We start from the raw sequence: 226,754 nt of genomic DNA on the forward strand, positions 1-226,754 counted from the left end.
AGAACAGCTTGAGGATCAGCGGGTTGTCCGTGACATAGCGGACCGCATCCTCGAGCAGCTCGCGCTGCGTGCGGTTCTCCTGCCCTGTCGAACTGATGCGCACGTCGCAGAAGAACACGAAGGCCTCGACCACGCGACGCCGCGTCTGCGGATCGTCGATGCTGGTGAAGCGGTCCGCCGCCACGGCCAGCAGGCCGCGCACCAGCAGGATCTCGGGGCGCATCAGGTAGCTGTCGAAGCCGCGCGTCGTGTAGGCGATGTCGGCAGCGAGCAAGGCGTTCTCCAGCTCGACCGACTGGTCCGGGTGCCGCAACAGCACCGCAAAGGCGGGTTGGCGCTTGCGTCCCAGCTTGGCTTGCCGGATCTCCTCGACCAGCAGGCTCTCGCAGCTCTGCGCGCCTTCGTCCTCGTAGACCTGGGTGCGCACGGCGGTGGCATGCGCACTGGCCGATGCGCACTTCTTCTGTTTGAAGCGCGACACCGCCCTGGCGAGCGAGGTGTCGTAGCGGAAGCTGGCCGTCAGCGCATAGCGCCGGATGCGGCGCGCATTCGTACGCTCGATCTCGTCGCCCAGAAAACGCGCATCCGCACCGGCCGCCGAATAGATGACCTGGTCGACGTCGCCCACGCCGCAGAAGAAGCGGTGCGTGCCCAACAGCTTCGACAGGATCATGTGCATCGCCTGGTTCATGTCGTGCATCTCGTCGACCATCACCATCTTCACGCGCTGCGGCCAGGCCGCCAGCGACTCGGGCAATTCGCCGTCGAGAATGACCTTGGCCAGATCGTAGGTCGCGTCAAAGGGGCCGCGGAACACCGGATGGTCCGGGTGACCGCCGCGCCGGATCCGCTCGTAGGCCTTGAAGATCTTGAGCAGCGTGTAGTCGCAACCCAGCGAGGCCGCGAAGCTCGGGTCTGTGGCGCCCTCGTGCTCGCCCAGGTCGAGCAGCATGCGCCCCTTGAGGTTCAGGTCGACCTGCAGGAAGGCTTCGACGGTGGCGTTGTCGCCCATCGACGGAATCACCAGCTCGCTGCGCCAGCGCTCCGACGCGTTGCCGGCCACCGCCTCTATGGCCTCCCACACCACGCCCTTGAGCGCCTCGGCATCGGGCTTGACCGGCACCACGGCGCCGTCGAGATCACGCAGCACCGAGCGCGAGAAGGATTCGAAGGTCTCGATGCCGAACTGACGCACCACGGCGGCCGGCACGCCGATGCGAGCCAGCGCCAGCGCGAGGGCCTCGCGCGCCTCGTCGGTGTAGGTCAGCGCCAGGCAATCCCGGGGCTGCACGCCACGCGTCCACGACTCGGCCATGCGCAGGGCCAGGGTGGTGGTCTTGGCCGCGCCGGCATTGGCCTCGATGATGATCGTGTTCTCGGGCGCGATCTGGATCGCCGCCTGCTCCGCGGTCGGCACGATGCCCCGGACCACGAACTGGGCCGGTTGCGGCAGACGGACCGCAGCCGTCGACGGCATGCTCAAAAGTCGCCGCCGCCGCCGCCCATGGCCAGGCTCTCGAACTTGGTGATCGATTTGAGGAAAGCCAGCTTGACCGTGCCCGTCGGGCCGTTCCGCTGCTTGCTGATGATCACCTCGGCGACGCCGGGCTCCTTGCTGTTCTTGTCGTAGTAGTCGTCGCGGTAGATGAACATGATCACGTCCGCGTCCTGCTCGATGGCGCCCGATTCACGCAGGTCGCTCATCATCGGGCGCTTGTCGGTGCGCGACTCCACGCCGCGGCTGAGCTGCGACAGCGCGATCACCGGGCACTTGAGTTCCTTGGCCAGCATCTTCAGGCCACGCGAGATTTCGCCCACGGCCGTGGCCCGGTTCTCGTCGTTCATGGACGTCGACACGCTCATGAGCTGCAGGTAGTCGACCACGATCAGGCCCAGCTGTCCGCAGGTGCGCGCGAGCCGACGCGAGTTCGCGCGCAGTTCGCTGGTCGTCAGGCCCGGCGTCTCGTCGATGTGCAGCGAGATGGTGCGCAGCTTCTCGATGGCTTCGGTCAGGCGCGGCCATTCCTCGTCGGTGAGCTTGCCGGTGCGCAGATGGGTCTGGTCGATGCGGCCGATCGAGCCGACGATCCGCACCGCGAGCTGCGAGGCGCCCATTTCCATCGAGAAGATGGCCACGGGCAGGCCTTCGTTGAGCGCCACGTTCTCGGCGATGTTGATCGCCAGCGCGGTCTTGCCCATCGAAGGGCGTGCGGCCAGCACGATCATGTCGCCGGCCTGGAAGCCCGAGGTCATGCGGTCGAGGTCGATGAAGCCGGTCGGCACACCCGTGATGTCGGCCGGGTTGTCGGCCATCTCGGTCACGCGGTCGAGCAGCTCGAGCACCAGGGTGTCCATGCCCTGGAAGCCCTGCTTCGAGCGCGAGCCCTCTTCGCCGATGTTGAAGATCTTCTGCTCAGCCTCGTCGAGCAGCTTGTCGACCGCCTTGCCCTGCGGGTTGAAGGCCTCGGTCGAGATCTCGTCGGCTGCCGTCACCAGCTTGCGCAGGATCGAGCGCTCGCGCACGATCTCGGCATAGCGGCGGATGTTGCTCGCGCTCGGCACGTACTGCGCGAGCGAGTTGAGGTACAGCAGCCCGCCCACTTCGCCGGCCTTGCCGAGGTTCTCCAGGTGCTCGAACACCGTGATCACGTCGGCCGGCTTGGAGCCGTTGATCAGCGTGCCGATGGCGCCGTAGATCAGCTTGTGTTCGTAGCGGTAGAAGTCGGCATCGACCAGCAGGTCGCCCATCCGGTCCCAGGCCCCGTTGTCGAGCAGGAGGCCGCCCAGCACGCTGGATTCGGCTTCGATGGAATGCGGGGGAATGCGTAACTTCGCGACTTCGCGATCGCCCGACGAATCATTGTCGGCATAGGAGAAAACGGCGGACATGGGCTTTCCTTGCAATCACCGATGCTACGGCGCGCGGCAGGGTGCGTCACGGGACAACACTGTGGATAAGGTGTGATCTTCCGGTGAAGCGATGAGGACAACCCGCAGCAGGGTCATCCGAAAAAACAAAAGCCGCCCGAAGGCGGCTTTTGCGACGCGCAGGGAGCGCGAGCGACGATCAGGCGGTTTCGCCGTAGACCGACACGGTGATGTCGACCACCACGTCGGTGTGCAGTGCGACGCTGACGGTGCTGTCGCCGACGACCTTGATCTGGCCATTGGGCATGCGCACTTGCGACTTCACGACCTTGTAGCCGAGCTTGTTCAGCTCTTCGGAGATGTCACCGTTGGTGACCGAACCGAACAGACGACCGTCGACGCCGGCCTTCTGCGTGATCTTGACCGCGGTACCGGCGAGCTTCTCGCCTTGGGCTTGCGAATCGGCCAGCTTGGCGGCCGCAGCCTTTTCGAGTTCGACGCGCTTGGCTTCGAATTCGGCCTTGTTGGCTTCCGTGGCGCGACGGGCGCGGCCCGACGGGATCAGGAAGTTGCGAGCGTAGCCGTCCTTGACCTTGACGATATCGCCCAGGGCACCGACGTTGACGACCTTGTCCAGAAGAATGATCTGCATGTGTATTCCCCTTAGACGCGGTGCTGGTCGCTGTACGGGACCATGGCCAGGAAGCGCGCGCGCTTGATGGCGGTGTTGAGCTGACGCTGGTAGATCGCGCGCGTGCCGGTCAGGCGTGCGGGGATGATCTTGCCGTTTTCGCTGATGAAGTCACGCAGCGTGTCGATGTCCTTGTAGTCGATCTCTTCGACGCCAGCGACCGTGAAGCGGCAGAAGCGCTTGCGCTTGAACAGCAGCGACTGGGTGTTGCGCTTGGGGCGCTTGTCTTTGTTGAATTTCTTGAACGTGGCCATTTCGGGACCTCTCTTCGAAAATTAATCTTGCTGAAAATCCTGGATGTGGAGCACCGGGTGCTTGGCCGTTCCGGGTGTCGCCAGAAAACCTCTGAATTGCCAGAGACTTCCCAGCGCCTGCGTCGCGAACCGTTCGGCCACTGCGCCGAAGGCGACGGCCTTGAGGACCGCCCTGACCTGCCGGGGCCTTCCGACCTCTTGGACCGTCGACTCGTGTTCGAGCTTCAGATCCAGGGCAGGCAGACCCGCGGGGGTGAACCGCAGAGCACCGAGTTCGACGACGCGGGCCGTCAGCAGAAGCTGATTGACCGCGGCAGCCGGAGACACATCATCAGTTGTTGTTGGCAGCGTATTCGGCCTGCTGAGCCTTGCGGGCTTCTTCGCGTTCGACCGTCTTCATCATCGACGAAGGACCGGTGTCGGCCTTCTTCTTCTGAACGGTCAGGTGACGCAGCACGGCGTCGTTGAACTTGAACGCGTGTTCCAGCTCGGCCATCACGGCCTGTTCAGCCTCGATGTTGACGCACAGGTAGTGCGCCTTGTTGAGCTTGTTGATTTGGTACGCCAGTTGGCGACGGCCCCAGTCTTCGACGCGGTGGATCTTGCCGCCGCCGGTCGTGATCAGGCCCTTGTAGCGTTCCAGCATGGCCGGAACTTGCTCGCTCTGATCCGGATGGATCAGCAAAATGATTTCGTAATGACGCATGGCACTCCTTGTGGATCTTCCGTAGAAGGGTTAAAGCCACCCGCAGCGTCGGCGCAGTGTGGCAAGGCAAAGCCGGCGATTATAGCAACAAGGCCGGGAAAGCCTAGGAATCCGCCCCGAGGCCCAGCGCACGGTCCAGCATATCGGCCTTGTCCTGGCCGACGGCGGCACGGATCTTCGGCGCCAGCGCCACCAGTTCCTCATAGGAACCCGTGCCTTCGACGGCCAGGTTGAGCCGGAAGCCGCGCAGGCCCAGCGCGCCGGTCAGCTGCGTCGCGACCGGGTACGCGTCCTGGTAGCGCTGCTGCGCCGACCGCTCGCCCGCCGGGGCCGACTCGGCCAACACCAGGCCGGCGGGATGGGGTATCGCCGCGGGCGCGGGCGCCGCCGTCGTTGTCGTCGTGGCGGCGTTGCGCGGACTCAGCACGCCCAGTTCGATCATCTGATCGATGTCCTCGCGCGCGATGCCCATGCCCGAGGCCAGCACCTCGTCGACCGAGCGCTGGCCGTCGCAAAGAATGAAGGCGGAACGCTGCCGCGGTGTCAGGCGGATCGAACGGTCCTTGAAGACGCGTTGGCCCGCTTCTGTCTTGAGAAGAATCATGGTGCCTTCCAAGCTGTGTCTCGAACAGCCAGTTTGACAGCAAAAAGACTTAATTGCTTCAAATTGCATCATGCGCAACAAAGTTACACCCTGTTCGCGCACAGGCCTGGAAGGACCTGGCGTGGCGCGGGAGCGGCCCGCGCCACGGTACAGCCGGCTCAGCGCTTGGCGAGCTGCTGCCAGGTGTCGATCACGCTGTCGGGGTTCAGCGAGATCGATTCGATGCCCTCATCGGCCAGCCACAGCGCGAAGTCCGGGTGGTCGCTGGGGCCCTGGCCGCAGATGCCGACGTACTTGCCCTGTGCCTTGCAGGCCTTGATGGCACGGCTCAGCATGGCCTTGACGGCCGGGTCGCGTTCGTCGAAGTCGGCGGCCAGCAGTTCCAGGCCCGAATCGCGGTCCAGGCCCAGCGTGAGCTGGGTCAGGTCGTTCGAGCCGATCGAGAAGCCGTCGAAGTACTGCAGGAACTCGTCGGCCAGGATGGCGTTGCTCGGCACCTCGCACATCATGATGATCTTGAGCTCGTTCTCGCCGCGCTTGAGGCCTTCGGCCGCCAGCAGGTCGGTCACGCGCTCGGCCTGCTTCAGGGTGCGCACGAAGGGCACCATGATCTGCACGTTGGTCAGGCCCATCTCGTTGCGCACGCGCTTGAGCGCCTCGCACTCCATCAGGAAGGCCTCGCGGAACTCGTCGCTGACGTAGCGCGCCGCGCCGCGGAAGCCCAGCATCGGGTTCTCTTCTTCCGGCTCGTAGCGGCTGCCGCCGATCAGCTTGCGGTACTCGTTGGACTTGAAGTCCGACAGGCGCACGATCACCGGCTTGGGCCAAAAGGCCGCGCCGATGGTGGCGATGCCTTCGGCCACCTTGTCGACGTAGAAGGCACGCGGCGAGGCGTGGCCGCGCGCCACCGATTCGACGGCCTTCTTCAGGTCGGTGTCGACGTTCGGGTAGTCGAGGATGGCCTTCGGGTGCACGCCGATGTTGTTGTTGATGATGAACTCGAGCCGGGCCAGGCCCACACCGTGGTTGGGCAGTTGGCAGAAGTCGAAGGCCAGCTGGGGGTTGCCCACGTTCATCATGATCTTCAGGTCGACCGGCGGCATCTCGCCGCGCTGGACCTCGGTCACCTCGGTCTCGAGCAGGCCGTCGTAGATGAAGCCGGTGTCGCCCTCGGCGCAGCTGACGGTGACCAGCGTGCCTTCCTTGAGCAGGTCGGTCGCGTCGCCGCAGCCCACCACGGCCGGAATGCCGAGTTCGCGCGCGATGATGGCTGCGTGGCAGGTGCGTCCGCCGCGGTTGGTCACGATGGCGGCGGCACGCTTCATCACCGGCTCCCAGTTGGGGTCGGTCATGTCGGTGACCAGCACGTCGCCGGCCTGGACCTTGTCCATCTCGCTGATGTTGTGCACCAGGCGCACGGGGCCGGTGCCGATCTTCTGGCCGATGGCACGGCCTTCGGCCAGCACGGCGCCGCGGCCCAGCAGCTTGTAGCGCTGCTCGGGCTTGCCCTGCTGCTGGCTCTTCACGGTCTCGGGACGCGCCTGCAGGATGTAGAGGTGGCCGTCGGTGCCGTCCTTGCCCCACTCGATGTCCATCGGGCGGCCGTAATGCTCTTCGATCACCAGCGCGTACTTGGCCAGCTGCTCGACGTCGGCGTCGCTCAGCGAATAGCGGTTGCGGTGTTCCGCCTTGACGTCGGTGGTCTTGACCAGCTTGCCGTCGGCCTTCTTCTCCTCGGGCGTGGCGAACTCCATCTGGATCAGCTTGGAACCCAGGTTGCGGCGGATCACGGCGCGCTTGCCGGCGCGCAGCGTCGGCTTGTGCACGTAGAACTCGTCGGGGTTCACGGCGCCCTGCACCACCGTCTCGCCCAGGCCGTAGCTCGAGGTGATGAACACCACGTCCTCGAAGCCCGACTCGGTGTCGATGGTGAACATCACGCCGGCCGCCCCGAGGTCGGAGCGCACCATGCGCTGCACGCCGGCCGACAGTGCGACCACGTCGTGCGCGAAGCCCTTGTGCACGCGATAGCTGATCGCACGGTCGTTGTAGAGGGAAGCGAACACTTCCTTCATCTTGTGCAGCACGTCGTCGATGCCGACCACGTTGAGAAAGGTCTCCTGCTGGCCCGCGAAGGAGGCGTCAGGGAGGTCTTCGGCGGTGGCCGAGGAACGCACGGCGAACGATGCCGCGGGGTTGCCCGCGCTCAGCGTGGCGAAGGCGTCGCCGATGGCTTTCTGCAGGTCGGCCGGGAAGGGCTGCGCCTCGACCATGGCGCGGATCTCGGCGCCGGCCACGGCCAGCGCGCGCACGTCCTCGGTGTCGAGCGCGGCCAGGCGCTTGCTGATCTTGTCGGCCAGGCCGTCGTGGGCCAGGAATTCACGGAACGCATGGGCCGTGGTCGCGAAGCCCGTGGGTACGCGCACGCCTTGCGGCAGCTGCGAAATCATCTCGCCGAGACTGGCGTTTTTACCGCCGACCGACTCGACGTCGGTCATTCTCAGGTTTTCAAACGGAACGACCAAGGCGGTCGCGTCGAAAAGTGCAGACATGGGAAAGCTCCAGAAGTTGAAACCGGTGCCGCATGCGGACGGCGCTGCACGATCGTTGTCGTTGCTTTGGGTGCGGGCGCGGTGGACATGGGATGAATTCGGGTGTCGAGAAAGTGCAGGCGGCTGGACGAAATCTCGATAATGGGCCGGATTGTAGGCGCGACCCTGCTGGTCGTGCCGAAGGACAAAACCGCCTCATCATGACCACACGCTCTGTTTTCTTCGTCTCCGACGGCACCGGCATCACCGCAGAAACCTTCGGCAACGCCGTGCTGGCGCAGTTCGAAATCAAGCCGAGGCACATCCGGCTGCCCTTCACCGACACGGTCGACAAGGCGCATCAGGCGGTGCGGCAGATCAACCACACGGCCGAAATCGAGGGCCAGCGCCCCATCGTCTTCACCACGCTGGCCAACATGGACGTGCTGGGCGTGATCGAGACCGGCTGCAAGGGCATGCTGCTCGACATGTTCGGCACCTTCGTGCGGCCGCTGGAAATCGAGCTGGCGATGAAGTCCAACCACCGGATCGGGCGCTTCAGCGACGTCAGCAAGAGCAAGGAGTACACCGCGCGCATCGCCGCCATCGACTTCAGCCTGGCGCACGACGACGGCCAGAGCAACCGCGACCTGCAGGGCGCCGACGTGATCCTGGTGGGCGTGAGCCGCAGCGGCAAGACGCCGACCTCGCTCTACCTGGCGATGCAGCACGGCCTCAAGGCCGCCAACTACCCGCTGATCCCCGAAGACTTCGATCGCCGCCAGCTGCCGCCCGCGCTGATGCCGCACCGCAAGAAGATCTTCGGCCTCACGATCCAGCCCGAGCGCCTGAGCGAGATCCGCAACGAACGGCGGCCGAACTCGCGCTACGCCAGTCTCGAGAACTGCCGCCACGAGGTCAGCGAAGCCGAGGCCATGATGCGGCGCGCGGGCATCCGCTGGCTCAGCACCACCACCAAGTCGATCGAGGAGATCGCCACGACGATCCTGCAGGAGCTGCAGCCGCAAAGGCTGACGTACTGAGCGTTCAGCCGAACAGGAACTGCGCGGTGCCGTCGGCGCTGGTGACCGGCTGGCAGGGCATGCGCCACACCCGTTCGATCAGCGCGGGTTGCAGCACCTCGGCCGCCGGCCCCTGGTGCATGCCGCCGGCGCCGTCCAGCACCAGCACGTCGTCGGCATAGCGGCGTGCCAGGTTCAGGTCGTGCAGCACGGCCACCACGCCGACGCCTTCGGCGGCTCGCGCGCGCAGCAGCTGCATGGCCGCGTGCTGATGCGCCAGGTCGAGCGCGGCCGTGGGTTCGTCGAGCAGCAGCCAGCGCACCGCGCCATCGGGCCGCGGCGACCACAGCTGGGCCAGCGCGCGCGCCAGGTGCACCCTCGCCTTCTCCCCGCCCGACAAGGTGTTGAGCACCCGCGGCGCCAGCGCCGTCACGTCGGTCAGGGCCATCGCCGCGGCCACGATCGCGTCCTCGTCCGCGCTCGGCGTGCGCCGGTGCGGATAGCGGCCCAGCGCCACGATGTCGCCCGCATTGAAATCGAAGGCCACCGCGCTCTCCTGCGGCATCACCGCGCGCCGCAGCGCCAGCGCGGCCGGGCCGTGCGCCGAGAGTGGGCGCTCATCCAGCAGCACCCGGCCCCGGGTGGGCGCGCGCTGGCCGCTCAGCAGCGACAGCAGCGTCGACTTGCCCGCGCCATTGGGTCCGAGGATCGCCGCCACGCGGCCGGGCAGGAAACGGGCGCTCGCCGGTGGCAGCAGCGTCTTGCCGCCGATGGCGACCGACACCTCGATGCAGGCCAGCGTCACAGCCGCCCCCGGAAATGCCGCAGCATCAGCAGGAACATCGGCACGCCGATCGCGGCCGTGAGCACGCCCAGCGGCAGCTCGGTGGGCGCCATGGCGGTGCGCGCCACCGTGTCGGCGGCCAGCACCAGCACCGCGCCCAGCAGGGCCGAGGCCGGCAGCACGATGCGGTGGTCGGGCCCCGCGATCAGCCGCACCCAGTGCGGCGCGATCAGGCCGACGAAGCCGATGATGCCGGTGGTCGCGGTCACGGCGCCGACCGCGAAGGCCGTGACCCAGATCGCGCGCCGCTTGATGCGCTCGACGTCGACGCCCAGCATCGCCGCCTGCGCCTCGCCCAGCGCGATGGCGTTAAGCGGCCGCGCCAGCGACATGCCCGCCGCCAGCGCGACCAGCACCACGCTGCCCACCAGCAGCACCGCGCCCCAGCGCGCGCCGCCCAGGCTGCCCAGCAGCCAGAACTGCAGGCTGCGCAGCTGCTCGTCGCTGGCCATCACACTCAGGAAGCCCAGGCCGGCGCCGGCCAGCGCGTTGATCGCGATGCCCGCGAGCAGCATCAGCGCCATGCGCGTGCCGCCCTCGCTCTGCGACAGGCTGTAGATCAGCAGCGTCACCGCGAAGCCGCCACCGAAGGCCGTGGCCACCAGCGTCCAGCTGCCCAGGCTGCGCGGCAGGTCCGGGAAAAATGACGCACCGAGCACGATGGTCACGCCCGCCGCCAGCGCGGCGCCGCTGCTGATGCCGATCAGGCCCGGGTCGGCCAGCGGATTGCGGAACAGCCCCTGCATCAGCGTGCCCGCCATGCCCAGGCCCGCACCGGCCACCAGGCCCAGGATCAGGCGCGGCAGCCGGATGTTGACGAAGACCAGGTGCTCGGGCGAGGGCTGCGACGTGCCCTGCCAGATGTCGCGCACCACCCCGATCAGCTGCGCGGCGCTGATCGCATAGGCGCCCGAGGACGCGGCCACGGCGAGCACCAGCGCGAGCAGCGCCGCGCCGGTGCCCAGCACCGTGCGCGCGGACCAGCGCGTGGTCATGCTTTGAGCAATTGCGTGTGCAACTCGCCGATGGCCCCCGGCAGCCGCGGCCCGAAGCCCAGCAACAGCACCGCGTCGTGCGCGATCAGCGCACGCTTCCTGAAGGCCGGCGTCAGCGCCAGCTCGGGCCGTTGCCAGAACTTGTCGATGCCGCCGTGCGCCTCGAGACTCTGGGTGGTGGTCAGGATCACGTCGGGCGCGGCGCTGGCCATGGCTTCGGCGGTCATCGGGCGGTAGCCCTGGAAGCCGCTGAGGCAGTTCACGCCGCCCGCAAAGCCGATCACCGCATGCGCAGCGGTCTTCTCGCCCGAGACCTGCGGCGTGGCGCTGTGCGACAGCACGAAGAGCACGCGCGGCTTGCGTCCCGAGGCCGCGGCCACGCGCTGCTGCACCTGGGCCCACTCGGCGTCGAGCCTGGCCTGCAGTTCGCGGGCCTGCGCCTCGCGCGCGGCGGCACGACCCACGGCCTGCACCTTGCGCTGCACCTCGGCCCAGCTGTGGTCGGCCTCGATCAGCTCCAGCTTCACACCGGCGCTGCGCAACTGGTCGAGCACCACGGTCGGGCCGGACTCGGTGGTGGCGATCACCGCATCGGGCTTGAGCGACAACAGGCCTTCGGCCGAGAGCTGGCGCATGTAGCCGACCTTGGGCGTCTTCAGTGCGGCGGCCGGGTAGATGCTGGTGGTGTCGGTGCCCACCAGCTGGGCTTCGGCGCCCAGCACATAGACCACCTCGGTGATCGCACCGCTGATGGTGACAAGGCGCGGCGCCCTGGCCTGGGCAAGCGCGGGCAGCGCCAGCGCGCCGGCGGATGCAAAGGCGAGGCGCAAGGCATCGCGCCGGGCGTCGGAGAAGGACGAAGTGTTCATGCAGTGCTCAGGCCTTGCGCGGAATGTTCTGCGCGATGCGCCAGCACACGCCAGCGGGGTCGGTCAGCGTGAAATCGATCATGGCCCAGGGCTGCTCGACCGGTGGCGTGATCCGCAGGTCGTAGCGCTCGACCACGCCGCTGGCCTGCACTTGCGCCCACCAGGCGTGCACGTCTTCCACCAGCAGGTGCATCGAGAGGTTCTCGGCCAGCGCCTGCACATAGAAATCGCACAGCAGGAAGCTCACGGAACCGTGGTGGAAGTACGAGACGCCGCCGCCGTCCGACGCCATCGTGAAGCCGAGGTCCCGGTAGAAGGCCTGCGACAGCGCATAGTCCTTCGCGGGCACGAAGGCCTTGATCTCGACCGTCTTGAGATTGCTCATGCCACCGCCTCCGCGCGCTCCAGCTTGCGCACCACCGCGCGCCAGTCCTCGCGCTCGGCGGCGCCAGGTTTGCGCGCGCCGAAGAACATGGCCATCAGGTGGCCGTCGCGATCGAAGGCCTCGACCGAGGTCACGATGCCGTCGCTGGTCGGCTTCTCGACGATCCACACGGCCTCGATCAGGTCCTCGCGCAGGTGCAGGTTGAAGCCCGGGTCGAGCACGTTGAGCCACTGCATGCCACGCATCTCCATCGGCTCGATGCGTACCACCGGGCCGGTGTGGATCTGGATGCAGCCGGCGTTCGATACGAACACCATGATCGGCACGCCCTCGAAGGCCGCCTCGTGCAGCAGCGCGCGGATCGCCGAGGTGGCGGCGCGCTGGCTGAAGCGCCCCTGCGTGAGCCGGAAGCTCTGCTGGCGCTCGACCTCGAAGGTGTTGAGCAGGCCGAAGAACTGGTGCGTGTCCTGCATCGCGGCCCAGGCCGTGCGCAGGCCGTCGGCATCGATCTGCGCGTCGGGCCGCGGCGGCGCCTTGGGCGTGGGCGGCGTGAACGCCGGCGCCAACGACCGGTCGGTGTGCGCATCGATCACCGACTGCAGCGCTGCGCGATCGGTCGCGTCGCGCGCGAAGATCTTGTGCACCGCCAGGCCGTGCGGATCGTAGAACTGCAGGCTCAGCGACGGCGGCTGGTCGGCGTTGGCCGCGGCCTCGCTGACCGCGAAGCCCGCGTGCCACTGGCCCAAGAACAGGCGCAGGTCGATGTCCTCGCCCAACGCCAGCGCGACATGGCCGGAGCCCGAGAGCTTCTGGTAGATGCCGGTCTTCTCGTGCACCGTCGACGGGTTGCGCGTCAGCGCCAGCACCGGGCCGCAGCGCTCCAGCGATTGCAGCAGCGCGAGCCAGGGTCCGCGCAGGGGCGTGGCGCGCAGCGCCTGCGCATGTTCGCCCGCGTGCGCGGCGATGGCCTCGCCTTCGCTGATCGACAGCGCCTCGGCCGCGTCCTTGTGGCGCCGGCCCTGCGCACGCAAGGCGGCGAACTGCGCGCGGATCTCATGAACGTTCATCGTGTTTGTCCTTCTTCAGGCGTGGATCAGAAATCGGCCACCAGCGACACATTGAAGCTGCGGCCGGGCTGGGTGTAGGCATCGCGGATGTTCGAGTTCGACGCCACGCCGCGCACGTCGCTCCACATCCAGTACTTCTTGTCCGTCAGGTTGACCACCGACGCGTTCAAGCGCAAGTCCTTGCGGATGCGCCATTGCGCGCTCAGGTCCAGCGTGGTGGCCGAGGGCGTGACGAACTGCGTGGCGGCCGGGTTGCGCGTGGCCGCGACGATCTCGCTGTGGTCGACGTCGGCGCTCTTCTTGGCCGAATGATGGACCGCATCGAGGCGCACGCTCCACACCGGCGCCTGGTACTTGAGGCCGACGTAGAGCTTCTGCGGATCGACCGAGTTGAGCGGCGTGTTGGTGGTGCGGTCGCGCCCGCGCGTCTGGCCGTAGGCGAAGGGCAGCGAGAAGCCGTTGCCGGAAGCGGTCCAGTCCACCTCGCCCTTGATCTCGAAGCCGCTGATGCGCGCGCGCCCGATGTTCACCGACTGGTAGATCAGCGGATCGATGCGCGGAATGCCGCGGCCGCCGACCAGCCGGTCGTTCTCGATCAGGTCCCGGTAGTTGCCGGTGAAGGCCGCCACGTCGAAGTTCACGATGCCGGTGCGGCCACGCAGGCCCAGCTCGAAGTTCTGGCTCTTCTCGGGCTTGAGGTTCGGGTTCGGGATGGTCTTGTAGCCCGAGGTGATGTTCTCGAAGAAGTTGTTGATCTGGAAGGCGTTGGGTGCCTTGAAGCCCGCGGCGTAGTTGCCGTAGACGCTCCATTGCGGCGCGGCGCGAAACAACACGCCCAGCTTGGGCGACACGGCCGAATCCGACAGCGAGACCGCGGTGGCGTTGAAGCCGGCCTGGTCGGCATCGATGGAGAAATGGTCGACGCGCACGCCCGGCGTGATGCTCCAGCGGTCGTGGATGAACTCGTCCTGCACGTAGAAGGCGCTGGTGCGTTCCTTGGTGTCGGGGAAGCGCTTGAGCGGATAGCTCTCGCCGGCCGGCGGCACTAGGCCGGTCTGCAGGTTCTCGATCTTCGCCAGCGTGTAGTCGAAGCCGTAGGTGATGCGCTGCGCCCAGTCGCTGCCCATGCGGATCGTCTTGTCGGCCTGCAGGCCCAGCTGCAGCGTGTTCTCGTCGTAGGTCACGTCGCGGGTGCGGTCGGGCGAGCTGAAGCGGTCTTCGAAGATGAACTCCCGCGAGTTGGCCTTTTGGTAGCTCACCACGGCCTGCAGGTTGTCGGCCAGCGCCGAGTTCACGCGCAGGCGGCCGTCGTAGCTCAGGCGGTTGCGCTCCTGGTCGGTCTTGGCGTTCAGGCCGATGACCGAGGCCGCAGCATAGGGCGGCTTGGCGATGCCTGAGAGCAGGTCGTAGCGCGAGGTCTTCTCGACGTGCTCGAAAGTGAAGCTGTGGCGCTGGTCGGCGTTGGGCGTGAGGATCACCTTGCCCAGCAGCGAATTGCCGCGGCTGCGTTCGGGGTTGGGCGTGGTGCGGTCGATGTTGGCCGCATCGTTGTCGCCCATGTTCTCCAATGCATGCGCGCGGTTGAGGTTCGCCGACAGCAGCCACTGCACGGTCTCGCTGGGCTTGCCGGCCAGCGTGACGCCGGTGTGCCAGCCCTTGTCGTCGCCGCTGTAGCCCACGCTCGCGCTGCCGCCGAAGGTCTTGCCCTCCTGCAGGAAGGAAGCGGGTTCACGCGTGATGAAGTTGACCAGGCCCGCGAGGCCGTCGGAGCCGTAGAGCGCCGACGCCGGGCCCTTGATGATCTCGATGCGCTCGACCAGGCCGATGTCGAAGTAGTCGCGGCCGAAGGCGTTGGCGCTGAAGACGTAGCTGCGCGGCGAGCGGATGCCGTCGGTCAGCAGCAGCACGCGGTTGCCGTCGAGACCGCGGATGTTGAAGCCCGCATTGCCGTCGCGGCCGGTGTTGCCCGAGGCCAGGCCGAAGCGCGCCGGTGCGCGTTTGACCGACACGTTGGGCAGTTCGCGCACCGCATCGCGGATGTCGTGGATCTGCTGCGCCTCGATGGCCTCGCGGTCGATCACCTCGACGCTGGCCGCCAGGTCGTCCTTCTTCTGCTCGGTGCGCGAGCCGCTCACCACGACCTCGCCCAGCGCCGCGGTGCGAAGATCGGGCACCTGCTGCGCCAGGGCGGGCGATGCCGTGCCGAAGCCGATGGCGATCAGCGCGCAGAGGGTGGAAAGACGATGAGGGGAAGGATGAGAGGCCAAAACAAAGGTCCAGGGAACAGTGGTTGAAACTGCTCGCTGGACCTGTGCGCGCACATCGTGCGGCCCGTCTGGCTGGCGGTGGCCGGGCACGATGCCCGGGCCGCCAAATTATATGAGAACAATTCTCATCTGAAGCAAAGACCTCAGGCGACGGCCAGGGCTTCCTCGACCTTTTCAGCCGGTGCCGGCGTGCGGATCAGGTGGTCGAAAGCGCTGAGTGCCGCCTTCGCGCCGTCACCGGCCGCGATGATGATCTGCTTGAACGGCACGGTCGTCGCGTCGCCCGCGGCGAACACGCCCGGCACCGAGGTCTGGCCCCTTGCATCGACCACGATCTCGCCGTGCTTCGACAGCTCGACCGTGCCCTTGAGCCAGTCGGTGTTGGGCACCAGGCCGATCTGGATGAACACGCCTTCGAGCGCCACGGTGTGCAGTTCGCCGCTCGCACGGTCCTTGTAGACCAGGCCGTTGACCGTCTGGTCGCCGGTGATCTCGGTGGTCTGCGCGTTGGTGAACACATCGACGTTCTTCAGGCTGCGCAGCTTGCGTTGCAGCACTTCGTCGGCGCGCAGTTGCTTGTCGAACTCGATCAGCGTGACGTGGCCCACGATGCCGGCCAGGTCGATCGCGGCCTCGACACCCGAGTTGCCGCCGCCCACCACCGCGACCCGCTTGCCCTTGAACAGCGGACCGTCGCAATGCGGGCAGTAGGCCACGCCCTTGTTCTTGAACTCGTGCTCGCCGGGCACGTTGATGTTGCGCCAGCGCGCGCCGGTCGACAGGATCACGGTGCGGCTCCTGAGCGAGGCGCCGCTCTCGAGCTTGATCTCGACATAGTCCTCACCCGGCACCAGGGCCGCGGCGCGTTGCAGGTTCATGATGTCGACGTCGTAGGCACGCACATGCTCCTCGAGCGCCACCGCGAACTTCGGACCGACCGTTTCCTTGACCGAGATGAAGTTCTCGATGCCCATGGTGTCGAGCACCTGCCCGCCGAAGCGCTCCGACGCCACGCCGGTGCGGATGCCCTTGCGTGCGGCGTACACGGCCGCTGCGGCACCGGCCGGGCCGCCACCGACGATCAGCACGTCGAACGGGGCCTTGGCATCGATCTTCTTGGCTTCGCGCTCGACGCCGCTGGTGTCGATCTTGGCGAGGATTTCCTCGAGGCTCATGCGGCCCTGGCCGAACTCGGTGCCGTTCAAGAACACGGTGGGCACGGCCATGATCTGGCGTTCCGCGACTTCGTCGGGGAAGGTGCCGCCTTCGATCATCGTGGTGCGGATGCGCGGGTTTTGCACCGCCATCAGGTTCAGGGCCTGGACCACGTCGGGGCAGTTGTGGCAGGTCAGCGAGACGTAGATCTCGAATTCGAAATCGCCGTCGAGCGCCTTGATCTGGTCAAGCACTTCCTGCTCGACCTTCGGGGGATAGCCGCCGATCTGGAGCAATGCCAGGATCAGCGAGGTGAATTCATGGCCCATCGGCAGGCCGGCGAAGCGCGGGCCGTGGTTCTCGCTCGGGCGGTTGACCGAGAACGAGGGCTTGCGATGGTTGTCGTCGCGGCTTTCGCTGAGCTTGACCAGCGGCGACGATTCGGCGACGTCCTTCAGCAGCGACAGCAACTCGCCCGAGGCCTTGCTGTCGTCGAGCGAGGCGACGATCTCGATCGGCTGGGTGGCGCGTTCGAGGTAACTCTTCAATTGGGCTTTGGTGCTTGCGTCGAGCATGACGGACTCACTTTCGATATCTTAAAACTATCAACTAGGGCCAAAAAGGCCCGGGGCCTCGTGAGCGCCCGGGCTTTTCTGCGCGGGGCGCTTAGATCTTGCCGACGAGGTCGAAGGACGGCGCGATGGTCTTGTCGCCGTCATTCCACTTGGCCGGGCAGACTTCGTTGGGGTGCGCAGCGGTGTACACGGCGGCCTTGAGCTTGCGCAGCGTTTCCTTCACGTCGCGGGCGATTTCGTTCGAGTGCACTTCGGCGGTCTTGATGATGCCGTCGGGGTTGATCACGAAGGTGCCGCGCAGTGCCAGGCCTTCTTCGGGGATGTGCACGCCGAAGGCGTTGGTCAGCGTGTGGGTCGGGTCGCCCACCAGCGGGAACTTGGCCTTGCCGACGGCCGGCGAGGTGTCGTGCCAGACCTTGTGCGAGAAGTGCGTGTCGGTGGTCACGATGTAGACCTCGGCACCCAGCTTCTGGAATTCGGGGTAGTTGTCGGCTGCGTCTTCGACTTCGGTCGGGCAGTTGAAGGTGAAGGCCGCCGGCATGAAGATCAGGACCGACCATTTGCCCTTGAGCGTCTCGTCGGACACGTCGATGAACTTGCCGTTGAGGTAGGCCTGGGTCTTGAAGGGTTGGACTTGGGTATTGATCAGGGACATGGTGATTCCTTGGATGCTGCGGGTGGACAAAATTGGGTGCGAGCCATGAGTATAGCTACCAAATAAGACAGATTCATAGCATTGAACTATCGACAGCATCGCCGGCCCCTATGAAAAACAAAGGCCTGCCTCGCCCCTCGGCAGACCGAATACGAACGCCTATCACCCTCGTACGCATGCAGACCGGCCGCGCATGGGATTGCTTGCGTGCGCCCTGCGAGGACCCGGACAATCCCCTCTTTCAGAACAAGGAAAACGATCATGAAGGGCGACCCACAAGTCATCGAACATCTGCAGGCGCAGCTCAAGAACGAGCTGACTGCGATCAACCAGTACTTCCTGCACTACCGGATGCTCAAGCACTGGGGCCTGGACAAGCTGGCCAAGAAGGAATACGAAGAGTCGATCGGCGAGATGAAGCACGCCGACTGGCTCATGGACCGCATCTTCATGCTCGACGGCCTGCCCAACCTGCAGGACCTGGCCAAGCTGAACGTCGGTGAGGACGTGCCCGAACTGCTGGCCTGCGACCTCAAGGCCGAATACGGCGCCCAGGCCACCATCAAGGCGGGCATCGCCCACTGCGAAACGGTGCGTGACTACGTCTCGCGCGACCTGCTGCAGAAGATCCTCGACGACACCGAAGAGCACATCGACTTCCTGGAGACCCAGATCGACCTGGTCGACCGCGTCGGCCTGCAGAACTACCTGCAGTCGCAGATGGGCGAGATCCAGTAAGCGGCCGCACGCGCTTCGCTTTGCACAACGGGACTTCGGTCCCGTTTTTTCATGGGCGCTCCGGCCCTTTACGCAACTTCACACGCTATGGAATCCGGAGCATCGCCCCTCGGGCGCGCGTAGGATGCGGGCGCTTTTCTCCATCGGGGCACAAGGCCAAGAATGACATTCATTCTCATTTGAAGGGCTAGAATCCGGCCCTTCCAATGAAGACCGCTTCCGCTCCCGACAACCGCCGACGTGCCTACTGGCTCAAGACCCTGCACGAATGGCATTGGGTGAGCTCGGCGCTGTGCCTGATCGGGATGATCCTGTTCGCGGTCACCGGCTTCACGCTCAATCACGCCTCGCAGATCGAGTCCAAGCCCAGGATCACCACGCTGCGCGCGAGCGTCGATGCGGCCCAGCGCGAGCGGCTCGCGCAGCAGGCCGGCGAGATCGTGAAGACCCGCAAGGGCCGGGCCGAGTTGCCTGCCGAACTGCAGGCCTGGGTGAAGAAGAACTGGCAGCTCGACACGCCCGGCGAGGCCGAGTGGACGGACGAGGAAATCTACCTCTCGCTGCCCCGCCCTGGTGGCGACGCCTGGATGCGGCTCAACCTGGACGACGGCGAGGTCGAGTACGAACGCACCGACCGCGGCTGGATCTCCTACCTCAACGACCTGCACAAGGGCCGCCACACCGGCGTGGCCTGGAGCTGGTTCATCGACGTCTTCGCGGGCGCCGCGCTGGTGTTCTCGATCACCGGCCTGTTCATTCTCAAGATGCACGCCGGCAACCGGCCCTTCACCTGGCCGATGGTCGGCATGGGCCTGGTCATCCCGGTGCTGCTGGCATTGCTGTTCATTCACTAGATCGTTCGTTCGACAGAAAGGCTTCTCCGTGCAAGTCCGCTACTCCCTGGCCGTGCCAGCGCTCGCCGCCCTGTTCGGCGCCCCCGTCTTCGCGGCCGGTCTCGGCGCCAGCATCGAGGTGCCGCGCATCAACGCTTCCGAATACCACCGGCCCTACGTGGCGGCGTGGATCGAACGGGCCGACAACAGCGTAGCCGCCACGGTCGCCGTCTGGTACGACGTGCGGACCAAGACCAACAACCCCGAGGGCGAAGGCACCAAGTGGCTCAAAGACCTGCGCCAGTGGTGGCGCCGCACCGGCCGCGAGCTCGAGGTGCCGATCGACGGCGTGACCGGCGCGACCAAGCCCGCCGGCAAGCACCAGGTCAGCCTGGCCGATGCCGCGACCGCCAAGCTCGCACCGGGCGCCTACAAGTTCGTGGTCGAGGCCGCGCGCGAAGTCGGCGGCCGCGAGGTGGTGACGATTCCCTTCCAATGGCCGCCGGCCAAGACCGACCTGCAAAGCGCCAGCGGAAGCACGGAACTGGGCGAAATCAAACTCGAACTCAAGCCCTGAGCGTCACCGATCCCTCCCCTTACCGGAACACTGACATGAACCTCTCGCTTCGCTCCATCGCCCTGGCCGCGACCCTGGCCGCCACGCTCGGCGCCGCCCATGCGCACAACGCCTGGCTGCTGCCCTCGTCCACCGTGCTGTCCAAGCCCGACACGATCTCGGTGGACGCCGCCATCTCGAACGACCTGTTCGTCGCCAACCATGCGGCCATGCGGCTCGAGAACCTGCAGATCACGGCGCCGGACGGCAGCGCTGTCAAGGCCGAGAGCGAAGCCAAGCTCAAGCACCGCAGCGTGTTCGACGTCAACGCGGCGCTGCCGGGCACCTACCGCATCGCGGTGGTCAACAACGGCGCCTTCGCCAGCTGGAAGGACAAGGCCACGGGCCAGGCCAAGCGCGCGCGCGGCACCGCCGAATCGATCGCCAAGGACATCCCGGCCGACGCGCAGGACGTGGTCATCACGCAATCGATCGGCCGCATCGAAACCTTCGTCTCGGTCGGCAAGCCGTCCGCGCCCAAGGCCATCGGACAGGGCCTGGAACTGGTGGCGTCCAGCGGTGCGCTCACCGACCTGGCCAAAGGCGAGAAGTCCAGCTTCACGCTGCACGTCGACGGCCAGCCGGCCAAGGACCTCGAAGTCACGGTGACCGCCAGCAACACGCAGTACCGCGATGCGCTGGGCGAGCTGAAGCTCAAGACCGACGACAAGGGCCAGTTCAGCGTGACCTGGCCCGCGGCCGGCATGTACTGGATCGATGCCAGCACCAAGGACGGCAAGACCACGCTGCCGCAAGCCAAGGAACGCCGCCTGAGCTACGCCGCCACCGTGGAAGTGATGCCCTGAGCCTTGCGGCCCCGAAAGAAGCCGTGACGGAGCGTCCCTCCTTCGCCACCTGGCGCGCCGGCGGCTACGCGAATGCGGCCGCGCCGCGCCGCGCCGATCCGGCCAGCCTTCAGAAGCTGGCCGGTCGCACGATGGGCACGACCTGGTCGCTGGTGTTCGACAACCCGGCGATGCTGACGCTCGACGCCGTCGAAACTGCCGTGCAGACGGCGCTGGACCGCGTGATCGCGCAGATGAGCACCTGGGAGAGCGGATCGGACATCAGCCGCTTCAACGCCGCGCCTGCCGGCAGCCGGCATGCGTTGCCCCCGGCATTTGCCGAAGTGCTGGGCTGTGCCTTGCACTGGGCGCACGCCAGCGACGGCGCGATCGACCCGACCGTCGGCCCGCTGGTCGCGCTCTGGGGCTTCGGCGCGCATGCGCAAGACGTCGCTGAGGCGATGCAGACGCCCTCCCCCGCCGCACTGGCCGAAGCGCATTCGCGCACCGGCTGGCAGCGGCTCGAATTCGACGCCGCCGAAGGCCGCATCACGCAGCCCGGCGGCCTGTCGCTCGACCTGTCCGGCGTGGCCAAGGGCTTCGCGGTCGATCAGGTGGCCGAGGCCCTGCAGGCGCTAGGCCTGCGCGACCTGCTGGTCGAAGTGGGCGGCGAGCTGCGCGGCCTGGGACAGCGCCCCGGCGGCGCGCCCTGGCGCGTACGCATCGATGCGGCCGGTGAAGACCTGCCGCCGGTGACGCTGAACGACCTCGCCATCGCCACCTCGGGCGATCGCTGGCATGCGCACGAACATGGCGGGCGCCGCTGGTCGCACACCATCGATCCGCGCACGGGCGAGCCCGCCTCGGCCGCGCTGGCCTCGGTCACGGTGCTGCATGCGCGCTGCATGCAGGCCGATGCGCTGGCCACCGCGCTCACCGTGCTGGGCGCGATCGACGGCCCTGCCTTCGCCCGGCGCCATGGCATCGCCGCGCTCTTCGTCTGCCGCGACGACAGCGCGCCACGCGTGACGACCACCGAAGCCTGGCGCGCGCTGAACACCTGAAGATGACCGAGCCTCTTCTGCGCGCCCTGGCCGCGGGCCTGATGGTGCTGGCCTATGCGGCGATGTGCCTGGCGATCTGGCGGCGCGAGCGTCGCCGCCATGACGCGGACGCGCGCGCCGCGGCAGCGCTGGCCGGCGACGGCGCACAGCCGCCGCTGCTGGTGCTGTTCGCCAGCCAGACCGGCCAGGCCGAAACCATCGCCTGGCAGACCGGGCGCGCGCTGCACGCACAGGGCACGCCGGTGCGCGTCATGTCGCTCAACGACCTCGATGCGACCACGCTGCGCGCCGCACAGCGTGCGCTCTTCGTGGTGAGCACCTACGGCGAGGGCGATGCGCCCGACGGCGCCAGCCTGTTCACCGAGAACCTGATGGGCGCGGCCGAGGCGCTGCCCATGCTGCGCTATGCACTGCTGGCACTGGGCGACCGCCAGTACACCCACTTCTGCGGCTTCGCACGCGCGCTCGACGGCTGGCTGCAGTCCAGCGGCGCCGTGCCGCTGGCGCCCCGCGTCGAGGTCGACAACGGCGACCCCGGGGCGCTGGCCGAATGGCATGCCCAGTGGGGCGGCGGCGGCGCCGAGGCGGAAAGCGCGGCTTTCGAGCCGTGGCAACTGGTCTCGCGCGCGTTGCTCAATCCGGGCAGCGAGGGCGGCCCGGTCTTCCACCTCGGCCTGCGGCCCCCTGCGGGTGTCGCGCTGCATTGGCAGTCCGGCGACCTGGCGCAGATCGCGCTGGCCGACGACCCCGGCCGGCCGCGCGACTACTCGATCGCCTCGCTGCCCCCGGATGGCGAGTTGCAGCTGCTGGTGCGCCAGGAATGCCATCCGGACGGCACGCTGGGCCGGGCTTCGGGCCTGCTGACGTCCACACTGGCGCCGGGCGATTCGGTGGCGCTGCGCGTGCGTGCGCATCGCAACTTCCGGCTCGATGCCAATGCCGGGCGCCCGCTGATCCTGATCGGCAACGGCACCGGCCTGGCAGGCCTGCGCGGCCACCTGCGCGCCCGGGCCCTCGCCGGCCAGCACGAGAACTGGCTGCTGTTCGGCGAGCGTCATGCGGCCCACGACCAGCTCTACCGCGACGAAATCGACGCCTGGCAGGCCAGCGGCGTGCTCCAGCGGCTGGACCGGGTGTTCTCGCGCGACCAGGCCGAACGCCTCTACGTGCAGCACCGCCTGCTGCAGGCCGGCGACGAGGTGAATGCCTGGCTGGCGCGCGGCGCGGCCGTCTATGTGTGCGGCAGCCTGCAGGGCATGGCCGGCGGTGTCGATGCGGCGCTGCGCCAGATCGCAGGCGACGCGGTGCTGCGCGACCTCACGGCCAGCGGCCGCTACCGGCGCGACGTGTACTGACACCGGCGCGCCCGACGTCACACGGGGCCGCACGGGCGTTGCGTGGCCGCCACGTTTCGCACGCAGATTCGTGACATCCAGTATTGATAGTCATTATCATTCGCACGCCTCACGCAGCGCCGTCCGGGGCACCTCCACCCAGCCAGTCTTCGCCTGCACGCGCCCGTGTGCAGCGCCTGATCCGCCAGTCGAGTTCTCGATTTTTTCCCCTCCCTTACGGAGAACCTCCATGGCCTATATCCAAAGTCGCAAGCACAACACAACACGCGCCATCGTCCCCCTGAGCGGCATCGCCGCCGCCACGCTCGCCGCCTTCGCGATGCCCGTGGCCGCGCAGACCGCCAACACGCTCAAGGAAGTGCGTGTGCAGGACTCCACCACCGCTGCCGACTACAAGGCAGACACCTCGGCCAACACCAAGTTCACGGCCCCGCTGGTCGACACCCCGCAGACCATCTCGGTGATCAAGGAACAGATCATTCGCGAACAGGGTGCGACCACGCTGTCGGAAGCCCTGCGCAACACGCCCGGCGCCAGCGCCTTCTACCTGGGCGAGAACGGCAACACCAGCACCGGTGACGCGATCTACATGCGTGGCTTCGACAGCTCCAGCAGCATCTTCGTGGACGGCGTGCGCGACCTGGGCTCGGTCTCGCGCGACGTGTTCAACATCGAGCAGGTCGAAGTGGTCAAGGGCCCGGCCGGCACCGACGTGGGCCGCACCTCGCCCACCGGCTACATCAACCTGATCACCAAGAAGCCGAAGCTCGAGGACAGCTTCACCGGCTCGGTCGGCCTGGGCACCGACAGCTACAAGCGCGGCAGCCTCGACTGGAACAAGGCCCTGAGCGGCGAAAACGGCGCCGGCGCCGCCTTCCGGCTGAACGTGGTCGGCGAAGACGCCGACGTGGCCGGCCGCGACGTGGTGAAGAACAAGCGCTGGGGCGTCGCCCCCTCGCTGGCACTCGGGCTCAACACGCCCACCCGCCTGTTCTTCGACTACGTGCATGTCCAGCAGGACAACATCCCCGACGGCGGCGTGCCGACCATCGGCCTGCCCGGCTACACCAACCCCGATGCGCTCAAGCTGGGCGCGGCACGCCGCAGCTTCCTCGACACCGCCGGCCGGGTCGATTCGAGCAACTTCTACGGCACCTCGTCCGACTTCGACAAGGTCAAGAGCGACATGTTCACCGCGCGCGTCGAGCACGACATCACGCCCGACATGACGATCCGCAACACCACGCGCTACGGCAAGACCTCGCAGGACTACATGCTGACCGCCTTCATGGGCGCCGGCCGGACGCTGGATGCGAAGGGCGCACTCGTCCCCCTCACGCCGACCTCGGCCTACCTGGCCACGCCCGTGGCCGGCAACCCTGCGACCTGGACCGTTTCGCGCAACCTGCCCACCAACAAGCTGCAGGAAAACACGATCTTCGCCAACCAGACGAACCTCAACGCCAAGTTCAACACCGGCTCGATCGGCCACTCGCTGAGCGCCGGTGTCGAACTGATGCGCGAAGAGCAGGCCAGCCGCGGCTTCTTCGGGCCGGCGGCGACCTCGAACGGCCAACCCGTCAACAACGGCTACTGGCCCGCGGCCAACCTCTACGCACCCGACCCGAACGTGACGGGCTACCAGCGCATCCGCAGCGGCGCCGACAGCAAGGGCACCACCACCACCATCGGCCTGTACGCCTTCGACACGCTCAAGCTCAACGAGCAGTGGCAGATCACCGGCGGCCTGCGCTTCGACCACTACAGCACGGACTACACGGCCGCCACGCTGTCGACGGCCACCACCGCGCCCGCACTGCCCGTCGGCACGCTGATGCCCACCTCGCTGAAGCTGTCGGACAACCTGTTCACCGGCAAGATCGGCGTGGTCTACAAGCCGGCCGAGAACGGCAGCATCTATGCCGCCTACGGCACCGCGGCACAGCCCCCGGGCGGCGCCAACTTCGCGCTGAGCGCAGGCGGCACGGGCAACAGCGCGGCACGCGTGGACTTCAACCCGCAGAAGGCCAAGACCGTCGAATTCGGCACCAAGTGGGACGTGCTGAACAAGCGCCTGGCGCTGACGGCGGCCATCTACCGCACCGACGTGACCAATGAAGTGGTGCAGGACTCGGTCTCGCAGCTGTACTACCAGACCGGCAAGAAGCGCGTCCAGGGCATCGAGCTCGGCGCGGCTGGGGCCATCACCGACGCATGGGGCGTCAGCGCGGGCTTCACCACCATGGACACCAAGGTCGCCAGCGGCCCGGTCGTGCTGGCGGACGGCGGCACCGCACTGGCCTACACGCCCAAGAATGCCTTCACGGCCTGGACCACCTACGTGCTGCCCTTCGGCCTGACCATCGGCGGCGGCGCGCGCTACAACGGCAAGCTGCACCGCGGCTCCGACGGCGCGGTCGGCACGCCGGCCTCGGTCGACGCGTACTGGGTGATCGATGCGATGGCCTCCTACCGCATCAACAAGAACATCGACCTGCAGTTCAACCTGTACAACGTGTTCGACAAGGAATACGTCGCGGCGATCAACAAGAGCGGCTACCGCTACACGCCGGGCGCGCCCCGCACCGCGCGCCTGACCGCCAACTTCGCCTTCTGACCTGCGTCAGCCTGCCGCATCCGGTCGGGTGCGACACTCCCAGCCCCGGCGCCTCCCGCCGGGGCTTTTTTGATGGTGAGGCTCCCGAAATGATGCTGCACATTCCCGAGGTGCTGACCGCGACCCAGGTGAGCGAGATGCGCGCCGCGCTCGAAGCGACCGACTGGGTCGACGGGCGCGAGACGGTGGGCGCGCAAGGCGCGCAGGTCAAGCGCAACCGGCAGCTGCCCGAGCAGTCGCCGGTCACGGCCCAGCTCGGCGGCCTGGTGCTGGCCGCGCTGGCACGCAGCACCCTGTTCTTTTCCGCGGCCCTGCCTCTGCGCTTCGTGCCGCCCCTGTTCAACCGCTACGAAGGCGGCGAGCACTACGGCCTGCATGTCGACGGTTCGGTGCGACGCACCGGGTCGGGCCAGCAGCTGCGCACCGACCTGTCCTGCACGCTGTTCCTGACCGGGCCGGACGACTACGACGGCGGCGAGCTCGAGGTGGTCGACACCTACGGCGTGCACGAGGTCAAGCTGCCGGCCGGCGACCTGATCCTGTATCCGGCCTCGAGCCTGCACCGCGTGACGCCGGTCACGCGCGGCGCCCGGGTGTGCTCCTTCTTCTGGCTGCAGAGCATGGTGCGCGACAACGCGCAGCGCGCCATGCTGTTCGAGCTCGACCAGACGATCCAGAAGCTGCGGGCGCGCTGGGGCGAGTCGGAAGAGACCGTGGCGCTCACCGGCCAGTACCACAACCTGCTGCGCATGTGGTCGGAGGTCTGAGAACCGGTGGATGACCCTGCTGCGCCCCCCGATCCCGCATCGGCGGCGCTCGCCGCACGCAGGCGCGGCGCCGGTCTCCGACGCAGGCTCGGGGCGCTCGCCACGGCTCCTTTCCATGCCCCGAGGCGGCGGTCGGACGGGAACCCTGGCAGCGTCAAGGGATAGTCATTGCAAATGCGACGAATTCGTATTTATAATTGGCTTTCTTCAATCAGCCAGCCAAAGCGCCTTCACTGCCATGATCGTCTGCGTGTGCCGCCGAGTGTCCGACCGGGAAATCGCACGTCATGTGCGCGCCGGCATGACCTTCGACGAAGTGCAGTTCGAGTTGGGTGTCGCCACGCAATGTGGTCAATGCGAGGGCTGTGCCCGCGACGTCGTCGCGCAATGCAGCGTTTCGCATCCTGTCGCCGCACTCAACCGCGATGACGGGGTCCGGACCATCCAGCTTGCCACTTCCATCCAGGAAAGCAGCGCATGGAACTCTTCTCCGCACTCGCTGGCAGCCTGATCTTCGTCGCCGGCTCGGTCTGGTGGATTTTTCGCAAATAGACAGCGGTTTGTGCTGCACTGGGATTTGCCTTGGCAAATCCTGATCGATGGGTGAATCGTGTCCGACCGCTTTTCTTCGTCTCCTCCCACGGCGCTGGGCCTGTCCCGCAACGCCATCATCGCGGGCAGCGTGGTGCTGTTCCATGTGGCCGCACTCTGGGCGCTGCAAAGCGGCCTGATCCGCAAAGCCGCCGAAGTGATCATCCCGGTGGAAATCCTGAGCGAGTTCATCGAACCGCCCAAGCCCAAGGAACCGCCTCCGCCGCCCCCGCCTCCCCCCACGCCGCAGCCCAAGCAGGTCAAGACGCCCCCGCCGCCGCGGCCGATGGCCATCCGCACGCCCGCGCCGGCACCCAACGCGCCGACCGGCGTGACCGAGCCGCAGCCGCCGGCACCGCCGCTCGCAGCCCCCGCACCGCCGGCCCCGCCCGCGCCACCGGCCCCGCCGCCGGCGCCGCCCGCGCCGCCTGCGGTTCAGCTGCCGTCGAGCAATGCCGACTACCTGAACAATCCGAAACCGGTGTATCCCGCCATGAGCAAGCGCTTGGGCGAGCAGGGCAAGACAATCGTCCGCGTACTGATCGGCGTCGACGGCCTGCCCAAGAGCGCCAGCATCCGCGAGTCGAGCGGCTACGAGCGCCTCGACGAAGCCGCGCGCACGGCCGTCCTGAGCTGGCGCTACGTGCCGGGCAAGCGAAATGGGGTGGTTGAACCGATGGAGTTCAACGTGCCGATCAACTGGGTTCTCAACTAATTTTTCTGGAGCAGTTTCGTATGGATTCCCACTTTGGCCTGATGAACGTATGGAGTCAGGGCGACTTCGTCACGAAGTTCGTTGCCGTCCTCCTGATCGGCATGTCGCTGGCCTCCTGGATCGTGATCTTCATCAAGGCGATCGACGTCATCAAGTACAAGCGCCTGGCGCGCCACTCGCAGGATTTCTGGCACAGCGAGGATTTCGCCACCGCACTGAACAAGCTGGGCAAGGACGAAAGCAACCCCTTCCGCGGCCTGGCCCTGGAAGGCCGCGAAGCCGCCGCCCACCATCGCAACACCAAGGCGCATCTGCATGATTCGCTGGACGTGAGCGACTGGATCACGCGCGCCCTGCGCAACGGCATCGACGAATTCACCGCCCGCCTGCAATCCGGCCTGGCGATCCTGGCCTCGGTGGGTTCGACCGCACCGTTCATCGGCCTGTTCGGCACGGTGTGGGGCATCTACCACGCGCTGATGAGCATCGGCTCGGCCGGCCAGGCCACCATCGACAAGGTGGCGGGCCCGATCGGCGAGGCGCTGATCATGACGGCGCTCGGCCTGGCCGTGGCCATTCCCGCCGTGCTGGGCTACAACGCCCTGGTGCGCGGCAACAAGTTCGTGCTGACCAAGCTCAACAGCTTCGCCCACGACCTGCACGCCTACTTCGTGACCGGTGCGCGCGTCCAGGCGACCGACGCCACCATCGTGCCGCTCAAGAAGGGCTGACACCATGCGCACCCCAGCTCAGACCCGTCGGGAGGCATGACCCATGGCCTTCGGAACCCAAGACGAACCCGATGAGGTGATGAACGAGATCAACATGACGCCGCTGGTCGACGTCATGCTGGTCCTGCTGATCATCTTCATCATCACGGTGCCCGTGATGAAGCACGCGGTGAACATCGACCTGCCCCAGGCGACCAGCGAGCCCGAGCAGACCAAACCGCAGAACATCCTGTTCACGGTGGCCGCCGACGGCAGCTACTACTGGAACGAGAACAAGATCGAGGACAGCGCGCTGCCCTCGCTGCTCGCGGCCGAGGCCAGCAAGGACCCGCAACCCGAGCTGCACATCCGCGGCGACAAGGCGGTGCGCTACGAACGCGTGGCGCAGGCCATGTCGGCGGCGCGCGAAGCCGGCGTGCGCAAGATCGGCTTCATCACCGAGCCCAACGCGGCCAAGTAAGCCGCGCATCGGATCGACTGAAAAAAAGATGATCGCAGTGATTGACTAAATTATTGCGAATCATTATCATTCAGACATCGTTTCGATAAAGGAACTCCAGATGCAAGCCAACCTCGCCTCCTTCGCCGTCCTGAGCCACCCGTCGCTCGACCAATCGGGCAGCGGCATGACTTCCGCGCAAATCGCCCGGCCGACGCCGATGGTGGAAAGCACCGATCTGCTGCGCGGCAGCAAGACGGTCGGCATCATGCACAACGGCTCGCTGTACCGCCTGCAAGCCACCAAACTCGGCAAGCTGATCCTCACCAAGTAAGCGATCAGCCCGCCTCCCTCGCAAGTTTCATCGTGGGGCGACTCGAGGAGATCACTCTCCAAAGGGTCGTTTTTTGCTAGCCAACGGCTTGCCGACTAGCCAAGCTTTTTTTCACTTTGACGCCGTCCAAAAAAAACGCCGACCCTCAGGTCGGCGTTTTGCTTGGAGGAGCGGATGTCCTCAGAGGCCGAGCGCGGCGATGCCGGCCTTGGCGATCTGTGCATCTTCATTCGACTTCACGCCGCTGACGCCGACCGCGCCGATGACGTGGCCGTCCTTCACGATCGGCACGCCGCCTTCGAGCAGACCCTGCACCAGGGGCGCCGTCAGGAAGGCCGTGCGGCCACCGTTGATGATGTCCTCGTAGACCTTGCTCTCGCGGCGACCCAGCGCAGCCGTGTGGGCCTTCGCCGGGGCGATGTGCGACGACAGTGCGGCCGCGCCGTCGAGGCGTTGCAGCCACAGCAGGTTGCCGGCGTCGTCGGAGATCGCGATCGTCACGGCCCAGTTGTTCTTCAGGGCTTCGGCTTCGGCCGCTGCGGCGATGGTCTTGACGTCGGCGAGTTCGAGAAAGGACTTGGTCTTCATGGCGTATGGCAGGTTGAGTGAACCTGCGAGCATACCGTTCTGGCCCCCAAAACCCTGATCGCGGGAGGGCGGACCGTTGGACGGTTTTTGCCGTACCCTTGGGACCGCGCCACCTAGAATGTGCCATCTGCAGTCCTGCAGCCAACCCTGGAGTTTCAGCAATGAACGACCGCGTCACCACCCTCGACACCACCGCCGGCTACGGCCAGGCGCTGCCGCAGGCCGAACGCCAGCGCGTCCTGCGCAATACCTACTGGCTGCTGGCCCTGAGCCTGCTGCCCACCGTGCTCGGCGCCTGGATGGGCGTGGCCACCGGCATCACCCGCTCGCTCACGGGCGGCTTCGGCCTGATCGTCTTCATGGGCGGCGCCTTCGGCTTCATGTACGCCATCGAGAAGACCAAGAACTCGGCCGCCGGCGTGCCGGTGCTGCTGGCCTTCACCTTCTTCATGGGCCTGATGCTCTCGCGGCTGATCGCGATGGTGCTGGGCTTCAAGAACGGTTCCGAACTCATCATGACGGCCTTCGGCGGCACCGCTGGCGTGTTCTTCGTGATGGCCTCGCTGGCCACCGTCATCAAGCGCGACATCTCGGGCATGGGCAAGTGGCTGTTCGTCGGCGCGATGGTGCTGATGATCGGCGCCGTCATCAACATCTTCGTCGGCTCGAGCGCCGGCATGATGGCGATCTCGGTGGCGGCCATCGGCATCTTCTCGGCCTTCATGCTCTATGACCTCAAGCAGATCATGGACGGCGGCGAGACCAACTACATCAGCGCCACCCTCGCGCTGTACCTCGACCTGTTCAACGTGTTCCAGAGCCTGCTGGCATTGCTGGGCATCTTCGGCGGCGAACGCGACTGAGCGCTGACCGCGCCCCAAGCAAAAAGGCCCCGAGGGGCCTTTTTTCATGGGCGCTCGAACACCGCGATCGACTCGACGTGGGCCGTGTGCGGGAACATGTTGACCACCCCCGCGGCCGTGCAGCGGTAGCCGGCCAGATGCACCAGCACGCCGGCATCGCGCGCCAGCGTCGACGGGTTGCAGCTCACGTAGACGATGCGCCGCGGCGGCGTCCAGCCGTCCGTGCGCGCACCTTCCTGCTGATTCAGGTCGGCCAGCGCCTTGACCAGCGCGAAGGCGCCCTCGCGCGGCGGATCGACCAGCCACTTGTCGGCGGCACCGTCGGCCACCAGCATGTCGGGCGTCATCTCGAACAGATCGCGGGCCACGAAACGCGTGGCCGCCAGCGCGCCGCGTACCGGCAGCGCCGGATGGTTGCGCTGGAAGTTGTCGGTGGCCCGGGCCACCAGCGTGTCGCTGCCTTCGATGCCCAGCACCTCGCGGGCCTGCGTGGCGAGCGGCAGCGTGAAGTTGCCCAGGCCGCAGAACCAGTCGATCACGCGCTCGTCGGACTGCACGTCGAGCAGGCGCAGCGCGCGGCCGACCAGCACCCGGTTGATGTGCGGATTGACCTGGGTGAAGTCGGTCGGCTTGAAGGGCATGGTGACGCCGAACTCCGGCAGCCCGTACGACAGCACCGGACCGCCCTCGTCGAGCAGTTTCACCGTGTCCGGGCCCTTGGGCTGCAGCCACCACTGCACGCCCTCGTTCTGCGCGGCAAAGTCGCGCAGGCGTTGCAGGTCGGGCGCCGACAGCGGCTGCAGGTGCCGCAGCACCAGCGCGATCACGCCCAGTCGGGTGGTGCCCGCGGCATCGCCGCAGGCCAGCTCGATCTGCGGGCAGGTGTCGCGCGCATCGAGCGAGCCGATCAGCGCGCGCAACGGCATCAGCATGTCGCTGACCTGCTCCGGCAGCACCGGGCAGACTTCCATGTCGGCCAGGTAGCGGCTCTTGCGCTCGTGGAAACCGATCAGCACCGTGCCCTTCTTGACCACGTAGCGCACCGACAGCCGCGCCCGGTAGCGGTAGTGCCAGGCCGGGCCTTCGAGCGGCCGCAGCATGTTCTCGGGCCGGACCTTGCCCAGGTGCCAGAGGTTGTCCTCCAGCGCGCGCTGCTTGACGGCCACCTGCGCCGTCGCATCGAGGTGCTGCATCTTGCAGCCGCCGCAGGCGCCGGTGTGCAGGCCGAAATGCGGACAGCCGGGGCGCACGCGCTGCGAGGACTCGCGCCGGATCGCCGTGACCGTGCCCTGGGCCCAGTTGTTCTTCTTGCGATGCTGGTTGAACTGCACCTCCTCGAAGGGCAAGGCACCTTCGATGAAGACCACCATGCCATCGGCCCGGTGGGCCACGCCTTGCGCGTCGAGGTCGAGCGACTCGACCTTCAGCCATTCATCGTGGGGAGCAGGCACTGCATCCCTCTTTTCTTCTGTCGTCGAATCCGTCATGGGGAAATTGTCTCAGGCCGCATGGGGCGGCGTCACATAACGATGCGGCGCGCGGCCCAGGGGGTCGCGCGCCGCACAGGAGGAGGGAAAGAGAGGCTTAGCGCGAAGGCAGGTAGCGCGCGGGATCGACCGGCTTGCCCTGGCGGCGGATCTCGAAATGCAGCTTCACGCGGTCGGCGTCGCTGTTGCCCATCTCGGCGATCTTCTGCCCCTTCTGCACCGACTGGTCTTCCTTGACCAGCAGCGCCTGGTTGTGCGCATAGGCCGTGAGGTAGGTGTTGTTGTGCTTGAGGATGATCAGGTTGCCGTAGCCGCGCAGACCGGCGCCCGCGTACACAACGCGGCCGTCCGCCGCGGCCAGCACCGCATCGCCGGCCTTGCCGCTGATGTCCAGGCCCTTGTTCTTGGCCTCGTCGAAACCGGCGATCAGCGAACCTTGCGCGGGCCAGATCCAGCCCAGGTCCTCGTCGCCCGAAGCGGCCGCGGGCGGCGCGGCGGGCTTGGCCGGCGCGCTGGCGGCGGCGGCCGGTGCCGACGCGATGATCGCGGGCTGCGGCGTCACGGGACGCGTGACCACGCCATTGGGCTCGACGGTGGCGGGCGCCGAGGCCGACGCGGTCGGCGGCACGACGCGCAGCACCTGGCCCACCTCGATCAGGTCGGGGTTGTCCAGGCTGTTCCAGCGCGCGATGTTCTGCCAGGTCTGGCCGGTCTCGTTGGCGATGCGGCGAATGGTGTCACCCGGGCGCACCGAGTAGTAGCCGGGCTTGCCGTAGTTCTCGATGCCCTGCAGGGGCTTGCCCGAGGCATCGGTGGTGATAGGGGGAAGCCCTGTGCCGGGTGCGCTCCCTGTGCTGCGGGACATGGTGCCGCGGTCTTCGACCGGCACGGGACCACTGGGTGTGGAACAGCCCGCAATCACGAGCGTCGCCACCAGCGCCAAGCCGGTCCACCAGCTCCGATTGCCAAAACCCTGCATGTGTTCTTCCTTCAAGCAATCCCCGATTTTAGGGGGACAAAATGGACGGCCTCGAGAATGCTCCGCTGCAGTCCCTTGGCCGTCTTGTCGATCACGACCAGCGCCTGTCCGCCGCTGATCGAATGCGTGGGCGCCACGATGCGGCCGCCCACGGCCAGTTGTTCGATCCAGGCCTCGGGCACGGCCTCGCCGCCGGCCGCTGCAATGATGCCCGCATAGGGCCCGCCCTTGGCATAGCCGATCATGCCGTCGCCCAGGATCAGATGCAGCGTCGCCAGGCGGAAATGCCGGATGTTGGTGCGGGCCCGCTCGTGCAGGCCGCGCAGCCGTTCGATGCTGTACACCTCGCTGGCCACGTGGCTCAGCACGGTCGCCTGGTAGCCGCAACCGGTGCCGATCTCCAGCACCCGGCCCAGCTTGTCGTGGGGCTTGCCGGCCAAGGCGGGCGCGCCCAGCAGCAGCTCGATCATGCGGGCCACCACGTTGGGCTTGGAGATGGTCTGGCCCAGGCCGATCGGCAGGCTGGTGTCTTCGTAGGCCTGGTTGACCAGCGCGCTGTCGACGAAGCGGTGCCGCTCGACCAGCCCCATCGCACGCAGCACCCGTGCATCGGCCACGCCCTGCGCGGCAAGCCGCTGGACCATGCGCGCGCGCACGGCATCGGACGCCATCGACGGCGTGGCAGACACCGTCGGCGCCATCGGCACCGAGGGTTGGCGGCCACGCGGCGCCCCCGGCGCGGCAGGCGTCAGGCGCACGGGAAAGCTGGGGCGTGCGGGCGGTTGGCTGGCCATCAGCGTGGTCCCGCGCCGAGCGCAAGCACCGTCGTCGGCAAAGAGAATCGGAGGGGTCGTTTCACCGCAGCAACCGCGCCACGGTCTCGCCCCATTGCCCGAGGTTGGCGTGGTCGGTCAGGTCGATCTGCAGGGGCGTGAGCGCCACATGGCCGGCCGCCGTCGCATGGAAATCGGTGCCCTCGCCGCTGTCCTTGGCGCCACCGGCGCCGGCGATCCAGTACATGGTCTCGCCGCGCGGGCTTTCCTGTGTGACGACCTTCTCGGAGGCATGGCGTCGGCCCAGGCGGCAGACCTTGATCGGCTTGAGCTCGTCGAAGGGCAGGTTCGGCACGTTGACGTTGAGCAGCCAGGCCGGCCCTTCGAGCATGCGTTCGCGCTCGATGCGCTCGACCAGGCGGCGCGCCACGCGTGCGGCCGCATCGACATGGGCCCAGCCCTTCTGCGTCTGCGAGAAGGCGATGGCCGGGATGCCGAACAGATAGGCCTCCATGGCGGCGCCCACGGTGCCTGAATAGATGGTGTCGTCGCCCATGTTGGCGCCGTTGTTGATGCCGGACACCACCAGGTCGGGCCGGTAGTCGAGCACGCCCTTGAGCGCGATGTGCACGCAGTCGGCCGGCGTGCCGGTCACGTAGCGAAAACCGTTGTGCGCCTGGTGCACGTAGAGCGGCGCCTGCAGCGTCAGTGCGTTGGACTTGGCGCTGTTGTTGTGTTCAGGGGCGATGACCTCGACGTCGGCCACATCCTTGAGCGCATCGTGCAAGGCGACGAGGCCTGGAGCCTGGAAGCCGTCGTCGTTGGAAATGAGTATCTTCATGGCGTCTGGGAGTGGGCGCGATTGTAGGCGGCGGGCCGTCACGGCAGGGACAAGAGCGTCGGGGCGGGCCACCTATCATCGCCCCGAATCACCGCCCTAACGACCTTCGAAGGAGACATCTTCATGCATGCCTGGCTTTGCGAAAACCCCACCGGCGTCGACGCCCTCACCTGGACCGAACAGCCGACCCCGACGCCCGGCCCGGGCCAGGTACTGATCGAGATCAAGGCCGCCAGCCTCAACTTCCCCGACCTGCTGATCGTCCAGAACAAGTACCAGATCAAGCCGCCGCTGCCCTTCGTGCCCGGATCGGAATACGCCGGCGTGGTGCGCGCCGTGGGCGAAGGCGTCAAGCACCTGAAGGTTGGCCAGAACGTCGCCTGCCTGTCGGGCACCGGCGGTTTCGCCACCCATACGCTGGCCACCGCCAGCCTGTGCCTGCCTTTGCCGGACGGCTTCAGCCACGTCGATGCGGCCGCGTTCATCATGACCTACGGCACCTCCTGGCATGCGCTCATGGACCGTGCGCAACTCAAGGCCGGCGAGACCGTGCTGGTATTGGGCGCGGCCGGCGGCGTCGGCACCGCCGCGATCCAGATCGCCAAAGCCGCGGGTGCCAAGGTCATTGCCGCGGCTTCCACCGACGAGAAATGCGCGCTGTGCGAATCGATCGGCGCCGATATCAGCATCAACTACAGCAAGCATGCGCTGCCGGGCGGATTTCGCGATGCCATCAAGGCCGCCACCGACGGCAAAGGCCCGGACGTCATCTATGACCCGGTGGGCGGCGATTTCGCCGAACCGGCTTTCCGCTCGATCGGCTGGCGCGGACGCTATCTGGTGGTGGGATTCGCCGCGGGCGGCATTCCGTCATTGCCCCTGAATTTGACGCTGCTCAAGGGCGCCTCGCTGGTCGGTGTGTTCTGGGGCGATTTCGCCAAGCGCGAACCGCAGGCCAACGCCCAAATGATGGCCGAATTGGCGCAGTGGTACGCCCAGGGCAAGATCAAGCCCGTGATCGACCAGACCATGCCGATGGCCGAATTGAAGGCCGCCTACGCGCACATGGGCTCGCGCGGCGTCAAAGGCAAACTCGTCCTGGTGAACTGAAGCGCCCCAGGCAATAAAAAAGGCCCGCACATGCGGGCCTTTTCATTGGGAGAACAGAAGGCCGGGGGGCTTCGCCTCACCTGCAGCTCACTTGATTTCGTAGTCGGACAGCGATTTGCCAGCTGCCAGGGCTTCGGTCACCCAGCGCGGCTTGCGGCCACGGCCACCCGACCAGGTTTCGCCCGTCGGGCCGCGGTACTTGGCAGCCGCCTTGACGGGGGCTGCAGCGACGCTGCGCTTGCCGGTGGCACGCGTGGTCAGCTTGAGGTCGGAGGCGGTCAGGCCGTATTCGGCAATCTTCTGGCGCAGTTCGTCGATCACACCGGCACGCTCGTGATTGCGCAGCTCTTCGGCCTGCGCACGCAATTGCGCGATGTGCTCTTCGTTCTTTTTGATCTGTGAATTGATGTCGGCAAGGGTGGAGGCCATCGATGTTCTCATTCGGATTGAAAGGAAAAATTTTAATTGAAAATCCTATAGGCACAAGCGACGGTAACAAAAAATAGGTTCCGTCTTACAAGTTGGCTTGTCACCGCAATATTGAACCTTCCGACTGACAGGCACTCTGCAATCGGCCAGGCTTATCTACCGAATGCTGGCAAGCAGGCGTTTGGCAGTCCGCTCGCCACTTCGGTTTCCGCACCAAATAGATGCAGCACACCGAGCTTTCGGAGGATCAAAGCCGAACGCAATTGCGAAGTCCATCGGGCCCCATCGTGACGGTCAGTAAAGCGAATTACAAAAAGGAAAACAGCGTGCAAACACACGCCGTCCCTGAGAAAATTCGGCGGTGTTGGGGGGGTAGCTCAGCTGGGAGAGCGCCGCGTTCGCAATGCGGAGGTCGGGAGTTCGATCCTCCTCCTCTCCACCAACCCAGACAAAAAGCCCCGACGTCGCCGCCGGGGTTTTTTTGTTCTATCTCAGGGGAGCAGCCGCCAGGCGCCAGCAGCCAATCTCAAGCGCCCAGCGCCAGATGCTGTCCATTCAGGGCCTGCGCAGCGGAAGAGGCCAGGAACGAGATGGTCTGGGCCGCCACGGCGGTCGACACCCAGTCGGCCGGATTCGCATCGGGCATTGCCTGGCGGTTGGCGGGCGTGTCCAACACGCTCGGCGCGATGCTGTTGACCCGGACGCCATGCGGCGCCAGCTCGGCCGCCATCGACTCCACCAGCCGCTGCAGCGCGCTCTTGGAAGCGATGTAGGCGGACATCGAAGCCAGGCCGCGGCCCGCGACCTTCGCGCTCACGGCAATCACGCTGCCATGGCCCTGCGCGACCATCAGCGGCGCAAAGGCCTGCGCGACGTTCACGAACGACCAGGCATTGAGATCCATCATGCGGTCCCAGCTTGCGCGCTCGAGCGCATGCACGGTCGGCCCCATCTCGAAGCCGCCCGCGGTGTGCACCACGGTGTCGACATGCTGGAACACCTGCGCGATGCGCGCGGCCGCCGCCTTCATGCTGTCGGCGGACGTCACGTCGGCCGCGACCAGCAGGTGCTGCGAGTTGTTCAGGCCCGGGAAGGCATCGATGAGCTGCTGCTCGTTGCGGGCGATGAGCGCGATGCGCGCGCCTTCATCCAGGAACCGCTGCACCGTCGCGTGGCCCAGCGCGCCTGCTGCCCCTGTGATGACGACGTGCGCCGCAGGGTTGGATGAGGGGGAAACAGGAGTGGTCATGAAGTTTTTTCCAAAGAATGTGGAGGGATCCTACGACAGCGCTTTTTCTATGGCTATAATCGCAGTCTTGCCTGATAGCAGCAATGCTTCTCAGGGGCTCTTAGCTCAGTTGGTAGAGCAGCGGACTCTTAATCCGTAGGTCGAGTGTTCGAGTCACTCAGGGCCCACCACCAACATACGCGTAAGCGTTTAAAACGCCTGCTATCAAATAGATAGCAGGCGTTTTTGTTTTACGTCGCGACAGCGGTCAAACTGTCACGATCGGACTATGAATGGTGCGCTCACCTGGGCGAGGAGGAGAGCTTCTGGATACCGTCGACCGGGCTCTTGAAGATACGGTCTGCTGCGGGCAGTTCTGGAACCTTCGATGCGCCTTGCGACAGCGCGTCTGGCATCTTCGAGACAGCCTCGGCCTGCTGGCGCGCCGCGCCGAGTGAATCTTGGTCGAGACCCTTGAGCGACTCGTTGGCGAACTGTGTTGACCGCGTTCTCGCATCCTTATCGGTCATGACAATGGCATTGCCCTGCAGATCGATCTTGAGGGCCGCCTTGTTGGAGGGGATCACGGCGCGGTACCAACTGACATCCGGCGCCGGCGGCATCTTGTGCACCACACGCCACACAGAGTTGGGCAGATCCCGGTAGCCAGCAAAGATCCCGATCGCTGTTGTCTCGGGGTTGGCCTTACGCTTGATCTCGCGCGCTTCGCCTGGCCGGATGATGAACTGATCGACCGCCAAAAGGTCCGCCCCCAACACCGCTTTAGCAGTGTTCTGCAGCGCAAAAAACTCGGCCTCCTGAAACGCTACCTCCGACTTCAGTTCGAAGACGCGCAGCAACATTGGCGCGCCACGACCTTTGGTGTCAGTGTTGAGATCCGGGTCTGCACTGATCACGATCTCGAGGCGGGCCGCCTCCTTCTGCGGAAGAGGCCCGCTGCCGCCCGAGAAAATGCCGCATGCACTGAGCATCAATGGCAGCAGCAGCGAAACCTGCCGACTTTTGAACGGCAACCTCATCGAACTTGTGCGCGAGCCTGCGCGCGGCTCGCCCTTAATGGCATTCGTCATTTTTCTCCCTGTTTATTTTCCATTTTGCGCCACCACGGAGCAAACCAGGCAGGCAGGTCTCCCGTCAGCCTGACCAAGAGGCAAATCCCCCACGCCGACCTGATCTCCATCCGCTCCTGCGAGGCCCAAGCCGGATCATATGGGTCACCCGCCCATTGAGTTACCCCAGATGGGGGTGTCCTTCTGGCTGGTTCTGCCGTTGGCTCAATCGGCTACATCGAAACTCTGCGCGTATCTGCCCAGGCTCCTTCTCTCGCAAAAAACCGTCGAATTCACAGCGCCCTTCACTACCGGGCCACCAACTTCCCGCCCTTGCCCGCCCGCACCTCATCATCCTTCAGCACCGGCCCCAGCGTGTCCAGCACGTTCTGCGGCCAGGCCACCTTTTGCTCGGTTGCGTAGCTCAGCCAGTTGAACAAGCCCCACAGTAGATAGACCGGGATCGTGATGGGGAACAGCAGATGCACGGCCAGCGTGAGGCCAGGATGCTGTTTCCACCACGCCAAGTACCTGGGGCCGAAGGGGCCGACCAGGCCCATGCTTTGCCACCAGTTCTTGGGCTTGGGGATGAAAGGCGCAGGTTCGGTCACGCCGGGCGACCAGGGGGGTCCGTCTTCTTCCATGTAGCGGCGGATGTGCTCGTAGAGCGCAGGCACTGTCTCGCGGCCCAGCAACATGCTGGGGGCCAGACCGAACTCTTCCATCACGGTGGGATCGGCCGCACTGCGGTGCACGATGAAGGCCAGGTCATGGTCGTAGCTGGCCGAGGCCGTGTTGGCGCGGAAGACGGCCCGGTGCTCGGCATCGATCAGAGACCAGGGGACGCTGACCACGCGCAGGGGCATGCGGCCCAGCGCCGACAGGCCGGTGGCCTTGGCGCGGTCGACCGTGACCCAGTGGACGTACTTGTTCTTGCGGTCGAAGACCACGCTGCTGTCGCCAGGGAGGAAGAAGGTGAGGAAGTAGGTCCAGATGAGGAAGCCGAGGCCGGAGAAACCGAAAAAGACCATCGCGCAAAAGCCAAGTACATGGATAAACATATCTGGGTCCAAATAGATCAACCACATCCGCTGAAAAATGAAACCGCAGACCCAAGTCATGCCTATTGCTACAACCTGCGATAGCCCTCGCATGAACTGCGCACTCTCCCCTCCAAGCGCAATTGCCTGCGCATACACCTGCTGAACCAGCCCCAAGTCGGTCGCATCCCCGCTGACCATGCGGTGCCGGTCGAAGCGCGCCAGGACATCGACGCGCCTTTTGGTTGGCGTGGTGCTCATCGTCAATCTCCGTACACGGGCGTCTGGCCGGGCTTGAGTGTCAGGCGCCGGTTCTCTTCGTTGACCTTCTCCACATCGAACCTGGGTGCCTCCCTGGGCTTCGGATGCAAGGCTTCTTCCAGACCTTGCTGCTCCTTCTCCAAGCTCTCGAATTTGGTCCGGCGCTGCGCCTTGCCGAAATAGCAGCCGCTGGCCCAGTGTTCCAGTTCCGTGGGTTCTTGCGCTGCAATCAACAAGGAGACGATCCCCATGCCCAGGAAGAGAAGGCCCACACCAGATACCGCGCCGCCAATTGCCACGCCGCCAATTGCCACGCCGCCAAACGTGAGTTCAGACAGTGCCGTAACGGAAGCGGCGGCCACGATGCCGCGTTGCATGAGGAATCTGGCCGCCACAGTAGCGCCAGCTTGAACGGTCAAGGCGCCGGCCGGAGCAACGGTGGCGTAAAAGGAAACTGAAGCAGCTACATACGCTCTCTTGGCCTCAAGATCCCCTTTGGCCGCCGCCCCCTCCGCCTTATCCCAACAAGCCATCCCATTCACGATCCCCCCCGCAACCCCCGCCAGCGCCGCCGCCATCGACAACACAGGCAACCGCATGCTGGCCTCCACCGCTGCTTTGCCCACCGTCTTGGCCAACCGCATCGTGAGCCCCGCCTTTGCCAGTTCGGCCAGCGCCGCCACCAGCCCTGATGTGCCATCGGCCACCCCCAGCCAGGCTTCGCGCAACTGGGCGGGGTTTCGCTTCTCGGCATGCAGCGCCGCCCACAGCTTGGGCACGGCCCACACCATGCCCAGCCCCTGCACAATCAGCCCGCCGATGGCCAGGCGCGCTTCCATGTTGCCTTTGAAGATCTCTTCGTTGGCAGCCGCCAGCGCGTGGGCTTGCTGCTGCTGGGCCTTGACCAGCGCCAGGACCTTGTCGTTGGGCAACAGGCGCACTTTCTGGGCCCGGACCTCGAAGTCGCCCGTGTTCGGCATGCCGCCGGCGGCATTCCATTCGCTCAGGCGCACCATCACCAGCATGCGCACCTTCTGCTGGCCCTGCTCGGCGCTTTGCATCCAGGCCGAGGTCGGCGCCCGGGTGGCCGGCGAGCCGGCCATCAAGCCCAGCGCGCTTTTCGCATCGAAGTCCAGCTTGCGCAGCAGCGGCATGTCCAACGTGCCGCCACGCCGGCTGGCACCCAGCGCGCTTTCGGTGGCTTGCTGCACCAGCACGACTTGAAGTGTCTTGGCCAGGCGGGGCTCCAGCTTGTCGATGTCGGCCTTGCTCTGAATCAGGCTGGTGACGGCGGCGCTCAACGCGGCGATCTGGCCCGCCGAGAACGCCATCACGGCGTCGGTCAGCCAACCGTATTTCAGTCTGGCCGCTTCGGGCACGAGGCCCTTGATGAAGTCGTAGGTTTTGTCGCGAAGGTTGTCGGGGATGCCTTCGTTCTCGTCGGAATAGCGATCCCAGCGGCCGACGAGCATCTCGTGCATCAGCGTGATGGCCGCCTTCTGGTTGCCGACGAGGGCCCGCAGGGCAACGGCCGTTTCTTCGACCACGGCCTGATCGAGCGTTTGCTTGACGTACGTTTCGCGCCGCCCTTTGGTGCTCAGGGGCTGGGGGAAGTGGATGAGGTGGCTCTCGCTGGCGTAGACACGCCCCGGTTGGAAGTAGGCGTGAGGCGGCGTGTCGTCTTCGGGGTCGTAGTGGTGTGCAAAGCAATCGAGCGTGGGCTTGGCCTTCATGGCCGCCAGCCAGTCGGCCTCGTACTCGCCGAGTTCGGCGGCCTCTTTTTCGAATGTTGCGTTGCGTGCCTTTTGCCAGGCTTCGCGTTGGCCGGTGTCAATTTGGCTCTGGATGCCGCTCCAGTCGAGTTTGCCTATGCGTTTGCCATAGCGGTCGACGTTTCGCTTCTGCAGGGAGTTGCCAGGAAGCTCGACGTGTCCGACGCTGGCGCCTTCGGCCGAGGGAACCCACTCGTAGCCCTGGTAGTAAGGCAGGGGCTTCAGCCGCGTCTCCCACTCGCTTTTGGAGATGGGCGTGCCGTGGCCTTCGAGTTCAGCACGCATCATGCCGGCCATCTGCATGCTGGCCTGCAGGGTGTTCAACGACGCGTTGCACACGTTGGGCCAGCCGTTGGTGTCGGCTTTGAGGCCCTCGTCCTTGAAGAGCTTGTCGCGCGCCTGACGGATGCCGTTCAGGTCGGCGGCCAGGCCCACGGGGTCGAACAGGCCCAGCACCACGGGCTTGCTGCCGGTGGTGCTTTGCTTTTGCATGACCTTCGCGAGCGTCTGCGATTCCTGCAGCGAAGTGCTGAGGTCGGACGTTGTGAAGCGCGTGGCGCTGTCGACCCCGCCATGTTGAAGACGTTGCAGCGAGTAGTCGGCCACGCGCGTGAAGAGCGCTTGTTCGGTCACTTCGAAACCGCTGGCCGGCGGCCCCTGATTGAGTTGCACTTCAACCATGCAAGCGGCCTGGCGGTACTTTGCGCTGGTGGCCATGCGGCTTTTGACCTTCTCGCTCCACCAGTTCATGCTGAAGCCGATCCACGCAGTCTTGACTTTGTCGGGCTCTGCGATGCAGATGGTGCGCAGGTCGTGCGGGTGCGACGGTTTCTTGCTGCAGGCTTTTTCGCTCTGGCCCAGCGAGAACTCGCCCACCGGCAGCAGCCCGGCACGCGCGCTGACTTTGTAGATGTTCCACCTGCTCGCCTGGCTATTCGGCGTGGCGCCCGGAAAGTAGACATAGACAAAACCTTCTTCGCGCAGCAGGCGTAGCGCCAAGTTCGACTTCTTGCGAGGAATCAGACCTGCGCCAAGCGCGACGCCGATGTCGTTGGCAGGCTTGAGCGCAAAGGCGCCGGGCGGCGCCAGCTGTGGATCGATCGCGATGGCAGTGAGGCGCACCGGCAGGATCGAGATGCCGGTTTTGTTTTCGCACTTCTTGCAGGAGGTATCGGCCATGGGGTTAGTGTTTTCTGTGCCGCGCGTGCGGAGGCTGAAAGGAAGAGGTCAAAGAGGGGTTGTGACCCAGTGCCGGCGCAACGAGGGCAATTCTTCGGCGAAGGCTTGTTGTTTCTTTTGGCAATGCGCGATGTAGGCCTGCAGGTTCTTCCACGCTGAAAAGGCCGGAAAGTTCAGCGCCTCGGCGGCATAGGCCACGCAGTCCTGCGGATCGCGTAAGCCGGCCTCCCGAGCGAGCACCAGGTGCTGAACCGTTTGCCCCAAGGCGTCGGCGGGCAGCGGGTGTTGCGTGCCCTGCCACGCCATCAGGGTTCGGTTGATGGTTTCGGAGGCGCCCAATAACTGCCAGTACGCGTCGTCCAACTTCAGCGCAGCGTTGGTCGGCGCCCCCTGGTGGCCTTCCAGGCGTTGCAGCCCGAAGTTCGCGTCGAGGTAGATCCAGGCGGCAATGCCCTGCAACTGCTTGTGCCAATCGATGGGGTGCAAGGTGGGTGCGGCGGGTATGGCCACAGACAAGAGCGGGGCGTGCCGCAGCAGCGCCAGCACCCGTCGATCCGCAAGCCGCAGATATCGGCCACCATGGGGCGCGCCGCTGGCGCGAAGTAATGCGCCGATCTGGCGTGCGAGGCCGGCGCCGTTTCCGGTGGCGTGCGGCTGCAGCCAACCGCCGATGCGATAGGGGCCGTCGCCAGCACCGCACGCGACCATGTGCTCCAGAGCGGCCCATTCGACGCTTTGAGCCAACAGCGGATCAAGGGTGTCCTCGATTTCGACAAGAAAGGGCAATTGCTCGGCGGCCTGATTCAAATCTGTACCCGGAACTTGAATGCGCCGGTGGGGCTTCCCCGTGGCATCGATGCCAAGGTCGAGGTCACCTGCGAATGGATCGATCAGTACATACAACGGACCAGTCGTGAGATGGTGCGCCAAGGTGTCCGTCAACTGCGGCACCAGGGCGTCAGGCAAGTCGCGCCATGGCCATCCGGAAAGCGTGTTGTGCGTGGTGCCCGGATGAGGTGTCAAATCCTCATAAGTCGAACTCATATGACTGCCCCGCCGCCAGTCGCGGCGCTGGAGTCGTTCGGAGCGCATTTTTTGAAGGCTTCCGGTTCCAACGCCAACTTCGTGGGCCCCTTCTTCACATGACTGCCCGCATGCTCGACCCATGCGCCCCGGGTGCCGTGCACGATGCCTGCACCGCTCCATTCCGTGAAACTCCCACCCCCGTTGAAAACCACCTTCTTCGGCGCCGAAATCAGGATCGATTCGGTGCTGCTCGTGATGCGCACGGCCTGCCTGGCCGTGGCGTCGAGCTTGTCCTTGTGCGCCTCAATCTGGACCTTGCCGTTGCCGGCGATCACCTTGATGCTGTTTTTCAGCGCAAAGAGTCGCAGGCCGTCCTTGGCGCTGATGAGCAAGCGTTTGGCCACGCTCAGGCTGGTGTGGGCCTGGCTGGTGACGGCAATGTGCTCGCCCGCCTGCAGGTGCACGCTCTGCGATGTGGTGGCCGCCACGCCAGCAGCCGAGGCGAGCACGAGGTGCGGGCCGGACAGCTCAGGGAAGCTGGCCTTGTCGCGGTCAGCTTGGCCTTCGCCTTGAATGGCGTCGTGCTGGGCCTTGAGGGTCTTGGCGACAGTGCCTTGATCTTGGTCGTTGGATTGCGCCTTGGCCGTGCTCGCAGCTTGCGCCAGGCTTTCGTGCTGCGTTTGCGCGGCCTTCAGCCGCGTCACCGTCTCCCCCATGTACTTCACATGGCTGGCCGCATTGGGCCGTCCCTCGGTCGTGATCAACAGCCCGTCACTGGCCCGTATCGCCCCGTGCCCGTCCGTCCTCAGCTCAAAACCTTCACCTCTGGGGTCCTTGCGGCCTTGGTTGTCCTCGATGCGCGTGATGAACCCCAGGCTGATCGAGCTTGATTGGTGATCGCTCTTCAACTGCGCCTGGATCTTCCCCTCGGTGTCGTCCAACACCAGGTGGTTGCTCCTGCCCGCCGCACTGTTGCCCCCCTCCTTCGTCAGCTCCCTGCTGCGGAACCCGCTCAGGGCACCCTGCCCCGGCAGCTCCCACGGCGGCAGGTTCATCTGGTTGTGCACCCGGCCCGTGCAGATCGGCAGGTCCGCATCGCCCCCGATGAAGTCCACCACCACCTCCTGGCCGACGCGCGGGATGTGCACGCCCCCCAGCTGGTTGCCCGCCCAGGGCGAGCTGACCCGGATCCAGCAGCTGGCGTGCTCGTTCTTCTGCCCCAGCCGGTCCCAGGGGAACTGCACCTTGATGCGACCCAGCTCATCGGTCCACAGGTTCTCGCCCGCCGGGCCGACGACGATGGCCACCTGCGGGCCCTGCGTATGCGGCTTGGGCTGGCACATGACCGGGCGCAGGGGCTCGGTCAACGGATGCGCAGTCAGCTCCACTTCGACCTTCCACTGCTGTTTGCGCCCAAGGGCCGCATCCCTGTTCTGGCTGTCCTGGGCCACGTCTTCGATCAGCAGCCGGGTCTCCAGGATCAGGTACTCGGTGTTGGCCGCATCGCGCGGGTGCTTCTGCAGCTTGAAGCTGCAGCCGGGCACCATGGCGCGCAGGTTGCCGCTGGCCGTGGCCCGGCTGCCCGCGGTGCGCAGGGCCTGCATGCGCAGCAAGGCCAGCTGGCGCCCTTCGGTGAGCGGGTCGCCGCCTTCCTTGGCGCCTTCCTTGGCGCCGGCTCTGGGCTGCACGTAGTGGCTGCCCGCCGGTCCCGTGCCGTTCCCGCCTCCCGCATGCCACTGGTAGACCTCACCATTGGCCTGCCCCGTCGGCCGGGGTTCGCCGCGCCCAACCGACAGGTCGGCCCGCGGCCGCGTGTAGTCGTAGTCCCGGGTGCTGTACTGCCCGCTGGTGAGCCGGTTGGCCGGCACGAAGCTGTGCAGGTACTCCGCATCGGTCTTCCAGCCCGGCGCGTGGTACTCGACCGCCTGATAGGCCTTGCTGGGGTTCTTCTGGTAACCCCCCATGCCGTCGATGAGCACCAGGCGGTGCTTGTCGTCACTGTGCTCGAAGAAGTAGTTGATGCCCCACTCCTGGCACAGCCGGCTGAAGAACTCGAAGTCGCTCTCGTTGTACTGGGTCTGGTAGTCGCGTACCGGGTAGCGCTCGATCAGGCGCTTGTCCACAGGGAAGGGGTAGTCGCCCAGCAGCGCCTCCAGGATCTGGACGACGCTCTGGTTCTGGTAGATCTTGCAGTCGGTGCTCAGCGTGGCCAGGTGCAGCCAGGGGCGCAGGGTGAGCTTGTACTGGACGTGGCGGCCTTCTTCTCCCCACAGGCATGCGTCGGTGATGAGGGCGTTGATCTCGCGCTTGCCGGCACCGACACGGTCCACGCTCGCACCGACCGCGCCGGGCACAAACTCGCCGGAGCCGTCCAGCTCGATGACGCAGCCCAGTTCGCGTCCGATGAAGGCATCGAGGTCGAAGTCCATGGCGCCGCTGGCGCCAAGGTTCAGCGCCTCCGGGGTCTTCAAGAGAAGCTCGTATTCGAACAAGCTGTTGACGCCTTCGCGTCCGCTCAGGCGCACGGGCTCCAGCGCTGCAACGCCTCCCACCATGGGGATGGCCGGGCTGTGGATGGACAAGGTGTGTGACATCTGACTCTCCCTGGTGTGTTCTGGTGCAACCCGTCTCTGGGGACGGTTCAGAGGTTGCGCAGCACCGGCTTCTTCGGTGCCGGCAGGATGCGTCTTCGGGGTCTGTCCGGCACGGGCAGTTCGGGGGGCAGCGCATCGAGTTCTTCGTCGCTGAGTTCGGGCTCCGGCTCGGGCTCGTCGTAAATCGGCTCGGGGCGTGGCAAGGGCGTGAGCAGCAGTTCGGGCGGGCGCGCGGAGACAGCCCGCGGCGAGGGCGCCACGGGCCGCGGTACCGGTACCAGTGCCGGCGCAGGTGACCTAGCCCCGGGGCCTGCAGGCACATGGTCGGATGCTGTCGACAGCCCCAAGCCACCGATGAGCGCAACGAGTGCTGCGGCACGCTCGTCGTCACGCAGTGAGGCGGCCGCGTCCCGGTGCGCCTGCTGCTGCGCGAGAAAGTCCAGTTCCACCTGCAGCGCCTGCTGCAAGGCCTGAGGAATGCGCTGCAGCAGCGCCTGCCAGGCCTGTCCCTGTGCATCGAAGTGCACATCGAGCGTGGCGCCGACTTGCAGCAGCAGCGGCTCGAGGTCGATGACGGCGGCGGCTGTCGCAGCGGGTGCGACCGAGGGCGCGGAGTCAACGACAGCTGCAGCCGACCGCGATGCTTGTTCGACTGCCTGCTGCCAGCGCTCGATCCGGTCCTGCAAGGCACGCAGTTCCCTCAGCTGCGCTGCCTGATGCGATCCGAACGTTTCTGCCGCGGACGCGGCCACATCGTGGATGCACTGCTCCGCGCGCGCAGCCGAGCGCGATGCCGCAGTTGCCGCCTGCAATACGCTTTCGACCCAGGACGGCGTCCCCCCATCCAGTGCAGCCGGTGCAACCACTGCCGGTATCACGTTGGACTGCATCCGCTCAAGGTGGGCACCCAGCAGCGGTGCCATGGCGGCGCCCAACTGCATCGGCAAGTCGCGCGCAAGCCGGGCACGAATCTGCCGCCACACCAGCAGGCCGCCCCACAGCGCCCCGAGCAGCCCCCCGGCCAGCCCGCCCATGGCCAGCATCAGCGCGTCGTCGTTCATGCGCGTCCCTCCTCGACGTCTTCGGCCGATTCCCACTTTTGCAGCAGATCGAGCGGGATCGAATCGGCGACCTGCGAAAAACGCTTGCCGACCATGCGTTCGGCCTGCTTGAGCAACACCGCCACCGGGCTGCTGGGCTCGTGGCGCTCGAACCATTCGCGGGCGCTTCGGATGTCGGCGAGCACATCGTCGCGGGTTCGTGCCTGACTCGGATTCGGCGTCATTGCTGGGCTTTCGGAAACATGCACCGGAAGATCGACAGGCTCCGGCAAGGACGGCTGGCCAACCACCTTCTGCGCCGGATCGCAAAACAGGTCGAGGATGCGGCTGAGCGCGCGCAGCGAAGGCGCTTCATCGCTCAGTTGGGCGCGTGCCCAGTCCTCGATCGCATGCACGTACGCCGCGGCCTGCACCAGCAGCGCCAAGGGCGTCTGGGCCCGGCCCTGCGATGCGGCGCGCAACGCGGCAAGCTGCTGCGACACGGATTCCGGACTGGGCGCATCCGGCAAGCGCGGCACGGCGAAGGCACGTTCCACATCGCGCACCGTCAGTCGCATCGCGGTGCTCGAGGCCACCACGATCTCGCACACATCCGCCAGCAGCCCCTCCGGGTCGACCAAGCCAGCCAGGGCGTTGGCACGCACCGCAGGCTCTGGCATGCCGTCGATGAGCCATTGCGGATGCACCGCTTCGGGCCAGGCCTGCAGCACCTGGAGCAGCATGCCCAGTACATGCGCCAGACCGGTCGCCTGGCCCAGGCGCGTGCGGGCGCGGCACAGCCACACGAGCAGGTTGATGTCTTTGGTACGCAGCAGCAGCCGCTGGCAATCACGCTCGACTTCGGCCCAGTTCGGTGCCTCGCGCGTGACGACGAAACTGCCGTACTGAGCGTCAGCCTGCGGTGCCATGCGCGAGAACAGCACCGCGTACTCGTGGTCATACTCCAGGCTCGGCCCGCACGGTTCGAGTGCACCGATCGGCTGCAACCAGTCGATGACAGGGCGTGCCGCGGCAACGGCAGGCGGCGTGGCTCGGGGGGAGGTAGCGTCGGGGGTCATGCGATGCAATGGATGGAGGAACTGACATTCAAGCGCAGTAGCGCAGGCCGATGTACTGCTCAGGCTCGAACACCATGCCGACGGCGTAAGCCGGCGCAGCCGCGGCATCGAAAGGTCGGTTCGCTGGGCTGGCGCCGGCGGCCTCGGAACCGCCCAGCCAGGTGGACCAGCCAAGCTTCTCAGTGCCGTCGAGACGGGCCGGCGGCGCACTGTCGATGCGCACGCGCAGCTCGAGCTCCCAGACGAACTCGTAGCCCACGAAGCCGCGCACCCATTCGACCAGCAGCGGCAGGTCCTTGCCCTGGGGCGTGAAGCGCAGGTACTGATCCAGGTGCAGCGGACCGAGCACCAGCCGGAACTTGTTCTGCCGGTCGGCCACCACCTCGCCGGCGATCGCGCCCACGCCCATCACGCTGGACGTGCGCGGCTTGCCCAGGTGGCTTTGGTCCTCCTCGTCGATGCGGATCCAGTGCATGACGAACTCCTGCAACTGCACCGGCACAGCGAAGAAGCGCGCCAATGTCTGGGCCAGGCCGTCGGGGTTGCGCGCCTCGCGCCCCAGGTGGGTCGACGCCGCCATGCGCGCATGGGCCGGCAGCACGGAATCGCGGATCTCCAGCGGATCGTGCCCCGTCAGCTGTGCGATATAGCGACTGAACGTCTCGTCGTCGGCCCGATCCAGCCCGGCCGCCGCCTGGCTCTGCGCCCACGCGCGGTACATGTGCGTGAGGTAGCGGTGGTGGAAGATGTCCAGGAAGTCGGCCAGCGTGCTGTCGTTGTGGTTTTCGGTGCGCTCGCGCACCAGCTCCGTGTAGTGCAGCGGCAGCGGCCCGTTGGGCCCCAGCAGGCCGAGGCCGTACAGGCGCACCATCGGAAAGGCCGGGTTGTTGCCGAAGCGCGGCGCCGGGCCGCCTGCCACCGCGAGCGCGTCCTCCTTGCCCGGCAGCACGACCTCGGCGATCTCCCGCGGCGCAAAGGTCAGGGCGGCGGTCTGCCCGAGCCGAAAAGGCTCCTGCTGCGGCCGACTCGCCAGGCCGATGCGTGGCCGCGCCGTGTGCACGGCGCCGAAGCGGCGCATGAGTGCGGTAAAGCCGAACTTCCAGGGCGTCTCGCGCAGGCGCCCGAGCAGTTCCTGCAGGCCGAGTCCGCTGGCGTTCGGGTCGCGTTGCATCAGACGATCCCTCGCCCGCCCATGCGCACCGGCCAGCGCGCCACGGTGCCGCGTTGCATCGACTCGAGCACGGTCTGGGTGAAAACGTTGATGCTGACGTGGCGTGCGAGGTAGTGTTCCAGCACCAGGCCGAACAGATAGGGGCTGGTGCCAGAGAAGCCCTCCTCGTCGACGCTCAAGGTGCACTGCACGCCGCGCCCGTAGACCAGCGGACCGGCGCCGGGCAGTCGGCGCGTGACCGGTTCGATGCGCGAGCCGACCAGGCTCTCGATCTGCCGACGCTGCCCCTCGTTGTCGCTCGACACGAACAGACGCAGCATGTCGCGCAACGCCTGCGCGCCTTCGCGGTGCGGCATGTCGGCCAGCGGCAGGTGGTTGAAGCCCAGCTGCCGGATCAGCCGCCAGGCGACTTCACGCTGCGCGAACGGCGACTTGGGCGTGCTCGGTGCGCGGATCAGGCCCACGCTGGCGACAGGGATCGAATCGGAGACAGCCAGGTCGGACCGGCCGTTGCGCGGCACGAGGCAAGGCAGGTCCCGGTTGGTCAGCAGCGCCTTGACCGACAGGTAGCGGATGCTGTCGGAGTATGGCGCCTCGTTCTGGTCGACCAGCGAGAGGAACACCTCGGTCCCAACATAGGGCGTGCGCGTGCCGTACTTGCGCGAGGTGTCGGACGCCAGCCGCGGCTCGCGGCGCAGCGAGAAGTAGCGGCCGTAGTTGCCCTCGTCCTCGTTGAGCGTCTGGTAGAGCGGCCGGAAGTCCATCGCCGCCGTGGTCTGTGCCTGCTGCCCCGTGATGTGGCGCACGGCGTACACCTCGAAGTCCAGCGGCCGCGAGCGGTCGGGCACCAGATGGAATTCCGGCTGTGCCGCGTTCAGCTCGATGCGATCCGTGCGACGCTCGAACAGGTTGACGACCGGGGTACAGAAGAGCGCGAACTGCCCCGCGTCGACCAACCCGCCCAACGGCCCGGGCGGCTTGGTCAGCAACACCAGGATCTCGACCTCCCGGCCGTTGATCCGCTTGAGCCCGGCCGCGAGCTGCGTGAGTGTGAAGAAATAGAAGCGCTCGGGGCAGGCGAAGTACTCGTGCAACAGGTTGTGGCCATGAAAAGTGTTCCACTCCAGTGGCAGCAGCCCCTGGTCGGGCTGCAGGCCCTCGTGCACCAAGGCGCCCTCGGTGACGACATGCGGCCGCTGCATCAGTTGGCCCGGCTCGCCCGTGAAGGTCGCGACGGCCGAGGTATGCAGCAGCTCGAACAGGTGCGATGCCACCTGCTCGTTGCCGCGCAGGTAGATCGGCAAGCGGTCGAGCCCGTCCAGCTTGGCGAAGCTGCCCTCGCCCACCATGCGCAACCGCAAGCGCAACGCACCCGTGACCTGCACATGCGGCGGCACATAGCGCTCCAGCGCCGGGATGTCCGGAGGCGCCCCGGTGAGCTTGGCCTCCACGATCTCGATCGGCCACATCGTCACGTCCTGGCTGGAACGGAACTCGCAGGGCGTCTCTTCGCCGGCAGGCACCTTCGCGTGGAAGGCCGTGCCCCGCGGCACGGTGAAGCCGCGCGTGAAGTCGCCTTCTTTCACGCTCGGATGCAGCTGCGCCACGGCCATCGACGGCGTCGGGCTCAGGTAGTTCGGGTAGAGCACCTCAAGCAACCGTTGCGTAAAGCGCGGAAACTCCGCGTCCAACTTGATCTGCATGCGGGCAGACAGGAAGCTGAAAGACTCGATCAGACGTTCGACGTAAGGGTCGTCTACCTCGATGCCATGCATGCCCAGACGGCGCGCGATCTTCGGGTGCGAGGCGGCGAACTCACCCGCCATCTCGCGCATGTAGACCAGTTCTTTGTTGTAGTAGTCGAGGAGGTGCGGATCCATGGAAATTCCCGGTTAACGAATCGCGCGGGTGGGCCCGTGCGAATGACGCGTCACGCTCATGCGATTGGTCTCGAGGTCGACCGAACTTTGCACCGTGAGTTCGAGCGGGTAGGGCTTGAGATTGATCATGGCGCGGATCTCGAAAAGCAGGACGTTGTACTCGTCGCTGGCGCCCTCCTTCATCAGGGGCAGCACGGTGACAGTCTCAGGAATCAGCCTCGGCTCGTAATCGGAGATGGCGCGGCGGATGATGCGTTCGATGTCGGCCCAGCGACGCTCCGACAGGTAGCTTCCTGCCAACGGCTGTACGCCGAAGTTGATCGACGAAGCTGCCGCGTCGGGGTAGCGCTCGCGGTCGATGAGGTCCTCGGCGTTCGTCGTGTTCAGCAAGAAAGCGAGATCACGCTGAATGATGTCGCGAACCTGCGCCGCGTTGGCGGTGTATTCCGATGGCAGTTCGGACTTGCGCGCCGGGTGCTCGTCACGCAGGCGGTCGAACAGCGTCGGCAACAGCTGCGCATTGGCACGCGCCGCCGTCGCGTCGGCAGGACGAGGAGAACGAATGCCGGGGTGCACGGGCCGGCGCTCGACCCTGGCCACATCTTCGATCTGCGCCGTCTCCGGGAGCTCAGGCTGCGTCATGAAGGGCGCCTCCGAAACTGCAATGGCGCAGATCGAGCAGCGAAAGATCGCCCACGTCCGTCATCCACATCTTCTGCCCACGGCCATGCACGCCAGTCCGGCCATGGTCGCTCCACAACGTTTCACGTGCGGTCAGCAACGCATCGCGCTCGCCCTCATGCACCGGATAGCGCATCGGCATGTAGCCCTTGAGCGCGGCGCCGTCGCGCAGCACGAGATCCACCTGTGCCCACAGCAGGTCGAGCAGGCTTCGGGGGGCCGACTTCTGAACCGAGGCGAGGTCGGCGAACGCCACCCACCGGTAGGCACCGACCAGGATCACTTCGCAGACCGGTCCCAGGCGCGTGTCGGCGTCGGTGACCCACGCGAACTGCGGCTGTGCATCGCAGCGGCCCGGCGTGTCGGGTGCACCGGCCAGGGCCGTCTCACGCACGAGGTCGCTCGCCTCGAGGCCCCTCGCATCGCCTTCGGCGGCGTGCCTGAGCGCTTCGTCCAGGCCCGTCATCCAGGCAGGCGCCGGTGCGTCGGCCGCGGCTACTGTGGCCGGTGCGATCCGGCCTGCAAACACCTCCATGCGCTGGTGCTCTGCGCGAATCAGACCCCGCATCACATGCGCGGTGTTGTCGAAGTCCTTCGACAGGCCGGCCCAGGTCTGCAGTTGCTTGAGCGCACGCTGCCAACGGCCCAGCACGCACAGCAGTTCGAACAAGAGCCAGCGTGCCTGCGGTTCTCTCGGCTTGCTGCGCACGGCGGCTTCAGCACGGCTCAGCGCTTCGCTCAGCGGCTTGGCATGAGACCACTCGCGGAAGGACTGGGCCGCGCCCGAAGAGAAGGTGGGAACATTGGACATGGTCATTGAGGGAGGTCAAGGCGAGCCGTGGCACGCATGGAAGTGACATCGAGCGCTGCTGGCGCAACGGGGGTACGTATTCAGGATCGGCAGTCCGTCGTTGGCCCGCGTCGCCCCATGCCCATTCGTTCTGTGTTCAAAGCCCTCACCTCCGAGGTCCTTGCATCCCTGTTTGTCCGCAATGCGCGCAATGAACCCTGGGCTGATCGCGCCTGATTGGTGCACCCTCTTCAACTGGTCCTGGATCTTCTGGTCCGTTCGGTGGGTGGATACAGGCTTCGACGCGGAGGGCTCAACAAACTCAATGCGAGTCAAAACCTTCAGTACCCTGGGTAGCACGTTGCTGCTGGGTTTCATGAGGTAGCGCACGTGGGTCGATCCGCACAACGCACGGTCAGGATTTTTTTCCGAAATGAGGCAATAGCTGAATTTCCGTTGTCTGAACTTGGGCTCGCCGGTGGTCATGTCCAGCAAGGTGCCTACGCCATGCCAGTTCTTTCCTTGGAAGGTGATGGCCTTGAAGTGCTCGTTCGGATAGAAGCATGGCGCGTTCGGATCGATGCGCTTACGCTGGCTCTTGGAATATCGAGTGAGATCGCAGGATTTGTCTCGCCCATCTGCTGGGACCCACTCGCCATCGACTTGAGCGGCGCCGAGATTGAAGGAAACCGCGTCCTCGCCCGGACTGACGGCAAGCGCAGGGCGGGCGTTGGTGTCTGTGCATTCGAGTGGAATGTTCAAAGAAAAATACTGACGGTTCTTGACTTCATCAAAGTAGACAGCAGCACCCTCAGCCCCATCGCGATGAGGACCAAAAAAATAGCCTCCCGCCAAGTCATTGATGAGGAATCTGCAATCGCCCTTCAAACTTACTGCACGCGTAGGGGCATGAGTCTCGGATCGTGGCAGTGTTGCACCAATTTTTTGCGCCCACGCTGTACTACCTATGCCCATCAGCACCAAAATCGTTGAGCGAAACAGATGGCCAAACATCTTCATGGCCCCCTCCTGGACCAGCCTTCGGGTTCATCTTTCGTTTGTCCCTGTGCATCAGGAAACTTTTCGCGATCCATCAACACCATGACCGCTGAGACATGCGCCTGGAACCGTGCCTGAACCCCGTAAATGGACGCATAGTTGAAGGATGGGTGCCCCACGTTCACCGTTGCCGCAACATTGCCGAAGCTGCTGTGCGTGTAATAAGGGGCGGCGCCGTGTGTGGGCGTTTGCATCTCGGGTGACGGCCACCTAGACGATGCGGCGCTTTTATCCCTTTTAGAAAACACCAAACAATTGACGCATATCAACGCCAACAGGAGCAAATTGGGCGCGAAACTTTCCATCATTTACGGGGTACAGTAGGCGCAGATGTGGACGGCAATGAATCCACAAACTCGATGCTGCTCAGCATCTTCATGCTCGCGAAAAGGACATCGCCACTGGGATGGCTCAAGTAGCGAACCTGCGTATATCCACACAAAATACTTTCACCTTTCTCAGGAATAAGGCAGTAGTTGAATGTCCTTTGCCGGAACTTGGGCTCCCCTGTGGTTGCGTCCAGCAAGGTGCCCGTGCCCAGCCAGTTCTTGCCTCGGAACTCGAATGCCTTGAAGTGCTCTTCCGGGTAAAAGCATGGCGCATTGACGTCGATGCCCTTCCGCACGGCTTCAGGAAATCGCTTTGGATCACAGGTTCTCTCTCGTAAGTCCACGGGCACCCATTCGTCGCTGACCTGCTTGGCCCCCAACCTGAAAGAGAGTTCGTTTGCACCAAGATCGGCAGCCATTTCGTTCTTCGCGTTGGGCTTAGTGCAGAACAGGGGAATAGCCGATTCTGGCACCCATTTTTTCTCGCTGGGGTAAGCGAGGTAAAACGAGACTCCACCGACCCCGTCTTTATCGGGGCCACGGAAATGATGGCCTTTTAGGTCACTCACGGTGAAATGACAGCCCCCACTCAAATCAACCATGTGCATGGGCACCATGGCCGCGAATTTTGGCCGTCTCAGATTCGACGCAATTTGCGCCTGAGCAATGCCGAAAATGGCGAACAATCCAAGTAGAAGCAGATCACGCAACGCGCGGTGCGCCTTGTTCACAGTAGCCTCCTGACCCATCCCTCGGGCACGTCTTTCATCTGTCCCTGGGCATCCGGAAACTGCTCCCTGTCTGTCAGCGTCATCGTCGCAGCGACGTGCGCTTGGAAGCGCGCTTGCACGCCATAGATAAGGGCATAACTGCTGGACGGATGCCCCACATTGACCGTTGCGGCCACGTCACCGAAGCTGCCATGGGTGTAGTAAGTCACACCGCCTGCAGTTGCCCGCATAAACGCAGCAGTTGGGTCAGCGCTGCGGCCGGCCGCACTCCAAGCCCAGTAAGCGCCGGCGCTGTCGCTGGCTTCGAAGCCACCTTCACCAAGCGTTTCGACAGCATCGCGCAACTTAATGAGTTCGGAGGAGGTCTGTCTCTCTAATGCCATGAATGCCGTACTTACGCCTGTGCTTTGGACAATTCGATGTGCAGCCACAAACTGAGCCTCCAGTTGCGTGCTTACACTGATCCCTTTGAACTTCGCATACTGAATGTAGTTTTCTGGCCAGGTCAGTTGCAGAAACCCTCGACCGAACCAAGGGGCGTATCGGGTACTCGCGCCACCGGTTTCAGCTAACAAAGCAAACCGTTGGGTTTCTTGCATCGCATTGCCATAGAACGCGGCTAGTCGGCTTGGGGTGGTGATGCAGTATTTGCGGGTGGTCTTGTTCAAGTACGTCAGGTTGTCTTTAAGAATCTGTTTCCCGGGATTCACCCCCTCGCTGACCCACCCCTTAGCCCCCGCGTTGCGCAGCGCCGTTTTCGGGAACAGTTGGATGGCCTCTTTCTCACTCAGCCAAAAGCACTGCCTGAAATGCCCCACAAACTCCCTCGGATGAAACCGCCAGTCGGCCTTGAGGAAGTCCCCCGGCAGGTCGAGGAAACTGATCGCCTTGGCGTGCTTCACAAAGCGATTCCATTTCTGCGCGCCCGTCGCGTCGTCGTCAGTATCCTTGTAGTCCTCGGTTTCCAGCCACCCGTAGCGCGCTTCGATGTTGGTTTGATCCCATTCGCTGGGGAACTGGCAGATGGCCCGACGGAGCTTTTCTCGCACAGTGGCTTCGCCCAGCCGCCGCGCGAGTTGCGCGGGTTCCATGCGCCGCTCATTTTGGGGATCGGGGTCGCGGATCAGTCCCCTCAGATGCAGTGAGTCACAACGCTGGTCGTTTGGGGTGGCATCGTCGTTGAAACAGTTCCAGCCCCTGACGGGCAGGAAGTCCGCGTCGCTGAATTTGAACGTGCCCGGCGCGTTGAGGTCCGCCCAAATGGTGCCGGTGGCCGTCGGAATTTCGCGCCAATGAGCGGCGTTGGTCGGCAGCGGATCAGCACCCAGATTTCGCCCGAAACGCAGCAGTTCGTACCAACCGCTCGGGCTGCTGGCGGCTTGGGTGGCGGCATCCAGGCTGTTGTGTCGCTCTACGGCTTTGGTGTAGAGGGTGTATTCAAAATCCGTCTCGAAATTGGGGCTTCCAATGGGGTAGCCGACATCGACCAGAGATGTCGTATCGGCGGTAGCGCGGTAGCTGCTGACGTGGGCGCTGCCCCTCTCGTAGCGGATCTCGACCCACTGAGCAGCGTGCAGCGTATTCGGGGGAAAGTGGTCAGAGGCAGCACTGGCGCCCCCGCCCCCTGTGCCGCGCTGTCCTTGCAGATGACTGGTTGGGGCCGTCGTTCGGGTCGGCGTGCCGGCCGGCAGATAGACGTAAATGCTGCCGAACATGCTGTCAGTGCGGCCATTTTTCGTGGGCGCCATGGGCGCACGTGCACCGCTGCCGTGCGCGATGACGCCCTCTTGCGCGAGCAGACTCAGTTCGGTATCGAGTGCCGCGATGCGCTGACGCAGGTGCTCCACCGTAGCCGGAGGGGTATGCAAGGACATGGCCACGCGTGCGCAGGCGGTGTCGAGCAGGCTGATGGCCTTGTCGGGCAGCTGACGCGATGGAATGTAGCGGTGCGACAGCGTCACCGCCGCGCGCACAGCCTCATCGAGCACCGTCACGCCATGGTGTTGCGTGAACGTGGAAACCAGGCCCCGCACCATCTCGATGGCCGAGACTTCCTCTGGCTCCGGCACCTGCAACACCTGGAAGCGGCGCGTCAACGCAGGATCCTTTTCGATGTGTCGCTTGTATTCGCTCCATGTCGTGGCACCGACGGTGCGCAACGTGCCACGCGCCAGCGCGGGCTTGAGCAGGTTCGCCGCATCGCCCGTGCCGGCCTGGCCGCCCGCACCGATCAGCGTGTGCACCTCGTCCACGAAAAGGATCACCGGCTGGACCGACTGGCCGGCTTCTTCGAGCAGTGCCTTCAACCGGGATTCGAATTCGCCGCGCATGCTGGCGCCGGCCAACAACGCACCCACATCCAGACTGAGGAGCCGCACCTCGCGCAGGATTGGAGGCACCTCGGCTCGCGCAATGGCGAGCGCCAACCCCTCGACCACAGCCGTCTTGCCGACACCCGCTTCTCCGGTCAACAGCGGGTTGTTCTGGCGGCGGCGCAGCAGGATGTCTACCATCGTCCGGATCTCGTTCTCGCGGCCAATCACAGGATCGATCTCACCGGCGCGTGCACGCGCCGTCAGGTCGCTGCAGTACTTGCTCAGCGCAGACTTGCCGTCCTGCACATCTGCCAGCGCACCACTGGACTCCCCTGGCACTGCGGCGGTCAATCCCGAGCCGTCGTGCGCTCCCTCTTTGTCTTCGGGGGAGCCACCGACGATGGCCATGATCGATTCGTTGAGAGCGTCGACTGGAATCTTCTGGAACGCAGCAGACGCACCAATCAGCACACCTCGCAACTCGGGCGTCTGCACAAGTGCCACGAGCAACCAGCCGCTGCGGATGCTGCGTCCCCCGAACTCCAGGCTCGAAAGGAGCCAGGCGCGCTCGATCGTGCTGCCGATGTGATGCGAGAAATCACTCAACGAGGTCGCGCCCGCCGGCAAAGCGGACAACGCAACAGCCAGATCCTTCTCGACAACCTGCGGATCGACCTGGTAGTGGCGCAGGATCCGGTGCAGGTCACTGTCGCTCAGCTGCCAGAGCTGGTGAAGCCAGTGAATGAGCTCAACGTAAGGATTGCCCCGGAGCTTGGCAAATGCCGTCGCGGACTCGAGCGCCCGGAACAGGGTGAGATTGAGCTTGCCGAAAAGTGCGCGTCGGGAGATGGCCATCGCGCTCAACGCCCCATGTGAACGTCAAACGGGCCTGCGGTCGGGTGCGCGATCGCGCCGTGCAGACCGCGCCGCCCGATGCGCAGATCGCCCACACGCCCTTCCATCGGGCGCTGTTCCGCTCCCACTTTTCGAGCCATGAGACTCCCCCCGTTCCCGTATCTTTTAGTAAGCGCAGATTCTGGTGGTGAACGGATGCCCTCGCACATTGGGATTGTGGAGAAAAGTTACCTCGAAGAAGCGAGGCATCAGAACGCGCATTAATACGCAGTTAAAGATGTTTTTTGGCCAGTTACCTTGCAGAAGCCTGCATTCAGATGAAGGACATGAGTACTTTTAACCGTCGTTCAGTCGCACACCGCAACCGCTGCGCGGCAGCTTGGCCGAGAGAGCGCGTTCAGATCGGCTACTTTCCGCCGAGCCCCGCCCTGCCGCAGCGGCCCGCGCAGGCCGATCAAATTGAACGTGTTGCCACCGAAGCGGCGCAGTTCTTCAAGCTGCACGCCATTCGCTTCAGGCGGCCGCATCCAGACGAACGATGCGCGTCGCAGCCAGCCACTCGGGCGCCCCGTGGCCCAAATAGACGATCGCCACATCGGCCAGCTCACGCCGAAGCAGCCCATGGAGGTGCCGCGCCTCCTGCGCGGGCAGCGAGCAGAAGGCTTCGTCTAGGCGGCCACCGTGGCCGCTCTGGGTGGCGACCTGCACGCCGCACTTGAATCGGTGCTGACCGGCCCGCTGGCGCCGTTTCGCGGCCGCCTGTGCTTCGGTCCGCCCGATGCCGCAGTGCTGCCTGTGCACAGCGTGCCGGTCGATGCGTTGATGACGCCTGAGCACCTGCAGCAGGTATGTGGGCATTTCGATGCGAAGCACGGCGCCACGCCAGCGCGCGTGGTGGCGTCGATCTGGTCGAAGTGGCATTTCGCCATCGTCATGCCCGCCTGGTTCATCGGTCATGTGCTGCTCGGGCGCCGGTTGCCGATGGCGCTCGGCGCACTGCGCTTCGACATGGACGGGGAGGGCCGCACGCTGGGCCTGCGCCTGCCCGACGGCGGCGAGCGCATCGGCGGCGCCGCTGATGCCGAGCGGGCGATGTCCGAGCTGATGGATCAGCACCTGACGCCCTTCATCGCGCAGCTGGCCGAGCGCACGGGCGTAACGCACCGCGTGCTGTGGAGCAATGCGGGCAATCTGTTCGAGGCCTTTATCCGCCGCCTCGACGAAACACATCCGGGCCTCGATGGGCTGGCACAGGCGCGCCGCTGGCTCGAGACCGAGGTCGATGCACGCGGGCAGCCGAATCCGATGTTTCAGCCGGTGCTCTACCTGCCGCGTGCCGAAGACCTGCATCGCATGCGCCGAATCTGTTGCATGCGCTATCTCGTGCCCGACCGGGTCTTCTGCACCACCTGTCCGAGCCCGCTTCTCGAGGCGGAGAACAAGGCCTGCAAGCCGCCGGAGGCGAACCCATGACGCCGTCGCATCGCAGCCTGTGGCGTGCGCTCAAGGACGGCATCCGCCTGGCGCGGCCTTACTTCGGTTCGCGCGAACGCGGCATGGCCTGGGCGCTGTTCATCGGCGTGATCGCCTTGCAGCTGTGCGTGGTCGGCATCGATGTCGCGCTCAACCATTGGCGCGGCGCCTTCTTCGAGGCGCTGCAGAAGCGCGATGGCTGCGCCTTCGTGCGGCAGCTCTGGATCTACTGCGTGATCGGCGCCGGCTTCATCCTTGCGACCACCTTCAAGGACTACGTGACGCAATGGCTGTCGATCCGCTGGCGCCGCTGGATGAGCGACGGGCTCGCCGCGCGCTGGCTCGACGGCCCGACGCACTACCGCATGCAGGTGATGGCTACGGCGGGCGAGGGCCCGGACAACCCCGACCAGCGCATCGCGGAAGACGTGCGTTCGTTCGTGCGGCTGTCGATCTCGTTGACGGTCGGCGTGCTGGGCAACCTGGTGTCGCTGGCGTCCTTCGTCTTCATCCTCTGGGAGCTTTCGGCCGCGGCGCCGTTGACGTTGCTGGGGTTGTCCTGGACCCTGCCGGGCTATCTGGTCTGGGTCGCTCTGGCTTATGCGCTGGTGGGCACGGTGCTCACGCACCTGATCGGCCGCGCGCTGATACCGCTCGATGTCGAGCAGGAGCGACGCGAGGCCGACTATCGCTACGCGCTGGTGCGCCTGCGCGATGAGGGCGAGGCGGTGGCGCTGGCGGGCGGCGAGGCCCGCGAGCGCGAGGGGTTGGCGCTGCGCTTCGATGCGCTGGTGCGCAACACCTCCGCACTGATGCGCCGGAAGCGCTCGCTGTCTTTCATGACCGCTGGCTACAAGCACGCATCGCTGGTGTTTCCGTACCTGGTGGTGGGCCCGCTCTACTTTGCGGGAAAGATGACGCTGGGCGTGCTGATGCAGACCGGCTCGGCCTTCGCGCAGGTGCGCTCGGCCATGTCGTTCCTGATCACCTCCTATGCCACCCTGGCCGAGGCCGCGGCGGTGATCCACCGGCTTACGGAATTCGAGGCCGCCATCGCGCGCAACGCCGCGGCAAGCGACGGGTTGTCGAGCGCACGGGCCGAGGAGGGCGGGCTGTTGATCGATTCGCTGGCGGTCGGCGCTGTGGGCGCGGCCTCACCGATCGCACGCGTCGCGTCCTTGCAGATCGCCCCCGGAGAGCAAGTGCTGGTACTTGGCGCGCCGGGCGCCGGCAAGACCAGTGTGATGCGTGCTGCGATGGGCATCTGGCCGCTCGCATCGGGCGAAGCCGCCAGCAGCTTTCGCCGGCCCTGGGTGGTGCAACGCGAAAGCTACGTCCCGGCGGGCTCGCTGCGCGACGCACTCGCGTATCCGCGCAGTGGTGCCGAAGTCTCGCTGGCAATGGCGGCCGAGGCGCTGGTCCATGTCGGACTGGGCGCGCTGGTCGAGCAGCTCCCCTCCGGGCAGCCGTGGGCCGGCAGCCTGTCGGCTGGCGAGCGCCAACGCCTGGGCATTGCGCGCGCATTGCTCGTGCGTCCCGATCTGCTGTGGCTAGAACGACGCCGAAGCCGTCAGCGCCACGCGCCGTCCTACCCCGTAGTAGCAGTTCAGGGCGTTGTCGCAGTTGGCGACGTAGCGGCGGTTGGCGACGTTCTTCACGACCAGCGAGGTGTCCCAACCCTTGAGCGCCGGCGAGAGGTTCACCAGGTTCCAGCGCAGGCCCAGGTCGACCAGCGTCACCGCAGGCACATCGAAGGTATTGAGGCTGTCGCCCCACGACTCGCCCACATGGTGCACGCCCGCCGACAGCGTCATTCCTTGCAGCGCGGCCACGCCACCGACCCGGTACGACAACCAGGCCGAGGCAGTCTGCCGCGGGATGCCCACCGGGTGCTTGTCGAGCCCGTTGACCACCGTGGTCGCGGTGACGATCGCATCGGTGTAGGCATACGACGCCGTCAGGTCCAGCCCCGGCGCGAGCCCGGCCTTGAGCTCGATCTCACCACCGCGCGAACGCACCTCGCCGGTCTGTGCCGCGAAGCCGGGGTTGGCCAGGTCCGGGCCGAGCACATTGCGTTGCTTGATCTGGTAGATCGATGCCGATCCCATGAGCGCACGCCCTGCGGGCACCCACTTGATGCCGGCCTCGACCTGCCGGCCCTGCGTCGGCTCGAAAGGCAGCCCTGCCGCGGTGCTGCCGGTGACCGGCGCGAAGGACTCGGCGTAGTTCAGGTAAGGCGACCAGCCACCGCCCAGTTCGTAGGCCACGCCCAGTTGCCCGGTCGTGGCCATGTCGCGCTTGAGCACATAGGGCGGGTCGCTGAACAGCCCCGTGACCGGGTTCAGCACAGCCGTCTTCTGGTCAAGCACCGCGCGATCGCGCCGCAGTCCCGCGAGCACGGACCAGCGGCCCCACTCGACCTGGTCCTGCAGATAGAAGCCGCCCTGGCGCAACTGCTGCGTTCGGTTCGACGTGATCGGGTTGGCGGGCGTGGCCTGGCCATACACAGGGTCGTACAGATCGAGCAGGTAGGTCGAGGCCCGGTTGGTCCCCGTGGCCTGCGTGTTGGGCACGCTCGCGAAGTCGTAGCCCAACAGCACGCGGTGCTTGAGGCCGGCCGCGTCGATCTGGCCCACCAGGCGCGTGTCGACCTGCTTCGTCACGATGCTGTAGTCGGCAGCGAACAGCTGGCGCACCCAGCGCGTCGAGCCCGAGGCGATGCCACGCGCCTGCACCTCGTCGACGTGGACATCGCCCTTCTTGTAGGCCGCGTTCTGCTCGATCGACCACACGTCGTTGAAGCGGTGCGTGAACTCGTAGCCGACGCGCCAGCTCTCCTTGTGCGAATCGTGCCGCGACGGCTCGCCGAGGAACAGGTTGCGCGAGATGACGCGCCCGTTCACACCCGGCTCGAGCGTGCCCGCACGCGGCAGCGGCTGGTGCGCCGTGAGGCTGGGGTCGTCCTGGCGGCTCGCCATCAGCGTCAGGCTGGTGGCGGCATTGGGCTTCCACGCCATGGCGCCGGCGAAGTAGCGGCGATCGGCCTCGGTGTAGTCGATCTCGCCATCGCTCTTGCGCACCATGCCTGTCATGCGATACTGCAGCGAGGCGTCGGCATTCAGCGCGCCGCCCAGGTCGAACTGGCCCTGCCGCAGGCCCTGGCTGCCCACGCGCACGCCGATCTCGCGCACCGTCTCGGCCGTGGGGCGCTTGCTCCGCAAGTTGATCAGGCCACCCGGGCTGCCCTGCCCGTACAGCGACGACGCAGGACCACGCAGCAGTTCGACGCGCTCGAGCCCATAGGGCTCTTCGGCCCGGTTGCTGTCGTGCAGTTTCAGCCCATCGAGAAACTGGTAGGCCAGGAAGCCGCGCACCAGCGGGTACTCGCGCGACAGCGACGCACTGCCGTAGCCGCCGCCATAAACGCCCGGCGTGTAAGCCAGCGCCTCCATCAGCGACTGTGCATCGCGCGCCTTGATCTCGGTTTCGGTGACCACGCTCACCGAGCGTGGCAAGCGCTCGATCGGCGTCGCGCTCTTGCTCGCGCTCGACGCCTGGCCGGGGCGCAGGCCGTCGCTGCGCACCTCGATCGACGAGAGCGAGGCCTCCTGGGCCGAAGCGCCGGCCGACAAGGCGCCGATCACCAGCATTGCCGGCCAACGGCTCGCAACGGGTGGATTGAAGAGAAACGATGGGCCACGACGGACCCGGCCCATGCGACCACGCGCGGGCGACGACAACGAACTCATGCGAACACTCCTCCAACGGCCGGCGTCCCCGCAGGCTCTGCTTGCGAAGGACACGTTGGTAGGGCGTGACAAGACGCGGCGTCGCCGCGCTTCGAACCCCGGAGGAAAAAGATGCGCGGTCGGCCCGGATCACGCACTCCCGCAGCGTCCGAAGATGATGTCGAAGGCCGGTATCCGGGCTCGCGGAGCGCCTTCATCCATGCGCCGTGGCGACATGGACAAGACAGAAGCCCTCGCCTTCCCACGCCCGAAGGCGCAGTGGCTGGCGACGCCGAAAAGGCATCGCGTGAGGGCTCCGAATCCGCTGACCGTTGCGGGGGCAGCACAGGCCTGTCGCATCGTGCACAAACAACGATGCGGGTCACCTGTTTCCCGTTTGACCTGCATGCCATGTCTGGCAGCGAGGCACCTTCGGATCGAGCCGGACAACGACGCCACCACAGCGGCGTCAGTCCAGCGCGGCGATTATAGGAACGGCCGACGAAGGCTCAACTGTTGGAGACCCGTATCAACGCACCCGCATAGGCCATGAACGCATCGAACTGCGTCGCCTTGTCGAACACCGCGTCGGCGCCCTGGGAGATCGCGCGATTGGCGGACGCTTCTGCATAGTTGGTGAGCACCACCACCCGCTGATGCGGCTTGCGATCCGCGCAGGCCTTGATCACCTCCATGCCCGAACCCTCTTCGAGGAACAGGTCGGTCACCATCAGGTCCCATCCATGCGCGTTGCGGGCCAGCCATTGCGTGGCCTCTGCCTGCGTGGGTGCGATGCCCACGACTTCGCAGTCGACCGAGTCTTCCAGCAAGCCAAGGAGAACATCACGGATGGAGGGGTTGTCTTCAACCAGGAAAACACGAAGCGTCATGGAGAGAATGCGATAAATCAGCGCGACATCACGGCACTTCGACGATGCGAAGGCGGTGCGAAAAAAGAGCAACGCGCTCGACGCAAAAGCCACGCCGATGGATGCACCCGGAAGTCTAGCGGCTCACGGCGCACAGCGTTTTTCGAGCGGCGAACAGGAACCGTTTTTCGCCTACAGACAAATGACAGACGCCATGTTTAAAAATGTGAACGCATGAACGAACTCAGTCGTCAAAGAAGAGACAATGGTCAAGCGCCGGCACGGAGCGCAACAGGCAAAAGCGAACGATGAAATATGTAGTGATACCCCTCAGGGGCGGCCGCTGGGTCTGGGAATTACGCGACGCGGAAGGCGTCGCGGTGTGCGGCAGCACCTCGAATTTCGCGACGCGTGACGCAGCACTTCAGGCCATCCATGCGGTGCGGGCCCTGACGCAGAGGGCCAAGATATTCGACCCGCTGGGGAATGTGCTGGAAGTCGGGACGACGGAGCGTGCGACGCCGAACGCGTCGAACTCGAAGCCTTCCTAGACAGGGTCTTCGAGGCGTCGGCGGCGACGCAGCATGCGCGGCATGCCCCCGCCGACGCGCCGGCCTCATGTGCCGCTAGTTGTGTGTGAGAGACAGTGCAAGCCCCGATGCTGCACAAAGTGAATACAAAAGTTTCTCGAATTTAAGAGCCTCCCATCTTCATGGGACCGCTTGACCGCAGTTCGTCATTTTTGCGAATAGAGCGTTGGCTACAATTGCAAACTGACGCTGCTTCGTCCCTGAAGTGCGCGCCGACTTTCAGTCTCACCGAGGCCTTCTTCTGCGCCGCATGCAGTCGAACGTGCAACGGATTGACCGGCTATGCGTCATCACCGAGACAGTCAAGGAACAACCAGTTTTGAAGCGCTTTGCATCGAAAAATCCCGCACGAGGCGGGTGGATGATGGCCGTCTGCGCCAGTGTTCTCGCGCTGCAAGGCTGTGCAGTGGTCACGGCACCGGGCTTCGGCTATGCCGACGCGGGCACGCGCACCAGCGTGCCGCTCGGGCAGTATGTGGCCGGCGACCCGGACAACCCCGCGCAGGGCGTGATCATTCCGATCACCAAGGACCTGATCCAGGCGCAAAGGCTCTCGCAGCCGCGCGACATCGCGCCGGAAGTCAAGGCGCTGTTCGGCACACCCACCCCTTACACCATCGGCCCGAGCGACGTGATCGGCATCGTGGTGTACGACCATCCCGACCTGCTGCCCTCCGCCGGCGCGGTGATCAGCCAGCAGGCCGACCCCACGGGCATCAGCGCAGCGCCCGGCTTCATCGTGAGTGCTTCCGGTGAAATCAGCTTCCCCTACATCGGTCGCACCAAGATCGCAGGGCTCACGGAGATCGAAGCCAGCGACATGATGGCCAAGAAGCTGGCCCCGTACATCCGGGACCCGCAAGTCACGATCCGCATCGCCTCCTTCCGCAGCCGCCGCGCCTTTGTCGAAGGTGAAGTGCGCGTACCGGGCATGCAGATCTTCACCGACGTGCCCATGACGCTGCCGCAGGCCATCAGCCGCGCGGGTGGCATCACGGCCGCCGGCGACCGCACCATGGTCACGCTCACTCGCAACGACGTCACGACGCGCATCGACATGCCCCTGCTCGAGGCACTGGGTGTCAACGCCAACAAGATCCTGCTGCAAAGCGACGACCTGGTCTCGGTACGCAGCCGCGAAGAGAACAAGGTGTATGTGATGGGCGAGGTCACACGCCCCGCCGCACTGCTCATGAACAACGGCCGCCTGACCCTGAACCAGGCCTTGGGCGAAGCCGGTGGCGCCAGCGTGCTCACGGCCAACACCTCGCAGATCTACGTGATCCGCAACAACGCCCAGGGCGACCCGGCGCTGTTCCATCTGAACGCAGCCTCGCCTGCAGCGCTGGCACTGGCCGAAAACTTCGCGCTCAAGCCACGCGATGTGGTGTACATCGACCCCGTGCCGCTGGTGCAATGGAACCGCATCATCAGCCTGATCCTGCCGAGCGCGCAGGTGGTGAACGTCGGCAGCGAGATCAGCGCCCGGTGAAGTCCGTCCTGGTCGTCTGCATCGGCAACATCTGCCGCAGCCCCATGGGTGAAGCCCTGCTGGCCGCCGCGCTGCCGCAGATCGCTGTGTCGTCAGCCGGCACCGGTGCGCTCATCGGCCACCCGGCCGACGACATCGCCAAGGCCCTGATGAGCGCGCGCGGACTCGACATCGAAGCCCATCGCGCACGTCAGATCACGCAACTGATGTGCCAGCAGGCCGACCTGATCCTCACCATGGACGAAGGCCAGCGCCGCCATATCGAAAGCCGCTACCCGCTCACGCGCGGCAAGGTATTTCGCATCGCCGAAAGCATCAAGCAGGACGTACCCGACCCTTATCGCCAGGGCCAGGACGCCTTCGAGCACGCCCTGCAACTCATCGACGCCGGTGCCCAAGCCTGGGCCGAACGGATACAGAAATTCAAATGACCCCTTCCGCCGCCGCCCCGACCTTGCCCCAGAACCCTGCGGCACAAGACGACGAGATCAACCTGTCGGAATACGTCGACATCCTGCTCGACCGCAAATGGCTGGTGGCCGGCGTCACGGCCGTGGCCGTCGCGATCGGCGTGGCCTATGCGCTGTTCTCGACGCCCGTCTACCAATCGAACCTGCTGGTACAGGTGGAGGACTCGGCGCCGGACGCGAAGGGATTTCTGGGCGACTCGGCTAGCCTGTTCGATGTAAAGACGCCTGCCAGCGGAGAAATTCAAATTCTCCGATCGCGTCTGGTGCTCGGTGCCGCGGTCGATCAGACACGCCTTTATATCGATGCAACGCCTCGGTACCTCCCGATCATTGGCCAGTGGCTCAGCCGCCGCGCTAGCGGTCTTTCAGAGCCCGGATTTCTAGGTATGACTGGCTATGTGAACGGCAAGGAACGCATCGAAGTCACTCAGTTCGATGTACCAACGGCACTGGAAGACGGCAAGCCTTTCATCGTTACCGCAGTGGGTGAAGGCCGCTATACGCTGAGCAGCGAAGATTTCGGCGAAGTGCTGACTGGTCTCGTAGGCCAACCGCTGGTGCATTCGGACGGTGATGGCGGCACGATCACGCTTCTGATTGCCAAGCTCGACGGCAAGCCCGGCGCCCAATTCATCGTGTCGCGAGACTCCCGCCTAGGCACCATCGAGAATCTGCAAAAACGTCTTCAACTCGCCGAACAGGGCAAGCAGTCAAACGTGATCAGCGTGACGCTGGAAGACAGTGATCGCCCTCGTCTATCTCGCATCCTCAATGCCATCGGCGATCAATATGTACGTCAGAACGTCGAGCGCAAAGCCGCAGAGGCGCAAAAGACTTTGGGTTTTCTCGATGAGCAATTGCCGGCATTCAAGCGCCAGTTAGAAGCCTCCGAAGACGCTTACACCAAATTCCGAAACAAGAACGGCACTGTTGCGTTTGACGAAGAGGCTAAGGGGGTACTGACACAATCGATCGAGTTGCAGACCAAGCTTCTCGAGGCCCAGCAGCAGCGTCGCGCACTGGCAGCCAAGTACACGGACATCAATCCAAGGATCAAAACCATCGACGGCCAGATCGGCGCGATCCAGAACGAGCTCGGCACCCTAAATGCCCGTGTAAGCGGCATGCCGACCATTCAGCGGGATGCATTGCGGCTGGAGCGCGACGTGCGCGTGAACGGAGAGCTCTACAAATCACTGCTCAATAGCGCATTGCAACTGCGCTTGGTGAAAGAGGGCAAGGTTGGGAACGTGCGCCTGCTTGACCAGGCAGTGCAACCCCAAAAGCCAATCAAACCGCAGAAGTCCACTATCGTGGCACTGGCGCTGATTGTAGGCCTATTAGCCGGCGCGGCATTAGCTATTGTTCGCAGCTTGTTCATGGGCGGAATTCGCAACCCGGATGAGATCGAAGCACACACAGGGCTCAATGTCTATTCCGTGGTTCCATTCACAGCAGAGCAGGTTCCGGTCGACCAGCGCAACGCGTCGAGTGTGCAACTACTGGCGGTACTTCACCCCGAAAGCCCAGCCATAGAAGCGCTGCGCAGCCTACGAATTGCACTGCAGTTCGCCACGCTAGAAGCAGGCAACAATCGCGTGATGATTACCGGTGCGACCCCTGGTGTCGGCAAAAGCTTTATCTCCGCCAACTTCGCCGCCATCATGGCTGCCGCAGGCAAGCGAGTGCTGCTGATCGATGCCGACATGCGCAAGGGTCACATCCACCAGGAACTCGGCATGCAGCGAGAGAATGGCCTGTCGGAACTGCTGGCCGGCGTGCTCACTTCCACGCAGGCGATTCGCACTCAAGTGCTGCCGAACCTGGATGTACTGACCACCGGCAAGTTGCCTTCGAATCCGGCCGACATGATGATGTCGGAAACCTTCAGCCGCCTGCTGGACACGCTGTCGGAACAGTACGAATTGGTGATCATCGATACGCCGCCTGTGCTGGTGGCGGCCGATGCCGCAGCCGTGGCACCGCATGCCGGCGTCGTGCTGCTGGTGGCGCGAGCCGACCAGACGCAATTGGGTGAGCTCAATGAAAGTGCCAAGCGCCTGGCCCATGCGGGCAAGACGGCGAGTGGCGTACTGTTCAATGCGATGGATATGACGCGCCGCCATTACGGCAGCTATGGCTACAAGTACGGCGGCTATCGGTACACCGAGTACAAGTACAAGACTTGAGTGGTCGAGCGGGCCTCGGCGGCCTGTTCTACTGACTGAGAGATGCCCGCTAGGCGCTTTGCCTGGTGGGCATTTTTTATGGCGAAGCCATGGGGCAGTGCGGATGCCTCCGACGATGGGAAGCGCGCCGCGTCTTTTCCCTTTCGCTCTGGCAAAGAGAGGGAATAGGGGCCATCGCGGTCAGACGAAGGGCCGCGTCAGGGTGGAGGCTCGAAGCCCTCACCCCCGCCCTCTCCCGGAGGGAGAGGGAGCAAGACAGGCTTCATGTATGCGCTACGCGTCGATAAATCGGACAAAAGCTTTTGTGCCCTATCGCTTGCACGTGGCTCCATGAAAAATGCCCCGCTTGTGCGGGGCATCGTTCATCGCGCAATGGGGCTACTTACGCGGCGGATTACATCACACCGAAGCGATCGAAACGCTCAAGCCGCGACATCCAACGGCTCCGACTCCACCGGCAACCAACCACTGTCGGCATAGGTCTGGAGGTTGCGGCGACGGTCGGCCAACGACGGGACCGCAGGCGTGCGCTGGTGCTCCAGATGCACCCAATCGACCACATCGGCATGCGGCTGGTAGCCCGGCAGCATCTGCTTGAGCACAGTCTTAAGCGCGGGCACGTCGTTCTTCGACAGCGCGGCATTGAGCAAGCCGAACAGCCGCGACAGCTCTTCCCAGGGTGGGCACTCCTCGTGCGCCTTCATCACGCGCGGGTGCATGGTGGGCATGGCATTGTCGCCGATGAGCAGCTCTTCGTAGAGCTTCTCGCCGGGCCGCAGGCCGGCGATATGGAAGGCGATGTCGCCGTCGGGCGTGGTCTCGTCGCGCACGGTGCGGCCCGACAGTTCGACCAGGCGGCGGGCCAGGTCGATGATGCGCACCGGCTCTCCCATGTCGAGCACGAACACATCACCACCCACCGCCATGGTGCCCGCCTGGATCACCAGTTGGGCCGCCTCGGGAATGGTCATAAAGTAGCGCGTGATGTCGGCGTGCGTGAGCGTGATGGGCCCACCCGCCTCGATCTGCTTGCGGAACAGCGGCACGACAGAGCCGCTCGAGCCCAGCACATTGCCGAAGCGCACCATCGAGAAACAGGTGCCCGATTGACCCGACTGCTGCGCCAGCCCTTGCAGCGCCATCTCGGCCACCCGCTTGCTCGCGCCCATGATGTTGGTCGGCCGCACGGCCTTGTCGGTGCTGACCAGCACGAAGCGCCGCACCTGGCTGGCCATGGCGGCCTGCGCCGTGATCAGTGTGCCCAATGCGTTGTTCCTCACGCCTTCGGCCGGGTTGTGCTCGACCATCGGCACGTGCTTGTAGGCAGCTGCGTGGTAGACCGTGTCGGGCCGCCAGGTGCTCATGATTTCGCGCATGCGTGCCTCGTCGCGCACCGACGCCAGCAAAGGTAGCACGCGCAGGCTTGGTGCCTGTGCCAGCAGCTCTTGATGGATCGCATAGAGCGCGTATTCGCTCAGTTCGACCAGCAGCAAGGTGCTGGGCGACTGCATCGCGATCTGTCGGCACAGCTCGCTGCCGATGGAGCCGCCCGCGCCCGTGACCAGCACCACCTGCCCGCGGATCGGGCGTTGCAGCAGATCGTCGACAGGGGCCACCGGGTCGCGGCCCAGCAAGTCTTCGATGTCAACTTCATGCAGGTCCTGCACCTGTACACGGCCATGCGCGAGGTCGGCCATGGCAGGCAGCGTGCGCACATGCAGATGAAGGGGTAGCAGGTCGCTCAGAATCTCGGCTCGCCGCTTGTGGCTCGCCGAGGGCATGGCCAGCAACACGTCGGTAATGCCCAGCGTCGCACTGTTCAGCTTGAGCCAGCGCAAGGGCTGGATGCGCACGCCGTTGAGCGTACTGCCCTGCAGGTGCTCGGCATCGTCGATGTAGGCCCGCACGACCATGTCCTGGCTGTGGGCCAGGGCCGCGGTGAGTTGCCGCCCTGCACCGCCTGCCCCGTAGATCACGACCTGCGGCAATGTCTTGCGACGCAAGCTGCTCACATATAGGCCGCCGAGCCAATAGCGCGCTAGCAAACGGGAGCCGCCAACGCTCAGGAACAGCAACAGCGGCGTGATCACACCGATGGTGCGTGGGACGTTCGGGACGCCGACAACACTAAACATCAAGACATAGCCAAGCATGAACAAGGCGCAAGCCTTGACCAATGCCAGCAACGCCGCGCCACCCGCGTAGCGGAAGATGGCACGGTAGAAACCCGAGACGACGAACAAGGGAAGCGCCATCACAATGGCCATGCCGACCGCCATCCATTGAACGCCGCGCAACGCAACCCACTGTTCGTAGCGGAGGCTGAAAGCAAGCCAGACACAGAGAATGCAAAGGCTCGCGTCGACGACCAGTGCCAGCGTGCGCTTGGCAGCCCGGGGCAGACCGAGCAAAGGCTCTGCCATACGATTGATCAACGGGAAACTCCTAGCTCGAACACAATTTCAACAGACTGTTGCCCAATTGTGTCTCGATATGATGACGACCGCGCTCCCCTCTTCATGGAGCCGACAGAAAAATACAGTGGCCTTCAGTCTTTAGTTTTCATTCTGGCGACATGCGGCGGCGCATTAACAACAACGCGCAAGCCTTTCCCATCAGCAACCCGACCCCATCGGCCAGCAAGTCACCCCACTCGGCCATGCGATCGGGCGTGAAGGACTGCAGCACTTCGATCAAGCCGCCGTAGGCCAGCAGCCCCGCCAGCACGGTCCAGATCCGGCCCGGCCAAGCCGCATGCCCAAGCACCGCCAACACCGCGAAACCGAGCATGTGGTTGCTCTTGTCCCAGCCCGTGGTGGGCATGCGTTGTGTAGCCGGCATCAGGCTGAGCACCAGCAGTGCCAACATGGCAATGGCCAACAGCCATCGCCATGTCGCGACGCTCGGCATGCGCCGGCGAAAGCTCACGCGCCGCTCGCCTGCGTCAGCACCTCGCGGATGGCCGCGCAGGTCTTGTCGATCTCGGCGGCCGTGAGCGTGGGGTGCACCAGGAACATCACGCTCGTGTCACCCAGTTCACGTGCGACCTCGAAGCGCTCTGCGGGGCGCCAGCCAGTGGCGTCGAAGGCCTTCTCGAGGTAGACCTCGGAGCACGAACCCTGGAAGCAAGGCACGCCGAGTGCGTTGATGGCTTCGACGATGCGGTCGCGTGTCCAGCCCGGTGCGAGTTGGTCGGGCCGGGTGTAGACGTAGGCCTTGTACTGCGCATGCACGCTGCCGTCGGGCAGCACCGGCACACGCACGGCACCGAAGGGCTGCGCAGCCGCGGCGATGGCCTCGGCATTGCGCGTGCGCTGCGCCGTCCAGTCGGCCATGCGACGCAACTGGATCCGTCCGATGACCGCCTGGATCTCGAGCATGCGCCAGTTGGTGCCAAAGCTCTCGATCACCCAGCGGAAACCCGGTGGGTGCTGGCGCTCGTAGATCGCTTCGTAGCTCTTGCCGTGGTCCTTGTATTCCCACATGGCTCGCCACAGCGACTCGTCATTAGTCGTGACCATGCCGCCCTCGCCGCCCGTGGTCATGACCTTGTCTTGGCAGAAGGACCAGGCGCCGATGTGGCCGATGGACCCCACCGCCCGGCCCTTGTAGCGCGCGCCGTGCGCCTGCGCGCAATCCTCGATCACCTTGAAATCGTGCTCGGCGGCCAGGGCCATGATCGGGTCCATGTCGCAGGGCCAGCCGCCCAAGTGCACACAGATCACGGCCTTGGTGCGAGGCGTAACGACTTTGGCGATGGTGGCCGCGGACAGGTTGCCGCTGTCGGCTTCGACCTCGGCGAACACCGGGGTGGCGCCGGCCGTGACCACGCAGGAAACGCTGGCCATGAAGGTGCGCGGTGTGACGATGACTTCGTCACCCGGGCCGATGTTCAGCGCCTTGAGTGCCACGTCGAGCGCCAGCGTGCCGTTGGCCAAGGCGACTGCATGCGCAGCTCCGGACCAGCTCGCGAATTCCTTCTCGAATTCGCGGCACTCGGTGCCAGTCCAGTAGTTGACCTTGTTGGAGAGCAGCACACGCTGCACGGCGTCGGCTTCTTCGGTGGTGAAGCTGGGCCAGGGGGAGAAAGGAGAGTTCAACACGGGATTCAGTTCTTGAGGAAGGGTTTGGCGGGATTACCAACCACCGTGGTACCGGACGGCACATCGCGGGTGACTACAGCTCCCATGCCGACGACTGCACCTCGCCCGATAACCAGCGGTTGGCCCGGCTTGCCCTGCTTGATGACGGCTCCCGTGCCGATATAGGCATGGTCTTCGATCACAACGTTGCCGTTGCATTTCACACCTGGTGCGAAAGTGACGAAATCACCAATCACGCAATCGTGCGCGACATAGCTGTAGATATTGGCTTGAAAGTAACGACCGATGCGGATGCTGGAAGTGAGCATCGAAAAGGAACTGAGCACAGCCCCTTCTCCAAGCACTACGTCATCGAGCGCCACGACATTGCTCGCACTGACCGTCCACGGCCTTACGTTGTCCCCAGCACACCGGGCAGCCAGTTTTTCGCGCACCGCACTGTTGGCGATTGCGAGCACAGCATGTCGAACGCTGGCCTCAGTCTCCATGAATTCCGCATAGCTCAATACTCGATGGCCATTCAGCTCCCGCGCCTCCGGCTGGTCGTCAACAAATACTAATCGTTCACTTCCTATGCCTTGGCGTTGCAGTTGCTCGCGCGCCAAGGGCATTACTTCGCGCCCATAGCCACTACTACCATAGACGGCAAAAAAAGGAGCAGTCATTATTTTCCTTCATTTCTAGAACCCAAAAAACGGGACATCGTCGCTTCGCCCGGAGCGCTGATGCCATCTCTCAGGAATACTTTGCAAAACGTAAGTCCAAGAATCTTGATATCCATCAACATCGATCGATTATCGACATACCAAATATCAAGCTCAAATTTTCTTTCCCAACTCAGCGCATTACGCCCATTGACCTGAGCCCATCCTGTTATACCAGGCCGCACCTCATGGCGCCTCGCCTGCGCTGCAGAATAAAGAGGCAAGTATTCAACCAGTAACGGCCTAGGACCCACAAGACTCATGTCTCCTCTTAATACATTCCATAGGCCCGGCAGTTCATCAAGGCTCGTACGGCGAAGAAACGATCCGAATCGAGTAAGACGTTCCGCATCCTCCAGCGGACGCCCTTCTCGATCGTGCGCAATCCTCATCGATCGGAACTTATATAACTTAAAAATCCCCCCCCTTAGCCCCGGGCGATCTTGAGAAAAGAATATCGGACGCCCAATTGAAAAGAGGGCCGCCCCCATCAAAATTGCAAACAAGGGCGAGAAAAGAATCAGACCACCCAAAGAAGCAAATACATCAATTGCTCTTTTAAGCATTTGACCGCCCGATTATTTCTAAATAGAATTCAAGCACCTTCTCCCCTGTCTTTTTCACATCGAGCGATTCCAAAACCAGCGCTCTCCCGGCGTTGGCCCGTTTTCTCGCCTCAACAGGATCAGAAAGTACCTCTTGGATCTTAATGGCCATCTCCTCAGGATCTCCCGGCTCCACAAGCCATCCAGTGAGCCCGTCCACAACTATATCGGGAAAACCACCCACATTAGTCGCAAGGGTAGGAACAGCCATTAACAGCGACTCTCCAGCCCCTCCCAAATTCTCGGAATGAGAGGGGTGAACAACCAAATCGAACCCCCCGTAGATTCGAGCGACATCATTTCTAGAGCCCAAGAAGATTCCTTTTGCCCCAAGCTCTTTTGATGAATACCGAACAACCTCCTCGAAGTACTGCCTCGAGTCCCCCCACGCCCCTCCCACAAACACACAAACCGTATTGGGTCGATGCTTCAGAACCAATGCAACGGCATCAATAAGATCCTCGTGGCCTTTAATTCCTCTTCGCTGACCAAGCCACCGCTTCGGCGGATAAACATAAGCAACCATGCCAATAATGGCCACATCAGGCCCCAGACCCAACTCGTTTCTCAACGATTCGTTGACGTCCGCGGAAAAAAGAGAAACATCAGTCCCATAAAATATAGTGCGAATTCGTGCAGAAGCCACCCCAGCCTCAAGATAATATCTACTAGTCCTAGCACAGGTCGCTATCCAATAGTCAGAGGAATTCGCACTAAGAATCTCCACCGATCTAGTTAGCTTATTCTCAAGATGCAAAGGCCCTGGAACCTGAAATACGCGAGGAATTTTGCAAAAAATCATGGCCATCCTCATAAATAAGGTTGTGCCAACAAAATGCGAATGAATGATGTCTGGTTTTATTTCAGACACAAGTTTTCGAAGCTTTATCAGTTCCGCAAGAACGCGCAACAGGTTCCCCGTCATGAAATTAAAATTCACAACGTGCACTATGGCTCCCGCCGATGAATACTTTGACGCCAGCCCTGTGTTAGAGGGAAGAACCACGTGCACCGAACACCCCAGTGAAATTAGCACTTCAATTTCTTTTAAAGCCCAAGTAGCACCGATCGTCGTCTTTATTAGATGCAAGGCTTTCATTCCCCCCCCTCCTTCTCCAGCCCGCAAAGCTTATGATAAAACTCATCTCGACGGCGCGTAAGATATGACGATTCGTATTCAGAAGCAACTCTCAAATTTCGCTGAGACATGTCACGCTGGATGGAGAAATTCTCCCGAACGTACTTTATCTTTTGCGCAAGTTGCGTTTCATTTTCACTCTCGAATAAAAATTCGATCGGCAATAATTCAGGTATTCCTCCGACATCGCTTCCAATTGCAGGGAGACCTCGCGCCATAGCTTCGATTAGTACGCGAGGCAACCCTTCAGTTCTAGAAGGCATAACGAATAAGTTAGCCCGATCCATCCGATCCATCAATTCCGACCTAGTGATTACGCCCAGAAACTTAACCCGCTCTTGCGGAATCTTTGAGGCCAATTCCTCCAACCCTCCTCTGTGCGCTCCGTCACCTGCAATCTGCAATTCAACTCGAACACCTTCGAGTTCAAGCAAGAGAACCGCGCGAATTAAAACATCAAATCCCTTATACCGCTGCGCCATTGATCCGGCCGCAAGGATGATAAATGGCCGCCCCGCACCCACGAAATCAATAGACCGATCCAAACGAATCATTTCCGGCGCAAGCTGAATACTCGAATAGTGAGTCGCAAATGCATTAGGGCCAAATGGGTATTTTTCTTGAAGAAAGTTTTTCGTCACATACGCAACTGCCTTTGCATGGATGCATGCATGATGCGTCAATGTAGTAAACACCCGCTTGTAAAATCGGGCGAACACCCCACCAACGCCAGCCGCTCCAAATACAGCGGCAGGATCACCTACAAGTTCAACTCCAAAACTCTTTCTTCGCATCTTCAATTGCAGGTAGGCAATACTCCCGAGCGTACCTGGCAATCTCAAAAGGTGCACTCCACCCTCTTTCACGGCGCGCCCAATAGAATAGAAGACCGCAGGCATAACTTTTAAAAAGTTTATCGGCCCCTCGTAATAAGGAACTGCGTGAAACTTAATTTTTGGATTCGAGATTGCATTCACAACATCCGAAGATTTTTCTACCCTTCGGGCTCTCGCCACAATAAGAATTGATTCGTAGACCGACAAATACCTATCCCAAAACCCATCACCATAAACAGTAGAGCCGCCGTACGCCCCGTCAGAAGAGAAAGTAAATCTCTCCTCCAGATATACAATCAATAATTTAGATCGCATCGCCAGTCAACTCATTATTTACAGAAATACGCCGAAGCACGAGCCAATACCCGATCACTTGAACTCCACCGGTCAGAAGTACAACCCCCCCAGCGCCGAGAACAGAAAATCTAATCACAAGAGGTGCGGCTGCAACTGCAGCGACGGCCGTCGCAAAAACATTAACTTTAGCTAGAGCGCCATAATTTCCTAGCGCCGTAACCGCATACGAAAGAATTTGCGCCACTAAAAATGGCGCTGACATGAGCAAAATTATCGGAAAAATCGGCGCCTGAGCACTTATTGACGAGCCAAAAGCAAACTGAAGAATCGGCATTCCAGCAAAATAACCTACAAGAACCGCAAAAATCGACAGCGCCGCGACAAATCCCACGCAAACAATTAAAGTGAAATTGAATTCAGAGCGATTCCCTTTCACAAAAGCCGCAGCGAGCCCTGGCAGTGCAGCTTGTCCTACAGTGATTGCAATAAGATTCAGAAATATAGAAAAAGAGAACATTGAAGCATATAACCCTACTGCTTCACTGCCTTGAAAATATCCCAAGGCATAGTTTGGAATATTAAAAAGCATTGCTCCGATTACCGCAGAAAAAACGAGCGGCACGCCTGTCAACAGCAGTCCTTTGAATCGATGAAGCTCTGACATGCTTAACGGGCGCAGGACATTCCTCAACTCAATTCTTGCGACGTAGATATCATGTAGAAGCAGCACCGCAGCCCACGATGCGATTATGGAGAAGAATATTGCTTCAATTTTTTCGTAATTAAAAGCCGCCACCGCGTACACCAAAAAAACTGCTGATGTCGCGCGCAAGAGGAGTGACAACCCATGGAATTGGGGCCGCCCGCTTCTGTACATTGCGCCGTAGCAAATATCAGATATTGATTCAATAAATTTCGCAAAATACACAAAAGCGATCACTTCGACAGCGCCAAAATCCCACCCCATCACCCATACCAATATCCAGAAAAAAGCACTAGCCACAAAAAAAATGCACAGGCGCAGTCGGAGCAGTTCCTCAACATTCAACAACTCTCTTGCATCGCGAGCAAGCATCGATCTTAGGCCGTAGTAGGTGATGGAATAAAATGGTGCCAATATCGCTAGTGCCAAAGAGTATTCGCCCAGCGCCTTGACGCCGTGAACTCTCGCGAGATATGAAATTAAAAGCCATTGAGCGCCGGCGAAAAAAATATTTCCCGCAAGCAATAAGCCGGCCCCAAGCAAAGCGATTCGACTCTTGCTGATTCGGGCCCTCCATTCGTTAAGACGCATTGGATAACAGTCTCGACTTCCCGCTAACAACAAAAACCACCGCTGGAATTAGCCACGTCTTGACTAACAGAAAAAGAATGTTATCGAAATCGTAGAACAGAAAAAAAATAGGGGCCAGAACAAAAAGAGGATAAAAAAGCAAAAACTCATTTTCCTTAGCTTGAACGGCTGCTGTCAGAGTTCTTCGATGAACGTATCCAAAAAATAGAAAAACAAAGGGCAACAGAAGCAGCCCAAAGTTCAGAATTGATTCCGCAATGACCCCGTATATGCGAGACGAAGGCTCAGCGTCTTGAATCGACACTTGATATTGCGCACTCGCACCTAGAACTGTTTTGCTGGAAAAATCTTCACTGCGTAGTGACTGAGGCAAGAGCAGCTGAATCCCATAAAGATATGTTTCAGGGAAAAGTGGGGCCCTATACCCGCCTGTCGTTGCGCGGTCTAGCACTAGCGCGGCCACGTCAGCGCGCCCGAAATCGTGGAGCAAAATTCGCGCTGGAGCCGAAACTTTTTCAACATACTCTGAGCGCTCCCCGTTTGAAGCGTAATCAGAGAAGGCATCGACGCCACCATACTTATAGACACTAAAAATGCTATTAAACGAAATGGCCGCAACAGCCAAAATCAGCAACTTACCAATTCGGATTCGTTGTATTGCAGCGTCGTACAGAAGAACAAACGAAAGTACTTGAAAGATAACGGAAACTCGACTCCCTCTCATACCTGAAAAGATAATTGACAAGACAGCAACTATCAAAAATATTACCCAAAACCCCCTAGGGCTCAGATTTCTATTTTTCTTCTTATTAGCCGAAATATAAATCCAACCTACTAGCATTGGAATGCACTCGACTAACATATAAAAGTAGATGGGGAGCGGTCCCTCTCCTTCTGATCCTGCACCCAGTAGCATGGAGCTTGGGGCAACTATCCACATGAGCAAGTAAACAAGGGCGCCCAAAGTGGCAACGAAAATGCAAATTCGCTGCAACCGTCCCCAATTCAATACGGAGCGAGGCCTTAAATTGAAATTACCTCTGCCGAACTTGAAGCCGATAATTGCAAACAGAAGGCCGATCGCATTCATCATATTGAATTTCGTCAGCGCCGCGTTCCAGTCCGAGATAGACACGTCAACAAAGGTGTCCAAAAATATATGCAACAGCGGCGCTAGAAAGAAGAAAAATATGAGGTAGTACCCTTGCAACGAGGCAGCTCTTCGATCTATTCCATTTCCATTTCGGACGCAGAAAATATACAGGCCCAGAGAAATCGCCACAGCAAAAGAACTAAGAAAAAACTCCATCAGATTTTAAATTTATTACTCATGGGGAAGGTTGCTCACAGGATAAAATATTTAATTAAATCGGCGAGCAAGTCTCAAGAAACTTCCGATCCACAACAACCGCTTTGAATTTCCCGCGAGCATTGCGAGGAATCCGCTCAACCCTAAGAAAGTCCACCTTTATCGGCATGCCCAGGCGCCTAGACAATTCGGACTTAATTTTCCCCTCCAATTCCAATAATTTCGCTTCATCGACGATTGAAGGGACATAAAGGAAATCAAAATCTTCCCAATTTTTTTGAACAAGCTGACTTTCCAGAAGTCCCTTGACGTCTTTTGTGGCATGAAAATTCAGATAACCGACCTTTCTACCATCTCTTGAGACTACTAAATCCTCGCTCCGCCCATCAATTTCATCAATCTGATATGTATTGAGCCCACATGCACATTTTTTTGGCGAAGATATTTTCACTACATCTTCAAGGCTGTATCTAAAAACAGGAAAACTCGGTCGTTTAATCGGCGTCACAACAGCAACTCCACGACCATCTCTGTGCAAGCCTTCAGAATTCTGCACCTCGATGACCCCCCTTGCGGGATGAATATGCATCACACCGTTAGCGCATTCGAATGCAAAATGACAGCCTTCTTGAGACCCGTACAAGTTGTGCACTGGGGCCCCAAATGATTGCCCAATCAGAGTTCTCCAATTTTGCTGCAATATTTCAGAAGTTGAAATAATCATCTTTACGTCACTTGCAACATAGTTCACAGCCGCCAACATTTGTGCAACGGTGTGCAGTGAGGATGCGTAGCCATAGATAATCTCCGGCTTGAATTTTTGCAATGCAGCTATGTACTTGCCAACATTTGCCGGGGTTAAATGGTATATCGAGATATAGATGTTGTTGTTGATCCAATCCCTTGTGAAAAATCGCTCCTCATCATGGCTATCATTCACATAAAAGCCGGACAAAATCAAACAATTTCTCACGCCCCACTTTTGAGTTACTTTTTCTATTTGCCGACATAAGAGCGCTTCCCCATAAAATCGCTCTTTTATTGAAGAGAATATTGTCAGGGGGCTGCCGCTTGACCCACTTGTCGTATGTGAAGTTTTTCCTTTTTTCCAATTTTTTGGGAAAAAGCTTCCGTCTTTATTCTTTAACGTCGCCTTATTAATAACAGGCAAGCATTTCAAGAAATCTGACAAGCTAGTAGACAATGCCGCTTTGGAATACCCTTGTCCATCGTAGAATAAGATGCTTTTTTTTGCCTGCAGAAGCTCTTTTTTCGCATTGCTTAGAAGATAGTCTTCGGCTTGATCTGCAGTTAATTTTTCAGCCGAGATAATGGATCTGCGATATAGTCGCGCCCCGAAGGTCTGTACGATTGAATAGGCAGACCGGCCCAATGACGATCGCTTGAAACTCATGGCTTTTCGCCTTCCAGCGATTTTGCGGCACTCACGTACCAACCCATCATATCTTTCAGCCCCACTTGCAACTCATGGGTAGGCCAATAATTCAGCAGGGTTGCTGCTTTTGATATGTCGGCCAATGAGTGGCGCACGTCTCCTCCTCGAAATTCTTTCATCAAGGGTGACTTTTTATAGTTCACCTTGTGTGTCACAAGAACTTCACTAATCATAGAAAATAGATCAAGGAGCGTTGTCTGCTTTCCGACGGCGACGTTGTAAATTTTATTTTTTGCCCTTTTTTCATCCGACAGCGCCGCCAAAATGTTTGCCTGCACCACATTCTCTATATAGCAAAAGTCTCTACTGGTAGAGCCGTCACCATTTACACTAATGGGTTCATCTTTGATAATCGCATAAACCCATTTTGGTATCACTGCAGCGTAAGCGCCCATTGGGTCTTGTCGTCGACCGAATACATTGAAATAGCGCAGCCCAATTGACTCAAATCCGTAAGATAGAGCAAAGACTTCCGCGTAGACTTCATTTACGTATTTTGTAACTGCGTACGGGCTCAGTGGCTTGCCGATCACATCTTCGACCTTCGGCAAATCAGGGTGATCTCCGTAAGTACTACTGCTCGCCGCATATGTGAAACTTTTTACACCAGCGTTGCGTGAAGCCACTAGCATGTTCAGAAATCCGCCGATGTTGACTCCGTTGGTGGCAATTGGATCTGCGAGGCTTCGCGGAACGCTTCCAAGTGCGGCTTCGTGAAGAACATACTCGACAGGACAATGCTCACTATTTCCCGTACCGGAAGGAGCGTTATGACATGGAAAAATCATGGCCCGCTGACAATCGTCGAGATTGCGAATATCCCCCTCGATAAAATGGAAGTTTCTCCATTGCTCGGGCGCTACAAGGGTTTGAACCTCCGCGAGGTTGCGACGGTGACCAGTGGCGAAGTTGTCAAGACCGACTACGCGTTGGTTAAGTTTGAGCAAGTTTTCCAGTAAGTTGCTGCCGATAAAGCCGGCCACGCCAGTGACTAACCAAGTGTGGGTCTCTTTTATCAGGCGAGCGCGCAGGTTCTCGTATGCCGTCGGGCCTGGCTTTAGGTTGTTCATGCTGAGGCAGCCTCGCTCAAAGCCGGCCGTCTGCGGCGCCTAGTGGCAGCAGACTTTTCACGTCGAACAGGACGGCATTAGGTTGACCCAGCGCCTTGATGCCAGCTTCACCCATAGTCACGAATTGGTGATGACCGACGGCCAGCACGATGGCGGCATATTGACCCGGAGCGGGCATCTCGGTCAGGCACTCAAGACCGTATTCATGTTCGGCCTCGGCCACATCGATCCACGGATCGAATACGTCGACCTGCGTGTTGTAGCACTTCAAAGTGCGCACGATGTCCACGACTTTGGTGTTGCGCACGTCAGGGCAATTTTCTTTGAAGGTCAAACCCAGCACCAGTACCTTGCTGCCCAGCACCGGCACGTTCTTGCGCAACATCAGCTTGATGACTTCATCTGCGACATGGCTGGCCATGTTGTCATTGATTCGGCGGCCAGCCAGTATTACCTCGGGGTGATAGCCAACTTCCACGGCCTTGTGGGTAAGGTAATAAGGGTCCACGCCAATACAATGCCCGCCGACTAGACCCGGGCGAAATGGCAGGAAATTCCATTTAGTGCCCGCTGCCTGCAATACTTCTAAGGTGTCAATTCCTAATCGATGAAAGATCAAGCTAAGTTCATTCATCAACGCAATGTTGACGTCCCGCTGCGTGTTCTCGATCACTTTGGCGGCTTCGGCGACCTTGATGCTGCTAGCCTTGTAAGTACCTGCCGTGATGATTTGACGGTACAACTGGTCCACGATTTCGGCTACCTCCGGCGTACTGCCGCTGGTCACCTTCTTGATGCTGGGCAGTCGATGTTCCTTGTCGCCTGGGTTAATTCGCTCTGGGCTGTAACCACAGAAGAAGTCGACGTTGAATTTTTTACCGCTGAATTTCTCCAATACAGGCACACAAACCTCTTCGGTCGCGCCGGGGTACACTGTGGACTCAAAAATTACAATGGCCCCATCGCGCAGGACCTTGCCGACAGTCTCGCTGGCCTTGATCAGGGGGGTTAGATCCGGCCTGTTGGCGATGTCGACAGGGGTCGGCACCGTCACGATGAATACGGAGCAGTCCGACAAGTCTTGGGCCTTGGAGGTGAATGCCAGCTTTGCTGCCTCCTTCAGTTCCTCGGGCGATGTTTCCAAGGTATGGTCATGACCGCTTTGCAATTCGGCAATGCGTTTTTCATTGATGTCGAATCCAATGACGGTACGCTTCTTTCCAAATTCGACGGCGAGCGGCAATCCAACGTAACCCAATCCGATGACTGCGATAGGTGCGTTCAATTCTAATGAATACATGAAATCTTAATGAAAGAGGAATAACTACTGCCGTGCGGCGCTCCGCACGCGGGGCATGTTGTCTTCAAAATAGGCCAACCCAGAACGGTCAAAGTTGAAGGTCCGGTCGAGCATGGAAACGTTGGCACCCACACCTTGATTCGTGCTCAGCACATTGGAACCTTCACGTATGACGGTTTCAATGCCATACGACCACCTCGGATTCCCAGTCACCTGCACCGGGTAGGTCGGCGACATGTCTTTGCGTGGTGTGAGCGGAATCGACAGCTCGATGCCCGCCGACGTACGTGACGCGGCAGCCCACTCGAACTTGGTGCGCCGCACATACAGCGTGATGGCGACGTCGTCGAACCATTGCTTGATGCCAAAACGCACGCCGCGGTCGTTGTAGAGGAACTGCCCTGCCGTCACCTCTGCGTAGGTACGCGTGGGGGTGTAGGCATAGCGATAGCTCGCGAGCGCCGTGCGCGAATGCACCGGCAGGTTGGCGTCGTAGAACTGGATGCGTTCGAAACGACCCGCTTCGGCATGCAAGCGATGACGGCCTTCGCCCGGCTCCCAGCGGACTTCGCCATAGGTGCCACGGTAGTTGGCATCGATGCGGCCAGCGGCCACATGGCCCGTCAGCGCATTGGCGCCCCACAGCGCGGCCGTCTCGGCGTTGTCCTTGCCGAACAGGTGCTCTATCGGCAGGCGGAACATCTGGTGAACCATGTAGCGGTCGGTCTGGCTCACGAAGCGGCTGTTGCCGAAGGCCTGGCCCTTCTTGAAGTCGTCGGAGTCGTGAATCGGCGTGTTGCCGGCCACCTCGGCCCAGGCACCCGACCACAGCGGCTGCTGCAGCATGGCGCGCATCGCCAGCGAATGATCGAACACGCCATATTCGGTGGCCACGGTGCTGCGCAGCACCGGTTGCAGGATGATGCGCGGCGTGGCCCAGCTGGGCGAGCGCCCGTCGACGACCCAGCTGGCGTCGGCCAGCAGTGCGTTGATCGCGGTGGTGCCGGGGGTGTAGAGCTGGCCCGCGGTGCAGCGCGCCGGACCGAGTGCGATCCATTGCGCCAAGCAGTCGGCCTGGCCAGTCACGCCCACGATGTCGAGCTGGCGTTGCATCAGCACCAGGCGGTAGCCAGCGCGTTGTGCCGCCAGGTTGCGTGCGATCACGCCCAGCGCCACGCCCAGGCCGTCGGCCGTGTTGACGTTGTAGCTGGCGTTGTTCACGCGCACGGCCACGGCGCCGTCGGGCGCGCGGCCCACGCGGATGTCCTCGAAGCCCTTGGCGCGCAGCGCCTCGCCGAGCGCGACGAGTTGAGCGTCGGTCACGGGCGCGGGCGGCGGGGGCGCCGATGCGGCGACGCTGGCCGCCACCATGGCGCGGGTCTCTTCCGAGGCGGTGGGTGCCACGCTGAGCAGTGCCGAGGCCGGCGGGCGCGGGCCCACGTTGGGCGGCGACAGGTCGGGCTGCAAGGGCACGTCGGATACGCGCAGGCCATCTTGCGAAAAGGCCTTGCGTTCGGCCGACGGCGCTGGCTGCCCAGACGCAGACGCAGACGCAGACGGGAACACGGTGGCCGTGGTCGTCGTGGTGGTGATGGTCGACACGGCGGCGGGGCGGCTCTCGGGCACCTTGTACAGGGGCACGTTGAGGCCGATGCTCACCCAGCTGCGGGCGGTGCGCTCGTCGCCCCGCAAGCGCACGTTGGCGCCCACGTGGGCCGACCAGCCGGCCGGCAGCCATTCGGAGGGCGCGTAGACGCGCGCGCCGGCCCAGGCCTGGCTGTCGACGTATTCGATGTGGGTCTGCAGCCAGGGCAAGGGCCGGTAGGCCGCGCTGGCGAAGGGGCCATCGAGCGGCGTGCTGACGTTGCGCGCGGTGCCGCGGCGCGCATAGCCCACGGTCAGGTCGAGCGGGTCGACGGGCGTGTACGTGAGCACGCCGTACAGCGAGCGGAAATTGCCGGTCTCGCCGCCAACGTCGGTGCCACCGGCAGCGATCTTCCAGCGGCCGTCACGATCGATCTGGGCACCGGCCTTGAAATTGAAGGAGAGGTCGCGAATGCCGCAGTTGCTGGTGTAGCAGTTCGTGTTGAACTTGTTGCTGGCAATCCGGCCGGAGATCTCGAGATTGGGGAGCAGGCCGAAGCCCGCCACCAGGTTGTGGCCACTGGTGCCGTAGCGTGCCCCGATGGGGCCGCCTACCACTTCGTTGTCGTAGCCCAGCGACGCACTTCCCCAGGGCAACAGCTGTGCCGTGGGGGTGACCGACAAACCGGTCGCACCGCTCGCGTTGAGCGACGGTGCGATCTGTGCATGTGCTGAGGGCACCGCCGCCGCGCCCGCCAGACCGAGCAGCGCGAGGGCGGCGGCTAGGACTGGCGATTGCGGGAACGGTGCGCGATCAGCCTCCCGTGCCACCGGTGCCGCCGGTGCCGCCCGTGCCGCCAGTGCCACCGGTGCCGCCCGAGCCCGGGGTCGGCAGCAGGTCGCCGGCAGCCTTGGCGATCGCCAGGATGGCGGCCTTCAGGCTGCCGTCAGCGTTCTGCAGCACCGATGCGGTGTTGTCGAGCACCTTGTCCAGCGGCGAGCCGATGGCGAAGGAGGTGGAGTCGAAGTTGCCGGCGGCGGCGATGATGGCATCGGCTTGCGCGCTGGTCAGGCCGGAGCCGACGAGTTGGTCCTTGACCACCTTGAGCACCGAAGCGCGGTAGGCAGCCACCGTGGTCGACGAGCTCACGTTCGCGGCGAAGGTGCTGTCCGAGCGGATCTTGGCGATGAACTGGTCCAGCGTCAGGCCGGCGCTGCCGCTGGCAGAAGCAGCGAGCACGGTCTCGACCAGCAGGTCGGTCAGGGGCGTGAAGTTCGAGATGTTGCCGCCAAACAGGATGCCACGGTACGTGAGCGTGCTGGTCTTGGCAGTGCCGATGCAGGGATAGGTCAAAGCAACTCGGCTGCTGACAAACGCGCCGTTGGCATCGGACGTGCTCGTGACACGGGCGCCGTTGGCGCAGGTCATGTCGACGGTCGCATTGGCCAGCGCGGCGCCGCGAGCGGTCGTGCCGCTGACGGAGATTTCCGAGCCTGTACCGCTGCCGCCGCCACCACCGCCGCCGCCACAGGCGGCCAGGCCGAGAAGGGCTACGGCCGAAACCAGGAACTTGGCGCGTGCCGATTGCGTGAAGTTTGTCATCGAGTTTTTCCGCTCTGTGAAGACTGGGGAACCCGGTGCGCGAAGCGTGCCGGGCGCAATTGAAAACAGCACGAATTCATCGGTCGATCAAGTCGAAACGGAGAAATTCGGCGGGGGAAGCACCAATAACTTGTCACTTTGACGATTGTTAACGGTTGCGAAGCGAGTGTATCAGCCCCAAATCGGGACGCATCCCCCATTTATGCCATTCCGCAAGACGGTGAAACCCCGGGCCTCAAAAAGTAAATCGAAAGCAATAAAAAAGGCCATTGAGTCACCCGAAGATGACTCAATGGCCTTCGCCAACTCGAAAATTGAATGCTATTTAATTAGCGGCTGGGCTTGAATGCACGCTTGGCTGCGTCGCGCGGAACAAACACTTTGCCGCCGCCGCCTGCGCCGCGGGGTGCAAAGTTCTCGCCACGCGGAGCGAAACCTTCATTGCGGGGGGCAAAGCCCTCGCCACGGGGTGCAAAACCTTCGCCACGCGACGGGCCACCGGCACCGCGCGGAGCGCTGTCGCCCCAGCCCGGCTTGCGGCCGTAGCCTGCACCGCCGCCGCCTTCTTCACGGCCGCCGCCGAAACCGGCGTTGTGGCCATGGTGAGGACGGGCACCCGGTGCCGCGCCGCGCGGGCCGCGGTCGTTGAAGCTGCTGGCGCCGGCATAGCTGCGCTCGTTGCCGCCGCGGTCATTGCCACCGCCGAAGCCGCCACCACCGCCGCCGAAGTTGCCACGGGGGCCTGCACCGCCGCCGCCGAACTTGCGCTCACCGCCACGCGAATGGCTGTTGTTGTCGCGGCCACGGCCACCGAAGTCGCCTTGCGGACGCGATTGCGGCATGCGTTGCTGGGGTTCGAGGCCGGGGATGGTCTCGGCCTTGAACTGCTGGTGGCTGTAATGCTCGATGTCCATGATCTTGCGGCGATCGCGGAACTCGGCAAAGGTCACGGCGATGCCGTCGCGGCCGGCACGGCCGGTACGACCGATGCGGTGGGTGTAATCCTCGGCCTTCATCGGCAGGCCGAAGTTGAAGACGTGGGTGATGGTCGGCACGTCGATGCCGCGGGCGGCAACGTCGGTGGCCACCAGGATCTGCACCTGGCCTTGGCGCAGCGCCATCAGGCGGCGGTTGCGCAGGCCCTGGCTCAGGGCACCGTGCAGTGCAACGGCGCTGAAGCCGTCTTGCTGCAGGTCGTTGGCGAGGCCGTCGCACTCGACTTGGGTGCTGGCGAACACGATGGCCTGGTTGATCGTGGTGTCACGCAGCCAGTGGTCGAGCATCTTGCGCTTGTGCTGGACGTTGTCGGCCCAGAACAGCACTTGCTTGATGTTCGCGTGCTTTTCCTGCGGCGAGTCGATCTGGATCTTCTGCGGCTGGCGCATCACGCGGGTGGCGAGCTGCTGGATGCGCGGCGCGAAGGTGGCGCTGAACATCATGGTCTGCTTGCGGCCGACGGTGAGCTGGTTGACTTCAGCCAGATCGTCCGAGAAGCCCAGGTCGAGCATGCGGTCGGCTTCGTCGACGACCAGGAATTGCACCTGGTCGAGCTTGATCTGCATCGAGCGTTGCAGGTCGAGCAGGCGGCCGGGCGTGGCGACCACGAGGTTGGCGTTCTGCAGCTTGGCGATCTGCAGCTGGTAAGGCATGCCGCCCACCACGCTGGCCACGCGCAGGCCGCGGCAATGCTTGACCAGGTCGATGGCGTCGTGTGCAACCTGCTGCGCGAGTTCGCGCGTCGGGCACAGGATCAGGGCGCCGGGGGTGGCGGCCTTGAAGTTGCGGGTGTTGGTCGGGTCCTTGCGCTTGGCCTTCTTGGGGGGCGCTTCGCCGCGGGCGGCGGCTTCGTCGGCCAGGCGCTTGAATTCGGCCTTGGCGACGGCTTCGGCTTCGGCTTCCTGCTTGAGCAGCGTGTGCAGCACGGGCAGCAGGAAGGCGGCGGTCTTGCCGCTGCCGGTCTGGCTCGAGACCATCAGGTCGATGAAGCGGGCGTTGCCCTCTTCCGAACTGGTCAGTGCCAGAGGAATGACCTTGTCCTGCACGGCGGTCGGCTGGTCGAAGCCGAGGTCGGCCACGGCAGCAACGAGCTCGGCAGCCAGGCCGAGGCGCACGAAACCGTTGGGCAGCTTGGGGGCTTCTTCGACGGCCGGCTCGGCGTCGTCGATGACTGCAGCAGCTGCGACGGTATCGGCCGCTTCAGCGGTTTCGGCCACGTCGTGCAGCACTTGCAGGTCAGCGGTATTGGATTCAATGACAACCGCGAAGTCGTCAGAAGATTGCACAGGCGCGGAATCGCCCTGCGCTTGGATGTAAGCGTCGGTCATGTAGATAGCTCATACGCGAGCGCTGCCGTAGGCGGCGCCCCGTCGGGTGGTTAAAAACATCAACCATCCAACGACATTCAGCAAGAGCCATGACCACCCGTTTGCCGGAGGTCTGCCTTGGCTGCGGCCCGTTCATCGGGCGCGGTGTGCAAGATAGGGAGATGCGAGAAACGCTGCACTGTGCAGCGAAGCCCGCAATTATGACACATCCTGGGGTTTTTACCTAATCCCCAGGGGGAAACTAGTCTTCCAGCCGCAGGAAGGTGGTGCGGTAGTGCGCCAGCTCCTCGATGGACTCGTGCACGTCGGCCAGCGCGGTGTGGGCCTGCTGCTTCTTGAAGCTGGTGTAGGCCGCGGGCTTCCAGCGCTTGGCCAGCTCCTTGAGGGTGCTGACGTCGAGGTTGCGGTAGTGGAAGTAGGCCTCGAGCTTGGGCATGTACTTCACCAGGAAGCGGCGGTCCTGGCCGATGGTGTTGCCGCACATGGGCGAACCCTGCCTGGGGATGTAGCGCGAGATGAACTCGATCAGCTGCTTCTCGGCGGCGGCTTCGTCGAGGGTCGAGGCCTTGACCTTGTCGATCAGGCCGCTGCGGCCGTGGGTGCCCTTGTTCCAGGCGTCCATGGCGTCGAGCACGGCATCGCTCTGGTGGATGACCAGCACCGGGCCTTCGATGCGCGGCGTGAGGTCGGGGCCGGTGATGACCACGGCGATCTCCAGCAGGTGTTCTTTCTCGGGGTCGAGGCCGCTCATTTCGCAGTCGAGCCAGACCAGGTTCTGGTCGCTCTTCTTCAGCGTGGGGACGGGTGCGGCGGGGGTCGGAGCGGTGGATTCGGACATCGGCGGATTGTCGTCGATGGTGTACGGGCACCGCATGGCGTCACGACCCCGGGGCTAAACTCGGCGACCCATGTCCTACGCACTCGGCTTCACCTGCGCCTTCGCCGCCGCACTCCTCGCCGGCCTCGCCGTGAAGTTCTGGCTCGCCACGCGCCAGATCCGCCATGTGGCGCGCCACCGCGACGCGGTCCCGGCCGTCTTCGCCCAGACCATGACGCTGTCGGGCCACCAGAAGGCCGCCGACTACACCATCGCCAAGGTCCGTTTCGGCCTGCTCGAGATGGCCTGGGGCGCGGCGCTGCTGCTGGCCTGGACGCTGCTGGGCGGGCTGGACCTGCTCAACAAGGTGCTGCTGGCCTGGATGGGCGGCGGCATGGCGCAGCAACTGGCGCTGCTTGCGGCCTTTGCGCTGATCGGCGGGCTGCTCGACCTGCCCTTCACGCTGTGGCAGACCTTCCGGCTCGAGGAGCGCTTCGGCTTCAACAAGATGACCTTCAAGCTCTGGCTGGGCGACGCGGTCAAGGGCACGCTGCTGGGCGCGGTCATCGGCCTGCCGATCGCGGCGCTGATCCTCTGGCTGATGGGCGCGGCCGGCACGCTCTGGTGGTTCTGGGCCTGGGCCGCATGGATGGGCTTCAACCTGCTGCTGATGCTGGTGTACCCGAGCTTCATCGCACCGCTGTTCAACAAGTTCAAGCCGCTCGACGACGCCGGCCTCAAGGCCCGCGTGACCGCGCTGATGCAGCGCTGCGGCTTCGCGGCCAAGGGCCTGTTCGTGATGGACGGCAGCCGCCGCAGCGCGCATGCCAACGCCTACTTCACCGGCTTCGGCGCCAGCAAGCGCGTGGTGTTCTACGACACGCTGCTGCGCCAGCTCAACGCCGGCGAGGTCGAGGCGGTGCTGGCCCACGAGCTGGGCCACTTCAAGCATCGCCACATCGTCAAGCGCATGGTGGCGATGTTCGCGCTGAGCCTGGCCGGCTTCGCGCTGCTGGGCTGGGTGTCGGGCCAGTCGTGGTTCTATGCGGGCCTGGGCGTGCAGCCCAACATGGCCGCGCCCAACAACGCGCTGGCACTGCTGCTGTTCATGCTGGCGGTGCCGGTGTTCAGCTTCTTCGTCGCGCCGCTGTCGGCCCGGATGTCGCGCAAGCACGAGTTCGAGGCCGACGCCTATGCGGTGGCCCAGACCAGCGGTGCCGACCTGGCCGCCGCCCTGCTCAAGCTCTACCAGGACAACGCGTCGACGCTCACGCCCGACCCGGTGTTCGTCAAGTTCTACTACTCGCATCCGCCGGCCTCGGAGCGCCTGGCGCGCATGGGCGCGGCCTGATGACCCCTTCTGGAGATTTCGCACCATGACCAGCATGCTCAACATCAAGGACTGGAAGAACACGCCACCGCGGCGTGCCCAGAGCGCCACCGAGATCGTCAGCGCCCTCGCCCGCCTCGAGGGCTGGAAGCTCACAGGCGACGGCGCGGCCGTGGCGATCGAGAAGACCTACACCTTCACGAACTACTTCGAGACCATCGCCTTCGTGAATGCGCTGGCCCTGGTGGCGCACCGCTTCGACCACCACCCGGACCTCTCGGTGCACTACAACCGCTGCGTGGTGCGCTTCAACACGCACGACGTGGCCGGCATCTCGGCCACCGACTTCGAGTGCGCGGCCCAGGCCGACGCCCTGCTGGCGGCGGCATGAGCGTTCACCGTGGCTAAGCCACGCAGCGCCACGGCCGCTCCCAACGCCGCCCTGCACGACGGCCTGGTGATCGCGAGCCACGGCCGCCATTGCCTGGTCGAGACGCCCGACGGCGAACGCCGCATCTGCCATCCGCGCGGCAAGAAGAGCCAGGCGGTGGTCGGCGACCGCGTGAAGTGGCAGGCCAGCGAGGACGAGGGCACCATCGAGAAGGTGGTCGAGCGCAAGAACCTGTTCTACCGGCAGGACGAGATCCGCACCAAGTCCTTCGCGGCCAACCTCGACCAGGTGCTGATCCTGATCGCGGCCGAGCCGGAGTTCTCCGAGCACCAGCTGGCGCGTGCGCTGATCGCGGCCGAGGCCGAGCGCATCACGCCGATCATCGCGCTCAACAAGCGCGACCTGGCCGTGCCCTTCGAGCGCGCCTGGGCCCGGCTCGCGCCCTACCGCCGCATGTACCCCGGCGTGCTGTCGCTGGCGCTCACGGCCACGGGCGCCGAAGACCGCGCACTGCTGATGCAGCAGCTGGCCGGCAAGAGCACGCTGGTGCTCGGGCCCTCGGGCGCGGGCAAGAGCACGCTGATCAACCTGCTGGTGCCCAGCGCCTCGGCGCTGACCAACGAGATCTCCTACGCGCTCAACTCGGGCAAGCACACCACCACCAGCACCACCTGGTACTGGGTCGACGCCGAGCGCAGCACCGGGCTGATCGATTCGCCGGGCTTCCAGGAATTCGGGCTCAACCACATCGAGCCCATGCAGCTCGCCAAGCTGATGCCCGACATCGCCGCGCATGCGAACAACTGCAAGTTCTACAACTGCTCGCACCTGCACGAACCCGGCTGCGGCGTGATCGCGCAAGTCGATTCGCCCACGCACCCGGGCGAGATCCACGCCACGCGCTATCGGATCTACGGCGAGCTCTTTGCCGAGCTGAGCCAGACGCGCTACTGACCACCCACCCTCGGCCATGAAGGTCCTGCTGTACTCCCATGCCTTCCACCCCTCGGTGGGCGGCGTCGAAACCGTGTCGATGGCGCTGGCACAGGGCTTCCTGGCCACCGGCGGCATCGAGTGCCGGGTCGTCACGCAAAGCGAGGCCGGCAGCGCGCCCCCCACGGACTATGGTTTCGAGGTGATCCGCCGCCCCCAGCGCGCGCAACAACGCGAACTCGTGCGCTGGGCCGACGTGGTGCTGTTCAACGGCGCGAGCCTGGCATTGCAGCCCTGGGTGCTGCTGGCACGCAAGCCCTTCGTCTGGGTGCACGTGGGCTACCAGGTGGCGTGCATCGACGGCCTGGGCTGGGTCGACAACGCGAGTGCACCCATCACGCCGCTCGCCTCGGTGCGCTTCCACGCGCGCCGCAGCGGCTGGGCCACGGCGCTGCGCGAGGGGCTCAAGCTGTGGCTGCGGCGCGGTGTCGCCCAGTTTGCGGTCGACCGCCACGTGGCGATCACGCAGTGGATGCAGCAGGCGTTGCCGCTGCCGCGCCAGGTGCAGATCTACAACCCCTTCCCGATCGCGCAGTTTGCCGGCGCAGACCTGCCGAATCCCGCGTTCGACTTCTTCTACATGGGACGCCTGGTCCAGGAGAAGGGCGTCGACGTGCTGGTGCGGGCCTTTGCCGAATTGCTCAAGCGCCACGGCCCCGGCCCGCGCCTGCTGCTGATCGGCGACGGCGCGGCGCGGCCGGTGATCGAGCAGATGGTGGCCGAACTCGGCCTTGCGGATGCGGTGGTGTTCGCCGGCCGGCAATCGGGCGCCGCGCTGGTCGAAGCCGTCGGCCACGGCGCCATCGGCATCATTCCCTCGGCCTGGTACGAGCCCATGGGCGGCGTGGCGATCGAACTCATGGCCGCGGGCAAATGCCTGATCGTGTCGGCGCAGGGTGGCCTGGCCGAATGCGTGGGCGATGCGGGCCTGAGCTTTCCCAACGGCGACCACGCGGCGCTGGCAGAGCGCATGCAGCAACTGCTCGACGACCCGGTACGCCGCGCCGCGCTGTCGTCGGCCGCGCGCACGCGCGCGCAGCAGTTCCTGCCGGGGCGCTTCGTGGCGCAGTATGTGGGGCTGCTGCAGGACGTGGTGGCGCGGCGATAACAGCCCGGCGATAGCGCCCTGGCGCGGGTGGGCTTGACCTTGATGTCCGAGACAGATTGAGAGCGAAAGTGCGCGCCGTGTCGTAAAAGCACAGCCATGCACCCCCTCCTCAACTGCCTTCTTGTCATTCCAATCCTTCTCGCGACGTCGGCCCTGGCGCAGCCATCGAACCCGGTCGATGAAGCCGGATGCAAGAGCGAAGAGGCGTCGCTCATCCAGGAGATGGACATAGCCCAGGCCAGAGGGCGCATGCTGCAACGCCGGCAGCTCGCCGAGCAGTTGGCAGCGGTCCAGCTGCGCTGCGGAACGCATCCTCCGGTGCAAAGCCGTGAGGCCGGCATCGCGCGGCTACAAAAGGAAATTGCAGACCTGCGCAAGGAGCTCGATCGCGCAGAGACGGACCTGCGCAAGTTGAGGCAGGGGCTTTGAGGGCGGCGGCCCCTAGGCGAGGATCGCCGCCAGCGCGTCGACCAGCTGCCCGCATTGCGCCCGCGTGCCGATGCTGATGCGCAGGTAGGCCGCGATGCGCGGCTGGGAGAAGTGGCGCACCAGCACCGCCCGTTCGCGCAAGGCCGCGGCCAGCGCGGCGGCGTCATGCGACGGATGCCGCGCGAACACGAAGTTGGCCTGCGAGGGCAGCACCTCGAAGCCGAAGTCTTCGAGCTGCAGCACCAGCCCTTCGCGCGTGTCGATGACGGCGTCGCGCGTCTGCTGGAACCATGCGTCGTCCTGCATCGCGGCGATCGCGCCGGCCTGCGCGAGGCGGTCGAGCGGGTAGGAGTTGAAGCTGTTCTTCACACGAGTCAGCGCGTCGATCAGCGAGGCCTGGCCGCAGGCGAAGCCCACGCGCAGGCCGGCCAGCGAACGCGACTTGGACAGGGTCTGCACCACCAGCAGGTTCGGATGGCGGTCGACCAGCGCCAGCGCGCTCTCGCCGCCGAAATCGACATAGGCCTCATCAACCAGCACCACCCGCGACGGGCAGGCCGCGAGCAGGCGCTCGATGTCGGCCAGCGGCAATCCGCAGCCGGTGGGCGCGTTCGGGTTGGCGATCACCAGGCCGGCACAGCCCTGGGCCGCGCGCGCCGCCAGCGCATCGACGTCGATGCGCAGCGCGGCGTCGACCGGCTGCAGCACGCAGTCGATGCCGTAGAGCTGCGCATAGACGCGGTAGAAGCTGTAGGTGACGTCGGGGAACAGCAGCGGCTCGGCCTGCTGGAAGAAGGCGAAGAAGGCGTGTGCCAGCACTTCGTCGGAGCCGTTGCCGACGAACAGCTGGTCGGCCTGCAGCCCGTGGCGCGCCGCGATGGCTTCACGCAGCGCCTGCGATTCGGGATCGGGGTAGCGCTCGAGCCCGTGGGCCGCCGCGGCCTGGATCGCGTCGAGCACGGCGGGCGACGGCGGGTACGGGTTCTCGTTGGTGTTGAGCTTGACCAGCCCGTCGATGCGCGGCTGCTCGCCGGGCACGTAGGGCTGGAGCGCACCGATGCGCGGGCTCCAGAAGGAAGGGATGGCGGTCATGCGGACGGGCGCCTCAACCGAGCAGGCGCGCGAGCGTGAGCAGCGCCAGCAGCACCATCCACATCACGACCGAGCGCCACACCAGGCCCACCACGCTGCGCAGGTGCGCCAGGTCGGGCTCGCGGCCGCCGGTGCTGCCGCTGTCGTGTTCGGGGTCGGCCCAGTGGGTGTCGCCGGCCTGCGCATGCGTGAGCGCATCGCCGCCGTCCAGCGGCCGCAACGTGCCGCCGCCGAGGCGCACGTTCACGGCCCCCGAGGTGGCGGCCAGGATCACGCCGTCGTTGGGGTCGGGAAAGCGCTTGGCGTCGTTGCGCCAGGAGTCGATCGCATCCTCGAAGCTGCCCACCACGGCGAAGCCGAGCGCGGTGATGCGCGCGGGCAGCCAGTCGGTCAGCGCCCAGGCACGGCGCGCGGCCTGTTGCACCGAGAGGCTGGAGGGCTGCACCGTGGCACCGTCCTTGTGGGTCCAGTAGCGCGCGACGAATTCGCTCATGCGGTAGAACACCGCGCCGGCGGGACCCAGCCCCAGGGCCGCGAGCACCGAGAACCAGGCCAGCACGCCGAACACATGGCGGTGCGCGGCGATGACCGAATGCTCGATCACATGGCGCACGATCTCGCTGCGCGGCAGGTCGGCCGCATCGGCGTGCTGCCAGTGCGCGAGCAGCGAGCGCGCGAGCGGCTGGTCGCCCTCTTCGAGCGCGTCGCGGATGCCGGTGAAGTGATGGCTGAACTGGCGAAAGCCCAGCGTGATGTAGAGCATCGCGACGCTCCACAGCACCGCGAAAGGCAGGCCCAGCGTGAGCACCAGCAGCCAGTGGACGCCCAGCGTCAGCAGCGTGGGCACGAAGACCGCCAGACCCCAGGCGACCCAGCCGTGGTGCGACTTGCCGGCATCGAAATTGCGGCTGGTCCAGCGCGTCCAGGCGAGCACCGCGGCATACACCGGGTTGTGGACGGTGAGCGGCCGCACCTGCTCGATCAACAAGGCGCACAGGATGGCAAAGAAGCTCATCGGCCGATGATAGCGAGTCGCTTTCGCGCATCGCGCTGGCAGCGGAGAATCGCGGCCCCATTCTCGAAACTCCGCGCACCGAGACCGGAAGCGATGCCCCTCAGCTCGCCATGACGACCCGGTTGCGGCCGGCGGCCTTGGCCTCGTAGAGCGCGGCGTCGGCCGCGTTCAGCCAGTCCAGCAAGGTCGCATGACGGCCGTCCAATGCCGCCACGCCGATGCTGCTGGTGACGCGCAGATCCGCAAAATCGCGGAAGCGGCTGTGCTCCACCTTGTCCCGGATGCGCTGCGCGAGCTGCGCGGCCTCTTGCGCCGATGCACCGGGCAGCACGACCGCGAACTCGTCGCCCCCGTAACGGCCCGCGCAGTCGCCGCCACGCAAGCAGTCGCGCACGATGCCGGCCACGACGCGGATCACCTCGTCGCCCGTCGTGTGGCCGCGCGAATCGTTCACCATCTTGAATTGGTCGATGTCCAGCATCAGCAAGCTGGCGGGCGCGCCGGTCGACACGTGCCGGCGCAGCGCTTCCTGCGCCTGCACCTCCCAGTGCGCGCGGTCGTAGAGCCCGGTGACGGCATCGATGCGCCGCAGCACCTCGAGCTCCTGGTTCTGGCGCGACACCTTGCGGATCAGCCGGTAGCTGACCACGCTCACCGACAGGGTGTGCAGCATCAGCACGGGCATGCAGGCGATCACCACCGTCAGCGAGCTCTCCAGCACGACCGGGGCGCCGGTGACCAGCCCGGTGAGCAGGCCGGCGCCGAGCATGCCCGGCACCGAGCGCGCCCACAGGCCCTTGATGCCGGTCGTGATCTTGTCGACCATGGTCAAGGTGCACAGCAACACCGACGGCAGCAGACCGTAGTGCATCAGCGGGACCCAGGCCCCGGTGATGGCCGAATCGACGAGCAGGTTGCGGATCTCGGCGCGATAGGGATCGGCACTGCGCACGGCGAGCTGATAGGCCACGTGGGGCCAGACAAAGGCGGGCAGCAGCACGCCGAGCCAGGTGGCGAGAGAGGCGTCCCTGCCCTGCAACACCACCGCCGTGACCACGCCCCCCAGGCCCATGCCCAGGACCCGCAGCGGATAAACGCGGCGTGGCATTTGGTGCAGATGGGTGGACATCAGGACGGCATGGAGTGCCGGCCGAGTCTAGGGCAGCGGGACGTTGCGGTCCTGGGCCGTGGCGCCACGCGCCGGCTCCCGGCGTGATGCAAACCACGAAAGGATCGGCGCGCGCGCAGCGGGCACGAGAGAGAAAACGGCGGTCAGGATGCCCTTTTCCGCGCGCCGCCTCCACTCCACTCCACTCCACGCCTCGCCGCCGGCCGACCTCTGCGCCAGAGGATCGGCCTTCGTCTTTCGGCTACTTGTACTGCGAGAAGTTCTTCTTGTTCTTGCCGTGGATGTAACCCGAGGCCGTGATCGGCGGGTACTTCTCGACGCCTTCGGGGAAGCCCAGGTCGGTCGGGTCGATCACGGCGTCGGGCGTCGGGTCGAAGAAGATCGCGATCGAATGGCGCTCGTTGCCCGAGCGGTTGATCACGCGGTGCAGGTTGGAGCTCAGCGTCTCGTTCGACCAGCGGTGGAGCAGGTCGCCGATGTTGCAGACAAGCGTGCCGGGGATCGGCTGCGCCGCCACCCACTCGCCTTCGCGGTTGCGCACCTGCAGGCCGCCGTTCGAATCCTGCAGCAGCAGCGTGAGCACGCCGAAGTCGGTGTGCGGGGCCGAGCCGAAGCGCTCTTCGCTCTCGTCCTTGGCGCTCGACACCGGGTAGTAGACGAGCTGGCCGCGCGCCATCGGGCTGGTGTACTTGCTGGCGAAGAAGGCCGGGTCGCGCTTCAGGCCCAGCGCCACGGCCGACAGCAGCCGGTGGCCGATGCGGCAGACCGCGTCGTAGTAGGGCAGCAGGTCGGCGCGCAGGGCCGGGAACTCGGCGTCGGGCCAGACGTTGTCGGCGATCAGCGAGTCGGCGCCCTTCTGCGCGGCCAGGTGTTCCGACCACTGCTCGGGGCCCCAGAAGAAGATCTCCTTGAGGTCGTGCGTCTTCGAGCCTTCGAGGCGCGTCATGCCGGTGGCCATCCAGCCGCGCTGGCTGGTGTTGACCGGGTGCAGGCCCTTGACCTCGGGCGGCAGCGCGAAGTAGTCGCGCATCGCGCGGCTCGCGCCGTCGATCACGGCCTGCGGGATGCCGTGGCCCTGGATGTAGAAGAAGCCGATGCGCTGCGAGGCGTCCATGATGCGCGCGGCCACGTCTTCGAGCGCGCCGGGGCGGCCGTCGATCAGGCCGGAGATGTCGATCACGGGGATGTAGGCCTCATCGACCTTCCTGGCGTCGAAGTAGGTGGTGCTGGCGGTGGCTGGGGTGGGTTCCGACATGGCGAATCCTTGTCAACAAAGGGAGGGAGTGAGAGACGATCAGGAGGCGGAGAGTTCGACGGCGCGGTCGCGCGCAGCGAGTGCGGCGCGTTCGATCAGGCGGCGCAGCGCGCCCTCCTCCTCGAACACCGCGATGGCAGCGGCGGTGGTGCCGTTGGGCGAGGTCACGGCCTGGCGCAGCGCGGCGAAGTCGGCCCCGGGTGCGTGCTGCAGCGCGGCCGCACCCCAGGCGGTGTCGGCCGCGAGCTTGCGCGCCAGCGCGGCGTCCAGGCCCAGCGCGACGCCGGCCGCGGCCAGCGCTTCGCTGAACAGGTGGTAGTAGGCCGGGCCGCTGCCGCTGAGCGCGGTCACGGCGTCGAGCAGGGGCTCGGCATCGACCCAGTGGGCCGAGCCCACGGTGGCGAACAGGCGGTCGACGCTGGCGCGCAGCGCCGCATCGACGGTGGCGCCCGCGAACAGGCCGGTGCAGCCGGCGTTGAGGATCACCGGCGTGTTGGGCATCGCGCGCACCACGGGCGTGCCCGAAGGCAACGCGGAGGACAAGGCGGCGATCGGGACGCCGGCCGCGATCGAGACCACGGCCGCACCCGCCAGCACCTTCGGCGGCAGCGCGCGCAGCGCGTCGAGCGCCTTGGCCGGCTTGACCGCCAGCACGATCAGCGCGATGCCCTCGCCGGCGCCGGCCGCGACCAGCGCGTCGACGCTCGGGTAGCGGTCGGGCTGATCGGACGTGCTGGCCGGATCGACCGCCAGCACCTGCGCGGCGAGGCCGCTGCGCTTCCAGGCTTCGCCCAGTGCGCCGCCCATGTGGCCGTAGCCCAGGAACAGGACTTTCATGCTTTGAACTCTTCTCTTCGGTTGTCGTTGTGGAAGAAGGAAATGCGTGGTGCGCGCGTGCGCTTCAGCCCACGCTCATCAGGCTGGCATTGCCGCCCGCCGCCGCGGTGTTGACGCTCAGGCTGCGCTCGATCAGCAGGCGCTCGAGCACGATCTCGGTCTCGCCGGGCGCCAGGCCCTGCAGGTTGACGATCGGGCCGGCACGCTGCGCCAGTTGCTCGCTCACGCCGCGCAACTGGTCGGAGTCGCCGTGGTAGATCACCGCGCTGAAGTCGCCTTCGCTCTCGCCGCCGCGGGTCCAGTCGCTGCGCCAGTCGATCGCTTCGCGCACCAGCTTCGGCAGGCGTGCGGCCAGGGCACGCGCGGCCGCCGTGTCGGGCCAGACCGGGCACGCACCGACGGCCAGCACGGCCGCGAGTTGGCACAGCAGGTCGGCATCCGACGCAGCCAGGCACAGCACCGCTTCGCGCGCCGACAACCGGTAGGCATTGCGTTCGCCGGTCGGGCCGTCGAGCAGCAGCTCGGTGCCGGCCAGCGACTGCGCGGCGTACTGCGCGCAGAGCGTCGCGAGTTCGGGCTGGGCACCGTCACTCCATTGCGCCAACGCCGCCAGCAGCGGGCTGCGCACGGCATCGGTCGCATGGCCTTCGACCGCGGTGCCCGCGGCCGGCCTCAGGCTCGCGAACACGGCCTGTGCGGGCGCGCTCGACAGCAGCCGGTAGAGGTAGAGCGGGCCGCCTGCCTTGGGGCCGGTGCCCGACAGGCCCTCGCCGCCGAAGGGCTGCACGCCCACCACCGCGCCCACCATGTTGCGGTTCACGTAGAGGTTGCCGACCTTGGCGCGCGCCACGATCTTCTGGATGGTCTCGTCGATGCGCGAGTGAACGCCCAGCGTGAGGCCGTAGCCGCTGGCGTTGACCTGCTCGAGCAGCCCGTCGAGTTCGTTGCGCGCATAGCGCAGCACGTGCAGCACCGGGCCGAAGACCTCGCGCTCGAGTTCGTCGATACGCTCGATCTCGATCAGCGTGGGCGTGACGAAGGTGCCGCGTGCCGCGTCGTCGCCATGGGCGCGCGCGACCTGGAACACCGGCCGGCCCTTGGCGCGCATGGCCTCGATGTGCTGCAGCAGCGACTGCTGCGCCTCGCGGTCGATCACCGGGCCGATGTCGACGCTGAAATGCTCGGGATTGCCCAGCGTGCATTCGCTCATCGCGCCCTGCAGCATCTCGATGGTGCGCTCGGCGATGTCCTCCTGCACGCACAGGATGCGCAGCGCCGAGCAGCGCTGGCCGGCGCTGTCGAAGGCCGAGGCGACCACGTCGGTCACGACCTGTTCGACCAGCGCGGACGAGTCCACGATCATCGCGTTCTGGCCGCCGGTCTCGGCGATCAGCGGGATCGGATGGCCCAGCGCATCGAGGCGCCCGGCGATCACGCGCTGCAGGATGCGCGCGACCTGCGTGGAGCCGGTGAACAGCACCGCCTGCACGCGCGCATCGGCCACCAGTGCCGCACCGACGATCTCGCCCGTGCCGGGCAGCAGCTGCAGCACGCCCGGCGGCAGCCCGGCCGCGTGCAGGATCTGCACCGCCTGCGCCGCGATCAGCGGGGTCTGTTCGGCCGGCTTGGCCAGCACCGTGTTGCCGGCGGCCAGCGCCGCGGCGATCTGGCCGATGAAGATGGCCAGCGGGAAATTCCAGGGGCTGATGCAGACCACCGGGCCCAGCGGGCGGTGGGTCTTGTTGCTGAAGTCGGTGCGCACCTGGGCCGCGTAGTAGCGCAGGAAGTCGACCGCCTCGCGCACCTCGGCGATGGCGTTGGGCAGCGTCTTGCCGGACTCGCGCACCAAGAGGCCCAGCAGCGGCTGCATGCGGCCTTCGAGCATCTCGGCGCTGCGCTCGAGCATGTCGGCGCGCTCGATGGCGGGCGTGGCCTGCCAGATCTGGAAGGCGTCCTGCGCGGACTGCAGCGCGCGTTCCACGTCGTCGGCCGTGGCTTCCTGCACCTGGCCCACCACGTCGTCGTGGCGCGCCGGGTTGAGCACCGGCTGGCGCAGGCCCGCGGCCACCGGCTGCGCGAGCATCGGTTGCGCGAGCCAGTCGCCGTTGGCGGTGTGCAGCAGTGCGCTCGAGAGCGACGCCAGCCGCTGCTCGTTCGACAGGTCGAGGCCCGGCGCATTGGCGCGGCCCGGGTACAGGTCGCGCGGCAGCGGGATGCGCGGGTGCGGCAGGCCGGTGCGGCCGTCGGCCTTGCCCTGCGCCTCGACCGCCTTCACCGGGTCGGCGACCAGCGCCTCGATCGACAGGCTCTTGTCGGCGATGCGGTTGACGAAGGAGGTGTTGGCGCCGTTCTCCAGCAGCCGGCGCACCAGGTAGGCCAGCAGCGTCTGGTGGCTGCCCACGGGCGCGTAGATGCGGCAGGGGCGGCCGAGCCGGCCCTCGTCGAGCGGGCCCACGACCTGGTCGTAGAGCGGTTCGCCCATGCCGTGCAGGCACTGGAACTCGTACTGGCCTTCGTAGTAGTTCTGGCCCGCGAGGTGGTAGATGGCGGCCAGCGTGTGCGCGTTGTGGGTGGCGAACTGCGGGTACACCGCCTCGGGCGCGGCCAGCAGCTGGCGCGCGCAGGCCAGGTAGGACACGTCGGTGTGCACCTTGCGCGTGTAGACCGGGTAGTCCTCGAGGCCGTCGATCTGGGCGCGCTTGATCTCGCTGTCCCAGTAGGCGCCCTTGACCAGCCGGACCATCAGCCGGTGGCGGCTGCGGCGTGCCAGGTCGATCAGGTAGGCGATCACGCCCGCGCAGCGCTTCTGGTAGGCCTGGATCACGAAGCCGATGCCGTTCCAGCCGGCCAGGCCGGGCTCGTGGCACAGGCGCTCGAGCAGGTCGAGCGAGAGCTCGAGCCGGTCGGCCTCCTCGGCGTCGATGTTGAGGCCGATGTCGTACTTGCGCGCCAGCAGCGTGAGCGTGAGCAGGCGCGGGTACAGCTCGTCCATCACGCGCGGGTACTGCGCGCGGCTGTAGCGCGGGTGCAGCGCCGACAGCTTGATCGAGATGCCCGGGCCGCGGTAGATGCCCGCGCCCGAGGCCGCCATGCCGATCGCGTGGATGGCCTGCTCGTAGGAGGCCATGTAGCGCAGCGCATCGGCGTCGGTGAGCGCGGCCTCGCCCAGCATGTCGTAGGAGTAGCGGAAGCCGCGCGCCTCGAGCTTGCCGGCGTTGGCCAGCGCCTTGCCGATGGTCTCGCCGGTGACGAACTGCTCGCCCATCAGGCGCATCGCCATGTCCACGCCCTTGCGCACCACGGGCTCGCCGCCGCGCGTGAGCACGCGGCCCAGCGAATGGCTCAGGCCCGACTCGTTGTGGGTGGACACCAGCTTGCCGGTGAGCATCAGCCCCCAGGTCGCGGCGTTGACGAACAGCGAGGTGCTCTTGCCCAGGTGCGGCTGCCAGTTGCCGTTGCTGATCTTGTCGCGGATGAGCGCGTCGCGCGTGCCCTTGTCGGGGATGCGCAGCAGCGCCTCGGCCAGGCACATCAGCGCCACGCCTTCCTGCGAGGACAGCGAGAACTCCTGCAGCAGGTTCTGCACCACGCCCGCGCGGCCGCCGGCCTGGTGGCCGCGCAGTTTCTCGGACAGCTGGCACGCCAGCCGGTGCGTGGCGGCCGCCATGTCCTCAGGCAGGCGCGCCTGCGGCAGCAGCATCGCGACCTGCTCGGCCTCGGGCCGGCGGTAGGCCGCGGTGATGGCCGCGCGCAGCACGCTCTGCGGCAGCACGTTCTCGGCGAAGTCGAGGAAGGGCTGGTGGGAGGACTCGGGCTCGGCCGCGACGCAGGGGTGCTCGGCGCCGTTGAGCGCCGACGGTGCGGCACCGAAGACCTCGTCGAGCGGCAGGCCGCGCTCCAGCCGTTCGAGGTGCGCGTAGATGGACTGCTTGATCAGCCAGTGGGTGGTGCGGTCGACCTTGAGCGCGGCCTTCTTGAGGCGCTCGCGCACGCTGTCGTCCAGCTTCACGCCGAGTGTGGTCAGGGACATTGAATCGCTTTAAGGCTAGGAGATTGAATTGCGGCGGATGTTAAATCAACCCCGAGCGAGGCGCAACCGCTTTTCCAATTAAAAGGTGCAACCCAACAATCGAAACGCACTCGGGTTGCACCTTGCGCAACAAGCACAGGCAACCTGGCCTGCTTATTGCACTCCGCATCGGTCATGACCCTTCTCTTGCGCCCCTTCTTGCTCACACAGCCCCGCGATGCACCAGCGTTGTGCGCCTACTGGCGAACTTCGTTGAATCCGCACAACAATGGGCCCGAACAATAGGTGCAACCCCTAGGTAGAAACGCCTGGGAAATAGTTGCAACCCGACGCCCAACGTTTATGATCCACGGTCCGCCGTGACGGGCGCCCGCAGATTCTCACGCTCTTTTATTCAATTCAATTCGGCTGAATTGCCGATGTGCTGCGCTGTTCCTTTTTCATTGGGGACACGCTCTCTTTAATTCGTCCCCGAAGGAGTTCTTCATGCAACGCAGAGCCATGTTCAATCAATTGGCCGTCGCCGGCGCCGCCGTCGCCGTCACCGCAGCGACCGCCACCCAGGCCCTGGCCCAACCCGCCGCATCGACGCCCGCCAGCGGCTCCACGCTGGACAAGGTCCAGAAGAGCGGCGTGCTGCGCGTCGCCGTGATCCCCGGCCAGGAGCCCTATTTCCACAAGGACCTGGTGACCAACGCCTGGAGCGGCGCCTGCATCGACATGGCCACCGACATCGCCACGCTGCTGCGCGCCAAGGTGGAAACGGTCGAATCGAGCTGGGGCAACCAGATCCTGGACCTGCAGTCCGGCAAGGTGGACCTGGCGTTTGCCGTCAGCCCGACGCCGCAACGCGCGCTGGTGATCGACTTCTCCACGCCCATCCTGGTGCACTCGTACACCGCGATCACGCGCAAGGGCTTCGCCAAGACCACCACCTGGGAGGAACTCAACAAGCCGACCGTGAAGATCGCCGTGGACATCGGCTCGACGCACGAGACCATCGCCCGCCGCTACTGCCCCAAGGCCAACATCCTGGGCTTCAAGACGCGCGACGAGGCCGTGCTGGCCGTGGCCACGGGCCGCGCCGACTGCACCGTGGTGCTGGCCGTGCTGGCGATCTCGACCATGAAGAAGAACCCGACGCTGGGCACCCTGGTGATCCCCAAGCCCACGCTGACGATGCCGACCAACCTGGGCATCCGCATGGAGACCGATCCGCGCTTCAAGAACTTCCTCAGCGTGTGGGCCGACAACAACCGCTTCAGCGGCCAGACGCGCGAGTGGATGCTCAAGGGCTTCCAGGCGCTGAACATCAAGCCCGAAGACATTCCGAGCGAAATCCAGTTCTGAGCGCGACCGCATGGACAACGCTTCCTACGCCTGGGACTTCGGGTCCCTCGTTCCCTACCTGCCGCTGATCTGGCGCGGGCTGGGCGTGACGCTGGCCTTCACCGTGAGCACGGTGCTGGTCGGCCTCGTGCTGGGCCTGATCACCGGCGTGCTGCGCAACCCGACCATGACGCGCTGGGTGTCCGTGCCGCTGCAGATCTGGACCGAGATCTTCCGCTGCACGCCGCTGCTGGTGCAACTGGTCTGGGCCTACTACGCGCTGCCGGTGCTGATCGGTGTCGACATGTCGGCCACCACCGCCTGCTTCCTGGCGCTGTCCTTCTATGCGGGCGCCTTCTACAGCGAGATCTTCCGCGGCGGCATCGAGGCCGTGGACCGCGGCCAGTGGGAAGCCGGCCGCGCGATCGGCATGCGCCGCAGCAAGATCTTCCGCCGCATCATCCTGCCGCAGGCCTTCCCGCTGATGATCCCCTCGCTGATCAACCAGACCATCATGCAGCTGAAGAACACCTCGCTGGTGTCGGCCGTGGCCGTGGGCGACCTGCTCTACCAGGGCTCGGTCATCACCGGCGCGAGCTACCGGCCGCTCGAGGTCTACACCACCATCGCGGTGATCTACTTCGCCGTGCTGTTCCCGCTCACCCTCATCGCGACCCGCGTCGAGCGCCGCCTGGGAGCCTCCAAGTGATGCCAACCCCGCAAACCTCCTCTGCCGCCCCGATCCTGCAGGCCACGGGCATCCACAAGTCCTTCGGCGACCACCATGTGCTCAAGGGCGTGTCGCTCGCGGTGCAGCCCGGCGAAGTGGTCACGCTGATCGGCGCCAGCGGCTCGGGCAAGTCGACCTTCCTGCGCTGCATGAACCTGCTCGAGATGCCCGAAGACGGCCAGCTCGATGTCAGCGGCCACCGCTTCGCCTTCAGCGCCAGCGGGCGTCCGCCCAAGGACGAGAAGCTGGCCGGCCTGCGCGCCAACATCGGCATGGTGTTCCAGCACTTCAACCTGTTCCCGCACATGACGGTGCTGCAGAACATCATCGAAGGCCCGGTCCAGGTGCAGGGCAAGAGCGTCGACGAGGCCAAGGCCCTGGCGATGACGCTGCTGGGCAAGGTCGGCCTCGCCGAGAAGGCGCAGCAGCATCCGGCGCGCCTGTCGGGCGGCCAGAAGCAGCGCGTGGCGATCGCCCGCGCGCTGGCGATGCAGCCGGCCGTGATGCTGTTCGACGAGCCCACCTCGGCGCTCGACCCCGAACTGGTCGGCGAGGTGCTGTCGGTGATCCGCGAACTCGCGGCCGAGGGCATGACGATGGTGCTGGTCACGCACGAGATGGCCTTCGCGGCCAATGTGTCGGACCGTATCGGCTTCATGCGCGACGGCGTGATGGCGGAGATCGGCCCGGCCGAGGCCATCATGAACCGGCCGCAGGATGCGAAGCTGGTGTCGTTCCTCGAGCGATTCCATCAGGCCAAGCAAGGCTGAGAACGCATGAATGAACCTGCTGCGCACCCCGATCCCGCATCTGCGGTGCTCACCGCACGCGAGTGCGGCGCCGCTCCCGAACTCAGCCTTGGCAGGCTCGGGGCGCTCGCGACGGTTCCTTCACGCGTTCTGAAGGCTTGTTGCGCTCCCCGAGCTCAAGCGACGAGGAAGCGATAGAGATTGCGCAGCATGCCCGCTGTCGCGCCCCAGACGAAGCGCTCCCGCGCACCGTCCTGGTAGGGCATCGAGAACCATTGGCGTGCATTCAGGCCTTCGCCCACCATCTCATGGCGCCGATGGTTGGCCGGGTTCATCAGGTGCGACAGCGGCACCTCGAAGGCATCGGCCACCTCCGACGGGCTCAGCGTGAGCGCAAAGCCCGGCTGCACCAGCGCGATCACCGGCGTGACGATGAAGGAGGTGACGGTGGTGTAGGTCGGCAGGCTGCCCAGCACCTCGATGTAGTCGGCCGACAGACCCACCTCTTCCCAGGCCTCGCGCAGCGCGGCAGCCGCGATGTTGGCATCTTCCGGATCGAGCCGGCCACCCGGGAAGGCCACCTGGCCCGAGTGCGTGGACATCTGCGTCGCACGCTCGGTCAGCAGCACCATGGGCTCTTTCTCGCGCATCACGATCGGCACCAGCACGGCCGCCTGTGCGGGCTGCCGGTTGCCCATGCGGGGCTCGCGACGCAGCTCGGGCTCCCAGACCGGCGGGCGCGCGAAACGCGCGCGCAGCGCACGCGTCGTGAGCTGGTCCGCCGCCACTGCCGGCAGATCGCTGTCGACGCGGATCACCGGCACGTCGCGCGGCTCGAAGGATGCGAGCGAGACGGCGTTGATCGGTTCGACGGAAGCCGGGGCGTCCATGGCGGCAGAGCGGGGGGTCAAGAAGGATCTCCGGGAGAGGATGCGAACGAAAGAAGAGGCCAGGCGGCGACAGCCGCCTGAGAACATAGGGCATGCAGCACACGCAAGCAGCGCGCCAATGCAAAAAGCCGCCAGGAATGGCGGCTTTTTTCACGGCAAGGACGCAGCTTATTGAGCGGCGACTTCGGCTGCCTGCTTGACGCGCTTGCCCGGCAGCTTTTCCTTGATGCGTGCCGAACGACCGCTGCGCTCGCGCAGGTAGTACAGCTTGGCACGACGGACGTCGCCGCGGCGCTTGACTTCGATGCCGGCGATCAACGGGCTGTAGGTCTGGAACGTACGTTCCACGCCTTCGCCGCTGGAGATCTTGCGCACCGTGAAGCCGCTGTTGAGGCCGCGATTGCGCTTGGCGATCACGACGCCTTCGTAGGCCTGCACGCGCTTGCGGCTGCCTTCGACGACGTTGACGCTGACGATGACCGTGTCACCGGGCATGAAGGAAGGAATGGTCTTGCCGAGGCGGGCAATCTCTTCCTGCTCGAGGGTTTCGATGAGGTTCATGATTTCCTGATAGTCGATCGTGTGGGCTGCACAAAAGGCGCTTTTGGCTGTCGCGGATTCACGAAGGAACCGGACGAATACCGAAGCGCGGCCAGACAGAGGATCGGGGAACCGCGGATTATAGCTTTTTTTGCAGCGTCGCCAAATCGGCCTTGGTCAGGCGGCCCGCGGCGCGCGCCGCCTCGACCAGCTCCGGGCGCCGCGCCGCCGAGATGGCCAGCCGCTGGTCGCGCCGCCAGCGCTCGATCTGCACATGGTGACCCGACATCAGCGGGGCCGGCACGGCCTGGCCGTTCCAGTGCTCGGGCCGCGTGTAGTGGGGGCAGTCGAGCAGGCCGTCGAGCGCGGGATTGAAGCTGTCCTGCACATGGCTGGCCTGGTCGCCCAGCACGCCCGGCTGCAGCCGCGTGACCGCATCGAGCAGCGCCATCGCGGCGATCTCGCCACCGGAGAGCACGAAGTCGCCCAGGCTGATCTGGTGGGTGACGCGGGCGTCGATGAAGCGCTGGTCGATGCCTTCGTAGCGCCCGCACACCAGCACCGCGCCCTCGCCCGCCGCCCAGGTCTCGACGGCCGCGTGGCGCAGCGTCTCGCCGATGGGCGAGAACAGCACCACCGGTGCCGGCGCGGCGCGCGCGGCCAGCGCCGCATCGAGGCAGGCCGACAAAGGCTCGGCCATCATCACCATGCCCGGGCCGCCACCGAAGGGGCGGTCGTCGACACGGCGGTAGTTGCCTTCGGCGAAGTCGCGCGGGTTCCAGAACACCACCTCGACCTGCCTGGATTCGTAGGCGCGCCGCGTCACGCCGCTGGCGAGCAGCGGCGCGAACAGTTCGGGAAACAGCGTGAGGATGTCGAAGCGCATGGCGACGACGCACTCAGTAGTCGGGCTGCCAGTCGACCGTGATCAGACGACCCGCCAGGTCGACCTTGTCGACGAAGGCGGAGACGAAAGGCACCATGCGCTCGACGGGCTTGCCGTCTTGCTCGTACTCGAGCACCAGCGTGGTCTGCGATCCGCCCGAGAGCAGTTCGCGCACCGTGCCCAGCGCCACGCCTTCGCGGTTGACCACGTTCAGGCCGAGCAGGTCGACCCAGTAGTACTCGTCGTCACCGGCCGAGGGGAAGCTCGAACGCGGGACGAACACGCGCGCGCCGCGCAGCGCCTCGGCCGCATTGCGGTCGGGCACGTCGGGCGAAGTCGCGACGATGCAGTCGGAATGTTCCTTGGCCTCGCGGATGGCGAGCCGGAAGGCACCGGTGCGCGCAGGCGCATTCACCGGGCCGGAAGGCTGGATGAACCAGCGCTTCGAAGAGAAGAGCGCCTCAGGCTGGGCGCTGTGGGGCAGGACCTTGAACCAGCCCTTGATGCCCCAGGCATCGGCGATGCGTCCGACCTCGACCGCATCCGCCGGCAGTTCGGCGGCTTCGAGTGTGGGCAGCATCGCCTTGGCTGACAGCTTAGGCCGCAGCCTTGGGAGCAGCTGCAGCAGCTTGCTTGATCAGGCGGTCGACCGTCGGCGACGCTTGGGCGCCAACGCTCTTCCAGTACGTCAGGCGGTCCTGAGCGATACGGATGCTTTCTTCGTTTTCCTTCGCGGTCGGGTTGTAGAAACCCAGACGCTCGATGAAGCGGCCATCGCGACGAACGCGCTTGTCCGACACGACGATGTTGAAGAACGGACGGCCCTTGGAGCCGCCGCGGGAGAGTCGAATGACGACCATGATTTATCCTTCGGGTGGTGCAGCAAACCCGAAAGGGCCGCCCACAGAGTTCTTCCAGCGTCGAGACACGCGACATGGCCACCCGGCCAGCGACACGCTGAATAGCCCACGATTATAGCGCGCAGGCTTTTTTTGCCGACTGTTATCTGTGCCGATAGGCCCCAGTCAGGTGCTTTTGCGTATGCTTTCCCCCTTCCAGTCCCGTCTGCGCAACGCCTGCGCCTCCCCATGACCCTGATCCTCCGCCCCAGCCGCGATGAAGACGTCGCCGCCATCGCCGCCATCTACGCCCACCACGTGCTCACCGGCACCGGCACCTTCGAGACCGACGCCCCGAGCGAGGCCGACATGGCCGCACGCCGCGCCGACGTGCTGGCCAAGGGCCTGCCCTACCTGGTGGCCGAACGCGACGGCGAAGTGCTCGGCTTCGCCTACTGCAACTGGTTCAAGCCGCGCCCCGCCTACCGCTTCTCCGCCGAGGACTCGATCTACCTGGCCGAGGCCGCGCGCGGCCAGCGGGTCGGCTCGCAGCTGCTGACCGCGCTGTCGCAAGCCGCGGAAGCCGCGGGCGTGCGCAAGCTGATCGCGGTGATCGGCGATTCGGCCAATGCCGGGTCGGTCGGCGTGCACCGCGCGCAGGGCTTCACCCATGTGGGCGTGCTCAAGGACTGCGGCTGGAAGTTCGGCCGCTGGCTCGACGTGGTGCTGATGGAAAAGTCGCTTGGCGTGGGCAGCAGCACCGCGCCTGAATGAAGAGAAGAAAGACCGAATGAAGAACAAGACCCTGGCCGCATGGCTCGCCTTCCTGGGCGGGCCCTTCGGCCTGCACCGCTTCTACCTGCACGGGCTGGGCGACACCCTGGGCTGGCTGCTGCCGATCCCGACCGCGCTGGGCCTCTACGGCATCGAGCGGGCGCGCATGTACGGCCTGGACGACGGCCTGAGCTGGGCGCTGGTGCCGCTGCTGGGCTTCACCATCGCCGGCTGCGCGCTCACGGCCATCGTCTACGGCCTGACGACGCCGGAGAAGTGGAACGCGCGCTTCAATGCCTCGGCACCGACCGACGCTGTGCCCGGTCGCACCGGCTGGATCACGATCGGCGCGGTGGTCTTTTCGCTGCTGATCGGCAGCACCGTGCTGATGGCCAGCATCGCCTTCAGCTTCCAGCGCTACTTCGAGCACCAGGTCGAAGAAGGCCGGAAGATTTCACAGTAGCGCTCGGCGAGGCTCATCGGCCCGACGCCTTCCGAGGCAGCGCGTCGTAGCGCATGTCGGCGGCCGAGTGGCGGGCAATTTCTGCCATCTGGTCCTGCTCGGCCTTGGCGTGCGCCGGGCGGGCCAGGATCGACTGCTGCCATGCGGCCAGCGCCGGCAACCCGTCCAACAGGTCGAGCCTGTGGGCGATCTTGAGGATCGAGGCGAACATGAGGTCGGCGACCGTGAACGCGTCACCGACGAACCAATCGCGTCCGTTGCGCGCCTTGTCGAGCAGCACAAGGCGCTCTTTCGCAAGCGCCACGACGACGGGTTTCCTGGCGGCCTTCGCGGCCTCGTCCGCCATGAAGTACTCGACCTCCGCGACGTTGAAGAGGTAAGGCTCGACGGAGTTCAGTCCGGCGACCACCCATTGGATGGCGGCTGCACGCTCGGGCGTTCCTTCGCCACCGATGCAGCGTCCGGAGCGCATGGCAACGTCGAGCACGATGGCGCCGCTCTCGAACATCGGCGGTCGGCCTTCCTCTTCGAGCACGGGCAGCTGTCCGAAGGGCTGCAGGCCGCCCAGGTAAGGCGGCGACTTCATCGTCGGTGCATCGACCAGCCGGACCTCGTAGGGCCAGCCGACCTCGTTCAGGATCCAGCGAACGCGGTGGTCGCGCACCTGGCCGGACGCGAACGGCGGGGCCCACTTCATGGCGGTGACGGTGATCATGCGATCTCCTCCAAAGGCATGTGGCAATGCGAGTGCATGTGCATCCCGGCCAGCGGGCGGTTTCCGTGCGCCCCTCGACCACCCCGCCGACCGGCATCTCACTCTACGGCAAGGCACCGGACGCCGCAAGTGCGGCCCGTGGTGCGCAGCCCTGCCGCGTGCAAGGAGGGCCGCCGGCAGAGCGCCCTCACGGCGACTTGGGGCGCAGGCGGCGCGTCGATGGCGGCAGCACCCACTCGGACTGCCGCTCGATCAGCGCGCCCGCCACGGTGCGCACCTCCTGCATCGCCTGCTGCGCGATCGCCGTCGACGTGCCGGCACGCCGCGTGACGATGCCCACGGAGCGCACCGGCCCGTCGACGATCTCGCTGACCCGCAGGCCGCGCAAGGTGAGCAACGGCGTCGTGCCCAGATAGGGCAGCACCGCGATGCCCAGGCCCTGCTTCACGAAGCCCGCGATGGTGCCGACCTGGTCGAACTGCATCTTCGGGCGGAACTCGACGCCGCGCTGCAGGTAGGCCGCGCTCATGTAGCGCATGGCGGTGCTGGAATCGGTCATGCTGATCAGCGGCAGGTCGACCATGTCGTCGAGGCGCATGCGCTCGGCCACCCGCGCATGCCAGCGCGCCGACGACAGCAGCACGAAGCGGTCGCGCAGGATCTCCTCGTAGTGCACGTCGGGATGCGACGGCGCCACCGAGGCGATCGAGAAGTCGACCTGGCCGTTGATCAGGCGCTGGATCGACGCGCCGTTGGAGCAGTCGTGGATGGTGATCTGCGGATCCACATAGCGCGCCTCGAGCGCGCTGCAGGCGGCCGGCAGCAGCACGTTGGCCAGCGAGGGCAGCGACGCGATGGCCAGCTGCTTCGACGCGCGCTCGGCGCTGGTGCGCAGGCGCTCCAGCCCCGCATCGAATTCCCCGATCACGCCACGCGCGAGCGCCGCCAGCCGCTCCCCGCTCTCGGTCAGCTTGACGCTGCGCGTGCTGCGCTCGAACAGGCGCAGGCCCAGCTCTTCCTCGAGATCGCGGATGGCCTTGCTCAGCGAGGGCTGGGTGACGAAGAACTGCTCCGCGGTACGGCTGAAGTTCAGCGAGGCCGTGAGCGCCAGGAACATACGCAGCTGCCGGGGGGAGACATTCATTCCTCCAGTCTATCAATCCATAGATCGAAAGAATTTCACAGATCAATTCCGGCTCCCTAGGATGGCCCAGTGCGGGGCAATGCCGCCCTGCGGACCGACAAGGAGACGACGTGCTGGATCTGAAGAACAAGGTGGCCCTGGTCATGGGCTGCGGGGCCGTGGCCGAGGGCTGGGGCAATGGGCGCGCCACCGCGGTGCTGTTCGCGCGCCAGGGCGCGCGGGTGTTCGGCACCGACCTGAAGCTGGAGGCCGCGCAGGCCACGCTCGACATCATCGAAGCCGAGGGCCACGAAGGCGTGGTGCAGCGCTGCGATGCCACCCGCTCGGACCAGGTGGCGCAAGCGGTGGCCGAATGCATCGCGCGCTTCGGCCGCATCGACATCCTGGTCAACAACGTGGGCGTGTCGCAGCCGGGCGGGCCGGTCGACATGGACGAAGAGGTATGGGACGCGCAGTTCCAGGTCAACCTCAAGGGCGCGTTCCTCGCGTGCAAGCATGTGATCCCGCACATGCAGCGCCAGGGCGGCGGCTCGATCGTCAGCATCTCCTCGGTGGCCGGCCTGCGTTACGTCGGCAAGCCACAGGTCGGCTACGCCGCGGCCAAGGCGGCGCTGATGCACTTCACCCGCACCAGCGCGGTGATCCATGCGCCCGAGCGCATCCGGATGAACTGCGTGGTGCCGGGCCTGATGCACACGCCGCTGTTCGAGGGCCTGGCCGCCAAGTACGCCCAGGGCGACGCCGAGGGCTTCGCCGCGCACCGCAACAACCAGGTGCCGATGAAGCACATGGGCACCGGCTGGGACACGGCCCACGCCACGCTGTTCCTCGCCGCCGACGAGAGCCGCTACATCACCGGCACCGAGATCGTGGTGGACGGCGGCCTGGTCGCCGCCACACGCTGAGCGACGACGCCGCCCCACCCAGAACAAGATTCAAGAGAGACAACACATGATCCATCGCAGACTGCTCATCGCCGGCGCCGTGGCCGCCTCCCTGGCCGCGCCGCTCACGGGCTGGGCGCAGGCGCCCTACCCCAGCCAGCCGATCCGCCTGATCGTGCCCTTCGCACCGGGCGGTGCCGTGGACCAGACCGCTCGCACCATCAGCAATGCGCTGGGCGAGCGGCTCGGGCAGGCCATCGTGGTGGAGAACAAGCCGGGTGCCAGCGGCACGCTGGGCGCGGGCGAGCTCTACCGCGCCAAGCCCGACGGCTACACGCTGATGCTGGCACTCGACTCGCAGGCGGTGAACCACCACATCGTCAAGAACCTGTCCTTCGACACCTTCAAGGACTTCGATTACTTGAGTTTGCTGGTGACCACGCCGCAGATCCTGGTCACGCGCAACGACCTGCCGCCCAAGACCATCGAGGAGTTCGTGAGCTATGTGAAGGCCCACCCGGGCACCGCGTATGGCTCGGCGGGCACCGCGTCGGCCGGGCATGTGAACAGCGCCCAGCTCTCGATCATCAAGCAGCTGCAGACCACGCACGTGCCCTACAAGGGTGCCGCGCCGCTGCTGACCGACCTGCTCGGCGGGCACATCGACTTCGCCTTTGCGGGCCTGTCGGTGATGCTGCCGCACGTCAAGGCCGGCAAGGTCAAGGCCATCGCGGTCAGCTCGCCGGGCCGCTCCAAGCAACTGCCCGAGGTGCCGGCGATGAACGAATCGATTCCCGGCTTCGAGTTTCCGACCTGGATCGGCCTGGTCGGCCCCAAGGGACTGCCCGCACCGGTGCGCGAGAAGATCCTCAAGGCGGTCCACGACGTGATGCACGACCCGCAGGTGGAACGCCGCTTCGCCGACAACGCCTTCGACATCGTCAACAGCAGCCCTGAAGTCTTCGCCACGCGCGTGCGCAAGGACTCGGACATCATGGCCGACCTGGTGAAACGCAAGATCGTTCTGGCAGATTGACGCCCTCCCCCGAAAGACTCCCCATGGCACGCATCCCCTACGCCGACACCGACAACGAGGCCACGCGCCCGCTGGCCCAGCGCATCGTGGCCGAGCGCGGCAGCATCCTCCACCTTTATCAAATGCTGCTGCACAGCCCGCCCGTGGCGCAGGGCTGGCTGGGCTACCTGACGGCCATCCGGCAGCAGTCGACGCTGTCCGGCGCGATCCGCGAGATGGTCATCATCCGCGTGGCGCAGATCAACCGCGCGCCTTACGAAGCCGACCAGCACATCCCGATCGCGCGCAAGGAAGGCGTGTCCGCGGAGAAGCTGGACGCGCTGGAGCACTGGGCCGACAGCCCGCTGTTCAACGCCACCGAGCGCGCGGTGCTGGCCTACACCGACGCCATGACCCGCAACGTGCAGGTCGACGATGCGGTCTTCGCCAGCGTGGCCCAGGTCTTCGAATCGCAGCAGCTCGTGGAACTGACCGCGACCGTGGCGGCCTACAACATGGTTTCGCGCTTCCTCGAGGCGCTGCAGATCCATTCGACCGACCACCGCTGAGTGGCGGCCTCCACCGCGCAAGGGCTGAAGCCTTGCGCGGTGGAAACGGCCCCTCCCCACCTCACAGCGCTCTGGGACGAAGCCCCTGGTGCGCGGTCTGGAACAGACGCGCCAGCATCGGATCCTGGATGCGCACGCTGGACGAACGTGGCAACGCGCCGATGACCGCCAGCGCCTGCGCGTGGTACGCGCGAGCGGCGGCCGCAGCGGCTTCCGGCGTGCGTGCCGCGATGGCATCGACCAGCAGTGCCCGCTCGGCCGCCAGCTTGCGCACGGTGCGGCGCCAGTCCTTCAAGCTCTCGCCCGAATGCTCGCGCGCGATGTCGATCTGGATGCGCGACAGGAAGCGGCACAGGACCACCAGCAGGGGGTTGCCCGAAGCCAGGGCGAGTGCATCCAGAAAAGCGGCCAGCCCTTGCGACACGCCGTCACGGTCCGTGGCCGCTTCGATGGCTGCGAGTGCCTCGCGCATGGCGGTGATGTCGGCATCCGTGGCATCGCGCGCCGCGACTTCGGCGGCATGCGCGTTGAGCGCACCCAACACGCCAAAGATCTCCGTGATGCCGACCTGCTCGAGTTCGATCACCGAATGCAGGGGCGCCGAGAGCAACTGATCGGGGCGTGCCGTCACATAAGCCCCACTGCCGTGCCGCACCTCGATCAAGCCCAGGGTGGTCAGGCCGCGCACGGCCTCGCGCACAGTCGCGCCACTCACGCCATAGCCGGTGGCGAGCTGCTTCTCGGTGGGCAGGCGCGCACCGCGCGCGAAGGCGCCGCACAGGATGCGCTCCCGCAGCTCCTGCAGGATTTGATCGGCGGCATTGCCGCGCTCGATGCGTCGGGGTATCCATGGCACCAGGGCGGCCGAAGGCGTTTCGCTCATTTGACTTCTTTGTTTTCGTTGGCTACATTTTACTAAGTCACCTGGTGACTTTAGATTGAATCACTCAGGTAAACGTCCACCCGATCCTATGCCGCAACCGTCACAACAAGCCATGCCACCCTCCTCACAACAGCCGGCTGTAACCGCCGCGCTCCCCATCGCCGACCAAGCCGCCATCGAACGGCTCCTGAGCGACTTCGCCTGGCATGCCGACCGCGGCGACGCTTCGGCGCTGGCCGAACTGTTCCTGCCCGACGGCGCGCTGCACGTCGGGGGCCTCGACCTCAACGGCCGGCAGGCCATCGCCGACGATTGCCGGCGCCGCGCAGCACAGCCTGGGCGCCGCACGCGCCATGTCTGGTCGAACCTGCGCATCGAGCGCGCCCAGCCGTCGCAGGTCGTCACCACCGCCATCCAGGTCACTTACGAACAGCCCGGCGCCGACCAAGCCATGCAGGTCCGGGTGAACGACATGGCCGACACCTTCGGCAAGGACGCCGACGGCCATTGGCGCTTCGCGACGCGCAACGTGGCGCGTGCCCTCGGCTTCGCGGCATGAGCACCGCCCCCACCCCTGTGCATTCGTCGCACCGCCTGGACCTGGCCTCCGCCTCGCGGATCGCCGAGGTCGCGCTGGCCCAAGGCCGGCGGCTGCAGCTCAAGCCCCTCACGGTGGCGGTCCTCGATGCCGGCGGCCATCTGCTGGCCTTCGTGCGCGAGGACGGCTGCGGCATCCTGCGGCCCCAGATCGCGATCGGCAAGGCCTGGGGCGCGCTGGGCATGGGCATGGGCGGCCGCGCCCTCGCCGAGCGTGCCCAGGCCCATCCGGGCTTCTACACGGCGCTGGCCGCCGCCTCCGACGGCCGCATGCTGCCCGTGGCCGGGGGCGTGCTGGTGCGCAATGCGCAAAGCGACATCGTCGGCGCGGTGGGCATCAGCGGCGACCTGCCAGACCAGGACGAACACTGCGCGCTCGCCGGCATCGACGCGGCTGGATGGCACGGCGACCCCGGCTGAGTCCGGACCGAGCCGACGCAAAAAAACAAACACCACACAAGGAGACAACACCATGCTGAACCGACGGCGCTTTGCCGCCACCACCGCTGCGGCCCTGGGCGCATTGACGATGTCCGCGGGCCGCGCCCAGACCGCCAACTTCGGCCGTGTGGTCAGTGGCTTCCCGCCCGGGTCTTCGGGCGACAGCGTCGCCCGCCTGGCGGCCAACCAGCTCACACAAAACGCGATCAACTACGTCGTGGACAACCGCACTGGCGCCGGCGGCCGGCTCGCGGCCGAATACGTCAAGCGCGCCGCGGCGGACGGGCGCACGCTGCTCGCGACGCCCGATGCGATCATGGTGCTGTACCCGCATGTGTACCGCAACCTGCCGTATGCACCGCTGACCGACTTTCGCCCCATCACCACCTTGTGCACGGTGCCGATCGCGCTGGCGGTCGGCCCGATGGTACCGGCGGACGTGCGCAACATGAGCGACTTCGCACGTTGGTGCAAGGCCCATCCGGGGCAGGCGGCGTTCGGCACCTCGGGCGCCGGCTCGACCCTGCATTTCACCGGCGTGATGTTCGCCCGCACCGCGCAGATCGAGCTGACGCATGTGCCCTACCGGGGCGCCAACCTCGCCGCGCAGGACGTGGCGGGCGGCCAGATCGCCGCGTGCATCGGCGTGCTGACCGACCTGATGCCGCTGGCCAGTGGCGGCAAGCTCCGTCTGCTGGGCACTTCCGAGGCCAAGCGTTCACGCTTCACGCCCAACGTGCCCAGCTTCAGGGAACAGGGGCTGCAGGGGATCGAGTCCTCGACCTGGTTCGGGCTGTTCGCACCGGCGGCCACGCCCGACGCCGTGGCGCAGGAACTGCATGCGCGCGTCGTCGCCGCGCTCGTGCAACCCGCAGCGGCCGAGATGCTGGCGGTGATCGGGATGGAGCCGAAGTCGATGCCCATGGCCGCCTTCGCGGCGCTGCTGAAGGCGGACACCGAACGTTGGGGCGCGGTGGTCAAGCAGGTCGGCTACACCGCCATGGAGTGACGAAGAGGCCCGGCGCCAGCGCGGCAACGGCATGCGCGCAGGCCGCCAGGGCGCCCGTCGGCGCCCCGCTGCGGTGGGATCAAAAGATCTGCAGGCTCACCCAGTAGGCAATGGCCGCCACGAAGGCCGCCGCCGGGATCGTGAAGATCCAGGCCCAGACGATGTTGCCCGCCACGCCCCAGCGCACCGCGCTCGCGCGCTGCACCGAGCCCACGCCGACGATGGCGCCGGTGATGGTGTGGGTGGTCGACACCGGAATGCCCATCGCGGTGGCCAGGAACAGCGTCAGCGCACCGCCGGTCTCGGCGCAGAAGCCGCCCACGGGTTTGAGCTTGGTGATCTTCTGGCCCATGGTCTTCACGATGCGCCAGCCGCCGAACATGGTGCCCAGCGCGATCGCCGCGTAGCAGCTGATGATGGTCCAGGTGGGGGGCGCGTCGACGGCCGAATGGCCGGTGGCGATCAGCAGCATCCAGATGATGCCGATGGTCTTCTGCGCGTCGTTGCCGCCGTGGCCCAGGCTGTAGGCACCGGCAGACACCAGTTGCAGCCGGCGGAACCACCGGTCCACACGCGAAGGCGTGGCGCGCCGGCAGACCCAGGCCACCACCACCATCATGATCGAGCCGAGCAGGAAGCCCAGCAGCGGCGACACGAAGATGAAGGCCACGGTCTTCCAGATGCCGCCGGCCACCAGCGCGCTGGCGCCGGACTTGGCGATCACCGCCCCCACGATGCCGCCGATCAGCGCATGCGAGGAGCTGCTGGGAATGCCGTAGTACCAGGTCACCAGGTTCCAGGTGATCGCACCGATGAGCGCGCCGAACACCACGTGCACGTCGACGATGCCCGGCTGCACGATGCCCTTGCCCACGGTTGCCGCCACGCTCAGGTGGAAGACGAAGATCGCCAGCAGATTGAAGAAGGCTGCGAAAGCCACCGCCTGCGCGGGCTTGAGCACCCCTGTCGAGACCACGGTGGCGATCGAGTTCGCCGCATCGTGGAAGCCGTTCATGAAGTCGAAGGCGATGGCCAGCAGCACCAGCAGCACCACGACCCACAGGCCTACCTGTACGGTTGCCATGAGCCCCCGCGCTTCAGGAGTTCTCGAGGACGATGCCCTCGATCACGTTGGCGACGTCCTCGCACTTGTCGGTGATGGTCTCGAGCAGCTCGTAGATGGCCTTGAGCTTGATCACCTCGCGCACATCGGGCTCTTCGCGGAACAGCTTGCTCATGGCGCTGCGCATCACGCGGTCGGCATCCGACTCGAGGCGGTCGATTTCCTCGCAGGTCTTGAGCACCGCCTCGGCCACCGTCGGGTCGGCGATCTTGCCCAGGCACTTGACGGCGTCCTTGAGGCGGTCGCAGCACTTCACGCTCAGCGCGGTGAGGCGAACGATCTCCTCGGTCATGTGGCGCACGTCGTACAGCGCCATGGTCTCGGCCGAGTCCTGGATCAGGTCGGCCACGTCGTCCATCGTGTTGATGAGCTTGTGGATCTGCTCGCGGTCGATGGGCGTGATGAAGGTCTTGTGGATCAGCCGGTTGACGTCGTGCGTGACGCGGTCGGCCGCGCGCTCGGCGTTGTCGACGTCGCGGTTGTACTGCTCGCGCAGATGCACGTCGTTGTAGTTGGTGACCAGGTTCTCGAATGCACGCGCCGCCTCCACGATGCGATCGGCGTGCTGGTTGAACATCTCAAAAAAATTGCCCTCTCGGGGCAGCAGCTTGCCGAACATGACGTTGGCTCCTTAAACAATACGGATGTCATCGTGATGACGATTTCGTGACACCCGGGAGTGTAAGGGGCCGTGCTGCGCCGCACACCGCGCGGTGTGGCGGGCACGCCGCAGACTCAGGACTGAAGCACCTTCGATTTGACGAACAGCGCGGCCTTCTTGAGGTTTTGCAACCTGCGCGCCAGGCTCACTGGCCGGTGGTGGGCGTGCGTTCCCGGCACGTAGTCGATGCGCCAGGCCTGCCGCATGAAGGGCGCGTTCGCCTGCAACAGGCCACCGCGCGGAGTCTGCGCCGCCAGGTAGTTGCCGTTGTGGGAGCGCAGCATCAGTTGCGACGCGTTGACCGGAATGCTGTCGAACAGCGCGAAGACGTCGGCCTCCTCGCTGAGGCGCACCGTTTCGTCGACATCCGGGTCAACGCGCAGGTAGCGGCCCTGGGCCGTGCGAATCGCCACCTTGCCACGGCCCCGTTGCTCCATCGCGAACTGGCTGCCGCCGCCGCCGGCCTGGCCGCCCGACCAACTCAGCGTGGCCGCAGCTGCATCCTCGTACTGCAGGAAGCGGCCGTTGTGCCCCTTGAGGCCGAAGGTGTCATGCGCGGGCGCGGTCAATTGCGGGTCGTCGATCTCGTCGAGGCCGACGAAGCGATAGCCCAGTGCCTGCAGCCGCGGGATGAGGTTCAAGGTCAGCGCCAGCGTGCGGTTCTTGGCCGCCACCGTGTCCATGTCGGCCGAGCCGTCGTGCATGACGACCACCCCCCGGCCCTTCGACGCGATGTCCGCCAGGTAGGCCTCGGCGGTTTCCTCGACCGACTTGCCCAGGCGCCAGAAGTGGCAGTCGATGCCCGCGATGTCCCAGTAGACCGGGCCCACGTGCCGGAACGAACTTCGGATGTCGACGTTGAGTTCCTTCGCGACCTCGGGCGACCATTTGCCGTAGGTGGCCCGGAAATAGATCGGCTTGCCCTCGTTGTACTTCTGGATGACGGTGTTGGTGCGGATGATCTGGTCGCGCACGTCGCCGTTCACCGAGACGTAGTACGGCAGGTCGGGATGCTCGTAGGTGTGATTGCCGATCAGATGGCCGTCGGCGTGCAGCCGGTCGAGGATGTCCGGGTGCTCGACCGCGTACTTCCCCACCACAAAGAAAGTCGCGCGTACGCCCCGCTCCCTGAGGAAGCGTCCGATCTCGGCACTGTCGGGTCCGGGCCCGTCGTCGTAGGTGAGGCACAGCGTCTTGTCGGGCAGGCGGATGTCCTCGATGTTCTTCAGCGCAAACATGTTTTCTTGTCCAGGGTGGTCGGCAAGGAAGACGGCGGCGCTCAGGCGAACAGGTTCAGGTACTTCTGAGCCACGTTCCGAGTGGAACGATCGCGCAGATACGCCACCCTGGCGTTCGACATCGGATCGCCGTCGCGTTCATCGAGGGCACGCTGCAGGAGCGCGGTGAGCGCATCGACGTCGCCCATGGGAAAGACCTCGCCGAATCCATCGACCGCTTCCGACAACCCGCCCGCATCGGCCACCACCATCCTGCAGCCGCACGCCAGGCCCTCGAGCGCGACGATGCCGAAACCTTCCGGGCCCGTCGACGGCACGATCATCACGCGGTGGCGGTTCATGGTGCGGGCCAGTTCCTCGTCCCGCATGAAGCCCAGGAACCCGACGCAATCGCCCAGGCCCAGGCGCTTGACCTTGGCGTTCAGCGCGTCGTATTCGAAGCCGTGCCCGACGATGTTCAGCCGGAACGGGCGGCGCAGCCGGCTGCAGGCCTCGATCAGCAACTCGCAGCCCTTCTGCGAGACCAGCCGGCCCACGAACAGGAAGTCGATGGTGCGGGGCTCCTCGGGATAGAGCCGGAACACGTCGTCCTTGTAGCAGTTGTAGACGACCGTCGAATCGACGTTCAAGGCGCGCGCCACGCTGTGGCTGACGGCGATGTTGGTCCCCGCGGCCTTGATCACGAGCTTCTTCAGCCGCGTCTTCAGGTCGCCGGACTCGGTCAGGTGGAAGTCGTTGTGCGAGACGACCCATTTCTTGAACGGATTGAACAGGAACAGCCACATGCCCTTGAGCGTGATGTTGGGCATGTAGACCACGTCGCTCCAGAAGAAAAGCTTCAGCTGCGCCCATTTGCTGGAGGCGTGCACGACTTCGATGCCCTGCAGCGGGGCGTTCTTCTTCTGGACCTGCTCGGTGACCACCTTGACCTCGTGCCCGGACTTCTGGAATTCCTGGGCCAGCGACAAGGTCAGGTTTTCGATGCCTCCGATGGCCGGATGAAACACCGAGCTGTAAATCAAGATCTTCATTCGACGGTTATTCCTGGTTGCCTCGTACCCCGTTACGCAACTGCTCGACAACTGTTGTAGGAATAATTCAATCAGGGCTGCGCCCTGGCTGCTGACCGCGCGGTTTGGTTACTTATCTTAACGCTACCTGACCAATTTGCGAACTTTCGCAGTAGAGCCGGCAGACAAGGAAGCGTGCAGATGTGCACGCATGACGACAAAACGGCTCAGAGCCGCTGGATCGCCTGGTCCGCGACCCGGGCCAGATCCGACGCGGCGACCCGGTCGGGTGCAACCTCGGCCAGCGGCAGCAGCACGAAGGCACGCTCCTGCAGGCGGGGGTGCGGCAAGGTCAGGGTTGCGCTCTGCATCACGGTGTGGCCGTGGCTCAGCAAGTCGAGGTCGAGCGTGCGCGGGGCGTTGCGGTAGGGACGCTCGCGCCCGGCGCGCAGCTCCAGCTGCTGGAGCGCGGCCAGCAGCGCTTCGGGCGCCAGGGCGGTCTCGACCGCCACGACCGCATTGATGAAGTCCGGCCCGGTCGCGTCGACCGGAGCGCTGCGGTAGAGCGAGGAGCGGGCCGTCACCTGGCTGTGCGGCAGGCCCGCGAGATCGGCCATCGCCTGGCGCACCGTGGCCTGCGCGTCGCCCAGGTTGGCCCCGATGGCGACGAAGGCCAGGGTCATGCGTCGGTAGCGCCCGAGCCGCCTTCGCCCGCGCCGGCCGGACGGGGCTTGCGGCGGCGGCGGCGCTTGCGCGGCGCTTCGCCATCGGGCGGCACAGCCGACGGCGCATCGGATTCGAATTCGGCCTCGGACGCGTCGGATTCCGGCGCTTCCTGCCGGCCCGGTGCATCGGATGCGACCGGCGCACGGGCCCGTACCCGGGTGCGCACCGGCGCCTTGGCCTCCTCGCGCACCTGGTCGAGCAGATCCTGGCGGCGCAGGTCGTCGGCGGTGCTGAATTCCTGCCACCACTCGGCAATCGCCTCGCTGACCTCGCCGACGTCGGCGCGCAGCCGCATGAAGTCGAAGGCCGCGCGGAAGCGCGCCTGCTCGACCAGGCTGTAGGGCGTGGAACCCACCCGCTTGTCGAAGCGCGGCTGCATCATCCAGATCTCGCGCATGTCGCCGCCGAGCTTGCCGCGACCCGAGACGTCGCCGATGCGGGTGTTGAACACGTCGTCGATCGCGTCCTGCAGCGCCGGGAAGGCCGGCTGGCCGCGCTGGCCGTGGCGGCCCTCGAGGCGCTGGGCCCAGCCGTCGCGCACGTCGGCCCACAGCACGCAGGCCAGCAGGAAGCTGGGCGCCACCGGCTTGCCCTCGCCCACGCGGCGGTCGGTGTCGGCCAGCGCCGCCTTGACGAAGGGCTGGTCGGCACGCTCCACCACCACGTCGAGCAGCGGGTAGATGCCGGTCGCCAGGCCCAGCTTGCGCAGCTGGGCGATGGTGGCGATGGCATGGCCGGTCTGCAGCAGCTTGAGCATCTCGTCGAACAGCCGGCTCTGCGGCACGTCGGCCAGCAGCTTGCTCGAGGCGATCAGCGGCGCGGCCGTCTTGGGTTCGATCTCGAAGCCCAGCGCGGCCAGCTTGGCGGAGAAGCGGATCGCGCGAATGATGCGCACCGGGTCTTCGCGGTAGCGCGTGACCGGGTCGCCGATCATGCGCAGCACCAGCTTCTTGGCGTCCTTGATGCCGTTGTGATAGTCCACCACGATCTGGCTGGCCGGGTCGTAGTACATGGCGTTCACGCTGAAGTCGCGGCGCGCCGCGTCTTCCTCCTGCGGGCCCCAGACGTTGTCGCGCAGCACGCGGCCGCTGGAGTCGACCGCGTGGGTCATGCCCGCGAGCTCGCCCTTGCTGGTGCGCTCGTTGCCCTTGACCTGCTCGGCGGCCGCGTTGTCCATGTAGGCGCGGAAGGTCGAGACCTCGATCACCTCGTGTTCGCGGCCGCGGCCGTAGACCACGTGCACGATGCGGAAGCGCCGGCCGATGATGAAGGCGCGGCGGAACAGGCCCTTGACCTGCTCGGGCGTGGCATTGGTGGCCACGTCGAAGTCCTTGGGCCGCAGGCCCAGCAGCAGGTCGCGCACCGCGCCGCCCACCACATAGGCCTCGTAGCCGGCCTGCTGCAGCGTGGTGACCACGTTCTTGGCGCGCTCGTCGACCAGCGCCGGGTCGATGCCGTGCACGCTGGCCGGCACTTCCTGCCGCTTGCCGAAGCGCGACTTGGCGCTGGCGCCCGCGCCGGCCGACTTGCCCAGCAGTTTGTCGATGAATGTCTTGATCATTGGGAGAGGGTCCGGGCGCGGGATGGCGCCCCAGTTGGCTTCATTCGTTTTCGAGCATCGATCGGATCAACGGGATCGTCACCGCGCGCTGCGTCTGCAGCGCATAGCCGTCGAGATGATCGAGCAGCTCCATGAGGCTGCCCAGATCGCGGCTGAAGCGGTGCAGCATGTAATCCAGCACCTCGTCGTTCAGCAGCACGCCGCGCGCATCGGCCGCCTGGCGCAGCACGGAGCGGCGTTCGGCCTCGTCGAGCAGCTGCAAGTGGAACACGTGGCCCCAACCGAGCCGGGTGCGCAGGTCCTCGCGCAGCGCCAGGTCGGCCGGCGGCAGCGCCCCGGCCGCCACCACGCCGCGCTGCAGGGACTGCGCATTGACGAACCAGTTGAAGGCCGCGTGCTGCTGCACCGCGGTGTAGAGGTGCACGTCGTCGAGCACCACCGCGCCCCAGCGCTCGTCGAACTCGGGCGGATGCAGTGTGGCTGCACTCATCCAGCCGACGAGCGCGCCCTGCTCGCGCAAGGCGCTGTGCACCGATTCGAGCAGGTGGGTCTTGCCGCTGCCACTTTCGCCCCACAGGTAGGTCGGCACCGGGGAATGCAGGGTCGGCACATGGGCCTCGCCAAGCCAGACACGCAGGTGACGCACGGCCGCCTCGTTCGGTCCGGCGAAGAAGCCGGACAGACTGGGGACGGTCGAAAGACCGATGTCGAGCACGAGCTGCTTCATCCCTGGAGCGAAGCGGGCGGCAGCCGTGGCAAGGTGGGCACAAATAAGGGGTTCATGGCGAAGGACGCGGCGGCCCTTAAAATCGTCATGAATTCTATCGGCCCGGATGTTCCGGTCCCCGGTGCCCTGCCTCCCCTCTTCCCGCCCCCGTCTGTCAAGCCTCGCCTGCCCATGAACTCCACCACGAACACCCCGCTCAGCTACAAGGACGCCGGCGTCGACATCGATGCCGGCGATGCGCTGGTCGACCGCATCAAGCCCCTGGCCAAGAAGACGATGCGCGAGGGCGTGCTGGCCGGTATCGGTGGTTTCGGCGCACTGTTCGAGGTGCCCAAGCGCTACAAGGAACCCGTGCTGGTCAGCGGCACCGACGGCGTGGGCACCAAGCTCAAGCTGGCCTTCGAATGGCAGATGCACGACACGGTCGGCATCGACCTGGTCGCCATGAGCGTCAACGACGTGCTGGTGCAGGGCGCCGAGCCGCTGTTCTTCCTCGACTACTTCGCCTGCGGCAAGCTCGACGTCGACACCGCTGCTGCGGTGGTCGGCGGCATCGCCCGCGGCTGCGAGCTCTCGGGCTGCGCGCTGATCGGCGGCGAGACCGCCGAGATGCCCGGCATGTACCCGGCCGGCGAATACGACCTGGCGGGCTTCGCGGTCGGCGCGGTCGAGAAGTCGAAGATCCTCACCGGCCAGGACGTCAAGCCCGGCGACGTGGTGCTGGGCCTGGTCTCCAGCGGCGTGCATTCCAACGGTTTCAGCCTGGTGCGCAAGGTGATCGAGCGCGCCGGTGCCGACCTGCCCGCCACGCTCGACGGCAAGCCTTTCCGTGAAGCCATCATGGAACCCACGCACCTGTACGTGAAGCCGGTGCTCGAAGCGCTGGGCAAGCACCCGATCAAGGCGCTGGCGCACATCACCGGCGGCGGCCTGCTGGAGAACATCCCGCGCGTGCTGCCCGAAGGCACGGCCGCCCACCTGAAGAAGGGCAGCTGGCCGCAGACCGAGTTGTTCGCCTGGCTGCAGAAGGTGGCCGGCATCGACGACATCGAGATGAACCGCACCTTCAACAACGGCATCGGCATGGTGGTGGTGATCGATGCGGCCGAGGCCGCCGCCTGCGCCGCCACGCTGCGCGCCGCGGGCGAGACGGTGCACGAGATCGGCACCATCGCCGAACGCGGTACCGGCGCAGCCGTCGTCGTCGCCTGACCCGCCCCGACCGACGCGCCCCCGCCACGTGATCGAAGCCCCCGACGCCGTCCGATCCCGTCCCGTGGTGATTGCCAGCTACGTGCTGATCGCCGCGGCCCTGTTGCTGGTCATGTGGCAGGGCCTGCTGCCCGGCCTGCTGTGCGTCTGCATCGGCTTCCTGGCCACGCGCTGGTTCGCACGCGTGATCGACGCCGGCCTGCGGCGCAGCCGGCGCGTCAAGACCGTGCCGCGCATCGGCGCCCCCACCTCGCCGACCGCGCGCACCCTCGCGGCCACGCTGGTCATGCTGGCACCCATCGCGCTGATGGCGCTGGCCTTCTCCGAGGCGCGCGACTTCGTGCTCAACGCCTCGGAGCAGTACCGTGAACTGCTCGACTACATCGCGCGCACCGTGCTCGAGCTGCGGCTCAAGCTGCCGCCCGAGGTGGCGATCTACCTGCCCGAGGGCGCGGCCGAGATCCAGCGCGTGATCGCCGGCTACCTGCGCGCGCAGGCCGGCGCGCTGGCGCTCACCGGACGCGCCTGGCTCGGCGGCCTGCTGTTCGCCTACGTGGGCCTGATCGTGGGCTCGCTCGCGGCCGTCGCGCACGCGGCCCTGACCCGTCGCCCGCTGGCCCAGCAGCTGCACCGGCGCATCACGCTGTTCGGCGAGACCTTCGGCCAGATCGTCGCGGCCCAGTTCTGGATCGCGGCCTTCAACACCTTCCTGACCGGCATCTTCCTGCTGTTCCTGCTGCCGCTGTGGGACCTGCGCCTGCCCTACACGCCGGCGCTGATCACGCTGACCTTCGTCGCCGGCCTGGTGCCGATCGTGGGCAACCTGCTGTGCAACGTGGTGATCACGGTGGTCGGGCTGTCGGTGTCGCCGGTCACGGCGCTGGCCTGCCTGGGCTTCCTGATCCTGATCCACAAGGCCGAGTACGTGATCAACGCCAAGGTGGTGGGCAGCCGCACGCAGATGGCCGTCTGGGAGCTGCTGGCCGTGATGTTCGTGGCCGAGGCGGTGTTCGGGCCCGCAGGCCTGGTGGCGGCGCCGCTGTTCTACGCCTACCTCAAGAAGGAGCTTCAGGCCGCGCAGCTGGTCTGAGCCTTCGCTCGTTCTCTCCTTGTTCCCGCGACGGCGGACGGGTCTTGTCTGGACGCCGTCACGGCGCCTTGCTACGCTTTGTGGACGGCGTACACAAATCGCGCCGCGCCCCCACCCCACCCGCCAAGGAGCGTCCATGTCTTCCTTCAATGCCTACCTTTTCTTCGACGGCACCGCGGCCCAGGCCATGCCCTTCTACAAGAGCGTGCTCGGCGGCAAGCTCGAGGTCATGACTTACGCTCAGATGCCCGGCGGCGAGGCCGACAAGCTGTCGGCCACCTCGGCGGCGCGCGTGATGCATGCCTGCTTGACCTTCGATCACGGCGCGCTGATGGCTTCCGACGACATGGAGGGCAAGCCCTACGACCCGATGAAGGGCTTCTCGCTCACGCTCAACTACGACGAGGTGCCCGAGGCCGAGCGCGTGTTCAACGCGCTGGCCGAAGGCGGCACCGTCACCATGCCGCTGGCCAAGACTTTCTGGGCCGAACGCTTCGGCATGTGCAAGGACCGCTTCGGCACGCCCTGGATGGTCAACGCCGGCATGTCGAAGCCCGCGTGACGCCACCGATCCACCTGCTGCTGCCGCGCTGGCGCTTTGCCCCCTGCCCCGATCCCGCAAGGAGACTTCCCATGGCCCGCTATGTCGATGGTTTCGTCGTTCCCGTCCCCAAGGACAAGCTGCCGGCCTATCGCCGGATGGCGCAGAAGGCCGGCAAGATCTGGCGCGAGCACGGCGCGCTGGAATACATCGAGTGCGTGGCCGACGACGTGAAGCCGGGCAAGAGCACCTCCTTCCCGCAGAGCGTCAAGCTGCAGGAGGACGAGGTGGTGGTGTTCTCCTGGATCGCCTACACCTCGCGCAAGCAGCGCGATGCGATCAACGCCAAGGTGATGGCCGATCCGCGCCTGAAGTCGATGATGGACCCGAAGGCCATGCCCTTCGACACCCAGCGCATGTTCTTCGGCGGCTTCAAGACGCTGGTCGAGCTGTGATGTCCTGAATTGATCGACACAGGTCCGGCATGGCACGGACGGCGGGCTTGCCGCCCTGAAGAATAGGGCGCACCATTCCTCCACGCCTTGTGCACCCTGCCATGAAAACCTGTCTCATAGTGATCGACGCCCAGGAGTCGTTCCGCCACCGCCCCTACAGCACCGAACGCGACATCGGCCCCTACCTGGCGGCCCAGAACGCGCTCATCGAGGGCTGCCGCGCGGCCGGCGTGCCGATCCTTCGCGTGTTCCACGTCGACGGCCCGGAGCGCAGCGACAACCCCTTCGCCATCGCATCGGGCCATGTGCGGCCGCTCGAGGGCCTGGCCGACTTCCAGCCGGCCGCGAGCTTCACCAAGCACCGGCACAGCGCGCTGGTCAACACCGGGCTCGACGTCTGGCTCACGCAGAACGGCATCGGCCGGATCATCGTGAGCGGCATCCGCACCGAGCAATGCTGCGAGACCACCACCCGCCACGCGTCCGACCTCGGCTGGCAGATCGACTACGTGCTCGACGCCACGCTGACCTTCGACATGACGCAGCCCGACGGCCGGCCGCTGCCCGCCGCCGACATCAAGGCCCGCACGGCCACGGTGCTGCAGGACCGCTTCGCGGATGTCTGCAGCGTGACGCAGGCGCTCGAACGCGCGGTCGCATGACGTTGCGCGCGGTTCGCCCGGCCTGAGTGGAGATGGACCCGATCCGCGTCGTCTTCGTGCTGCTGCCCCACAGCCTGGTGCTCGACTGGGCCGGCCCGGCCGAGGCGCTGCGCATCGCCAACCAGCTGCTGCGCGCCGCGGGCCAGCCCGCACGCTTCGAGATCGCGTTCGCGAGTCCGCGCCCGACCTCGGTGGGCTCGGTCGGCATCACGATCTCCGGCCTGTCCGCGCTGCCGCCACCCAGCGATCGTCCGGGGTGGATCGTGCTGGTCGGCCTGCCCGGCGGCACGCTGGCCGTCGACACGCCCGAAGCACAGGAGCTGCTGCACTGGCTGCGCGGCCAGCGCTTCGAGCGCGGCAAGCTGGAACTGGTCACGATCTGCGCCGGCGCCGTGCTGGCCGCGCACGCGGGCGTGCTCGCGGGCCGGCGCGCCACCACCCACCATCACCACCTCGATGAGTTGCGGGCCGTGGAACCGCGCTGCGAGGTCGTGGCCAACCGCGTGTTCGTGCTCGATCCGCCCATCTACAGCAGCGCGGGCGTGACGACCGGCATCGACCTGGTGCTGCACCGCATCGGCGAGCTCTGCGGTGAAGCCCTGGCGGCGCAGGTCGCGCAGACCATGGTGGTCGCGCTGCGGCGCGGGCCGCAGGACCCCGAACTCTCGCCCTTTCTTGCGCACCGCCACCACCTGCACGCCGCGCTGCACCGGGTGCAGGACGCGGTGAGCGCCCAGCCGCAGGAAGACTGGACGGTGCCGCGTATGGCCGAGGTGGCCCACACCTCGCCGCGCCACCTCACGCGGCTCTTCATGGCGCATGCGGGCGTCGCCCCGCTGGCCTACCTGCGGCGCCTGCGGCTGGCCTCGGCGCAGCTCGCGCTGCAATCCGGCGCCAACGTCACGCGCGCGGCCGAACTGTCGGGCTTCGGTTCCGACACACAGCTGCGCCGCGCCTGGCGGCAGTTCGGGCTGGCCGGCTCGCCGTCGACGGCGGGCACGCGGCCCCACTGAGCGGCAGCAGGCTCAGCGCGCGCCGCCGCTGCCTTCGGTCGCGATGGGTGCCGGGCCGGGCGCTGGCGCCGCGGCCGCACGCAGCCATTCCTCGGTGTGCGCGCCCAGCGCATCGATCTGCAGGGCGATCAGGCCCAGCTGCGTGCGCACCAGCGCGACGGCCTCGTCGGCATCGGGCGCGACCGCCAGCGCCAGCGCCTCGCGCACCGGCTGGCCCGCCGCACTGCCGCCGGCCTCCGGCGCACCGCGCGCGAAGGCCGCGGCCAGCCCGTCGAGCGCCGCCGCGCCGCCCTCGATGCTCTGCTGCAACGCAGCCGCCGAATGCGCCTGCGCCAGCGAGATCCGGTGCGCGCCGAGTGCCGACACATAGCTCAGCAGCGTGTGCGAGCGGATCAGGAAGCGCAGCGCCACGCCCGCGTGCGGGCGCACCACGCCGGGCTCGCGGAACATGTCGCTGACCGCGGTCGACAGCGCCGCATCGGCGTTGTGGGCGTTGCGCCGCGCGAGCCGGTAGGCCAGGTCGTCGCGCGCCCCCGAGCGGTACTGGTCGCCGATCTGCCGCAGGTAGGCGGCGTGGGCGCGCATCGCGTCGGCCGCCAGCGCGTTGATGCGGCGCGCGGCCCAGTGCGGCAGCACCAGCACCATGGCCAGGCCTGCGAGCGCGCTGCCGATGGCTGTGTCGATCAGCCGCGGCCACAGCAGCAGCCCGCTGTCGCCGACCTGGTTGAAGAACATCAGCACCAGCAGCGTGATCGCGGCGGTCGCGAGCAGGTAGCGGCGGGCGCGCGCGGCGAAGAAGAACACGCCGGCCGCCACGGCCACCAGCGACTGCAGCCAGGGCAGCGGGAACAGCGTGAGCACGGCCCAGCCCAGCACCACGCCCAGGGCGGTGCCCGCCACGCGCTGGCCCATGCGCGCCATGGTCTCGCCGTAGGTCTGCTGGCAGACGAACAGCGTGGTCAGCAGGATCCAGTAGCCCTGCGCCGGGTGGATCCACTGCATCAAGCCGTAGCCCGCCACCAGCGCCACCGCGAGCCGCACCGCATGTCGGAACAGCGGTGTGCGCGGCGTGAGCTGGCGCCGCACGCGCTCGACCGCATCGCGTCCGCTGCGCGGCGAGCGGTCGTAGAGGTCCATGTCGGTGCGGCCGGCCTGCGCCGCGGGCTGGCTCGCGCCCGCGAGCTGGCCGTCGAGCTGTGCCAGGTTGCGCGCCAGCGCCTCGACCGAGGCCAGCAGCGCGCGCCGCTGCGGCGTGGGGTCGCGCGCGCGTTCGTGCGCGATGGCGCTGCGCAGGTCGGACAGCGCCTGCACGGTCGCACCGCCCACCACGAAGGGCTCGCGCCGCGCGATCGACAGCGCCAGCCGCTGGCAGGCCTCGCCCTGCAGCGCCAGCACGCGCTGGCAGCGGTAGAGCACGTCGCTGTGGAAGAAGGCGTCGGCCAGCGCGTTGTAGTCGTCGTGCGAGGAGCTGGCGCGTTCGTGCACGTCCTGCGCGATCAGGTAGAGCCCGCGGTAGCGCGTGATGCGGCCGGTCGGCACGCGGACGCCGACGCGCCGGAAGATGCTCTCCTTGGCGGCATTGAGTTCGGCCACCACGCGGCTGTTGAGCTGCGCCAGCGACAGCCGCTTGCTCTCGATGTCGACGCCGCGCAGCGGCTCGAACAGCGAGGCCTTGAAGCGCACATAGCCGCCCAGCGCATCGAAGAGCCGCACCAGCAGCGCCTGCACCGGCTCGGCCGGGAACAGCGCGGCCCAGCCCACCGACCAGGCGCCGTACCAGGCCGCACCGGCCAGCAGCAGCGCCACTTCGTGCCAGCGCGGCTCGGTGGCGGCCACATGGTCGAGGCTCAGCGTGGTGTACATCGCGAGGATCAGCGTGGCATGGCCGATGGCCTTGAAGCGCGCCTCGATCGCGCCCAGCATGGTCAGCGCGAAGGCCGAGAACGCCAGGCCGGCGATGAACAGCCAGGGGCGGCCGAACAGCGCCTCGATCGTGAAGGCCATGGCGGCGAAACAGACCAGCGTGAGTGCCTGCGCGCGCCAGCGGCCCTGCCAGCTGTCGTCGGTCTCGGACAGCGCGCTCGCGATGGTGCCCAGCGCCAGCGGGATCAGCGCATGCGCCTGGCCCGACAGCACGCAGAACAGCATCAGGCTGCCCAGCGCCAGCAGCACGCGCAGCGGCTGGCCGCCGGCGGCAAAGAGCCAGCGGCGCGGCGACAGGGTGAGCACGGGATCGGTCATGGGGTCTTGCTGCAGGATGCGTGCCACGCCGTGGCGACGCGCTTCGGCAAGGTGACGCTCAGAGGTAGCCGCAGAAGCGCAGCACGTGGCCGTCGGGCTCGCGGATCGCGAACTCGCGCAGGCCCCAGGGCTGCGACGTGGGCGGCTCGATGATGTCGACGCCACGTTGAAGGTAGGCCGCATGCAGGCCGTCGAGGTCATGGCCGACGTGGATCACGATCTCGCCGCGCCAGGGCCGCGCCTCGCGCGTGTTGCATTGCCACAGGCGGATGTAGACGGGGTCGCCGTAGCTGCGGTCGCCCTTCTTGACTCTGGCGTAGCTGGGCGGCTCGCCGGCGATGAAGTCCAGCTCGAAGCCGAGGACTTCGCTGAAATAGCGCGCCGCACGCGCGGCATCGGCCACCGGCAGCACCGGCTGCACGCCATGGAACTGGTGCCGGGTGCCGAGGTCGACGGCCATCAGCTTCTCGCGCGGCGCAGCGCCGCCGCCTGCTCGGCCACCGCATCGATGTCGAGCGCATCGTCGGCGTGCCGCAGGTAGGTTTCCAGGTCGCGCACCGCCAGCGCCGTGTGGCCCTGCGCGGCGTGGGCCAGGCCGCGGTCGCGGTGCTCGGCCCAGGCCTCGGGCAGCAGCGCCACGAGGCGGTCCTGCACCGCGATCACGCGCTGCCAGTCTTCCTGCGCGCGGTGCACTTCCTTGAGGTTGCGCAGCATGCGGGCGATGATCTCGCGCGGCTCGGCGGGCTGCAGGTACAGGCCCAGCGGGATGTCGAAATCACCGACCAGCCCGTTGCTGCGCTTGTAGGGCTCGAGGCGCTCGCTGAGCTCTTCGCGCGACAGCGACTTGCCATTGAAGGGGTCGATCACCACCTGCCCCTTGGGCAGCGTGACCTTGATCATGAAATGGCCCGGAAAGGCCACGCCGCGCGCCTGCAGGCCCAGGCCCTGGGCCAGCTCCATCCACAGCACGGCCAGCGAGATCGGGATGCCGCGCCGCGTGCGCAGCACCGCGTTGAGGTAGCTGTTGTCCGGGTCGTAGTAGTCGTTGACGTTGCCGCCGAAGCTCAGGTCGTGGAAGAAGAACTGGTTGAGCGCGCGCAGCCGGGCCAGCGGGGCCGCATCGGCCGGCAGCCGGCGCTTGAGGCGGGCCAGCAGCTGGTCGATGTCGCCCAGCACCTGCTGCACGTCGAGTTCGGGGTATTCGTCCTGGGCCAGCGCAGCGGCCGCTTCGAGCAGCGGAAACTGATCGTCGCTCTTGACGAGCGAATCGAAGTATTCGAGGGCGGTCGGCGCCGAGAAGCTGAACGTCATGTGGCTTTGTAGAGGAGCGCGAAGGGAGCGTCAAGGCGACAACACCCCGTCGCGCGGGCTATCGCTTGATGAAACTGCGCAGCTTGATGCCCAGCAGGGCCAGCGCCGAGAAATAGAGCAGGGCCGCGGCGGCGATCAGCGCGGCCAGCAGGCCGATGCGCTGCAGCTTCTCGGCCCGCAGCGCGACCCAGTCGAAATGATGGGCGCCCCAGTACAGCAGCAGGCCCAGAAGCGCCGAGGCCAGCACCACCTGGATCACGAAGCGCAGCCACCCCGGCTCCGGCTGGTAGCTGCCGCGCCGCATCAGGCCCCACAGCAGCCACAGCGCGTTGACCACGGCGCCGATGGCGATCGTGAGCGTGAGCGCCGCGTGCTGCAGGATCGGCACCAGCACCAGGTTGAGCAACTGGGTGAGCACCAGCACGGCGACGGCGATCCGCATCGGCGAGCGCATGTCGTGCTTGGCGTAGTAGCCGGGCGCCAGCACCTTGATGGCGACGATGCCGACCAGGCCGGCGCCATAGCCCGCCAGGGCCAGCGCGATGCGCGGCACGTCGTCGTCCTTGAGGGCGCCGTAATGGAACAACACCGCCACCAGCGGCCCCGAAAACACCAGCAGCGCGACCGCGCAGGGCACCGACAGCAGCACGACCAGGCGCAGGCCCCAGTCGAGCAGCGAGGAATAGCGGGCATCGTCCTTGGCCGCGCGCGCACCGGCGAGCTGCGGCATCAGCACCACGCCCAGCGCCACGCCCAGCATCGCGGTCGGGAATTCCATCAGCCGGTCGGCGTAGCTGACCCAGGTGACGCTGCCGGGCGCGAGGTGCGAGGCGATCTGCGTGTTGATCAGCAGCGAGATCTGGGCCACGCTCACGCCGATCAGCGCCGGCAGCATGAGCCTGACGATCTTGCGCGTGGTCGGGTCGGCCCAGGCCGCGCGCACCTCGCGCCAGCGCACGCCCACGCGCGGCAGCATGCCGATGCGCCGCAGCGCCGGCAGCTGGATGCCCAGCTGCAGCAGGCCGCCGACCATCACGCCGATGCACTGCGCGTAGATCGGCTCGATCCCCCAGCGCCGGAACAGCGGCGCGCCGATCAGGATCGACAGGATCAGCGCCACGTTGAGCAGCACGGGCGAGGCCGCCGGCACCGCGAACTTGCGCCAGGTGTTGAGCACGCCGCCCGCCAGCGCCACCAGCGACATGAAGCCGATGTAGGGGAACATCCAGCGCGTCATGAAGATGGCCGCCTCGTAGCCCTGCGCCGTCTGCTGCAGCCCGCTGGCCATGCCCCAGACCATCAGCGGCGCGCCCAGCACCCCGGCGATGCACAGCAGCACCAGCGTCCAGGTCAGCAGCGTCGCCACATGGTCGACCAGCGCCCGCGCCCCCGCATCGCCCTGTTCGGTGCGCGTGGCCGCCAGCACCGGCACGAAGGCCTGGCTGAACGCGCCCTCCCCCAGCACCCGGCGAAACAGGTTGGGAATGCGGAACGCGACATTGAAGGCATCGGTCAGCGCACTCACGCCGAATACCGAAGCCATCAACAGATCACGGACCAGGCCCGCGACCCGCGAAGCGAGGGTCAGGAGCGAAACGGTGGAGGCGGATTTGAGCAGGGACACGGCGCGGAAGTGTAGGCTCCCCCCGACCGCGCCCCGACCCCGAAGCGCAGAAACAGCGCCGAAGCGAGCCCCGGAGCATCCGGCAAGCGCCCCGTCGATATGGCAACAGCCGCCCCAGCGAGGTCCAGGGACCCCGCGGAACCGGCTTCGCCGGGCCGCTGGTGTCGCCCCCGGAAGGGGGAAGGCGAAGCGACACGAAGTGCGCAAAGCCCTCGGGGGGGAGCCCAGTGCGACCGCGGAACCGGCTTCGCCGGGCCGCTGGTGTCGCCCCCGGAAGGGGGCGGGAGGCTACCCGAAGTGGGCAAGCCACGGGGGAGATCCAGTGCTCGGGCTATAATCTCTGGCTTTGCTGCATCATCCCCAGACACAAGGAACCTAAAAATGGCATCCGCAAAACCTAAAAAGAAGAACCCGCGCCTGGCGTCGGGCCGCAAGCGCGTCCGCCAGGACGCCAAGCTCAACGCTGCGAACACCTCGCTGCGCTCCAAATACCGTACCGCGGTCAAGAACGTCGAGAAGGCCGTGCTGGCCGGCGACAAGACCAAGGCCACCGAACTCTTCGCGAAGGCCCAGAGCATCGTCGACACCGTCGCCGACAAGGGCATCTTCCACAAGAACAAGGCTGCTCGCGACAAGAGCCGCCTGTCGGCCAAGGTCAAGGCACTCGCCCTGGCCGCACCGGCAACCGCCGCCTGACCCTGTCAGGCCAAGCCCGGACTGGTTTCCAGTCCGCCGTTTGACAGGGGTGCGCTGCAGCAGCAAAAAGTGAAAAACCGCCTTCGGGCGGTTTTTTCATTTCTGCCTTCCCCACGGGCGATCAGAAGACCAGCTTGTCCCCCGCCGCGGCCCGGATCCGGGTGGCCGAAGCCTGGGCCCGCTGGCGGATCTGCGCCAGGTTGTAGGCCGTGAGCCGGCCGTTGCGCTTGAGGATGCGGCCGTCGACCAGCACGGTATCGACGTTGCTGCCGGTCCCGCCCTGCACGATCGCGGTCTCGATGTTGCCCACCGGCCACATGTTCAGGTCCCGGGTCCGCACCAGGATGATGTCGGCGCGCTTGCCCTCGGTGAGCGAACCGGTGACGTCGGCCAGGCCCATCGCGCGGGCGCCGTTGATCGTCGCCATCTCGATCACCTCCTGCACGCCCACCGCCTGGGCCTTCTCGCTCGGCGTGCCGGTCCATGGCACGCCCAGATTCCAGGTGAAGCGCATCATCTCGAACATGTCCGGCGGCGCGATCGAGGTGGCGTCGCTCGAAAGTGAAATCGTCAGGCCCGCCGCGCGCATCGCGAACAGCGCGGCGCGCGCATCGCCAGTGCTGCTCAGGCGCAGTTCGGAGTGCGTGGCGAAGGTCAGCGGCGTCTTCGTGCGCGCCATGGCCGCCAGGTCGGCCGGGGTGGCCGGCACGTAGTGGGCGATCATGAAATCCGGTCCCAGGTAGCCGCGCCGCTCGTAGTCGAGCGCGTCGACGTTGTTCGGGGCCTCCTGCGGCGCATGGATCGCCACCGGCAGCCCGCTGGCCTTGGCGAACTTCATCTCCTCGTGGAACACCGCGTCGGTGCTCTGCTGCGGCCCGCGCAGGTTGAGCCCCAGGTGCACCAGGCCGTCCAGGGGCGAGCGCTCGCCGAACCACTCGCGCTGCACGCGCGGCAGGTCCTGGTAGCGGTTGACCTCGTCGGCCGGCATCTGGTCGACGTGGCCGTAGGCATAGCGGGCGCGCAGCAGCGCCTGCCGGTGGGCCCGCAGTTCGGCGTCGGCATGGGCCGGCGAGCGCGTGTTGTGCGACCAGTTGTGCACGGTGGTGGTGCCACCGCTGGCCAGCTCGGCGCAGCCCAGCAGCACGCTGTTGTAGAAGTCCTCGGCCGAATACAGCACCGAGGTCGCGCCCTTGGCCGGGTAGTAGGAGAAGCCGCCCTCGCGCGCGGTGAAGCTGCGGCCGATGGCGCTCCACATGTGGTAGTGGGAATTGACGAAGCCCGGCATCACGATCATGTCGGTGGCATCGATGACCTCGGCGCCCGGCGCGCGCAGGCCCGGCCCGACCTTCTCGATCACGCCGTCGCGCACCCACACATCGGCGCGCGGCAGCACACCCGTGGCGCGGTCGACCGTGATCACCGCGCCGTTGCGGATCAGGTAGCTGCCGCGGCGCGCGGCCGCGGGCGCCGTGCGCGCCGACGCCACGCCGATCAGCGCCGGCGCACCGGTGGCCGCGACCGCCAGCGCGCCGGCCATGCGGATGAACGATCTCTTGCTTGTTGTCATGTTCCGAGCCCCGTGGTGAAAGAAAGAAGCAGATGCCCGCTCAGTGGGCCTTGTAGAGAAAGGCCGCGGTCATCGCCAGCCCGGTGAGCACGACGAAGCCGCGCAGCACGTCGGGCCTGAGCCGCCGCGCGAGCGTGCCGCCCCCATAGCCGCCGAGCGTGGCGAACAGCGCCATCCACAATGCATGCGACCAGACGATCGCGCCGCTGGCCGCATAGAGCAGCACCGCGATCAGCGTCAGGATGGCCGAGACGAAGTTCTTGATGCCATTCATGCGGCCCATGTCGGTGTGGCCCAGCGCGCCCAGCACTGCGAGCAGCAGGATGCCCAGGCCGCCATTGAAGTAGCCGCCATAGACCGCGACCGCCACGATGCCCAGGTCGGCGAGCCAGGGGCCGCGCGGTTTCGTATCGGCGGCACGGCGGCGCACCAGGCCCGGTCCGATCGCGAACAGCAAGGTCGCAGCCAGCAGCAACCAGGGCACGATGCGCGCGAAGGCCTGGTTCGAGGTCGAGAGCAGCAGTACCGCACCGGCCGCGCCGCCCAGCACCGACAGCACCGCCAGCCGCAGCAGCGAGGGCGACATCGGCCCCGACAACTCGCGCCGCATGGCCCAGGCGCCGGCCAAGTAGCCCGGCAGCAGTGCGGCGGTGCCCGTGGCGTTGGCCGACACCAGCGGCACGCCGACCATCGCCAGTGCCGGCAAGGTCAGAAAGCTGCCGCCGCCGGCCACCGCGTTGAGCGCGCCCGCCAGGGCCGCGGCGCCGCCGAGCAGCGCCCAATCCAGCAGCATCACGATGCAGAGCGCGCCGGCAGCGCCATGCGGTCGGTGCGCAGCAGCAGCGTGAGCACGATCCCGACGCCCGCCAGCAGCGTGATCTGCACGATGCCGGCCACGCTCCAGCCGAAGCGTGCCGCGATGCCGCCGATGATGAAGCCCGCGAAGGCGCCGGCGCCGTACAGCGTGGTCACGAACACGCCGGTGGCGCGGTTGGTCAGCGCGGCCCGCACGGCCTTGATGTGATAGCCGGCCAGGTTCACGTAGAGCACGCCGCTCACCACGAAGCCCCAGGCGAAGGACAGCACCGACTGCACGCCGATGCCGGTCGGCCCCGAGAACATCAGGAAGCCCAGCAGGCCGGTGCCGAGAAAGCTCAGCGACAGCACGAGCTTGGGATGGAAGCGGTCGCCGAGCCAGCCGCCGAAGATCGAGGCGAACACGCCGAAGCCGAAGATGCTCATCACGCGGCCGGTGTCGGCCGGCGTGTAGTGCAGGTGCTCGCGCAGGAAGGTCGGGTACATGCCCAGGTAGCCGTAGATGCAGAGCCCGCCGATCACGCTCATGCCGGTCAGCAGCACCGTGTTGCGGTTCCACATGCGGGTGGCGCCGCGCTCGTCGATGCGTGTGCCCGCGGCCGCGACCTTCTCGGTCATGCGCCGGCTCACGACGAGCGCGATCAGCGCCATGGCCCCGAAGCCCGCAAGGCCGAAGGCCAGCAGCGGCAGGCGCCAGTCGCGCTCGGCGCCGATCAGGTGGCCGCCCAGCAGCGGCCCGACGATCGCGCCGATGCCGAAGGAGAAGTTGATCGCGCCCACGGCCGTCGCCCGGTAGCGCGCGAAGTAGCTGGCGGCGATCGCGATCACCACCGTGAGCTGCATGGCCTCGCCGATGCCGGTGGCGGCGCGGTAGAGGATCATGTCGGCGAAGCCGTGCGAGTAGGCGGTCAGCAGCGTGCCGGCCGAGAAGATCGCGATGCCGATCTGCAGCACCGTCTTGCGCGAGAGCCGCGCCAGCAGGTAGCCGGTGGGCACGCCGGCCACCGCCATGCCCAGCGTGAAGATGGTCGACAGCAGGCCGGTGTCGGCCAGGCCGAAGCCGAACTCGCGGCGCACGTCGGCCGCGATCAGCGGGAAGATCTGCCGGTCCATCGCGTTGAGCGCGTACGAGGCCAGCAGCACCAGGAACATGCCGATCTCCAGCGCGGTGATGGGCGCCTCGCGGCGCGCATCGCCGACGGAGGGAATGGCCGAGGTTGAGGAATGCACGGTTTGTCTCCTTCTCGCCGGGCGAGAAATCTGTCTGTTGTTGGTTCTTCTGCAAAGATCGCCGGCGCCGCCGCGCCGGCGAGGATTCAGGCCGCGTTGCGCGCGGCGCCGTACCAGTCGAGGATCTGCTCGCCCGTCAGGAAGGCCACGTCCTCATGCGCCTGGATGTGGGCCAGCGCCTCGCGGAAATAGCGCAGGCGGTGCGGCGCGCCCATGATGTAGGGGTGCACCACCAGCGCCATCACGCGCGCCGAATCCTTGGCGTCGGCGTAGAGCTGCTCGAACTGGTCGATCGCGCGGTCGCGGTACTCGCAGGCCTTGTGGTGCTGGATCAGCATCATCGCCACGTCGTTGCACTCCTGCGTGTAGGGCACGTTGACGATGGTGCCGCCGTTGCGCGTCTTGAGCTGCACCGGCTGGTCGTCGAGCACCCAGTCGCAGACGTACTCGTAGCCCTGCTCGGCCAGGATGTCGGGCGTGTGCCACGTCTCGGTCAGGCCCGGGCCCAGCCAGCCGCGTGGGCGCTTGCCGGTGTAGGCACGGATGGCCTCGGTGGTCTTGGCGATGTCCTCGACCTCGTCGGGCACCTTCTGCATGTTGCGCTGGCCGAAGCCGTGGCCGATGAATTCCCACTGGCGTTCCTTGGCCGCGCGCGCGATCGGCTCGTAGGCCGCGATGGCCGAGCCGTTGATGGCCAGCGTGGCGCCGATGCCCAGCTGGTCGATCACTTCCAGCATGCGCCAGAAGCCCACGCGGTTGCCGTACTCGTGCCAGGCCCAGTTCGGGATGTCGGGCATCGGCGAGCCGCCGGCCGGCGGCGTGAGCACCGTGCGGGGCATGGTCTCGTCGATGTTCCATTCCTCGACGTTGACGATGACCCAGACCGCCAAGCGCTTGCCGCCGGGCAGCTTGAGCGCGGGGCGGTCGGAGATCGCCGAGTACGAGATGCGTTCGATTGGTTTCATGGTTGCTTGCTCCTGCTTTCGATGCGGTGACGGGGGCTCAGACGATCTCGACCTGCAGGGGCGCGAGCCCCTCGATGCGGCCGACCAGCTGGTCGCCGCGCTGCACCGGGCCCACGCCTTCGGGCGTGCCGGTGTAGATCAGGTCGCCGGGGAACAGCCGGTACTGTCTGGACAGCTCGCTGACGATCTCGTGCACGTTCCAGATCATCTTCTCGAGCACCGAGTCCTGGCGCGCCGCGCCGTTGACCGCGAGGCTCAGCGCGCCCGAGCGAATGTGGCCGACCTGCGCCACCGGGTGGATGGGGCCGCAGGGGGCCGAGTGGTCGAAGGACTTGCCCTGCTCCCAGGGCAGGCCGCGCTTGTTGCATTCGCGCTGGCGGTCGCGCCGTGTCATGTCCAGGCCGGCGGCATAGCCGAACACATGGTCGAGCGAATCCTCGGGCGACACGTCCTGGGCTTCGCTGCCGATGGCCACGACCAGTTCGAACTCGAACTGGAAGTCGTCCGTCAGCACCGGGTAGGGCACGCGGCCGTCGGTCACGACCGAATCGGCGGGCTTCTGGAAGAAGAAGGGCGGATCGCGCTCGTCGCCCTCCTTCATCTCGCGGATGTGGGCCAGGTAGTTGCGGCCCACGCAGTAGACGCGGCGCACCGGGAAGCGCTGGTCGCTGCCCACGATGGCGATGGAGACGGGCTGGACCTGCAGGGTATCGGGGCTCGGTGCGGGGGGCGTGGTGGTTTCGACGGACATCAGGTTTGTCTCTCTGGAAGGTTTGAGGAAGCGTTGCTAGAGTCTAGGAACGAGGCCCCCCGGCCTCAACGCACAGGCTTGCGCAAAGCTATGCAATCCTTGCGATCTTGCGACCGGCTCCTCCATGCAACCAGCGCCCTCTTCCCTCATCGCACTCACGCCGCCCCGTTCGGGTGCGGCGCGTGCCGCCATCAGCAACTACACGATGGCGGCGCGGGCGCAGCGTGCCTACTTCGGCATCCACGACCAGAGCAACTGCCTGCCGAACCCGGTGCCGCACCGGCACGAGTACTTCCAGATCTACGTCAACACGCGCGGCGACACCACGCACTACATCGGCGGCAGCCAGCGCCCCATCGCGGCGGGCACGGTGAGCTTCGTGCTGCCCTTTCTGGTGCACTACATTCCGAACGCGGCCGACGGCGTGTTCCATGTGATCAACATCAGCAAGGACTACCTGCTGCCCGCGCTGGACCTCGATGTGTTCGAACTGTCGGAAGTGCCGCTGTCGCGCGCGCCCGAGCTCGCGCCCTTCCGCTTCCAGCATTGCCTGGACTTCCGCTTCGATGCCGAGGAAACCCGGCAACTGCAGGATCTGTGCGAGCGCATGGCGCAGGAGGCGCAGCGCCCGCCCGGCGAGGACACGGCCAGCCACCTGCTGATCCGCAGCCACCTGCTGCACCTGATCGGCATGGTGTGGCGCCGCTACGGCGAGGACTTCCGCGATTGCGAGGCCCGGGGCATGGCGCTGCAGTCGTACCGGCCGGCGGTGCTGCGCTGCATCCGCTACATCAGCCAGAACCTGGCGCAGGAACTCACGCTGGGCGACGCGGCGCAGGCCAGCCATGTGTCGCCCACGCACCTGGCCCACCTGCTCAAGGGCGAGACCGGCAAGACCTTCCTGGAGCTGGTGACCGAACGCCGCATCGAGCGCGCCAAGACGCTGCTGGTGTTCACGGCCGCGTCGGCGGCAGAGATCGGCGAGAGCACGGGCTTCGGCGAGCCCGCACACTTCGCGCGCCGCTTCCGGCAGATGGTGGGCTCGACGCCCTCGGCCTACCGGCGCAGCTTCCAGCAGGGCGGCACGCGCACCTGGGAGGAATAGGGGCTGTCGACCCGCGCCGGGCTATTTGGCCGCGGGCGGCGGCGTATCGGGCACCAGGCAGGCCTCGGCGATCTGCAGGCCGTTGTCGCGGGCGAAGTTCATCACGAAGTCCCAGGCCATCACATCGTGGGCGCGCAGGTCGGCATGGACGATCACGCACTTGACGCCGCCGATCGAGGTCGGCACGCACCAGGGCGAATAGCTCAGGTGGCTGCCCGGGGTCGCGCCGCCCGGGCGGAAGGGGCTCATCACCCCGGCCAGGCGCTCGGCCCAGTCGCTGGGACGGAACGTACGGCCATCGGCCGTGATGCCCTGGATGAAAACTTCTTTGGCGTTGGGAGAAATCATCTTGGGAGGAAAGCGGCTGGCAATGGTGCTGCAGCGCACAACGATTCTATCCGGCGGCCCGGCCCGACGGATGCGGGACGACATTGCTGCGATGCGGAATCAGCAACAACCCCAGGGAGAGCGCGGCCTAGAATCCCCTTCCCTTTCCCGGAGAACCGCATGAGCGCCCTTGCCGAACCCACCTCGCCCCACGTCATGAACACCTACGGCCGCCTGCCGATCGCGTTGTCGCACGGCCAGGGCTGCCGAGTCTGGGACACGAACGGTCGCGTCTACCTCGACGGGCTGGGCGGCATCGCCGTGAACACGCTGGGTCACAACCACCCCGAACTGGTACCCGCGCTGCAGGACCAGATCGCCAAGCTGATCCACAGCTCCAACTACTACCACGTGCCCGGCCAGGAGCAGCTCGCCGCCAAGCTGACCGAGCTGTCGGGCCTGACCAACGCCTTCTTCTGTTCCACCGGCCTGGAGGCCAACGAGGCGGCGCTCAAACTGGCGCGCAAGTTCGGCCACGACAAGGGCATCGAACGCCCCGAGATCGTGGTCTACGAAGCCGCCTTCCATGGCCGCTCGATCGCCACGCTGTCGGCCACCGGCAACCCCAAGGTCCAGAAGGGCTTCGGCCCGCTGGTCGAGGGCTTCATCCGCGTGCCGCTCAATGACATCGAGGCCATCAGGAAGGCCACCGAAGGCAACCCCAACGTGGTCGCCGTGTTCTTCGAGACCATCCAGGGCGAAGGCGGCATCCACCCGATGCGCATCGAGTACCTCAAGCAGGTGCGCGCGCTGTGCGACGAGCGCGACTGGCTGCTGATGATCGACGAGGTGCAGTGCGGCATGGGCCGCACCGGCAAGTGGTTCGCCCACCAGTGGGCCGGCATCAAGCCGGACGTCATGCCGCTGGCCAAGGGCCTGGGCTCGGGCGTGCCGATCGGCGCGGTCGTGGCCGGCCCCAAGGCCGCCAACATCTTCGGCCCGGGCAACCACGGCACCACCTTCGGCGGCAACCCGCTGGCGATGCGCGCCGGTGTCGAAACCATCCGCATCATGGAAGAGCACAAGCTGCTCGAGAACGCGGCCAACGTCGGCGCCCACTTGAAGGCCGCGCTCGAGCGCGAGTTCGAGGGCCTGGCCGGCGTGAAGGAAGTGCGCGGTCAGGGCCTGATGCTGGGCATCGAGCTCGACCGTCCATGCGGCGTGATCCTCAACCGCGCCTGCGAGGCCGGCCTGCTGCTCTCGGTCACGGCCGACAGCGTGATCCGCCTGGTGCCGCCGCTGATCCTCAGCGTGGCCGAGGCCGACGAGATCGTCGCCATCCTGGCGCCGCTGGTGAAGACCTTCCTCGCGGAGCCCAAGCCATGAGCACCTCGAGCCCCGCCGCCGCGCCGATCCGGCACTACCTGCAGTTCTCCGACCTCTCGGCCGAGGAGTACGGCTACCTGTTCGAGCGCGCCGCGCTGATCAAGAAGAAGTTCAAGGCCTACGAGCGCCACCAGCCGCTGGTCGACCGCACGCTGGCGATGATCTTCGAGAAGGCCTCGACGCGCACCCGCGTGAGCTTCGAGGCCGGCATGTACCAGCTGGGCGGCAGCGTGGTGAACCTCACCACCGGCGACAGCCAGCTGGGCCGCGCCGAACCGATCGAGGACAGCGCCAAGGTCATCAGCCGCATGGTCGACATCGTGATGATCCGCACCTTCGGCCAGGACAAGATCGACGCCTTCGCCGCCAACTCGCGCGTGCCGGTCATCAACGGCCTGACCAACGAGTTCCATCCCTGCCAGATCCTGGCCGACATCTTCACCTTCATCGAGCACCGCGGCTCGATCAAGGGCAAGACGGTGGCCTGGGTGGGCGACGGCAACAACATGGCCAACAGCTGGCTGCAGGCCAGCGAGATCCTGGGCTTCAAGGTGCACCTGAGCACGCCCAGCGGCTACGAGGTCGACCAGTCGATCGCGGGCATCCGCTCGGCCGAAAGCTACAAGGTCTTCAAGGACCCGATGGAAGCCTGCCGCGGCGCCGACCTGGTCACCACCGACGTCTGGACCAGCATGGGCTACGAGGCCGAGAACGACGCGCGCCGCACCGCCTTCGCCGACTGGTGCGTCGACGCCGAGATGATGCGCGTGGCCCAGCCCGACGCGCTGTTCATGCACTGCCTGCCCGCGCACCGCGGGGAGGAAGTCGAGGCCGAGGTGATCGACGGGCCGCAGTCCGTGGTCTGGGACGAAGCCGAGAACCGGCTGCACATGCAGAAGGCGCTGATGGAGTTCCTGCTGCTGGGCCGACTCACCGCCTGACGGCCTGACGGGAGCGCCGCGGCGCCCGTTCAGCGGCGCTGCAGCAGACGCTCGATCGCCGGCGGCAGCCCGGCGTTGGGCTTGAGCGGCGGCGGCGCGAAGCTGCCCCGGGTCGCCTTGCCGGGCGCCAGGGCCACCAGCGACTCGGCATGCCGCACCGCGCTCGACACGCCATCCACCACCGGCACCGGCAGCTCGCCGCGCAGCGTGCGCGCCAGGCCCGCCAGCGGCGCGCCGGCCAGCACGACGACCTCGGCACCATCCTCCTCCACCGCCCTCAAGCACAGCGCGCGCAGCGCCTGCGCATGGTCGGTCTGCACGCTGCCGATGCCGGGCAGCGGCTGGTCGAGCGCACGGATGCTCGCCAGCCGGCCGACCAGGCCGTTGGCCTCGACCACCTCGCGGTACCAGGCGCTGATGCGCTGCGAGATCGCGACGATCGAGAAGCGGTGGCCCAGCAGGCAGGCGCTGGCCAGCGCAGACTCGGTGAGTCCAAGCACCGGCATCGGCAGCACCTCGCGCAGGCCGCCCAGGCCCGGGTCGCCGAAGGCCGCCACGATCACCGCGTCGTGGCCCTCGGCATGTTCGGCCGCCACCTGCGCCACCGCGTAGGCGCCGATCAGCGCCTCGAAGCGGGTCTCGATGTAGGCCACGCCGAAGGGCGCGGTCTTCATCGTGAGCTGCGTGCCGCTCGCCATGCTGCGGCGCGCCTCGGCCTCGATCAGCGCGGTGACGCTCTCGGAGATGTTGGGGTTGATGACGAGCAGGCGCATCGCGTTCGCCCCGCTCAAGCCGCGCGCCGCGCCGGCAGCAGCGAGGGCCTGCCGCAGGCCAGCAGCTCGCCGCGCCCGCGCCGCGGATGGAAGTCCTGCCCGTCCCACACCACCTCGCCGCGGCTGATCGTGAGCCCCGGCCAGGCCTTGAGGCGCATGCCCTCGTAGGGCGTGTAGTCGACCTCGTGGTGCAGCTTGGCGTTCTCGATCACCACCTCGCGCTCGTCCCAGACCACCAAATCGGCATCGGCGCCGATCGCGATCGTGCCCTTGCGCGGGTGCAGGCCGTAGGCCTTGGCCGGCCCGGTGGCGGTGAGGTCGACGAAGCGGTTGGCCGTCATGCGGCCGGCCAGCACGCCCTCGGACCACAGCAGCGCCATGCGCGTCTCCAGGCCCGGGATGCCGTTGGGGATGTGGCGGAAGGCCACCTCCTCGCCGTCGGGCTTCTTGCCCTCGGGCGCGTCGTACTTGAAGGGCGCGTGGTCGGACGAGAAGACGGTGAACAGCCCGTCGTTGAGCCCGTCCCAGATCACCTGCTGGTTGGCCTTGTCGCGCGGCGGCGGGCTGCAGACGCACTTCGCGCCCTTGTAGCTGTCGTCGATGCCCAGGTCTTCGGCCGTGAGGAACAGGTACTGCGGGCAGGTCTCGGCGAACACGTTGAGGCCATGCGCGCGGGCCCAGCGGATCTGCTCGACCGCCTCGCGGCCCGACACGTGCACGATCAGGATCGGCACGTCGACCAGCTCGGCCAGCGCGATCGCGCGGTGCGTGGCCTCGCGCTCGACCAGCATCGGCCGCGCATGCGCATGGAAGCGCGGCGCGGTGCGGCCCGCGGCCTCGAGCCGGCGCGTGAGCCACTCGATGCAGTCGGAGTTCTCGGCATGCAGCATCGCCATCGCGCCTTCCTGGCGCGCGACGTCGAGCACGTCGAGGATCTGGCCGTCGTCGAGCTTCATGTCGTCGTAGGTCATGTAGATCTTGAAGGAGGTGAAGCCCTCGCGGATCAGCGCCGGCAGCTCCACCTTCAGCACCTCGGGCGTGGGGTCGCTCACGATCAGGTGGAAGGCGTAGTCCACATGCGCCTTGCCCTCGGCGCGCGCGCGGTAGTCCTCGACCGCGGCGCGCAGCGACTGCCCCTTGTGCTGCGCCGCGAAGGGGATCACGGTGGTGGTGCCGCCGCAGGCCGCCGAGCGCGTGCCGCTGTCGAAGTCGTCGGCCATGCGCTGGGGCGGCGGCATCGGCTGGTCGAGGTGGCAGTGCGCATCGACGCCGCCGGGCGTCACGGTGCGGCCGGCCGCATCGATCTCGCGCGCGCCCGGCCCGAGGCCCGCGCCCAATTGCACGATGCGGCCGGCGCGGATGCCGATGTCGCAGTCGAAGGTGTCGGAAGCGGTCACGGCGCGCGCGTTGCGGATGACGAGGTCGAAGTCGGACATGGGAGGTGTGCGGGGTGAAGAAATCAAGAAGGGGCGCCCGACGGCGTCGGACGGTGGGTCATGCCGCCATCCAGCCACCGTCGACCATCAACTCGGTGCCGGTGATGAAGCGGGCTTCGCTGCTGGCCAGGAACAGCACCGCGCGCGCCACGTCGTCGGGCCGGCCCAGCCGGGGCCAGGGCGTGCGGCGCTCGGCGCGTTCCATCACCACCGGGTCGATGGCGCGGCCGCCGGCGCCGGTCTGGATCTTGCCGGGCGCGACCGCGTTGCAGACGATCTGCTGCGCCGCGTAGTCGGCCGCGACCTGGCGCGTGAGGTAGGCGGTGCCGGCCTTGCTGGTGCCGTAGGCCAGGTCGCCGGGCGCGGCGATGATGCCGTGCTGCGAGGACAGGTTCACGATGCGCCCGCGCACCTCGTCGACCGGCGCCTGCCGCACCATCTGGCGCACCGCCGCGCGGCAGCAGCGGTAGACGCCGCCCAGGTTCACGTCGAGCACGCGCAGCCAGTCGGCCTCCTCGAGCGCGAGCAACGGCCGCGCGTGGCGGATGCAGGCGTTGTTGACCAGCACATCGAGCCGGCCGAAGCGCGCGACGGCCTGGTCCACCAGCGCATCGACCTGTTCGGTGCGCGCCACGTCGGTCGGGATGAAGACGGCCTGGCCACCTTCCGCTGCAATCACTTCCGCGGTAGGCGCGCCGCCTTCGATGACCTCGGTCGTGACGTCGGCCACCACCACCGTCGCGCCCTGCGCGGCCAGCGTGCGCGCGATCGCGCGGCCGATGCCCGAGGCGGCACCGGTGACGATGCAGACCTGGCCGGCCATGCGTTGGGAGGATGAGGAATCAGGCATGGGCAGGATGCGACAGGCGCCGCGTGCGAGGTGAAAGGCCCTGGCCGTCACGCCAGCCGAGAAAGTCCTTGGCCGCGGCCGCGAGGTCGAAGCGCGGCGCGAAGCCGGTGTCGGCGCGCAGGTGGTCGATGGCCATGGGCGCACGGTCGTAGGGCGCGTAGTAGTCGATGTTGGCCGGCTCGCCCTCGCGCGCCAGCCGCCAGTCGAAGCCCGGATGGCGCGCGGCCACCGCGGCGCACCACTCGGTCATCGCGCCGCTGAAGCCCGCGGCGACGTTGTAGACGGCGCGGGGCAGGTGCGGACGATCGAGCAGCGCGCTGATCGCGGCCGCCACGTCGCGCACATAGAGCCAGTCGCGCCGGCCCGCGCGCGGCAGCCGCACCGGCTCGCGGCGCTCGGCCAGGCGCAGGATCTGCAGCGGTGCGCTGAGCGTGTCGCGCACGCCGGTGTCGGCCTCCCAGGGGCCGAAGCAGGTGCCGAGCCGGCCCACCACCAGGTCGAGGCCGTGCAGCGCCGCGAGCCGCAGTGCCGCACCCTCGGCCGCCTGCTTGGAGATGCCGTAGAGCCCTTCGGGCCGCAGCGGTGTCGTGTCTTCGCACAGCGCCTCGGCGCCCGCGCCGCTCGCGCCATAGACCGAGCCCGAGCTCGCATGCAGCACCCGCGTCACGCCGCAGGCCGCGGCGGCCGTGAGCGCCGCGATCACGCCGCCCACGTTGACGTCGAAGATCGCGCCCGGCGTGGCGCGCTCGCGCTGCGCATCGGCGGTGATCGCGGCCAGCGTCACCAGCCGCTGCGGCCGGTGCGCGGCCATGGCCTGCTGCAGCGCATCGGCGTCGCGCACGTCGCCCTGCGCCATCTCGAAGCGCCCCGGCAGGCCCTCGAAGGCCCGCAGCGCGGCGGGCGGCGGCGCGGCGCGGTCGAAGCCGACCACGTCCTCGCCGCGCCACAGCAGGTGCTCGGTCAGCGCCAGGCCGACGAAGCCGCAGGCACCGGTGACGAAGGTCGACACCTCAGGCCTCCGTGGCCACGGGCTCGGGGCGCAGCAGCGACAGGATGTGGCGCTTGGCGTCGTTGAACTCGGGGCTGGTCGGGTCGCGCGGGCGCGGCAGGTCGACCGTGATCATCTCGCGGATGCGGCCCGGCCGCGCCGACATCACGGCCACGTGCGTGCCCAGCGCCAGCGATTCGTCGATGCCGTGCGTCACGAAGACGATGGTGCTCTGGCTGTCGCGCCAGATGCGCACCAGCTCGGCATGCATCTCCATCTTGGTCTGCTCGTCGAGCGCGCCGAAGGGCTCGTCCATCAGGATCACCTCGGGGTTCATGAGCAACGCGCGCGCGATGCCCACGCGCTGGTTCATGCCGCCCGAGAGCTCGCTCGGGAAGTGGTTCTCGAAGCCCTTGAGGTTGACCATCTCGATGAAGTGCTGCGCCTTCTTGCGCCGCAGCTCCTTGCCCACGCCCTGCATCGTGAGGTGGAAGGCCACGTTCTCCCAGACGCTGAGCCAGGGCATCAGCGTGGGCTGCTGGAACACCACGCCGCGGTCGGCGCCGGGCGCGCTCACGATCTGGCCGCCCACGCGCACCGTGCCCGAACTGGGCTTGTCGAAGCCCGCGATCAGGTTGAGCAGCGTCGACTTGCCGCAGCCGCTCGGGCCCAGCAGGCACAGGAACTCGTTGCGCGCCACGTGCAGGCTCACGTTGTCGAGCGCCTTGACCGAGCCCTTGCGCTTGGGGTCGTCGAACAGCCGCGTGGCGTTGTTGATTTCGATCAGGCTCATCTCAGGCCTCCTTGGTGGTGCCGCGCTGCCAACGCAGCACGCGGGCGGCGATCAGCTTGATCGCCAGGTCGCTCAAGAAGCCGAGCAGGCCGATGCTGACCATCGCAGCGATCACGATGTCGTAGCGCAGGAAGTAGTACGAATCCCAGAGCACGTAGCCCACGCCGCTCTTCACCGCCACCATCTCGGCCGTGACGGTCAGCATCCAGGCCGAGCCGATCGCGATGCGCAGGCCCGAAAAGATGCTCGGCAGCGCCGCCGGGAACACGATGTAGCGCAGCAGCTTGCCCGGCGTGCCGCCGGTCATGGCGCCGGCCCGCAGCAGGTTGCGGTCGCAGCTCTTCACGCCGTGGATGGTGCTCAGCAACACCGGGAAGAAGGAGCCCAGGAAGACCAGGAAGATGGCGGGCTTGTCGGCGATGCCGAACCAGATGATGGCCAGCGGAATCCACGACACCGGCGGCACCGGCCGCAGGATCTGCAGCACCGGCTCGATCAGCCGCTCCACCGTGCGCGACCAGCCGATCGCCATGCCGATGCCCACGCCCAGCACGGTCGAGATCGCGAAGCCCGCGAACACCCGCAGCGCACTCGACGCCACGTCGTGGATCCAGTGCCCGCTGTAGGTCTGCGTGTTGCCGTCGGTCGCGAACACCCAGTCGGCCCAGGCCACCAGCACCTGCGACGGCGCCGGCAGCAGCGCGGGCGGCAGCACCCCCGAGCGCGAAAAGATCTCCCAGCCCGCCAGTAGCAGGACCGGCACGATCGCACGCTCGATGCGGCTGTAGAACCGCTTCCAGAGCGGAACGGAAACCACCGCCGCTTGCGCCGCCGGCAGTGAAGTGGATAGCTGTGTCATCTGCAAAACCTTTACTCTTTCAATGCGCAGTGCGCCCTTCCCTTTCCTCGGACCCCTTCGCGGGCACCCGCGGAACCGGCTTAGCCGGGCCGCCGGGTGCGCCCCCTTGAGGGGGGACCGGCTACACGCAGTGAGCCGATCGGGGGTGGGTCATGCCTTCGGCTTTGCCGGGCCATCGGGTGCGCCCCCTTGAGGGGGGACCGGCGACACGAAGTGCGCCGGATCGGGGGTGGGTCAATACCCCAGTGCGGACTTGGGCTTGCCCGTGACCGCCTCGAGGAAGCGGTAGTCCATGTTCTTCTCCACCGCAGCGCTCACGTCGGTGTTGATGTACTTGAGGTCGCGCATCATCCTGGCGATGGCCACGGCCGAGGCGCGGTGCATCTCGTAGTCGGGGTAGAGGTTCGCGACCGCGCCGGTGGCGACGGCCTTGTCCAGGCCCGTGACCTTCTGGATCGTGTCGACGAACAGCGTCTTGTTGCTGCTCATCAGGTCGTTGACCTTGACGATCGAGCGCACCGTCTCTTCCACGCCCTTGGGACGCGAGGCGATCACGTCGGAGCGCGTCACGATCAGGTTGGTGAGCTTGCCCGCGGCCTGGTCATAGGGGTAGGCGAACAGTTTGGCGGCCTTGACTTCGCGGATCTGGGTGGCGAAGGGGTCGACCGAGCAGATCAGCTCGACCTCGCCGCGGCGCAGTGCCTGCACGTGGTCCGACGGGTTCGGGATGTTGATGAACTGCACGTCCTTGTTGATGTCGATGCCCTGCTTGGCGAAGGCGCCGCGCATGTGGATGTCCTGCGCATTGCCGCGCGAGGCCGCCACGCGGAAGGGCTTGCCCTGGGCCTTGTAGTCGGCGATCAGCTTCTTCAGGCCGGCCCAGTCGTTCTCGGCCAGCGGCAGGTCGTTGCCCACCAGGATCTGCGAGCCGCCGTTGATCTGGCCCGAGATCGCCACCACGTCGAAGCCCTTGTCGAGCGCGGTGGCGTAGTGCAGGTAGGTGACCTGGGCCACGTCGATGCTCTTGGACAGCAGCGCGGTCAGCACGTCGTTGCCGGTGTTGAAGGCGATGGCCTCGAGCTTCACGCCGGTGGCGTTCTCAGGCGTGAGCGCCAGCGGCGTGCAATGCGCGCACTTGGCGTAGCCGAGCTTGATCGCGTCCTGGGCCTGGCTGGCCATCGGCAGCACCGCGGCCGCCAGGAAGAAGAGTTGGGCAATGAACTTGAACATGGGTTCCCCGGGATGGTGGATGGCACCGCGATGTCGGTGCCTGCCCCTGTTCAGCAAATGACGTGCCAGCTTTGTATCCAATCTTCGAAAGCACCTTTCTCCTCTAGCGCATGACGAAAGAAGGATGCCCGGCGGGTCTTTGAGAACAACGCAGCGCACAGATTGGATACAAAGTTCCCGCCGATGGTGCGCGATGCACCGCGGCTTCACTCCCAGTAGCGCCGCCCCTCGTCGCCCCACAGCGCGCGCGAGGCCGCCTCGGCCTCAGCGCAGACGGCCTCCATGTCGACCTTCGTCGGGCGCCCGTCCTCGACCAGCACCTCGCCCGCCACCATCACCATGCGCACGTCGCGGCCCTGGCCCGTGTGGACCAGGTTGCCCAGCGGGTTGACGTGCGGACGCAGGTGCGGCCGGTTGGCGTCGAACACCACCAGGTCGGCCGCCTTGCCCACGGCCAGGCTGCCCAGCGTGTCGTCCATGCCCAGCGCCTTGGCGCCGCCCATGGTGGCCATGTGGAACACGTGGCGCGGCTGCCAGCTGTCGTCGACCTTGCCCTCCTGCACCCGCGCCGTGACCAGTGCCCAGCGCATCAGCTCGACCATGTCGCCGTGCTGCGTGTCGGTGGCCAGCGCCATGTTCACGCCCGCGCGTTGCAGCATCGGCGTGGGCGCGAGCCGGCCCGAGGTGGCATTGCACTTCGGGATGTGCACCGCGTGCGCGCCGGCCGCGGCCATCTTCTGCGCGTCCGATGGCGTGACGTAGATGCAATGCCCGCCCATCAACCGCTCGTTGAGCAGGCCCACCTCCTCCAGCACCTCGGTCGAGGTGCGCCCGCTGCGCGCGCGCACCCGGTCGACCTCGACCTGGCTCTGGCCCAGGTGGGTGCTGACCGTGAGGCCGTGCAGTGCCGAAGCGGCCGCCACCTCCTTGAGGAAGCCGTCAGAGCAGGTGTCGACCGCATGCGCCGCCAAGTTGACGCGCACCCGCGGGTGGCCTGCCCAGCGTGCGTGCAGCGCCAGGCCGGCCTCGAGCGTGCGCTGGCCGATGGCCGGGTCGTGATGCCAGTCGCCATGCGCCACGCGCGCAAAGTCCACGTCGTGGATGCGCCAGCTCGGGCACAGCCGCACGCCGAGTTCGACCACGGCCTCGGTGCTGACGTCGGCATGCACGAAGTTGTCGCCGATCACGGTCGAGCCGAACAGGAGCGCCTCCAGCGCGCCCAGCCGCGCGAGCGCACGCGCCTGCGCGGGGTCGACTTGCGTGCCCTTGGGAATGCCTGGCGTGTACGAGGGCGCGAAGCCCAGGTCGGCCGCCACGCCGCGGACCATGGTCAGGATGCCGTGGGTGTGGACGTTGACGAAGCCGGGCGTGACGAAGTGGCCCGGCAGGCGCAGCGTGCGTGCGGCCTGGTAGTGGGCGGGCGGTTGCGCATCGAGCCAGGTGATGCAGCCGTCACGGATGCCGATGGCGCTGCCCCGGATCTCGGGGCGGGCGGGGTCTGCGGTCAGCGCGATGGCGTCGAGCAGCAGCAGGTCGAAGAGGTGGGGCGTGAGGGGTGGTGCAGCGTGTTCCATGCTGTTGCCGAAGCAATGGGCATGCCGCGTTGTGTATCCAATCCTTGCGAAGGGTCCGGCGGGCGCCTCAGCCCAGCAAAGCCTCCGCCAGGTCGATCTCCGGCTCCTCCCGCTCGTGCAGGTTGAGCGAGCGCTCGATGTGGTGCAGGTGCTCGGTCATGAGCGCGACCGCGGCCTTCTTCTGGCCCGTCTCGATGGCGTCGATCAGCAGGGCGTGCTCGTCGTTGGGACAGGCGGCCACGGTGGGCGCCTCGAAGGTCAGGATCGCGAGGCAGGTCAGTGGCGTGAGCTCGCGCATCATGCGCGCCATGATGCTGCTGCCCGAGAGCTGAGCGAGCTGCACGTGGAACTCGCCCGACAGCCGCACCGCGGCCCGCCGGTCGCCGCTGGCGTGGGCCTGCTGCTCGCGCTTGAGCAGCGCGCGCAACTGCTTGACGGCGGTCGGCGCCTTGCCCTCGGCGATGCGGTCGATGAGCCGCAGCACGACGGCGGGCTCGAGCGTGCGGCGCACCTCGAGCACGTCGTGCGCCTCGTCGACGCTGGGCGTGGTGACGAAGGCGCCGCGGTTGGGGATCAGCGTGACCAGTTGCTCCACCGCCAGCCGCTGCAGCACGCCACGCACCTGCGTGCGGCTGACCGCGAACAGCTCGGCCACGCGCTCCTCCGAGAGCTTGGTGCCGGGCAGCAGCCGGTGCTCGACCACGGCCTCGTAGATGCGCTCGTAAATGTCGGCCTTGGACGCGGTCTTCGCGGCCGGCTTGGCCGCGCGCCGGGGAGTGGAAGAGGCCATGGTGTGAGCTTGCGTGCGAAAGGAAAAGCGAGGAACGCTCGGATGGTACCCAGAGACGGTCCGCCCCGTGCAGGCTTCAGTGCAGGCCATGCAGTTCGGTGAACAGGCTGCCCCAGCCCTCGACCCGCCGCGTGTCGACGCCGCACAGCCGCAGCGCCTTCCACACCGCGGTGCTGACCGTGTCGTAGACCGGGATGCCGAGCTCGGCTTCGAGCGCCGGCACCAGCCGCGCCGCGCGCAGGTTGGTGCAGAAGGTGGAGATGCACTGCGGCGACGCGGCCGCGAGTTCGCGCACCATGGCGCGGATCTCCTCGGTCGTGACCTCGGCAAACTCGAAGTTCACATGGCGGTCCAGGTGGCGCTCGGCCACGCAGTCATGGCCACTGGCGCGGTAGTTGGCCACGATGCGTTCCTGCACGTCGGCCAGGTAGGGCGTGGCGAGCGCGAAGCGCCGGCGGCCCGACATCGCCATCGCTTCGTTGAAGGCCAGCACCGAGGTGCAGGCCGGGATGCCCGTCTCGGCGGTGATGCGCGCGCACAGCGCCTCGTCGGTCTCGAAGCCGAGCCAGCCCGACGACGTCCCGTTCCAGGCGATCACGTCGACGCGCGCATCGGCCAGCAGCCGCGCCGCCTCGAGGATCGGCTCGATGTCGAACTGGCCCAGCGCCTGGCTGCGCAGCGAGATCTCGGTCACGCGAAAGCGCGCGAAATGCGCCGACACCTCGGGCAGGCCCGCGACCATCGCCGAGGTCAGCGGCTCCAGCGCGGTGTTGGACGAGGGGGTGAGCATCCCCAGCAGTACACGCTTCATGCGGTCAGACTTTCACTTCGCGGTTGAAGCGGTCGATGTATTCCGCGCGACGAGGATTGAGCTTGGCCCAGTCGACGCCATTCATCGCCTCGATGTCGGCGGTGTTCTTCGCGTAGGCCTGCAGGCCCTCGCTGAACACGGCCTTGGAACTCACCGGCGCGACGAAGTACGGTGCGGCCGCCATGCGGGTCTGCACCTCGGGGCTCAGCGCGGCGTTGATGTAGGCCGCGGCCAGGTCAGGGTTCTTGGTGTTCTTCACGATGTGCATCACGCTCTTGATGTGGATCCAGCCGGTGTCGGGCTTGGCCAGCGCCACCGGCACGCCCTTGCCCTGCAGGTCGCCCACGTTGTTGTTGTAGTGCACCGAAATGTCGATCTGGCCCTGCTGGAACAGCGTGGCGAGCGAGCCCGGGTTGCTGGCCACCGCGCTCACGTTGGGCATGAGCTTCTTGACGAAGGCGAAGGCCGGCTCGAGGTTCTCCTCGCTGCCGCCGTTGAGGCGCGCGATCTCGACCATCCAGGCCGACATCAGGGTCGAGCCCATGCCCGCCAGGCCCACGCGGCCCTTGTACTCGGGCTTGAGCAGGTCGTTCCACGAACGCGGCGGGTTCTTGATCTTCTCGGTGTTGTAGGCGATGCCGATGATCTGGCCCGACACGAACACGCCCAGGCCGCGCGGGTCGACCAGCTTCGAGGGCACGTCCTTGAGGTAGGGCATCTTGTCGACCGGCACCTTCTCGAAGATGTCCTGCGACAGCGCGGCCAGGTAGGGGCCCTCGTCCAGGATGATCACGTCGTAGGGCGGATTGGCCTTGGAGGCCACCACCTTCGACACCGTGTCGACCGCCAGCGAGGACACCAGGTTGGTCGAGGCGCCCGTGGCCTTGGCGAAGGCCGGCAGCAGGATCGCGCGGTGCGCCGACTCCCAGGCACCGGGGTAGGTGGTGGCCGAGATCGAACGCGATTGCGCGTGCACGAGGCCGGTGTGGGCGGCCAGTTGGGCGGCGCCGAGGCCGGCCACGCCTTGCAGCAGCTGGCGGCGGGACAAGAAGGTGCTGGAGGTGCTCATGGTGCGGATTCCTTGGGGTGGTGCGGCAACGCCTGCGATCCAGGCTCGGCCATCCAGCGCAATCTTTGTGCCACGCAGCGCCCTCCCCGACGGCCCGGGAGATGCCTCGGGAGCGGCCCCCATGGCGGTGCGGCCGCATGCGCCAACATGGAACGAAACGCACCATCTGTGCACAAGTTCATGCGATATTGGCGCCAATCTTCCGGTTGGTTGTAGCCAGGATCGGTTGCCGCCGCGCTCCGCATCGCATGGCACGTTTCTTGAGACGTGCAGGCATGGCGACGTCATTCCGACGTTGCACCAGCTGGTCCTCACACGCATGCAAAGTCCCGTTCGCGCGCCCGGCGTCGACGTCGTCCTCGACCAGATCCATCACCGCTACGCCGGTGCCACCGCGGTCGAGTCGGTGTCGCTGGCCATTCCCGCGGGCGAACTGGTCGCGCTGCTGGGCCCCAGCGGCTGCGGCAAGACCACGCTGCTGCGCGTGGTGGCCGGCCTGCTGCGCCAGACCGGCGGCACGGTGCGCATCGGCACCGAGATCGTCGACGCGCTGCCGACCAACGAACGCGGCGCGGGCATCGTGTTCCAGAACTACGCGCTGTTCCCGCACATGACGGTGGAGGCCAACGTGGCCTACGGCCTGCGCGCACGCGGCGTCGACGCCGCGGCCGCGCGCGCTACGGCGCTGGAAATGCTGTCGATGGTGCGCATGGCCGACTACGGCAAGCGCTACCCGCGCGAGCTCTCGGGCGGCCAGCAGCAGCGCGTGGCGCTGGCCCGCACGCTGGCGGTGCGGCCGCGCGTGCTGCTGCTCGACGAGCCCTTCGCCGCGCTCGACAAGAACCTGCGGCTGGACATGCAGATCGAGATCAAGCGCATCCAGCGCGAGCTCGGCATCACCACGCTGCTGGTCACGCACGACCAGGACGAGGCGATGTCGATGGCCGACCGCATCGCGGTAATGCATGCTGGTCGCGTCGAGCAGTTCGACACGCCCGAGGCCATCTACGACCGGCCCGCCACGCTCTTCGTCGCGACCTTCATCGGCACCGCCAACCTGCTGGCCGGCCGCCTGGCCGCGGGCGATCAAGGCGGCTTCTCGGTGGCCTGCGAAGGCGGCGGCGCGCTGGCACTCGAGCGCGCCGCGCCCTGCTCGCGCAGCGGCGCGGTGGTGGTCGCGGCCCGGCCCGAGCACCTGGCGCTGGCCGCGCCATCCGAATACACGCTGCCGGCCACCGTCGAGATGGTGCTGCCGCTGGGCCCCTCGCTGGTCTACGAGCTGCTGCTGGGCAACGGCCGCACGGTCAAGGTCACGCAGCCGCGCAATGCCGAGCTGCACCGCTATGCAGCCGGCGACCGCGTGGGCCTGAGCCTGCGCCCGGGCTCGCCGGCCGGCGTCTTCGCGGGCTGACGCGATGGCTGCCAACGCCTCCACCGCGCGCTCGGCTTCTGCGCTGCCGCTGAGCCTTCCCCTGGGCCTGTTCTTCGTCGCCTTCGTGCTGGCGCCGATGCTGCTGCTGGCCTGGGTCAGCCTGCACAACGACCCCGAGATGACGCAGGCCGGCTTCGGCCAGTACGCCAAGTTCCTCACCGACGGCTTCAACCTCGTGGTGCTCGGCAACACGCTGTGGCTGGGCGTCGAGGTCACGGTGCTGACGATCCTGATCGGCTTCCCGCTGGCCTACCTCTACACGCAGGCGCCGGGCCGCTGGCAGGGCCCGCTGATGCTGCTGATCATCCTGCCGCTCCTGACCAGCTCGGTGGTACGCACCTTCGCCTGGGTCGTGATCCTCGGGCGCCAGGGCATCCTCAACACCGCGCTGCTCGACCTGGGCCTGATCGCCGAGCCGATCAAGCTGCTCTACACGCCCGGCGCGGTAGCCGTTGCGCTGGCGCAGATCGAACTGCCGCTGATGGTGCTGCCGTTGATCACCGCACTCATGAACGTCGACGCCAACCTGCGCCAGGCCTCGCTCGCGCTGGGCGCGGGCCACTGGCGCACCTTCTGGCAGGTGACGCTGCCGCTGTCGATGCCGGGGCTGCTCGCGGGCTCGCTGCTGGTGTTCGCCTCCAGCGTGAGCGCCTTCGTGACGCAGACGCTGGTGGGCGGCGGGCAGCAGATGTTCATGCCCTACTACATGTACCAGCAGGCCATCCAGGCCAACAACTATCCGTTCGCGGCCGCCATCGCCATGCTGCTGCTGGTGTGCGTGCTGGCCGTGGTGGTCGCCATCAATGCGCTCGGTCGGCGCAGCAAGGGGTTCGTCCATGGCTGAAGCCTTCGTCTCGGGCACGCCGCGCGTGCCCTCCGCCGTCCCGCGGGCCGCCGAATCGCTGCGCGGCCTGATCGAGCGGCGCTCCTTCTGGGCGGTGTTCGGCCTGCTGGGCCTGTTCGCGGGCGTGCTGCTGATGGCGCCCACGGTGGTGGTGCTGATCACCTCCTTCACCAGCGGCTACTCGCTCAAGTTCCCTCCGCCCGGCTATTCAAGCCGCTGGTACGTGGCACTGTGGAACGAATCGCCCGAACTGATCGACGCCTTCGTGCTGTCGCTCAAGCTCGCGGCCATCGCCACCAGTGCGTCGATCGTGCTGGCCGTGGCCGCCGCGCTGGCGCTGGCCCGCCGGCGCGAGGCCTGGGCGCGCGTGGCCGAGTCGGTGCTGCTGTCACCGCTGATGCTGCCCGCGCTGGCCATCGGCCTGTCGCTGCTGATGCTGTTCAACCTGGCGGGCACCGGGCTGTCGCTCTGGACGCTGGTGATCGGCCACGTGGCCATCACCACGCCCTACATCCTGCGCACCACCTCGGCCAGCCTGCTGCAGATGGACGGCAGCCTGCTCGAGAGCGCGCATTCGCTGGGCGCCTCGCCGCTCTATGTGTTCCGCACCGTGACGCTGCCGCTGATCGCGCGCGGCATCGCGGCCGGCGCCTTCATCGGCTTCATGTACTCCTTCGACAACGTGGCGGTGTCGCTGTTCCTTTCGGACGCGCGCAGCGAGGTGCTGCCGATCCGCATGTGGCACATCATCGAATCCAACCTCGACGTGCGTGCCGCCGCGGTGTCGGGCGTGCTGATCGCGGCCACGCTGGTGCTGATGGTGGTGATGGAGCGCGTGGCGGGCATCTCGCGCCACTTCCGCTGATGCCTGCGATGTCAGGGCCGCACGCGGTCGCCGCCCCAGCGCAGCCGCAGCGCCAGGTACTCGGCTTCGCAGACGCCGTCGCGCAGCGCAAGCGCGAAACCGGTCAGGCGGCAGAAGGCCTCGATGCCGTAGTCGCCGAGGTCCGCGCGCCGCAGCCGCGCATGGCGCAGGCCCAGCACCAGCGTGTGCACGCCGCCCAGCTTGAGCGCGCCCGCGCACATCGGGCAGGGCTCCATCGTGCAGTAGAGCGTGGCGCCCTGCGCGGCCTCGGGGCCGTGCTGCGCGAAGGCATCGCGCAGGGCCTCGGGCTCGGCATGGGCCGTGACGTCGCCGCGCGTGACCTGCCGGTTCTGGCCGCGCCCGAGCAGGCACCCGTCCTTCACCAGCACCGCGCCGGTAGGCCAGTCGCCGCGCGCGTACGCCTCGCGCGCCTCGGCCAGCGCCAGCTGCATCCAGCGCACATCGTCTTCGTTCGTCGTGTCGTTCATGGCGGTCGTCCGTTCACAGCAAATCCAGGAGCTTGTCCATGAGCAAGAAACGCACCCTTCTGCGCCACGCGCGCGCCCTGCTGGGCGATGCGCTGGCCTTCGACGGCCAGCCGCGCGACGTGCTGGTCGAGGGCGATCGCATCGCCGCGATCGAGCCGGCCGGCACGCTGGCCGATGCCGAGCACACCATCGACCTGCGCGACCGCCTGCTGGTGCCCGGCCTGGTCAACGGCCACCAGCATTCGCACGAGCACTTCCAGCGCGGGCGCACCGAGAACCTGCCGCTCGAACTCTGGATGCACCTGGTGCGCACCCGCACGCCCGTCGCGCTGACACCGCGCCAGGTCTACCTGCGCACCATGATCGGTGCGATCGAGTCGCTGCGCACCGGCTGCACCACGCTGGTCGACGACACCGCCCTGGGCGGCGCGATCGACCGCGCGCGCATCGAGGCCGCGCTGCAGGCCTACGACGACGCCGGCATCCGCGCGCTGGTGGGCTTCGCGATGATGGACAAGCCCATCGTCGACAACTTCCCCTTCGTCGAGAAGCACTTTCCCGCCGAACTGGCGGCCGAGCTGCGCGCGGCCTCGCGGCCCGCGCCCGAAGACCAGTTGGCGCTGGTGCGCGAACTCGCGCGCACGCGGCATCCGCAATCGAAGCGCGTGGGCGTGCTGGTGTCGGCGTCGGCACCGCAGCGCTGCACCGAGGGCTTCCTGCAGGCCGTGCGCGGCCTCGCCGACGATCTGGCCCTGCCCGTCATCACGCACGTGCAGGAAACGCGGCTGCAGGTGGTCACGGGCCAGCTCTTCTTCGGCTGCCCGATCGTCGAGTACCTCGACCGCATCGGCTTCCTGAAGCCGGCCACCAGCCTGATCCATGCGGTCTGGCTCAACCCGCGCGAGATCGACGCGCTGGCGCGCAGTGGCGCCACCGCGCAGCACAACCCCTGGAGCAACCTGCTGCTGGGCTCGGGCGTGCAGCCGGTGCGCGAACTGCTCGACGCGGGCGTCAACGTGAGCCTGGGCTCCGACGGCAGCTGCTCGACGGTGACGGTGAACATGCTCAACGTGCTGGGCAGCGCGGCCGCGGTGTCGAAGCTGCGCGGCGACGACCACCGGCGCTGGCTGTCGGCGCACGAGGCCCTGCATGCCGGCACGCTCGCGGGCGGCCGCGCCCTGGGCTTCGGCGAGGCGCTGGGCTCGCTGCGCGTGGGCGCCATCGCCGACCTGGTGGCCTACCGCACCGACAGCGTGACCTTCACGCCCTTCAACGACCCCGTGCGCCAGCTGGTCTATGCCGAGCGCGGCGCGGGCCTGGACTTCTCGATGGTCGCGGGCGAGGTCGCGATCGAGGGCGGCGTGCTCACGCGCGTCGACGAGGCCGCGCTGCTGCGCGAGATCGAGCGCGAGTTCCAGGACCTGGCGCCGCGCTACGCGCAGGCCGAGGCCCAGATGGCGCCGGTGCTCGAGGCGGTGGAGCGCATCCACCGCGAGGGCCTGGCCACGGCCATCGCGCCCGACACCTTCGCCGCGAGGCTCGCATGAGCACGCCGCGCGACTTCGCGGGCTACCGCGGGAACTACCCTGTGCTGCGCTGGCCCGGCGATGCGGGCCTGGCCGTGTCCTTCGTGCTCAACGTCGAGGAAGGCGCCGAGTTCGCGCTGAGCGCGGGCGATGCGCGCAACGAGAGCCGCCACGAGGTCAACCACGAGGTGGTGGGGGCGCCCGACCTCTGCATGGAAAGCCAGTTCGAGTACGGCGCGCGCGTGGGCTACGGGCGCATCACGCGCATGCTGAGGGAGGCCGGCGTGCCGCTCACGCTCAACGCCTGCGCGCGTGCGCTCGAGGCCACGCCCTGGATCGCGACCGATGCCGCGCAACAGGGCTTCGAGGTCTGCTGCCACGGCTGGCGCTGGGAATCGCACGCGGGCATGGCCGAGGCCGACGAGCGCGCGCTGATCGCGCGCTGCGTCGAGAGCATCCGCCGGCTGCACGGCCGCGCGCCCGTGGGCTGGCACACGAAGTCCTCGGCCTCGGTGAACACGCGCCGGCTGCTGGCCGAACACGGCGGCTTTCTCTACGACAGCGACGCCTACAACGACGATGTGCCCTACTACGTGCAGGCGGCCGGCCGGCCGCACCTGGTGCTGCCCTATGCCTTCGACACCAACGACATGCGCTTCTTCGACAACTTCGCCTATGTGCGCGGCAGCGACTTCGCCGACTATGCGATCGATGCCTTCGACTGCCTGCTGGCCGAGTCGCGGCACGCGCCGCGCATGATGTCGATCGGCCTGCACACGCGCATCATCGGCCGGCCCGGACGCATCAACGGCCTGGCGACGCTGCTCGCGCACATCGCGCAGCGCGGCGGCGCCTGGTGCGCGACGCGTGAGCAGATCGCGCGCCACTGGCTGGCCCACGTGCCCGCGGAGTCGACGCGATGACTGCATTGCACGAGATGGGCGCACGCGAGATGGCGGCGCGCGTGGCCTCGGGTGCGCTGCGTGCGACCGATGTCGCGCGCCACTTCATCGAACGCGTCGAGCGGCTCAACCCCGCGCTCAACGCCATCGTGCAGTTCGATGCGCGGCAGGTCCTGGACGATGCTGCCGCGGTCGAGCACCGCCTCGCGTCCGGCGAGACGCTGCCGATGGCCGGCGTGCCCTTCACCGTCAAGGACAACCTCTGGGTCGAGGGCCGGCACATCGCACAGGGCTCGCGGCTGTTCGAGGATTTCGTCGCGCCGCGCGATGCCTGGGCCGTGGCGCGGCTGCGCGAGCGCGGTGCGGTGGTGCTGGGCATCACCAACTGCTCGGAGTTCGCCTGCAAGGGCGTGACGTCCAACCTGCTGTACGGCGCGACGCGGCACCCGATCGACCCGACGCTCACGCCCGGCGGCTCCTCGGGCGGCGCGGTGTCGGCGCTGGCCGCGGGCCTGGGCCTGCTCGCGCTGGGCACCGACGCGGGCGGCTCCACGCGCCGCCCCGCAGCCCATTGCGGGCTCGTGGGCTTCAAGCCCAGCCCCGGCCTGATCCCGCATCCGTGGGGCTTTGCCGAGCCGAACTACGGCCTGTCGGTGATCGGCGTGATAGCGCGCAACGTGGCCGACAGCGCCTGGCTCTACGACCAACTGCTGGCCTACGACGCGGCCGACCCGGCGGGCGTGCCGATCGGCGTCGGGCTCGATGCCCTGCCATCGCTCGATGCACCGCTGCCTGGCGACCTGCGCGTCGCCTGGAGCCCGCAGCTGGGCTGCGACTTCGCGATCGACGACGACGTGTTGGCCGCACTGCAGTCGCGCGTCGATGCGCTGCGCGCCGCGGGCTGGCGGATCGCCGATGCCGATCCGCCCTGGCCCCTCGAAGCGCGCGAGTACCCCTTGCTCGCGCTGCAGCAGGCCGGCCTGCATGCGCTCTACGGCCACCGGCTGGCCGAGGAACGCGAACGCATCGACCCGGTGCTGGTGCAGCAGATCGAGGCCGGCGCCCGGGTCACATCGGCCGACGTGGCGCGCGCCCTGCGCCTGCGGCAGCGCATCGGCGCCAGCCTGGCGCGCTTCTTCGAATCCTTCGATGTGCTGCTGTGCCCGACCACCCCGGTCACGGCCTGGCCGCTCGACCAGCTGGGCCCGCCCACCATCGGCGGGCGGCCTGCCGGACCGCGCGGCCACGCGGCCTTCACGCCGCTGTTCAACTACTGCGGCGTGCCGGCCTGCTCGGTGCCGGCGGGCGAAGTGCGCGGATTGCCGGTCGGGCTGCAGGTGGTGGCGCCCTGCTACGAGGACGCACGCGTGCTGCAGTGCGCGCAGCACATCGAGACGCTCCTCTGAGCAGGGTTTTTCGCTTCGTCTTTACCGCCCCTGCCGATATGTGTACTCTGTCCACAAACCTGGAGGCACGACCATGGCATACCCGGACATCGTCCCGCGCCCGACCTGGCAGGCGGCGCGCGACGAACTGCTGAAGGCGGAGAAGGAACTGACCCGCGCGCACGATGTGCTCAACGCGCGACGACGGCAACTGCCGATGACCGAGATCACACACGACTACGTCTTCGCCTCGACGACGCGAAAGGACCTGCGCCTGGTCGACCTGTTCGAGGGCCACGACCAGCTCATCGTCTATCACAACATGCTCACCGAGAGCCACATCTGCCCGGGCTGCTCCTTCGTCAGCGACAACATGATGAACGACTTCTCGCACCTGCATGCACGCGACACGAACTTCGTGATGGTGGCGCGCGCGAGCGTGGCGCGCATCGAGGCGGTCAAGGCGCGGCTGGGCTGGACCTTTCCGTGGGTGTCGTGCGAGGGCACGACCTTCCACGAAGACTTCGTGACCGCGCAGGACAACGCGGCCTTCGGCCTGTCGGTGTTCATGCGCCAGGGCCCGCGCGTGTTCCAGACCTGGTTCACCTCGGGCCGCGGCGTCGAGCAGGCCAGCAACACCTTCAACCTGCTCGACCTCACGCCCTGGGGCCGGCAGGAGACCTGGGAGGTCTCGCCGCCCGGCTGGCCCCAGGACCCGACCTACAGCTGGCAGCGGCTGCACGACGAGTACCCGGCGCCGAGCGCAACGCCCTGACACCCCGACACGGCGCTTTTCGTTCAGCGTTGGAAATAACCGACACCACGACCCATCGCGCGGCGCTAACTTTGGCGCCATGAGTCAAGCCAAAAGAATCTGGGACATCTCTCCCCCCGTGTACGAGGGCGCGCCGGTCTTTCCCGGCGACACGCCCTACCGCCAGCGCTGGGCCGCGCGCATCGGCCCGGGCTGCCCGGTCAACGTGAGCGAGATCGGCCTGTCGCCGCATGTCGGCGCGCATGCCGACGCCCCGCTGCACTACGACCCCGAGGGCGCCACCATCGGCCACGTCGACCTCGCGCCCTACCTGGGCCGCTGCCGCGTGATCCATGCGATCGCCAAGGGCCCGCTGATCGAATGGGCGCACCTCGAACACGCGCTGGCCGACCTGCCGCCGCGCGTGCTGGTGCGCACCTATGCGCGCGCACCGGTCGACCACTGGGACGGCGCCCTCGCCGCCTACGCGCCCGCCACCATCGAGCGCCTGGCCGCGCTGGGCGTGACGCTGGTGGGCATCGACACCGCCAGCATCGACCCGGCCGACAGCAAGACACTGGACAGCCACCAGGTGATCCGCCGGCTCGACCTGCGCGTGCTCGAGAACCTCGTGCTCGACGCGGTGCCCGAGGGCGACTACGAACTCATCGCGCTGCCGCTCAAGCTGGTCAGCGCCGATGCCTCTCCCGTGCGCGCAGTGCTGCGCAGCCTCTGAACCCATGAAGACCCCCATGACCCTCGACGACTGCCGCGCCCTCGACTGCGCCGATCCGCTGCGCGACCTGCGCGCCCAATTCACGCTGCCCGCCGACGTGATCTACCTCGACGGCAATTCGCTGGGCGTGCTGCCCGCGGCCGCCCCCGCGCGCATCGCCGCGGTGGTGGCCGAGGAATGGGGCCAGGGCCTGATCCGCTCGTGGAACAGCGCCAGCTGGTTCGACCTGCCGCAGCGCCTGGGCGACAAGCTGGCCCGGCTGATCGGCGCCGCGCCCGGAGAGGTGGTGTGCACCGACAGCACCTCCATCAACCTCTACAAGGTGCTGTTCGCCGCCATGAGCCAGGTGCTCGAGTACGGCGACGACGCGCGCCGCACCGTGGTCAGCGAACGCAGCAACTTCCCGACCGACCTCTACATCGCCGAGTCGCTGTGCCGCGAGCGCGGCTTCACGCTGCGGCTGATCGACAGCGTCGATGCGCTGCCCACCGCGCTCACGGCCGAGGTCGCGGTGCTGATGCTCACGCACGTCAACTACCGCACCGGCGCGATGCACGACATGAAGGCCGTCACGGCCGCCGCGCATGCGGTGGGCGCGCTGACGGTCTGGGACCTGGCCCACAGTGCGGGCGCGGTGCCTGTGAGGCTCAACGACAGCGATGCCGACTACGCGATCGGCTGCGGCTACAAGTACTTGAACGGCGGCCCGGGCGCGCCGGCCTTCGTGTGGGTGCACACGCGGCACGCGGGCCGCTTCGAGCAGCCGCTGTCGGGTTGGTGGGGCCATGCCGCCCCCTTCGAATTCACGCCCCACTACCGGCCCGCGCCGGGCGTGGGCCGCTACCTGTGCGGCACGCAGCCCATCGTGAGCCTGTCGGCGCTCGAATGCGGGCTCGACACCGTGCTGGCCGCCGAAGCCTTCGACGGCGAAGCAGGCGCCATGTCGGCCCTGCGCACCAAGTCGCTGGCGCTGACCGATGCCTTCATCGCGCTGGTCGAGGCGCGCTGCCCCGGCCGCTTCACCCTGGTCACGCCGCGCGCGCATGCGCAGCGCGGCTCGCAGGTCTGCCTGGCGCTGCAGGACGCGGCCAGCGCCAGCGCCAGCGCCTATGCGATCGTGCAGGCGCTGATCGCGCGCGGCGTGATCGGCGACTTCCGCGCCGGCGACGCGCAGGTGCCCGACATCCTGCGCTTCGGCTTCACGCCGCTGTACCTGCGCTTCGAGGACGTGTGGCAATCGGTCGAGCATCTGGTGCAGGTGCTCGAGCAGGAAGAATGGAAGCGCGCCGAGTTCAATCAGAAGAACGCGGTGACCTGATGACGAAGGGCACCGAAAAGATCGTCCACGAGGAAAAGGCGCAGCTGGATTTCAGCGCCTCGATGAGCTACGGCGACTACCTGCACCTCGACGAGATCCTGGGCGCGCAGCACCCGCTCTCGCCCGCGCACGACGAGATGCTGTTCATCGTGCAGCACCAGACCAGCGAGCTCTGGATGAAGCTCATGCTGCACGAGCTCAACGCGGCCACCCGCTGCATTGCCACCGAGCAGCTGGCCGATGCCTTCAAGATGCTGGCGCGCGTGAGCCGCATCATGGAACAGCTGGTCAGCGCCTGGACCGTGCTCTCGACCATGACGCCGCCCGAGTACACCGCGATGCGCCCCTACCTCGCGAACTCCAGCGGCTTCCAGAGCGCGCAGTACCGCTGCATCGAGTTCGCGCTGGGCAACAAGAACGCTGCCATGCTCAAGCCGCACGCCCACCGCGCCGACCTGCTGGCCCAGGTCGACGCGGCCTACCGCGCGCCCTCGCTCTACGACGAGTCGCTGCGCCTGCTCGCGCGGCGCGGCCTGCCGGTGCCGGCCGACCGGTTGGAGCGCGACTGGACCCAGCCCTACGAGGCCAGCGACGGCGTCGAGGCCGCCTGGCTCACGGTCTACCGCGCGCCGCACGAACACTGGGACCTCTACCAGCTGGGCGAGAAGCTCACCGACCTCGAGGACGCCTTCCGCCTCTGGCGCTTCCGCCACGTGACCACCGTCGAGCGCGTGATCGGCTTCAAGCGCGGCACCGGCGGCACCGGCGGCGTGAGCTACCTGCGCAAGATGCTCGACGTGGTGCTGTTTCCGGAGATCTGGCGCTTGCGGACCGAACTCTGAGTTTTTCCACCAAGGCAGGGCTCGCATGGATTGCCCCCTCCGTACAAAACGCTACAGTTTTGCAACACACGGAGGTGCCTGCCATGAACGACATCCGGTTCACATCCGACGAGCGCGCCGCGCTGCGCGCCCACGGCATCGTGCTGTTCGCCGAGCGCGTGATCTTCGACGCCCAGCCGCCGATGCCGGCGTCGCAGATCGCGGCCGTGCAGGCGCTGTGCGCCGGGCCGCTGCCCGAGGCGCTGCTCGCGCTGTGGCAGCAGACGGCGGGTGGCCGGCTCGACTACGACCTCACGCTGGAGATGAACGGCAACGTCGAGGCCGTGAGCTGGTCCGAGCTGTTCTGGAACGGCAGCGACGGCTACCGCGACCTGCAGGGCTGGATCGTGCACGAGCAGGAACTGGCCGAGGAAGCGGCCGAGGACGGCGGCCCGCCCTGGCAGGGCACGCTGGCGCTGCTGCCCTTCGGGGGCTTCGAGTACTGCGACCGCCTCTACGCGGTGGTCGAGCCCGGCGCCGATTACGGCAGGATCGTGGCCTGGAAGCAGGGCCTGCCGCCGGCCTGGACCCATGCGCTGCACGAGGACGGCCTGAGCGTGGTCGCGCCCGACCTGCCCGGCGCCTTCACGGCACTGCACCTCGACGACGACCCGCTGGCGCCCACCAGCGACTACTTCTCGGGCCAGACCCTGCTGGCCTACCTCGACGACCGGCACCAGGACCACGGGCTGGACCTCGACCTGATGGACAAGCTGGTGGGCTTCTACCGCCTCGCCATCCACGACTGGCGCACGCCGCTGGCCGACGGCACGCTGCGCCACCAGCCGGCGCTCGCGCGCGCGGCGCTGCGCCATGCGGTGGCCACCGACGATGCCGCGTTGATCGTGGAACTGGCCGCGGCGGGCCTGCGCTTCGAAGGCCCGCTGCAGGGCAGCGCGCTGGCGACCGACGTGGCGCTCGCGCAGGGCGCCTATGTGGCGGCCGCGGCGCTGGTGCGTGCGGGCGCGCCGGTGGCGGCGGACGCGCTGCGCAACATCGACGGCCAGATCGGCCCCGAACTCACGGCCGCCCTGCTGGCCAACGGCGCCGAGCCCGACGTCGAGGCGATCGTCAAGTGCGCCGCCTGCGGCGCACCGGCCAGCGCGCACCTGATCGCGGAGGCCTGCACGCAGGCCGGCATCGACGTGCCCATGGCTTTCGCCACCGACCGCGACGCGATGCTGGGCGAACTGGAAAGCGCGCTCGCGCAAATGGCCGACGGCCACCACGGCCACTACCTGGGCCGCGAAGGGCTGGCCCAGCGCATCGAGCGGCTGCAGGACTTCAGGCTCTGAGGCCGCGCGGGTTCAGCCGCCGCTCAATCGCCGATTGTTCGCCGCTTGCCCAGCGTCTATCCGCCGTCTACCCGCCGTCTACCCGCCGTACAGCCACGGCTGATCGAGCAGCTTCGCCCCCAGCAGCCGCATCGCCATGTCGCGGCCGAAGCGCACGGGGCCTGTCGCGTGGAAGACCTCGCCGTTGCGCCGCGCCCTGGCCTGGACCTGTGCATTGCGCCGCCAGCGGGCGTCGGCATAGCGCGCGAAGGCGGCGGGGACCTGCTCGGTGCGCGCGCCGGCCAGCGCCTCGGCCAAGGCCAGCGCGTCCTCGATCGCCATGCCCGCGCCCTGCGCCATGTAGGGCAGCATGGGGTGGGCCGCATCGCCCAGCAGCGCGATGCGCTCGCCGGCCATCTGCTGCGGACCGCTCATGGGCGCGCGGTCGCTGAGCGTCCAGCCACGCCAGGCCGGCGCGGCCTCGAGCAAGGCCTGCAGCGCGGGGCCGCAGCGGCCCGTGGCCTGCTGCAGTGCGGCCAGGCTGGTGGCCTGGTCCCAGTCGCGCGCATCGCCGGTGGGCGCGGACTCGGCCAGCACCACCACATTGAGCGCTTCGCCGCGGCGCACCGGGTAGGCCACCGCATGCAGCCGTGCCCCCAGCCACACGCGCACCTGCGTGCTGCGCAGCGCGGCGGGCAACGCGGCCTGCTCCAGCATCGCCCGCCAGGCCGTGTGGCCGGTGACATGCGGCGGCTCCGAGGCCTCCACCACCTTCGGGCGCACCGTGCTCCAGAGGCCGTCGGCGCCGACCAGCGCATCGCCCTCCCAGGCGCGCGCATCGGCCGTGCCGACCGCCACCGCGTCGTCGCAGACCTCGACCTGGGTGATGCGCGCGTCGGTGTTGAGCACCACCGCGTCGTGCGCGCCTGCGGCACCGTGCAGCAGCGCATGCAGGTCGGCGCGGTGCACGCAGCAGTACGGCGCGCCGTAGCGCCGTTGCATGGCCTCGCCCAGCGGCAGGCGCGCGAGTTCGGCGTCGTCATCGGCCGCGCGCACCACCAGGGCCTCGGGCCGGGCCGCGATGCCGTCGAGCGCGTCGGCCAGGCCCAGCGCCTGCAGCCGGCGGGTGGCGTTGGGGCCGAGTTGGATGCCGGCACCGACCTCGCCGAAGGCCGGCGCCTGCTCGAGCACTTCGATGCGGTGGCCCACACGCGCCAGCGCCAGTGCACCCGCCAGTCCGCCGATGCCGCCGCCCGCGATCAGGAGCTGCAGGGGCATGCCGTCAGGGTGCCGATCGTGGGGTGGCGGCGGGGGCCTTGTCGCCGGGCTTGGCGCAGCTGCCGCAGCTGTCGCACGAACCGCAGCCCGAGCTCTTGGCCAGCGAGGCGGCGAGCGCCTCGGCGCGCTGCGCATCGACCAGCCCGGCCTTGTGCGAGCCGGCCGCCACGCGCGTGGCCGCGGCGCGGCGCCAGGCGGCGGGCATCCAGCGCCAGACCGCGTAAAGCGCGGCGAAGGCGACGATCAATCCGACGATCAGGTTCTGTGTCATGTTGTGCTCAACCCCAGCCCAGTGCGAGCGCGATGCGGTAGGTGACGAAGCAGGCCGCGTAGGCCAGCGCGAACAGGTAGCCTGCCATGATCCAGACGTACTTCCAGGCATTGGTCTCGCGTTTCACCGCGGCCAGTGTGGAAATGCATTGCGGTGCGAACACGTACCAGACCAGCAGCGACAGCGCGGTGGCCAGTGACCAGCTGCCCGCGATCAGCGGCTCGAGCGCCGTGGCCGCGGCATCGCCGGTGGCCGACAGCGCGTACACCGTGCCCAGCGCGCCCACCGCGACCTCGCGCGCCGCCATGCCCGGCACCAGCGCGATCGAGATCTGCCAGTTGAAGCCGATGGGCGCGAAGATGTGTTCGAGCCCGCGGCCGATGATGCCCGCCAGGCTGTACTGGATGGCCGGGCCGGTCGCGCCTTCGGGCGGCGAGGGGAAGGTCGACAGGAACCACAGCAGGATGGTCAGCGTGAGGATGATCGTGCCCACGCGCTGCAGGAAGATCCAGGCGCGCTCCCACAGGCCCAGCGCCAGGTTGCGCAGGTTGGGCCAGCGGTAGGCCGGCAGTTCCATCAGCAGCGGCGAATGCTGCGTGTGGTCGCGAAAGCGCTTCATCACCCAGGCCACGGCCATCGCCGAGACGATGCCGAACACATAGAGCGCGAACAGCACGATGCCCTGCAGGTTGAACACGCCCGCCACCGTGCGCGCCGGGATGAAGGCCGCGATCAAGAGCGCATACACCGGCAGCCGCGCCGAACAGGTCATGAGCGGCGCGATCATGATGGTGGTGAGCCGGTCGCGCCAGTTGCTGATGGTGCGCGTGGCCATCACGCCGGGGATGGCGCAGGCGAAGCTCGACAGCAATGGGATGAAGGAGCGGCCCGACAGGCCGACCGTGCCCATCACGCGGTCGAGCAGGAAGGCGGCGCGCGGCAGGTAGCCCGAATCCTCCAGCGCGAGGATGAACAGGAACAGGATCAGGATCTGCGGCAGGAACACGATCACGCCGCCCACGCCGGCCACGATGCCGTCGACCAGCAGGCTCTGCAGCAGGCCGTCGGGCACCACCGTCTTGACCGCCTCGCCCACCCATTCGGTGGCCGCCTTGATCGCGTCCATCGGCACGTTGGCCCAGCTGAACACCGCCTGGAACATCAGGAACAGCGTGACGGCCAGCACCGCCATGCCCCACAGCGGGTGCAGCACCACGCGGTCGATGCGGTCGCTGGTGGCGAGGCTGCCGACCGGCTCGGTCACGGCCAGGCCGAGGATGCGGCGCACCTCGCGCTGCGTGGCGAGCACGTCGTCGAGCTCGGGCGCGACCCAGGGCGCGGCCACGGCGGCGGCGACCACGGGTGCGTCGAGCGCGGCCAGCAGGTCCTTGGCGCCACCGGTGTGCACGCCCACGGTCTCGATCACCGGCATGCCGAGTTCACGCGAGAGCACGGCCACGTCGACCACGATGCCCTGCTTCCTGGCCATGTCGGTCATGTTGAGCGCCATGACCATCGGCAGGCCCAGCTTCTTGGCCTCCAGCACCAGCCGCAGGTTCAGCCGCAGGTTGGTGGCGTCGGTCACGCTCACCAGCAGGTCGGGCGGCAGTTCCTTGCTGCGGCCCGTGACGACGTCGCGCGTCACGGCCTCGTCGGCCGACAGCGCATTGAGGCTGTAGGCGCCCGGCAGGTCGAGCACGAAGACCCGGCGGCCGGCGGCGGTGAGCAGCACGCCCTCTTTACGCTCGACCGTGACGCCGGCGTAGTTGGCCACCTTCTGGCGGCTGCCGGTCAGCAGGTTGAACAGCGCGGTCTTGCCGCAGTTCGGGTTGCCCAGCAGCGCGACGCGTTCGGGCGGCGCCGCCGCGGGCTTGGCCGCGCCGGGGCGGAAGTCGATGGTCGCTTCAACCATGGTGGGCCGCGCCTCGCGTCACGTGGATGAAGGCCGCCTCGTGGCGGCGCAGCGCGAAGGTGGTGTGGCCGAGCCGCACAGCGATCGGCTCGCGGCCCGGCACGCCGGACGCGACGATGCGCACCGCCTCGCCCGGCACGAAGCCGATCTCGGTGAGGCGCAGCACCAGTTCGCGGTCTTCCGCGCTGTCGGGCCGGGCCACGTCGAGCACCGTGGCCCATTGGTTGTCGGGAAGCTGGTCGAGACGCAGCGCGGTCGGGGCCGGCGCGGCGTCGAGGGGGGTGTTTGGCACGGTGAGAGGCACCCGAGACCCGGGCGCGCCAGTAAGCGAAGGCTCAATGCTAGCAATTCTCACTCGTGAGTGAGCGCCAGGGCGTCAAAACAGGCGCCCACCCATCACGCGACACCCAGCGCGTGCATCACCGCCAGCCATTGCGTGCACTGGCCTTCGCCCTGCGCCTCGAAGACCGCGGCGAAGCGCACCCGCACCAGCTCGGTCACCTCGCGCTCAAGTGCCAGGCCGGCGGCCGTCAGCACCAGCTGATGAATGCGCCGGTTTTCCGGTGCGACCAGCGTCTGCACCAGGCCCGCGCGATGCAGGTCGTTGAGCGGGCGCTGCAGCGCCTGGCGCGACACGCCGATGAAATCGCGCACCTCCGACACGGCACAGCGCGGATGCCGGGCCGTGTGGAACAGGATCTTGTGGTGCGGGCGCCCCATGCGCAGCGTCGCCAGCTTCTCGTCCGCACCCTGCACCACATGACGGAAGGCCACATGGAAGGCCACGATGGCCTCGTCGATCGCATCGCTGGGGACCGGCGCCAGCGCGTGCGGGTCGGCCGGCGGCGCGGCGGTCTTGGGAGGGTGAGGGGTCATCGACAGCAAAAGTGAGTGGCGCAAAGGCGATGCGGGATTGTACTTAGTGCATACATAGTAAACAGTGTTGATATTGACAATGTAATTTATATACTGGCGACGCGCAGCAACTTCACCCACGAGACGGCGCTGCGCCTCGATCGCATCCACACACGGAGACAAGCACATGACAACACTGAGCGAACAAGAGCGCATCGCCCTTCAGCGGGCCTGCATCGTCGAACACATGCGCGGCGAGAACGCCCATGACTGGCCGGCGGTCTACGAGACCTTCATCCGCGACGAGCGCGCCTCGTACGACGTGGTGCCCCTGTCGACGCACTTCGCCGGCTTCGCGGGCGTGGTCGATTTCTACACCGCCTTCGATGCCGCGGTCCCCGACTTCAAGCTGGTCAACACCGCCGAATACGACGTCGCCGGCTGCTCGATCCGCGAGGTCACCGTGACCGGCACTCACCAGGCCGAGTTCTGCGGCGTGCAGCCCACGGGCCAGAAGGTGAAGTTCGAGCTGGCCGCCTTCTACCTTTTCGGCCAGGGCGCAGAGGCCGGCAAGCTGCTGACCGAGCGGGTGTACTTCGACTTGGAGACCGTGCTGCGCCAGATGCGCGGCGAACCCAATGCGCCCACCGGCGTGGGCCTGGCCGAACTTGCGGCCTGAGAACGCCGGCGCCCTCCGCCATCTTCCGCGAGCGAGCTCACACGCTGCGTCGCTCGCCTTCACCTTCCCACCCTTCCAAGGAAATTCATGCAACGACGATCTCTCACCGGCGGTGGCGGCCTGACCCTGAGCGTGCTCGATTCAGGCGCCCGCGCGGGCCTTCCCATCGTCTTCATCCACGGCTTCTCGCAGAGCGCGCTGAGCTGGAAACACCAGCTCGAAAGCGCCCTGGCGGACCGGCATCAATTGGTCGCGCTGGACCTGCGCGGCCACGGCGAGTCGGGCAAGCCGCTCGAGGCCGCGCACTACACCGACAGCGGCCTCTGGGCAGAGGACGTGGCGGCGCTGATCGCCTCGATCGGCGCGCCGCAGGTGCTGCTGGTGGGCTGGTCCTATGGCGGACTGGTGGTGTGCGACTACCTGCGCCGCTTCGGCCAGCAGCAGGTGGCCGGCGTGGCCTTCGTGAGCGCCGTGACCAAAGTCGGCGCGCCCGAGGCGATGGCCCTGCTGGGCCCGAAGCTGACCCGCCACATCCCGGCGCTGTTCAGCCATGACGCTACCGAAGCGGTGCGCACGCTGGGCCAGTTCGTGCGAGATTGCGAGGCCGCGCCCCTGTCCGACAGCGCGTTCTACGAGACCCTGGGATTCAACTGCGCCACGCCGCCGGCGGTGCGCCTGGGCCTGTTCAGCCGCCAGCTCGACAACGACGATGTGCTGGCCTCGCTCCAGCAGCGGCCCGTGATGCTGGTGCACGGCAGCGAAGACGCCATCCTGCTGCCGGCGGGCAGCCAGCACATCAAGGCGCTGCTGCCCGCGGCCAGCCTGCATGCGATCGCCGGCGTGGGCCATGCGCCCTTCCGCGAAGCCCCCGAGGTGTTCAACCGATTGCTGGCGGACTTCGCGGCCACGGTCGGCAGCACGAAGCCCTGAATGCCGCCTGTGCGCGGGCTCAGTTCAAGCCGAGCATGCCACGCAGCTTCGACAGGTCTTCGGCCAGCGTGTTCACGCGACCGGCCAGCAGCTTGCGGTCGCGCTCGGTGAGCTTCGAATAGGTCTCGAAGCCGCCGTCCGCGCTGCGGTACTTGGCCAGCGTGTCGAACACCGTCTTGAAGTTGGCGTCGGTCTTGTCCGAGAAGGTCTTGTTGTCCTTCGCGATCAGCGGGCGCAGCAGCTCGACGATCTTGTAGGCGCCCTCGAAGTTGGCCTGGAAGTCCCACAGGTCGGTGTGGCTGTAGCGGTTTTCCTCGCCCGAGATCTTGGTCGCGGCCACTTCTTCCATCAGCACCGCGGCGCCGCCCACCACCTTCTCGGGCGGGAAGGTCAGGGCCACCAGACGCTTCTGCAACTCGAGCACGTCGGCCAGCAGCTTGTCGGCGGTCTTGTTGACGTCCTTGGTGCTCTTCTGCACCCACAGCGCGTACTCGATGCGGTGGAAGCCGCCGAAGGCCGGGTCCTTCTCGGCCTTCTCGTGGTCGTCGGCGCGCGAGTCGATGGCGCTGTCGAGGTCGCTGAAGAGTTCGGCGATGGGCTCGATCTTCTCGTAGCTGGTGCGCGTCGGCGCATAGAGCTTCTTGGCCCTCTCGATGTCACCGGCCTTCACCGCGGCCGTGAAGGCGCGCGTGTCGGTCGCCAGCTTGCGCACGTTCTCGGCCACGTAGATCTTGTAGTCGGCGATGGGCGCGACCAGTTCGAGCGGTGACACGGCCGCCAGCGAACCGGCGGCATACAGGCCGGCGGCACCGGCAACGAGGGTGGCGAGGAAGCGACGACGGAAGTGCACGGACATGGGTCTCCTTGAAGAATGATGGTGAAAAAACGAGTGAACGACGCGGCCTAGGCCTGCATCAGCGTCCGGCCGAGCCAGTCGCGCGCATCGCGCACGCCGGGCAGCGTGAAGAAGAAGCCACCGCCGATCGGCTTGATGTATTCCTCCAGCGGTTCGCCGTCGAGGCGCTTCTGCACCGCGATGAAACCCTTCTCCAGATCGGCCTGGTAGCAGATGAACAGCAGGCCCATCTCGAGTTGGCCCGACTTGGTGACGCCGTTGGAGTAGTTGAAGGGCCGGCGCAGCATCAGGTTGGCGTCCGACGCACGCGTGCGCGGGTTGGCCAGGCGGATGTGGGCGTCCATCGGCGTGACCTTGCCTTCGGGGTCCTTCGTGTAGTCGGGCACGTCGTGCTCGGTGCGGCCGCCGTCGAGCGGCGCCCCGCTGGGCTTGACGCGGCCCATGATCAGCTCCTGCTCCTGCAGCGGCGTACGGTCCCAGCGCTCGACGAAGTTGCGGATGATGCGCACCGCCTGGTAGGTGCCGTCCACGGCCCAGGCCGGCTCTCCCTTGTCGTCGGGGCCGATCCACACCAGCTTGTCCATCAGCGGCGCATCGCCGCCGTCGGGGTTGGCCGAGCCGTCGCGGAAGCCCAGGAAGTTGCGCGCGCTCTCTGCCGGCTGGCCCGGCACCGCGGGGATGGGCGGCACCGAGCCCTCCTGCTTCCAGTGCAGCACCAGCAGGTCCGGCGTGTTCTTGATGATGTCGCGCAGCGCGTGGATGTTGGTGTCGGGCGTGTTGGCGCAGAACTGCAGCGACAGGTCACCGTGGCACAGCGCCGCGTCGAGCGCGTCGTTGGGATGGCGCTGCATCTGGGTCAGCCGCAGCGGCTTGTGCTTGGCCAGGCCGAAGCGCTCGTCGAACAGCGAATGGCCCACCGACACGGTGATGGTCAGCGCATCGGGCTGCACCACCGGGCCCAGGATGCCGGAGCCCGCGGGCGGCAGCTTGGGGTCGAGGTCGGGCTGGGCGCCGCCCTGGGTCAGGAAGGCGATGCGCGCGGTCAGCGTGCGGAACAGGCGCTCAAGGTCGACGCGGTTCTCGGCCAGCACGAAGAAGGACGCGACCATGCCCGCGGTCGGCCGCGGCGTGACGATGCCGGCCTGGTGGCGGCCGGTGAAAGGCACACGGTCCTGTGTGTGGGTGCTTTGCGGCGCATCGGTCACCTGCGCGCCCGCGCCCGGGCCTTCGGGCGGGCCGGACGGCGCTGGTGCAGCGGCGCGCGCGGCCGACAGGCCGGCCAGCGCGGCACCGGCAGCGCCCAGTCCGCCGAGCATGCGCCGACGCTCGGGCGAAGCAGGTTGAACGGGAGCGGGAATGAGGAGGTTCTTGTCTTTCATGTCGTCGGGCGCTTATTCCAGTCCGAGTGCGGCATTGACCTGGCCGAAGGCATCGGCCAGCGCGCGCACGGGTTCGGCCAGTGCCTTGCGCTGGGTCTCGTCGAGGGGAGCGGGCTTGAAGCCCTCGCCGTCGCGGTAGGGCGAGAGCGCGGCATCGAAGGCGGCGAAGCGCTGGTCGAGGGTCTTCTGCAGTTCGGGCGCCGCCTTGGTCAGCAGCGGCGACAGCAGGTCGGCGATCTTGCGGGTGCCGTCGAAGGTGCCTTGCAGGTTCACCAGTTCGCCGTGCCCGTAATGGTCTTCGCCGCCGGCCGGCAGGTTGTCGGCCACGCGGCGCAGCAGCTTGGCGGCCGAGGCGGCCATGCGCTCGGGCGGAATCGCCAGCGCGCGCAACCGGGCCTTCAGCGCAGTGACGTCGGCCATCAGCTGGTCGGCCACGGGCAGCGCGGCCTGGGTGTCGCTCTTCGCGAACAGCAGGTACTCGATCCGATGGAAGCCGGTGAAGCCCGGATCGGCCTCGCGCTGCTCGAAGTAGTCGGCGCGCGCATTGAGGCGGGTGTCGAGATCGGAGAACAGCTCGGCCATCGGCTCGATGCGTTTGTAGGCCTGGTGCGCGGGCGAATAGAGCGTGCGCGCCTGGGCCAGGTCGCCGGCCTTGAGCGCGTCCACCAGCGCCTGCGTGGCGTCTTCCAGCGTGCCGGCCTCGAGCGCCAGGAACACGCGGTACTCGGCCAGCGCGCCCACGTAGTTGACCAGCGAGGGCCGTGCGGCTTCCGCATCGGACTCGGCCGAGGGCGTGACGTGCAGCTTGCCGCGCGGGTTGCTCAGCAGGCCGCAGGTGATGTCGTAGGTGCCGGGATGCAGCTTGACCGTCATGGTCTGCGAGAAGCCGGGCGCGATGTTCTCGCGCTCCTCGACCACCATCACGCCATCGAGGATCTCCCACTCGAGCGCGCGCTTGGACTGGTTGACGATGGTGAAGGTGGTGCGACCCGCGGGCACCGTGATGTCGTTGGGCTCGCAGGCGTTGCCCTGGATGGTCACCGTGACCGCATGGTCCGAGGCCTTGGGCGGCGCCTTGCGGGCCACGCCCGAGGCGTACCAGAAGGCCGCGAGGCCGGCGACCACCAGCAGTGCGGAAGCGCCGACGGCCACGCGCATCAGCACCGAGGACGAAGAAGAAGAGGAAGAAGGCGAAGGTTCTTTGGGCGAAGGGGAAGACATCGTGATCTCAACGGGCCGCGACAGGGCTCGGCGCCGGCGCGGCCGGTCGGAAGAAAAAGAAGAGCGAGACGACCAGGAAGGCCAGGTAGGCGATCACCTCGCCCACCACGGGTGCCGCCTGGTAGCCCAGCAGGCCCGACAGCACGGCACCGACCGGGCTGTCCATCGGCAGCGCTTCGCTCATGTCGAAGACCACCGTCTGCAGATGGTTCCAGACGCCGCCTTCGTGCAGCTTGCGCAGCACGCCGGCCAGCAGCCCGGCCGCGACCAGCAGGATGAACACGCCGGTGTAGCGGAAGAAGCGCCGCAGGTCGAGCCGCACGCCGCCGGCGTAGAGCCCGTAGCCCAGCACCACCGAGACCGCGATGCCGGCCAGCGCCCCCACGGGCGCTTCCCAGCCGCTGCTCTGCTGGAAGATCGCGAGCAGGAAGAACACCGACTCGAGCCCCTCGCGCGCCACGGCCAGGAAGACCATGCCGATCAAGGCCCAGGCCTGGCCCCCGCCATCGCCCAGGGCACGGTCGATGGATGCATGCAGCTGGCCCTTGATCGAGCGCGCCGCCTTGCGCATCCAGAACACCATCGAGGTCAGCATGACCACGGCGATCAGCCCGACCACGCCTTCGAACAGCTCCTGCTGCTTCTGCGGGAATTCGGCGGCCACCAGTTGCAGGCCGGCGCCCACGAACAGCGACAGGGCCGCGGCGAGCAGCACGCCCACCCAGACCGCTGGCATCAGCTTGCTGCGACCGCTCTGGTGGAGATAACTGGCAACGATGCTGACGATGAGCGCGGCTTCGATGCCTTCGCGCAGCATGATGAGAAAGGGGATGAGCATCGGGATCGAAAAAAGTCGAGCCCCCGCCCGGCACCGGAACGGTGCACGCTGCGCGGGAGACACCCTCCGAGCTTAGCCGATCAAATACGAAAAGTTCTCATTTGATCGGAATGGCCCCATGGGGGCGCAGGGGCACATGGGGTCAGCGGCCTCGGGCCGGATCAAGCGGCAAGCAAAGACGCGATCTGGAGAGCCGGATGCGGTGGCTGTGACTGGCCGCGCGCGCACCGCTCTCTGGAAGCCGAGGAATCGGTGATCGTCTCCGATCAATGCGAGCTCATGATCTTTCTCGTGCTCTATGCCGATGTGCACGTCATAGTCCACGACGGTTCAGCAGTCACCGACCTTCGACGGGATGATTGCCATATCGAGTGGCGTGGTTGGTCGAGCTAGTGCGCCAAGGGCCATCGCCAAAGGCCCCTGTCAAGCGAATCGCGTTACCGCTGTCCACGAGCCCCCGCAGAACGCCGCGAGGCTCAATGCAAAGACGATCATGCTGCTTGTATGCGGCCATCTATGACCACCTCGCGTGCCCGCTGCAGTCAGCGGCGCATCACGAGTCTCGCGAAATAGAAAGAGCTGCGTGAGGTAGGCCAAAACCATCGCCAATCCGCACAGTGCAACGCCGCCCAAAAACCAGGCCATGGGGATTCGCATATCAGGCGCTGCGGCCCCCTTGCCAGCGATATTGCCAAGATAGGCAAGCAAAGCCACGGCTGCGCCACCATTTGCTAGCGCACAGAACTTGAAGCCCTCGACTGAGAGCGTAATCAAGGACTTGTAGGTCTCTGTGTAGTGGGCTGTTTCCGCCATCTGGCACCTTCGTTGGAGGGGACGGCGGATGATAGGTGCTGGCGTCCAGCGCAAGGTTTCTAAGTGGCTTCTGGCGTGGACCAGGCAGACGGGGCGAGTTCTTCAGTGCCACCGCGACAGGCCATTCACCGATGTTCGCAAGAAGAAGATGACGATTTACATCGGCATCCAGCCCAACAAGCTCGGGCCCCCTGCTGGGCAAGGGCCGATTCATATCGTTCTGAAGCCGGCGCCCCGCCTCATCAGGCCGCCAGCAACTGCCGCAACACGAAGGGCAGGATGCCGCCGTGCTTGTAGTAGTCGACCTCGATCGGCGTGTCGATGCGCAGGCGCACCGTGGCCTCCTGGTGGGTGCCGTCGGGGCGGTGCACCACCAGCTTGACGTCCATTTGGGGCTTGAGGTCGCCCTCGATCACCACGTCGATCTTCTCGTGGCCGGTCAGGCCCAGGCTCTGCCACGAATCGGCGCCGCGGAACTGCAACGGCAGCACGCCCATGCCGACCAGGTTGGCGCGGTGGATGCGCTCGAAGCTGCGCGCCACCACGGCCTTGATGCCCAGCAGCTGCGTGCCCTTGGCGGCCCAGTCGCGCGACGAGCCGGTGCCGTACTCCTCGCCGCCGAAGACCACGGTGGGCACTTCCTGCTCGATGTACTTCATCGCGGCGTCGTAGATGAACATCTTCTCGTTGCCGGGCTGGAACAGCGTGAGGCCACCCTCTTCCTGCGTGCCCTTGTCGTCGGGCGGCAGCATGAGGTTCTTGATGCGCACGTTGGCGAAGGTGCCGCGCATCATGATCTCGTGGTTGCCGCGGCGCGAGCCGTAGCTGTTGAAGTCGGCCTTGGGCACGCCGTGCGCCTTGAGCCACACGCCCGCGGGCGAGCTTTCCTTGATCGAGCCGGCCGGCGAGATGTGGTCGGTGGTGATCGAGTCGCCGAACAGCGCCATCACGCGCGCGCCCGAGAAGCCGGGGTTGGTGGCCGCCGGCTTCATCTTGAAGCCCTCGAAGAAGGGCGGCTCGGCGATGTAGGTCGAGGTGGGCCAGTCGTAGACCTGGCCGGTGGTGCCCTTGATGCTGCTCCAGAACTTGCCCGGATCGGTCTTGACCTTGTCGTAGTTCGCGCGGAAGGCCTTGGCGTTCATCGCGAAGCGCAGGTTGGCGTCGATCTCCTGCGGCGTGGGCCAGATGTCGCCCAGGTACACGTCCTTGCCGTGCTTGCCCTTGCCCACGGGCTCGGTCATCAGGTCGACCATCACGTTGCCCGCGATGGCGAAGGCCACCACCAGCGGCGGCGAGGCCAGGAAGTTGGCCTTGAGGTTCGGGTGGATGCGGGCCTCGAAGTTGCGGTTGCCCGAGAGCACCGCGGCCGCCACCAGGTTGTTGTCGGTGATGGCCTCGTTGATCTCGGCCGTCAGGTCTCCGGCGTTGCCGATGCAGGTGGTGCAGCCGTAGCCCGCGAGGTAGAAGCCCAGCTTCTCCAGGTAGGGCAGCAGGCCGGCCTTCTCGAGGTACTCCGTCACGATGCGCGAGCCGGGCGCCAGCGAGGTCTTGACGTGCGGCTTGACCGTGAGGCCGGCTTCCACCGCCTTCTTGGCGAGCAGGCCTGCGGCGAGCATCACGCTCGGGTTCGAGGTGTTGGTACAGGAGGTGATGGCGGCGATCAACACGTCGCCGTTGCCGATGGTGACCGTGCCCTTGGGGGCGATCGGTGCCGTGGCGCTCACATGCGCGGCGGCCTTGGTCGAGCGGTTGGCCACCATCTCGACCACCTGGCGCGGTGCGCCCGGTGCGGGCGCGGGCGCCTCGTTGTCGTCGCCTTGCCCGTTCTTCAGCAGCGGGTAGCGGATCTTGAGCTTGTCGGCCGGCTGGTTGAAGCCGTTGGCGTCGTTGGGCTTGCTGTAGAGCTCGGAGAACTTGGTCGACAGGTGGCCCAGGTCGATGCGGTCCTGCGGGCGCTTGGGGCCGGCCAGGCTGGGCGACACGGTGCCGAGATCGAGGCGCACGACCTTCGTGTAGTCGATGTCGCCGGGGGCCGGCATGCCGAACAGGCCCTGGGCCTTGTAGTAGGCCTCGAACAGCTCGATTTCCTTGTCGGTGCGGCCGGTGCCCTTGAAGTAGGCCACCGTCATCTCGTCGACCGGGAAGAAGCCCATGGTCGCGCCGTACTCGGGCGCCATGTTGCCGATGGTCGCGCGGTCGGGCACGGCGATCGACGCGGCGCCCGGGCCGAAGAATTCGACGAACTTGCCCACCACCTTCTCGGTGCGCAGGATGGCCGTGACGAAGAGCACCAGGTCGGTGGCGGTCACGCCTTCGCGCAGCTTGCCCGTGAGCTCGAAGCCCACCACGTCGGGCGTGAGCATGTAGACGGGCTGGCCCAGCATCGCGGCCTCGGCCTCGATGCCGCCCACGCCCCAACCGACCACGCCGATGCCGTTGATCATGGTGGTGTGGCTGTCGGTGCCGACCAGCGAGTCGGGGTACCAGGTCGGCACCTTGTCGTTGTCGTCGGCCGCCTTGTAGACGCCACGCGCGAAGTACTCGAGGTTCACCTGGTGCACGATGCCGAAGCCCGGCGGCACGACGCCGAAGGTGTCGAAGGCCTGCATGCCCCACTTCATGAACTGGTAGCGCTCGTTGTTGCGCTGGAACTCGAGCTTCATGTTGAGGTCGAGGGCCTTGGGCGTGCCGTAGTAGTCGACCATCACCGAGTGGTCGACCACCAGGTCGACCGGCACCAGCGGCTCGATGGTCTTGGGCGACTTGCCCAGCTGGGCGGCCACGCTGCGCATGGCGGCCAGGTCAGCCAGCAGCGGCACGCCGGTGAAGTCCTGCAGCACCACGCGCGTCACGACGAAGGGAATTTCCTCGGTGCGCTCGGCGTTGGGCTGCCAGTTGGCCAGCTGCTCGACGTTCTCGGCACCGACCTTCTGCCCATCGCAATTGCGCAGCACCGATTCAAGCACGATGCGGATCGAGACCGGCAGGCGCTCGATGCTCGGATATTGCTTGGCCAGTTCCTTCAGCGACCAGTACTTTCCGGACTTGCCCGATGCGGTCTTGAAGGTCTTGAGGGAGGACGCAAAGGCGTGCGCCGGTGCTTTGGCCATGGGGAAACTCCTGTGTGTTCGTGGAAGCTCCTCAAGGATAGCGGGGTTCAATGGCAGCTGTTGTAGTCGGTCTTCCCCGCTGCGGCCTTTCCACGCGCGGCACCCCTTGGGCGGCACCTGCCAGCGCTCGGTCCTCGCCTCCGGATCTCGATTCCCGCGCCCTCACGCCACCGCTGCCTGACTGCGCGACGCGCTCACCGCGCCGTAGCACCGCAAGCGCCGACGGGGCCCTGCCGAAGGCACCGGCGTAGGCGTGCGCAATTTCCATATTCAGACGCACCGAACGTGCGCAAATTTAATAGTTCCGAATTCAAGATTTGAATACAGTCTTTCTCAATTGCAACCATTCGGTGACACACGCCAATTTCGCATTAATCCTTTTTTTGCAAGATCGAATTTCATTCACCGAATTCAGGCCAGGACAACCCATCGACGCCGACCCGAGGATATTCATCCATGCGCAGCGAATAGAAATCAAGGAATCCCAGATCCCCAGCCCGGCGCCGTGCCGCCTCCTGGGGCCAAGCGCGCCACAGCGCGCCGATATCGGCTGCGGCACCCCCTCACCACCGGACCTTCCTCCATGCTCGACAAATCCGAACTCCAGGCGTTTTTCCCCTTGATCGTCACGCCCAGCCACGACGGCAAGTTCTTTCAGAACTACGTCGTATCGATGATGAACTTCACCGTCGAAGCCGAGCGCGCCGGCATGCGGCTGCAGGCGCTGCTCCACCAGGGCGAAAGCCTGGTCACGCGTGCGCGCAACAATTGCGTGGCGCAGTTCCTGGCCAACCCGCAATGGACCCACCTGTTCTGGATCGATGCCGACATCGGCTTTTCGGCCCAGGCCGCTTTCCGGCTGCTGCAGGCCAATTACGACATCGCGGCCGGTGTGTATCCGCTCAAGCGCGAAGACTGGCCGGCCGAGGGCGTGGCCCGGGGCATGACGCGCCAGCAGTTCGACGCCACGTTCACGCGCTACACCATCAACACCGAAGCGTCGGAAGAGACCGCAGAGGTCGACCTCGTCATCCAGCCCGACGGCTTCATGAAAGTGACCGAAGCACCGACAGGGTTCATGGCCATCAAGCGCGCCGTCTTCGAGCGCCTCATGGCCAGCTACCCCGATCTCAGCTATGCGCCCGACGGCATCGGCGATATCGACCGCGGCCTGCACTACCGCTTCTTCGACGTGATGGTCGATCCGAAGACCCGGCGCTACCTGTCGGAAGATTACGGCTTCTGCCGCCTGTGGTCGGGGCTGGGCGAGTCGATCCATGTCGATGCCAACTCCAACCTCTCGCACCAGGGCGCCAAGCTGTACCGCGGCAACCTCGCCGACTCGCTGGTGACCTCGCTGCCCCACGCGGTGGGCGGCCCGCCCGGCGCTGCCATGGTCCTCAGGGGGCAGGAACACTTGGCGCCGAACCTTCCGCCGCCCTGAGCCCGGGCCCAGCGAGAAAGGCCCGGCCCTTCCCGACCCGCGTCGGAAGCGATGCTGGCGCCGCCAGATCGGCGCGGCGATGACCTTCGAGGTCATGGCGGTGGCGCGCGGCGCGCCACAGAATCGGCACCATGACCCCTCCTGCGCAAACCTCGCCCTCCCTCGCCCCCGGCGCCCGCGAGCCCTTCGGCGCGCACCTACGTCATTGGCGCCAGCGCCGGCACCTGAGCCAGCTCGACCTGGCGCACGAGGCCGAAGTCTCGACCCGGCACCTGAGCTATGTCGAGACCGGCCGCGCCGCGCCCAGCCGGGAGATGGTGCTGCGGCTGGCCGAACGGCTGGGCGTGCCGCTGCGCGAGCGCAACGCGCTGCTGGTGGCGGCCGGCTTCGCGCCCATGTACCGCCAGCGCGCGCTCGACGATCCGGCGCTGGCCGCGGCGCGCCAGGCGGTCGAACTGGTGCTCAAGGGCCACGAGCCCTACCCGGCCCTGGCCATCGACCGGCACTGGCAGCTGGTCGCGGCCAACCGCATCGTGCCACTGCTGATGGCCGGCGCCGCACCGGAACTGCTCGAGCTGCCGATCAACGTGCTGCGCCTGAGCCTGCATCCGCAGGGCCTGGCGCCGCGCATCGCCAACCTTGCGCAATGGCGACTGCACCTGCTGGAGCGGCTGCAGCAGCAGGTCGCGGCCACCGGCGACGCCACGCTGCAGGCGCTGCACGACGAACTGGCCGCCTATCCGGTGGCCGACGCCGGCCATGCGGTGCCGCGCGCGGGCGGCGAACTGGCCGGCGTGGTCGTGCCCTTCCAGTTGGCGACACCGGCCGGCGTGCTGAGCTTCATCAGCACCACCACCATCTTCGGCACGCCGGTCGACGTGACGCTGCAGGAGCTCGCGGTCGAGTCCTTCTTCCCGGCCGACGCGGCCACCGCGACTGCGCTGGCCAGCCTGGGCACATGACAGCGGCCGTCGGCGCCGGCCCACACCAACACGCGGCGTTGGTCCCGACCGCGGCATCGACACCCTCCGTATGTTGAAGCGCTTGTAGACAACTCCTCAGGCGCATCACCATGACCACGACCACCGACACCACCAACGACCATCAGAAGCTCTGGGAACTGATCAAGGACACCCGCTTCGGGATGTTCGTGCACCGTCACCACGACGGCATGCTGCACAGCCATCCGCTGACGACCCAGAACAAGCAGCTCGACGAAGGTGCCATGCTCTACTTCTTCGTGCCCAAGGACGGCGAGATCGCGCGCAACCTGCCGGCCGACGACGTGGTGAACGTCGCCTATGCCGACACCGACAAGGACAGCTATGTCTCGGTGTCCGGCCATGCCGCATTGCTCGAAGACCCCGCGAAGAAGGAAGAGCTCTTCACCTCGATGGCCAAGGCGTGGTTCCCCGCCGGCGTGACCGACCCGAACCTGGGCCTGCTCACCGTGCGCATCGGCCACGCCGAATTCTGGGATGTCGACGACAGCAAGATGGTGCAGGTCTTCAAGATGATGAAGGCCGCCGTCACCGGCGAGACGCCGAAGAAGCTGGGCGAGCACAAGACGCTGAACGTCGGCTGATCGCCGCTGCGCCATGCTCGCTCCACGCGCGGACCGGCGACTTCGTTCGCTGCTGGACGCTGCCGATGCACCGCTCGCACTGAGCGAGTTGGTGGACGGCGGCTTCGACCCTCTCCCCTTGCCCGGTGCCGGCCGGACGCTCGAACGCTGGCAGATGCTGGCCGCCGTGGCAGCGCACGACCTGTCGCTGGTGAAGCTGTTCGAAGGCCACACCGACGCCCTCGCCATCCTGGCGGAACTGGGCGCGCCTGCGGCACCGCCCGGCAGCCGCTGGGGCACCTGGTGCGCCGAGCCGCCGGATGCGCGCGTCACGCTGAGCCTGCAACCTGACGGCAGCTGCCATCTCACAGGCACCAAGGCCTGGTGCTCGGGCGCCCACAGCGTCACGCACGCAGTCATCAGCGCGTGGAACGAAGCCGGCGAACCCTGCCTGGCTGCGATCGAACTCGATCAGGCCCGCGTCACCGTGGGCGACCATGGCTGGCAGGCCGCCGGCATGGCCGGCGCGCGTACCGTCGACGTGCACCTCGACGCCGCTGTCGCACACCCGGTGGGCCGGCCGGGCGACTATGTGGCGCGGCCCGGCTTCTGGCACGGAGGCGCGGGCATCGCGGCCTGCTGGTACGGCGGTGCCGCGGGCATTGCCGAAATGACGCGGCAGCGCTGCGGGCCGCGGCCCGATGCGCATCGGCTCGCCCACCTCGGCGCCATCGACGTGGCGCTGGCCGGCGCCGCGGCCGTGCTGCGCGAGACCGCGGCATGGATCGACGCCTGGCCACAAGCCAGCGCCCAGTTGCCGGCGCAGCGCGCACGGCTGGTGGTCGAAGCCGCAGCCACCGCGGTGATGGCGCATGCCGGCCGCGCCCTCGGCGCCGCGCCGCTGTGTCGCGACGCACGCTTTGCGCAGGCCATGGTCGACCTGCCGATCTTCCTGCGCCAGAGCCACGCCGAGCGCGATCTGGCCGCACTCGGCGGTGCGCTGCTTCAGCGTGCGGAGGCGCCATGGCCGCTGTAGCCGACCGTGCGATCGCCGGCCAGGGCACGCCCGAGGCGCAGTGGCTGCCCTGGCTTGCACACCAACCGATGATGGAAATCGACGCCGCTCAGCTCGTGCCGCCGGGCTGTCGCGCCGTGGTCGTCGCACCGCATCCAGACGACGAGGTGCTGGCCGTGGGCGGACTGCTCGCGCAGCTGCGCGCCCTGCAGCGGCCGATGCTGATCGCCGCGGTGACCGACGGCACGGCCAGCCACCCGGCATCGATCGCCTGGCCGCCGCACCGTCTCGCGATCGAACGCCCGCTGGAGAGCCGACGGGCATGGCAGACGCTCGGGCTCGATGTCGACCGGATGACCGAAGTGCGTCGCCTGGGTTTCGACGACGGCGGCCTGATGCGCCAGCGCGGCCCGCTGGCCCGCCAGATCGCCGCACTGCTGCGGCCCAGGGACGTGGTCTTCACCACCTGGCGCCACGACGGCCATCCCGACCACGAGGCCACCGGCCAGGCCTGCGCGGCCGCGGCGGCCTGTGTTGGCGTCCGGTTGATCGAGGTCCCGGTGTGGGCCTGGCACTGGGCGGCGCCGGGGGACGCACGGATGCCCTGGCAGCGTGCGATGCGGCTGGCGCTCGATGCCGGTGCCGCGCGCGCCAAGCGCGAGGCCGTCAACGCCTTCGCCAGCCAGCTCGAGCACGACCCCTCGACCGGCGCCGGCCCGATCCTGCGCGACACCACGGTGCAGCGCGCACAACGTCCTTTCGAGGTGTTCTTCTCATGACCACCGACATGCAGACCCGCCAGGCTGCGAGCCGTCACGACCGCCTTGCCTACTTCGAATCGCTGTACGGCGACAACGACGACCCCTACGGCCAGCGCACCCGCTGGTACGAGGAACGCAAGCGTGCGCTGCTGCTCGCGGCCCTGCCCCATCGGCGTTATGCGAACGCCTACGAACCCGGCTGCGGCGCGGGCGAATTGACGGTGGCCCTGGCGGCGCGCTGCGATCGCGTGCTGGCCAGCGACTTCAGTCCGCAGGCACGGGCTTCTGCGCAGGCGCGCACCGCCGCGCTGCCCAACGTGCGTATCGCAACCCATGCCTTGCCGCAGGATTTTCCCCACGCCGAAGGCCCCTTCGACCTGGTGGTGCTCAGCGAGCTCGGCTACTTCCTGACCGAGGACGCCATGCAGACGCTGGCGCGCTGCTGCGCCGACGCATTGAGCGACGATGGCGTGCTGGTGGCCTGCAACTGGCGCCCCGATTTCGAGGCACGCGTGCTGTCGACCGACACCGTGCACCAGGCCTGCGCCGCCACCGGACTGGCGCGCACCGTGGCCCACACCGAGAGCGACTTCGTGCTCGACGTCTGGTGCCGCGACCCGCGCTCGGTGGCCCAACGGGAAGGCATCCGGTGATCGGCATCGTCGTTCCCGCGCACGACGAGGAAGCGCACATCGCGGCCACCGTGGCCAGCCTGCGCGCCGCGAGCGTCCATCCGGGACTGCAGGGCGAGGCAGTGCAGCTGCTGGTCGTGCTGGACAGCTGCAGCGATGCCACCGGCCCCATTGCACGGTGGCAGGGCGCGCGCACCTTGACCGTGTCGGCGCGCAACGTGGGCCAGGCCCGCGCCGCCGGCGCGCAACAGCTGCTCGCCGAAGGCGCGCGCTGGCTGGCCTTCACCGATGCCGACACCCGCGTGTCACCCGACTGGCTGGTGCGCCAGCTGGAGCTCGGCGCGGACGCGGTCTGCGGCTCGATCGGCGTGGACGACTGGAGCGTGCACGGCCACCATGCCGAATCGCTGCGCGAGCACTTCGCACGCACCTACACCGATGCCGACGGGCATCGCCACATCCATGGCGCCAACCTCGGGGTCTCGGCCGCCGCCTATGTGCGCGCCGGCGGCTTCCGCGCGCTGGCCTGCAGCGAGGATGTGGCACTCGTCGAGGCCCTGCAGGCCTCGGGCGCACGCATCGCCTGGAGTGCCGCGCCACGCGTGTCCACCAGTGCGCGTGCCGATGCGCGGGCGCGCGGCGGCTTCGGCGACACGCTGCTGGCGGTCATTGCAGCCGGGCTGAGCGCGGCCGTGGTGCCGCAGTTGATCACCGACGCGCCGGCCCCATGAAAAAGGCCCGCCGAAGCGGGCCTTGATCTGGCAGGCAGGTGGATCAGGCGGTGACGCCGTCGGCCACGTTCTGGTATTCCTCGATCTTGTCGAAGTTCAGGTACTGGTAGATCTGCGCGCTGGACGCATCCAGCACGCCCACGCTCGCCATGTACTCTTCCTTGGTCGGAATGCGGCCCAGGCGCGAGCAGATCGCTGCCAGCTCGGCCGAGCCGAGGTACACGTTGGTGTTCTTGCCCAGGCGGTTGGGGAAGTTGCGCGTGCTGGTCGACATCACGGTCGCGCCTTCGCGCACCTGCGCCTGGTTGCCCATGCACAGCGAGCAGCCCGGCATCTCGGTGCGGGCACCGGCATTGCCGAACACGCCGTAGTGGCCCTCTTCGGTGAGCTGCTGCGCGTCCATCTTGGTCGGCGGTGCGATCCACAGCTTGACCGGGATGTCGCGCTTGCCTTCGAGCAGCTTCGATGCGGCACGGAAGTGGCCGATGTTGGTCATGCACGAACCGATGAACACTTCGTCGATCTTCGCACCGGCCACGTCGGACAGCGTCTTCACGTCGTCCGGGTCGTTGGGGCAGGCGCAGATCGGCTCGTGGATGTCGGCCAGGTCGATCTCGATGACGGCCGCGTAGTCGGCGTCGTCGTCGCCCTTGAGCAGTTGCGGGTCCTTGAGCCAGGCTTCCTGCGCCGCGATGCGGCGGGCCAGCGTGCGGGCATCGGCATAGCCTTCGGCAATCATCCACTTCATCAGCGTGATGTTGCTGTGGATGTACTCGATGATCGGTTCCTTGTTCAGGTGCACCGTGCAACCGGCGGCCGAGCGTTCGGCCGAAGCGTCGCTCAGCTCGAAGGCTTGCTCGACCTTGAGGTCAGGCAGGCCTTCGATTTCCAGGATGCGGCCCGAGAAGATGTTGACCTTGCCCTGCTTGGCCACGGTCAGCAGGCCAGCCTTGATGGCGTACAGCGGGATCGCGTTGACCAGGTCACGCAGCGTGACGCCGGGCTGCATCTTGCCCTTGAAGCGCACCAGCACCGATTCGGGCATGTCGAGCGGCATCACGCCGGTCGCGGCCGCGAAAGCCACCAGGCCGGAGCCGGCGGGGAAGCTGATGCCGATCGGGAAACGCGTGTGGCTGTCGCCGCCGGTGCCGACGGTGTCGGGCGTGAGCAGGCGGTTGAGCCAGCTGTGGATCACGCCGTCGCCCGGGCGCAGCGAAACGCCGCCACGGTTGGCCATGAAGTCCGGCAGCTCGTGGTGCATCTTGACGTCGACCTTCTTCGGGTACGCCGCCGTGTGGCAGAACGACTGCATCACGAGGTCGGCCGAGAAGCCCAGGCAGGCCAGGTCCTTGAGCTCGTCGCGCGTCATCGGGCCGGTGGTGTCCTGCGAGCCGACCGAGGTCATCTTGGGTTCGCAGTACGTGCCCGGGCGCACGCCAGTGCCTTCGGGCAGGCCGCAGGCGCGGCCGACCATCTTCTGTGCGAGCGAGTAGCCCTTCTTGGTGTCGACCGGGCTGGTCGGCAGGCGGAACAGCGTCGACACGGGCAGGCCCAGTGCTTCGCGCGCCTTGGCCGTCAGGCCGCGGCCGATGATCAGCGGAATGCGGCCGCCGGCGCGCACTTCGTCGAACAGCACGTCGCTCTTGACCTGGAACTCGGCGATGACCTTGCCGTCCTTGAGGGCCTTGCCTTCGTAGGGACGCAGTTCGACCACGTCGCCCATGTTCATCTGCGCCACGTCGAGTTCGATCGGCAGCGCGCCCGAGTCTTCCATGGTGTTGTAGAAGATCGGCGCGATCTTGCCGCCCAGGCAGACGCCGCCGAAGCGCTTGTTCGGCACGAAGGGGATGTCCTCGCCGGTGAACCACAGCACCGAGTTGGTGGCGCTCTTGCGCGACGAACCCGTGCCGACCACGTCGCCCGCGTAGGCCACGAGGTGGCCGCGCGCGCGCAGGTCCTCGATGAACTTCACCGGGCCACGCTTGCCGTCTTCTTCCGGAACGATGCCGGGGCGTGCGTTCTTGTGCATCGCCAGCGCGTGCATCGGGATGTCGGGACGCGTGGTCGCGTCGGGCGCGGGCGACAGGTCGTCGGTGTTGATCTCGCCGGCCACCTTGAAGATGCTGACCGTGATGCTCTGGGGCACTTCGGGACGGCTGGTGAACCATTCCGCGTCGGCCCAGCTCTGCAGCACGCCCTTGGCGTTGACGTTGCCCTTGTCGGCCTTTTCCTTGACGTCGTGGAACTGGTCGAACATCAGCAACGTCTTCTTGAGGCCCTCGGCCGCGACGGCGCCGACTTCGGCGTCGTCGAGCAGGTCGATCATCGGGCTGATGTTGTAGCCGCCGAGCATGGTGCCGAGCAGTTCGGTGGCGCGCGCGCGCGACAGCAACAGGCTCTTCTCCGTCCCGTGCGCCACGGCCGCCAGATAGCTGGCCTTGACTTTGGCGGCGTCGTCGACGCCCGCAGGCACGCGGTGGGTGATCAGGTTGAGCAGGAACTCGCCGTCGTTCGACGTGGCGGACTTCATCAGCTCGATCACTTCGCCAGTCTGTTTGGCGGTGAGGGGCAGGGGCGGGATGCCGAGCGCGGCGCGCTCTGCGACATGGTCAACGTAGGCTTGCAACATCTTCTAGATTCTCCGGAAACGGGTACGACGGGGCTGGCTGCGGGGGACAGCCTTGCCTTACTTCTTCTTACTTCTTGACGGGGCCGCTGGTCGGCGCGTCAGCACCCTCGAACAGGCTCTTGGGTGGGTTGAGCTTGAGTTCCGCCGACATGGCGACCTGCGCCGGTGCCTGGCAGTCATCGGCCAGACGCAGGCCCTGCTTCTGGTTCATCAGCATCGACTTGTTGCCGAGCTGGAGCCACATGGCGCCCGCGCGCGGGTCTTCCAGGCGGATCGCGCCGGTGCGGCTTTCGACCGGGTGCATGCGGTACTTGGCACCCTTGGTCGACACGGTGAAGTAGCCGGGCTTGCTCTCGTCGGCGGTCACGGTCACGTCGGCGCCCAGCTCGCATTGGATCTTGCCGGTGTGCACACGGCCGGCCACGGCCAGGTCGGCCTCGTTGAGCGTGACGTCGGTGCTGGTGTCGATCGGCGTGACTTCCTCGACAGCCTTGGCGGCACGGCGCGTGACCTGGGGCTTCTTCTTGGGCGCGGGCTTCGCGGCAGGCTTTGCCGCGGCCTTGGCGGCCGGCTTCGCGTCGGTGCTGCTCTGGGCCGTGGCCGCCAGCGGGAGCGCCAGAACGGCGGCGGCAATCAGTGCGAGGGTCTTGGTCATCGAGGGTTCCTTGGGGGACGGTTGTCTGGGGTGTTCGGGGAAGAAGACGAAAACCAGGTCTGTGCCTCGGGAGGCAGCACACGGCCTGTGGCATGGGCGCGCTCGAGCACCTGCCAGAAGTGGCGGTAGCTCGCGCGATCGTGGAGCGTGCCGTCGATGTTGACCGGCGCCCAGGCCTGGCGCACGGCCGCGTCGACGATGCGCGCGGCCTGCTCGATCTGGCCTTCCTCGGGCGCGAAGGCCTCGAGGATCGGGCGGATCTGGCTGGGATGGATGCTCCACATGCGGGTGTAGCCGAACTCGGCGGCGGCCCGTTTCGCCGCGGCACGCAGGGCCTCGACGTTGCTGAATTCGGTGACGACGCAGTGCGACGGCACCTTGCCGTAGGCGTGCGCGGCCGAGGCGATCGCCAGCTTGGCGCGCACCACCAGGGGATGGCTGAACTGGCCTGCGACACCCATGCCGTCGGCCGGGATCGCGCCGGCGTGGGCCGAGACGAAGTCCATGAGCCCGAAGCTCAGCGACTGCACGCGTGGATGGGCCGCGATGGCAAAGGCGTTGTGCACCGCCAGCGGCGATTCGATGAGCACGTGCAACGGCAGCGTCTGCGCGCCGGCGGCATCGAGCGCGGCCACGGCGCGGGTCACGTCGTCGATCGACTCGACCTTGGGCACCATCAGGTGGCTCAGGCGCGGGCCGGCACGGCCGGCGATGGTGGCGATGTCGGCGTCGAAGGCCGCATGGTCGACCGGGTGCACGCGCACCCCGACCCGCATGCCGGGCGCCGAGGCCAGTGCCAGCTCGGTGACGAGTTGCGCATGCTCGGCTTCGCCGCCCACAGGGGCGCCGTCTTCACAGTCGAGGGTGACGTCGAACACGCAGGCGCCGAACTCCGCGGCCATCTCGGCCTGGAGCGCGAGGCTCTTCTTCATGCGGACTTCGACGCCGCTGTAATGGTCGCAGACCGGCAGCAGGATGGCGCCCGCCTGGGCGCCGAGCAGCACGTCACGGGGGTGCATCGAAGCCGCGCTCATGCAGCAGTGATCAGGTCGGGCGCTTTGCGCGGCGCCCAGGTCGCGATGTCGCTCGCTTCGAAGCGAGCCTGCAGGCAGCGACGGTCATCAAGAGGAGGATTCCGGTCGGACATGGGCAATGAGACTCCTGGGGCCATCGACGCACGGCGCGCATTCGGCGCGACATGCCCGATGGCCGGGGGATTACAGCAGGTGGGCGACGCCGGCCTGCTCGTCGGTCAGTTCCTTGAGCGTCTTGTCGATGCGTTCCTGGCTGAAGGCATCGATGTCCAGGCCTTCGACGATCTTGTATTCGCCGTTCTCGGTGGTCACCGGGAAGCCGAACATGACGTCCTTGGGAATGCCGTACTGGCCGTCCGACGGGATGCCCATCGTGACCCACTTGCCGTTGGTGCCCAGGGCCCAGTCGCGCATGTGGTCGATGGCGGCGTTGGCCGCCGAAGCCGCCGAGGACAGGCCACGGGCTTCGATGATCGCGGCACCGCGCTTGCCGACGGTCGGCAGGAAGGTGTCGGCATTCCAGACCTGGTCGTTGATCAGGTCCTTGACGCTCTTGCCGGCCACGGTGGCGAAGCGGTAGTCGGCGTACATCGTGGGCGAGTGGTTGCCCCAGACGGTGAGCTTCTCGATGTCGGCCACGGCGGTGCCGGTCTTGGCGGCGATCTGGCTCAGGGCGCGGTTGTGGTCCAGGCGCAGCATGGCGGTGAAGTTCTTGCGCGGCAGGTCGGGTGCGCTCTTCATCGCGATGTAGGCATTGGTGTTGGCGGGGTTGCCCACCACCAGCACCTTGACGTTGCGGCTGGCGACGGCGTTGAGCGCCTTGCCTTGTGCCGTGAAGATCGCGCCGTTGACGGCCAGCAGCTCGGCACGTTCCATGCCGGGGCCGCGGGGACGCGAACCAACCAGCAGTGCGTAGTCGGCGTCCTTGAAGGCCACCATCGGGTCGCCCGACGGGATCACGCCGGCGAGCAGCGGGAAGGCGCAGTCTTCGAGCTCCATGATCACGCCCTTGAGAGCCTTCTGGGCCTTCTCGTCGGGGATCTCGAGCAGTTGCAGGATGACGGGCTGGTCCTTGCCGAGCATTTCGCCGGAAGCGATGCGGAACAACAGGGCGTAACCGATTTGGCCGGCGGCACCGGTGACGGCGACGCGAACAGGCTTTTTGCTCATGGGAAAGACTCCAGAAGATGGTGAAAACGGCGGCGGCAAGCTCGGGCGGCTGCCGAGGCCCCGCGCAAGGCTGAGCCGGGGGCGGAACCGGCGCACATTTTAAGCCGAATCGAGATTCGGAGCACGAACGTCTTATGTCTTATATAAGATACGGCCCCTGCGCAGACCGCGCAGAGCGCCCCACGCCATGAATACGCCCCTTCTCGCCGACACGGCCACACCTTCGTTCAGCCCGCTGTATCAGCAGATCAAGACCCTGATCCTGCAGAGCCTGCAGGCGGGCGAATGGAAGCCCGGCGAGCCGATCCCGAGCGAAATGGACCTGGCGGCGCGCTTTCGCGTGAGCCAGGGCACGGTGCGCAAGGCCATCGACGAACTGGCCGCCGAGAACCTGGTGGTGCGCCGCCAGGGCAAGGGCACCTTCGTCGCCACCCATGCCGAGCAGCACGTGCAGTACCGCTTCCTGAAGCTGGTGCCCGACAGCGGCGACACCGCCACCGAAGGCCCGGCCGAACGCACCATCGTCGATTGCCGGCGGCTGCGCGCCTCGGCCGACGTGGCGCGCGCGCTCGCGCTGCGTTCAGGCGATGCCGTGCTGCAGGTGCGGCGCGTGCTGGCCTACCGCGGCGTGCCCACCATCCTGGAAGACCTGTGGCTGCCCGGCCTGCCGTTCAAGGGCCTCACGGCCGAACGGCTGCGCGCCTCGCGCGGGCCGATGTACGCGATGTTCGAGACCGAGTTCGGCGTGCGCATGGTGCGCGCCGAGGAAAAGATCCGCGCCGTGCTGCCCGACACCGAGCAGGCGGCCTTGCTGGCCGTCGATGCGGCGACGCCGCTGCTGAGCGTCGAGCGCCTCGCCCATACCTACCACGACACGCCGATGGAGCTGCGTCGAGGGCTTTACCGCACCGACACGCACCACTATCGCAACGAACTCGGATGATGATGAAACCCGTCTTTACACCCGTAAAAGCGCCCTTTGACGACAGCTGCAGTGCCTCCGGCGCCCGAGCATCCCACCAATCCAGTGCGATGACACGGAGCCGACTGCGGCCTGATGGTGCATTGCAATAGAATTTTGCGTTGTTTGCATTTCGCCAAAGAACAAGCTGCCCCTCGAAAAAGCAACGAAAGCCCCCATGACCGAGCTTGCTAACTCACCCCGTCCGCCGCGACGCCAGTTCCGCAACATCAATGCCTTCACCGACCTGACCACCTACCGGCTGCCGCCGGCGGGCATCGTGTCGATCCTGCACCGCGTGAGCGGCGCATTGATGTTCCTGTTGCTGCCCTTCATCATCTGGATGTTCGACACCTCGGTGTCTTCCGAGATTTCCTTTGCCCGCTTCAAGGCCGTCTTCAACGTCGGCGTCGGCTTCGCGCCGGGCTGGTTCTTCAAGCTGGTGGCACTGGCCCTGATCTGGGCCTACCTGCACCACTTCATCGCCGGCCTGCGCCATCTGTGGATGGACGTGAGCCATGCCGCGGTGACCAAGGAATTCGGCAAGAGCTCGGCCATCGGCACGCTGGCGATCAGCATCGCGCTGACCGTGGTGCTCGGCGCCAAGCTGTTCGGCCTGTACTGAAAAGAGAGTTGTAAAAATGTCTGTGAACTACGGCTCCAAGCGCATCGTCGTCGGCGCGCACTACGGACTTCGCGACTGGCTCAGCCAGCGCGTCACCGGCGCCCTGATGGCGCTCTTCACGATCATCCTGCTCGCGCAAGTGCTGTTCTCGCGCGGCCCGATCGGCTATGACACCTGGGCCGGCATCTTCTCGGCCCAATGGATGAAGGTGCTCACCTTCGTCGTGATCGCTTCGATCCTCTACCACGTGTGGGTCGGCATGCGCGACATCTGGATGGACTACGTCCAGCCGGTCGGCATCCGCCTCGCCCTTCAAATTTTCACGATCGTCTGGCTTGTGGGTTGCGCGGGTTGGGCCATTCAAGTGCTCTGGAGACTCTGACCCCATGACTGCCTATACCAAAGACCAAATCACCAAGCGCAAGTTCGACGTCGTCATCGTGGGCGCCGGCGGCTCCGGCATGCGCGCCTCGCTGCAACTCGCACGCGCCGGCCTCAACGTGGCCGTGCTCTCCAAGGTTTTCCCGACCCGCTCGCACACTGTCGCCGCACAAGGTGGCGTGGGCGCCTCGCTCGGCAACATGAGCGAAGACAACTGGCACTTCCATTTCTACGACACGATCAAGGGCTCCGACTGGCTCGGCGACCAGGACGCGATCGAGTTCATGTGCCGTGAAGCCCCGAAGGTGGTGTACGAGCTCGAACACTTCGGCATGCCCTTCGACCGCAACCCCGACGGCACGATCTACCAGCGTCCCTTCGGCGGCCACACGGCCAACTACGGCGAGAAGCCCGTGCAGCGCGCCTGCGCCGCGGCCGACCGCACCGGCCACGCGATGCTGCACACGCTCTATCAGAAGAACGTCGAAGCCCGCACCCAGTTCTTCGTCGAATGGATGGCGCTGGACCTGATCCGCGACGCCGAAGGCGACGTGGTCGGCGTGACCGCGCTCGAAATGGAAACCGGCGACCTGCACATCCTGCAGGCCAAGACCGTGCTGCTGGCCACCGGCGGCGCCGGCCGGATCTTCCAGGCCTCGACCAACGCCTTCATCAACACCGGCGACGGCCTGGGCATGGCCGCGCGTTCGGGCATCCCGCTGCAGGACATGGAGTTCTGGCAGTTCCACCCGACCGGCGTGGCCGGCGCGGGCGTGCTGCTGACCGAAGGCTGCCGCGGCGAAGGCGCGATCCTGCTCAACAGCAACGGCGAGCGCTTCATGGAGCGCTATGCGCCCACCATGAAGGATCTGGCACCGCGCGACTTCGTGTCGCGTTCGATGGACCAGGAAATCAAGGAAGGTCGCGGCTGCGGTCCCAACAAGGACTACATCCACATGAAGCTCGACCACCTGGGCGCCGACACCATCCACAAGCGCCTGCCCTCGGTCTACGAGATCGGCATCAACTTCGCGAACGTCGACGTCACGAAGGAACCGATTCCGGTGGTGCCCACCATCCACTACCAGATGGGCGGCATCCCGACCAACATCAACGGCCAGGTCGTGATCCAGAAGGGCGAAGAGAACAGCCTGGCGGTGAACGGTCTCTATGCCGTGGGCGAATGCTCCTGCGTGAGCGTGCACGGCGCCAACCGCCTGGGCACCAACTCGCTGCTCGACCTGCTGGTGTTCGGCAAGGCCGCCGGCAACCACATCGTGCAGTTCAACGACAAGCAGAAGGAGCACAAGCCGCTGCCGGCCGATGCGGCCGACCGCTCGCTCGAACGCCTGAACCAGCTCGAAAGCTCCACCGCCGGCGAGTACGCCCAGGATGTGGCCGGCGAGATCCGCTCCGTCATGCAGCAGCACGCCGCCGTGTTCCGCAAGCAGGCGTCGATGGACGAAGGCGTGGTCAAGATCGCCGCGATGCGTGACCGCGTCAAGGCCATCACGCTCAAGGACAAGTCGCGCGTGTTCAACACCGCCCGCATCGAGGCGCTGGAAGTCGACAACCTGATCGAAGTCGCGCAAGCCACCATGGTCTCGGCCGCCGCCCGCACCGAATGCCGTGGCGCGCACACCGTCGAAGACTACGAGCGCCCGGCCGACGATCCCGTCGCGCCGCTCGGCCGCGACGACGCGAACTGGCTCAAGCACACGCTGTGGCACAGCGAGAGCAATAGCCTCTCGTACAAGCCGGTCCGGCTCAAGCCGCTGACGGTCGATTCGGTGCCGCCCAAGGTCCGTACGTTCTAAGCATGCAAGAACAAAACATCACAAGGTCACCACGATGAAGCGCACATTCCAGATCTACCGCTACGACCCGGACAAGGACGCGAAGCCGTACATGCAGACCATCGAGGTCGAACTCGACGGCCACGAACGCATGCTGCTCGACGCGCTGATGAAGCTCAAGGCGCAGGACCCGACGCTGTCGTTCCGCCGCTCGTGCCGCGAGGGCGTCTGCGGCTCCGATGCGATGAACATCAACGGCAAGAACGGTCTGGCCTGCCTGACCAACATGAACACGCTCAAGGGCACGGTGGTGCTCAAGCCGCTGCCGGGCCTGCCCGTGATCCGCGACCTGATCGTGGACATGACGCAGTTCTTCAAGCAGTACAACTCGATCAAGCCGTACCTGCAGAACGACAACGTGCCGCCCGAGAAGGAACGCCTGCAGAGCCCCGAAGAGCGCGAAGAGCTCGACGGCCTCTACGAGTGCATCCTGTGCGCGAGCTGCTCGACCAGCTGCCCGAGCTTCTGGTGGAACCCCGACAAGTTCGTGGGCCCGGCCGGCCTGCTGCAGGCCTACCGCTTCATCGCCGACAGCCGCGACGAAGCCACCGCCGAGCGCCTGGACAACCTGGAAGACCCGTACCGCCTGTTCCGCTGCCACACGATCATGAACTGCGTCGACGTGTGCCCGAAGAACCTGAACCCCACCAAGGCCATCGGGAAGATCAAGGAACTGATGGTGCGTCGCGCCATCTGACCTTCTTCAGGACATCCTGCCCGCCATGACACAGGTCGACACACTCGATACCCCGCTCGGCGAGCGGCGCTTGAGCAAGCTCAAGTGGCGCTGCCGTCGCGGCCTGCTGGAAAACGACCTGTTCATCGCGCGCTTCTTCGAGCGGCATGAATCTGGCATGACCGAGCGCCAGGCGCAGGCCATGGAGACCTTGATGGATCTGTCGGATCACGATCTGATGGATCTTTTCATGCGGCGCACCGAGCCCGATGCGGGCTGGGCCGACGCCGACGTGGTGGACCTGCTGCGACTGCTGCGCGTCTGAGCGCCGCACCACAGGTTCATGCTCCCCCGAACATTCATCTTTTGAGAAAGAAAGTCGAAATGAAAGCTTCCGAGACCAAAGCCACCCTGTCGTTCAGCAACGGCGGCAACAGCGTCGACCTGCCGGTCTACAAGGGCACCGTGGGTCCCGACGTGATCGACATCCGCAAGCTGTACGCACAGACCGGCATGTTCACGTACGACCCGGGCTTCATGTCGACCGCGGCATGCCAGTCCTCGATCACCTACATCGACGGCGACAAGGGCGAACTGCTGTACCGCGGCTACCCCATCGAACAGCTCGCGACCAACTGCGACTTTCTGGAAACCTGCCATCTGCTGCTGTACGGAGAACTGCCGGACGCACCGAAGAAGGAAGAGTTCACCAAGCTCGTGACCAACCACACGATGGTCAACGAGCAGATGCAGTTCTTCCTGCGCGGCTTCCGTCGCGATGCGCATCCGATGGCCATCATGACCGGCCTGGTCGGCGCCCTGTCGGCCTTCTATCACGACAGCACGGACATCAACAATCCGAAGCACCGCGAGATCGCCGCGATCCGCCTGATCGCGAAGATGCCCACGCTGGTGGCCATGGCGTACAAGTACACGGTGGGCCAGCCCTACATGTACCCGAAGAACGACCTGAGCTACGCCGGCAACTTCCTGCACATGATGTTCGCCACGCCGTGCGAAGAGTACAAGGTGAACCCGGTGCTCGAGCGCGCGCTCGACCGCATCTTCATCCTGCACGCGGACCACGAGCAGAACGCCTCGACCTCGACCGTGCGCCTGTGCGGCTCGTCGGGCACCAACCCCTTCGCGGCCATCGCAGCCGGCGTGGCCTGCCTCTGGGGCCCGGCCCACGGCGGCGCCAACGAAGCGGCGCTCAACATGCTCTACGACATCCAGAAGGCTGGCGGCGTGGAGAAGATCGGCGACTTCATCAAGCAGGTCAAGGACAAGAACTCCAACGTCAAGCTGATGGGCTTCGGTCATCGTGTCTACAAGAACTACGATCCGCGCGCCAAGCTGATGCAGGAAACCTGCAAGGAAGTGCTGGCCGAGCTGGGCCTGGAAAACGACCCGCTGTTCAAGCTGGCCATGGCGCTCGAGAAGATCGCCCTGGAAGACGAATACTTCGTGTCGCGCAAGCTCTACCCGAACGTCGACTTCTACTCGGGCATCGTGCAACGCGCCATCGGCATCCCGGTGCCGCTGTTCACCGCGGTGTTCGCGCTGGCCCGCACGGTCGGCTGGATCGCCCAGCTCAACGAGATGATCGGCGACCCCGAGTACAAGATCGGCCGTCCGCGCCAGCTGTTCGAAGGCTCGGTCCAACGCGACGTGAAGCCCATCGCCCAACGCTGAGCCCCGCCGCTCGCGCCTTGAAAAAAGCTGCCTTCGGGCAGCTTTTTTGCGTCTTGGCTTACAGGAAATTCTTGAGCGATTGTTAACTTGGGTTCCGGAGGGTGACTCCCCATTCGATCCCGTCAACAACTGCTCAACGCTCTATCCAAGGAGTTCTGTCATGAAGAAACTAGCCGCACTGCTCGCCGTCACGTTCGCTTTCGCCGTGCCCCTGGCCGGGTGCAACACCGTCAAGGGCGCAGGCCAGGACATCCAGAAGGGCGGCAACAAGATCGAGGACGCCGCAACGAAGCGCCAGTAAGCCGGCCAGGCCGAATGACGCAAAGCGGGCCACGGGCCCGCTTTTTTTCGTGGGCGGACGCATCGTGGGCAGGCAACCTGGCCATCGTGTATCACGATGGCGGAGAAATTCTCTCTATAGGACAATAGCCCTCCCACCATCTTCCAGCACGATGCCCTCGCCGTGACCGCGTCCGAACGCACCTTTGCCCGCCGCATCGATCTCACCTCGCTCCAGCTCTTCGTGGCGGTGTGCGAGCTGGGCAGCATCGGCCGCGCGGCGGAGCGCGAGTTCATCGCGGCCTCGGCCATCAGCAAGCGGCTGTCGGACCTGGAATCGGCACTTGGCACGCCGCTGCTCTACCGCCACACGCGCGGCGTCGACCTCACGCCCGCCGGCGAGAGCCTGCTGCACCACGCGCGCTCGGTGCTCTACAGCCTCGAGAAGATGCAGGGCGAACTCAGCGAATACGCCGACGGCGTGCGCGGTCACGTCCGCGTGCACGCCAACATCTCGGCCATCGTGCAGTTCCTGCCCGAGGACCTGGGCGCGTTCCGCCGCGACCATGAAGAGATCAAGATCGATCTCGAGGAGCACCTGAGCGCCGAAGTGCAGCGCGCAGTGCACGAGGGCGCGGCCGACCTGGGCATCTGCTACCTGTCCGACGGCGCGAGCGAACTCCAGAGCCTGTCATACCGCCACGACCGCCTCGTGCTGATCGTGCCGCTTGGCCACGCACTGGCCGAGAAGGCCGAACTCGCTTTTGCCGAGTCGCTCGAGTACGACCACGTCGGCCTGCACACCAACAGCTCCATCTACGTCGCGACGCGGCAGGCCGCGCTCGACGCCGGCCGCACCATCAAGCTGCGCATCCACGTGACCGGCCTCGACGCGATGTGCCGCATGATCGAGAACGGCCTGGGCATCGGCGTGATGCCCGGCCATGCCTTCGAACTGATGCGCGGCGGCATCGGGCGCCGGCTCACCAGTGTGGCGCTGAGCGACCTCTGGGCGCGGCGCGAGATCCGGCTGGTGGCACGCGACTTCTCGACGCTGCCGGTGGCCGCGCGCTCGCTGGTCGCGCACCTGCAGGCCTCGGGCGCGGCCAACGAAGGCCTTGCGCTCGCGGCCTGACCCGGCGCCAACGCGCATCCCACGAATCACCCCACGAAAGAAGACCGACCATGGCACGCACGCTCTACGACAAGATCTGGGACGAACACGTCGTCCACACCGAGGACGACGGCACCGCGATCCTCTACATCGACCGCCACCTGGTGCACGAAGTGACCAGCCCGCAAGCCTTCGAAGGCCTGCGCGAGGCCGGCCGCAAGCTGTGGCGCATCAGCTCGGTGGTCGCCACGGCCGACCACAACACGCCGACCACCGGCTGGGAACGCGGCTACGAGGGCATCGCCGACCCGACCAGCAAGGAGCAGGTCACCACGCTGGACCACAACATCGCCGAGTTCGGCGCCGCGGCCTTCTTCCCCTTCCTGAGCAAGCGCCAGGGCATCGTGCACGTGATCGGCCCGGAAAGCGGCGCGACCTTGCCGGGCATGACCGTGGTCTGCGGCGACTCGCACACCTCCACCCATGGCGCCTTCGGCGCGCTGGCGCACGGCATCGGCACCAGCGAGGTCGAGCACGTGATGGCCACGCAGACGCTGCTGGGCAAGAAGGCCAAGAACATGCTCGTGAAGGTCGACGGCAAGCTGCCGCTGGGCTGCACCGCCAAGGACATCGTGCTGGCCATCATCGGCAAGATCGGCACCGCCGGCGGCACGGGCTACACCATCGAATTCGCGGGCTCGGCGATTCGCGACCTGAGCATGGAAGGCCGCATGACGGTCTGCAACATGGCCATCGAAGCCGGCGCGCGCGCCGGGCTGGTGGCGGTCGACGAAAAGACCATCAGCTACGTCAAGGGCCGCCCGCTCGCGCCCACCGGCGTGGAATGGGAGCACGCCGTGAGCTACTGGCGCACGCTGCAGTCCGACCCGGGCGCGAACTTCGACGCCGTGGTCACGCTCGACGCCACGCAGATCCCGCCGCAGGTCACCTGGGGCACCTCGCCCGAGATGGTCGTCGACATCAACGGCCGCGTGCCCGATCCCGACAAGGAAAAGGACGCCAACAAGCGCGGCGCCATCGAACGCGCGCTGGTCTACATGGGCCTGGAGCCCAACAAGGCCATGAACGACATCTTCATCGACAAGGTGTTCATCGGCTCGTGCACCAACAGCCGCATCGAGGACATGCGCGAAGCCGCGGCCGTGGTCAAGAAGCTGGGCCAGAAGGTCGCGAAGAACGTCAAGCTCGCGATGGTCGTGCCCGGTTCGGGCGTGGTGAAGGAACAGGCCGAACGTGAAGGCCTGGACGTGATCTTCAAGGCCGCCGGCTTCGAATGGCGCGAGCCCGGCTGCTCGATGTGCCTGGCGATGAACGCCGACCGGCTCGAGCCCGGCGAGCGCTGCGCCTCGACGTCGAACCGCAACTTCGAAGGCCGCCAGGGCGCGGGTGGCCGCACCCACCTCGTGAGCCCGGCCATGGCCGCCGCCGCCGCCGTGCACGGCCATTTCGTCGACGTGCGCACCTTCGCCTGATCTGGAGACATCACATGCAGAAATTCACCGTGCACCAGGGCCTCGTGGCCCCGATGGACCGCGAGAACGTCGACACCGACGCGATCATTCCCAAGCAGTTCCTCAAGTCGATCAAGAAGACCGGCTTCGGCGTGAACCTGTTCGACGAATGGCGCTACCTCGACGCCGGCTTCCCGGGCCAGGATCCGGCCAGCCGCAAGCCCAACCCCGACTTCGTACTCAACCAGCCGCGCTACGCCGGGGCGTCCGTGCTGCTGGCACGCAAGAACTTCGGCTGCGGCTCGTCGCGCGAACACGCACCGTGGGCGCTCGACCAGTACGGCTTCCGCGCGATCATCGCGCCGAGCTACGCCGACATCTTCTTCAACAACAGCTTCAAGAACGGCCTGCTGCCGATCGTGCTGCCCGAAGCCCAGGTGGCTCAGTTGTTCGACGAGGCCCTTGCGTTCCCCGGCTACAAGCTGACCATCGACCTGGAGCGCCAGGTGGTGGTGAAGCCCGACGGCGGCGAACTCGCCTTCGACGTGCAGGCCTTCCGCAAGTACTGCCTGATCAACGGCCTCGACGACATCGGCCTGACGCTGCGTCACAAGGACAAGATCAAGGCCTTCGAGGCCGAGCGGCTGGCGCAGAAGCCCTGGCTCGCGCACACGATGCTGGCCAACGCCTGAGCGTCGCCCTCCTTATCTCTCTCCACAAGCAACGACAAAATGAAAATCGCAGTTCTCCCAGGTGATGGCATCGGCACCGAAATCGTGGCGGAAGCCGTCAAGGTGCTCCACGCGCTCGACCTGAAGTTCGAGATGGAAACGGCCCTCGTCGGCGGCGCCGCCTACGACGCGCACGGCCATCCGCTGCCCGAGGCCACGCTCAAGCTCGCGAAGGAATCCGACGCGGTGCTGTTCGGCGCCGTGGGCGACTGGAAGTACGACACGCTCGAGCGCCAGTTCCGCCCCGAGCAGGCGATCCTGGGCCTGCGCAAGAACCTCGGCCTGTTCGCCAACTTCCGCCCGGCCATCTGCTACGAGCAGCTGGTCGCGGCCTCGAGCCTCAAGCCCGAGCTGATCGCCGGCCTGGACATCCTGATCATCCGCGAGCTGACCGGCGACATCTACTTTGGCCAGCCGCGCGGCCGCCGCACCGCCGTCGACGGCCACTTCCCCGGTGCCGAGGAAGCCTTCGACACGATGCGCTATTCGCGCCCCGAGGTCGAACGCATCGCGCGCGTCGCCTTCGAAGCCGCGCGCAAGCGCAGCAAGCGCGTGACCAGCGTCGACAAGGCCAACGTGCTCGAGACCTTCCAGTTCTGGAAGGACATCGTCACGGAAGTGGGCAAGGAGTACCCGGACGTCGAGCTCGACCACATGTATGTCGACAACGCGGCCATGCAGCTCGTCAAGGCGCCGAAGAAGTTCGACGTGGTAGTCACCGGCAACATGTTCGGCGACATCCTGTCGGACGAAGCGGCGATGCTCACCGGCTCGATCGGCATGCTGCCCTCGGCCTCGCTCAATTCGAGCAACCAGGGCCTGTACGAACCCAGCCACGGCAGCGCGCCCGACATCGCGGGCAAGGGCGTGGCCAACCCGCTGGCGACCATCCTGAGCGCCGCGATGATGCTGCGCTACTCGCTGAACCAGGAAGAGTCCGCCCAGCGCATCGAGACCGCTGTCAAGAAGGTGCTGGCCCAGGGCCTGCGCACGCCCGACATCTACAGCGAAGGCACCACCAAGGTGGGCACGGTGGCGATGGGCGATGCGGTGCTGAAGGCGCTGTAAGGCCGCCTCGCGGCCACCCTGCCGCGCCCCACGACGTGGAGGCGCGGCAGGGCCGCGGTTCAGCCCGGGATCTCGGGCTCGACCAGCTGCGCAAGCTGCGCCAGCGACTCCTGCCAGCCCAGGTAGCACATCTCCACCGGAATCACCTCCGGAATCCCTTCCTGCACGATGCTCAGTTCGGTGCCGCCGAGCACGGCCTTGAGCACCACCGTCACCTGCAGTTCACCCGGCAGGTTCGGGTCGTCGAAGCGGTCCGTATAGCGCAGGCGCTCGTTGGGCACCAGTTCCAGGTACTCGCCACCGAAGGCATGACCGTTGCCGGTGGAGAAGTTCTGGAAGGACATCTTGAAGCGGCCGCCCACCTTCGGCTCGAAATGGTGGACCTTGCAAACGAAGCCGTAGGGCGGCAGCCACTTGGCCATGGCGTCGGCGTCGAGGAAGGCGCGGTAGACCTTCTCGGGCCGGGTCTTGAGGATGCGATGCAGTCGGACGGTACCGGTGGGCATGGGCTGGTCTCCTGGCGGGGTCGGGGTGGGTTGGCATTCATACACCATCTCGCGCACATCCGCTACAATGTCCGCCATGTTTGTCGCCCGTCCGTTCACCCTGAACCCAGCATCCGCCGCCCCGGCCGATGTGGCCGTGTGCGCAATCATCATCAAAACCACGACCATTAAGGGCTGATCCAGCCTGGTTCGTCGTGCGCCCTCCCCCGGCCCTGACGAGCCGGGCCCCTCAGCCGTTGCTGACCGCGGGAATCTTTATCTATTGAAGGGCGTTGACATGAGCAAGTTGGTGGGCCTCGTCGGATGGCGCGGCATGGTGGGTTCGGTCCTGATGGACCGCATGGTGGCCGAGGGTGACTTCGGTCTGATCGAGCCGGTCTTCTTCTCGACCTCCAATGCCGGCGGCAAGGCCCCGGCGATGGCCAAGAACGAGACCACGCTCAAGGACGCACACGACATCGACGCGCTGAAGAAGTGCGACATCGTCATCACCGCGCAAGGCGGCGACTACACCAGCGAAGTGTTCCCCAAGCTGCGGGCCGCCGGCTGGAACGGCCACTGGATCGACGCGGCTTCGACGCTGCGCATGAACGACGACGCGATCATCGTGCTCGACCCGGTCAACCTGCCCGTGATCCAGAACGCGCTGGCCAAGGGCGGCAAGAACTGGATCGGCGGCAACTGCACCGTGAGCTGCATGCTGATGGGTGTGGGCGCGCTGTACAAGGCCGGCCTGGTCGAGTGGATGACCAGCATGACCTACCAGGCGGCCTCGGGTGGCGGCGCGCAGCACATGCGCGAACTGCTGACCCAGTTCGGCACGCTCAACGCCGAAGTGCGTTCGCTGCTCGACGACCCCAAGTCGGCCATCCTCGAGATTGACCGCAAGGTGCTGCACAAGCAGCAGAACCTGTCGGCCGCCGAGACCGCCAACTTCGGCGCCCCGCTGGGCGGCTCGCTGATTCCCTGGATCGACAAGGACCTCGGTATCGGCAAGCGCCAGGACGACGCCGACTGGGGCGTCTCCAAGGAAGAGTGGAAGGGCGGCGCCGAAACCAACAAGATCCTGGGCCAGGGCGCGGGCTTCGGCACCGCGGCCACGCCGGTCGACGGCTTCTGCGTGCGCATCGGCGCGATGCGCTGCCACAGCCAGGCCCTGACCTTTAAGCTCAAGAAGAACGTGCCGCTGGCCGACATCGAGGCGCTGATCGCCGGCGACAACGCCTGGGCCAAGGTGATTCCCAACACCCGTGAAGCCACGGTCAAGGACCTCACGCCCGTGGCCGTCACCGGCACCATGGACATCCCGGTGGGCCGCATCCGCAAGCTGGCGATGGGGCCCGAGTACGTCGGCGCCTTCACCATCGGCGACCAGCTGCTGTGGGGCGCCGCGGAACCGCTGCGCCGCATGCTGCGGATCCTGCTGGAAGCCTGAAGTCGTTGCGGGACGGAGACATCGCAGGGGCGTGAGTTGCTTGGCCGCAACGGCTCCTCGCTACCGAAGTTGGTGCGCACTGGGTCCCACAGGCCTGTCGCCTTGTCAGTGTCGGTTGATGATGTTAACGTCCCCTTACACTTTCGGGCCGCGGTGCCCCCCTTCAGCATGACAAGACCTCCGTTGCCTGCGGCCCGCGTTCTGGCCACCCGCCCGCCCCGGACGCTTCCGGGCCGGGCGCCGCTTTCCGCGCTCGGCGCGGCCATCGCGCTGGCGCTGGGCGGCGTGGCCTTCGATGCGCAGGCCTTGTCGCTGGGCCGGATCACGGTGCAGTCGGCGCTCGGCGAACCGCTGCGCGCGGAGATCGACGTCACCGAGATCAGCGCCGCCGAGGCCGAGGGCCTGCGGGTGAACGTCGGATCGCCGGAGGTTTTCCGCAGTGCCGGCGTGCCCTACAACTCGGCGCTGTCCGACGTGCGCAGCACGCTGCAGCGGCGCGCCGACGGCCGCTACGTGGTGCGCCTGAGCAGCAACCGCTCGGTCTCCGACCCCTTCATCGACCTGGTGATCGAAGCCAGCTGGGGCTCGGGCCGCATCACGCGCGACTACACCGTGCTGCTGGACCCACCGAGCAGCCGGCCCTCCGCCGCCGCAGCAGCGCCCATCGCGCCAACACAAGCCCAGATCAGCCCGCCCGCCGCGCAAGCGCCGATGGCTTCGGCACCGCCTCGCCCGCGCGCGGTGGCCGCCGCCGTGGCACCGCCCCCGCCCGCTCCGGCCGCGCCGAGCGAGCCCCCCGCAGCCCGCGGCGCCGCCGCAGGCGACGGCGGCCAGGTCACGGTCCGCACCGGCGACACCGCCAGCAAGATCGCCGGCGCGCACAAGCCGGCCGAGGTCTCGCTCGACCAGATGCTGGTGGCCCTGCTGCGCGCCAACCCCAACGCCTTCATCAACGGCAACGTGAACCGCGTGCGTGCCGGCGCGGTGCTCGATCTGCCGAGCGCCGCACAGGCCTCGGCCACGCCCGCCGCCGAAGCACGCCGCACCGTGATCGCGCAAAGCCGCGACTTCGGCGACTACCGCCGGCGGCTGGCCGACAACGCACCGAACGCCAAGGTCGCGGGCGCCGATCGCCAGGCCTCGGGCAAGCTGCAGGCCAACGTCCAGGATCGCAATGCGACCGCCGCCTCGCCCGACAAGCTGACCATCGCGCAGGCCCGCGCCGCCGACGACAAGCTGGCGCAGGCGCGCCAGGCCCAGGAAAGCAACGCCCGCCTGGCGGAGCTCTCGAAGAACATCAACGAGCTGAACAAGCTCCAGGGCGCCGGAGCGCCCGCGGCCGCCGTGGCACCGGCAGGTCCCTCGGCTGCGCCGACCGCCGCGCCCGCTGCGACGGCAAACCCCTCCGCCGCACCGGCCACACCCGTGGCCGCATCCGCCACGCCCGGCACCCTTCCCGCAGTCGCGGCACCCGCGGCCCTGGCGGCCGCCGCCGCGGCGCCCACCGCGACCGTGGTCACGCCCCCTGCTGCGGCCGCGGCGTCCGCTCCTCGCGCACCCGCGGCAACCGATGCACCGCCCGCCGAGACCAACTTCCTCGACGAACTGCTGGGCAACCCGCTGATGCTGGGCGGCGGCGCGCTGATCCTGCTGCTGCTGGCCTTCCTGGCCTATCGCCTGACCCAGAGCCGGCGCCGCGACGCCAGCGAAAGCGTATTTCTGGAAAGCCGGCTGCCCAAGGATTCCTTCTTCGCGGCCAGCGGAGGCGAATCGGTCGACACCAAGAACCGCAGCTCCATCGTGTCGTCGCTGTCGTACTCGCCAAGCCAGCTCGACACCGGCGATGTGGACCCGGTGGCGGAGGCCGACGTCTACCTGGCCTATGGCCGCGACCTGCAGGCCGAGGAGATCCTGCGCGAAGCGCTGCGCATCAATCCGGAGCGCGCGGCCATCCATCTCAAGCTGCTCGAGATCCACGCCAAGCGCCGCGACCTGCGCGCCTACGAGGCGCTGGCCGCCGACGTCCACAAGCTCACCGGTGGCACCGGCAGCGACTGGAACCGCGTGGTCGACATGGGCAAGGAACTGGACCCGGGCAACCCGCTGTATGAAGCGGGCGTGCGCCCCGCAGCCGAAGCCGCCTTGCCGATCGCAGCGGTCGCCGTGGCGGCCGCCACACTGACGCCGCCCCCGCCTCCCGCGGCCGTGCCGCCGCCGCCGGCCTTCGTCTCCTCCGTCGCGCCGCTGGATTTCGACCTCGATCTCCAGATCCCCGACGCCTATCCGACGACCATGACGGCGCCGATCACCGAGCAGCCGGCCATCCAGGCCAATCTGCCCCACCCGCCCAGCCCCGCACCGGCACGCTTCGGACAGGGCCTGCATGACGCGCCGCCGGCGCTGCCGTCCGATCACGATGCATCGGGCGACTTCGACACCGACTTCAATACCGCCCCCGGCGCCCTGGAAACACCGGGTCTCTCGCTTTCGATCCCGGTCGAGGAGCACACCCGGCCCGCGGCCCTGCATGCAGCGCCCAAAGACGACTCCGGCTTCATTGAATTCGACATGAGCGCGCTGTCGGGCCTGAACGGGCGCGATGCCACCGAGACCGAACCGGGCCGCCTCGAGCCGCTGGACGACAGCGAGAGTCCGCATGCGATCAAGCTCTCGCTGGCCCGCGAACTGCAGGCCCTGGGCGACACCGAAGGCGCGCGCTCGCTGGTCGAGGAAGTCGAAGCCGAAAGCTTCGGCGACCTGAAGACACAGGCGAAGCAGTTGCTCGCCGAGTGGGCTTGAACACGCGCGCCGCACCGACCGCGGCCCGCCGACTCCCGTGAGGCTGGCCCTCGGCGTCCGCTACAACGGCCAGGCCTACCAGGGCTGGCAGAGCCAGCTGTCGGGCCAGACCGTGCAGGACAAGCTCGAAGCCGCGCTGGCCCGCTTCGCCGACCGTCCCATCTCCACGCTGTGCGCGGGCCGCACCGACGCCGGTGTGCATGGCCTGACCCAGGTGGTGCACTTCGACACCGACATCGAGCGCACGCCCTTTTCCTGGGTGCGCGGCACCAACCGCTACCTGCCGCCGGACATCGCGCTCCAATGGGCCCATCCGGTGCCCGACGCCTTCCACTGCCGCGCCAGCGCGCTGGCGCGCCGCTACCGCTATGTGCTGTCGCAGTCGCCGGTGCGCCCCAGCCTCGATGCCGGCCGCGTCGGCTGGTCGATGTACCCGCTGGACGGCGACGCGATGCGCGCCGCGGCCGCGCTGCTGATCGGCCAGCACGACTTCAGCTCCTTCCGCGCCTCGGCCTGCCAGGCGCGTTCGCCGGTCAAGACGCTGCGCCGCATCGCCATCACGCAGCACGACGCCTCGCCGGACGGCGAGCGCTGCCACTGGCATTTCGAGTTCGAGGCCGATGCCTTCCTGCACCACATGATCCGCAACCTCATGGGCTGCCTGGTGCGCATCGGCCGGGGCGACGCGCGGCCCGACTGGATCGCCGAGGTGCTGGCCGCGCGCAGCCGCAAGGTCGCGGCGCCCACCTTTGCCGCGGACGGCCTCTACTTCGTCGGCCCGTTGTACGACGCCGCCTGGGGCCTGCCGCCCGAGTCGACCTGGCAGGCCGACGACGCTGCGTATGATGGTTCGCCATGACTTCCGCCTCGCGCATCCGCATCAAGGTCTGCGGCCTCACCCGTGAACAGGATCTCGACGCGGCCGTGGATGCCGGCGTCGACGCCGTCGGTTTCGTGCTCTACCCGGCCAGCCCGCGCGCCGTGAGCGCCGAGCGCGCCGCCGAACTCGCGTCGCGGCTGCCGCCCTTCGTCACGCCGGTGCTGCTGTTCGTCAACGAGACGCCGGAGAACACCGTGGCGGCGCTGGCCCGCGTGCGGGGCGCGATGGCCCAGTTCCATGGCGACGAATCGCCCGCGCAGTGCTCGGATGCGAGCGGCCACGGCGCCTACCGCTTCCTGCGCGCCGCCCGTATTCCGCTGGGTTTGGCAGGGGCAGGCTTCGACCTCGTAAAATACGCTTCCGATTTCTCCCACGCCCAGGCCATCCTGCTCGACGCCCATGTCGACGGTTATGGCGGTGGCGGCAAGGCATTCGATTGGTCACTTCTTCCACCCGCCGTCGACGCTCACCTCGTCTTGAGTGGTGGACTCACACCTGCAAACGTGGCCGATGGCATTCGCCAGCTCCGGCCGCGCTGCCGATCGCTGGCCGTTGACGTGAGTTCCGGCGTCGAGATGTCCAAGGGCATCAAGGACGCCGCCAAGATCCGCGATTTCGTCGCGGCCGTCAGGGCCGCCGAGCTCGCATCCTCCTGACCGCCGCACCGTCTTGTTTCCGACGGGCGCGGCCCATCGAATCGAGACCTATGACCTACCAGCAACCCGATGCCAGCGGCCATTTCGGCCCCTACGGCGGCAGCTTCGCGAGCGAGACGCTCACCCATGCCATCGCCGAACTGCGCGATGCCTACGCCAAGTTCAAGGACGACCCGGACTTCCTGGCCGAATTCCACTACGAGCTCAAGCACTTCGTGGGCCGGCCCTCGCCGATCTACCACGCGGCTCGCACCAGCCGCGAGGTGGGCGGCGCGCAGATCTACCTCAAGCGCGAGGACCTTAACCACACCGGCGCGCACAAGATCAACAACGTGATCGGCCAGGCCATGCTCGCGCGCCGCATGGGCAAGCCGCGCGTGATCGCCGAGACCGGCGCCGGCCAGCACGGCGTGGCGACAGCCACCATCTGCGCGCGCTACGGCCTCGAATGCGTGGTCTACATGGGCAGCCAGGACGTGCAGCGCCAGAGCCCCAACGTCTACCGCATGAACCTGCTGGGCGCCACGGTGGTGCCGGTGGAATCGGGCAGCAAGACGCTCAAGGACGCGCTCAACGAGGCGATGCGCGACTGGGTCACGAACGTGGAAAACACCTTCTACATCATTGGCACCGTGGCCGGCCCGCACCCCTACCCGACCATGGTGCGCGACTTCCAGAGCGTGATCGGCACCGAATGCATCGAACAGATGCCCTCGATGCTGGCGGCCCAGGGCCTGCTGGGCGACGGCCGCCAACCCGACGCGGTGGTCGCCTGCGTGGGCGGTGGCAGCAACGCGATGGGCATCTTCCACCCCTACATCCCCTTCGCCGGCACCCGCCTGATCGGCGTCGAGGCGGCGGGCGAGGGCCTGGACAGCGGCAAGCATTCGGCCTCGATCCTGCGCGGCAGCTCGGGCGTGCTGCACGGCAACCGCACCTACCTGCTGCAGAACGAGGACGGCCAGGTGACCGAAACCCACAGCATCAGCGCCGGCCTCGACTATCCCGGCGTCGGCCCCGAGCACGCCTACCTGGCGGACATCGGCCGCGCCGAATACGTGGGCATCACCGACATGGAGGCGCTCGAAGCCTTCCACTACCTGTGCCGCACGGAGGGCATCATTCCCGCGCTCGAATCCAGCCACGCCGTGGCCCACGCGATGAAGCTCGCCAAGACCATGCGCACCGACCAGTCGATCCTGGTGAACCTCTCGGGACGCGGCGACAAGGACATCGGCACCGTGGCCGACCTCTCGGGCGTCGATTTCTATGACCGCCCTTCCATGCGTGGCCTGAGCGTGAAGGGAGGCAAATGATGAAGTACCCCCACGCTCGCCACTTCGTGTTCTCGCTGCCCCCCGAGGGGGCGCGTGCCTCCCTAGAGGCGGCTCGTCAGGAGGCACCATGAGCCGCATCGCTGCCGCCTTCGAGGCCCTGCAAAAGGACGGGCGCCGCGCGCTCGTGCCCTACGTCACCGCCGGCTTTCCCTACGCCGACATCACACCCGAGCTCATGCACGGCATGGTCGAGGCCGGTGCCGACGTGATCGAGCTGGGCGTGCCCTTCTCCGACCCGATGGCCGACGGTCCCGTGATCCAGAAGGCCGGCGAGGCCGCACTGGCGCTGGGCGTGGGCACGAAGCAGGTGCTGGCCATGGTCGCGGCCTTCCGCCAGACCAACGACCACACGCCGGTCGTGCTGATGGGCTACGCCAACCCGGTCGAGCGCTACAACGGCGTGCACGGCGAGGGCAGCTTCATCCGCGACGCGGCCGCCGCCGGCGTCGACGGCCTGCTGGTCGTCGACTACCCGCCCGAGGAATGCGAGGACTTCGCGGCCGACCTGCGCACGGCCGGCATCGACCTGATCTTCCTGTTGGCGCCCACCAGCACCGACGAGCGCATGGCGCAGGTCGGGCGCATCGCGACCGGCTACGTCTATTACGTCTCGCTCAAGGGCGTGACCGGCGCCGGCCACCTCGACACCGAAGCGGTCGGCCGCATGGTTCCGCGCATCCGCCAGCACGTGAGCGTGCCGGTGGGCGTGGGCTTCGGCATCCGCGACGCGGCCACGGCGCAGGCGGTCGGCTCTGCCGCCGATGCGGTGGTGATCGGCACCCGGATCATCCAGCTGATCGACGGCCAGCCGCGCGAGAAGGTGGTGCCGGCGGTGCGCGAGTTCCTGTCCGGCATCCGCCAGGCGCTGGACGCCCTGCCCGCGGCTACCCCCAAGAACGCGGCTGGCAGATAATTGCCCGTTGCCTGACCCCAGCCCCTCTTTCACATGGTGGGAGAGGGGAGCAGATCGTCGCGCGGGCCTGCCCGTGCGAAAACATAGGATTGCCCATGAGCTGGCTTGAAAAACTGCTACCCCCGAAGATCGCCCAGACCGACCCCAGCGAGCGCCGCCAGATGCCCGAAGGCCTCTGGATCAAGTGCCCGAGCTGCGAGACCGTGCTCTACAAAACCGACCTCGAGCACAACCAGAACGTCTGCCCGAGCTGCAGCCACCACCACCGCATCGGCGCGCGGGCGCGGCTCGACGCCTTCCTCGACCCCGAAGGCCGCTACGAACTGGGCCAGGAAGTGCTGCCGGTCGACGCGCTCAAGTTCAAGGACAGCCGCAAGTACCCCGAGCGGCTCAAGGAAGCGCTGGAGAACACCGGCGAGACCGACGCGCTGATCGTCATGGGCGGGTCGGTCCACAGCATCAACGTGGTCGTGGCCTGCTTTGAATTCGAATTCATGGGCGGCAGCATGGGCAGCGTGGTCGGCGAACGCTTCGTGCGCGGCGTCGAGACCGCGATCGAACAGAAGGTGCCCTTCATCTGCTTCACCGCCACCGGCGGCGCGCGCATGCAGGAAGGCCTGCTGTCGCTGATGCAGATGGCCAAGACCAATTCCGCCCTCACGCACCTGGCGAAGAAGGGCCTGCCCTACATCAGCGTGCTGACCGACCCGACCATGGGCGGCGTGAGCGCCGGCTTCGCCTTCGTCGGCGATGTGGTGATCGCCGAGCCCAAGGCGCTGATCGGCTTCGCCGGCCCGCGCGTGATCGAATCCACCGTGCGCGTGACGCTGCCCGAAGGCTTCCAGCGCGCCGAGTTCCTGCAGACCAAGGGCGCGATCGACTTCATCAGCGACCGGCGCGAGCTGCGCAAGACGATTGCCAGCACCTTGGCGATGCTGCTGCGCCAGCCCGCCGACGCGATTCTCTAGCGCCTGCAAGGCCTGACCCGGCCTCCGCGAGAGGCTGGCGTTTGCCTCAGATCATGAACACCCGCGCCATCAGGTTGCCCAGCACGATGGCCACGACCTGCAGCAGCACGATGGCGGCCAGCGGCGAGAGGTCGATGCCACCGACCAGCGGGATCACGCGGCGCAACGGGCGCACGATGGGTTCGGCCAGGCGCGACACCAGGTCGAGCAGCATGGCCGAGGCGCCCGGCACCCACGACAGCACCGCGTAGACCAGCAGCAGGGCCGTCAGGCCCGAGACCACCAGCTGCAGCAGGCCGATCAGCGAGACCAGCGGCAGGATCGCGATGCGGCCGAACTGGCCGACCAGCAGCAACAGCAGCAGGAACTTCACCATCACCAGCAGCCAGGCCGCCACGGCACTGGCCACGTCCCAGCGCTTGATCGAAGGCACGATGCGCCGCAACGGCATCACGATCCAGTCGCTCACCGCGAACACGAAGCGGCCCAGCGGGTTGCCGAAAGGCACGCGGTGGTACTGCATGTACAGCCGCAGCAGGCAGGCGCCGCCCAGCAGGCCCACGATCACATCGAGCAGGAAAGAGGGGATCTGGTAGAGCATGGCGCGTGCGGCGTGAAGGGACAGGGATGATAGTCATGCGCGCCGCAGGCCAGGCGCTTCGGCGCAGGAGTGCAAGGGTCTCTGTCATTCGGGCGCGCATCTGCTACGGTGCAGCTTGCGCCAACTTGTCCTTTCGACACCATGCCGCCCTCCGCCCCGCTCCCCTCGCCGCTGCCGCTGTTCCCGCTGGGATCGGTGCTGTTTCCCGATGGCTACCTGCCGCTGCGCATCTTCGAGGTGCGCTACCTCGACCTGATCGGCAGGTGCCACCAGCAGGGCCTGCCCTTCGGCGTGGTGAGCCTGACGGCCGGCGCCGAGGTGCGTGTGGCCGGCGCGGGCGCCGAGCGCTTCGCCACGGTCGGCACGCTGGCCACCATCCGCAGCCTGCACAGCCCGCAGCCCGGCCTGCTCGAGATCGAATGCGTGGGCACGCAACGCTTCGAAGTCCGCAGCAGCGAGCTGCAGAAGCACGGCCTCTGGACCGCCGAAGTCGACCCGGTGGCCAACGACATCGCGCTCGGCCTGCCGAGCGATCTGCAGCATGCGGCAGATGCGCTGCGCCGGCTGGTCGACACGCTGGAGCAGCGGCGCATCGCCGCGCAGGACGAGGACCTGCGCCTGCCGATTGCCGCGCCCTATCGCTTCGACGACTGCGGCTGGGTCGCCAACCGCTGGGCCGAGCTGCTGCCCATGGAGAACACGCTCAAGCAGCGGCTGATGGAACTCGACAGCCCGCTCATGCGGCTGGAACTGGTGAGCGACCTGCTGGCGCGCCACAACATTGCTGGCTGACCGGCCCGGCGCCGACCGCGGGCGGCGCGGTGCCTGCCAGGGGACGGCGGGCTAAAATCACGGGCTTCGCGCGGCACCGCTCGTGCCCTCCAGACCCTTGCCCATGACCGAAACTACGACCTCCCCCGCTCCCGCAATCGACGAAAACCAATTGATGGCCGAGCGGCGCGAGAAACTCAAGGCGCTGCGCGCCGGCCAGGGCGTCGCCTTCCCCAACGACTTCAAGCCGCAGCACCGCGCCGTGGGCCTGACCGCCTCGCACGGCGAAGCCAGCGCCGAAACGCTCGAAGCGCAGCCCGTGACGGTCAGCGTGGCCGGCCGCATGATGCTCAAGCGCGTGATGGGCAAGGCCAGCTTCGCCTCGGTGCAGGACGCCACCGGCCGCATCCAGCTCTACGTGACGCGCGACGCGCTGGGCGAAGAGGTCTACGCCGACTTCAAGCGCTGGGACCTGGGCGACATCGTCGGCGCCGAAGGCACCTTGATGAAGACCAAGACCGGCGAGCTGTCGGTCAAGGTCACGAAGCTGCGCCTGCTCACCAAGAGCCTGCGCCCGCTGCCCGACAAGTTCCACGGCATGGCCGACCAGGAGCAGAAGTACCGCCAGCGCTACGTCGACCTGATCACCGACGAATCGGCGCGTGACCGCTTCAAGGCGCGCAGCAAGGCCGTGAGCGCGCTGCGCGAGTTCATGGTGGCCAACGACTTCCTCGAGGTCGAGACGCCCATGCTGCACCCCATTCCGGGCGGCGCCAACGCCAAGCCCTTCAAGACGCACCACAACGCGCTCGACCAGGAGATGTTCCTGCGCATCGCGCCCGAGCTCTACCTCAAGCGCCTGATCGTGGGCGGCTTCGAGCGCGTGTTCGAGATCAACCGGAGCTACCGCAACGAAGGCATCTCGGTGCGGCACAACCCCGAGTTCACGATGATGGAGTTCTACGCGGCCTACTGGAACTACCAGGACCTGATGGACTTCACCGAACTGATCATCCGCACGATCGCGAAGAAGACCACCGGCGGCGAGCAGCTGACGTACCAGGGCAAGGCGGTCGACCTGAGCCAGCCTTTCGAGCGGCTCACGATCCGCGAAGCCATCGTCAAGCACACCGACGCCGGCGAGAACGTCGACGACACCACCTGGCTGATCAACGCCCTGCGCAAGATCGGCCTGAGCGAGGAAAAGAACAAGCTCTCGCAGCGCAGCCTGGCGAGCCTGCAGGTGCTGTACTTCGAGGAGACGGTCGAAGAGAAGCTCTGGCAGCCGACCTTCATCATGGAGCACCCGACCGAGATCTCGCCGCTGGCACGCGCCAACGACGACCGCCCGGAAGTCACCGAGCGTTTCGAGCTCTACATCACCGGCCGCGAGTTCGGCAACGGCTTCAGCGAGCTCAACGACGCCGAAGACCAGGCCGCGCGCTTCAACGCGCAGGTCGCGGCCAAGGACTCGGGCGACGACGAAGCCATGTTCTACGACCACGATTTCGTGCGCGCACTCGAATACGGCATGCCGCCCACCGGCGGCTGCGGCATCGGCATCGACCGCTTCATGATGCTGCTGACCGACTCGCCGAGCATCCGCGACGTGATCCTGTTCCCCGCACTGCGTCGAGAAGTTTGAACGCGACGAACGCCGGCATCGGCATCGATTTCGGCACCTCCAACTCCGCGATCGCCTGGGCGATCGATGGCGGCATCGCCGAGGCGCTGCCGCTCGAGGGCACGGCCACGACCATGCCGACCGCCCTGTTCTACAACGCCGAAGACCGCACGACGCACTTCGGCCGCGACGCCGTCGCCATGTACCTGGCCGGCGTCGAAGGCCGGCTGATGCGCTCGCTCAAGAGCCTGCTGGGCAGTTCGCTGATGCAGGAGACCACGGCCGTCTACGACGGGCTGATCAGCTTCCAGGACATCGTCGCGCGCTTCCTGCACGAGCTGGGCACGCGCGCCGAGAAGACGCTGGGCCACCGGCCCGAGCGCGTGGTGCTCGGCCGGCCGGTGCACTTCGTCGACGACGACGCCAAGCGCGACCGCCAGGCCGAAGACAGCCTGCGCCTGGCCGCGCGCGCCGCGGGCTTCCGCGAGATCGCCTTCCAGTTCGAGCCGATCGCCGCGGCCTTCGACTACGAGCAGCGCGTGAGCAAAGAGTCGGTGATCCTGATCGTCGACATCGGCGGCGGCACCTCCGACTTCACCGTGGTCCGGCTCGGCCCCGAGCGTGCGGTGCGGCCCGAACGCAGCGACGACGTGCTGGCCACCAGCGGCGTGCACATCGGCGGCACCGACTTCGACCAGCGACTGAACCTCGAACGCGTGATGCCGCTGCTGGGCTTCCGCCACCACGACGCGCGCGGGCGCGAGGTGCCGAGCAAGGTCTTCTTCGAGCTCTCGTCCTGGCACCTGATCAACTGGCTCTACGCGCCCAAGGCGGTGCGCCAGGCGCAGGAGCTGCGCACCAGCTATGCCGATCCGCGGCTGCACGCCCGGCTCATGACGGTGCTGGAAGAGCGCTACGGCCACCGCATCGCCAGCGAGGTCGAGCAGGCCAAGATCGACAGCTCGGTCGGCAATGCGGCCGTGACCATCGACCTCTCCTTTGCCGAAGCCGGCCTGGGCGCCTCGCTGACGCCCCAGGACATGGCCGAGCAGCTGGCCGATGCGCTGGGCAAGGTGGTGGCCAGCGCGCACGAATGCGTGCGCCGCGCGGGCCTGCGCAGCCACGACCTCGACGCGATCTACCTGACCGGCGGCTCCTCGGCGCTGCGCCCCTTTCAGGACGCGCTGCGGCGCAGCTTCGCCGGCGTCAAGCTGGTCGAGGGCGACCTGTTCGGCGGCGTGGCCGCGGGCCTGGCCTACGCGGCCCGGGCCACGCGCAAGACCGCCAGCACGGCGTGAAGTACCTCGCGCACTACCCGCCTGCGCTGCAGGCGCAGGTGCGCGAGCTGATCGCCACGCAGGGGCTGGCGCCGATGCTGCGCAAGCGCTACCCGGCGATGCACGCGGTGCGCACCGACCGCGCGCTGTACGACTACGTGACCGGCCTCAAGAACGAGTTCCTGCGCAACGCCGATCCGCTGTCCAAGGTGATGTTCGACAGCAAGCTGCACGTGATCCGCCATGCGTTGGGCACCCACACCACGGTCTCGCGCGTGCAGGGCAGCAAGCTCAAGGCCAAGCGCGAGATCCGCGTGGCCAACCTGTTCAAGGCGGTGCCGCTCGAGTGGCTGCGGATGATCGTGGTGCACGAGCTCGCGCACATGAAGGAGCGCGAGCACGACAAGGCCTTCTATGCGCTGTGCACGCACATGGACCCCGACTACCACCAGCGCGAGTTCGACCTGCGGCTCTACCTGACGCACCTCGACACTGGTGGCGCGCGGCTGTGGAGCGCCGAGCCGGACCCGGCCTCGGACAACCCCGACGCCTGAGAGGCTTCAGCCGGGCAGCAGGGCCGCTGCCCGACGGTAGGCCGCGGACGCGGTCAAGGCGTCCCAGTCCAGGGCGGCCGACGTGGGCAGCAAGGCGCGGCGCCGGGCCTCGCCGGCGGCATCGGGCTGCCAGCGGCCGTCGTTCGCTGCGGCACTGAAGCCGGCCAGCAGTTCATCCAACGGCGCACCCTCGCCCACGCTCTGGTTGCAGAGCATCGCCAGGTCGCAGCCGGCCGCGAGCGCGGCCAAGGCGGCGTCGGTGTAGCTGAGCAGCTGGCCGTCGATGTAGCGGCCGGCCTCCATGCTCAGGTCGTCGCTGAAGATCGCCCCCTCGAAGCCCAATCGGCCGCGCAGGATGGCCTGCAGCCATCGGGCCGAGAAGCCCGCGGGGCGTGCATCGACCTTGGGATAGATCACATGGGCCGGCATCACTGCGGCCAGCGTGCCGCCGAGCCATTCGAAGGGCCGTGCGTCGTCGGCCAGGATGGCCTTGAGGCTGCGCCGGTCGACCGGGATCGCGACATGCGAGTCGGCCTTGACGAAGCCATGGCCGGGAAAGTGCTTGCCGCAGTTGGCCATGCCGGCCTGCAGCAGGCCGTGCATCAGGCTCTTGGCCAGCAGCGCGGCGACGCGCGGGTCGCGATGGAAGCTGCGGTCGCCGATCACCGAGCTCTCGCCATGGTCGAGATCGAGCACCGGCGCGAAGCTGAAGTCGACGCCGACCGCGCGCAGCTCGCTGGCCAGCACGAAGCCGGCCGCGGTCGCGGCCTGCACGGCGCGCATCGCGTCGTCCATCCACAGCGTGCCCAGCGTGCGCATCGAGGGCAGCCGGGTGAAACCGTCGGTGCGGAAGCGCTGCACGCGCCCGCCCTCGTGGTCGACGCAGACCAGGATGTCGGGCCGGATCGCCTTGATCTCGGCATTGAGCGCCTGCATCTGTGCCCTGTCCTGCCAGTTGCGCGCGAAATGGATCACGCCGCCGACCTGCGGATGGGCGAGCCGGCGCCGGTCGGCGGGCGTGAGCGCGGTGCCGGCCACGTCGATCACGAGGGGCCGCTGGGTCGTCGTCGGGGAATTCATGGGCTCGGGTCCGTCTTCGGGTTCTGCTCGACCACCACGAAGCTGGCCGCGTAATCGGTTTCGTCGGTCACAGTGACGTGGGCCGTGAGCCCGCGGGCCTCGAACCACTCCTTGAGCACGCCGTGCAGCACGATCACCGGCTTGCCGCTGCGCTCGTTGGCGATCTCGCAGAGCCGCCAGCTCATGGGCATGCGCATGCCCATGCCGACGGCCTTGCTGAAGGCCTCCTTGGCCGAGAAGCGCGTCGCCAGGTAGCTCAGGCCGCGCTTGGGCCAGCGCGCGCTGCGCGCCTGCCAGACCGCGAATTCGGCGTCGCTGAGCACCTTGCGCGCAAAGCGCTCGCCCTGGCGCTCGAAGGTGGCGGCGACGCGGCGCAGGTCGCAGATGTCGGTGCCGATGCCGTAGATCACGCGTTCACTTGGCGGCCTGCGCCTCGTCGATGCAGCGCAGGTAGTCGCGCGTGGTGGCCGCGTAGCCCAGCTCGAGCGCGTCGGCGACGAAGGCATGGCCGATCGAGACCTCCTTGACACCCGGCACTTCCCGCAGGAAATCGCTGAGGTTGTCGCGGCTCAGGTCGTGGCCGGCATTGACCTCGAGGCCCGCGGCCTGGGCGGCGCGCGCGGTCTCGGCATAGCGTGCCAGCACTTCGGCGGCCTTTGCCGTGCCGCGCGAGGCTGCATAGCCTTCGGTGTAGAGCTCGACCCGGTCGGCGCCCACGGCCTTGACCGCGGCCATCATCTCGGGGATCGGGTCCATGAACAGGCTCACGCGCACGCCCAGCGCCTTGGTTTCGGCGATCAGCGCGCGCAGGCGCTCGGCGTCGGCCGGAAAGCTCCAGCCGTGGTCGCTGGTCGACTGCGTCTCGCTGTCGGGCACGAAGGTGGCCTGGTGGGGCCGGCAGGCGCGCACGAAGTCCATCAGGTTGTGGAAGGGGTTGCCTTCGATGTTGAACTCGACCTGCTGCCAGTCGCGCGACAGCAGCGCCCAGAGATCGTGCACGTCGTGTGCGCGGATGTGGCGCTCGTCGGGCCGCGGGTGCACCGTGATGCCCGTGGCGCCGGCTTCCAGGCACAGGGTCGCGGCGCGCAGCACGCTGGGGATGCCGAGGTGGCGCGTGTTGCGCACCAGTGCAACCTTGTTCAGGTTGACCGAAAGGGCCGTGGGGGAGGAAGGCGTGGTCATGGGCGATCAGAGGGCTTGCAGATCCCGCATCATCTGCCGGGTCCGCAGGGTGGTAACGCCGCAATGGTAGTTCAGCAGCGTGCGCAGCTGGCTGCGCAGGGCCGCGTTGCTGCCGGCGCTGAGCAGGGCCACGCAGCGCAGCGTGGCCGAAAAGGGTGCGCGCTCGTCCAGCGCGTCCTGCAGCGCCAGCCAGTCGGCGCCCGCGAGCGCGGCGTCGGCGGGGGCCGCCTCGCGCAGGCCGGCCTCGGGCAGCAGCACGTAGCGCAGATCGTCGGCCAGCGGCGCCAGCGTCAGGGTTTCGGTGTCGAGCGTGGGCAGCAGGCCGACGCCGCGCAGCAGCAGCAGCTCGAAGGCCCGCAGCGCGGCCGCCTGCGTCGCGGCCTGGGCCACGCCATGGTCGCTGGCCAGCACCTCGACCACCCCGGCATAGGCGTCGAACAGCGCCTCGTGCGCATCGTCGCGCGCCAGCAGACGCAGCAGCAGTTCGTTGACGTAGTAGCCCGACAGCAGCGCTTCGCCGGTGGGCATCACCAGGCCGCCCATCCATTCGGCGCTCTTGAGCGTGCGGATCTCGGCGTCGCCGCCGTAGTTGAGCTGCAGCGGCTGCAGCGGCAGCAGCACCGGCCGGAAGTTGGAGCTGGGCCGCTTCGCGCCCTTGGCCACGATGGCCACGCGGCCGTGGTGGCGGGTGAAGACCTCCAGGATCACGCTCGACTCGCTCCAGTCGTAGCGGTGCAGCACGTAGGCGGGTTCGTGGGAAACGCGTTGGGTGGCCATGTCAGTGCGCGAGGGGCGTCGAGGCCGCCGGCCGGCCGCAGGCGCGGCGCCCGGCGACGACGCGCGGCGCGCGAGTCCGGGCTGTGCTTATTCGTAACCGAAGCTGCGCACGCGGGCTTCGTCGTCGGCCCAGCCGGAGCGCACCTTGACCCACAGCTCGATGAACACCTTGGCGTCCATCAGCTTCTCGAGCTCGACGCGGGTCTCGGTGCCGATGCGCTTGATGCGGTCGCCCTTGTCGCCGATGACCATGGCCTTGTGCGTATCGCGCTCGACCACGATGGTCGCGGCGATGCGCATGAGGCGCTTCTGGCCCTTCTTCTGCGGCGGCTCTTCCTCGAACTTGTCGATGATCACGGTCGAGGTGTAGGGCAGTTCGTCGCCGGTCAGGCGGAACAGCTTCTCGCGCACCATTTCGCCGGCCAGGAATTTCTCGCTGCGGTCGGTGAGTTCGTCCTCGCCATAGAACCAGGGCTGCTCGGGCAGGTACTTGGCGCAGATGGCGAACAGGCGCTCGACGTCCTTGGCGCTCTTGGCCGACATCGGCACGAGCTCGGCAAAGTCGTGCTTCTCGTGCATGGTCTGCAGCCAGGGGGCCACGTCGCCACGGCGGTGGATGTTGTCGAGCTTGTTGGCCAGCAGCACCGTCGGGATGCCCTTGCCCAGCAGCTTGAGCACGCGCTCGTCGGCCGGCGTGAAGCTGCCGGCCTCGACCACGAACAGGATCAGGTCCACGTCGCCGACCGCGCCCAGCACGGTCTTGTTGAGCGACTTGTTGAGCGCGTTGGCGTGCAGTGTCTGGAAGCCGGGCGTGTCGACGAACACGAACTGCGTGGCCTCGCGGGTGCGCATGCCGGTGATGCGGTGGCGCGTGGTTTGCGCCTTGCGCGAGGTGATGCTGATCTTCTGGCCGACCAGCGCATTGAGCAGCGTCGACTTGCCCACGTTGGGCTTGCCGACGATGGCGATCAGGCCGCAGTGCTGCGGGCCGTGGGCCAAGGCTTCAGCGCTTGCAGCGCCGGGCATCGCGGGCATGGGGGGCATGCCGGGAATGGGCGGGAGCAGGTTCTCGGGGGCGCCGTCGGCGTCGGGGACATCGTGTGTAGGGGTCATGTTGCTTTCGTGCCGCGGGCCTTGAGTCGGATCAGCATCGCCGCGGCCGCGGCCTGCTCGCCGGCGCGTCGCGAACCGCCGATGCCGCGCTCGGTCAGCCCCAGTTCGGGCACCTCGCACTCGACATCGAAGGTCTGCTTGTGGGCTGCGCCGAGCGTGCCGCTGACGCGGTAGACCGGCAGTTTCATTTTGTGCCCCTGCAGCCATTCCTGCAATTCGGTCTTGGGGTCTTTGGCGGCGGCGTCCATGCGCGGCGTGATCTCGACCGCTTCGTAGAGCCGGCGCACCAGCGCCTGCGCGGCGCCGTAGCCGGCATCGAGGTAGACGGCACCGATCAGCGCCTCGAGCGCATCGGCCAGGATCGAGGGCCGGCTGGGGCCGCCCGAGCGGGCCTCGCCCTCGCCGAGCCGCAGCAGCGGCGAGATCGCCAGCTTGACGGCCAGCTGGTGCAGCGTGTCCTGCTTGACCAGGTTGGCGCGCACCCGCGAGAGATCGCCCTCGGGCAGGTCCGCGAGCCGCTCGTAGAGCAGGTGCGAGACGGCCAGGCTCAGGACCGAATCGCCGAGAAATTCGAGCCGCTCGTTGTGGTCGGCGGAAAAACTGCGATGGGTGAGTGCGCGCTGAAGCAGCCGCGCGTCGGCGAAGGTATGCCGGAGGCGCGCCTGCAGCGCAACAAGAGCGCCTTCTGCCACGGTCAGCGGGACTGGCCCTGGCCCTTGTACTTGAGTACCAGGTAGGCCGGGCCGAACAGATGGATTTCGCGGTCGTAGGCATAGGACACGACGACCTTGTCGCCGACCTTCTGCACGTCGAGGTCCTTGCCGCTGACCGACTTGAAGTCGTCGATGGCCTGGGCGCGGTCGAAGATGGCGCGCACTTCGGGCACCGTGCTGCCTTCGGCGGCCTTGGCGGCGGCCTTGTTGATGGCCTGGTACTCGATCAGCGTGGGAATGACCTGTGCCACCACCACGCCGACGCAGGCCAGCACGATGGCCACGAACAGCAGCCCGATGAAGGAGATGCCACGCTGCCTCGACGCGCCCATCGACCGATCGATCCTCTTTGCCATTGCTCTACCCTCGAATGATTGCTTTTATTGGAACGCGCCGATGCGCTTGAGATTGCCGAAGTTCATCCAGACGAAGAACGCGCGCCCCACGATGTTCTGATCGGGAACGAAGCCCCAATAGCGCGAATCGAGGGAGTTGTCGCGGTTGTCGCCCATCATGAAATAGTGGCCGGCGGGCACCTTGCAGACCACGCCCTCGACACTGTAACGACAATTGTCCCGGTCCGGAAAGCTCATCACTTCCACGTCCGAGATGCCGGCACGGCGGGTTTCGTCATTGAGCAGCTTGTGCTGCGTGGTGCCCAGCGTCTCGGTGTACTGCTTGAGGTAGCGCATGGTCTCCTCGTCGAAGAACTCGGGGATCGCGTCCTTGCTCACCGGCTGGCCGTTGATGGTCAGCTGCTTGTTCAGGTAGGCCACCTCGTCGCCGGGCACGCCGACCACGCGCTTGATGTAGTCGAGGCTGGGCTTGGGCGGGTAGCGGAACACCATCACGTCGCCGCGGGCCGGCGCCTTGCCTTCGGTGATCTTGGTGTTGAGCACCGGCAGGCGCAGGCCGTAGGTGAACTTGTTCACCAGGATCAGGTCGCCCGTGAGCAGCGTCGGCATCATCGAGCCCGACGGGATCTTGAACGGCTCGAACAGGAAGGAACGCAGCAGGAACACCACCAGGATCACCGGGAACAGGCCGGCGGTCCAGTCCAGCCACCAGGGCTGCATGATCAGCCGCTCGCGTGCCTTGACGTCGACGCGGTCGACCTGCTCGATGCCCTGGCGCGCCAGTTCTTCGCGCCGCTGCACGAGCGAGGCGTCGAGCCGTTCGGCGGCGCGCCGGCGCCGGGGCAGGAAGTAGAAGCGCTCGGCCAGCCAGTACAGGCCGGTGACGACCGTCGCCACGAACAGCAGCAGCGCGAAGTTGCCTTCGACCGCACCGAAATACCAGGCGCCGACGTAAGCGGCAAACGCGGCGAGGATGAGAGAGGTGAGGAATGCCATCTTCGTTTTTTTTAGATGCTGCAGGCGTCAGGAACGACGCGGTCCCATGCCGGTAATACCGCGCAACCGGCGATGCCGGGCCGCCGGTATCGCCCTTCGAGGGGGCGGCGCGAGGCGCTACGGAGGTGGTTCATTCTCAGTCTTCGACTTGCAGGATCGCGAGGAAGGCCTCTTGCGGCACCTCGACGGAGCCGATCTGCTTCATTCGCTTCTTGCCCGCCTTCTGCTTCTCGAGCAGCTTCTTCTTGCGGGAGATGTCGCCGCCGTAGCACTTGGCGAGCACGTTCTTGCGAAGGGCCTTGATTGTCTCACGCGCGATGATGGTGACGCCGATCGCGGCCTGGATCGCCACGTCGAACATCTGGCGCGAAATGATCTCGCGCATCTTGGCCACCACCGCCCGGCCGCGGTACACGCTCTGGCTGCGGTGCAACATGATCGACAGCGCATCGACCTTCTCGCCGTTGAGCAGAATGTCGACCTTCACCACCTCGGCCGCGCGGTACTCCTTGAACTCGTAGTCCATCGAGGCATAACCCCGGCTGACACTCTTGAGCTTGTCGAAGAAATCGAGCACGATTTCAGCCAGCGGCATCTCGTAGGTCAACACCACCTGGCGGCCTTTGTAGGCCATGTTCATCTGCACGCCGCGCTTCTGATTGGCCAGCGTCATCACCACGCCCACGTACTCCTGCGGCATGTAGAGGTGCATGGTCACGATGGGTTCGCGGATCTCGGCGGTCTTGCCGATCTCGGGCATCTTGGACGGGTTCTCGACCATGATGACCTGGCCATCGTTCTTGACGACCTCGTAGACCACGCTCGGCGCGGTGGTGATCAGGTCCTGGTCGAACTCGCGCTCCAGTCGCTCCTGCACGATCTCCATGTGCAGCAGGCCCAGGAAGCCGCAGCGAAAGCCGAAGCCCAGCGCCTGGCTGACCTCGGGCTCGTAGTGCAGCGACGCGTCGTTGAGCTTGAGCTTTTCAAGGGCGTCGCGCAGCGAGTCGTATTCGCTGGCTTCGGTCGGGTACAGCCCGGCGAACACCTGCGGCTGGATTTCCTTGAAGCCGGGCAGCGCCTCGGTCGCGGTGGCCGCCGCGCCGCCGGTGCCGTGCTTGATCAAGGTCACCGTGTCGCCCACCTTGGCCGCCTGCAGTTCCTTGATGCCGGCGATGATGAAGCCCACCTCGCCCGCTTCGAGCGACTCGCGTTTCTCGGTGGCCGGCGTGAACACGCCCAGCTTGTCGGCGTTGTACATCGCGCCCGAGGCCATCATCTTGATGCGCTCGCCTTGGACCAGCCGGCCATCCACCACGCGCACCAGCATCACGACACCGACGTACGGATCGAACCAGCTGTCGATGATCATGGCGCGCAGCGCCGCATCGGGGTTGCCACGCGGCGGAGGCACGTTGGCGACCACCGCTTCGAGGATGTCGTCGATGCCGACGCCGGTCTTGGCAG

215 protein-coding genes, 2 tRNA genes, 1 pseudogene and 1 riboswitch (2 of these 219 only partly in view) are annotated in these 226,754 nt (G+C 66.6%); of the genes and pseudogenes, 93 read left to right on the forward strand and 125 right to left on the reverse strand.

The annotated features are described in order from the left end of the window. The 8 genes from K0H49_RS04985 to ppsA form a co-directional block, all read right to left on the reverse strand. Positions 1-1,477 carry the 5' portion of a UvrD-helicase domain-containing protein gene (locus K0H49_RS04985; RefSeq protein ID WP_219210010.1) on the reverse strand. Its footprint begins 506 nt before the window's first position, so only the first 1,477 of its 1,983 coding nucleotides appear in the window; the start codon lies at positions 1,475-1,477; its stop codon lies beyond the left edge, outside the window. A 2-nt stretch (positions 1,478-1,479) separates the two neighbouring features. Then, complete coding sequence (gene dnaB, locus K0H49_RS04990; RefSeq protein WP_183026192.1) at positions 1,480-2,889, reverse strand: replicative DNA helicase; 1,410 nt, start codon at positions 2,887-2,889, stop codon at positions 1,480-1,482. Positions 2,890-3,067: 178 nt separating this feature from the next. Then, positions 3,068-3,520 carry a 50S ribosomal protein L9 gene (rplI, locus tag K0H49_RS04995; RefSeq protein WP_219210011.1) on the reverse strand — a complete coding sequence of 151 codons (453 nt, stop codon included), beginning with the start codon at positions 3,518-3,520 and terminating at the stop codon, positions 3,068-3,070. Between the two features lie 11 nt (positions 3,521-3,531). Beyond that, positions 3,532-3,813: a 30S ribosomal protein S18 gene (gene rpsR / locus K0H49_RS05000; protein WP_007830781.1), complete on the reverse strand. Its 282-nt coding sequence runs from the start codon at positions 3,811-3,813 to the stop codon at positions 3,532-3,534. 21 nt (positions 3,814-3,834) lie between these two features. After that, a complete protein-coding gene (gene priB, locus K0H49_RS05005) occupies positions 3,835-4,140 on the reverse strand; it encodes a primosomal replication protein N (RefSeq protein ID WP_374122307.1) in 306 nt (101 codons plus the stop codon). 4 nt (positions 4,141-4,144) lie between these two features. After that, positions 4,145-4,519, reverse strand: a complete 375-nt coding sequence (rpsF, locus tag K0H49_RS05010; protein ID WP_183026194.1) for a 30S ribosomal protein S6 — start codon at positions 4,517-4,519, stop codon at positions 4,145-4,147. A gap of 103 nt (positions 4,520-4,622) precedes the next feature. Further along, entirely contained in the window at positions 4,623-5,123 is a 501-nt protein-coding gene (locus tag K0H49_RS05015) for a hypothetical protein (RefSeq protein WP_219210012.1), read from the reverse strand. A 158-nt stretch (positions 5,124-5,281) separates the two neighbouring features. After that, entirely contained in the window at positions 5,282-7,675 is a 2,394-nt protein-coding gene (gene ppsA / locus K0H49_RS05020) for a phosphoenolpyruvate synthase (RefSeq protein WP_219210013.1), read from the reverse strand. 200 nt (positions 7,676-7,875) lie between these two features. Here ppsA and ppsR point away from each other — a divergent pair, with 200 nt between their 5' ends. After that, positions 7,876-8,697 carry a posphoenolpyruvate synthetase regulatory kinase/phosphorylase PpsR gene (ppsR, locus tag K0H49_RS05025; RefSeq protein ID WP_219210014.1) on the forward strand — a complete coding sequence of 274 codons (822 nt, stop codon included), beginning with the start codon at positions 7,876-7,878 and terminating at the stop codon, positions 8,695-8,697. Between the two features lie 4 nt (positions 8,698-8,701). Here ppsR and K0H49_RS05030 read toward each other — a convergent pair whose 3' ends face one another. From K0H49_RS05030 to ahpC, 8 genes are all read right to left on the reverse strand, one after another. After that, entirely contained in the window at positions 8,702-9,481 is a 780-nt protein-coding gene (locus tag K0H49_RS05030) for a heme ABC transporter ATP-binding protein (protein ID WP_219210015.1), read from the reverse strand. Then, positions 9,478-10,515, reverse strand: coding sequence for a FecCD family ABC transporter permease (locus K0H49_RS05035; protein WP_219210016.1), 1,038 nt, complete (start codon positions 10,513-10,515; stop codon positions 9,478-9,480). The genes K0H49_RS05030 and K0H49_RS05035 overlap by 4 nt, the downstream gene beginning before the upstream one ends. Continuing rightward, a complete protein-coding gene (locus tag K0H49_RS05040; RefSeq protein ID WP_219210017.1) occupies positions 10,512-11,384 on the reverse strand; it encodes a heme/hemin ABC transporter substrate-binding protein in 873 nt (290 codons plus the stop codon). Before K0H49_RS05040 ends, K0H49_RS05035 begins: the two co-directional genes overlap by 4 nt. Positions 11,385-11,391: 7 nt before the next feature. Further along, positions 11,392-11,769 carry a VOC family protein gene (locus tag K0H49_RS05045; RefSeq protein ID WP_219210018.1) on the reverse strand — a complete coding sequence of 126 codons (378 nt, stop codon included), beginning with the start codon at positions 11,767-11,769 and terminating at the stop codon, positions 11,392-11,394. Further along, positions 11,766-12,836 (reverse strand): hemin-degrading factor, encoded by a 1,071-nt coding sequence (locus K0H49_RS05050; protein WP_219210019.1) that lies wholly within the window; start codon positions 12,834-12,836, stop codon positions 11,766-11,768. Before K0H49_RS05050 ends, K0H49_RS05045 begins: the two co-directional genes overlap by 4 nt. A 26-nt stretch (positions 12,837-12,862) precedes the next feature. Further along, the gene (locus K0H49_RS05055) at positions 12,863-15,103 is read right to left on the reverse strand and encodes a TonB-dependent hemoglobin/transferrin/lactoferrin family receptor (protein WP_219210020.1); all 2,241 of its coding nucleotides are present in this window, start codon (positions 15,101-15,103) and stop codon (positions 12,863-12,865) included. A 143-nt stretch (positions 15,104-15,246) separates the two neighbouring features. Next, a complete protein-coding gene (gene ahpF, locus K0H49_RS05060; RefSeq protein WP_219210021.1) occupies positions 15,247-16,833 on the reverse strand; it encodes an alkyl hydroperoxide reductase subunit F in 1,587 nt (528 codons plus the stop codon). Between the two features lie 91 nt (positions 16,834-16,924). Continuing rightward, complete coding sequence (gene ahpC / locus K0H49_RS05065) at positions 16,925-17,488, reverse strand: alkyl hydroperoxide reductase subunit C (protein ID WP_056520682.1); 564 nt, start codon at positions 17,486-17,488, stop codon at positions 16,925-16,927. Positions 17,489-17,749: 261 nt separating this feature from the next. Between ahpC and bfr the strand changes: the two genes are divergently transcribed. The 13 genes from bfr (at position 17,750) to hemP (ending at position 29,073) form a co-directional block, all read left to right on the forward strand. Continuing rightward, on the forward strand, positions 17,750-18,226 hold the full coding sequence (bfr, locus tag K0H49_RS05070; protein ID WP_183026204.1) for a bacterioferritin: 477 nt from the start codon (positions 17,750-17,752) through the stop codon (positions 18,224-18,226). 206 nt (positions 18,227-18,432) lie between these two features. Next, positions 18,433-19,080: a PepSY-associated TM helix domain-containing protein gene (locus tag K0H49_RS05075; RefSeq protein WP_219210022.1), complete on the forward strand. Its 648-nt coding sequence runs from the start codon at positions 18,433-18,435 to the stop codon at positions 19,078-19,080. Positions 19,081-19,108: 28 nt separating this feature from the next. After that, complete coding sequence (locus K0H49_RS05080; RefSeq protein WP_219210023.1) at positions 19,109-19,636, forward strand: DUF2271 domain-containing protein; 528 nt, start codon at positions 19,109-19,111, stop codon at positions 19,634-19,636. A gap of 35 nt (positions 19,637-19,671) precedes the next feature. Continuing rightward, entirely contained in the window at positions 19,672-20,481 is an 810-nt protein-coding gene (locus K0H49_RS05085; RefSeq protein ID WP_219210024.1) for a DUF4198 domain-containing protein, read from the forward strand. A 23-nt stretch (positions 20,482-20,504) separates the two neighbouring features. Continuing rightward, a complete protein-coding gene (locus K0H49_RS05090; RefSeq protein WP_219210025.1) occupies positions 20,505-21,524 on the forward strand; it encodes an FAD:protein FMN transferase in 1,020 nt (339 codons plus the stop codon). 2 nt (positions 21,525-21,526) lie between these two features. Next, positions 21,527-22,879, forward strand: a complete 1,353-nt coding sequence (locus tag K0H49_RS05095) for a sulfite reductase subunit alpha (protein ID WP_219210026.1) — start codon at positions 21,527-21,529, stop codon at positions 22,877-22,879. 229 nt (positions 22,880-23,108) lie between these two features. Then, positions 23,109-25,496: a catecholate siderophore receptor Fiu gene (locus tag K0H49_RS05100; protein ID WP_219210027.1), complete on the forward strand. Its 2,388-nt coding sequence runs from the start codon at positions 23,109-23,111 to the stop codon at positions 25,494-25,496. An 89-nt stretch (positions 25,497-25,585) separates the two neighbouring features. Beyond that, positions 25,586-26,263 (forward strand): Fe2+-dependent dioxygenase, encoded by a 678-nt coding sequence (locus K0H49_RS05105; protein WP_219210028.1) that lies wholly within the window; start codon positions 25,586-25,588, stop codon positions 26,261-26,263. 238 nt (positions 26,264-26,501) lie between these two features. Then, complete coding sequence (locus K0H49_RS05110; protein WP_219213035.1) at positions 26,502-26,774, forward strand: (2Fe-2S)-binding protein; 273 nt, start codon at positions 26,502-26,504, stop codon at positions 26,772-26,774. Between the two features lie 96 nt (positions 26,775-26,870). Continuing rightward, positions 26,871-27,569 carry an energy transducer TonB gene (locus K0H49_RS05115; RefSeq protein WP_374122349.1) on the forward strand — a complete coding sequence of 233 codons (699 nt, stop codon included), beginning with the start codon at positions 26,871-26,873 and terminating at the stop codon, positions 27,567-27,569. A 20-nt stretch (positions 27,570-27,589) separates the two neighbouring features. Next, a complete protein-coding gene (locus K0H49_RS05120; RefSeq protein WP_219210030.1) occupies positions 27,590-28,300 on the forward strand; it encodes a MotA/TolQ/ExbB proton channel family protein in 711 nt (236 codons plus the stop codon). Between the two features lie 43 nt (positions 28,301-28,343). Continuing rightward, positions 28,344-28,760, forward strand: a complete 417-nt coding sequence (locus K0H49_RS05125; RefSeq protein ID WP_219210031.1) for an ExbD/TolR family protein — start codon at positions 28,344-28,346, stop codon at positions 28,758-28,760. A gap of 100 nt (positions 28,761-28,860) precedes the next feature. Continuing rightward, positions 28,861-29,073 carry a hemin uptake protein HemP gene (hemP, locus tag K0H49_RS05130; RefSeq protein WP_219210032.1) on the forward strand — a complete coding sequence of 71 codons (213 nt, stop codon included), beginning with the start codon at positions 28,861-28,863 and terminating at the stop codon, positions 29,071-29,073. Positions 29,074-29,253: 180 nt separating this feature from the next. Here hemP and K0H49_RS05135 read toward each other — a convergent pair whose 3' ends face one another. Then, positions 29,254-29,661, reverse strand: coding sequence for a GlcG/HbpS family heme-binding protein (locus K0H49_RS05135; RefSeq protein ID WP_219210033.1), 408 nt, complete (start codon positions 29,659-29,661; stop codon positions 29,254-29,256). Positions 29,662-29,822: 161 nt separating this feature from the next. Here K0H49_RS05135 and K0H49_RS05140 point away from each other — a divergent pair, with 161 nt between their 5' ends. After that, positions 29,823-30,524 carry a Bax inhibitor-1/YccA family protein gene (locus K0H49_RS05140; protein ID WP_219210034.1) on the forward strand — a complete coding sequence of 234 codons (702 nt, stop codon included), beginning with the start codon at positions 29,823-29,825 and terminating at the stop codon, positions 30,522-30,524. Positions 30,525-30,568: 44 nt separating this feature from the next. Here the strand turns inward: K0H49_RS05140 and rlmD are convergent, their stop codons facing one another. From rlmD to surE, 4 genes are all read right to left on the reverse strand, one after another. Then, positions 30,569-32,011 carry a 23S rRNA (uracil(1939)-C(5))-methyltransferase RlmD gene (rlmD, locus tag K0H49_RS05145; RefSeq protein ID WP_219210035.1) on the reverse strand — a complete coding sequence of 481 codons (1,443 nt, stop codon included), beginning with the start codon at positions 32,009-32,011 and terminating at the stop codon, positions 30,569-30,571. A 97-nt stretch (positions 32,012-32,108) separates the two neighbouring features. After that, positions 32,109-32,990 carry a peptidoglycan DD-metalloendopeptidase family protein gene (locus K0H49_RS05150; protein WP_219210036.1) on the reverse strand — a complete coding sequence of 294 codons (882 nt, stop codon included), beginning with the start codon at positions 32,988-32,990 and terminating at the stop codon, positions 32,109-32,111. 11 nt (positions 32,991-33,001) lie between these two features. Then, positions 33,002-33,784 (reverse strand): protein-L-isoaspartate(D-aspartate) O-methyltransferase, encoded by a 783-nt coding sequence (locus tag K0H49_RS05155; RefSeq protein ID WP_219210037.1) that lies wholly within the window; start codon positions 33,782-33,784, stop codon positions 33,002-33,004. A 61-nt stretch (positions 33,785-33,845) separates the two neighbouring features. Further along, a complete protein-coding gene (surE, locus tag K0H49_RS05160; RefSeq protein WP_219210038.1) occupies positions 33,846-34,604 on the reverse strand; it encodes a 5'/3'-nucleotidase SurE in 759 nt (252 codons plus the stop codon). 123 nt (positions 34,605-34,727) lie between these two features. Between surE and K0H49_RS05165 the strand changes: the two genes are divergently transcribed. Next, complete coding sequence (locus K0H49_RS05165) at positions 34,728-35,714, forward strand: NADPH:quinone oxidoreductase family protein (protein ID WP_219210039.1); 987 nt, start codon at positions 34,728-34,730, stop codon at positions 35,712-35,714. 87 nt (positions 35,715-35,801) lie between these two features. On the opposite strand, the gene K0H49_RS05170 is transcribed toward K0H49_RS05165, so the two are convergent. After that, the gene (locus K0H49_RS05170) at positions 35,802-36,143 is read right to left on the reverse strand and encodes an H-NS histone family protein (protein WP_219210040.1); all 342 of its coding nucleotides are present in this window, start codon (positions 36,141-36,143) and stop codon (positions 35,802-35,804) included. A gap of 366 nt (positions 36,144-36,509) precedes the next feature. On the opposite strand from K0H49_RS05170, the gene K0H49_RS05175 reads away from it, so the two are divergent. Continuing rightward, positions 36,510-36,585: transfer RNA gene (locus tag K0H49_RS05175), tRNA-Ala, on the forward strand. 84 nt (positions 36,586-36,669) lie between these two features. Here K0H49_RS05175 and K0H49_RS05180 read toward each other — a convergent pair. Next, the gene (locus K0H49_RS05180; protein ID WP_219210041.1) at positions 36,670-37,392 is read right to left on the reverse strand and encodes an SDR family NAD(P)-dependent oxidoreductase; all 723 of its coding nucleotides are present in this window, start codon (positions 37,390-37,392) and stop codon (positions 36,670-36,672) included. A 94-nt stretch (positions 37,393-37,486) separates the two neighbouring features. Between K0H49_RS05180 and K0H49_RS05185 the strand changes: the two genes are divergently transcribed. Continuing rightward, positions 37,487-37,562 (forward strand) — tRNA-Lys (locus tag K0H49_RS05185). A gap of 111 nt (positions 37,563-37,673) precedes the next feature. Here K0H49_RS05185 and tssJ read toward each other — a convergent pair. The 15 genes from tssJ to K0H49_RS05260 all read right to left on the reverse strand — a co-directional run bounded on the left by tssJ (position 37,674) and on the right by K0H49_RS05260 (position 58,951). Further along, complete coding sequence (tssJ, locus tag K0H49_RS05190) at positions 37,674-38,462, reverse strand: type VI secretion system lipoprotein TssJ (RefSeq protein ID WP_219210042.1); 789 nt, start codon at positions 38,460-38,462, stop codon at positions 37,674-37,676. Between the two features lie 287 nt (positions 38,463-38,749). Further along, complete coding sequence (locus K0H49_RS05195; RefSeq protein WP_219210043.1) at positions 38,750-39,742, reverse strand: DUF6708 domain-containing protein; 993 nt, start codon at positions 39,740-39,742, stop codon at positions 38,750-38,752. 2 nt (positions 39,743-39,744) lie between these two features. Further along, positions 39,745-42,693, reverse strand: coding sequence for a T6SS effector BTH_I2691 family protein (locus K0H49_RS05200; protein WP_219210044.1), 2,949 nt, complete (start codon positions 42,691-42,693; stop codon positions 39,745-39,747). 48 nt (positions 42,694-42,741) lie between these two features. Continuing rightward, complete coding sequence (locus K0H49_RS05205; RefSeq protein WP_219210045.1) at positions 42,742-43,785, reverse strand: hypothetical protein; 1,044 nt, start codon at positions 43,783-43,785, stop codon at positions 42,742-42,744. Then, entirely contained in the window at positions 43,734-46,313 is a 2,580-nt protein-coding gene (locus K0H49_RS05210; RefSeq protein ID WP_219210046.1) for a type VI secretion system Vgr family protein, read from the reverse strand. Before K0H49_RS05210 ends, K0H49_RS05205 begins: the two co-directional genes overlap by 52 nt. A 47-nt stretch (positions 46,314-46,360) precedes the next feature. After that, positions 46,361-47,374, reverse strand: coding sequence for a hypothetical protein (locus tag K0H49_RS05215; RefSeq protein ID WP_219210047.1), 1,014 nt, complete (start codon positions 47,372-47,374; stop codon positions 46,361-46,363). Further along, the gene (locus K0H49_RS05220) at positions 47,371-48,432 is read right to left on the reverse strand and encodes a type VI secretion system protein TssA (protein ID WP_219210048.1); all 1,062 of its coding nucleotides are present in this window, start codon (positions 48,430-48,432) and stop codon (positions 47,371-47,373) included. The genes K0H49_RS05215 and K0H49_RS05220 overlap by 4 nt, the downstream gene beginning before the upstream one ends. Positions 48,433-48,460: 28 nt before the next feature. After that, the gene (tssG, locus tag K0H49_RS05225; RefSeq protein WP_219210049.1) at positions 48,461-49,603 is read right to left on the reverse strand and encodes a type VI secretion system baseplate subunit TssG; all 1,143 of its coding nucleotides are present in this window, start codon (positions 49,601-49,603) and stop codon (positions 48,461-48,463) included. Continuing rightward, the gene (gene tssF / locus K0H49_RS05230; protein ID WP_219210050.1) at positions 49,603-51,483 is read right to left on the reverse strand and encodes a type VI secretion system baseplate subunit TssF; all 1,881 of its coding nucleotides are present in this window, start codon (positions 51,481-51,483) and stop codon (positions 49,603-49,605) included. The genes tssG and tssF overlap by 1 nt, the downstream gene beginning before the upstream one ends. A gap of 12 nt (positions 51,484-51,495) precedes the next feature. Beyond that, on the reverse strand, positions 51,496-52,125 hold the full coding sequence (tssE, locus tag K0H49_RS05235) for a type VI secretion system baseplate subunit TssE (RefSeq protein WP_219210051.1): 630 nt from the start codon (positions 52,123-52,125) through the stop codon (positions 51,496-51,498). Further along, a complete protein-coding gene (locus tag K0H49_RS05240) occupies positions 52,112-52,975 on the reverse strand; it encodes a type VI secretion system accessory protein TagJ (protein ID WP_219210052.1) in 864 nt (287 codons plus the stop codon). Before K0H49_RS05240 ends, tssE begins: the two co-directional genes overlap by 14 nt. Positions 52,976-52,990: 15 nt before the next feature. Continuing rightward, on the reverse strand, positions 52,991-53,974 hold the full coding sequence (locus tag K0H49_RS05245) for a type VI secretion system Vgr family protein (protein WP_219210053.1): 984 nt from the start codon (positions 53,972-53,974) through the stop codon (positions 52,991-52,993). A 343-nt stretch (positions 53,975-54,317) separates the two neighbouring features. Then, positions 54,318-55,073 (reverse strand): hypothetical protein, encoded by a 756-nt coding sequence (locus tag K0H49_RS05250; protein WP_219210054.1) that lies wholly within the window; start codon positions 55,071-55,073, stop codon positions 54,318-54,320. Further along, complete coding sequence (locus K0H49_RS30515; RefSeq protein ID WP_257624590.1) at positions 55,070-58,243, reverse strand: AAA family ATPase; 3,174 nt, start codon at positions 58,241-58,243, stop codon at positions 55,070-55,072. Before K0H49_RS30515 ends, K0H49_RS05250 begins: the two co-directional genes overlap by 4 nt. 513 nt (positions 58,244-58,756) lie before the next feature. After that, positions 58,757-58,951 (reverse strand): hypothetical protein, encoded by a 195-nt coding sequence (locus tag K0H49_RS05260; RefSeq protein ID WP_219210055.1) that lies wholly within the window; start codon positions 58,949-58,951, stop codon positions 58,757-58,759. Between K0H49_RS05260 and fhuF the strand changes: the two genes are divergently transcribed. Beyond that, complete coding sequence (gene fhuF / locus K0H49_RS05265) at positions 58,925-59,716, forward strand: siderophore-iron reductase FhuF (protein WP_219210056.1); 792 nt, start codon at positions 58,925-58,927, stop codon at positions 59,714-59,716. The genes K0H49_RS05260 and fhuF overlap by 27 nt on opposite strands. An 83-nt stretch (positions 59,717-59,799) precedes the next feature. Next, positions 59,800-61,257, forward strand: a pseudogene (locus K0H49_RS30945) (ABC transporter ATP-binding protein/permease); the annotation flags it as partial. 9 nt (positions 61,258-61,266) lie between these two features. On the opposite strand, the gene K0H49_RS05280 reads toward K0H49_RS30945, so the two are convergent. Continuing rightward, complete coding sequence (locus K0H49_RS05280; RefSeq protein WP_219210058.1) at positions 61,267-63,366, reverse strand: TonB-dependent siderophore receptor; 2,100 nt, start codon at positions 63,364-63,366, stop codon at positions 61,267-61,269. A 247-nt stretch (positions 63,367-63,613) separates the two neighbouring features. Beyond that, positions 63,614-63,893, reverse strand: a riboswitch (cobalamin riboswitch). A 60-nt stretch (positions 63,894-63,953) separates the two neighbouring features. Continuing rightward, positions 63,954-64,427, reverse strand: coding sequence for a response regulator (locus K0H49_RS05285; RefSeq protein WP_374122308.1), 474 nt, complete (start codon positions 64,425-64,427; stop codon positions 63,954-63,956). Between the two features lie 194 nt (positions 64,428-64,621). Between K0H49_RS05285 and K0H49_RS05290 the strand changes: the two genes are divergently transcribed. The 4 genes from K0H49_RS05290 to K0H49_RS05305 all read left to right on the forward strand — a co-directional run bounded on the left by K0H49_RS05290 (position 64,622) and on the right by K0H49_RS05305 (position 69,054). Then, positions 64,622-64,864: a DUF1508 domain-containing protein gene (locus K0H49_RS05290; RefSeq protein WP_219210059.1), complete on the forward strand. Its 243-nt coding sequence runs from the start codon at positions 64,622-64,624 to the stop codon at positions 64,862-64,864. Positions 64,865-65,264: 400 nt separating this feature from the next. Then, on the forward strand, positions 65,265-66,395 hold the full coding sequence (locus K0H49_RS05295; protein WP_219210060.1) for a polysaccharide biosynthesis/export family protein: 1,131 nt from the start codon (positions 65,265-65,267) through the stop codon (positions 66,393-66,395). Then, a complete protein-coding gene (locus K0H49_RS05300; RefSeq protein ID WP_219210061.1) occupies positions 66,392-66,826 on the forward strand; it encodes a low molecular weight protein-tyrosine-phosphatase in 435 nt (144 codons plus the stop codon). Before K0H49_RS05295 ends, K0H49_RS05300 begins: the two co-directional genes overlap by 4 nt. Continuing rightward, entirely contained in the window at positions 66,823-69,054 is a 2,232-nt protein-coding gene (locus tag K0H49_RS05305) for a polysaccharide biosynthesis tyrosine autokinase (RefSeq protein ID WP_219210062.1), read from the forward strand. The genes K0H49_RS05300 and K0H49_RS05305 overlap by 4 nt, the downstream gene beginning before the upstream one ends. Positions 69,055-69,476: 422 nt before the next feature. Here the strand turns inward: K0H49_RS05305 and K0H49_RS05310 are convergent, their stop codons facing one another. The 16 genes from K0H49_RS05310 to orn form a co-directional block, all read right to left on the reverse strand. Beyond that, on the reverse strand, positions 69,477-71,489 hold the full coding sequence (locus K0H49_RS05310; protein ID WP_219210063.1) for a polysaccharide biosynthesis protein: 2,013 nt from the start codon (positions 71,487-71,489) through the stop codon (positions 69,477-69,479). Between the two features lie 127 nt (positions 71,490-71,616). Further along, positions 71,617-71,982, reverse strand: coding sequence for a VanZ family protein (locus K0H49_RS05315; RefSeq protein ID WP_374122309.1), 366 nt, complete (start codon positions 71,980-71,982; stop codon positions 71,617-71,619). Then, positions 71,979-73,157 carry a DegT/DnrJ/EryC1/StrS family aminotransferase gene (locus K0H49_RS05320; RefSeq protein WP_219210064.1) on the reverse strand — a complete coding sequence of 393 codons (1,179 nt, stop codon included), beginning with the start codon at positions 73,155-73,157 and terminating at the stop codon, positions 71,979-71,981. The genes K0H49_RS05315 and K0H49_RS05320 overlap by 4 nt, the downstream gene beginning before the upstream one ends. A gap of 5 nt (positions 73,158-73,162) precedes the next feature. Continuing rightward, positions 73,163-73,822 (reverse strand): acetyltransferase, encoded by a 660-nt coding sequence (locus K0H49_RS05325; protein ID WP_219210065.1) that lies wholly within the window; start codon positions 73,820-73,822, stop codon positions 73,163-73,165. Then, entirely contained in the window at positions 73,822-74,427 is a 606-nt protein-coding gene (locus tag K0H49_RS05330; RefSeq protein WP_219210066.1) for a sugar transferase, read from the reverse strand. The genes K0H49_RS05325 and K0H49_RS05330 overlap by 1 nt, the downstream gene beginning before the upstream one ends. Then, positions 74,420-75,565 carry a glycosyltransferase gene (locus K0H49_RS05335; protein ID WP_219210067.1) on the reverse strand — a complete coding sequence of 382 codons (1,146 nt, stop codon included), beginning with the start codon at positions 75,563-75,565 and terminating at the stop codon, positions 74,420-74,422. Before K0H49_RS05335 ends, K0H49_RS05330 begins: the two co-directional genes overlap by 8 nt. Beyond that, positions 75,562-76,755 carry a glycosyltransferase family 4 protein gene (locus tag K0H49_RS05340; RefSeq protein ID WP_219210068.1) on the reverse strand — a complete coding sequence of 398 codons (1,194 nt, stop codon included), beginning with the start codon at positions 76,753-76,755 and terminating at the stop codon, positions 75,562-75,564. The genes K0H49_RS05335 and K0H49_RS05340 overlap by 4 nt, the downstream gene beginning before the upstream one ends. Then, positions 76,745-78,031: an oligosaccharide flippase family protein gene (locus K0H49_RS05345; RefSeq protein ID WP_219210069.1), complete on the reverse strand. Its 1,287-nt coding sequence runs from the start codon at positions 78,029-78,031 to the stop codon at positions 76,745-76,747. Before K0H49_RS05345 ends, K0H49_RS05340 begins: the two co-directional genes overlap by 11 nt. Further along, positions 78,021-79,340: a hypothetical protein gene (locus tag K0H49_RS05350; protein WP_219210070.1), complete on the reverse strand. Its 1,320-nt coding sequence runs from the start codon at positions 79,338-79,340 to the stop codon at positions 78,021-78,023. The genes K0H49_RS05345 and K0H49_RS05350 overlap by 11 nt, the downstream gene beginning before the upstream one ends. Before the next feature lie 55 nt (positions 79,341-79,395). After that, positions 79,396-80,754, reverse strand: coding sequence for a hypothetical protein (locus K0H49_RS05355; protein WP_219210071.1), 1,359 nt, complete (start codon positions 80,752-80,754; stop codon positions 79,396-79,398). Beyond that, a complete protein-coding gene (locus tag K0H49_RS05360; protein WP_219210072.1) occupies positions 80,751-81,866 on the reverse strand; it encodes an NAD-dependent epimerase/dehydratase family protein in 1,116 nt (371 codons plus the stop codon). Before K0H49_RS05360 ends, K0H49_RS05355 begins: the two co-directional genes overlap by 4 nt. A gap of 16 nt (positions 81,867-81,882) precedes the next feature. After that, positions 81,883-83,166: a Vi polysaccharide biosynthesis UDP-N-acetylglucosamine C-6 dehydrogenase TviB gene (gene tviB / locus K0H49_RS05365; protein ID WP_219210073.1), complete on the reverse strand. Its 1,284-nt coding sequence runs from the start codon at positions 83,164-83,166 to the stop codon at positions 81,883-81,885. A 24-nt stretch (positions 83,167-83,190) separates the two neighbouring features. Next, entirely contained in the window at positions 83,191-85,491 is a 2,301-nt protein-coding gene (locus tag K0H49_RS05370; RefSeq protein ID WP_219210074.1) for a YjbH domain-containing protein, read from the reverse strand. 73 nt (positions 85,492-85,564) lie between these two features. After that, complete coding sequence (locus tag K0H49_RS05375) at positions 85,565-86,353, reverse strand: hypothetical protein (RefSeq protein WP_219210075.1); 789 nt, start codon at positions 86,351-86,353, stop codon at positions 85,565-85,567. A 329-nt stretch (positions 86,354-86,682) separates the two neighbouring features. Next, positions 86,683-88,677, reverse strand: coding sequence for a DEAD/DEAH box helicase (locus K0H49_RS05380; RefSeq protein ID WP_219210076.1), 1,995 nt, complete (start codon positions 88,675-88,677; stop codon positions 86,683-86,685). A 241-nt stretch (positions 88,678-88,918) separates the two neighbouring features. After that, entirely contained in the window at positions 88,919-89,515 is a 597-nt protein-coding gene (gene orn / locus K0H49_RS05385) for an oligoribonuclease (RefSeq protein ID WP_219210077.1), read from the reverse strand. 70 nt (positions 89,516-89,585) lie between these two features. Here orn and K0H49_RS05390 point away from each other — a divergent pair, with 70 nt between their 5' ends. The 5 genes from K0H49_RS05390 to K0H49_RS05410 all read left to right on the forward strand — a co-directional run bounded on the left by K0H49_RS05390 (position 89,586) and on the right by K0H49_RS05410 (position 93,745). Further along, complete coding sequence (locus K0H49_RS05390; protein WP_219210078.1) at positions 89,586-90,845, forward strand: M48 family metallopeptidase; 1,260 nt, start codon at positions 89,586-89,588, stop codon at positions 90,843-90,845. A gap of 25 nt (positions 90,846-90,870) precedes the next feature. After that, the gene (locus K0H49_RS05395; RefSeq protein ID WP_219210079.1) at positions 90,871-91,215 is read left to right on the forward strand and encodes a 4a-hydroxytetrahydrobiopterin dehydratase; all 345 of its coding nucleotides are present in this window, start codon (positions 90,871-90,873) and stop codon (positions 91,213-91,215) included. 9 nt (positions 91,216-91,224) lie between these two features. After that, positions 91,225-92,169 (forward strand): ribosome small subunit-dependent GTPase A, encoded by a 945-nt coding sequence (rsgA, locus tag K0H49_RS05400; protein ID WP_219210080.1) that lies wholly within the window; start codon positions 91,225-91,227, stop codon positions 92,167-92,169. Positions 92,170-92,185: 16 nt separating this feature from the next. Continuing rightward, positions 92,186-93,316 (forward strand): glycosyltransferase family 4 protein, encoded by a 1,131-nt coding sequence (locus K0H49_RS05405; protein WP_219210081.1) that lies wholly within the window; start codon positions 92,186-92,188, stop codon positions 93,314-93,316. Positions 93,317-93,412: 96 nt separating this feature from the next. After that, the gene (locus tag K0H49_RS05410; protein WP_219210082.1) at positions 93,413-93,745 is read left to right on the forward strand and encodes a DUF1090 family protein; all 333 of its coding nucleotides are present in this window, start codon (positions 93,413-93,415) and stop codon (positions 93,743-93,745) included. 12 nt (positions 93,746-93,757) lie between these two features. Here K0H49_RS05410 and hisC read toward each other — a convergent pair whose 3' ends face one another. The 6 genes from hisC to putA form a co-directional block, all read right to left on the reverse strand. Continuing rightward, positions 93,758-94,837, reverse strand: coding sequence for a histidinol-phosphate transaminase (hisC, locus tag K0H49_RS05415; RefSeq protein ID WP_219210083.1), 1,080 nt, complete (start codon positions 94,835-94,837; stop codon positions 93,758-93,760). A 13-nt stretch (positions 94,838-94,850) separates the two neighbouring features. Further along, positions 94,851-95,852, reverse strand: coding sequence for a CobD/CbiB family protein (locus tag K0H49_RS05420; RefSeq protein ID WP_219210084.1), 1,002 nt, complete (start codon positions 95,850-95,852; stop codon positions 94,851-94,853). A gap of 100 nt (positions 95,853-95,952) precedes the next feature. Beyond that, positions 95,953-96,960, reverse strand: a complete 1,008-nt coding sequence (locus K0H49_RS05425; RefSeq protein WP_257624592.1) for a diguanylate cyclase — start codon at positions 96,958-96,960, stop codon at positions 95,953-95,955. Positions 96,961-97,222: 262 nt separating this feature from the next. After that, positions 97,223-98,236: an isopenicillin N synthase family dioxygenase gene (locus K0H49_RS05430; RefSeq protein WP_219210086.1), complete on the reverse strand. Its 1,014-nt coding sequence runs from the start codon at positions 98,234-98,236 to the stop codon at positions 97,223-97,225. Between the two features lie 39 nt (positions 98,237-98,275). Continuing rightward, positions 98,276-99,073: a pyrroline-5-carboxylate reductase gene (proC, locus tag K0H49_RS05435; protein WP_219210087.1), complete on the reverse strand. Its 798-nt coding sequence runs from the start codon at positions 99,071-99,073 to the stop codon at positions 98,276-98,278. A 64-nt stretch (positions 99,074-99,137) separates the two neighbouring features. Continuing rightward, positions 99,138-103,103 (reverse strand): trifunctional transcriptional regulator/proline dehydrogenase/L-glutamate gamma-semialdehyde dehydrogenase, encoded by a 3,966-nt coding sequence (gene putA, locus K0H49_RS05440; protein ID WP_219210088.1) that lies wholly within the window; start codon positions 103,101-103,103, stop codon positions 99,138-99,140. A gap of 486 nt (positions 103,104-103,589) precedes the next feature. Here putA and K0H49_RS05445 point away from each other — a divergent pair, with 486 nt between their 5' ends. The 3 genes from K0H49_RS05445 to K0H49_RS05455 are packed head-to-tail and all read left to right on the forward strand — an operon-like array spanning position 103,590 to position 105,932. After that, positions 103,590-104,453: a transporter substrate-binding domain-containing protein gene (locus K0H49_RS05445; protein WP_219210089.1), complete on the forward strand. Its 864-nt coding sequence runs from the start codon at positions 103,590-103,592 to the stop codon at positions 104,451-104,453. Positions 104,454-104,463: 10 nt separating this feature from the next. Beyond that, complete coding sequence (locus tag K0H49_RS05450) at positions 104,464-105,141, forward strand: amino acid ABC transporter permease (protein WP_219210090.1); 678 nt, start codon at positions 104,464-104,466, stop codon at positions 105,139-105,141. Beyond that, complete coding sequence (locus K0H49_RS05455; RefSeq protein WP_219210091.1) at positions 105,141-105,932, forward strand: amino acid ABC transporter ATP-binding protein; 792 nt, start codon at positions 105,141-105,143, stop codon at positions 105,930-105,932. Before K0H49_RS05450 ends, K0H49_RS05455 begins: the two co-directional genes overlap by 1 nt. A 155-nt stretch (positions 105,933-106,087) precedes the next feature. Here K0H49_RS05455 and K0H49_RS05460 read toward each other — a convergent pair whose 3' ends face one another. From K0H49_RS05460 to rpsP, 5 genes are all read right to left on the reverse strand, one after another. Then, positions 106,088-106,801: a CoA pyrophosphatase gene (locus K0H49_RS05460; protein ID WP_219213040.1), complete on the reverse strand. Its 714-nt coding sequence runs from the start codon at positions 106,799-106,801 to the stop codon at positions 106,088-106,090. 168 nt (positions 106,802-106,969) lie between these two features. Continuing rightward, complete coding sequence (gene rplS / locus K0H49_RS05465) at positions 106,970-107,362, reverse strand: 50S ribosomal protein L19 (protein WP_219210092.1); 393 nt, start codon at positions 107,360-107,362, stop codon at positions 106,970-106,972. Between the two features lie 118 nt (positions 107,363-107,480). After that, positions 107,481-108,227 carry a tRNA (guanosine(37)-N1)-methyltransferase TrmD gene (gene trmD, locus K0H49_RS05470; protein WP_219210093.1) on the reverse strand — a complete coding sequence of 249 codons (747 nt, stop codon included), beginning with the start codon at positions 108,225-108,227 and terminating at the stop codon, positions 107,481-107,483. A gap of 13 nt (positions 108,228-108,240) precedes the next feature. Next, positions 108,241-108,807: a ribosome maturation factor RimM gene (gene rimM / locus K0H49_RS05475; protein WP_219210094.1), complete on the reverse strand. Its 567-nt coding sequence runs from the start codon at positions 108,805-108,807 to the stop codon at positions 108,241-108,243. A gap of 16 nt (positions 108,808-108,823) precedes the next feature. Continuing rightward, positions 108,824-109,087 carry a 30S ribosomal protein S16 gene (rpsP, locus tag K0H49_RS05480; RefSeq protein WP_140843145.1) on the reverse strand — a complete coding sequence of 88 codons (264 nt, stop codon included), beginning with the start codon at positions 109,085-109,087 and terminating at the stop codon, positions 108,824-108,826. 228 nt (positions 109,088-109,315) lie between these two features. Between rpsP and K0H49_RS05485 the strand changes: the two genes are divergently transcribed. Further along, positions 109,316-109,840, forward strand: a complete 525-nt coding sequence (locus tag K0H49_RS05485; protein ID WP_219210095.1) for a GNAT family N-acetyltransferase — start codon at positions 109,316-109,318, stop codon at positions 109,838-109,840. Between the two features lie 16 nt (positions 109,841-109,856). After that, positions 109,857-110,303 (forward strand): TM2 domain-containing protein, encoded by a 447-nt coding sequence (locus K0H49_RS05490; RefSeq protein WP_219210096.1) that lies wholly within the window; start codon positions 109,857-109,859, stop codon positions 110,301-110,303. Between the two features lie 13 nt (positions 110,304-110,316). Here the strand turns inward: K0H49_RS05490 and K0H49_RS05495 are convergent, their stop codons facing one another. Both K0H49_RS05495 and K0H49_RS05500 read right to left on the reverse strand, forming a co-directional pair. Beyond that, a complete protein-coding gene (locus K0H49_RS05495) occupies positions 110,317-111,018 on the reverse strand; it encodes a glutathione S-transferase family protein (RefSeq protein WP_219210097.1) in 702 nt (233 codons plus the stop codon). A 187-nt stretch (positions 111,019-111,205) separates the two neighbouring features. After that, positions 111,206-112,162 carry a LysR family transcriptional regulator gene (locus tag K0H49_RS05500; RefSeq protein WP_219210098.1) on the reverse strand — a complete coding sequence of 319 codons (957 nt, stop codon included), beginning with the start codon at positions 112,160-112,162 and terminating at the stop codon, positions 111,206-111,208. Positions 112,163-112,272: 110 nt separating this feature from the next. Here K0H49_RS05500 and K0H49_RS05505 point away from each other — a divergent pair, with 110 nt between their 5' ends. From K0H49_RS05505 to K0H49_RS05515, 3 genes are read left to right on the forward strand one after another with little or no spacing between them, the layout of a single operon-like run. Then, positions 112,273-113,067: an SDR family NAD(P)-dependent oxidoreductase gene (locus tag K0H49_RS05505; RefSeq protein ID WP_374122310.1), complete on the forward strand. Its 795-nt coding sequence runs from the start codon at positions 112,273-112,275 to the stop codon at positions 113,065-113,067. Positions 113,068-113,113: 46 nt separating this feature from the next. Beyond that, positions 113,114-114,082 (forward strand): Bug family tripartite tricarboxylate transporter substrate binding protein, encoded by a 969-nt coding sequence (locus K0H49_RS05510; protein ID WP_219210099.1) that lies wholly within the window; start codon positions 113,114-113,116, stop codon positions 114,080-114,082. A gap of 23 nt (positions 114,083-114,105) precedes the next feature. Continuing rightward, positions 114,106-114,630: a carboxymuconolactone decarboxylase family protein gene (locus K0H49_RS05515; protein WP_219210100.1), complete on the forward strand. Its 525-nt coding sequence runs from the start codon at positions 114,106-114,108 to the stop codon at positions 114,628-114,630. 61 nt (positions 114,631-114,691) lie between these two features. Here the strand turns inward: K0H49_RS05515 and K0H49_RS05520 are convergent, their stop codons facing one another. Beyond that, on the reverse strand, positions 114,692-115,513 hold the full coding sequence (locus K0H49_RS05520) for a FadR/GntR family transcriptional regulator (protein ID WP_219210101.1): 822 nt from the start codon (positions 115,511-115,513) through the stop codon (positions 114,692-114,694). Between the two features lie 112 nt (positions 115,514-115,625). On the opposite strand from K0H49_RS05520, the gene K0H49_RS05525 reads away from it, so the two are divergent. Genes K0H49_RS05525 through K0H49_RS05535 form a run of 3 tightly spaced genes read left to right on the forward strand, consistent with a single transcriptional unit; the run spans position 115,626 to position 117,560 of the window. Then, the gene (locus K0H49_RS05525; RefSeq protein ID WP_219210102.1) at positions 115,626-116,072 is read left to right on the forward strand and encodes a nuclear transport factor 2 family protein; all 447 of its coding nucleotides are present in this window, start codon (positions 115,626-115,628) and stop codon (positions 116,070-116,072) included. Then, positions 116,069-116,530, forward strand: coding sequence for a GlcG/HbpS family heme-binding protein (locus K0H49_RS05530; RefSeq protein ID WP_219210103.1), 462 nt, complete (start codon positions 116,069-116,071; stop codon positions 116,528-116,530). The genes K0H49_RS05525 and K0H49_RS05530 overlap by 4 nt, the downstream gene beginning before the upstream one ends. A 52-nt stretch (positions 116,531-116,582) precedes the next feature. Then, positions 116,583-117,560 carry a tripartite tricarboxylate transporter substrate-binding protein gene (locus K0H49_RS05535; protein WP_219210104.1) on the forward strand — a complete coding sequence of 326 codons (978 nt, stop codon included), beginning with the start codon at positions 116,583-116,585 and terminating at the stop codon, positions 117,558-117,560. 79 nt (positions 117,561-117,639) lie between these two features. Here K0H49_RS05535 and K0H49_RS05540 read toward each other — a convergent pair whose 3' ends face one another. From K0H49_RS05540 to hda, 7 genes are all read right to left on the reverse strand, one after another. After that, positions 117,640-118,644, reverse strand: coding sequence for an inorganic phosphate transporter (locus K0H49_RS05540; protein ID WP_219210105.1), 1,005 nt, complete (start codon positions 118,642-118,644; stop codon positions 117,640-117,642). 13 nt (positions 118,645-118,657) lie between these two features. Further along, on the reverse strand, positions 118,658-119,302 hold the full coding sequence (locus K0H49_RS05545; protein WP_219210106.1) for a DUF47 domain-containing protein: 645 nt from the start codon (positions 119,300-119,302) through the stop codon (positions 118,658-118,660). Between the two features lie 116 nt (positions 119,303-119,418). Continuing rightward, a complete protein-coding gene (locus K0H49_RS05550) occupies positions 119,419-120,582 on the reverse strand; it encodes a polysaccharide deacetylase family protein (RefSeq protein ID WP_219210107.1) in 1,164 nt (387 codons plus the stop codon). A 41-nt stretch (positions 120,583-120,623) separates the two neighbouring features. Further along, positions 120,624-121,613: a glycosyltransferase family 4 protein gene (locus K0H49_RS05555; RefSeq protein ID WP_219210108.1), complete on the reverse strand. Its 990-nt coding sequence runs from the start codon at positions 121,611-121,613 to the stop codon at positions 120,624-120,626. 206 nt (positions 121,614-121,819) lie between these two features. Further along, positions 121,820-122,275 (reverse strand): 2-amino-4-hydroxy-6-hydroxymethyldihydropteridine diphosphokinase, encoded by a 456-nt coding sequence (gene folK / locus K0H49_RS05560; RefSeq protein WP_219210109.1) that lies wholly within the window; start codon positions 122,273-122,275, stop codon positions 121,820-121,822. Further along, positions 122,272-123,879: a polynucleotide adenylyltransferase PcnB gene (gene pcnB / locus K0H49_RS05565; protein ID WP_219210110.1), complete on the reverse strand. Its 1,608-nt coding sequence runs from the start codon at positions 123,877-123,879 to the stop codon at positions 122,272-122,274. The genes folK and pcnB overlap by 4 nt, the downstream gene beginning before the upstream one ends. A 40-nt stretch (positions 123,880-123,919) precedes the next feature. Continuing rightward, on the reverse strand, positions 123,920-124,606 hold the full coding sequence (gene hda / locus K0H49_RS05570; protein ID WP_219210111.1) for a DnaA regulatory inactivator Hda: 687 nt from the start codon (positions 124,604-124,606) through the stop codon (positions 123,920-123,922). 171 nt (positions 124,607-124,777) lie between these two features. Here hda and purM point away from each other — a divergent pair, with 171 nt between their 5' ends. The 6 genes from purM to K0H49_RS05600 all read left to right on the forward strand — a co-directional run bounded on the left by purM (position 124,778) and on the right by K0H49_RS05600 (position 129,579). Beyond that, entirely contained in the window at positions 124,778-125,818 is a 1,041-nt protein-coding gene (gene purM / locus K0H49_RS05575) for a phosphoribosylformylglycinamidine cyclo-ligase (RefSeq protein ID WP_219210112.1), read from the forward strand. 28 nt (positions 125,819-125,846) lie between these two features. Then, positions 125,847-126,908, forward strand: a complete 1,062-nt coding sequence (locus tag K0H49_RS05580) for an AI-2E family transporter (RefSeq protein WP_219210113.1) — start codon at positions 125,847-125,849, stop codon at positions 126,906-126,908. Between the two features lie 136 nt (positions 126,909-127,044). Next, positions 127,045-127,470: a VOC family protein gene (locus K0H49_RS05585; RefSeq protein ID WP_219210115.1), complete on the forward strand. Its 426-nt coding sequence runs from the start codon at positions 127,045-127,047 to the stop codon at positions 127,468-127,470. A 71-nt stretch (positions 127,471-127,541) separates the two neighbouring features. Beyond that, complete coding sequence (locus K0H49_RS05590; protein WP_219210116.1) at positions 127,542-127,904, forward strand: DUF1428 domain-containing protein; 363 nt, start codon at positions 127,542-127,544, stop codon at positions 127,902-127,904. Between the two features lie 101 nt (positions 127,905-128,005). Beyond that, positions 128,006-128,566: an isochorismatase family protein gene (locus tag K0H49_RS05595; protein WP_219210118.1), complete on the forward strand. Its 561-nt coding sequence runs from the start codon at positions 128,006-128,008 to the stop codon at positions 128,564-128,566. 32 nt (positions 128,567-128,598) lie between these two features. Continuing rightward, entirely contained in the window at positions 128,599-129,579 is a 981-nt protein-coding gene (locus tag K0H49_RS05600; RefSeq protein WP_219210121.1) for a GlxA family transcriptional regulator, read from the forward strand. Positions 129,580-129,591: 12 nt separating this feature from the next. Here K0H49_RS05600 and yccS read toward each other — a convergent pair whose 3' ends face one another. Genes yccS through murJ form a run of 4 tightly spaced genes read right to left on the reverse strand, consistent with a single transcriptional unit; the run spans position 129,592 to position 134,755 of the window. Then, positions 129,592-131,820: a YccS family putative transporter gene (gene yccS, locus K0H49_RS05605; RefSeq protein WP_219210123.1), complete on the reverse strand. Its 2,229-nt coding sequence runs from the start codon at positions 131,818-131,820 to the stop codon at positions 129,592-129,594. A 58-nt stretch (positions 131,821-131,878) separates the two neighbouring features. Next, positions 131,879-132,280 carry a bleomycin resistance protein gene (locus tag K0H49_RS05610; RefSeq protein WP_219210124.1) on the reverse strand — a complete coding sequence of 134 codons (402 nt, stop codon included), beginning with the start codon at positions 132,278-132,280 and terminating at the stop codon, positions 131,879-131,881. Beyond that, positions 132,280-133,131 carry a SirB1 family protein gene (locus K0H49_RS05615; RefSeq protein ID WP_219210125.1) on the reverse strand — a complete coding sequence of 284 codons (852 nt, stop codon included), beginning with the start codon at positions 133,129-133,131 and terminating at the stop codon, positions 132,280-132,282. The genes K0H49_RS05610 and K0H49_RS05615 overlap by 1 nt, the downstream gene beginning before the upstream one ends. A 58-nt stretch (positions 133,132-133,189) precedes the next feature. Continuing rightward, a complete protein-coding gene (gene murJ / locus K0H49_RS05620; RefSeq protein WP_219210126.1) occupies positions 133,190-134,755 on the reverse strand; it encodes a murein biosynthesis integral membrane protein MurJ in 1,566 nt (521 codons plus the stop codon). Positions 134,756-135,136: 381 nt separating this feature from the next. Here murJ and rpsT point away from each other — a divergent pair, with 381 nt between their 5' ends. After that, positions 135,137-135,451: a 30S ribosomal protein S20 gene (gene rpsT, locus K0H49_RS05625; RefSeq protein ID WP_219210127.1), complete on the forward strand. Its 315-nt coding sequence runs from the start codon at positions 135,137-135,139 to the stop codon at positions 135,449-135,451. A 121-nt stretch (positions 135,452-135,572) separates the two neighbouring features. Here rpsT and K0H49_RS05630 read toward each other — a convergent pair whose 3' ends face one another. From K0H49_RS05630 to K0H49_RS05650, 5 genes are all read right to left on the reverse strand, one after another. Beyond that, positions 135,573-137,018, reverse strand: coding sequence for an amidohydrolase family protein (locus K0H49_RS05630; protein WP_257624595.1), 1,446 nt, complete (start codon positions 137,016-137,018; stop codon positions 135,573-135,575). A 40-nt stretch (positions 137,019-137,058) separates the two neighbouring features. Further along, positions 137,059-137,808 (reverse strand): sulfite exporter TauE/SafE family protein, encoded by a 750-nt coding sequence (locus K0H49_RS05635; protein ID WP_219213046.1) that lies wholly within the window; start codon positions 137,806-137,808, stop codon positions 137,059-137,061. A 2-nt stretch (positions 137,809-137,810) separates the two neighbouring features. Beyond that, positions 137,811-139,064, reverse strand: a complete 1,254-nt coding sequence (locus tag K0H49_RS05640; protein WP_219210128.1) for an MFS transporter — start codon at positions 139,062-139,064, stop codon at positions 137,811-137,813. An 86-nt stretch (positions 139,065-139,150) separates the two neighbouring features. Further along, positions 139,151-140,029 carry a polysaccharide deacetylase family protein gene (locus K0H49_RS05645; RefSeq protein WP_219210129.1) on the reverse strand — a complete coding sequence of 293 codons (879 nt, stop codon included), beginning with the start codon at positions 140,027-140,029 and terminating at the stop codon, positions 139,151-139,153. Positions 140,030-140,066: 37 nt separating this feature from the next. Then, entirely contained in the window at positions 140,067-140,780 is a 714-nt protein-coding gene (locus tag K0H49_RS05650) for a fumarylacetoacetate hydrolase family protein (RefSeq protein ID WP_219210130.1), read from the reverse strand. Between the two features lie 124 nt (positions 140,781-140,904). Here K0H49_RS05650 and K0H49_RS05655 point away from each other — a divergent pair, with 124 nt between their 5' ends. Then, positions 140,905-141,885: an AraC family transcriptional regulator gene (locus K0H49_RS05655; RefSeq protein ID WP_257624596.1), complete on the forward strand. Its 981-nt coding sequence runs from the start codon at positions 140,905-140,907 to the stop codon at positions 141,883-141,885. A 21-nt stretch (positions 141,886-141,906) separates the two neighbouring features. Here K0H49_RS05655 and K0H49_RS05660 read toward each other — a convergent pair whose 3' ends face one another. Further along, complete coding sequence (locus K0H49_RS05660) at positions 141,907-142,233, reverse strand: DUF3579 domain-containing protein (protein WP_183025543.1); 327 nt, start codon at positions 142,231-142,233, stop codon at positions 141,907-141,909. A gap of 159 nt (positions 142,234-142,392) precedes the next feature. Between K0H49_RS05660 and K0H49_RS05665 the strand changes: the two genes are divergently transcribed. Together K0H49_RS05665 and argF are read left to right on the forward strand one after the other, a co-directional pair. After that, complete coding sequence (locus tag K0H49_RS05665) at positions 142,393-143,598, forward strand: aspartate aminotransferase family protein (RefSeq protein ID WP_219210131.1); 1,206 nt, start codon at positions 142,393-142,395, stop codon at positions 143,596-143,598. Then, on the forward strand, positions 143,595-144,539 hold the full coding sequence (gene argF, locus K0H49_RS05670) for an ornithine carbamoyltransferase (protein WP_183025545.1): 945 nt from the start codon (positions 143,595-143,597) through the stop codon (positions 144,537-144,539). Before K0H49_RS05665 ends, argF begins: the two co-directional genes overlap by 4 nt. Positions 144,540-144,568: 29 nt before the next feature. On the opposite strand, the gene K0H49_RS05675 is transcribed toward argF, so the two are convergent. The 11 genes from K0H49_RS05675 to K0H49_RS05725 form a co-directional block, all read right to left on the reverse strand. After that, on the reverse strand, positions 144,569-145,312 hold the full coding sequence (locus tag K0H49_RS05675) for an aspartate/glutamate racemase family protein (RefSeq protein ID WP_219210132.1): 744 nt from the start codon (positions 145,310-145,312) through the stop codon (positions 144,569-144,571). Positions 145,313-145,326: 14 nt separating this feature from the next. Beyond that, complete coding sequence (gene hydA, locus K0H49_RS05680; protein WP_219210134.1) at positions 145,327-146,748, reverse strand: dihydropyrimidinase; 1,422 nt, start codon at positions 146,746-146,748, stop codon at positions 145,327-145,329. Between the two features lie 58 nt (positions 146,749-146,806). Then, on the reverse strand, positions 146,807-147,598 hold the full coding sequence (locus tag K0H49_RS05685; protein WP_257624597.1) for an SDR family NAD(P)-dependent oxidoreductase: 792 nt from the start codon (positions 147,596-147,598) through the stop codon (positions 146,807-146,809). Next, on the reverse strand, positions 147,591-148,607 hold the full coding sequence (locus K0H49_RS05690; RefSeq protein ID WP_219210136.1) for an NAD-dependent epimerase/dehydratase family protein: 1,017 nt from the start codon (positions 148,605-148,607) through the stop codon (positions 147,591-147,593). The genes K0H49_RS05685 and K0H49_RS05690 overlap by 8 nt, the downstream gene beginning before the upstream one ends. Before the next feature lies 1 nt (position 148,608). Next, positions 148,609-149,379 (reverse strand): ABC transporter ATP-binding protein, encoded by a 771-nt coding sequence (locus tag K0H49_RS05695; RefSeq protein ID WP_219210137.1) that lies wholly within the window; start codon positions 149,377-149,379, stop codon positions 148,609-148,611. 1 nt (position 149,380) lies between these two features. Then, a complete protein-coding gene (locus K0H49_RS05700; RefSeq protein WP_219210140.1) occupies positions 149,381-150,238 on the reverse strand; it encodes an ABC transporter permease in 858 nt (285 codons plus the stop codon). A 234-nt stretch (positions 150,239-150,472) separates the two neighbouring features. Next, complete coding sequence (locus K0H49_RS05705; protein WP_219210141.1) at positions 150,473-151,468, reverse strand: ABC transporter substrate-binding protein; 996 nt, start codon at positions 151,466-151,468, stop codon at positions 150,473-150,475. Between the two features lie 206 nt (positions 151,469-151,674). After that, positions 151,675-153,042, reverse strand: a complete 1,368-nt coding sequence (locus tag K0H49_RS05710; protein WP_219210143.1) for an amidohydrolase family protein — start codon at positions 153,040-153,042, stop codon at positions 151,675-151,677. Between the two features lie 67 nt (positions 153,043-153,109). Continuing rightward, positions 153,110-153,832, reverse strand: a complete 723-nt coding sequence (locus K0H49_RS05715) for a GntR family transcriptional regulator (RefSeq protein ID WP_219210146.1) — start codon at positions 153,830-153,832, stop codon at positions 153,110-153,112. 76 nt (positions 153,833-153,908) lie between these two features. Next, positions 153,909-154,643 (reverse strand): maleate cis-trans isomerase family protein, encoded by a 735-nt coding sequence (locus tag K0H49_RS05720; protein WP_219210148.1) that lies wholly within the window; start codon positions 154,641-154,643, stop codon positions 153,909-153,911. A 4-nt stretch (positions 154,644-154,647) separates the two neighbouring features. Next, positions 154,648-155,712 (reverse strand): ABC transporter substrate-binding protein, encoded by a 1,065-nt coding sequence (locus K0H49_RS05725; RefSeq protein WP_219210150.1) that lies wholly within the window; start codon positions 155,710-155,712, stop codon positions 154,648-154,650. Positions 155,713-156,031: 319 nt separating this feature from the next. Here K0H49_RS05725 and K0H49_RS05730 point away from each other — a divergent pair, with 319 nt between their 5' ends. The 3 genes from K0H49_RS05730 to K0H49_RS05740 are packed head-to-tail and all read left to right on the forward strand — an operon-like array spanning position 156,032 to position 158,853. Beyond that, on the forward strand, positions 156,032-157,123 hold the full coding sequence (locus K0H49_RS05730) for an ABC transporter ATP-binding protein (protein ID WP_219210151.1): 1,092 nt from the start codon (positions 156,032-156,034) through the stop codon (positions 157,121-157,123). Between the two features lie 4 nt (positions 157,124-157,127). Further along, positions 157,128-157,988 carry an ABC transporter permease gene (locus K0H49_RS05735; protein ID WP_219210152.1) on the forward strand — a complete coding sequence of 287 codons (861 nt, stop codon included), beginning with the start codon at positions 157,128-157,130 and terminating at the stop codon, positions 157,986-157,988. Further along, complete coding sequence (locus K0H49_RS05740; RefSeq protein ID WP_219210153.1) at positions 157,981-158,853, forward strand: ABC transporter permease; 873 nt, start codon at positions 157,981-157,983, stop codon at positions 158,851-158,853. Before K0H49_RS05735 ends, K0H49_RS05740 begins: the two co-directional genes overlap by 8 nt. Before the next feature lie 11 nt (positions 158,854-158,864). Here the strand turns inward: K0H49_RS05740 and K0H49_RS05745 are convergent, their stop codons facing one another. After that, a complete protein-coding gene (locus K0H49_RS05745; protein ID WP_219210154.1) occupies positions 158,865-159,341 on the reverse strand; it encodes a nucleoside deaminase in 477 nt (158 codons plus the stop codon). A 38-nt stretch (positions 159,342-159,379) separates the two neighbouring features. Between K0H49_RS05745 and K0H49_RS05750 the strand changes: the two genes are divergently transcribed. The 8 genes from K0H49_RS05750 (at position 159,380) to K0H49_RS05785 (ending at position 168,138) form a co-directional block, all read left to right on the forward strand. After that, on the forward strand, positions 159,380-160,888 hold the full coding sequence (locus tag K0H49_RS05750) for an amidohydrolase family protein (protein ID WP_219210155.1): 1,509 nt from the start codon (positions 159,380-159,382) through the stop codon (positions 160,886-160,888). Next, complete coding sequence (locus K0H49_RS05755; RefSeq protein ID WP_219210156.1) at positions 160,885-161,790, forward strand: polysaccharide deacetylase family protein; 906 nt, start codon at positions 160,885-160,887, stop codon at positions 161,788-161,790. The genes K0H49_RS05750 and K0H49_RS05755 overlap by 4 nt, the downstream gene beginning before the upstream one ends. Further along, positions 161,787-163,175 carry an amidase gene (locus K0H49_RS05760; RefSeq protein WP_219210157.1) on the forward strand — a complete coding sequence of 463 codons (1,389 nt, stop codon included), beginning with the start codon at positions 161,787-161,789 and terminating at the stop codon, positions 163,173-163,175. The genes K0H49_RS05755 and K0H49_RS05760 overlap by 4 nt, the downstream gene beginning before the upstream one ends. Positions 163,176-163,248: 73 nt before the next feature. Beyond that, positions 163,249-163,929, forward strand: a complete 681-nt coding sequence (locus K0H49_RS05765) for a DUF899 domain-containing protein (RefSeq protein ID WP_219210166.1) — start codon at positions 163,249-163,251, stop codon at positions 163,927-163,929. Positions 163,930-164,008: 79 nt separating this feature from the next. Next, positions 164,009-164,644, forward strand: a complete 636-nt coding sequence (gene kynB / locus K0H49_RS05770; RefSeq protein WP_219210168.1) for an arylformamidase — start codon at positions 164,009-164,011, stop codon at positions 164,642-164,644. A 16-nt stretch (positions 164,645-164,660) separates the two neighbouring features. Beyond that, positions 164,661-165,962 carry a kynureninase gene (kynU, locus tag K0H49_RS05775; RefSeq protein ID WP_257624598.1) on the forward strand — a complete coding sequence of 434 codons (1,302 nt, stop codon included), beginning with the start codon at positions 164,661-164,663 and terminating at the stop codon, positions 165,960-165,962. Continuing rightward, a complete protein-coding gene (kynA, locus tag K0H49_RS05780; protein WP_219210172.1) occupies positions 165,962-166,804 on the forward strand; it encodes a tryptophan 2,3-dioxygenase in 843 nt (280 codons plus the stop codon). The genes kynU and kynA overlap by 1 nt, the downstream gene beginning before the upstream one ends. Before the next feature lie 83 nt (positions 166,805-166,887). Next, complete coding sequence (locus K0H49_RS05785) at positions 166,888-168,138, forward strand: SMI1/KNR4 family protein (RefSeq protein ID WP_219210174.1); 1,251 nt, start codon at positions 166,888-166,890, stop codon at positions 168,136-168,138. A 78-nt stretch (positions 168,139-168,216) separates the two neighbouring features. On the opposite strand, the gene K0H49_RS05790 is transcribed toward K0H49_RS05785, so the two are convergent. The 5 genes from K0H49_RS05790 to K0H49_RS05810 all read right to left on the reverse strand — a co-directional run bounded on the left by K0H49_RS05790 (position 168,217) and on the right by K0H49_RS05810 (position 172,454). After that, positions 168,217-169,395, reverse strand: a complete 1,179-nt coding sequence (locus K0H49_RS05790) for an FAD-dependent monooxygenase (RefSeq protein ID WP_219210177.1) — start codon at positions 169,393-169,395, stop codon at positions 168,217-168,219. A 4-nt stretch (positions 169,396-169,399) separates the two neighbouring features. Continuing rightward, the gene (locus K0H49_RS05795) at positions 169,400-169,666 is read right to left on the reverse strand and encodes a DUF6587 family protein (protein WP_219210179.1); all 267 of its coding nucleotides are present in this window, start codon (positions 169,664-169,666) and stop codon (positions 169,400-169,402) included. A gap of 7 nt (positions 169,667-169,673) precedes the next feature. Next, complete coding sequence (feoB, locus tag K0H49_RS05800; protein WP_219210181.1) at positions 169,674-171,578, reverse strand: ferrous iron transporter B; 1,905 nt, start codon at positions 171,576-171,578, stop codon at positions 169,674-169,676. Next, positions 171,571-171,870, reverse strand: coding sequence for a FeoA family protein (locus K0H49_RS05805; RefSeq protein WP_219210183.1), 300 nt, complete (start codon positions 171,868-171,870; stop codon positions 171,571-171,573). The genes feoB and K0H49_RS05805 overlap by 8 nt, the downstream gene beginning before the upstream one ends. 104 nt (positions 171,871-171,974) lie before the next feature. Further along, positions 171,975-172,454, reverse strand: a complete 480-nt coding sequence (locus K0H49_RS05810; RefSeq protein ID WP_219210185.1) for a MarR family winged helix-turn-helix transcriptional regulator — start codon at positions 172,452-172,454, stop codon at positions 171,975-171,977. Between the two features lie 166 nt (positions 172,455-172,620). Here K0H49_RS05810 and K0H49_RS05815 point away from each other — a divergent pair, with 166 nt between their 5' ends. Together K0H49_RS05815 and K0H49_RS05820 are read left to right on the forward strand one after the other, a co-directional pair. Then, positions 172,621-173,112 (forward strand): ester cyclase, encoded by a 492-nt coding sequence (locus K0H49_RS05815; RefSeq protein ID WP_219210187.1) that lies wholly within the window; start codon positions 172,621-172,623, stop codon positions 173,110-173,112. Positions 173,113-173,199: 87 nt separating this feature from the next. After that, positions 173,200-174,042 (forward strand): alpha/beta fold hydrolase, encoded by an 843-nt coding sequence (locus K0H49_RS05820; RefSeq protein ID WP_219210189.1) that lies wholly within the window; start codon positions 173,200-173,202, stop codon positions 174,040-174,042. 19 nt (positions 174,043-174,061) lie between these two features. Here the strand turns inward: K0H49_RS05820 and efeO (K0H49_RS05825) are convergent, their stop codons facing one another. The 6 genes from efeO (K0H49_RS05825) to K0H49_RS05850 all read right to left on the reverse strand — a co-directional run bounded on the left by efeO (K0H49_RS05825) (position 174,062) and on the right by K0H49_RS05850 (position 182,259). Next, a complete protein-coding gene (efeO, locus tag K0H49_RS05825; protein WP_219210191.1) occupies positions 174,062-174,898 on the reverse strand; it encodes an iron uptake system protein EfeO in 837 nt (278 codons plus the stop codon). A gap of 47 nt (positions 174,899-174,945) precedes the next feature. Further along, positions 174,946-176,277 (reverse strand): iron uptake transporter deferrochelatase/peroxidase subunit, encoded by a 1,332-nt coding sequence (gene efeB / locus K0H49_RS05830; RefSeq protein WP_219210193.1) that lies wholly within the window; start codon positions 176,275-176,277, stop codon positions 174,946-174,948. A 12-nt stretch (positions 176,278-176,289) separates the two neighbouring features. Further along, positions 176,290-177,498 (reverse strand): iron uptake system protein EfeO, encoded by a 1,209-nt coding sequence (efeO, locus tag K0H49_RS05835; protein ID WP_219210196.1) that lies wholly within the window; start codon positions 177,496-177,498, stop codon positions 176,290-176,292. 7 nt (positions 177,499-177,505) lie between these two features. Next, on the reverse strand, positions 177,506-178,336 hold the full coding sequence (gene efeU, locus K0H49_RS05840; protein ID WP_219210198.1) for an iron uptake transporter permease EfeU: 831 nt from the start codon (positions 178,334-178,336) through the stop codon (positions 177,506-177,508). Positions 178,337-178,759: 423 nt separating this feature from the next. Further along, a complete protein-coding gene (locus K0H49_RS05845; RefSeq protein WP_219210200.1) occupies positions 178,760-179,149 on the reverse strand; it encodes a hypothetical protein in 390 nt (129 codons plus the stop codon). 242 nt (positions 179,150-179,391) lie between these two features. Continuing rightward, on the reverse strand, positions 179,392-182,259 hold the full coding sequence (locus K0H49_RS05850; RefSeq protein WP_219210201.1) for an aconitate hydratase: 2,868 nt from the start codon (positions 182,257-182,259) through the stop codon (positions 179,392-179,394). Between the two features lie 583 nt (positions 182,260-182,842). On the opposite strand from K0H49_RS05850, the gene K0H49_RS05855 reads away from it, so the two are divergent. From K0H49_RS05855 to K0H49_RS05885, 7 genes are all read left to right on the forward strand, one after another. Next, positions 182,843-183,703, forward strand: a complete 861-nt coding sequence (locus K0H49_RS05855) for a hypothetical protein (RefSeq protein ID WP_219210202.1) — start codon at positions 182,843-182,845, stop codon at positions 183,701-183,703. 131 nt (positions 183,704-183,834) lie between these two features. After that, positions 183,835-184,665 (forward strand): helix-turn-helix domain-containing protein, encoded by an 831-nt coding sequence (locus K0H49_RS05860; RefSeq protein ID WP_219210203.1) that lies wholly within the window; start codon positions 183,835-183,837, stop codon positions 184,663-184,665. A 110-nt stretch (positions 184,666-184,775) separates the two neighbouring features. Continuing rightward, entirely contained in the window at positions 184,776-185,288 is a 513-nt protein-coding gene (locus K0H49_RS05865) for a pyridoxamine 5'-phosphate oxidase family protein (protein WP_219210204.1), read from the forward strand. A 13-nt stretch (positions 185,289-185,301) separates the two neighbouring features. Continuing rightward, a complete protein-coding gene (locus K0H49_RS05870) occupies positions 185,302-186,303 on the forward strand; it encodes an acyl-CoA dehydrogenase (protein WP_219210205.1) in 1,002 nt (333 codons plus the stop codon). Further along, positions 186,291-187,061: a PIG-L deacetylase family protein gene (locus K0H49_RS05875; protein WP_219210206.1), complete on the forward strand. Its 771-nt coding sequence runs from the start codon at positions 186,291-186,293 to the stop codon at positions 187,059-187,061. Before K0H49_RS05870 ends, K0H49_RS05875 begins: the two co-directional genes overlap by 13 nt. Further along, positions 187,058-187,696: a class I SAM-dependent methyltransferase gene (locus K0H49_RS05880; RefSeq protein WP_257624599.1), complete on the forward strand. Its 639-nt coding sequence runs from the start codon at positions 187,058-187,060 to the stop codon at positions 187,694-187,696. Before K0H49_RS05875 ends, K0H49_RS05880 begins: the two co-directional genes overlap by 4 nt. Continuing rightward, positions 187,693-188,406: a glycosyltransferase gene (locus tag K0H49_RS05885; RefSeq protein WP_219210208.1), complete on the forward strand. Its 714-nt coding sequence runs from the start codon at positions 187,693-187,695 to the stop codon at positions 188,404-188,406. The genes K0H49_RS05880 and K0H49_RS05885 overlap by 4 nt, the downstream gene beginning before the upstream one ends. A 43-nt stretch (positions 188,407-188,449) precedes the next feature. Here K0H49_RS05885 and K0H49_RS05890 read toward each other — a convergent pair whose 3' ends face one another. The 4 genes from K0H49_RS05890 to K0H49_RS05905 form a co-directional block, all read right to left on the reverse strand. Further along, positions 188,450-191,035 carry a bifunctional aconitate hydratase 2/2-methylisocitrate dehydratase gene (locus tag K0H49_RS05890; protein ID WP_219210209.1) on the reverse strand — a complete coding sequence of 862 codons (2,586 nt, stop codon included), beginning with the start codon at positions 191,033-191,035 and terminating at the stop codon, positions 188,450-188,452. A 67-nt stretch (positions 191,036-191,102) separates the two neighbouring features. Next, positions 191,103-191,690 carry a hypothetical protein gene (locus K0H49_RS05895; RefSeq protein ID WP_219210210.1) on the reverse strand — a complete coding sequence of 196 codons (588 nt, stop codon included), beginning with the start codon at positions 191,688-191,690 and terminating at the stop codon, positions 191,103-191,105. Beyond that, the gene (locus K0H49_RS05900) at positions 191,687-192,724 is read right to left on the reverse strand and encodes an HpcH/HpaI aldolase/citrate lyase family protein (RefSeq protein ID WP_219210211.1); all 1,038 of its coding nucleotides are present in this window, start codon (positions 192,722-192,724) and stop codon (positions 191,687-191,689) included. The genes K0H49_RS05895 and K0H49_RS05900 overlap by 4 nt, the downstream gene beginning before the upstream one ends. A gap of 183 nt (positions 192,725-192,907) precedes the next feature. Next, on the reverse strand, positions 192,908-193,894 hold the full coding sequence (locus K0H49_RS05905; RefSeq protein ID WP_219210212.1) for a malate dehydrogenase: 987 nt from the start codon (positions 193,892-193,894) through the stop codon (positions 192,908-192,910). A 187-nt stretch (positions 193,895-194,081) separates the two neighbouring features. On the opposite strand from K0H49_RS05905, the gene K0H49_RS05910 reads away from it, so the two are divergent. From K0H49_RS05910 to leuB, 12 genes are all read left to right on the forward strand, one after another. Next, entirely contained in the window at positions 194,082-194,837 is a 756-nt protein-coding gene (locus K0H49_RS05910; RefSeq protein WP_219210213.1) for a GntR family transcriptional regulator, read from the forward strand. 196 nt (positions 194,838-195,033) lie between these two features. Continuing rightward, on the forward strand, positions 195,034-195,480 hold the full coding sequence (gene sdhC / locus K0H49_RS05915) for a succinate dehydrogenase, cytochrome b556 subunit (RefSeq protein WP_219210214.1): 447 nt from the start codon (positions 195,034-195,036) through the stop codon (positions 195,478-195,480). Positions 195,481-195,496: 16 nt separating this feature from the next. Beyond that, complete coding sequence (gene sdhD / locus K0H49_RS05920; protein WP_219210215.1) at positions 195,497-195,862, forward strand: succinate dehydrogenase, hydrophobic membrane anchor protein; 366 nt, start codon at positions 195,497-195,499, stop codon at positions 195,860-195,862. Between the two features lie 4 nt (positions 195,863-195,866). Next, positions 195,867-197,678, forward strand: a complete 1,812-nt coding sequence (gene sdhA / locus K0H49_RS05925; RefSeq protein WP_219210217.1) for a succinate dehydrogenase flavoprotein subunit — start codon at positions 195,867-195,869, stop codon at positions 197,676-197,678. A 34-nt stretch (positions 197,679-197,712) separates the two neighbouring features. After that, positions 197,713-198,414, forward strand: a complete 702-nt coding sequence (locus K0H49_RS05930; RefSeq protein WP_187108365.1) for a succinate dehydrogenase iron-sulfur subunit — start codon at positions 197,713-197,715, stop codon at positions 198,412-198,414. 25 nt (positions 198,415-198,439) lie between these two features. Then, entirely contained in the window at positions 198,440-198,718 is a 279-nt protein-coding gene (locus K0H49_RS05935) for an FAD assembly factor SdhE (RefSeq protein WP_219210231.1), read from the forward strand. Between the two features lie 59 nt (positions 198,719-198,777). Further along, entirely contained in the window at positions 198,778-200,088 is a 1,311-nt protein-coding gene (gene gltA, locus K0H49_RS05940; protein ID WP_219210232.1) for a citrate synthase, read from the forward strand. A 160-nt stretch (positions 200,089-200,248) separates the two neighbouring features. Beyond that, positions 200,249-200,389: an entericidin A/B family lipoprotein gene (locus tag K0H49_RS05945; RefSeq protein ID WP_219210234.1), complete on the forward strand. Its 141-nt coding sequence runs from the start codon at positions 200,249-200,251 to the stop codon at positions 200,387-200,389. A gap of 162 nt (positions 200,390-200,551) precedes the next feature. Further along, positions 200,552-201,502, forward strand: a complete 951-nt coding sequence (locus K0H49_RS05950; RefSeq protein ID WP_219210236.1) for a LysR substrate-binding domain-containing protein — start codon at positions 200,552-200,554, stop codon at positions 201,500-201,502. Positions 201,503-201,552: 50 nt separating this feature from the next. Then, positions 201,553-202,974 carry a 3-isopropylmalate dehydratase large subunit gene (gene leuC / locus K0H49_RS05955; RefSeq protein ID WP_219210238.1) on the forward strand — a complete coding sequence of 474 codons (1,422 nt, stop codon included), beginning with the start codon at positions 201,553-201,555 and terminating at the stop codon, positions 202,972-202,974. 14 nt (positions 202,975-202,988) lie between these two features. Continuing rightward, positions 202,989-203,645, forward strand: a complete 657-nt coding sequence (leuD, locus tag K0H49_RS05960; protein WP_219210241.1) for a 3-isopropylmalate dehydratase small subunit — start codon at positions 202,989-202,991, stop codon at positions 203,643-203,645. A gap of 39 nt (positions 203,646-203,684) precedes the next feature. Then, positions 203,685-204,752 (forward strand): 3-isopropylmalate dehydrogenase, encoded by a 1,068-nt coding sequence (leuB, locus tag K0H49_RS05965; RefSeq protein ID WP_219210242.1) that lies wholly within the window; start codon positions 203,685-203,687, stop codon positions 204,750-204,752. 59 nt (positions 204,753-204,811) lie between these two features. On the opposite strand, the gene K0H49_RS05970 is transcribed toward leuB, so the two are convergent. After that, positions 204,812-205,258, reverse strand: coding sequence for an SRPBCC family protein (locus K0H49_RS05970; protein ID WP_219210244.1), 447 nt, complete (start codon positions 205,256-205,258; stop codon positions 204,812-204,814). A 277-nt stretch (positions 205,259-205,535) separates the two neighbouring features. Between K0H49_RS05970 and asd the strand changes: the two genes are divergently transcribed. The 7 genes from asd to accD all read left to right on the forward strand — a co-directional run bounded on the left by asd (position 205,536) and on the right by accD (position 214,246). After that, on the forward strand, positions 205,536-206,693 hold the full coding sequence (gene asd, locus K0H49_RS05975) for an aspartate-semialdehyde dehydrogenase (protein ID WP_219210246.1): 1,158 nt from the start codon (positions 205,536-205,538) through the stop codon (positions 206,691-206,693). Between the two features lie 183 nt (positions 206,694-206,876). Next, positions 206,877-209,492, forward strand: coding sequence for a FimV/HubP family polar landmark protein (locus tag K0H49_RS05980; protein WP_307886028.1), 2,616 nt, complete (start codon positions 206,877-206,879; stop codon positions 209,490-209,492). A gap of 37 nt (positions 209,493-209,529) precedes the next feature. Then, positions 209,530-210,351, forward strand: a complete 822-nt coding sequence (gene truA, locus K0H49_RS05985) for a tRNA pseudouridine(38-40) synthase TruA (RefSeq protein ID WP_219210253.1) — start codon at positions 209,530-209,532, stop codon at positions 210,349-210,351. Beyond that, complete coding sequence (locus K0H49_RS05990) at positions 210,348-211,028, forward strand: phosphoribosylanthranilate isomerase (RefSeq protein ID WP_219210255.1); 681 nt, start codon at positions 210,348-210,350, stop codon at positions 211,026-211,028. Before truA ends, K0H49_RS05990 begins: the two co-directional genes overlap by 4 nt. A gap of 50 nt (positions 211,029-211,078) precedes the next feature. Then, positions 211,079-212,344 carry a tryptophan synthase subunit beta gene (trpB, locus tag K0H49_RS05995; RefSeq protein WP_219210257.1) on the forward strand — a complete coding sequence of 422 codons (1,266 nt, stop codon included), beginning with the start codon at positions 211,079-211,081 and terminating at the stop codon, positions 212,342-212,344. 88 nt (positions 212,345-212,432) lie between these two features. Beyond that, positions 212,433-213,278 (forward strand): tryptophan synthase subunit alpha, encoded by an 846-nt coding sequence (gene trpA, locus K0H49_RS06000; RefSeq protein ID WP_219210259.1) that lies wholly within the window; start codon positions 212,433-212,435, stop codon positions 213,276-213,278. Between the two features lie 95 nt (positions 213,279-213,373). Next, positions 213,374-214,246 (forward strand): acetyl-CoA carboxylase, carboxyltransferase subunit beta, encoded by an 873-nt coding sequence (gene accD, locus K0H49_RS06005; RefSeq protein WP_183024473.1) that lies wholly within the window; start codon positions 213,374-213,376, stop codon positions 214,244-214,246. A 46-nt stretch (positions 214,247-214,292) separates the two neighbouring features. On the opposite strand, the gene K0H49_RS06010 is transcribed toward accD, so the two are convergent. Next, a complete protein-coding gene (locus K0H49_RS06010; protein WP_219210261.1) occupies positions 214,293-214,847 on the reverse strand; it encodes a YggT family protein in 555 nt (184 codons plus the stop codon). A gap of 141 nt (positions 214,848-214,988) precedes the next feature. On the opposite strand from K0H49_RS06010, the gene K0H49_RS06015 reads away from it, so the two are divergent. From K0H49_RS06015 to K0H49_RS06030, 4 genes are all read left to right on the forward strand, one after another. Continuing rightward, positions 214,989-215,639, forward strand: coding sequence for an LON peptidase substrate-binding domain-containing protein (locus K0H49_RS06015; RefSeq protein ID WP_219210263.1), 651 nt, complete (start codon positions 214,989-214,991; stop codon positions 215,637-215,639). Positions 215,640-215,742: 103 nt separating this feature from the next. Continuing rightward, on the forward strand, positions 215,743-217,263 hold the full coding sequence (gene lysS / locus K0H49_RS06020) for a lysine--tRNA ligase (RefSeq protein WP_219210265.1): 1,521 nt from the start codon (positions 215,743-215,745) through the stop codon (positions 217,261-217,263). Then, a complete protein-coding gene (locus K0H49_RS06025; RefSeq protein ID WP_219210266.1) occupies positions 217,260-218,540 on the forward strand; it encodes an Hsp70 family protein in 1,281 nt (426 codons plus the stop codon). Before lysS ends, K0H49_RS06025 begins: the two co-directional genes overlap by 4 nt. Next, entirely contained in the window at positions 218,537-219,073 is a 537-nt protein-coding gene (locus K0H49_RS06030) for a M48 metallopeptidase family protein (protein WP_219210268.1), read from the forward strand. The genes K0H49_RS06025 and K0H49_RS06030 overlap by 4 nt, the downstream gene beginning before the upstream one ends. 6 nt (positions 219,074-219,079) lie before the next feature. On the opposite strand, the gene nagZ is transcribed toward K0H49_RS06030, so the two are convergent. The 9 genes from nagZ to lepA form a co-directional block, all read right to left on the reverse strand. Continuing rightward, positions 219,080-220,153, reverse strand: a complete 1,074-nt coding sequence (gene nagZ, locus K0H49_RS06035; RefSeq protein WP_219210276.1) for a beta-N-acetylhexosaminidase — start codon at positions 220,151-220,153, stop codon at positions 219,080-219,082. Next, complete coding sequence (gene acpS, locus K0H49_RS06040; protein WP_219210278.1) at positions 220,150-220,563, reverse strand: holo-ACP synthase; 414 nt, start codon at positions 220,561-220,563, stop codon at positions 220,150-220,152. Before acpS ends, nagZ begins: the two co-directional genes overlap by 4 nt. A gap of 4 nt (positions 220,564-220,567) precedes the next feature. Next, positions 220,568-221,335, reverse strand: a complete 768-nt coding sequence (locus tag K0H49_RS06045; RefSeq protein ID WP_219210280.1) for a pyridoxine 5'-phosphate synthase — start codon at positions 221,333-221,335, stop codon at positions 220,568-220,570. A 6-nt stretch (positions 221,336-221,341) separates the two neighbouring features. Then, positions 221,342-222,112, reverse strand: a complete 771-nt coding sequence (recO, locus tag K0H49_RS06050; RefSeq protein WP_219210282.1) for a DNA repair protein RecO — start codon at positions 222,110-222,112, stop codon at positions 221,342-221,344. A gap of 87 nt (positions 222,113-222,199) precedes the next feature. Then, entirely contained in the window at positions 222,200-223,156 is a 957-nt protein-coding gene (era, locus tag K0H49_RS06055) for a GTPase Era (RefSeq protein WP_374122350.1), read from the reverse strand. 65 nt (positions 223,157-223,221) lie between these two features. After that, the gene (gene rnc / locus K0H49_RS06060; RefSeq protein WP_219210290.1) at positions 223,222-223,917 is read right to left on the reverse strand and encodes a ribonuclease III; all 696 of its coding nucleotides are present in this window, start codon (positions 223,915-223,917) and stop codon (positions 223,222-223,224) included. A 2-nt stretch (positions 223,918-223,919) separates the two neighbouring features. Then, on the reverse strand, positions 223,920-224,294 hold the full coding sequence (locus K0H49_RS06065; protein ID WP_257624600.1) for a DUF4845 domain-containing protein: 375 nt from the start codon (positions 224,292-224,294) through the stop codon (positions 223,920-223,922). A 24-nt stretch (positions 224,295-224,318) separates the two neighbouring features. Beyond that, a complete protein-coding gene (gene lepB, locus K0H49_RS06070; protein ID WP_219210291.1) occupies positions 224,319-225,290 on the reverse strand; it encodes a signal peptidase I in 972 nt (323 codons plus the stop codon). A 136-nt stretch (positions 225,291-225,426) separates the two neighbouring features. After that, positions 225,427-226,754, reverse strand: the 3' portion of a protein-coding gene (gene lepA / locus K0H49_RS06075) for a translation elongation factor 4 (RefSeq protein WP_219210298.1). Its footprint extends 484 nt past the window's final position; the window shows 1,328 of its 1,812 coding nt (coding positions 485-1,812); its start codon lies off the right edge, out of view — the gene reads right to left on this strand; the stop codon is at positions 225,427-225,429.

Source organism: Variovorax boronicumulans, assembly GCF_019352895.1.
GTDB lineage: Bacteria > Pseudomonadota > Gammaproteobacteria > Burkholderiales > Burkholderiaceae_C > Variovorax > Variovorax boronicumulans_A.

Bases quoted from the DNA above. Each gene is read 5' to 3' on its own strand.
- dnaB (WP_183026192.1), bottom strand. From the start codon at position 2,889: ATGTCCGCCGTTTTCTCCTATGCCGACAATGATTCGTCGGGCGATCGC.
- rplI (WP_219210011.1), bottom strand. From the start codon at position 3,520: ATGCAGATCATTCTTCTGGACAAGGTCGTCAACGTCGGTGCCCTGGGC.
- rpsR (WP_007830781.1), bottom strand. From the start codon at position 3,813: ATGGCCACGTTCAAGAAATTCAACAAAGACAAGCGCCCCAAGCGCAAC.
- rpsF (WP_183026194.1), bottom strand. From the start codon at position 4,519: ATGCGTCATTACGAAATCATTTTGCTGATCCATCCGGATCAGAGCGAG.
- K0H49_RS05015 (WP_219210012.1), bottom strand. From the start codon at position 5,123: ATGATTCTTCTCAAGACAGAAGCGGGCCAACGCGTCTTCAAGGACCGT.
- ppsA (WP_219210013.1), bottom strand. From the start codon at position 7,675: ATGTCTGCACTTTTCGACGCGACCGCCTTGGTCGTTCCGTTTGAAAAC.
- ppsR (WP_219210014.1), top strand. From the start codon at position 7,876: ATGACCACACGCTCTGTTTTCTTCGTCTCCGACGGCACCGGCATCACC.
- K0H49_RS05035 (WP_219210016.1), bottom strand. From the start codon at position 10,515: ATGACCACGCGCTGGTCCGCGCGCACGGTGCTGGGCACCGGCGCGGCG.
- K0H49_RS05040 (WP_219210017.1), bottom strand. From the start codon at position 11,384: ATGAACACTTCGTCCTTCTCCGACGCCCGGCGCGATGCCTTGCGCCTC.
- K0H49_RS05045 (WP_219210018.1), bottom strand. From the start codon at position 11,769: ATGAGCAATCTCAAGACGGTCGAGATCAAGGCCTTCGTGCCCGCGAAG.
- K0H49_RS05050 (WP_219210019.1), bottom strand. From the start codon at position 12,836: ATGAACGTTCATGAGATCCGCGCGCAGTTCGCCGCCTTGCGTGCGCAG.
- ahpF (WP_219210021.1), bottom strand. From the start codon at position 16,833: ATGCTCGACGCAAGCACCAAAGCCCAATTGAAGAGTTACCTCGAACGC.
- ahpC (WP_056520682.1), bottom strand. From the start codon at position 17,488: ATGTCCCTGATCAATACCCAAGTCCAACCCTTCAAGACCCAGGCCTAC.
- bfr (WP_183026204.1), top strand. From the start codon at position 17,750: ATGAAGGGCGACCCACAAGTCATCGAACATCTGCAGGCGCAGCTCAAG.
- K0H49_RS05075 (WP_219210022.1), top strand. From the start codon at position 18,433: ATGAAGACCGCTTCCGCTCCCGACAACCGCCGACGTGCCTACTGGCTC.
- K0H49_RS05085 (WP_219210024.1), top strand. From the start codon at position 19,672: ATGAACCTCTCGCTTCGCTCCATCGCCCTGGCCGCGACCCTGGCCGCC.
- K0H49_RS05095 (WP_219210026.1), top strand. From the start codon at position 21,527: ATGACCGAGCCTCTTCTGCGCGCCCTGGCCGCGGGCCTGATGGTGCTG.
- K0H49_RS05100 (WP_219210027.1), top strand. From the start codon at position 23,109: ATGGCCTATATCCAAAGTCGCAAGCACAACACAACACGCGCCATCGTC.
- K0H49_RS05105 (WP_219210028.1), top strand. From the start codon at position 25,586: ATGATGCTGCACATTCCCGAGGTGCTGACCGCGACCCAGGTGAGCGAG.
- K0H49_RS05110 (WP_219213035.1), top strand. From the start codon at position 26,502: ATGATCGTCTGCGTGTGCCGCCGAGTGTCCGACCGGGAAATCGCACGT.
- K0H49_RS05120 (WP_219210030.1), top strand. From the start codon at position 27,590: ATGGATTCCCACTTTGGCCTGATGAACGTATGGAGTCAGGGCGACTTC.
- K0H49_RS05125 (WP_219210031.1), top strand. From the start codon at position 28,344: ATGGCCTTCGGAACCCAAGACGAACCCGATGAGGTGATGAACGAGATC.
- hemP (WP_219210032.1), top strand. From the start codon at position 28,861: ATGCAAGCCAACCTCGCCTCCTTCGCCGTCCTGAGCCACCCGTCGCTC.
- K0H49_RS05135 (WP_219210033.1), bottom strand. From the start codon at position 29,661: ATGAAGACCAAGTCCTTTCTCGAACTCGCCGACGTCAAGACCATCGCC.
- K0H49_RS05140 (WP_219210034.1), top strand. From the start codon at position 29,823: ATGAACGACCGCGTCACCACCCTCGACACCACCGCCGGCTACGGCCAG.
- rlmD (WP_219210035.1), bottom strand. From the start codon at position 32,011: ATGACGGATTCGACGACAGAAGAAAAGAGGGATGCAGTGCCTGCTCCC.
- K0H49_RS05150 (WP_219210036.1), bottom strand. From the start codon at position 32,990: ATGCAGGGTTTTGGCAATCGGAGCTGGTGGACCGGCTTGGCGCTGGTG.
- K0H49_RS05155 (WP_219210037.1), bottom strand. From the start codon at position 33,784: ATGGCCAGCCAACCGCCCGCACGCCCCAGCTTTCCCGTGCGCCTGACG.
- surE (WP_219210038.1), bottom strand. From the start codon at position 34,604: ATGAAGATACTCATTTCCAACGACGACGGCTTCCAGGCTCCAGGCCTC.
- K0H49_RS05165 (WP_219210039.1), top strand. From the start codon at position 34,728: ATGCATGCCTGGCTTTGCGAAAACCCCACCGGCGTCGACGCCCTCACC.
- K0H49_RS05170 (WP_219210040.1), bottom strand. From the start codon at position 36,143: ATGGCCTCCACCCTTGCCGACATCAATTCACAGATCAAAAAGAACGAA.
- K0H49_RS05180 (WP_219210041.1), bottom strand. From the start codon at position 37,392: ATGACCACTCCTGTTTCCCCCTCATCCAACCCTGCGGCGCACGTCGTC.
- tssJ (WP_219210042.1), bottom strand. From the start codon at position 38,462: ATGACGAATGCCATTAAGGGCGAGCCGCGCGCAGGCTCGCGCACAAGT.
- K0H49_RS05195 (WP_219210043.1), bottom strand. From the start codon at position 39,742: ATGAGCACCACGCCAACCAAAAGGCGCGTCGATGTCCTGGCGCGCTTC.
- K0H49_RS05200 (WP_219210044.1), bottom strand. From the start codon at position 42,693: ATGGCCGATACCTCCTGCAAGAAGTGCGAAAACAAAACCGGCATCTCG.
- K0H49_RS05205 (WP_219210045.1), bottom strand. From the start codon at position 43,785: ATGCGCTCCGAACGACTCCAGCGCCGCGACTGGCGGCGGGGCAGTCAT.
- K0H49_RS05210 (WP_219210046.1), bottom strand. From the start codon at position 46,313: ATGTCACACACCTTGTCCATCCACAGCCCGGCCATCCCCATGGTGGGA.
- K0H49_RS05215 (WP_219210047.1), bottom strand. From the start codon at position 47,374: ATGAACGACGACGCGCTGATGCTGGCCATGGGCGGGCTGGCCGGGGGG.
- K0H49_RS05220 (WP_219210048.1), bottom strand. From the start codon at position 48,432: ATGACCCCCGACGCTACCTCCCCCCGAGCCACGCCGCCTGCCGTTGCC.
- tssG (WP_219210049.1), bottom strand. From the start codon at position 49,603: ATGCAACGCGACCCGAACGCCAGCGGACTCGGCCTGCAGGAACTGCTC.
- tssF (WP_219210050.1), bottom strand. From the start codon at position 51,483: ATGGATCCGCACCTCCTCGACTACTACAACAAAGAACTGGTCTACATG.
- tssE (WP_219210051.1), bottom strand. From the start codon at position 52,125: ATGACGCAGCCTGAGCTCCCGGAGACGGCGCAGATCGAAGATGTGGCC.
- K0H49_RS05240 (WP_219210052.1), bottom strand. From the start codon at position 52,975: ATGTCCAATGTTCCCACCTTCTCTTCGGGCGCGGCCCAGTCCTTCCGC.
- K0H49_RS05245 (WP_219210053.1), bottom strand. From the start codon at position 53,974: ATGAAGATGTTTGGCCATCTGTTTCGCTCAACGATTTTGGTGCTGATG.
- K0H49_RS30515 (WP_257624590.1), bottom strand. From the start codon at position 58,243: ATGGCCATCTCCCGACGCGCACTTTTCGGCAAGCTCAATCTCACCCTG.
- K0H49_RS05280 (WP_219210058.1), bottom strand. From the start codon at position 63,366: ATGCTGGTGATCGGCGCCTTGTCGGCCGGCGCTTCGGCCCAGGAGGCC.
- K0H49_RS05290 (WP_219210059.1), top strand. From the start codon at position 64,622: ATGAAATATGTAGTGATACCCCTCAGGGGCGGCCGCTGGGTCTGGGAA.
- K0H49_RS05295 (WP_219210060.1), top strand. From the start codon at position 65,265: ATGATGGCCGTCTGCGCCAGTGTTCTCGCGCTGCAAGGCTGTGCAGTG.
- K0H49_RS05305 (WP_219210062.1), top strand. From the start codon at position 66,823: ATGACCCCTTCCGCCGCCGCCCCGACCTTGCCCCAGAACCCTGCGGCA.
- K0H49_RS05325 (WP_219210065.1), bottom strand. From the start codon at position 73,822: ATGACTGCTCCTTTTTTTGCCGTCTATGGTAGTAGTGGCTATGGGCGC.
- K0H49_RS05330 (WP_219210066.1), bottom strand. From the start codon at position 74,427: ATGCTTAAAAGAGCAATTGATGTATTTGCTTCTTTGGGTGGTCTGATT.
- K0H49_RS05335 (WP_219210067.1), bottom strand. From the start codon at position 75,565: ATGAAAGCCTTGCATCTAATAAAGACGACGATCGGTGCTACTTGGGCT.
- K0H49_RS05340 (WP_219210068.1), bottom strand. From the start codon at position 76,755: ATGCGATCTAAATTATTGATTGTATATCTGGAGGAGAGATTTACTTTC.
- K0H49_RS05345 (WP_219210069.1), bottom strand. From the start codon at position 78,031: ATGCGTCTTAACGAATGGAGGGCCCGAATCAGCAAGAGTCGAATCGCT.
- K0H49_RS05350 (WP_219210070.1), bottom strand. From the start codon at position 79,340: ATGGAGTTTTTTCTTAGTTCTTTTGCTGTGGCGATTTCTCTGGGCCTG.
- K0H49_RS05355 (WP_219210071.1), bottom strand. From the start codon at position 80,754: ATGAGTTTCAAGCGATCGTCATTGGGCCGGTCTGCCTATTCAATCGTA.
- K0H49_RS05360 (WP_219210072.1), bottom strand. From the start codon at position 81,866: ATGAACAACCTAAAGCCAGGCCCGACGGCATACGAGAACCTGCGCGCT.
- tviB (WP_219210073.1), bottom strand. From the start codon at position 83,166: ATGTATTCATTAGAATTGAACGCACCTATCGCAGTCATCGGATTGGGT.
- K0H49_RS05375 (WP_219210075.1), bottom strand. From the start codon at position 86,353: ATGACAAACTTCACGCAATCGGCACGCGCCAAGTTCCTGGTTTCGGCC.
- K0H49_RS05380 (WP_219210076.1), bottom strand. From the start codon at position 88,677: ATGACCGACGCTTACATCCAAGCGCAGGGCGATTCCGCGCCTGTGCAA.
- orn (WP_219210077.1), bottom strand. From the start codon at position 89,515: ATGTCCGAATCCACCGCTCCGACCCCCGCCGCACCCGTCCCCACGCTG.
- K0H49_RS05390 (WP_219210078.1), top strand. From the start codon at position 89,586: ATGTCCTACGCACTCGGCTTCACCTGCGCCTTCGCCGCCGCACTCCTC.
- K0H49_RS05395 (WP_219210079.1), top strand. From the start codon at position 90,871: ATGACCAGCATGCTCAACATCAAGGACTGGAAGAACACGCCACCGCGG.
- K0H49_RS05405 (WP_219210081.1), top strand. From the start codon at position 92,186: ATGAAGGTCCTGCTGTACTCCCATGCCTTCCACCCCTCGGTGGGCGGC.
- K0H49_RS05410 (WP_219210082.1), top strand. From the start codon at position 93,413: ATGCACCCCCTCCTCAACTGCCTTCTTGTCATTCCAATCCTTCTCGCG.
- hisC (WP_219210083.1), bottom strand. From the start codon at position 94,837: ATGACCGCCATCCCTTCCTTCTGGAGCCCGCGCATCGGTGCGCTCCAG.
- K0H49_RS05420 (WP_219210084.1), bottom strand. From the start codon at position 95,852: ATGAGCTTCTTTGCCATCCTGTGCGCCTTGTTGATCGAGCAGGTGCGG.
- K0H49_RS05425 (WP_257624592.1), bottom strand. From the start codon at position 96,960: ATGCCACGCCGCGTTTATCCGCTGCGGGTCCTGGGCATGGGCCTGGGG.
- K0H49_RS05430 (WP_219210086.1), bottom strand. From the start codon at position 98,236: ATGTCGGAACCCACCCCAGCCACCGCCAGCACCACCTACTTCGACGCC.
- proC (WP_219210087.1), bottom strand. From the start codon at position 99,073: ATGAAAGTCCTGTTCCTGGGCTACGGCCACATGGGCGGCGCACTGGGC.
- putA (WP_219210088.1), bottom strand. From the start codon at position 103,103: ATGTCCCTGACCACACTCGGCGTGAAGCTGGACGACAGCGTGCGCGAG.
- K0H49_RS05445 (WP_219210089.1), top strand. From the start codon at position 103,590: ATGCAACGCAGAGCCATGTTCAATCAATTGGCCGTCGCCGGCGCCGCC.
- K0H49_RS05450 (WP_219210090.1), top strand. From the start codon at position 104,464: ATGGACAACGCTTCCTACGCCTGGGACTTCGGGTCCCTCGTTCCCTAC.
- K0H49_RS05455 (WP_219210091.1), top strand. From the start codon at position 105,141: ATGCCAACCCCGCAAACCTCCTCTGCCGCCCCGATCCTGCAGGCCACG.
- K0H49_RS05460 (WP_219213040.1), bottom strand. From the start codon at position 106,801: ATGGACGCCCCGGCTTCCGTCGAACCGATCAACGCCGTCTCGCTCGCA.
- rplS (WP_219210092.1), bottom strand. From the start codon at position 107,362: ATGAACCTCATCGAAACCCTCGAGCAGGAAGAGATTGCCCGCCTCGGC.
- trmD (WP_219210093.1), bottom strand. From the start codon at position 108,227: ATGCGCTTCGACATCCTCACGCTGTTTCCCGAACTGTTCGCGCCGCTG.
- rimM (WP_219210094.1), bottom strand. From the start codon at position 108,807: ATGCTGCCCACACTCGAAGCCGCCGAACTGCCGGCGGATGCGGTCGAG.
- rpsP (WP_140843145.1), bottom strand. From the start codon at position 109,087: ATGGTCGTCATTCGACTCTCCCGCGGCGGCTCCAAGGGCCGTCCGTTC.
- K0H49_RS05485 (WP_219210095.1), top strand. From the start codon at position 109,316: ATGACCCTGATCCTCCGCCCCAGCCGCGATGAAGACGTCGCCGCCATC.
- K0H49_RS05490 (WP_219210096.1), top strand. From the start codon at position 109,857: ATGAAGAACAAGACCCTGGCCGCATGGCTCGCCTTCCTGGGCGGGCCC.
- K0H49_RS05495 (WP_219210097.1), bottom strand. From the start codon at position 111,018: ATGATCACCGTCACCGCCATGAAGTGGGCCCCGCCGTTCGCGTCCGGC.
- K0H49_RS05500 (WP_219210098.1), bottom strand. From the start codon at position 112,162: ATGAATGTCTCCCCCCGGCAGCTGCGTATGTTCCTGGCGCTCACGGCC.
- K0H49_RS05510 (WP_219210099.1), top strand. From the start codon at position 113,114: ATGATCCATCGCAGACTGCTCATCGCCGGCGCCGTGGCCGCCTCCCTG.
- K0H49_RS05515 (WP_219210100.1), top strand. From the start codon at position 114,106: ATGGCACGCATCCCCTACGCCGACACCGACAACGAGGCCACGCGCCCG.
- K0H49_RS05520 (WP_219210101.1), bottom strand. From the start codon at position 115,513: ATGAGCGAAACGCCTTCGGCCGCCCTGGTGCCATGGATACCCCGACGC.
- K0H49_RS05525 (WP_219210102.1), top strand. From the start codon at position 115,626: ATGCCACCCTCCTCACAACAGCCGGCTGTAACCGCCGCGCTCCCCATC.
- K0H49_RS05530 (WP_219210103.1), top strand. From the start codon at position 116,069: ATGAGCACCGCCCCCACCCCTGTGCATTCGTCGCACCGCCTGGACCTG.
- K0H49_RS05535 (WP_219210104.1), top strand. From the start codon at position 116,583: ATGCTGAACCGACGGCGCTTTGCCGCCACCACCGCTGCGGCCCTGGGC.
- K0H49_RS05540 (WP_219210105.1), bottom strand. From the start codon at position 118,644: ATGGCAACCGTACAGGTAGGCCTGTGGGTCGTGGTGCTGCTGGTGCTG.
- K0H49_RS05545 (WP_219210106.1), bottom strand. From the start codon at position 119,302: ATGTTCGGCAAGCTGCTGCCCCGAGAGGGCAATTTTTTTGAGATGTTC.
- K0H49_RS05550 (WP_219210107.1), bottom strand. From the start codon at position 120,582: ATGTTTGCGCTGAAGAACATCGAGGACATCCGCCTGCCCGACAAGACG.
- K0H49_RS05555 (WP_219210108.1), bottom strand. From the start codon at position 121,613: ATGAAGATCTTGATTTACAGCTCGGTGTTTCATCCGGCCATCGGAGGC.
- folK (WP_219210109.1), bottom strand. From the start codon at position 122,275: ATGACCCTGGCCTTCGTCGCCATCGGGGCCAACCTGGGCGACGCGCAG.
- pcnB (WP_219210110.1), bottom strand. From the start codon at position 123,879: ATGATCAAGACATTCATCGACAAACTGCTGGGCAAGTCGGCCGGCGCG.
- hda (WP_219210111.1), bottom strand. From the start codon at position 124,606: ATGAAGCAGCTCGTGCTCGACATCGGTCTTTCGACCGTCCCCAGTCTG.
- purM (WP_219210112.1), top strand. From the start codon at position 124,778: ATGAACTCCACCACGAACACCCCGCTCAGCTACAAGGACGCCGGCGTC.
- K0H49_RS05585 (WP_219210115.1), top strand. From the start codon at position 127,045: ATGTCTTCCTTCAATGCCTACCTTTTCTTCGACGGCACCGCGGCCCAG.
- K0H49_RS05590 (WP_219210116.1), top strand. From the start codon at position 127,542: ATGGCCCGCTATGTCGATGGTTTCGTCGTTCCCGTCCCCAAGGACAAG.
- K0H49_RS05595 (WP_219210118.1), top strand. From the start codon at position 128,006: ATGAAAACCTGTCTCATAGTGATCGACGCCCAGGAGTCGTTCCGCCAC.
- K0H49_RS05600 (WP_219210121.1), top strand. From the start codon at position 128,599: ATGGACCCGATCCGCGTCGTCTTCGTGCTGCTGCCCCACAGCCTGGTG.
- yccS (WP_219210123.1), bottom strand. From the start codon at position 131,820: ATGACCGATCCCGTGCTCACCCTGTCGCCGCGCCGCTGGCTCTTTGCC.
- K0H49_RS05610 (WP_219210124.1), bottom strand. From the start codon at position 132,280: ATGGCCGTCGACCTCGGCACCCGGCACCAGTTCCATGGCGTGCAGCCG.
- K0H49_RS05615 (WP_219210125.1), bottom strand. From the start codon at position 133,131: ATGACGTTCAGCTTCTCGGCGCCGACCGCCCTCGAATACTTCGATTCG.
- rpsT (WP_219210127.1), top strand. From the start codon at position 135,137: ATGGCATCCGCAAAACCTAAAAAGAAGAACCCGCGCCTGGCGTCGGGC.
- K0H49_RS05630 (WP_257624595.1), bottom strand. From the start codon at position 137,018: ATGACAACAAGCAAGAGATCGTTCATCCGCATGGCCGGCGCGCTGGCG.
- K0H49_RS05645 (WP_219210129.1), bottom strand. From the start codon at position 140,029: ATGAAACCAATCGAACGCATCTCGTACTCGGCGATCTCCGACCGCCCC.
- K0H49_RS05650 (WP_219210130.1), bottom strand. From the start codon at position 140,780: ATGTCCGTCGAAACCACCACGCCCCCCGCACCGAGCCCCGATACCCTG.
- K0H49_RS05655 (WP_257624596.1), top strand. From the start codon at position 140,905: ATGCAACCAGCGCCCTCTTCCCTCATCGCACTCACGCCGCCCCGTTCG.
- K0H49_RS05660 (WP_183025543.1), bottom strand. From the start codon at position 142,233: ATGATTTCTCCCAACGCCAAAGAAGTTTTCATCCAGGGCATCACGGCC.
- K0H49_RS05665 (WP_219210131.1), top strand. From the start codon at position 142,393: ATGAGCGCCCTTGCCGAACCCACCTCGCCCCACGTCATGAACACCTAC.
- argF (WP_183025545.1), top strand. From the start codon at position 143,595: ATGAGCACCTCGAGCCCCGCCGCCGCGCCGATCCGGCACTACCTGCAG.
- K0H49_RS05675 (WP_219210132.1), bottom strand. From the start codon at position 145,312: ATGCGCCTGCTCGTCATCAACCCCAACATCTCCGAGAGCGTCACCGCG.
- hydA (WP_219210134.1), bottom strand. From the start codon at position 146,748: ATGTCCGACTTCGACCTCGTCATCCGCAACGCGCGCGCCGTGACCGCT.
- K0H49_RS05685 (WP_257624597.1), bottom strand. From the start codon at position 147,598: ATGCCTGATTCCTCATCCTCCCAACGCATGGCCGGCCAGGTCTGCATC.
- K0H49_RS05695 (WP_219210137.1), bottom strand. From the start codon at position 149,379: ATGAGCCTGATCGAAATCAACAACGCCACGCGGCTGTTCGACGACCCC.
- K0H49_RS05700 (WP_219210140.1), bottom strand. From the start codon at position 150,238: ATGACACAGCTATCCACTTCACTGCCGGCGGCGCAAGCGGCGGTGGTT.
- K0H49_RS05705 (WP_219210141.1), bottom strand. From the start codon at position 151,468: ATGTTCAAGTTCATTGCCCAACTCTTCTTCCTGGCGGCCGCGGTGCTG.
- K0H49_RS05710 (WP_219210143.1), bottom strand. From the start codon at position 153,042: ATGGAACACGCTGCACCACCCCTCACGCCCCACCTCTTCGACCTGCTG.
- K0H49_RS05715 (WP_219210146.1), bottom strand. From the start codon at position 153,832: ATGGCCTCTTCCACTCCCCGGCGCGCGGCCAAGCCGGCCGCGAAGACC.
- K0H49_RS05720 (WP_219210148.1), bottom strand. From the start codon at position 154,643: ATGAAGCGTGTACTGCTGGGGATGCTCACCCCCTCGTCCAACACCGCG.
- K0H49_RS05725 (WP_219210150.1), bottom strand. From the start codon at position 155,712: ATGAGCACCTCCAGCACCTTCTTGTCCCGCCGCCAGCTGCTGCAAGGC.
- K0H49_RS05730 (WP_219210151.1), top strand. From the start codon at position 156,032: ATGCAAAGTCCCGTTCGCGCGCCCGGCGTCGACGTCGTCCTCGACCAG.
- K0H49_RS05735 (WP_219210152.1), top strand. From the start codon at position 157,128: ATGGCTGCCAACGCCTCCACCGCGCGCTCGGCTTCTGCGCTGCCGCTG.
- K0H49_RS05740 (WP_219210153.1), top strand. From the start codon at position 157,981: ATGGCTGAAGCCTTCGTCTCGGGCACGCCGCGCGTGCCCTCCGCCGTC.
- K0H49_RS05745 (WP_219210154.1), bottom strand. From the start codon at position 159,341: ATGAACGACACGACGAACGAAGACGATGTGCGCTGGATGCAGCTGGCG.
- K0H49_RS05750 (WP_219210155.1), top strand. From the start codon at position 159,380: ATGAGCAAGAAACGCACCCTTCTGCGCCACGCGCGCGCCCTGCTGGGC.
- K0H49_RS05755 (WP_219210156.1), top strand. From the start codon at position 160,885: ATGAGCACGCCGCGCGACTTCGCGGGCTACCGCGGGAACTACCCTGTG.
- K0H49_RS05760 (WP_219210157.1), top strand. From the start codon at position 161,787: ATGACTGCATTGCACGAGATGGGCGCACGCGAGATGGCGGCGCGCGTG.
- K0H49_RS05765 (WP_219210166.1), top strand. From the start codon at position 163,249: ATGGCATACCCGGACATCGTCCCGCGCCCGACCTGGCAGGCGGCGCGC.
- kynB (WP_219210168.1), top strand. From the start codon at position 164,009: ATGAGTCAAGCCAAAAGAATCTGGGACATCTCTCCCCCCGTGTACGAG.
- kynU (WP_257624598.1), top strand. From the start codon at position 164,661: ATGACCCTCGACGACTGCCGCGCCCTCGACTGCGCCGATCCGCTGCGC.
- kynA (WP_219210172.1), top strand. From the start codon at position 165,962: ATGACGAAGGGCACCGAAAAGATCGTCCACGAGGAAAAGGCGCAGCTG.
- K0H49_RS05785 (WP_219210174.1), top strand. From the start codon at position 166,888: ATGAACGACATCCGGTTCACATCCGACGAGCGCGCCGCGCTGCGCGCC.
- K0H49_RS05790 (WP_219210177.1), bottom strand. From the start codon at position 169,395: ATGCCCCTGCAGCTCCTGATCGCGGGCGGCGGCATCGGCGGACTGGCG.
- K0H49_RS05795 (WP_219210179.1), bottom strand. From the start codon at position 169,666: ATGACACAGAACCTGATCGTCGGATTGATCGTCGCCTTCGCCGCGCTT.
- feoB (WP_219210181.1), bottom strand. From the start codon at position 171,578: ATGGTTGAAGCGACCATCGACTTCCGCCCCGGCGCGGCCAAGCCCGCG.
- K0H49_RS05810 (WP_219210185.1), bottom strand. From the start codon at position 172,454: ATGACCCCTCACCCTCCCAAGACCGCCGCGCCGCCGGCCGACCCGCAC.
- K0H49_RS05815 (WP_219210187.1), top strand. From the start codon at position 172,621: ATGACAACACTGAGCGAACAAGAGCGCATCGCCCTTCAGCGGGCCTGC.
- K0H49_RS05820 (WP_219210189.1), top strand. From the start codon at position 173,200: ATGCAACGACGATCTCTCACCGGCGGTGGCGGCCTGACCCTGAGCGTG.
- efeO (WP_219210191.1), bottom strand. From the start codon at position 174,898: ATGTCCGTGCACTTCCGTCGTCGCTTCCTCGCCACCCTCGTTGCCGGT.
- efeB (WP_219210193.1), bottom strand. From the start codon at position 176,277: ATGAAAGACAAGAACCTCCTCATTCCCGCTCCCGTTCAACCTGCTTCG.
- efeO (WP_219210196.1), bottom strand. From the start codon at position 177,498: ATGTCTTCCCCTTCGCCCAAAGAACCTTCGCCTTCTTCCTCTTCTTCT.
- efeU (WP_219210198.1), bottom strand. From the start codon at position 178,336: ATGCTCATCCCCTTTCTCATCATGCTGCGCGAAGGCATCGAAGCCGCG.
- K0H49_RS05845 (WP_219210200.1), bottom strand. From the start codon at position 179,149: ATGGCGGAAACAGCCCACTACACAGAGACCTACAAGTCCTTGATTACG.
- K0H49_RS05850 (WP_219210201.1), bottom strand. From the start codon at position 182,259: ATGGCCAAAGCACCGGCGCACGCCTTTGCGTCCTCCCTCAAGACCTTC.
- K0H49_RS05855 (WP_219210202.1), top strand. From the start codon at position 182,843: ATGCTCGACAAATCCGAACTCCAGGCGTTTTTCCCCTTGATCGTCACG.
- K0H49_RS05860 (WP_219210203.1), top strand. From the start codon at position 183,835: ATGACCCCTCCTGCGCAAACCTCGCCCTCCCTCGCCCCCGGCGCCCGC.
- K0H49_RS05865 (WP_219210204.1), top strand. From the start codon at position 184,776: ATGACCACGACCACCGACACCACCAACGACCATCAGAAGCTCTGGGAA.
- K0H49_RS05870 (WP_219210205.1), top strand. From the start codon at position 185,302: ATGCTCGCTCCACGCGCGGACCGGCGACTTCGTTCGCTGCTGGACGCT.
- K0H49_RS05875 (WP_219210206.1), top strand. From the start codon at position 186,291: ATGGCCGCTGTAGCCGACCGTGCGATCGCCGGCCAGGGCACGCCCGAG.
- K0H49_RS05880 (WP_257624599.1), top strand. From the start codon at position 187,058: ATGACCACCGACATGCAGACCCGCCAGGCTGCGAGCCGTCACGACCGC.
- K0H49_RS05890 (WP_219210209.1), bottom strand. From the start codon at position 191,035: ATGTTGCAAGCCTACGTTGACCATGTCGCAGAGCGCGCCGCGCTCGGC.
- K0H49_RS05895 (WP_219210210.1), bottom strand. From the start codon at position 191,690: ATGACCAAGACCCTCGCACTGATTGCCGCCGCCGTTCTGGCGCTCCCG.
- K0H49_RS05900 (WP_219210211.1), bottom strand. From the start codon at position 192,724: ATGAGCGCGGCTTCGATGCACCCCCGTGACGTGCTGCTCGGCGCCCAG.
- K0H49_RS05905 (WP_219210212.1), bottom strand. From the start codon at position 193,894: ATGAGCAAAAAGCCTGTTCGCGTCGCCGTCACCGGTGCCGCCGGCCAA.
- K0H49_RS05910 (WP_219210213.1), top strand. From the start codon at position 194,082: ATGAATACGCCCCTTCTCGCCGACACGGCCACACCTTCGTTCAGCCCG.
- sdhC (WP_219210214.1), top strand. From the start codon at position 195,034: ATGACCGAGCTTGCTAACTCACCCCGTCCGCCGCGACGCCAGTTCCGC.
- sdhD (WP_219210215.1), top strand. From the start codon at position 195,497: ATGTCTGTGAACTACGGCTCCAAGCGCATCGTCGTCGGCGCGCACTAC.
- sdhA (WP_219210217.1), top strand. From the start codon at position 195,867: ATGACTGCCTATACCAAAGACCAAATCACCAAGCGCAAGTTCGACGTC.
- K0H49_RS05930 (WP_187108365.1), top strand. From the start codon at position 197,713: ATGAAGCGCACATTCCAGATCTACCGCTACGACCCGGACAAGGACGCG.
- K0H49_RS05935 (WP_219210231.1), top strand. From the start codon at position 198,440: ATGACACAGGTCGACACACTCGATACCCCGCTCGGCGAGCGGCGCTTG.
- gltA (WP_219210232.1), top strand. From the start codon at position 198,778: ATGAAAGCTTCCGAGACCAAAGCCACCCTGTCGTTCAGCAACGGCGGC.
- K0H49_RS05945 (WP_219210234.1), top strand. From the start codon at position 200,249: ATGAAGAAACTAGCCGCACTGCTCGCCGTCACGTTCGCTTTCGCCGTG.
- leuC (WP_219210238.1), top strand. From the start codon at position 201,553: ATGGCACGCACGCTCTACGACAAGATCTGGGACGAACACGTCGTCCAC.
- leuD (WP_219210241.1), top strand. From the start codon at position 202,989: ATGCAGAAATTCACCGTGCACCAGGGCCTCGTGGCCCCGATGGACCGC.
- leuB (WP_219210242.1), top strand. From the start codon at position 203,685: ATGAAAATCGCAGTTCTCCCAGGTGATGGCATCGGCACCGAAATCGTG.
- K0H49_RS05970 (WP_219210244.1), bottom strand. From the start codon at position 205,258: ATGCCCACCGGTACCGTCCGACTGCATCGCATCCTCAAGACCCGGCCC.
- asd (WP_219210246.1), top strand. From the start codon at position 205,536: ATGAGCAAGTTGGTGGGCCTCGTCGGATGGCGCGGCATGGTGGGTTCG.
- K0H49_RS05990 (WP_219210255.1), top strand. From the start codon at position 210,348: ATGACTTCCGCCTCGCGCATCCGCATCAAGGTCTGCGGCCTCACCCGT.
- trpB (WP_219210257.1), top strand. From the start codon at position 211,079: ATGACCTACCAGCAACCCGATGCCAGCGGCCATTTCGGCCCCTACGGC.
- trpA (WP_219210259.1), top strand. From the start codon at position 212,433: ATGAGCCGCATCGCTGCCGCCTTCGAGGCCCTGCAAAAGGACGGGCGC.
- accD (WP_183024473.1), top strand. From the start codon at position 213,374: ATGAGCTGGCTTGAAAAACTGCTACCCCCGAAGATCGCCCAGACCGAC.
- K0H49_RS06010 (WP_219210261.1), bottom strand. From the start codon at position 214,847: ATGCTCTACCAGATCCCCTCTTTCCTGCTCGATGTGATCGTGGGCCTG.
- K0H49_RS06015 (WP_219210263.1), top strand. From the start codon at position 214,989: ATGCCGCCCTCCGCCCCGCTCCCCTCGCCGCTGCCGCTGTTCCCGCTG.
- lysS (WP_219210265.1), top strand. From the start codon at position 215,743: ATGACCGAAACTACGACCTCCCCCGCTCCCGCAATCGACGAAAACCAA.
- nagZ (WP_219210276.1), bottom strand. From the start codon at position 220,153: ATGAATTCCCCGACGACGACCCAGCGGCCCCTCGTGATCGACGTGGCC.
- K0H49_RS06045 (WP_219210280.1), bottom strand. From the start codon at position 221,335: ATGACCACGCCTTCCTCCCCCACGGCCCTTTCGGTCAACCTGAACAAG.
- recO (WP_219210282.1), bottom strand. From the start codon at position 222,112: ATGGCCACCCAACGCGTTTCCCACGAACCCGCCTACGTGCTGCACCGC.
- era (WP_374122350.1), bottom strand. From the start codon at position 223,156: ATGCCCCCCATGCCCGCGATGCCCGGCGCTGCAAGCGCTGAAGCCTTG.
- K0H49_RS06065 (WP_257624600.1), bottom strand. From the start codon at position 224,294: ATGGCAAAGAGGATCGATCGGTCGATGGGCGCGTCGAGGCAGCGTGGC.
- lepB (WP_219210291.1), bottom strand. From the start codon at position 225,290: ATGGCATTCCTCACCTCTCTCATCCTCGCCGCGTTTGCCGCTTACGTC.